This is a genomic window from Streptomyces sp. NPDC001339 (assembly GCF_042895955.1).
In the GTDB taxonomy this organism is placed as follows: domain Bacteria; phylum Actinomycetota; class Actinomycetes; order Streptomycetales; family Streptomycetaceae; genus Streptomyces.
Map to the genome: position 1 here is coordinate 1 of NZ_JBIAWT010000009.1, position 230,686 is coordinate 230,686.

200 protein-coding genes, 5 tRNA genes and 5 pseudogenes (1 of these 210 cut by a window edge) are annotated in these 230,686 nt (G+C 69.0%); 111 read left to right on the forward strand and 99 right to left on the reverse strand.

The features are described from left to right. Positions 1 to 90 precede the first annotated feature (90 nt). Positions 91 to 234, reverse strand: coding sequence for a hypothetical protein (locus ACFY12_RS25530; protein ID WP_390718226.1), 144 nt, complete (start codon positions 232 to 234; stop codon positions 91 to 93). A 178-nt stretch (positions 235 to 412) separates the two neighbouring features. On the opposite strand from ACFY12_RS25530, the gene ACFY12_RS25535 reads away from it, so the two are divergent. The 8 genes from ACFY12_RS25535 (at position 413) to ACFY12_RS25570 (ending at position 12,171) form a co-directional block, all read left to right on the forward strand. Continuing rightward, positions 413 to 5,383 carry a phage tail tape measure protein gene (locus ACFY12_RS25535; RefSeq protein WP_390718227.1) on the forward strand — a complete coding sequence of 1,657 codons (4,971 nt, stop codon included), beginning with the start codon at positions 413 to 415 and terminating at the stop codon, positions 5,381 to 5,383. After that, the gene (locus ACFY12_RS25540; protein ID WP_390718228.1) at positions 5,380 to 6,288 is read left to right on the forward strand and encodes a hypothetical protein; all 909 of its coding nucleotides are present in this window, start codon (positions 5,380 to 5,382) and stop codon (positions 6,286 to 6,288) included. The genes ACFY12_RS25535 and ACFY12_RS25540 overlap by 4 nt, the downstream gene beginning before the upstream one ends. Continuing rightward, positions 6,285 to 7,217, forward strand: coding sequence for a hypothetical protein (locus ACFY12_RS25545; protein WP_390718229.1), 933 nt, complete (start codon positions 6,285 to 6,287; stop codon positions 7,215 to 7,217). The genes ACFY12_RS25540 and ACFY12_RS25545 overlap by 4 nt, the downstream gene beginning before the upstream one ends. Next, positions 7,214 to 8,305 carry a hypothetical protein gene (locus ACFY12_RS25550; RefSeq protein ID WP_390718230.1) on the forward strand — a complete coding sequence of 364 codons (1,092 nt, stop codon included), beginning with the start codon at positions 7,214 to 7,216 and terminating at the stop codon, positions 8,303 to 8,305. Before ACFY12_RS25545 ends, ACFY12_RS25550 begins: the two co-directional genes overlap by 4 nt. 16 nt (positions 8,306 to 8,321) lie before the next feature. Continuing rightward, complete coding sequence (locus ACFY12_RS25555) at positions 8,322 to 9,809, forward strand: hypothetical protein (protein ID WP_390718231.1); 1,488 nt, start codon at positions 8,322 to 8,324, stop codon at positions 9,807 to 9,809. A gap of 675 nt (positions 9,810 to 10,484) precedes the next feature. Beyond that, positions 10,485 to 10,844: a hypothetical protein gene (locus tag ACFY12_RS25560; RefSeq protein ID WP_390718232.1), complete on the forward strand. Its 360-nt coding sequence runs from the start codon at positions 10,485 to 10,487 to the stop codon at positions 10,842 to 10,844. Positions 10,845 to 10,907: 63 nt separating this feature from the next. Then, positions 10,908 to 11,951 carry an N-acetylmuramoyl-L-alanine amidase gene (locus ACFY12_RS25565; RefSeq protein ID WP_390718233.1) on the forward strand — a complete coding sequence of 348 codons (1,044 nt, stop codon included), beginning with the start codon at positions 10,908 to 10,910 and terminating at the stop codon, positions 11,949 to 11,951. A 4-nt stretch (positions 11,952 to 11,955) separates the two neighbouring features. Beyond that, positions 11,956 to 12,171, forward strand: coding sequence for a hypothetical protein (locus ACFY12_RS25570; protein ID WP_390718234.1), 216 nt, complete (start codon positions 11,956 to 11,958; stop codon positions 12,169 to 12,171). Between the two features lie 409 nt (positions 12,172 to 12,580). Here ACFY12_RS25570 and ACFY12_RS25575 read toward each other — a convergent pair whose 3' ends face one another. The 9 genes and pseudogenes from ACFY12_RS25575 to ACFY12_RS25615 all read right to left on the reverse strand — a co-directional run bounded on the left by ACFY12_RS25575 (position 12,581) and on the right by ACFY12_RS25615 (position 21,711). Beyond that, positions 12,581 to 14,278, reverse strand: coding sequence for an Imm49 family immunity protein (locus tag ACFY12_RS25575; protein WP_390718235.1), 1,698 nt, complete (start codon positions 14,276 to 14,278; stop codon positions 12,581 to 12,583). 367 nt (positions 14,279 to 14,645) lie between these two features. Further along, positions 14,646 to 15,071 carry a hypothetical protein gene (locus ACFY12_RS25580; protein WP_390718236.1) on the reverse strand — a complete coding sequence of 142 codons (426 nt, stop codon included), beginning with the start codon at positions 15,069 to 15,071 and terminating at the stop codon, positions 14,646 to 14,648. Positions 15,072 to 15,280: 209 nt separating this feature from the next. Next, on the reverse strand, positions 15,281 to 16,141 hold the full coding sequence (locus ACFY12_RS25585) for an immunity 49 family protein (RefSeq protein ID WP_390718237.1): 861 nt from the start codon (positions 16,139 to 16,141) through the stop codon (positions 15,281 to 15,283). After that, complete coding sequence (locus ACFY12_RS25590; protein ID WP_390718238.1) at positions 16,138 to 19,023, reverse strand: hypothetical protein; 2,886 nt, start codon at positions 19,021 to 19,023, stop codon at positions 16,138 to 16,140. The genes ACFY12_RS25585 and ACFY12_RS25590 overlap by 4 nt, the downstream gene beginning before the upstream one ends. Continuing rightward, positions 19,020 to 19,457, reverse strand: a complete 438-nt coding sequence (locus ACFY12_RS25595; RefSeq protein ID WP_390718239.1) for a DUF6507 family protein — start codon at positions 19,455 to 19,457, stop codon at positions 19,020 to 19,022. Before ACFY12_RS25595 ends, ACFY12_RS25590 begins: the two co-directional genes overlap by 4 nt. Positions 19,458 to 19,580: 123 nt before the next feature. Further along, on the reverse strand, positions 19,581 to 19,892 hold the full coding sequence (locus ACFY12_RS25600) for a pore-forming ESAT-6 family protein (RefSeq protein ID WP_390714810.1): 312 nt from the start codon (positions 19,890 to 19,892) through the stop codon (positions 19,581 to 19,583). A gap of 51 nt (positions 19,893 to 19,943) precedes the next feature. Beyond that, complete coding sequence (locus ACFY12_RS25605) at positions 19,944 to 20,276, reverse strand: hypothetical protein (RefSeq protein WP_390718240.1); 333 nt, start codon at positions 20,274 to 20,276, stop codon at positions 19,944 to 19,946. Positions 20,277 to 20,465: 189 nt separating this feature from the next. Next, a pseudogene (locus ACFY12_RS25610) lies at positions 20,466 to 21,226 on the reverse strand (transposase). A 53-nt stretch (positions 21,227 to 21,279) separates the two neighbouring features. Beyond that, positions 21,280 to 21,711 (reverse strand): hypothetical protein, encoded by a 432-nt coding sequence (locus ACFY12_RS25615; protein WP_390718241.1) that lies wholly within the window; start codon positions 21,709 to 21,711, stop codon positions 21,280 to 21,282. A gap of 496 nt (positions 21,712 to 22,207) precedes the next feature. Here ACFY12_RS25615 and ACFY12_RS25620 point away from each other — a divergent pair, with 496 nt between their 5' ends. The 3 genes from ACFY12_RS25620 (at position 22,208) to ACFY12_RS25630 (ending at position 25,259) form a co-directional block, all read left to right on the forward strand. Continuing rightward, the gene (locus ACFY12_RS25620) at positions 22,208 to 23,344 is read left to right on the forward strand and encodes a hypothetical protein (RefSeq protein WP_390718242.1); all 1,137 of its coding nucleotides are present in this window, start codon (positions 22,208 to 22,210) and stop codon (positions 23,342 to 23,344) included. Positions 23,345 to 23,561: 217 nt separating this feature from the next. Next, positions 23,562 to 24,713, forward strand: a complete 1,152-nt coding sequence (locus ACFY12_RS25625; protein ID WP_390718243.1) for a NucA/NucB deoxyribonuclease domain-containing protein — start codon at positions 23,562 to 23,564, stop codon at positions 24,711 to 24,713. A 15-nt stretch (positions 24,714 to 24,728) separates the two neighbouring features. Beyond that, positions 24,729 to 25,259: a hypothetical protein gene (locus ACFY12_RS25630; protein WP_390718244.1), complete on the forward strand. Its 531-nt coding sequence runs from the start codon at positions 24,729 to 24,731 to the stop codon at positions 25,257 to 25,259. A gap of 229 nt (positions 25,260 to 25,488) precedes the next feature. Here ACFY12_RS25630 and ACFY12_RS25635 read toward each other — a convergent pair whose 3' ends face one another. From ACFY12_RS25635 to ACFY12_RS25655, 5 genes are all read right to left on the reverse strand, one after another. Continuing rightward, a complete protein-coding gene (locus tag ACFY12_RS25635) occupies positions 25,489 to 26,907 on the reverse strand; it encodes a DUF6177 family protein (RefSeq protein WP_390718245.1) in 1,419 nt (472 codons plus the stop codon). A gap of 82 nt (positions 26,908 to 26,989) precedes the next feature. Then, a complete protein-coding gene (gene eccCa / locus ACFY12_RS25640) occupies positions 26,990 to 30,964 on the reverse strand; it encodes a type VII secretion protein EccCa (RefSeq protein ID WP_390718246.1) in 3,975 nt (1,324 codons plus the stop codon). Positions 30,965 to 31,002: 38 nt separating this feature from the next. Then, entirely contained in the window at positions 31,003 to 32,178 is a 1,176-nt protein-coding gene (locus ACFY12_RS25645; protein ID WP_390718247.1) for a MinD/ParA family protein, read from the reverse strand. Positions 32,179 to 32,229: 51 nt separating this feature from the next. Continuing rightward, positions 32,230 to 33,585 (reverse strand): type VII secretion integral membrane protein EccD, encoded by a 1,356-nt coding sequence (gene eccD / locus ACFY12_RS25650; RefSeq protein WP_390718248.1) that lies wholly within the window; start codon positions 33,583 to 33,585, stop codon positions 32,230 to 32,232. 106 nt (positions 33,586 to 33,691) lie between these two features. Beyond that, entirely contained in the window at positions 33,692 to 33,970 is a 279-nt protein-coding gene (locus ACFY12_RS25655; RefSeq protein WP_390718249.1) for a hypothetical protein, read from the reverse strand. Between the two features lie 388 nt (positions 33,971 to 34,358). Between ACFY12_RS25655 and ACFY12_RS25660 the strand changes: the two genes are divergently transcribed. Then, complete coding sequence (locus ACFY12_RS25660) at positions 34,359 to 35,216, forward strand: hypothetical protein (RefSeq protein ID WP_390718250.1); 858 nt, start codon at positions 34,359 to 34,361, stop codon at positions 35,214 to 35,216. A gap of 62 nt (positions 35,217 to 35,278) precedes the next feature. Here the strand turns inward: ACFY12_RS25660 and ACFY12_RS25665 are convergent, their stop codons facing one another. Beyond that, entirely contained in the window at positions 35,279 to 35,842 is a 564-nt protein-coding gene (locus ACFY12_RS25665; protein ID WP_390718251.1) for an NADPH-dependent FMN reductase, read from the reverse strand. A gap of 62 nt (positions 35,843 to 35,904) precedes the next feature. Next, positions 35,905 to 36,771, reverse strand: a complete 867-nt coding sequence (locus ACFY12_RS25670; protein WP_390718252.1) for an FG-GAP repeat domain-containing protein — start codon at positions 36,769 to 36,771, stop codon at positions 35,905 to 35,907. Positions 36,772 to 37,202: 431 nt separating this feature from the next. Between ACFY12_RS25670 and ACFY12_RS25675 the strand changes: the two genes are divergently transcribed. The 9 genes from ACFY12_RS25675 to ACFY12_RS25715 all read left to right on the forward strand — a co-directional run bounded on the left by ACFY12_RS25675 (position 37,203) and on the right by ACFY12_RS25715 (position 48,041). After that, a complete protein-coding gene (locus tag ACFY12_RS25675; protein WP_390718253.1) occupies positions 37,203 to 41,324 on the forward strand; it encodes a nucleic acid/nucleotide deaminase domain-containing protein in 4,122 nt (1,373 codons plus the stop codon). Positions 41,325 to 41,416: 92 nt separating this feature from the next. After that, positions 41,417 to 41,812 carry a hypothetical protein gene (locus ACFY12_RS25680; protein WP_390718254.1) on the forward strand — a complete coding sequence of 132 codons (396 nt, stop codon included), beginning with the start codon at positions 41,417 to 41,419 and terminating at the stop codon, positions 41,810 to 41,812. A 359-nt stretch (positions 41,813 to 42,171) separates the two neighbouring features. Next, the gene (locus tag ACFY12_RS25685) at positions 42,172 to 42,738 is read left to right on the forward strand and encodes a hypothetical protein (RefSeq protein ID WP_390718255.1); all 567 of its coding nucleotides are present in this window, start codon (positions 42,172 to 42,174) and stop codon (positions 42,736 to 42,738) included. Positions 42,739 to 42,902: 164 nt separating this feature from the next. Beyond that, positions 42,903 to 43,241, forward strand: coding sequence for a hypothetical protein (locus ACFY12_RS25690; protein ID WP_390718256.1), 339 nt, complete (start codon positions 42,903 to 42,905; stop codon positions 43,239 to 43,241). 37 nt (positions 43,242 to 43,278) lie between these two features. Continuing rightward, complete coding sequence (locus ACFY12_RS25695; protein WP_390718257.1) at positions 43,279 to 44,385, forward strand: AAA family ATPase; 1,107 nt, start codon at positions 43,279 to 43,281, stop codon at positions 44,383 to 44,385. A 175-nt stretch (positions 44,386 to 44,560) separates the two neighbouring features. After that, positions 44,561 to 45,610 carry a PD-(D/E)XK nuclease family protein gene (locus ACFY12_RS25700; protein ID WP_390718258.1) on the forward strand — a complete coding sequence of 350 codons (1,050 nt, stop codon included), beginning with the start codon at positions 44,561 to 44,563 and terminating at the stop codon, positions 45,608 to 45,610. Between the two features lie 88 nt (positions 45,611 to 45,698). After that, positions 45,699 to 46,583: a hypothetical protein gene (locus ACFY12_RS25705; RefSeq protein ID WP_390718259.1), complete on the forward strand. Its 885-nt coding sequence runs from the start codon at positions 45,699 to 45,701 to the stop codon at positions 46,581 to 46,583. A gap of 410 nt (positions 46,584 to 46,993) precedes the next feature. Next, positions 46,994 to 47,416: a hypothetical protein gene (locus ACFY12_RS25710; protein ID WP_390718260.1), complete on the forward strand. Its 423-nt coding sequence runs from the start codon at positions 46,994 to 46,996 to the stop codon at positions 47,414 to 47,416. 106 nt (positions 47,417 to 47,522) lie between these two features. Continuing rightward, entirely contained in the window at positions 47,523 to 48,041 is a 519-nt protein-coding gene (locus tag ACFY12_RS25715; protein ID WP_390718261.1) for a hypothetical protein, read from the forward strand. Between the two features lie 198 nt (positions 48,042 to 48,239). Here ACFY12_RS25715 and ACFY12_RS25720 read toward each other — a convergent pair whose 3' ends face one another. Further along, complete coding sequence (locus ACFY12_RS25720; protein WP_390718262.1) at positions 48,240 to 48,395, reverse strand: hypothetical protein; 156 nt, start codon at positions 48,393 to 48,395, stop codon at positions 48,240 to 48,242. A gap of 284 nt (positions 48,396 to 48,679) precedes the next feature. Between ACFY12_RS25720 and ACFY12_RS25725 the strand changes: the two genes are divergently transcribed. The 15 genes from ACFY12_RS25725 (at position 48,680) to ACFY12_RS25795 (ending at position 60,361) form a co-directional block, all read left to right on the forward strand. Further along, on the forward strand, positions 48,680 to 49,027 hold the full coding sequence (locus ACFY12_RS25725; RefSeq protein WP_390718263.1) for a hypothetical protein: 348 nt from the start codon (positions 48,680 to 48,682) through the stop codon (positions 49,025 to 49,027). An 82-nt stretch (positions 49,028 to 49,109) separates the two neighbouring features. After that, a complete protein-coding gene (locus ACFY12_RS25730) occupies positions 49,110 to 49,340 on the forward strand; it encodes a hypothetical protein (protein ID WP_390718264.1) in 231 nt (76 codons plus the stop codon). A 154-nt stretch (positions 49,341 to 49,494) separates the two neighbouring features. Then, positions 49,495 to 49,815, forward strand: coding sequence for a hypothetical protein (locus tag ACFY12_RS25735; protein ID WP_390718265.1), 321 nt, complete (start codon positions 49,495 to 49,497; stop codon positions 49,813 to 49,815). A gap of 245 nt (positions 49,816 to 50,060) precedes the next feature. After that, positions 50,061 to 50,489: a hypothetical protein gene (locus ACFY12_RS25740; RefSeq protein ID WP_390718266.1), complete on the forward strand. Its 429-nt coding sequence runs from the start codon at positions 50,061 to 50,063 to the stop codon at positions 50,487 to 50,489. A 70-nt stretch (positions 50,490 to 50,559) separates the two neighbouring features. Further along, positions 50,560 to 52,074 (forward strand): DUF3560 domain-containing protein, encoded by a 1,515-nt coding sequence (locus tag ACFY12_RS25745; RefSeq protein ID WP_390718267.1) that lies wholly within the window; start codon positions 50,560 to 50,562, stop codon positions 52,072 to 52,074. Positions 52,075 to 52,237: 163 nt separating this feature from the next. Further along, positions 52,238 to 53,029: a hypothetical protein gene (locus ACFY12_RS25750; RefSeq protein WP_390718268.1), complete on the forward strand. Its 792-nt coding sequence runs from the start codon at positions 52,238 to 52,240 to the stop codon at positions 53,027 to 53,029. Positions 53,030 to 53,054: 25 nt separating this feature from the next. Continuing rightward, the gene (locus ACFY12_RS25755; RefSeq protein WP_390718269.1) at positions 53,055 to 53,579 is read left to right on the forward strand and encodes a hypothetical protein; all 525 of its coding nucleotides are present in this window, start codon (positions 53,055 to 53,057) and stop codon (positions 53,577 to 53,579) included. Between the two features lie 25 nt (positions 53,580 to 53,604). After that, positions 53,605 to 54,069, forward strand: a complete 465-nt coding sequence (locus tag ACFY12_RS25760; protein WP_390718270.1) for a hypothetical protein — start codon at positions 53,605 to 53,607, stop codon at positions 54,067 to 54,069. Positions 54,070 to 54,452: 383 nt separating this feature from the next. Beyond that, positions 54,453 to 55,313 (forward strand): N-6 DNA methylase, encoded by an 861-nt coding sequence (locus tag ACFY12_RS25765; protein ID WP_390718271.1) that lies wholly within the window; start codon positions 54,453 to 54,455, stop codon positions 55,311 to 55,313. A gap of 133 nt (positions 55,314 to 55,446) precedes the next feature. Continuing rightward, positions 55,447 to 56,115 carry a hypothetical protein gene (locus ACFY12_RS25770; RefSeq protein ID WP_390718272.1) on the forward strand — a complete coding sequence of 223 codons (669 nt, stop codon included), beginning with the start codon at positions 55,447 to 55,449 and terminating at the stop codon, positions 56,113 to 56,115. Positions 56,116 to 56,186: 71 nt separating this feature from the next. Continuing rightward, entirely contained in the window at positions 56,187 to 57,803 is a 1,617-nt protein-coding gene (locus ACFY12_RS25775; protein WP_390718273.1) for a ParB/RepB/Spo0J family partition protein, read from the forward strand. Between the two features lie 83 nt (positions 57,804 to 57,886). After that, a complete protein-coding gene (locus ACFY12_RS25780; RefSeq protein ID WP_390718274.1) occupies positions 57,887 to 58,339 on the forward strand; it encodes a hypothetical protein in 453 nt (150 codons plus the stop codon). 47 nt (positions 58,340 to 58,386) lie between these two features. Beyond that, complete coding sequence (locus ACFY12_RS25785) at positions 58,387 to 58,725, forward strand: hypothetical protein (protein ID WP_390718275.1); 339 nt, start codon at positions 58,387 to 58,389, stop codon at positions 58,723 to 58,725. A 56-nt stretch (positions 58,726 to 58,781) separates the two neighbouring features. Then, positions 58,782 to 59,867: a YgjP-like metallopeptidase domain-containing protein gene (locus ACFY12_RS25790; RefSeq protein ID WP_390718276.1), complete on the forward strand. Its 1,086-nt coding sequence runs from the start codon at positions 58,782 to 58,784 to the stop codon at positions 59,865 to 59,867. Beyond that, positions 59,864 to 60,361 carry a hypothetical protein gene (locus ACFY12_RS25795; protein ID WP_390718277.1) on the forward strand — a complete coding sequence of 166 codons (498 nt, stop codon included), beginning with the start codon at positions 59,864 to 59,866 and terminating at the stop codon, positions 60,359 to 60,361. The genes ACFY12_RS25790 and ACFY12_RS25795 overlap by 4 nt, the downstream gene beginning before the upstream one ends. 367 nt (positions 60,362 to 60,728) lie before the next feature. Here the strand turns inward: ACFY12_RS25795 and ACFY12_RS25800 are convergent. Then, positions 60,729 to 60,803, reverse strand: a tRNA-Val gene (locus ACFY12_RS25800). Positions 60,804 to 60,958: 155 nt separating this feature from the next. On the opposite strand from ACFY12_RS25800, the gene ACFY12_RS25805 reads away from it, so the two are divergent. From ACFY12_RS25805 to ACFY12_RS25820, 4 genes are all read left to right on the forward strand, one after another. After that, complete coding sequence (locus ACFY12_RS25805; protein WP_390718278.1) at positions 60,959 to 62,347, forward strand: hypothetical protein; 1,389 nt, start codon at positions 60,959 to 60,961, stop codon at positions 62,345 to 62,347. Between the two features lie 212 nt (positions 62,348 to 62,559). Next, positions 62,560 to 63,375, forward strand: coding sequence for a DUF4383 domain-containing protein (locus tag ACFY12_RS25810; RefSeq protein ID WP_390718279.1), 816 nt, complete (start codon positions 62,560 to 62,562; stop codon positions 63,373 to 63,375). Between the two features lie 402 nt (positions 63,376 to 63,777). Further along, complete coding sequence (locus tag ACFY12_RS25815; protein WP_390718280.1) at positions 63,778 to 64,398, forward strand: bifunctional 4-hydroxy-2-oxoglutarate aldolase/2-dehydro-3-deoxy-phosphogluconate aldolase; 621 nt, start codon at positions 63,778 to 63,780, stop codon at positions 64,396 to 64,398. Between the two features lie 115 nt (positions 64,399 to 64,513). Continuing rightward, entirely contained in the window at positions 64,514 to 64,732 is a 219-nt protein-coding gene (locus ACFY12_RS25820; RefSeq protein WP_390718281.1) for a zinc ribbon domain-containing protein, read from the forward strand. A 67-nt stretch (positions 64,733 to 64,799) separates the two neighbouring features. Here ACFY12_RS25820 and ACFY12_RS25825 read toward each other — a convergent pair whose 3' ends face one another. The 4 genes from ACFY12_RS25825 to ACFY12_RS25840 form a co-directional block, all read right to left on the reverse strand. After that, the gene (locus ACFY12_RS25825) at positions 64,800 to 65,459 is read right to left on the reverse strand and encodes an O-methyltransferase (protein WP_390718282.1); all 660 of its coding nucleotides are present in this window, start codon (positions 65,457 to 65,459) and stop codon (positions 64,800 to 64,802) included. A 160-nt stretch (positions 65,460 to 65,619) separates the two neighbouring features. Next, entirely contained in the window at positions 65,620 to 66,438 is an 819-nt protein-coding gene (locus tag ACFY12_RS25830) for an HAD family hydrolase (protein ID WP_390718283.1), read from the reverse strand. Beyond that, complete coding sequence (locus ACFY12_RS25835) at positions 66,438 to 69,101, reverse strand: phosphoribosyltransferase (protein ID WP_390718284.1); 2,664 nt, start codon at positions 69,099 to 69,101, stop codon at positions 66,438 to 66,440. Before ACFY12_RS25835 ends, ACFY12_RS25830 begins: the two co-directional genes overlap by 1 nt. Before the next feature lie 218 nt (positions 69,102 to 69,319). Continuing rightward, positions 69,320 to 70,492: an HpcH/HpaI aldolase/citrate lyase family protein gene (locus ACFY12_RS25840; protein WP_390718285.1), complete on the reverse strand. Its 1,173-nt coding sequence runs from the start codon at positions 70,490 to 70,492 to the stop codon at positions 69,320 to 69,322. A 237-nt stretch (positions 70,493 to 70,729) separates the two neighbouring features. Here ACFY12_RS25840 and ACFY12_RS25845 point away from each other — a divergent pair, with 237 nt between their 5' ends. After that, positions 70,730 to 71,917, forward strand: a complete 1,188-nt coding sequence (locus tag ACFY12_RS25845) for a TerD family protein (RefSeq protein ID WP_390718286.1) — start codon at positions 70,730 to 70,732, stop codon at positions 71,915 to 71,917. 57 nt (positions 71,918 to 71,974) lie between these two features. On the opposite strand, the gene ACFY12_RS25850 is transcribed toward ACFY12_RS25845, so the two are convergent. From ACFY12_RS25850 to ACFY12_RS25880, 7 genes are all read right to left on the reverse strand, one after another. Then, on the reverse strand, positions 71,975 to 72,718 hold the full coding sequence (locus ACFY12_RS25850) for a Tellurium resistance (RefSeq protein WP_390718287.1): 744 nt from the start codon (positions 72,716 to 72,718) through the stop codon (positions 71,975 to 71,977). A 101-nt stretch (positions 72,719 to 72,819) separates the two neighbouring features. Then, a complete protein-coding gene (locus ACFY12_RS25855; RefSeq protein ID WP_390718288.1) occupies positions 72,820 to 73,950 on the reverse strand; it encodes a DUF475 domain-containing protein in 1,131 nt (376 codons plus the stop codon). 52 nt (positions 73,951 to 74,002) lie between these two features. Then, complete coding sequence (locus tag ACFY12_RS25860) at positions 74,003 to 74,578, reverse strand: TerD family protein (RefSeq protein WP_362136598.1); 576 nt, start codon at positions 74,576 to 74,578, stop codon at positions 74,003 to 74,005. A gap of 436 nt (positions 74,579 to 75,014) precedes the next feature. Beyond that, on the reverse strand, positions 75,015 to 75,677 hold the full coding sequence (locus ACFY12_RS25865; RefSeq protein ID WP_390718289.1) for a class I SAM-dependent methyltransferase: 663 nt from the start codon (positions 75,675 to 75,677) through the stop codon (positions 75,015 to 75,017). Positions 75,678 to 75,762: 85 nt separating this feature from the next. Beyond that, positions 75,763 to 76,245, reverse strand: a complete 483-nt coding sequence (locus tag ACFY12_RS25870) for a hypothetical protein (protein WP_390718290.1) — start codon at positions 76,243 to 76,245, stop codon at positions 75,763 to 75,765. Positions 76,246 to 76,509: 264 nt separating this feature from the next. Beyond that, the gene (locus tag ACFY12_RS25875) at positions 76,510 to 76,707 is read right to left on the reverse strand and encodes a DUF397 domain-containing protein (protein ID WP_390718291.1); all 198 of its coding nucleotides are present in this window, start codon (positions 76,705 to 76,707) and stop codon (positions 76,510 to 76,512) included. 14 nt (positions 76,708 to 76,721) lie between these two features. Further along, on the reverse strand, positions 76,722 to 77,573 hold the full coding sequence (locus ACFY12_RS25880) for a helix-turn-helix domain-containing protein (RefSeq protein WP_390718292.1): 852 nt from the start codon (positions 77,571 to 77,573) through the stop codon (positions 76,722 to 76,724). A 248-nt stretch (positions 77,574 to 77,821) separates the two neighbouring features. On the opposite strand from ACFY12_RS25880, the gene ACFY12_RS25885 reads away from it, so the two are divergent. Beyond that, positions 77,822 to 78,028, forward strand: a complete 207-nt coding sequence (locus ACFY12_RS25885) for a hypothetical protein (RefSeq protein ID WP_390718293.1) — start codon at positions 77,822 to 77,824, stop codon at positions 78,026 to 78,028. Between the two features lie 679 nt (positions 78,029 to 78,707). Here the strand turns inward: ACFY12_RS25885 and ACFY12_RS25890 are convergent. From ACFY12_RS25890 to ACFY12_RS25925, 8 genes are all read right to left on the reverse strand, one after another. Further along, positions 78,708 to 80,114 (reverse strand): DUF3987 domain-containing protein, encoded by a 1,407-nt coding sequence (locus tag ACFY12_RS25890; RefSeq protein WP_390718294.1) that lies wholly within the window; start codon positions 80,112 to 80,114, stop codon positions 78,708 to 78,710. A gap of 88 nt (positions 80,115 to 80,202) precedes the next feature. After that, positions 80,203 to 80,967: a histone-like nucleoid-structuring protein Lsr2 gene (locus ACFY12_RS25895; protein WP_390718295.1), complete on the reverse strand. Its 765-nt coding sequence runs from the start codon at positions 80,965 to 80,967 to the stop codon at positions 80,203 to 80,205. Positions 80,968 to 81,610: 643 nt separating this feature from the next. Beyond that, complete coding sequence (locus ACFY12_RS25900; protein WP_390718296.1) at positions 81,611 to 82,522, reverse strand: hypothetical protein; 912 nt, start codon at positions 82,520 to 82,522, stop codon at positions 81,611 to 81,613. Positions 82,523 to 82,536: 14 nt separating this feature from the next. Next, positions 82,537 to 82,887, reverse strand: a complete 351-nt coding sequence (locus ACFY12_RS25905; RefSeq protein WP_390718297.1) for a hypothetical protein — start codon at positions 82,885 to 82,887, stop codon at positions 82,537 to 82,539. 29 nt (positions 82,888 to 82,916) lie between these two features. After that, positions 82,917 to 83,204, reverse strand: a complete 288-nt coding sequence (locus tag ACFY12_RS25910; RefSeq protein WP_390718298.1) for a helix-turn-helix domain-containing protein — start codon at positions 83,202 to 83,204, stop codon at positions 82,917 to 82,919. A 403-nt stretch (positions 83,205 to 83,607) separates the two neighbouring features. Then, on the reverse strand, positions 83,608 to 84,117 hold the full coding sequence (locus ACFY12_RS25915) for a hypothetical protein (RefSeq protein WP_390718299.1): 510 nt from the start codon (positions 84,115 to 84,117) through the stop codon (positions 83,608 to 83,610). Continuing rightward, positions 84,114 to 84,284 carry a helix-turn-helix domain-containing protein gene (locus ACFY12_RS25920; RefSeq protein ID WP_390718300.1) on the reverse strand — a complete coding sequence of 57 codons (171 nt, stop codon included), beginning with the start codon at positions 84,282 to 84,284 and terminating at the stop codon, positions 84,114 to 84,116. Before ACFY12_RS25920 ends, ACFY12_RS25915 begins: the two co-directional genes overlap by 4 nt. 72 nt (positions 84,285 to 84,356) lie before the next feature. After that, on the reverse strand, positions 84,357 to 84,905 hold the full coding sequence (locus ACFY12_RS25925) for a hypothetical protein (protein WP_390718301.1): 549 nt from the start codon (positions 84,903 to 84,905) through the stop codon (positions 84,357 to 84,359). A gap of 143 nt (positions 84,906 to 85,048) precedes the next feature. Here ACFY12_RS25925 and ACFY12_RS25930 point away from each other — a divergent pair, with 143 nt between their 5' ends. Next, positions 85,049 to 86,260, forward strand: coding sequence for a tyrosine-type recombinase/integrase (locus ACFY12_RS25930; protein WP_390718302.1), 1,212 nt, complete (start codon positions 85,049 to 85,051; stop codon positions 86,258 to 86,260). A 141-nt stretch (positions 86,261 to 86,401) separates the two neighbouring features. Here the strand turns inward: ACFY12_RS25930 and ACFY12_RS25935 are convergent, their stop codons facing one another. The 3 genes from ACFY12_RS25935 to ACFY12_RS25945 all read right to left on the reverse strand — a co-directional run bounded on the left by ACFY12_RS25935 (position 86,402) and on the right by ACFY12_RS25945 (position 88,180). After that, entirely contained in the window at positions 86,402 to 86,977 is a 576-nt protein-coding gene (locus tag ACFY12_RS25935; RefSeq protein WP_390718303.1) for a TerD family protein, read from the reverse strand. 168 nt (positions 86,978 to 87,145) lie between these two features. Further along, the gene (locus ACFY12_RS25940; RefSeq protein WP_390718304.1) at positions 87,146 to 87,613 is read right to left on the reverse strand and encodes a peroxiredoxin; all 468 of its coding nucleotides are present in this window, start codon (positions 87,611 to 87,613) and stop codon (positions 87,146 to 87,148) included. Between the two features lie 135 nt (positions 87,614 to 87,748). After that, on the reverse strand, positions 87,749 to 88,180 hold the full coding sequence (locus ACFY12_RS25945) for a DUF3052 domain-containing protein (protein ID WP_390718305.1): 432 nt from the start codon (positions 88,178 to 88,180) through the stop codon (positions 87,749 to 87,751). A 517-nt stretch (positions 88,181 to 88,697) separates the two neighbouring features. On the opposite strand from ACFY12_RS25945, the gene aceE reads away from it, so the two are divergent. After that, positions 88,698 to 91,445 carry a pyruvate dehydrogenase (acetyl-transferring), homodimeric type gene (aceE, locus tag ACFY12_RS25950; protein WP_390718306.1) on the forward strand — a complete coding sequence of 916 codons (2,748 nt, stop codon included), beginning with the start codon at positions 88,698 to 88,700 and terminating at the stop codon, positions 91,443 to 91,445. 71 nt (positions 91,446 to 91,516) lie between these two features. Here aceE and ACFY12_RS25955 read toward each other — a convergent pair whose 3' ends face one another. Together ACFY12_RS25955 and ACFY12_RS25960 are read right to left on the reverse strand one after the other, a co-directional pair. Next, positions 91,517 to 91,954, reverse strand: coding sequence for a peptidase inhibitor family I36 protein (locus ACFY12_RS25955; protein WP_390718307.1), 438 nt, complete (start codon positions 91,952 to 91,954; stop codon positions 91,517 to 91,519). Positions 91,955 to 92,547: 593 nt separating this feature from the next. After that, a complete protein-coding gene (locus ACFY12_RS25960) occupies positions 92,548 to 94,149 on the reverse strand; it encodes an MFS transporter (protein ID WP_390718308.1) in 1,602 nt (533 codons plus the stop codon). Between the two features lie 137 nt (positions 94,150 to 94,286). On the opposite strand from ACFY12_RS25960, the gene ACFY12_RS25965 reads away from it, so the two are divergent. From ACFY12_RS25965 to ACFY12_RS25995, 7 genes are all read left to right on the forward strand, one after another. Continuing rightward, positions 94,287 to 95,012: a TetR/AcrR family transcriptional regulator gene (locus tag ACFY12_RS25965; protein ID WP_390718309.1), complete on the forward strand. Its 726-nt coding sequence runs from the start codon at positions 94,287 to 94,289 to the stop codon at positions 95,010 to 95,012. A gap of 171 nt (positions 95,013 to 95,183) precedes the next feature. Beyond that, on the forward strand, positions 95,184 to 96,398 hold the full coding sequence (locus ACFY12_RS25970) for an alpha/beta hydrolase (RefSeq protein ID WP_390718310.1): 1,215 nt from the start codon (positions 95,184 to 95,186) through the stop codon (positions 96,396 to 96,398). Positions 96,399 to 96,606: 208 nt separating this feature from the next. Continuing rightward, positions 96,607 to 97,485 (forward strand): DUF4429 domain-containing protein, encoded by an 879-nt coding sequence (locus ACFY12_RS25975; RefSeq protein ID WP_390718311.1) that lies wholly within the window; start codon positions 96,607 to 96,609, stop codon positions 97,483 to 97,485. Between the two features lie 102 nt (positions 97,486 to 97,587). Further along, on the forward strand, positions 97,588 to 99,009 hold the full coding sequence (locus ACFY12_RS25980; protein WP_390718312.1) for a sensor histidine kinase: 1,422 nt from the start codon (positions 97,588 to 97,590) through the stop codon (positions 99,007 to 99,009). Next, positions 99,006 to 99,686 carry a response regulator gene (locus ACFY12_RS25985; RefSeq protein ID WP_390718313.1) on the forward strand — a complete coding sequence of 227 codons (681 nt, stop codon included), beginning with the start codon at positions 99,006 to 99,008 and terminating at the stop codon, positions 99,684 to 99,686. The genes ACFY12_RS25980 and ACFY12_RS25985 overlap by 4 nt, the downstream gene beginning before the upstream one ends. A 263-nt stretch (positions 99,687 to 99,949) precedes the next feature. After that, the gene (locus tag ACFY12_RS25990; protein ID WP_390718314.1) at positions 99,950 to 101,116 is read left to right on the forward strand and encodes an alpha/beta hydrolase; all 1,167 of its coding nucleotides are present in this window, start codon (positions 99,950 to 99,952) and stop codon (positions 101,114 to 101,116) included. A 105-nt stretch (positions 101,117 to 101,221) separates the two neighbouring features. Continuing rightward, the gene (locus tag ACFY12_RS25995) at positions 101,222 to 102,460 is read left to right on the forward strand and encodes an acyltransferase (RefSeq protein WP_390718315.1); all 1,239 of its coding nucleotides are present in this window, start codon (positions 101,222 to 101,224) and stop codon (positions 102,458 to 102,460) included. A gap of 32 nt (positions 102,461 to 102,492) precedes the next feature. On the opposite strand, the gene ACFY12_RS26000 is transcribed toward ACFY12_RS25995, so the two are convergent. Then, positions 102,493 to 102,993: a MerR family transcriptional regulator gene (locus ACFY12_RS26000; RefSeq protein WP_390718316.1), complete on the reverse strand. Its 501-nt coding sequence runs from the start codon at positions 102,991 to 102,993 to the stop codon at positions 102,493 to 102,495. 209 nt (positions 102,994 to 103,202) lie between these two features. Between ACFY12_RS26000 and ACFY12_RS26005 the strand changes: the two genes are divergently transcribed. Then, positions 103,203 to 104,024: a serine hydrolase domain-containing protein gene (locus tag ACFY12_RS26005; protein ID WP_390718317.1), complete on the forward strand. Its 822-nt coding sequence runs from the start codon at positions 103,203 to 103,205 to the stop codon at positions 104,022 to 104,024. 79 nt (positions 104,025 to 104,103) lie between these two features. On the opposite strand, the gene ACFY12_RS26010 is transcribed toward ACFY12_RS26005, so the two are convergent. Then, positions 104,104 to 104,802 (reverse strand): pirin family protein, encoded by a 699-nt coding sequence (locus ACFY12_RS26010; RefSeq protein WP_390718318.1) that lies wholly within the window; start codon positions 104,800 to 104,802, stop codon positions 104,104 to 104,106. 57 nt (positions 104,803 to 104,859) lie between these two features. Between ACFY12_RS26010 and ACFY12_RS26015 the strand changes: the two genes are divergently transcribed. The 5 genes from ACFY12_RS26015 to ACFY12_RS26035 all read left to right on the forward strand — a co-directional run bounded on the left by ACFY12_RS26015 (position 104,860) and on the right by ACFY12_RS26035 (position 109,849). Then, the gene (locus ACFY12_RS26015; protein WP_390718319.1) at positions 104,860 to 106,044 is read left to right on the forward strand and encodes a PucR family transcriptional regulator; all 1,185 of its coding nucleotides are present in this window, start codon (positions 104,860 to 104,862) and stop codon (positions 106,042 to 106,044) included. Positions 106,045 to 106,133: 89 nt separating this feature from the next. Further along, a complete protein-coding gene (locus tag ACFY12_RS26020) occupies positions 106,134 to 107,099 on the forward strand; it encodes an ACP S-malonyltransferase (RefSeq protein ID WP_390718320.1) in 966 nt (321 codons plus the stop codon). 13 nt (positions 107,100 to 107,112) lie between these two features. Next, the gene (locus tag ACFY12_RS26025; protein WP_390718321.1) at positions 107,113 to 108,159 is read left to right on the forward strand and encodes a ketoacyl-ACP synthase III; all 1,047 of its coding nucleotides are present in this window, start codon (positions 107,113 to 107,115) and stop codon (positions 108,157 to 108,159) included. Between the two features lie 105 nt (positions 108,160 to 108,264). Further along, positions 108,265 to 108,513, forward strand: a complete 249-nt coding sequence (locus ACFY12_RS26030; RefSeq protein ID WP_390718322.1) for an acyl carrier protein — start codon at positions 108,265 to 108,267, stop codon at positions 108,511 to 108,513. 76 nt (positions 108,514 to 108,589) lie between these two features. Beyond that, complete coding sequence (locus ACFY12_RS26035) at positions 108,590 to 109,849, forward strand: beta-ketoacyl-[acyl-carrier-protein] synthase family protein (RefSeq protein ID WP_390718323.1); 1,260 nt, start codon at positions 108,590 to 108,592, stop codon at positions 109,847 to 109,849. A gap of 146 nt (positions 109,850 to 109,995) precedes the next feature. Here ACFY12_RS26035 and ACFY12_RS26040 read toward each other — a convergent pair whose 3' ends face one another. After that, complete coding sequence (locus ACFY12_RS26040; protein WP_390718324.1) at positions 109,996 to 110,490, reverse strand: DUF3145 domain-containing protein; 495 nt, start codon at positions 110,488 to 110,490, stop codon at positions 109,996 to 109,998. A gap of 322 nt (positions 110,491 to 110,812) precedes the next feature. On the opposite strand from ACFY12_RS26040, the gene ACFY12_RS26045 reads away from it, so the two are divergent. The 4 genes from ACFY12_RS26045 to ACFY12_RS26060 all read left to right on the forward strand — a co-directional run bounded on the left by ACFY12_RS26045 (position 110,813) and on the right by ACFY12_RS26060 (position 115,700). Further along, positions 110,813 to 111,724: an SGNH/GDSL hydrolase family protein gene (locus tag ACFY12_RS26045; RefSeq protein WP_390718325.1), complete on the forward strand. Its 912-nt coding sequence runs from the start codon at positions 110,813 to 110,815 to the stop codon at positions 111,722 to 111,724. A gap of 351 nt (positions 111,725 to 112,075) precedes the next feature. Continuing rightward, entirely contained in the window at positions 112,076 to 112,774 is a 699-nt protein-coding gene (locus ACFY12_RS26050; RefSeq protein WP_390718326.1) for a DUF4097 family beta strand repeat-containing protein, read from the forward strand. A gap of 125 nt (positions 112,775 to 112,899) precedes the next feature. Next, complete coding sequence (locus tag ACFY12_RS26055; protein WP_390718327.1) at positions 112,900 to 114,231, forward strand: pyroglutamyl peptidase; 1,332 nt, start codon at positions 112,900 to 112,902, stop codon at positions 114,229 to 114,231. Between the two features lie 74 nt (positions 114,232 to 114,305). Then, positions 114,306 to 115,700: a nitrilase-related carbon-nitrogen hydrolase gene (locus ACFY12_RS26060; protein ID WP_390718328.1), complete on the forward strand. Its 1,395-nt coding sequence runs from the start codon at positions 114,306 to 114,308 to the stop codon at positions 115,698 to 115,700. Positions 115,701 to 115,765: 65 nt separating this feature from the next. Here ACFY12_RS26060 and rbsK read toward each other — a convergent pair whose 3' ends face one another. The 5 genes and pseudogenes from rbsK to ACFY12_RS26085 all read right to left on the reverse strand — a co-directional run bounded on the left by rbsK (position 115,766) and on the right by ACFY12_RS26085 (position 123,438). After that, entirely contained in the window at positions 115,766 to 116,689 is a 924-nt protein-coding gene (rbsK, locus tag ACFY12_RS26065; protein ID WP_390718515.1) for a ribokinase, read from the reverse strand. A 152-nt stretch (positions 116,690 to 116,841) separates the two neighbouring features. Next, a pseudogene (locus ACFY12_RS26070) lies at positions 116,842 to 118,949 on the reverse strand (substrate-binding domain-containing protein). Between the two features lie 193 nt (positions 118,950 to 119,142). Continuing rightward, positions 119,143 to 120,831 carry a sugar ABC transporter ATP-binding protein gene (locus ACFY12_RS26075; RefSeq protein WP_390718329.1) on the reverse strand — a complete coding sequence of 563 codons (1,689 nt, stop codon included), beginning with the start codon at positions 120,829 to 120,831 and terminating at the stop codon, positions 119,143 to 119,145. Positions 120,832 to 121,038: 207 nt separating this feature from the next. Further along, a complete protein-coding gene (locus ACFY12_RS26080; protein WP_390718330.1) occupies positions 121,039 to 122,058 on the reverse strand; it encodes a LacI family DNA-binding transcriptional regulator in 1,020 nt (339 codons plus the stop codon). Between the two features lie 360 nt (positions 122,059 to 122,418). Beyond that, positions 122,419 to 123,438 carry an NADP-dependent oxidoreductase gene (locus ACFY12_RS26085; protein ID WP_390718331.1) on the reverse strand — a complete coding sequence of 340 codons (1,020 nt, stop codon included), beginning with the start codon at positions 123,436 to 123,438 and terminating at the stop codon, positions 122,419 to 122,421. 89 nt (positions 123,439 to 123,527) lie between these two features. Here ACFY12_RS26085 and ACFY12_RS26090 point away from each other — a divergent pair, with 89 nt between their 5' ends. Then, entirely contained in the window at positions 123,528 to 123,959 is a 432-nt protein-coding gene (locus ACFY12_RS26090; RefSeq protein ID WP_390718332.1) for a MarR family winged helix-turn-helix transcriptional regulator, read from the forward strand. A 170-nt stretch (positions 123,960 to 124,129) separates the two neighbouring features. On the opposite strand, the gene ACFY12_RS26095 is transcribed toward ACFY12_RS26090, so the two are convergent. After that, a complete protein-coding gene (locus ACFY12_RS26095; protein ID WP_390718333.1) occupies positions 124,130 to 125,806 on the reverse strand; it encodes an MFS transporter in 1,677 nt (558 codons plus the stop codon). A gap of 218 nt (positions 125,807 to 126,024) precedes the next feature. Here ACFY12_RS26095 and ACFY12_RS26100 point away from each other — a divergent pair, with 218 nt between their 5' ends. The 3 genes from ACFY12_RS26100 to ACFY12_RS26110 all read left to right on the forward strand — a co-directional run bounded on the left by ACFY12_RS26100 (position 126,025) and on the right by ACFY12_RS26110 (position 129,417). Beyond that, the gene (locus ACFY12_RS26100; RefSeq protein ID WP_390718334.1) at positions 126,025 to 127,122 is read left to right on the forward strand and encodes a GntR family transcriptional regulator; all 1,098 of its coding nucleotides are present in this window, start codon (positions 126,025 to 126,027) and stop codon (positions 127,120 to 127,122) included. A gap of 259 nt (positions 127,123 to 127,381) precedes the next feature. Then, positions 127,382 to 128,032: a hypothetical protein gene (locus ACFY12_RS26105; RefSeq protein ID WP_390718335.1), complete on the forward strand. Its 651-nt coding sequence runs from the start codon at positions 127,382 to 127,384 to the stop codon at positions 128,030 to 128,032. A gap of 353 nt (positions 128,033 to 128,385) precedes the next feature. After that, positions 128,386 to 129,417: a rod shape-determining protein gene (locus ACFY12_RS26110; protein WP_390718336.1), complete on the forward strand. Its 1,032-nt coding sequence runs from the start codon at positions 128,386 to 128,388 to the stop codon at positions 129,415 to 129,417. A 141-nt stretch (positions 129,418 to 129,558) separates the two neighbouring features. On the opposite strand, the gene trxA is transcribed toward ACFY12_RS26110, so the two are convergent. Then, the gene (gene trxA, locus ACFY12_RS26115) at positions 129,559 to 129,951 is read right to left on the reverse strand and encodes a thioredoxin (RefSeq protein WP_390718337.1); all 393 of its coding nucleotides are present in this window, start codon (positions 129,949 to 129,951) and stop codon (positions 129,559 to 129,561) included. Positions 129,952 to 130,348: 397 nt separating this feature from the next. On the opposite strand from trxA, the gene ACFY12_RS26120 reads away from it, so the two are divergent. Then, a complete protein-coding gene (locus tag ACFY12_RS26120; RefSeq protein WP_390718338.1) occupies positions 130,349 to 131,224 on the forward strand; it encodes a glycosyltransferase family 2 protein in 876 nt (291 codons plus the stop codon). Positions 131,225 to 131,381: 157 nt separating this feature from the next. After that, a complete protein-coding gene (locus ACFY12_RS26125) occupies positions 131,382 to 132,323 on the forward strand; it encodes a MerR family transcriptional regulator (protein ID WP_390718339.1) in 942 nt (313 codons plus the stop codon). 164 nt (positions 132,324 to 132,487) lie between these two features. On the opposite strand, the gene ACFY12_RS26130 is transcribed toward ACFY12_RS26125, so the two are convergent. After that, a complete protein-coding gene (locus tag ACFY12_RS26130; protein ID WP_390718340.1) occupies positions 132,488 to 133,909 on the reverse strand; it encodes an amino acid permease in 1,422 nt (473 codons plus the stop codon). A gap of 495 nt (positions 133,910 to 134,404) precedes the next feature. On the opposite strand from ACFY12_RS26130, the gene murJ reads away from it, so the two are divergent. Further along, the gene (murJ, locus tag ACFY12_RS26135; RefSeq protein WP_390718341.1) at positions 134,405 to 135,988 is read left to right on the forward strand and encodes a murein biosynthesis integral membrane protein MurJ; all 1,584 of its coding nucleotides are present in this window, start codon (positions 134,405 to 134,407) and stop codon (positions 135,986 to 135,988) included. A 105-nt stretch (positions 135,989 to 136,093) separates the two neighbouring features. Here the strand turns inward: murJ and ACFY12_RS26140 are convergent, their stop codons facing one another. The 11 genes from ACFY12_RS26140 to ACFY12_RS26190 form a co-directional block, all read right to left on the reverse strand. Then, entirely contained in the window at positions 136,094 to 136,273 is a 180-nt protein-coding gene (locus ACFY12_RS26140; RefSeq protein WP_390718342.1) for a hypothetical protein, read from the reverse strand. A gap of 273 nt (positions 136,274 to 136,546) precedes the next feature. Beyond that, positions 136,547 to 137,065 (reverse strand): PepSY domain-containing protein, encoded by a 519-nt coding sequence (locus tag ACFY12_RS26145; RefSeq protein WP_390718343.1) that lies wholly within the window; start codon positions 137,063 to 137,065, stop codon positions 136,547 to 136,549. A 353-nt stretch (positions 137,066 to 137,418) separates the two neighbouring features. Continuing rightward, positions 137,419 to 138,069, reverse strand: coding sequence for a phosphoribosylanthranilate isomerase (locus ACFY12_RS26150; protein ID WP_390718344.1), 651 nt, complete (start codon positions 138,067 to 138,069; stop codon positions 137,419 to 137,421). Positions 138,070 to 138,190: 121 nt separating this feature from the next. After that, positions 138,191 to 138,814: a LysE family translocator gene (locus tag ACFY12_RS26155; RefSeq protein ID WP_390718345.1), complete on the reverse strand. Its 624-nt coding sequence runs from the start codon at positions 138,812 to 138,814 to the stop codon at positions 138,191 to 138,193. 102 nt (positions 138,815 to 138,916) lie between these two features. After that, a complete protein-coding gene (trpC, locus tag ACFY12_RS26160; RefSeq protein ID WP_390718346.1) occupies positions 138,917 to 139,708 on the reverse strand; it encodes an indole-3-glycerol phosphate synthase TrpC in 792 nt (263 codons plus the stop codon). Further along, the gene (gene trpD / locus ACFY12_RS26165; RefSeq protein ID WP_390718347.1) at positions 139,701 to 140,813 is read right to left on the reverse strand and encodes an anthranilate phosphoribosyltransferase; all 1,113 of its coding nucleotides are present in this window, start codon (positions 140,811 to 140,813) and stop codon (positions 139,701 to 139,703) included. Before trpD ends, trpC begins: the two co-directional genes overlap by 8 nt. Next, positions 140,813 to 142,963 (reverse strand): FAD-dependent oxidoreductase, encoded by a 2,151-nt coding sequence (locus tag ACFY12_RS26170; RefSeq protein ID WP_390718348.1) that lies wholly within the window; start codon positions 142,961 to 142,963, stop codon positions 140,813 to 140,815. Before ACFY12_RS26170 ends, trpD begins: the two co-directional genes overlap by 1 nt. A 109-nt stretch (positions 142,964 to 143,072) precedes the next feature. Next, complete coding sequence (locus ACFY12_RS26175; protein ID WP_390718349.1) at positions 143,073 to 143,792, reverse strand: YggS family pyridoxal phosphate-dependent enzyme; 720 nt, start codon at positions 143,790 to 143,792, stop codon at positions 143,073 to 143,075. A 62-nt stretch (positions 143,793 to 143,854) separates the two neighbouring features. Further along, positions 143,855 to 144,547, reverse strand: a complete 693-nt coding sequence (locus ACFY12_RS26180; protein WP_390718350.1) for a B3/4 domain-containing protein — start codon at positions 144,545 to 144,547, stop codon at positions 143,855 to 143,857. A 26-nt stretch (positions 144,548 to 144,573) separates the two neighbouring features. Then, positions 144,574 to 145,212: a pyridoxamine 5'-phosphate oxidase gene (pdxH, locus tag ACFY12_RS26185; protein WP_390718351.1), complete on the reverse strand. Its 639-nt coding sequence runs from the start codon at positions 145,210 to 145,212 to the stop codon at positions 144,574 to 144,576. A gap of 156 nt (positions 145,213 to 145,368) precedes the next feature. Beyond that, positions 145,369 to 146,607 (reverse strand): hypothetical protein, encoded by a 1,239-nt coding sequence (locus ACFY12_RS26190; protein WP_390718352.1) that lies wholly within the window; start codon positions 146,605 to 146,607, stop codon positions 145,369 to 145,371. Between the two features lie 378 nt (positions 146,608 to 146,985). Here ACFY12_RS26190 and ACFY12_RS26195 point away from each other — a divergent pair. Next, a tRNA-Cys gene (locus ACFY12_RS26195) sits at positions 146,986 to 147,059 on the forward strand. Between the two features lie 82 nt (positions 147,060 to 147,141). Here ACFY12_RS26195 and ACFY12_RS26200 read toward each other — a convergent pair. Beyond that, positions 147,142 to 147,873: a peptidoglycan-binding protein gene (locus ACFY12_RS26200; protein ID WP_390718353.1), complete on the reverse strand. Its 732-nt coding sequence runs from the start codon at positions 147,871 to 147,873 to the stop codon at positions 147,142 to 147,144. Between the two features lie 26 nt (positions 147,874 to 147,899). After that, entirely contained in the window at positions 147,900 to 148,697 is a 798-nt protein-coding gene (locus tag ACFY12_RS26205) for a hypothetical protein (RefSeq protein ID WP_390718354.1), read from the reverse strand. 277 nt (positions 148,698 to 148,974) lie between these two features. On the opposite strand from ACFY12_RS26205, the gene ACFY12_RS26210 reads away from it, so the two are divergent. Together ACFY12_RS26210 and ACFY12_RS26215 are read left to right on the forward strand one after the other, a co-directional pair. Further along, positions 148,975 to 149,574, forward strand: coding sequence for an isochorismatase family protein (locus tag ACFY12_RS26210; protein ID WP_390718355.1), 600 nt, complete (start codon positions 148,975 to 148,977; stop codon positions 149,572 to 149,574). A 10-nt stretch (positions 149,575 to 149,584) separates the two neighbouring features. Beyond that, a complete protein-coding gene (locus tag ACFY12_RS26215; RefSeq protein WP_390718356.1) occupies positions 149,585 to 150,520 on the forward strand; it encodes a GlxA family transcriptional regulator in 936 nt (311 codons plus the stop codon). Positions 150,521 to 151,059: 539 nt separating this feature from the next. On the opposite strand, the gene ACFY12_RS26220 is transcribed toward ACFY12_RS26215, so the two are convergent. From ACFY12_RS26220 to ACFY12_RS26230, 3 genes are all read right to left on the reverse strand, one after another. After that, positions 151,060 to 151,136 (reverse strand) — tRNA-Ile (locus tag ACFY12_RS26220). 202 nt (positions 151,137 to 151,338) lie between these two features. Continuing rightward, a tRNA-Asn gene (locus tag ACFY12_RS26225) sits at positions 151,339 to 151,411 on the reverse strand. Positions 151,412 to 151,416: 5 nt separating this feature from the next. Beyond that, positions 151,417 to 151,489 (reverse strand) — tRNA-Asn (locus ACFY12_RS26230). Between the two features lie 220 nt (positions 151,490 to 151,709). Here ACFY12_RS26230 and ACFY12_RS26235 point away from each other — a divergent pair. Next, positions 151,710 to 152,045 carry a YtxH domain-containing protein gene (locus tag ACFY12_RS26235; protein WP_390718357.1) on the forward strand — a complete coding sequence of 112 codons (336 nt, stop codon included), beginning with the start codon at positions 151,710 to 151,712 and terminating at the stop codon, positions 152,043 to 152,045. A gap of 95 nt (positions 152,046 to 152,140) precedes the next feature. Further along, on the forward strand, positions 152,141 to 153,622 hold the full coding sequence (locus tag ACFY12_RS26240) for an FGGY family carbohydrate kinase (protein WP_390718358.1): 1,482 nt from the start codon (positions 152,141 to 152,143) through the stop codon (positions 153,620 to 153,622). 26 nt (positions 153,623 to 153,648) lie between these two features. Here the strand turns inward: ACFY12_RS26240 and ACFY12_RS26245 are convergent, their stop codons facing one another. From ACFY12_RS26245 to ACFY12_RS26280, 8 genes and pseudogenes are all read right to left on the reverse strand, one after another. Beyond that, positions 153,649 to 155,088: a sigma-70 family RNA polymerase sigma factor gene (locus tag ACFY12_RS26245; RefSeq protein ID WP_390718359.1), complete on the reverse strand. Its 1,440-nt coding sequence runs from the start codon at positions 155,086 to 155,088 to the stop codon at positions 153,649 to 153,651. Positions 155,089 to 155,606: 518 nt separating this feature from the next. Continuing rightward, positions 155,607 to 157,532, reverse strand: coding sequence for a DNA primase (gene dnaG, locus ACFY12_RS26250; RefSeq protein WP_390718360.1), 1,926 nt, complete (start codon positions 157,530 to 157,532; stop codon positions 155,607 to 155,609). A gap of 136 nt (positions 157,533 to 157,668) precedes the next feature. Then, positions 157,669 to 158,817, reverse strand: coding sequence for a pyridoxal-phosphate dependent enzyme (locus tag ACFY12_RS26255; RefSeq protein WP_390718361.1), 1,149 nt, complete (start codon positions 158,815 to 158,817; stop codon positions 157,669 to 157,671). A 9-nt stretch (positions 158,818 to 158,826) separates the two neighbouring features. Next, entirely contained in the window at positions 158,827 to 160,098 is a 1,272-nt protein-coding gene (locus ACFY12_RS26260; RefSeq protein ID WP_390718362.1) for an NAD(P)/FAD-dependent oxidoreductase, read from the reverse strand. Between the two features lie 477 nt (positions 160,099 to 160,575). Next, positions 160,576 to 162,030 (reverse strand): deoxyguanosinetriphosphate triphosphohydrolase, encoded by a 1,455-nt coding sequence (locus ACFY12_RS26265; RefSeq protein ID WP_390718363.1) that lies wholly within the window; start codon positions 162,028 to 162,030, stop codon positions 160,576 to 160,578. Positions 162,031 to 162,068: 38 nt separating this feature from the next. Continuing rightward, complete coding sequence (locus ACFY12_RS26270) at positions 162,069 to 163,019, reverse strand: sirohydrochlorin chelatase (protein ID WP_390718364.1); 951 nt, start codon at positions 163,017 to 163,019, stop codon at positions 162,069 to 162,071. Between the two features lie 189 nt (positions 163,020 to 163,208). Then, positions 163,209 to 164,225 carry an adenosine deaminase gene (locus tag ACFY12_RS26275; protein WP_390718516.1) on the reverse strand — a complete coding sequence of 339 codons (1,017 nt, stop codon included), beginning with the start codon at positions 164,223 to 164,225 and terminating at the stop codon, positions 163,209 to 163,211. Between the two features lie 33 nt (positions 164,226 to 164,258). Beyond that, a pseudogene (locus ACFY12_RS26280) lies at positions 164,259 to 164,693 on the reverse strand (gamma-glutamylcyclotransferase family protein); the annotation flags it as partial. Between the two features lie 303 nt (positions 164,694 to 164,996). Between ACFY12_RS26280 and ACFY12_RS26285 the strand changes: the two are divergent. Then, positions 164,997 to 165,653, forward strand: coding sequence for a vancomycin high temperature exclusion protein (locus ACFY12_RS26285; RefSeq protein ID WP_390718365.1), 657 nt, complete (start codon positions 164,997 to 164,999; stop codon positions 165,651 to 165,653). A gap of 159 nt (positions 165,654 to 165,812) precedes the next feature. Here the strand turns inward: ACFY12_RS26285 and ACFY12_RS26290 are convergent, their stop codons facing one another. Together ACFY12_RS26290 and cutA are read right to left on the reverse strand one after the other, a co-directional pair. Continuing rightward, positions 165,813 to 167,210, reverse strand: a complete 1,398-nt coding sequence (locus tag ACFY12_RS26290; RefSeq protein WP_390718366.1) for a hypothetical protein — start codon at positions 167,208 to 167,210, stop codon at positions 165,813 to 165,815. Between the two features lies 1 nt (position 167,211). Next, complete coding sequence (gene cutA / locus ACFY12_RS26295; protein WP_390718367.1) at positions 167,212 to 167,508, reverse strand: divalent-cation tolerance protein CutA; 297 nt, start codon at positions 167,506 to 167,508, stop codon at positions 167,212 to 167,214. Positions 167,509 to 167,970: 462 nt separating this feature from the next. Here cutA and ACFY12_RS26300 point away from each other — a divergent pair, with 462 nt between their 5' ends. The 3 genes from ACFY12_RS26300 (at position 167,971) to ACFY12_RS26310 (ending at position 169,978) form a co-directional block, all read left to right on the forward strand. Next, positions 167,971 to 168,324, forward strand: coding sequence for a cupin (locus ACFY12_RS26300; RefSeq protein ID WP_390718368.1), 354 nt, complete (start codon positions 167,971 to 167,973; stop codon positions 168,322 to 168,324). 209 nt (positions 168,325 to 168,533) lie between these two features. Next, positions 168,534 to 168,944: a RidA family protein gene (locus ACFY12_RS26305; RefSeq protein ID WP_390718369.1), complete on the forward strand. Its 411-nt coding sequence runs from the start codon at positions 168,534 to 168,536 to the stop codon at positions 168,942 to 168,944. Between the two features lie 149 nt (positions 168,945 to 169,093). After that, entirely contained in the window at positions 169,094 to 169,978 is an 885-nt protein-coding gene (locus tag ACFY12_RS26310) for a class I SAM-dependent methyltransferase (protein ID WP_390718370.1), read from the forward strand. A 29-nt stretch (positions 169,979 to 170,007) separates the two neighbouring features. On the opposite strand, the gene ACFY12_RS26315 is transcribed toward ACFY12_RS26310, so the two are convergent. Further along, a complete protein-coding gene (locus tag ACFY12_RS26315) occupies positions 170,008 to 170,796 on the reverse strand; it encodes a sulfite exporter TauE/SafE family protein (protein WP_390718371.1) in 789 nt (262 codons plus the stop codon). Between the two features lie 162 nt (positions 170,797 to 170,958). Here ACFY12_RS26315 and ACFY12_RS26320 point away from each other — a divergent pair, with 162 nt between their 5' ends. The 10 genes from ACFY12_RS26320 (at position 170,959) to ACFY12_RS26365 (ending at position 184,838) form a co-directional block, all read left to right on the forward strand. Further along, on the forward strand, positions 170,959 to 172,167 hold the full coding sequence (locus ACFY12_RS26320) for a M20 family metallopeptidase (protein ID WP_390718517.1): 1,209 nt from the start codon (positions 170,959 to 170,961) through the stop codon (positions 172,165 to 172,167). 124 nt (positions 172,168 to 172,291) lie between these two features. After that, positions 172,292 to 172,810, forward strand: a complete 519-nt coding sequence (locus ACFY12_RS26325) for a helix-turn-helix transcriptional regulator (RefSeq protein WP_390718372.1) — start codon at positions 172,292 to 172,294, stop codon at positions 172,808 to 172,810. Between the two features lie 275 nt (positions 172,811 to 173,085). Beyond that, a complete protein-coding gene (locus ACFY12_RS26330) occupies positions 173,086 to 174,267 on the forward strand; it encodes a DUF2306 domain-containing protein (protein WP_390718373.1) in 1,182 nt (393 codons plus the stop codon). A gap of 15 nt (positions 174,268 to 174,282) precedes the next feature. Continuing rightward, entirely contained in the window at positions 174,283 to 175,344 is a 1,062-nt protein-coding gene (locus tag ACFY12_RS26335; RefSeq protein WP_390718374.1) for a hypothetical protein, read from the forward strand. 122 nt (positions 175,345 to 175,466) lie between these two features. Next, positions 175,467 to 177,593, forward strand: a complete 2,127-nt coding sequence (locus ACFY12_RS26340; RefSeq protein WP_390718375.1) for a glycoside hydrolase — start codon at positions 175,467 to 175,469, stop codon at positions 177,591 to 177,593. 162 nt (positions 177,594 to 177,755) lie between these two features. After that, a complete protein-coding gene (nirB, locus tag ACFY12_RS26345) occupies positions 177,756 to 180,440 on the forward strand; it encodes a nitrite reductase large subunit NirB (RefSeq protein ID WP_390718376.1) in 2,685 nt (894 codons plus the stop codon). An 80-nt stretch (positions 180,441 to 180,520) separates the two neighbouring features. Then, entirely contained in the window at positions 180,521 to 180,976 is a 456-nt protein-coding gene (gene nirD, locus ACFY12_RS26350) for a nitrite reductase small subunit NirD (RefSeq protein ID WP_390718518.1), read from the forward strand. Positions 180,977 to 181,006: 30 nt separating this feature from the next. Continuing rightward, a complete protein-coding gene (locus ACFY12_RS26355) occupies positions 181,007 to 181,933 on the forward strand; it encodes an oxidoreductase (RefSeq protein WP_390718377.1) in 927 nt (308 codons plus the stop codon). 276 nt (positions 181,934 to 182,209) lie between these two features. Further along, positions 182,210 to 184,189 (forward strand): APC family permease, encoded by a 1,980-nt coding sequence (locus ACFY12_RS26360; protein ID WP_390718378.1) that lies wholly within the window; start codon positions 182,210 to 182,212, stop codon positions 184,187 to 184,189. Positions 184,190 to 184,418: 229 nt separating this feature from the next. Then, positions 184,419 to 184,838, forward strand: coding sequence for a hypothetical protein (locus ACFY12_RS26365; RefSeq protein WP_390718379.1), 420 nt, complete (start codon positions 184,419 to 184,421; stop codon positions 184,836 to 184,838). 101 nt (positions 184,839 to 184,939) lie between these two features. Here the strand turns inward: ACFY12_RS26365 and ACFY12_RS26370 are convergent, their stop codons facing one another. Further along, positions 184,940 to 186,112 carry an RNA-guided endonuclease InsQ/TnpB family protein gene (locus tag ACFY12_RS26370; RefSeq protein ID WP_390718380.1) on the reverse strand — a complete coding sequence of 391 codons (1,173 nt, stop codon included), beginning with the start codon at positions 186,110 to 186,112 and terminating at the stop codon, positions 184,940 to 184,942. An 18-nt stretch (positions 186,113 to 186,130) separates the two neighbouring features. Between ACFY12_RS26370 and tnpA the strand changes: the two are divergent. After that, positions 186,131 to 186,512 (forward strand): annotated as a pseudogene (tnpA, locus tag ACFY12_RS26375) (IS200/IS605 family transposase); the annotation flags it as partial. Here the strand turns inward: tnpA and ACFY12_RS26380 are convergent. Both ACFY12_RS26380 and ACFY12_RS26385 read right to left on the reverse strand, forming a co-directional pair. Continuing rightward, positions 186,454 to 186,723: a hypothetical protein gene (locus ACFY12_RS26380; protein ID WP_390718533.1), complete on the reverse strand. Its 270-nt coding sequence runs from the start codon at positions 186,721 to 186,723 to the stop codon at positions 186,454 to 186,456. The pseudogene tnpA and the gene ACFY12_RS26380 sit on opposite strands and share 59 nt — an antisense overlap. A 147-nt stretch (positions 186,724 to 186,870) precedes the next feature. Next, positions 186,871 to 187,158, reverse strand: a complete 288-nt coding sequence (locus ACFY12_RS26385) for a hypothetical protein (RefSeq protein WP_390718534.1) — start codon at positions 187,156 to 187,158, stop codon at positions 186,871 to 186,873. Positions 187,159 to 187,234: 76 nt separating this feature from the next. Here ACFY12_RS26385 and ACFY12_RS26390 point away from each other — a divergent pair, with 76 nt between their 5' ends. The 5 genes from ACFY12_RS26390 (at position 187,235) to ACFY12_RS26410 (ending at position 194,741) form a co-directional block, all read left to right on the forward strand. Further along, the gene (locus ACFY12_RS26390) at positions 187,235 to 190,420 is read left to right on the forward strand and encodes a toxin glutamine deamidase domain-containing protein (protein ID WP_390718381.1); all 3,186 of its coding nucleotides are present in this window, start codon (positions 187,235 to 187,237) and stop codon (positions 190,418 to 190,420) included. Between the two features lie 16 nt (positions 190,421 to 190,436). Beyond that, positions 190,437 to 191,252 (forward strand): immunity 49 family protein, encoded by an 816-nt coding sequence (locus ACFY12_RS26395; RefSeq protein WP_390718382.1) that lies wholly within the window; start codon positions 190,437 to 190,439, stop codon positions 191,250 to 191,252. Positions 191,253 to 191,488: 236 nt separating this feature from the next. Beyond that, positions 191,489 to 192,748, forward strand: coding sequence for an ABC transporter substrate-binding protein (locus ACFY12_RS26400; RefSeq protein ID WP_390718383.1), 1,260 nt, complete (start codon positions 191,489 to 191,491; stop codon positions 192,746 to 192,748). 146 nt (positions 192,749 to 192,894) lie between these two features. After that, positions 192,895 to 193,806: a carbohydrate ABC transporter permease gene (locus ACFY12_RS26405; protein WP_390718384.1), complete on the forward strand. Its 912-nt coding sequence runs from the start codon at positions 192,895 to 192,897 to the stop codon at positions 193,804 to 193,806. 98 nt (positions 193,807 to 193,904) lie between these two features. Continuing rightward, positions 193,905 to 194,741, forward strand: coding sequence for a carbohydrate ABC transporter permease (locus ACFY12_RS26410; RefSeq protein WP_390718519.1), 837 nt, complete (start codon positions 193,905 to 193,907; stop codon positions 194,739 to 194,741). A gap of 527 nt (positions 194,742 to 195,268) precedes the next feature. Here the strand turns inward: ACFY12_RS26410 and ACFY12_RS26415 are convergent. From ACFY12_RS26415 to dusB, 5 genes and pseudogenes are all read right to left on the reverse strand, one after another. Next, positions 195,269 to 196,114 carry an ArsR/SmtB family transcription factor gene (locus tag ACFY12_RS26415; RefSeq protein ID WP_390718385.1) on the reverse strand — a complete coding sequence of 282 codons (846 nt, stop codon included), beginning with the start codon at positions 196,112 to 196,114 and terminating at the stop codon, positions 195,269 to 195,271. 748 nt (positions 196,115 to 196,862) lie between these two features. Continuing rightward, positions 196,863 to 197,525 carry a hypothetical protein gene (locus ACFY12_RS26420; protein WP_390718386.1) on the reverse strand — a complete coding sequence of 221 codons (663 nt, stop codon included), beginning with the start codon at positions 197,523 to 197,525 and terminating at the stop codon, positions 196,863 to 196,865. A gap of 351 nt (positions 197,526 to 197,876) precedes the next feature. Beyond that, positions 197,877 to 200,657: a pyruvate, phosphate dikinase gene (ppdK, locus tag ACFY12_RS26425; RefSeq protein WP_390718520.1), complete on the reverse strand. Its 2,781-nt coding sequence runs from the start codon at positions 200,655 to 200,657 to the stop codon at positions 197,877 to 197,879. Positions 200,658 to 201,282: 625 nt separating this feature from the next. Beyond that, positions 201,283 to 201,852: pseudogene (locus ACFY12_RS26430) on the reverse strand (MarR family winged helix-turn-helix transcriptional regulator); the annotation flags it as partial. A gap of 224 nt (positions 201,853 to 202,076) precedes the next feature. Next, entirely contained in the window at positions 202,077 to 203,204 is a 1,128-nt protein-coding gene (gene dusB, locus ACFY12_RS26435; protein WP_390718387.1) for a tRNA dihydrouridine synthase DusB, read from the reverse strand. A gap of 267 nt (positions 203,205 to 203,471) precedes the next feature. Between dusB and ACFY12_RS26440 the strand changes: the two genes are divergently transcribed. The 3 genes from ACFY12_RS26440 (at position 203,472) to ACFY12_RS26450 (ending at position 206,841) form a co-directional block, all read left to right on the forward strand. After that, complete coding sequence (locus tag ACFY12_RS26440; protein WP_390718388.1) at positions 203,472 to 204,926, forward strand: MFS transporter; 1,455 nt, start codon at positions 203,472 to 203,474, stop codon at positions 204,924 to 204,926. A 151-nt stretch (positions 204,927 to 205,077) separates the two neighbouring features. After that, positions 205,078 to 206,082, forward strand: coding sequence for an aldo/keto reductase (locus tag ACFY12_RS26445; RefSeq protein ID WP_390718389.1), 1,005 nt, complete (start codon positions 205,078 to 205,080; stop codon positions 206,080 to 206,082). 177 nt (positions 206,083 to 206,259) lie between these two features. Further along, positions 206,260 to 206,841, forward strand: coding sequence for a TetR family transcriptional regulator (locus tag ACFY12_RS26450; protein WP_390718390.1), 582 nt, complete (start codon positions 206,260 to 206,262; stop codon positions 206,839 to 206,841). Positions 206,842 to 206,942: 101 nt separating this feature from the next. On the opposite strand, the gene ACFY12_RS26455 is transcribed toward ACFY12_RS26450, so the two are convergent. The 3 genes from ACFY12_RS26455 to ACFY12_RS26465 all read right to left on the reverse strand — a co-directional run bounded on the left by ACFY12_RS26455 (position 206,943) and on the right by ACFY12_RS26465 (position 210,166). Beyond that, positions 206,943 to 207,836 (reverse strand): D-alanyl-D-alanine carboxypeptidase family protein, encoded by an 894-nt coding sequence (locus tag ACFY12_RS26455; RefSeq protein ID WP_390718391.1) that lies wholly within the window; start codon positions 207,834 to 207,836, stop codon positions 206,943 to 206,945. A 364-nt stretch (positions 207,837 to 208,200) separates the two neighbouring features. Beyond that, positions 208,201 to 208,839, reverse strand: a complete 639-nt coding sequence (locus tag ACFY12_RS26460; RefSeq protein ID WP_390718521.1) for a response regulator — start codon at positions 208,837 to 208,839, stop codon at positions 208,201 to 208,203. A gap of 112 nt (positions 208,840 to 208,951) precedes the next feature. Beyond that, positions 208,952 to 210,166 carry a sensor histidine kinase gene (locus ACFY12_RS26465; protein ID WP_390718392.1) on the reverse strand — a complete coding sequence of 405 codons (1,215 nt, stop codon included), beginning with the start codon at positions 210,164 to 210,166 and terminating at the stop codon, positions 208,952 to 208,954. A 213-nt stretch (positions 210,167 to 210,379) separates the two neighbouring features. Between ACFY12_RS26465 and ACFY12_RS26470 the strand changes: the two genes are divergently transcribed. Then, positions 210,380 to 210,853: a hypothetical protein gene (locus ACFY12_RS26470; protein WP_390718393.1), complete on the forward strand. Its 474-nt coding sequence runs from the start codon at positions 210,380 to 210,382 to the stop codon at positions 210,851 to 210,853. A 118-nt stretch (positions 210,854 to 210,971) separates the two neighbouring features. Here the strand turns inward: ACFY12_RS26470 and ACFY12_RS26475 are convergent, their stop codons facing one another. After that, positions 210,972 to 212,354, reverse strand: a complete 1,383-nt coding sequence (locus ACFY12_RS26475) for a glycine--tRNA ligase (RefSeq protein WP_390718394.1) — start codon at positions 212,352 to 212,354, stop codon at positions 210,972 to 210,974. A gap of 375 nt (positions 212,355 to 212,729) precedes the next feature. Here ACFY12_RS26475 and ACFY12_RS26480 point away from each other — a divergent pair, with 375 nt between their 5' ends. The 4 genes from ACFY12_RS26480 to ACFY12_RS26495 all read left to right on the forward strand — a co-directional run bounded on the left by ACFY12_RS26480 (position 212,730) and on the right by ACFY12_RS26495 (position 216,188). Further along, the gene (locus ACFY12_RS26480) at positions 212,730 to 213,782 is read left to right on the forward strand and encodes a metal ABC transporter substrate-binding protein (RefSeq protein ID WP_390718395.1); all 1,053 of its coding nucleotides are present in this window, start codon (positions 212,730 to 212,732) and stop codon (positions 213,780 to 213,782) included. Positions 213,783 to 213,859: 77 nt separating this feature from the next. Next, positions 213,860 to 214,654, forward strand: coding sequence for a metal ABC transporter ATP-binding protein (locus ACFY12_RS26485; RefSeq protein WP_390718396.1), 795 nt, complete (start codon positions 213,860 to 213,862; stop codon positions 214,652 to 214,654). A gap of 66 nt (positions 214,655 to 214,720) precedes the next feature. Further along, positions 214,721 to 215,620, forward strand: coding sequence for a metal ABC transporter permease (locus ACFY12_RS26490; RefSeq protein ID WP_390718397.1), 900 nt, complete (start codon positions 214,721 to 214,723; stop codon positions 215,618 to 215,620). Positions 215,621 to 215,756: 136 nt separating this feature from the next. After that, complete coding sequence (locus ACFY12_RS26495; RefSeq protein ID WP_390718398.1) at positions 215,757 to 216,188, forward strand: Fur family transcriptional regulator; 432 nt, start codon at positions 215,757 to 215,759, stop codon at positions 216,186 to 216,188. 68 nt (positions 216,189 to 216,256) lie between these two features. On the opposite strand, the gene ACFY12_RS26500 is transcribed toward ACFY12_RS26495, so the two are convergent. Both ACFY12_RS26500 and recO read right to left on the reverse strand, forming a co-directional pair. Then, entirely contained in the window at positions 216,257 to 217,075 is an 819-nt protein-coding gene (locus ACFY12_RS26500; RefSeq protein WP_390718399.1) for an isoprenyl transferase, read from the reverse strand. Positions 217,076 to 217,129: 54 nt separating this feature from the next. After that, on the reverse strand, positions 217,130 to 217,876 hold the full coding sequence (gene recO / locus ACFY12_RS26505; protein ID WP_390718400.1) for a DNA repair protein RecO: 747 nt from the start codon (positions 217,874 to 217,876) through the stop codon (positions 217,130 to 217,132). Between the two features lie 131 nt (positions 217,877 to 218,007). Here recO and ACFY12_RS26510 point away from each other — a divergent pair, with 131 nt between their 5' ends. The 8 genes from ACFY12_RS26510 (at position 218,008) to ACFY12_RS26545 (ending at position 224,902) form a co-directional block, all read left to right on the forward strand. Then, positions 218,008 to 218,841 (forward strand): helix-turn-helix domain-containing protein, encoded by an 834-nt coding sequence (locus tag ACFY12_RS26510; protein ID WP_390718401.1) that lies wholly within the window; start codon positions 218,008 to 218,010, stop codon positions 218,839 to 218,841. Further along, the gene (locus ACFY12_RS26515; RefSeq protein ID WP_390718402.1) at positions 218,823 to 219,035 is read left to right on the forward strand and encodes a DUF397 domain-containing protein; all 213 of its coding nucleotides are present in this window, start codon (positions 218,823 to 218,825) and stop codon (positions 219,033 to 219,035) included. The genes ACFY12_RS26510 and ACFY12_RS26515 overlap by 19 nt, the downstream gene beginning before the upstream one ends. Before the next feature lie 251 nt (positions 219,036 to 219,286). Continuing rightward, entirely contained in the window at positions 219,287 to 220,834 is a 1,548-nt protein-coding gene (locus ACFY12_RS26520; protein WP_390718403.1) for an ATP-binding protein, read from the forward strand. Continuing rightward, positions 220,831 to 221,259 carry a roadblock/LC7 domain-containing protein gene (locus ACFY12_RS26525; protein WP_390718404.1) on the forward strand — a complete coding sequence of 143 codons (429 nt, stop codon included), beginning with the start codon at positions 220,831 to 220,833 and terminating at the stop codon, positions 221,257 to 221,259. Before ACFY12_RS26520 ends, ACFY12_RS26525 begins: the two co-directional genes overlap by 4 nt. After that, on the forward strand, positions 221,256 to 221,618 hold the full coding sequence (locus ACFY12_RS26530) for a DUF742 domain-containing protein (protein WP_390718405.1): 363 nt from the start codon (positions 221,256 to 221,258) through the stop codon (positions 221,616 to 221,618). Before ACFY12_RS26525 ends, ACFY12_RS26530 begins: the two co-directional genes overlap by 4 nt. Before the next feature lie 34 nt (positions 221,619 to 221,652). Next, positions 221,653 to 222,231 carry an ATP/GTP-binding protein gene (locus ACFY12_RS26535; RefSeq protein ID WP_390718406.1) on the forward strand — a complete coding sequence of 193 codons (579 nt, stop codon included), beginning with the start codon at positions 221,653 to 221,655 and terminating at the stop codon, positions 222,229 to 222,231. A 146-nt stretch (positions 222,232 to 222,377) separates the two neighbouring features. After that, on the forward strand, positions 222,378 to 223,721 hold the full coding sequence (locus ACFY12_RS26540; RefSeq protein WP_390718522.1) for a cytochrome P450: 1,344 nt from the start codon (positions 222,378 to 222,380) through the stop codon (positions 223,719 to 223,721). After that, the gene (locus tag ACFY12_RS26545; protein WP_390718407.1) at positions 223,637 to 224,902 is read left to right on the forward strand and encodes a cytochrome P450; all 1,266 of its coding nucleotides are present in this window, start codon (positions 223,637 to 223,639) and stop codon (positions 224,900 to 224,902) included. Before ACFY12_RS26540 ends, ACFY12_RS26545 begins: the two co-directional genes overlap by 85 nt. Before the next feature lie 76 nt (positions 224,903 to 224,978). On the opposite strand, the gene ACFY12_RS26550 is transcribed toward ACFY12_RS26545, so the two are convergent. Beyond that, on the reverse strand, positions 224,979 to 225,716 hold the full coding sequence (locus tag ACFY12_RS26550) for a TerB family tellurite resistance protein (protein ID WP_390718523.1): 738 nt from the start codon (positions 225,714 to 225,716) through the stop codon (positions 224,979 to 224,981). Between the two features lie 279 nt (positions 225,717 to 225,995). Beyond that, positions 225,996 to 227,783 (reverse strand): 2-isopropylmalate synthase, encoded by a 1,788-nt coding sequence (gene leuA, locus ACFY12_RS26555; protein WP_390718408.1) that lies wholly within the window; start codon positions 227,781 to 227,783, stop codon positions 225,996 to 225,998. Between the two features lie 330 nt (positions 227,784 to 228,113). Between leuA and ACFY12_RS26560 the strand changes: the two genes are divergently transcribed. Together ACFY12_RS26560 and ACFY12_RS26565 are read left to right on the forward strand one after the other, a co-directional pair. Beyond that, positions 228,114 to 229,241: a M4 family metallopeptidase gene (locus ACFY12_RS26560; RefSeq protein ID WP_390718409.1), complete on the forward strand. Its 1,128-nt coding sequence runs from the start codon at positions 228,114 to 228,116 to the stop codon at positions 229,239 to 229,241. Positions 229,242 to 229,327: 86 nt separating this feature from the next. Further along, positions 229,328 to 229,594, forward strand: coding sequence for a protealysin inhibitor emfourin (locus ACFY12_RS26565; protein ID WP_390718410.1), 267 nt, complete (start codon positions 229,328 to 229,330; stop codon positions 229,592 to 229,594). Here the strand turns inward: ACFY12_RS26565 and era are convergent. Together era and ACFY12_RS26575 are read right to left on the reverse strand one after the other, a co-directional pair. Continuing rightward, positions 229,591 to 230,529, reverse strand: a complete 939-nt coding sequence (gene era, locus ACFY12_RS26570; RefSeq protein WP_390718411.1) for a GTPase Era — start codon at positions 230,527 to 230,529, stop codon at positions 229,591 to 229,593. The genes ACFY12_RS26565 and era overlap by 4 nt on opposite strands. A gap of 83 nt (positions 230,530 to 230,612) precedes the next feature. Continuing rightward, positions 230,613 to 230,686, reverse strand: the 3' portion of a protein-coding gene (locus tag ACFY12_RS26575; protein WP_390718412.1) for a cytidine deaminase. The gene runs 292 nt beyond the window's last position; the window shows 74 of its 366 coding nt (coding positions 293–366); its start codon lies off the right edge, out of view — the gene reads right to left on this strand; its stop codon occupies positions 230,613 to 230,615.

Genomic DNA, 230,686 nt, shown 5'->3' on the forward strand with positions numbered 1-230,686 from the left:
AGCGGCTCGATCCGGCCCCACATCGCATCAGTGATCACTAACCGGACGGACACATCCGATCAACTGACCAGCCGATCAAAGAGACACGCTCTAGGGCGTATCCAGTGAGTCGCTGATGATGGACCTCAAGCCGGCCTCGATGTCTAGCATTCCGGTCACCTCACCCAGCAGTACGAGGTACCGCTCCCCCAGCCACCGCATCACCGCATCGTCGTCCAGCATCTCGTCGTCCACAGCACGTCCTTCCTGGAGGGGTCCTCATAGGTAAGAGGCTGGGAAGCCCCGCAGCGTGAACCGCGAGACCGAAGAAATTCCGCACCGGCCCAAGATCAACTGACTCATCGAACACGCCGCAGCCGCCCGGCGTCGGGAGGGGATATGTGAGGGGCGCGGGGAGTAAGGGCACCAGCAGGTGTCGTCGTACACGCTCAGCGTTCAGGCGCGAGCGGACTTCGCGAACCTCCTGTCGGAGATCCGGCAAGCCTCCCGCGCCATGCGGGGCCTCGGCCGCGACACCGACGCCCTCAACCGCCACCTCCACCAGATCGGTACGGGGGCTCGCGACTCCTCGTCCGGGCTTCGTGGGATCGGCCGTGAGGCAGATCGAGCACGTGGTGGTCTGCGCCGTGTCGGCGCCGACGGGCAGGCGTCGATGCGTCAGCTCCACCACGGCATCGTCTCCTCCCGCCAGGAGCTGCACCATCTGCAGCAGCTCGTGGTCGGCGGCGGCATCGTTGCCGGCCTGGCGGAGATCGCGAAGGAGGGCAACGAGTACCAGCGCGCCATCAACAAGTGGGGTGCGGTCACCGGCGCCAGCGGCCAGGAGATGGTGCAGGCCGCGGCGAAGGCTCGCGAGCTCGGCGCTGATCTGACGATCCCCGGCACGTCGGCGGTCAAGGCCGCCGATGCAATGCTGGAGCTGGCGAAGGCAGGCCAGACCAGTACCTCGTCGATTGCGAACGCTCGGGCCGCCATGCAGCTTGCTGCGGCAGACAATCTGAGTGCGGCTGACGCAGCCCGGTATCTGGGCGACGTCATGGACCAGTTCGGCCTGTCGTCGAACAATGCCGGCCGGGCCGCCGACCTTCTCGCCGCCTCAGCGAACGCCGCGTCGGGCGGACTGCAGGACATCTACTACGCGATGTCCTACACGGGACCGGTCGCCGCCCAGTTGGGCATTTCGATCGAGGACACTGCGGCCGCAGTGGCGATGCTAGCCCGCTCCGGCATCCTCGGCTCCAAAGCCGGAACCACTCTGCGGGGAATGCTCACCAACCTTGCCCGTCCCACGAAGCGGATGGCGCAGGGCCTTGAGGAGCTCGGCGTCGAGGCGTGGGACGCGCAGGGAAATTTCAAGGGCCTGCGGACAGTGATCGAGGGCTTCGAGAAGGCCCAGCACCGCATGTCGCAGAAGGAGTTCCTGGGCTCCTTGGCGGATGTGGTCGGCAAGCCGGCGCTTGCTGGTGCTGCCGCGCTGGCGCATCAGGGAGTCGAGAGCTTCGACCAGATGCACACGGCCATCGCCCGTACCGGGGCGGCCGGTGAGATCGCCGCCTCGCACACCAGGGGTCTGGCTGGCGCGGTCACCCAGCTGAAGACCCAGGCGTCCAACACCGGCCAGGTTCTGTATACGTCGGCGGCCCCGGCGTTGGAGAAGTTCACGCGTCTTTTGGCAGCGAGGCTGGGGAAGGCCACGCCGTCGGTGGCAGGTGCCTTGGACTATCTGCACGACTTGTGGACGCTCGCCGGGCCTGGTCTATCGACTGCGGCAGCATCGGGTCTGGATGACCTCGCTGATGCCTTCGATGGCGTCGGCGGCTCGGTGAAGGACGTGACGTTCGATGCTGCTGCTGCCGCGTTGAACGTGCTGGTCAACGGTGGCCGTGCGCTGATGCAGGTGCTGCGCAATGTCGGTCAGGCCGTAGCACCTGTGGCGCAGGCTCTCGCGGGGATGGGCGAGGAGGCGGACGAGGGGGCGAGCAGCCTGGACCTCGTCGTCACCGTCTTGAACCTTGCCTCCGACGGTTTCGGAACCTTGTCGGGTGCTCTGGTGCCGGCCGGGCACGCCGTGGCCTGGTTGGTGAGGGGCTTTTCGTCGCTGCCGGGGCCGGTGCAGTCTGCGATCACCGCGATGCTGCTGGCGCGCCGGGTGACCCCGGCGATGCTCGACCTGGGGCGGACGGTTTCGGGTCCGGTTGTTCGCGCCTACCAGTCGCTTGGTCAGCAGATGCGCGAGCAGGAGCAGAGGGCTGCTGAGTCTGGGCGGTCCATCGGCCGTGTCGGGCAGGCCCTGGCTGTTCTTGAGTCTCGTGTCCCTGTGGTGGGGCAGATGGCGTCGGCGTTCCGCAACGCCAATGGCCCCATCACGGGGACGGTCCGTGCGATCGGTGTGGGCTTGGGCGGTGCGGCCCGTGGCCTGATGGGGGCGCTGGGCGGCCCGTGGGGTGTCGCGCTGGCTGCCGCCGGCACTGGTTTGTCGATCCTTGCCGATCATCAGCAGAAGGCGGCGCAAGCTGCTCAGGAACACCAGTCAAGGATCAGCAGCCTCAGCCAGGCATTGCGGGAATCCGGGGGTGCCATCAACGAGAACGTACGGGCAGCGGCAGCACAGCAGATCATCGACGCCAAGGTCTTCGACGGCAAGGCCCGGCTTGTTGACGTGATGGCCAAGGCCGGTGTTAACGCCCGCCAGTTGACCGATGCCTACCTGGGGCAAGATGGCGGCCTTGGCACCCTGCAGAAGCGCCTGAACGATACGGCGAAGGCTCATGAGAAGTGGATCGCTACCGCGGGCGGTGGCGCTAAGGCGTATGACGACGAGGGTCTGGCCGCGGCGCGGGCTGCCGACGCGCTCGGCTCCGTCAAGGGCGAGATGTCGCAGGCGGTGAAGAACGCCAGGGATCTTGCCGACGCCACGGGCAAAAGTGGCCGGTCCGCTTCCGACACGGTCGGCCCGTTTGGGAAATTCTCCGATGCCATGCGGCGCCTTAGTGATACGACGGCCGACGCCGACAGCCGGGCCCGTGCCCTGCACGATGCGCTGAATGTTCTCGCTGGCGGGTCGGTGAATCTGGAGGCCGCGCAGGCCCGGCTGAACAGGTCGGTCCTGGACGTGAATGACACCATCAAAAACGGTGTGGATCAGGCCGACGGCTACGGCAAGTCGATGCTGAACATGGATGGGTCGCTGGCGACGGTCACACGCAACGGGCAGAAGCTGCGGGACCTCCTGGAGAGCCTGTCGACGAATTCGGCGGATGCGGCGCTCGCGGCCTACCAGTACGCCGAAGCCAACGGTAAGAGCGTGCCGGAGGCGCTCCAGGCTGCTCAGAGCGAGATGACGAAGGCCCGCGAGGCCGCGATCAAGGCGGGCGAAGCCTACGACCTGTCCTCCGAGGAGGCCGCGAAGCTCGCTGATAAGGCCGGGCTCGTGCCCAGCCAGGTGTCGATTCTTCTGCAGACCGCTGGCATGGACGAGACGATGTCCGAGCTGATCGCGGTGCAGCAGGAGCTCAAGGCGTTCCCGGACCGGCAGTCCGTCACCATTTCCACGCTCAGCAATGAAGCCAGGTCGGATCTGGAAGAGCTGGGCTTCAAGATCAAGGATCTCAAGGACCGGCAGGTCCAGGTCACTGCGCCGACAGGAATGGCGCGTGCGGATCTGGATGCGCTGATCGCGAAGATCGGGCAGACGCCGGGCAGCAAGCACGTCACGGTGACCGCTTCAACGCAGGCGACGGTCAACAGCCTGGAGGAGGTCAAGCAGAAGATCGCGAGTGTCCCGGGCGGTAAGACGGTCACCGTGAGTGCGCCGACCGGCGAGGCCCGCAGGCAGCTGGAGGACCTGGGCTTCAAGATCGCCGAAGTACCGGGCAGTAAGAACGTCGCCGTCACCGTTCCGACGAGCGGGGCGACGGAGGCGGCTGGCCGGATCCAAGGCGCGATCAACGGGATCACCGGCCGGTCGATCGGCGTCGGCGTGTTCCTCAAGGCCACCAGCTCGGACAGGGACGCCAACGGCATCCCGGACATGATCCAGGCCCCGCAGGCACGCGGCTCGGTCATCGACTACTACGCCGACGGCGGCGTGCGCGAGAACCACATCGCGCAGATAGCACCCGCCGGCGCCATGCGGGTGTGGGCGGAGCCGGAGACTCACGGAGAGGGCTACGTGCCGCTGGCAAGGTCGAAGCGTCCTCGCTCGCGTCGGATCACCGAGGAGATCGTGCGGCGGCTCGGTGGTGATCCGGCCGGGATCGACTGGTACGCCAATGGCGGCCTGTCGAACTGGTCGTATCAGCCCCTTGGCAGCTCCGGACTGTCCCTTTCCGGTGTCATCTCGAAGTCGCAGCGCAAGGACAAGGACGGCGAGGAGAACTTTGACCTGGGCCTGTTCGAGAAGAATCTGCGTGACTCGGTCCGTACCGCCCAAGGCTGGCGGAGCGACCTGGTGACCGTTGCCCGGCGGGCCGGTACGGATGTGGCCAAGGCCTTGGAGGACATGGGCGAGGACGGTGTCGAGCTGACCCGGAAGATGGCTCGCGGCTCCGAGGGGTACCTGCGCGACATGGCCACGCAGCTGAAGGCTCTCGCGGGCACTGCCCGCTCCACCCTTGGCGATTTCACCGGCCAGTTGAACAACGCGGCGAGAAGCAACAGAGCGTTCCAGGACAACCTGGCCACGCTCGTTTCCCGCGGTTACACCGCCCTGGCCGAGCGGCTTGCCGAGCAGGGTGACGAGAACGCCGAAGCCCTGGCCACCCAGGCGGTGCAGGACCGGAATATGGCCGAGCAGGCCAACTCGGCGGCGAAGAATGCCGCAAGCGCGCTCGATGGCGATCAGCTTGCCGACTTTGTGAAGGTGATCGGGGCGCTGGCGACGAACAAGGGCATTCACGCCGTCGCCGAGTCCACCGGCCTCGCCGAGGATCGGCTCATTGAGATCGCCAACCGGGCAAAGAGTCAGATAAGGAAAACAGGCAAGGCTGACCGGTTCCTCGCTGACCTGGTCAATGCGAACGCCGGGAAGGCGTACGCGGACGGCGGCCTGTGGGAGCCGGGTGTGTATTCCTCCGGGCGTGGGCTGATCAAGTTCGCCGAGCGGGAGACCGGTGGCGAGTCGTACATCCCTCATGCCGAGGCCAAGCGGAGACGTGCGACCGCTGTGCTGGCCGAGACCGCGGACCGGTTCGGATACGGGCTTGCCCCGCGACGGCTCGTCGACGCGGCGCAGGGAAATACGCGGGTCGTGGTGGTGCACCAGGCGCCGGCCATTGGGCAGCAGACCATCCACGTCACGCGCTCCGGCGCGAGTGCCGGTGACATCGCCTCCGCCGTCGCGTACCAGATGCGCCGTGCCCGTCGTGGAGGTGTCCTGCGGTGAGCGGCGAGCTGGAGGACTTTCAGTTGGAGTTCGCTGGAATCCGGTTCGGGCACGGCACGAACATTCCGATTGCCCGGATTGAGGGCCTGGGCCGTCCTGGGGTGCGGGGTGAGGTGGTGGAGCAGCCCGGCGCGGATGCCGCGTGGCTGGGGCCGGACTGGTATGAGGCCCGCACGCTGCGCATCGACTGCAGCGTGAAGACCCCGGGTGATGCGGCGGCCGCGGCCCGCCTCGTGTCGCAGGTGCAGGAAGCGGCGGACGATCCGCGGGTGCGGACGGTGGGCGGTGCGGTGATGCCGCTGCGGATCAAGTGGCCCGGGGCCCCGGTGCGGGTCTTGTTCGGGCGGCTGAGGAAGGCTGAACCGTCATGGGAGGAGGCGGCGTTCGGGTGGGTGCCGTTGGATGTCGAGTTCACCGCGCCGAATCCGCGCTACTACGCGGACGTTGAGCAGACGGCACAGCTCAAGCTGGGCTGGCTGTCGGGTGGCGGATTCACTGCCCCTGTGCAGGCTCCGATCCGCGTCACCAGTGGCAACCCGTCCGGGCAGGCGCGTCCTGGCTGGGTTACCAACAACGGGCGGACAGAGACGCACCCTGTCTTGACGGTTTATGGACCGTGCGCGAACCCGGAGATCACGCACGTGGGCAGCGGTCGTTGTGTGCGTCTGCCGGTCACGCTTTCCGCCGGCCAGTGGGTGCGTGTCGATACTCGGCCCGGCCAGGTCCAGGTCGTCCGCGACAACGACGGCAGCGTCCCGACGGCCTCCCGACTCGACGACTTCGTCCTGCCGCCCGGACGCAGCGAGATCCGCTGGACTGCCACAGACCCCACCGCCACCGCGCGCCTTACTGTCGCCTGGCGCGACGCCTACATATCCCTCTCACAGCAAGGACTCACGTCATGACGCTCGCGCAAGCCCCTCTGCTCGTCGACGGCGCTACACATTCGGCGCAGACTTTCCGGCAGATGATCAAAGATCTCTCCCGCGGCCAGGAGGGTGTCACTGAAGCGCCTGCTTTGAAGGTGGCGCCGCTGCCGGTGCCTGGGGCTGGGGTACAGGTGGGCGACGGCTCGGCCGTCGTCCGGGGCAAGGCCAACATGTGGCAGGGCTCCTACACCGCCTACAACATCGGCGCCACGACGGTGCCCGTCGCGCCCACGGGTGCCACGCCCCGCTCCGATCTCGTTGTTCTGCGAGTCACAGATCCGGAGTACGAAGGGGCTCTGGACCCGGCAGCCGATGCCATCAACACGTTCGAGGTCATCCCCAACGTCGCCAAGACCGCGACCGCGGTGCCTCCCGGCGTCACCGGCATCCCCCTGGCCCGCCTGGACCTGCCGGCCAATACGGGTACGGTGACGGCCGCGATGATTCAGGACCTGCGGAAAGTCGCCAATCCGCGGAGGGAACGCACCCTCTACTCCGCCTATCCGTCCCAGCGCAGCAAGGCATGGCAGGACGACGGCCAGTACCATACGTGGCCGACCGAGGCGCGCTGGATGATCCCCGTTCCGGAATGGGCCACGAAAGCGATCATCGTGGTGACCCTGGCGGGGCTGCGGCTCGACTTCGCCGATGTCTACGGCGTCATGCATCTGATTCTGGGCGATGTCGTGGGCCAGGGCACCGTCATTGATGATGACCAGGGCAAAGCGATCCGGCGCACCACTGCCGTGGTTGCCGACACTCTCACGGTCCCTGCCGAGTACCGCGGCACCAACCGGTCGCTGTTCCTGCGGACCCGGATGGATACAGAAGACAAGGGTGACCTGTCTGTCGACGAGGGCACGTCCATCGTCGCCGACGTCGAGTTCACCGAGGGACCGGTGTGACCTACCGCTACCTCACTCAGGATGCGCTGACCGGTGAGTGGCTCTCCCCGCACCTGCCGCTGACCGACGTGGAGTTCGGGCCGGAGCTGAATGGTCCTGGGCATCTGCGAGGGACTCTCGCCCCTCGGCTGGCCTGGCTTCATCCCGAACTGGCGGATCCGGGCAACACCTTGATCTACGTCGAGCGGGACGGGATGCTGCGCTGGGGTGGCCTGATCTGGCAGGCCGAACCGGAAGGCGGCGAGCTGAAGGTCGAGGCCGCGGGCTGGTCGTCGTATCTCCAACGGCGGCACGACCTGGATGGAGAACTGGGTGGGCGCGGCCCCTACGTCAACACCGATCCGTGCAAGATCGCCCGGGACATCGTGGCCTACGCCCAGTCCGTTGTGGACGGTGACCTGGGCCTGACCGTGGACGCCACCACCTCAACGGCGACCGTGGGCACGCCTACCGAACCGTGGCACTCACGCTGGTGGGAGACCCCTGTCCTGGGAGATCACTTCGACGGCCTCGTAAAGGCCCCCGACTCCCCCGACTACACCTGCTCCACCTGGTGGGGCGAGCACCGGCGGCCCGTCCGCCGTATTCAGCTCGGATATCCCCGCCTGGGAGCCCGCCGCACCGACGTGGCGTTCACCAGCGGCATCAACATCATCGGCTCCACCCCCATCACCTACAGCGCCGACGACTACGCCCAAGTCGTCATCGCCACCGGCAGCGGCGAAGGCCGCGCCCAGCAACGCGCAGTCGAAGCAGCCCGGAACCACCGACTCCGCCTGGAGCACGTCCTGGAGCTACCAGAGGTCCGCGGCAAGGACGTCCTCGCGCAGCGGGCGAAAGCAGAGCGCCTACGACGCCAAGTCCTCGGCCAGGTCGATCAGATCACCGTCCGCGACCACCCTTCGGCGCCGATCGGCTCCTGGCAGGTCGGCGACGATGTGCGGGTCACCGTCCGAGACCAGTGGACGAACTGGTCCGGCTGGTGCCGCATCACCGGCTGGACCGTGCGGCCTGACACCGAGGCCGGCGAGACCGCCACCCTCACCCTCGCCCGCGCGGACGCATACCACTACGGCACAGCCGCATAACCGAAGGAAACTCGTCATGACTGCCGACATCGGTACCCGACTCGCCATGTTGGAGAAGCGAGTCCAGGCCCTCACACGGGCGCCGAAGCTCGCCAATGCCTCGATCGAAGACGGCGCCCTGGAGGTGTACGACGCGCAAGGGTCGCTCCGCGCCCTCGTCGGCCAGCAGCCGGATGGCACCAGCGGCGTCACCGTCGTCAACGGCCCTGCGCCTCCCACACCTGCCGCCCCGATGGTCGAGGCAGTCCTTGGTGCCCTGGCTGTGTCGTGGGACGGGAGTTTCACCGACGCTGCGGTGGCTCCGCTGGACTTCGCCCGTGTGGAGGTCCATGTCGGTCCGTCGCCTGATTTCGAGCCGACGCAAGGGACGCTGCGCGACACGATCGAGACGCCGCAGGGCGGGTCGTGCACAGTGCCGCTGCCCTACACCGACTGGTGGGTGCGACTGCGCGGGCGGAGCCTGTCCGGCGCCGCAGGCCCCGCCAGCACTGCCGTGGCCGGAACGCCTCGTCGGGCGGCTGCCGCGGATCTCCAAGCGGGGGCGGTCACCGCGGACACCCTTGCCGCGGACGCCATCTCGGGTAAGCACATCACCGGTGGCACCATCAATGGCGCGATCGTCACCGGCTCCACCGTGCGGACCGCAGCATCCGGCAACCGCGTGGTCGTCACACCTGAACCGCCCGCTCCGCTGGAAGCGATCCCGTCGATCCTCCTGTACTCGGATTCCGACATGGAAAAGGCGCCGGGCACGCTGAAGGCCAGCGTGAATACCGATGCCACCGCTCTCCCCTATGCCGCTCTGACCGCGCCAGCTGTACAGATCGACCGATGGCATCTCCCAGACGCTTCTAGCCTTTCCCTCCTGTCCCCTCAACTCGGCGTGCGCGGCGGCTCGTTCAACCTCACGGCTACATCCGGGCTTAATAGGGACCACGGACAGTCTCAGCTACGCGGAGTCAGCGCCAACGGGCCGACCGGCACCAGTAGCTGCGAGATTTACGTCGAAGACGGCAGGGACGCCCCCGGAGGTTCGGGGAACCTCGGCGCCCGCTCCTTCCTGACCATGGAAGGAGCGAAGGTGACTGTCCGAACCGCCTCAAACGCTGAAGACACCCAGACTGCCTTCACCACGGCCGGCATCTCCGTCGACGGCTGGATCACCCACACAGGAACTGACTGGACCCGCATCACTGCGCTTGCGGCCGACGTGAGCTCCGACGCTACGAGCCCCGCAATGGTCCGGGTCACCGCTCACCGCACCATCGAGCTGTCCGGCTACGTCACCCTCAAAGACCCCCAGATCCGGCCCGGACGCCAACTCGCCGTCCTGCCCGAGGGGTACCGCCCCGCCGTACGGAGACACGTACTCGTCCCGTCCACAGCGAACGGCACGATCCTGCGGATCGACATTGGCGTCGACGGCACACTTCAGCTGTTTCCGATGACCGGCAACCGGAGTACCTGGGTGGGGTTCGATGGAGTGAGCTGCCGAGCCGACTGACCAAGCACGAAATCCGTTGCGGCGCTGGTTTTCCGCAACTTGCCTCATTGTGTGACGCGCTGGACGTAACATCGATCTGTGCCACGGCACGCAGCCCCTTCGGCAGCTCGCGCACCCGGACAACGGGTTCGGGTGCTCCAAAAGGAGGTGGCCAATGCGTCGACGGCACGTCGGGGATCTGCTCCAGTGGCTGAGGCAACTGGTCCAGAGGCTCGGACGACGCGAATTAGCCCTGATCGTCGTGGGATCGTTTGTCTCTGCGGTGGTCGCGAAGCTGGTGGACATCGTTCTGTAGCCGACGACCGTGGTGCCGTTAACACCACGGTCGCCGGCCGCTAAAGGGCCGCACCCCAGGGGCCCTGCTCTGCTCGACGGAGCAGGGCCTCCCCCTTCGGGTGCCGGGCCAGCTTGATGGTTAGAACCGCCGCCAACAACTACTCATTGCCTCACACTCCAACCTACGAGTGCCCCTAAGGATAGAAGATTAGGCCAATCCCTGAACCTAAAACGCTAAAGAAAGATACTGCTAAACCTATCCGTTAAGAACCACCAACTAAGGCTTTCGTATCGTTACCTGCAAGTTCCCACGACACAAGGTGCGAGACTCACAAGAGACACGGTCGGAGCGTCCGCACCCGTACGATCAAGGTAGGCGTGGGGCCACCAGGAGGATCGGTGTCCGTGCCGCCGAGCGCCGAGCCCACACTGTGGGAACTGCACCGTGCCGTGTCGCAGCTGCGTGAGGACCTGCGCGGCGATCTCGCCCAGCTTGCCGCCCGCCTGGACCGGGTGGTCACCCAAGATGTCTACCGGGCCGATCAACGAGCGGTCGATCAGCGCATCAGTCAGGTCGAGGCCGGCCTGGCTGGGCTGCGTGGCGAGCATGATCAGGCGACGGAGCGTGCCGAGCAACAGCGCCGTGAGGACCAGGCGCAGACCGCGGCGACGCGCCGGTTGGTCTTCAGTTCGTTCGTTTCGCCGGTGCTGTTGATGGCGCTGCAGTTGTGGCTCGCAGCGCGCGGCACGAGCCCATAGCTGGGGCGATGGGGGGCGGTTGAGTTTTGAGTTTGGGCGCGGGGAGAACAGTGAGCGTCGAACGTGGCGACACCTATCAGTGCTGACCGTCTCGTTGCTGCGCTGCGCGCCGAGGGCGTGCGTGTGGCGGAGCGGTCAGGGTGGAGAACCCACAACAGGAATCACAAGGGGCCGTGGGGCCCGGTCAACGGGATCATGATCCATCACACGGTGACCTCCGGCACCAGCAACACCGTCAGCATCTGCGAGCGCGGATACGACGGGCTGCCGGGACCGCTGTGCCATGGCGTGATCGCCAAGGACGGCACCGTGCACCTGGTCGGGCACGGCCGTGCCAACCATGCCGGCCGCGGCGACGGGGACGTGCTGCGGGCCGTCATCGCGGAGCGGGCGCTGCCGAAGGCAGACGAAGCCGATACGGACGGCAATACGCACTTTTACGGTTTCGAGTGCGAGAACCTCGGCGACGGCGAGGATCCGTGGCCGTCTGCCCAGCTGGACGCTATCGAGCGCGCGGCTACGGCGCTGTGCCGCGTGCACGGCTGGAGTGCGGCCAGTGTGATCGGGCATCTGGAGTGGCAGCCGGGGAAGATCGATCCCAAGGGCTTCAGTATGGGCTGGCTGCGCGAGCGGGTCGCCGCGCGGCTGAAGGCGCAGCCTTCCGGCGGGGGCTCCAGCGACGGCGGCAGCTCGGCCTACGTCGTCACGAGCGGTGACACGCTCTCCGGCATCGGCAAGAAGCTCGGCATCCGCTGGGAGCGGATCGCTCAGGCCAACAAGATCACTGCCCCGTATGTCATCAAGCCGGGGCAGAAGCTCGTGGTCCCGGCGGAGACGAGTGGGGACTCGTATGTCCCGCCTCCGTTTCCGGACGGTCTTGCTCCGGGTCGCTCGTCACCGTCTGCGAAGGGTCTTCAGCAGGCGCTGAAGGACACCGGATGGCTCGACCCTTCGGTGCCGCTCTCCGACAACTACGGACCCCAGACCCAGAAAGCTGTGGCCGGCTTCAACCGCAAGCACAACTTGTTCACCACGGGCAGCCCCAACGATCCGGCGATCGGCCGTCGTGGCTGGGGCCTTCTGCACCGACTCGCCTACGGAAGCTGACACCTTGATCGACTTCATCCACACCCACAGCACTCGCCTGTACGCCATAGCCGCTGCGGCGCTGTCTCTCGTCACCTACTACGTTGAGGACCTGCCGAGCGGACTGATCCTCGCCTTGGTCGCCGCGATTCTCGGCACCGGCGAAGCCGTACAGCGCGTCGAAGACCGCAAGACCGCCAAGGCCCTCCACCAGGAGCCGCCCCTGTCTTCGCAGCTCTGAACCAGGTGCGGCTGGCCGTCGGGGACTGGCGCGGAGGCAGATGCTCCTTGCCCAGTCCCCGACCCTGGTCGGCTCAGGCCCTGCAGCGGACTTCTGCCCCTACTTGATCAGACAGTTTGTGAGCGACCTCGGGAGCGGCTGGAGCTGGCCAGACGAGAATGAGGGGCTCCTCGCCTGGTCCTTCGTTATCGTCGATCATGAGTTCCTCCGGGCCCCGGTCGCGGCCGCGGGCGTGCATACGGCCCCGGGAAGGACCGGGTGGCGCTTCGGTGAGGTCGGGCAGTTCCTCGTCCGCGGGCAGTCGCTCGTGACTCCGGGCCGGTCGCCTGGCGGGTCAGGCGTACCTAGACGACCTCATCCCAGAGCTGTGTGCCGACCGCGTCCGGTGCATGACTTCGGACGCCGACGGTCACGTGACGTCACAGCTGTCAGCGTTCGGGGACGACGCGTTGGCGTCAGGCAACAACGCTCCCGTCTGAAGCAGGCGTTGCGGCAAGTAGGGGGATGTGACCCGGATGTTCCAGCCCTTGCGGCGGGCGTGGCAGGTCAGGGCAAGGATGTCGAGGTTGATGGCAGCGTCGCAGTCGTCCGCGCGGTCAGCGACCCGGTAGTGGTCGCGGTGGGCTTCGAGGGCGTCGGCCAAGGCTAGGTTGAAGCTCTCCTCGTCGCCGTCGACAAGCTGTGAAAAGAGGACTGCGGGCGGTGGGAAGAAGCCCCAGTCTTTGGCCTTCTCGGCTTCCCGCAGGGCCTGCTCGGTCGCCGGCTCGGGGTCGGCGGCCCTGAGGTAGTCGTGGAGGGCCACACGGTAGGAGGCGAACGCGGAGCTGTCCTTGAGGCTGTAGGTAGGGCCGGTGAGGACCAGCGGGGCGAGGTCCTCGCGTGCGCCGGTGATCAGGGCGAAGTTGGTGGCGATCTCCCAGTGGCCAGGGCTTGTGTCCTCGTCCCGGGTCGCTGGGTAGCGGAGCGTGCGGCCGTCGATCGTCACCTCGGCCTCGGTGCCCGGCTCGGCCAAGGCGATACGGAACAGGGCCGCCCCCAGCTGGGAGGCCAGGCGCAGGGTGGCGAGTTGGGCGTCGGTGACATCGTCGGAGTGGGAGGCGCGGGTCTTGAAGAGAATCTCCTGATCCTGCAGGGCGCTCGCGACCGGCCATACGGCAAGGAGCTTTCCGTCCACGGGGGTGATGGCTTCCCGGGTGTGCTGCTCGAACAGAGCTTCGCTCTCCGGGTGCAGGGGCAAAGGGCGGTCCGGCCGCTCGATGAGAACGGGGCCGGCGGCCAGTGCGGCGACTGCGTCCGGGCGCCGGTTGCGGCCCAGGCCCTCGACCCGTGGGCCGGGGGTTTCGAATCCGGTGACCAGGGCGTGCGGGAGGTAGTCGGTGTCGAGGGCTGGCTCCCAGCCCAGGTTGCGGTATGCGAGCGCGGTCAGGGCGAGCGGGAGGAGCGGGAGGAGGCTGCGTGGCTGGGCGCCCGGGCCGGACAGGGCGCTGTGCGGGAGCAGAAGGGCGGTCAGGCCGGAGTGGAAGGCTTCCTGGTCTTCGGCGGCCAAGGCGCGCAGAGTCGTAAGCCCCACGGCGTGCGGGTGGTCGAGGAGGCGTCTGCCGTCCTCCTGTTCCCGGTTCCCGATCCGGGCCAGCGCGGCGTCGAGGGCGGCGAGCTTCTCCTGGGCGCTCGGCGGGTAGTCCGCGTCGTCGCCCGTGTCGCCGATGACGTGGGCCATGAAGCCGTTGACGAGTTCGACGGCGGGATCGCCTGCGTTCTCGCGGAACTTCTGGCGGGCGAAATGGAACGCTTCGCCGTGCCACTTGGCCTTGTCCGAGAGGATCACAAGACAGAACGCGTCGATCCACTCCTGAGGGGTGACTCGCTCCTCAGGATGGTCTTTCTCGCCCGGCTCGTAGCTCATCCCGAAGTTCACGTAGTTGAGGAAGATGTGGAAGGAGCAGTGCGGATGGTATGCCGCGTAGGCGACGGCGCCGGCCGCAGCCTCAGTGGCGTCCTTGAGGACGGCTTCGGCCTCCGGGCTGTTGAGGTCGGGCGTGTGCACGGAGAGCGCGCCGAGGTAGTCGAGGAACTCCTCGGCCAAGCACTGCCATTCGTACGTGGTCATCCGGCCACCCCGCGACATGGACCGGACCTGACCCCCGATTCGGTTCGCGAAGTCCGTATGCGCTGCCGAAACCGCTGCCTCGCCGACTCGGTGACGCTCTATTCGCACTGCCAACTCCTTGTCCTTTGACCCGTTTTTCAGCCGAATGGGGCTGTTGTGAACCTATGCATTCGATATGGGGATCGGACTCGCGCTGGCCTACATAGCCATTGGTGTCGTTCTGCTCGTCGACTGCGGCGGATTCGTCCGGCGCTGGTATGCGCGAGTACCGCGCAAGGCAGCTGAGCAGCACCGCTACCGTCGCAGCCCTGGTCATCTGGCTCCGCACAAGATCGGTGGCGCGAACGGCTACTCGCACGGCGTTTGCTCAGAGCGAGGGCAAGCCGTGCTCGTAGCACTCGACCTCGTAGTACTGGAGCATGTGCGACACCCGCTCCCTGACTGACCCTCGCAAGTAAGGGATGGCGTTCTCCAGGTACGGCCTTGCCTCAAGGAGGCACTCCAATATCTGGAAATAGACGGTGCTGCGCCGATGCTCCCCGGCGCCGTCGTAGATGTCCTCCACGAAACCGAAACATCGCCGCAGCAGATTGCTGTCCGGTTCCGCCTGCTCCAAGGCTGGCAGGAGAACCGGCCTCGTCAGGAGGTCGATCAGGTTCGCGTACAGGTCCAGCCCCGTGTCGACTGTCGGCAGTGCCTCATCCTGCTGGAGCTCGTACTTCTCCTCGACAAGATGTCTGGTCTCAGGAATGCGCTCGACCAGGAGAGTAAGGACATCGTCGTCAGTGATCACAGTTCGCCTATCCCCGTCATGCGACGCCCCCCTCGATGGCGTCCTGGGCGGCCGCGACGACCGGTTCCAAAACCTCCGTCGCCTTGTCCGTGGAAGTCATGCCGAGGAACGCTCGTGGCCATCTGAGCCCCGGCTCAGAGATCGCCTCGCCAGGCGCGGTTGAGTGGCTCGCTGGGAGAGGAGACGGACTTGACCACTATGCAGGTGCCTCACGTGGGGAACTCGCCGAACCAACCGCGCTGCAGGAGATGCTTGGGCAGGTACTCCGACTCGACCTCGATTGGGATCCCCCCGTCGTAGGCCAGGCAGGCAATGGCAAGAGGGCCCAGAGCGATGCGACCGTCGGGGTCCTTTGCCCGGTCCTCGTTGGCAGTCCAGTACGCCTTGTGGAGCTCCAGCGCCTCCAGCAATGCCTGGTTGAAGCCCTGCTCGTCTTTGGTGACGAAGCGGTGGAAGAGGTTGATTGGCGGGTAGAGCACGGCCTGCAGCAGATCCCGGGGAGTGACCGAAACCGCGTCCGGGTGCGATGTCTCAAGCGCGGCGATGAGCTTGTCCACCAGCCCCGGCCGCTGCAACCAGTACGTCTGCAGGACGTCCACCCAGTGATAGATGTATTCGTCGTAGGCGCCCTCGGGCGAACGGAGGCGGTCGAGCGGGATCTCGCACAGCTCCGTCATTCGTTTCTGGTCCCGGCAGACGACCGCGAGCCAGAATGACGTCAGCCAGTTACCCGCGTCAGCGAACGAACTCGGGCCGAGTGCAGGGATATTGCGCAGCTCCCGGTTGATACGGCACTGGATGGTGCCCTCGCTCACGCCTGCCGCGGCGAACATCGCCGAGCCCAGCTGCATGGCGTTGACGACCGCCTCCCACGTCTCCAGCTCGGCTGCTCGTGGATCGACGGTGCAGCGGGCCTGCAGGTGCAGAAGAGCGGTATTGAACGTGGAGTTGATCATCTCCGAGGACTCGTCGAGTTCATCGATGTCCTCGATCAGGTCCTGGCCCAGTTCCTCTGCCCACTCCGCGGCGTTGGGCCCTGGCGTGCCATGCCGGTCAACTGTGACGGTCACGGAAGGCTCCTTTTGGTGATGTCGAATCGCCGGTACTGGTAGCCAGTATATATCCCGGAATTCTTCTCCCCCTTGACGACGACGTATTCTAGCTTGCCTGACTTGAGCGCCTTTTCGAGATTTCGCGCGAGACGCCTTTCTGCGATATTGTGTTCGCCGCGCTTTTTCATTTCTCGAATAATGTCGAAGAAATATTCCTGGGATCCCTGGGACACACGCTTTCCGTTGGGCAGATTTCGAGCACCCAGCTTCGTGTCCACACTGCTCTTGGCCTCGACGACGACGTACCCGCCGTCCTTACGCTTCCAGACCTGGTCGAACTGGTCATTGCCGTTCGCAGGGCCGTCGAGTGGTTGGCGAACAGCGCCCTCGTGATGCTCGGCGATGTAGTGGTGCTCGGCCACGGTTTCACCGAAGGCTTCAGTCTCCTTGCCCATCGCGGTGTGGGCTTCCTTGTAGAGCCCCTTGTTCTCTCCCCAGAGCCCGCCGGTCTCGAAGGTTCCGTGCGTTTTGTGAGCCTGGGCGGCATCCTTCTTCAAGGACTCCGCGATTTTGTCCCACTCGATAGCGAAGTGACGGTTCCGTGCGGATTCTTCCAGCTTCTGGCGCCTACCGCTGTCCGTGACTGTGTCCGCGCCCTCCTTCAGGTAATGGGGGTCGAGGAAGTGGGGCTTGGGAGGCTCGGGAGTGTCCTTGACGCGGACCAACGGACCATCATCCGACAGCCGGGTCAGCTGAGGCGGAGTGAACCCGCTCTCGTCCGTGAGTTCCAGGTTCTTACGGTCGCCGAGGTGTTCGCCACCCTTGTAGTAGTCCTTGAAGTACCCGGGTTCATGGTTGGCACGGTAGACCTGGATCTCCTCGATCTGCTCCCGGGTGAGGGAACCACGCGGACCGTACGGGTTGTCGCCCTCGCGCATGAAGCTGGGACGCGCCGCAGGATCGCGCTGTGGCGACGGACTGTCGCCCGCCGGGGCGTGCGTGTCGTTACCGGCCCCCGGAGAATCGGCGTGGGCGGAGCTGCTGCCGGCCACATCGTGTCCGGTACCGGTGCCTACGGGGCCGTCGCCCTGATGCGGGATGGGCGGACCGTCGCCGGAGCCGTGGCCGCCGCTGCGCGTGCCACCCGTTTCGGCGGTGTGACCCGCGCCGCTCGTGGAGTTGTCCAGCCCTCCAGCGCCCGACGCGTGGGGCGCGGTCCCACCGCCCGGGGTGTGGCTGTTGGTGGGCATGTGGTCGCCTGCGCTGCCACCCGGGGTGCCGTGGTCACCAACGCGGCCCGTGGGGGTGTTGTCGCCTGGCCCGGTGCTTCCGTGGCCTGCGTTGTCACTGGTGCGGACCGGATCGGAGATGTCCGAGCCGACGCGTGTGATGTCGTCGCCGCGTCCGCCGACGCTGGCTAGGGCAGGCTGTTTCTGGGGGGCCGGTGTCTCGATGCGTGGGTTGTCCGCTCCCGTGGCAGTTGGGGCGGGCTTCTCCTTGGTGGCGTCTTCGGCACGCTGGAAGAGGCTGCCGTCCTTGTTGTAGAGGTCGCCTCCAGCATGCATGTACTTTCCGGTGAAGGGGTCCTTCAACGTGTTCGGCGGGAAGGTGACCGTGCCATCGGGCAGTTTGACATTGCCGTTGGGGAGCCTGGTCGCCCCTTCGGGAATAGGGGTGTCCTTGGGCAGCTGAACGGTGCCGTCCGGCAGCTCGACGGAGCCCTCCGGCGGGCTATATGCACCATCGGAGATCTTCGGGACCTCCGCGTGGCCGGTGTTCTTGAGGTGGGCCACCAGGTCGCCGATCTTCGACAGGCCCGCGCCTGCGCCCTTGAAGACATACGTCATCGGGTCGATGGCATGGCCGACCTTGCCGGCGACGGACACGACCTTGGCCACGGTGCCGGCCTTGCCCGCGCCCGAGATGGCGGCGCCGCCGCCACGAGTGACGATGGCGGTCAGGACATTGAAGGTGACGGCGCCGGCGGCCCGGGAGGGGTTCGATCCCCACTGGTCCCAGGCCACGAGCGCCTTGCCGGTCTCCTTCATGGCCGTACGCGATTCCCGCAGCCAGGAGGGAAGTTTGTCCTCCGGCGCCGCCCAGAACGCAGCACCCAGCCCCAAGGGGAGGGTGGTGATCGCAACCCCGGTGGCGAGCTGGGCCAGACCCTTCCATGCCTGGCCGGCGGCGTCCGCGCCGTCGAAGCCGATGAGGGTGCCCAGCCCCTTGATGGTGCCCCAGACACCGTCGACGATGACGCCCTTGCCGAAGTCGTAGGCGTGCTCCCACACCTGCCACCAGGGAACGGACTCCTCGACCGCGTCGCCCCAGGGCAGGCTCTTGGACTGCTTGAGGGCTTCGGCGTCATAGCCGTACATGCCCTGCTTGTTGGAGCCGTCGTTGACTGTGAGGGCCTTGCCGCCCACGAGGGCGACGATCGTGGCGTGGCAGTCGCGTTCAGCTGCCTGGAACGCGGTCCACACCTCGGCGATCTTGTTGCGGCGACTCAGGTTCTCGTCGGTCAGGTCGCCGTCCTCGCGCCATTTGTCATCGCCGTCGACCTTGTCGCGGAAAGCGGCGGCATCGGCCTTGAGCTGCTCAAGCTGCTTGACCAGCGGCCTGACCTCACGGGCGTAGGTACCCAGAGCCCCGGCGATGGTGTGCGCGTCCCGGCTCAGGTCATGCGCGGTGTCCGCCACCGGTTGGGTGACGCCGAACAGCTGCTCCGCCTCGGGCGCCTTGTAGAAGGCGGACAGCCCGCCGAAGGACTTGTGGACGTCCGACCCGGCGGTCTCCACCTTGGAGCCGCCGCTGGAGATGGCCTTGATCTTGGTTTCGAGAACGTCCAGATTGCCGGTGAAGACCGGCACCTCGGCCGGGTCGACCGGCGCGTTATTCATCTCTTCCCCCCGAAGTCCTTCAGCGCATCCACCTGCACGGCCGAGGCAGCGTTCTGGGCGTTCTTCGCCGCTTCCAGATCGCCCTGGACGTATTCATTGGTGGCTTTGGCCGCGCCCAGGACGGCGGCCTGGCAGCGATCGGCCATCGCCTTGAGGTTCTTCTTGCGCTGCGTCGCGTACTCGGCCAGCGCCGCGGCGACCGGGCCCGTCGACTGCTGCTTCGCCCACAACGGAGCCTGCTGCGGCACTACCGCCGGCCCCTGCGGACGCATCATCACGGCCTGCGAGCCCGGCACCGCCGTCCCCGCCGCCGAAGCCGCCTCCTGCATATCCGCAAGCAGCGCGGTCAGGGCTTTCCCCAGGTCCTCGGAGTGTGTGCCGACGACCTTCAACTGGCCCTGCACACCCTGCGGCTGAATGTCCCACGACGCCATGAACGCCCCCTGCATACCTCTCTGTCACACCGGCGCTACGACCTGTGCGGGCGCCGTCACCCCCGACAGCCCCATGGCGCACTGCGACCGGATTACTTCTCCTGCCGATGCGCCAGGGCTCGTTCAGCCGATGTTGTCGACCGCGGACTTCGCGCGCGCCAGCGTCTGGTGCGCGGTCGCGTCGTTCTTCTCCAGCGTCGTCTTCAGCAACTGGATGATGCTCCGGACCTCCTGCGACGCACGGTTCCACCGCATTTCCTTGCCGTGGTACTCCTCCGCGACACCATCCGCCGCGAAGTCCGCCATCGCCGCCTTCACCTGCGCATCACGCGCCGCGATCACCTGCTCCAGACGGCCGATCACCGCCTGTACATTGCCCTGCGCCTCCGCCGAGGCGCCCGTGTCGTACGAACGCCGGTCCATGCCAGCAGCCATCACAAACCACTCCCCGCTGAGATCTGAGTACTTCTGTCGCTTCTCGGGCGGTCAGCGGCCCGAGAAACGGGCCGCGTCGAAGTTCGCCGCCGACATCTGCGACCGCGCGTTGTCCGCCTGCTCCTGGACGCCCGAGCCGAAGGCCGACTCCATGCCCGACTGACCGCCCACAATCGCCGCCAGCGCACTGTTCAACGCCGCCGTGATCTCATCCGCACGCGACTTGAACGAATCGAACGCCGCCTTGCCCGCACCGTTGAACTTGCCCTCCAGCGGCTGGGCCGCCTGCACGAGCTGGCGGATCAGCGTCCCCAGCTCCGTACTCGACCCCTGCGACTGCGACCTCAGCGTCGAGAGCGTCTGCGCCCCCATGTCGAACTTCATCGGGCTCCCCCCGTCAGACTTGACAATCGTATGTACGGCCATGCCTATCAACCGGGGCATGGCCGGTGCAATTCACAAACCCGATCCTATGACCAGGGTGTGACAATGGCTCAAAGCTGCTGGCTAAGGCTTGTCCCGCGGTGATCGATTAGGCGGGTCGGATGGCCTCTGTGGCTGGGCGTCCGCGGTCTACCCGGCGAGGGCGAGGTTGTGGAGGTGGGCAATACCGAGCATCGCGTGGTGAACGCCGTCGCCCCTGAGCGGCAGTCGCGCAGAATCTTCCACCCCTTCATCCGGGCGAAGGTGTGCTAGACGCGGGCGCGGACCTTGCGGTGCAAGCGGTTGTGCTCCGCCTTCCAGTCCGGGAGTTCGCTAAGGCCGGGCTCGCGACGGTGCGGGATGAGCAGCCCGGTGCCGCGGTAGCCACCGTCGGCGATCACTGTCGTGTGGCCGACGGCGGCTTTCACCCCGGAAAGCTCCCACGCCTTGCAGTCGTTGCGGTTGCCGGGGAGGGGCCGGCCGACCGTGACCACGAGACGGGTGTCGGCGTCGATGACGACCTGATGGTTGGTGGAGTAGCGGTAGTTCTTCGACTGCTCGGCCACCGCGTGATCACGGGTGGGGACCAGGGTCCCGTCCACAATGAGGACGGCATCCTTGCGGAACCGGCGCCGTGACCGGAGCGCGAGAAGGGGGCCGAGGTGGTCAATGATGCGATCGGCCGCGGATTTCGAGACACCAAACAGCGGAGCGAGTTGGCGCAGCGTCAGGTTGGTGCGCCAGTACGTCGCGACCAGCAGGACACGGTCCTCCAGCGGAAGACCCCATGGCCGGCAGCGCCGGACAGCGCCCGCGCCCTTGCGGCGCAGACCAGTCACGAGCTTGCGGAAACAGCGCGGGTTCAATCCGGTAAACGGCGCTATCCAGGACGGTTCCGACGCCGTGATCACACCAGAGACACACCGTGATCATCCCACTACGGGCAACCGGGAGGGAACGGCCGTCAGGGCTCCGGGATGAAGGCGGGATCGATGCCCATCGCAGCGACTCCCTCTCGCACGGAGCGGTCGAACTGCTTGATCGTCGCCACCAAGACATCCCAGGGGACGGGGGAAGTCCAGAAGTCCGGCGTGAAGATGGAGCCGACCTGCCAGCCGCCATCGGAGTTCACGATGCGAATCAGCCCCTCCTCCGCCTGCATCGAGTCGAGCTCGAAGTCCTCATGGCCGGCAGCCGGACTCTCAAGCCAGAGCGCCAGGTGGTACGCCAGCTCTGCCACGGGGAACGCCTCCTCGGACCACACCACCTGCCCCTGCTCCCAGATGGAGAGCTCTGCCTCGATGTCGAGGAGAAGCACCGCCAGGGGAGCCTCCTGTGGGGTGAGTCCGCGTTTCGGCAGATCCGACAGTCCAAAGTTCCGGCAGACGAACCGCACCGCCCGGCCTCCATGAGATCTGAGGCCCTCAACACATCCAGGCCGCCCAAATGCGGAGAACCCTACCAAGTCATGCCCGATGCCTCACCTAGCCCCCAATAGCGGGACAAGCCTTAGCTTGAGCACATTGCTCCGCCCCGGTAGCTACCTCTTGCCTGTTCACCGCTCCGCTGTTTCGACGGCCGGTAGGTAGGGACGCACGTACAGGCCATGCCTCCTGTCCGGTGTATGACGACTTCAAGTCATTTCTCAAACTGTACGGCCATACAGCTCGATATATTGGTATGTTCATGCCGTTCGAAGATCACCAATAGGGGGTATCAGAGTGCGATTACGAATACGTCGCGGGGTGCTGGCGGTGACTGCCGGGGCGCTGGGACTGGTGCCCGTGTCCGCTGGGCCAGCCTTGGCGTATCCGCCAACGAAGTCATGCAGCACCGCATACTCTGCCCAGATCGTGTTCTGGGCCATGACGTGCAGTCAGCCCGGGGAACCGATGATCGGCGGGTTCGCTACCTGGCGGAACGAGCCAGTCAACTTCGACAAGGTCGACACGCCTCAGACCACCGTGCAGGTTGCGAACTATATGAGGGTGTCGCCCAACACCGAAAACTCTCCGATCGCGCCTAATATCGAGGTAGGCCTGTACGCGGAGAAGACCGGGAAGGCGACTCAGGCATACGGGCCCCGCTGGAGTGAGATAAGCAATCAGGGCGGTGTGACGAGAGCCATCACGCTCGGCGTGAATCCGGCGAAGGCGGACCGACGCAACCACACGTACATGGTTGTACGCCAGGACAAGGGTGACCAATGGGACATTCTGTATGACTTCAATAAGGTGGGCAGTACTGGGCACCAGTTGAAGGTCCCGCGGGGGAATCCCAATCGGATTGACCTCGGGCTGGAGGTGATGGGACCCCAGTACGCCGACGTCCCTGCTATCGCCAGCCGTATGCAGTTCATGAGCGAAGACAAGGCATGGCATCAGGTGGCCTCGGAGAACACCGCACAGGTCATCTCTCTGGGCACGTGCGGAAGCGCGAGAAAGCCGCCCTACTGCTTCACAGCGAAGATGACCGGGGGTACATCTTTCACCCAGTGGACCGCTGGCAAGCCACGCAAGGCATCAACGGTGGCTCCCGTCCACGCATTTGCTCCCCCGGCCCTTCGCCCTTCGGCCTCCGCGCAGCGACCTGAAACCCCAAAGTCTTTCAATGGAGTTGACCAACAGGCGCTACGGCAATGCCTGCTGAATGACCCTGATGGATGCCTGGCCACGGTTCCTGGTCTGTCCGAATGCGTCGCTGGTGCCCGGCTGTGCAACGCGGAAGCCTTGCAGAGCGCGGCTCCCGAAACGCCGGGGCCGACCGCCTCGGTCAGCGGCGAAGATGTCCGCGAGCGGGCGGCGGCGGACTTCGCCGTGGCGCCTGACAAGGTTTCAGTCGTCAGCCCCTCTATGAGTACTGGCTTCGCTGCGGGCACGGATACCCCGAGCATGTGGACAGTGACCTCCGCCGAGGCGACGCCCGGTCTTGGGCGCCACGACGCACGATTCAACGGTTTCCGGGCTTCCTACTCCGCCACGACTGGACAGCTGATCGAGGCGTGCTGGGGGCAGATGTGCGACGTATGACAGGCCTGCCCGACGCCACGCCGATACGACCTCTTGGTCAGCAATTTCCCAGGCCCATACTGCGGGAGCCTCGACGATGACTCACCCCCTATCCATCACGCGAAAGACAGGTCTTCTCCTCCTAGCCGGCGCTCTCCTCCTGGCCGGTGCCCCTGCCGCCCACGCCTCTGGGGCCACGGTTCCCAGCCGAGCCCTTCCCGCCAAGGCGGGGGGATTCGTGCCAGCATCGACGTTGCCTGCTCAGGCGCTACGCGAGCTCAACAGTCCAATTTCGCTGGGGGACTACCGGCCGGACCAAACTTCCTCGCCGTCTCCAGCGAAGGCAGCCAGAAGTTCTGTAACAGCCGTCGACGAAGCATCGGACCTACGGCAGCAGTGTGCCAAGCACAAGGAAGCAGCAGCCTCGAAGGGCTGGCTGAAGAGCCGGTTCGAAACCTGCCAAAAGCGCCCCTACGACCTTGTTCTGCGCGACACCAAAGGCACTCAAGAGATTGGGCGGCTCTGGTTCGACATGTGGGTGCTGGGCTTCGCCACCGACGGGGCCAGGCGCGTCGACTACGTCAGCAGTATCGAGAACATACGGGTTCAAACTGCGCCCGGATCCGGGGCTGATGCACGGAACTGGATGGTAGGCCAGTACTTCAGCCACACCTCAGGACCTCCTGCCGATCCTTCCAGTGTGGTCAACGGCCCGAAGCAGGAAAGCCGTGACGAACTTCTCGGAGCCTGGGACAAGAAGGCACACTGGACACTGACGTACACCTCGCCTGACTCTGGACCCCAGTGGAGCAAAGGAAATCTGCAACTGGCAACTTCACTGGTGATGGCCGAGCTCACCGTAAACGCTCCGGACGTCAATCCCTACAAGCAGGTTGATTCCTACCACTCCAACGTGCGCTTCGACTATGCAGGCCCAACCGCGGGTAAACACAAAGGCACGGTCTTCACTGAAGGCCGCGCGGAACTCACGCTGAGCCTCAAGGACCCCGCCGTAAAGGAAAGTGCGCAGCACATACTGGACGCTCAAAAGCATCCGGAGCGCACGTTCCCGTCCTGGGCGGGTAAGAGCGTTCCCGGAGCCACAGAGCCACTGCACCGTCTCGTCGATACTGAGAAGCAAAAGGCCAACAGGGAGAAATCGATCAAAGAGTGCAACAAGGTATGGGGGGACTACTCTGGGACGCCCCTGCAGTGTGATGAGTACCCCTTCGCTTCAACTCGCGAGGGATCGACCAAGGGTGACGACCGCTACTCTGTCCGTCTCATCGACGGCAAGGACAACGAGACCGGCGGCAACCGACTCAACCTCATGTATACGGCCAACAGAATCCTCGATGGTGACCCCTTCTTCGTAACCATCACCAGCTGAACCAAGGACGGCACTGTGGCGCTGCTCGCCGAGTACACCGTGACAGCAGAACCAGACCGCTGCCTCGTAGAGGTCTACGACGCCGACGCGTACCTCCAAGACAGCGCCGCACTTGAGGCGTCACGGGAGCAGGTGGTAGCCGGCAACGGCTATCACCTGTATCTCCACAGCCTGCAACCCGTCATCGGGGTCGACGTCATCATCCGCATCTGGGACGAGCCGCAGACGCCCCCTGCCCACTGCGAAGGCAGCACTTCTGTGACCATTGAGTCCGCCACCGCCTGCCTGGTTGTCAACCAGCTCACCTTCGGCCCTGCCGGAACCATGGATTTGCCTCGTCCTGGCGTCTACGAGGGCACCGCCTGGTGGACCGGGCGCCATGCCACCCGCGACTACTACGACCGCACTCTGGCTGAGCTAGCTGAACACCCCGATCCGGATGCCCTCGAAGATGTCTGGCGGAACAACCCCACCTCCGAGAGCTACGTACTCGACCTCCACTACGCGCGGGAAGCTACCCCGGACGACGAAGACGACGTCCTCTGAGACCATGGCGCCGTGATCGTGCCCTCAGCTGAGCCGCAGCCCGAGTTGAGTGTCGGCGCCCCAGTCGGATCTCCCCGCTTTACGGCCACCTGCCGGAGAGTCAACTGGCCATGAAAGTGGTCACTGTGGGTGGCCGGGGCCCAGCTTGGTGGTTCTCGCCGCGCGAGTCATTCATCCGACCCGCCGCTGCCCGCAGCGGCGCCGCCCGCGGGACGGTCGGCTGGCGGTCTCACACGTCTTTCAGATGCCGCATCAGGCGTTCGAAGTCCTGCCAGCCCGATAGGTCAGACGGGTCGCCCGGCAGTGGGTAGTACAGCGCGGGGCGGGCCTTCGAGCCGAGGGGGACGGGCTGCTGGGACAGCGGGGTGTGTCGGGCACGGTCGCCAGGCATCTGACGGACCTCCTCCGCGCCGAGCACGAAAGCGAGCGGGACCCCGGGGCCCTCGAAGTGGGGCGGCACCGCCAGGTCGCGGCGGGCTTTGCGGAGCTGGATGAGCATCGACTGCAGGTGGTGGCGGGTGGCGAGCAGCTCAGCGGCCCGGGGCAAGGCATCTACCGGCGGCTCCTCCTGGGTGCCGTAGCCGAAGGCCAGCGTGATGTGCTCCTCCACGCCTGCCTTTGTCCGGCTGACACGTACCGTGGCCAGGCCAGGCTGGTCCGGGTTGCCGACCACCACGAACCACGTCGGCTCGGGCGCCCTTTCGCGGGCGAGGTCGGTGATCTGGCGTGGGGACCAGGGGAGGTTGGCGGGTTCGGCGGTTCCCCATCCGGCCGGGGGTTCGCCGGTGAGTTCACGCCAGATCGATTCCAGCGCGCCGCCGAGGACCAGGCGGTCGTCTGCGGGGTGGACCGTGCGGAACGTGATGGCCAGCTGGCGTTCGCTGGTGTTCGTGACGTCCTGGTAGGAGGCGGCCACCGGGGTGTGCGGGTCGTCGTCGGTCGCCTCAGCCGCCGCTACGGGGGCGAACATTCCCTCCTGCCATCGCAGGACGGCTCCGGTCAGGCCGTCGTAGTAGCCGTCCTGTTCGTCGCGTACGACCCAGCGGGAGGGCCAGTTGCTGAGGCTGTCGCATACGGCCGGGGAGAGCGTGGTTCCCGGTGGGGTGACGATCTGCAGACCCAGCTCGGCGCTTGCGGCGGTCTGCAGGGCGTTGGACAGCCAGGCGGTCATGGCGATCACTGGGCGGTCCTGGATGACGACGGCGACCTTGTCGGTGAGGACATCAACGGCGGGCTGCGCGGATGCGGGCGTGGGCGCCACGCTCACCCCGTCGGTCTTCACCACGGCAACGGAGCGCGCGGCCTCCGGCGGCCAGGCGGAGCCGTCGGCCAGGGCGGCGAGCCGAGCGGCGAAGGTGCCCGCGAGGTGCTCGGCGTGTTCGACGCCACTGGTGGCGCGCGCTTCGGTCCACCAGTACGGAACCGGTGGTGGGGTGGCTCCGAGCAGCCGCTCGGCCTCGCCGGCTACTTGTACGAGCAGAGGGGCTTCGACGGAGACGAGCGGTCGGCTCTCACTGTCGCACAGGCGCATGATGGCGCCTTCGCCTGTGGTGTCCACCAGGTTGTCGGGGCCTCCGGAGAGCAGGCCCGCGAGCATGGTCCACGGGTCGGGCATGCGCTGGGTGAGGGCGATGACGTCCTTGGTCATGTTCTCGTCCGGTTCTTCGTCGTTCGTGGCATGGCTGCTATGCGTCTCGTGTGGCCCGCGTGTGCGGGATAGCTGTCCTGTGTCACTGGTGGGTGTAGACGGTCTGGATCAGGCGGTTGGGCTGGCCTCTGCGGATGAGGACGCCGCGGCCTGGTGGCTGCTGGGAGGCGTAGACGCCGGGGAAGAGCTGGCCTTCGCTGCGGTCGCCTGCCATGAGGAGTGCTGCGGATCCCGATTCGCGCAGGCCCTGTACGAGGGGTTCGTAGATTCCGCGTGAGGCGCCTGCGACGCGGCGGGTCAGGACGAAGTGGAGGCCGATGTCCACTGCGGAAGGGATATAGGGCAGGAACGCCGCGAGGGGTTCCTGGCCGGCGGTGGTGAGCACGTCGTAGTCGTCGACGAGGACGACGATGCGCGGGCCGCCGCCCCAGTTGCCGGGCTGAAAGTCCTCGAGGCGTGCGCTGTCGTCGGGCAGCCGCTTGTCCAATACGTCGGCGATACCGTTGGCGAGGCCTGCGCACAGTTTGGCGTTGTAGGCGTAGCCGCCGTTGAACTCCTCAGGGATCGCGCCGCGCAAGCTCCGCCTGGGGTCCATGATGGCGAAGACCAGCTCGTCTTCGCTGTACCGCTCGATGAGCCCGTCGGCGATGGTCTTCAGCAGGTTCGTCTTGCCGCATTCGCTGTCGCCCATGACCAGCAGGTGCTGGTCATGCTGGAACAGGTCGAGCAGAACAGGCCGGAGGGCCGTTTGGTCGAGGCCGATCGGTACTCGATGAGGTTCGGCGACCGGGCCCGGCAGGAGGTTGGGCTCCAGGATGTGCGGCAGCACCCGCACTGGCTGGGCCACCTCGCCGCTCCAGGTGGCGCGGATCGTCCGGGCCGATCGTTCCAGGACGGTGCCCACGTCGGCGGCATCGGTGAGTCCGTCGGTGCGGGGCAGGGCGACCTGCGCGAAGAGTTTGCCATCGGTCAGGACGCGGCCCGGCTCGTCGGGTGAGAGGGTCGCTGCCAGTTTGTGGTCGATGCAGGATTCGCTGGGGTCGTTCAGCCGCAGCTCGATGCGAGTGCCGAAGTTCGACTGGACGGCGATGCGTGCGTCGTTCCAGCGGAGCATGCCCGCCACCACGTGGATGCCGTACCCGCCGCCGCGTTTGAGGATGTCCGCGACAGCGTCGTCCAGCTCCTCGAAGTCGTCGCGCAGTGCACCGAAGCCGTCGATGACGAGCACGATCTCGGCGGAGGCCAGCTGAGGCAGCCGCCCCGCAGCGTGCAGATCGCGCAGCTGCGAGAGGGAGTCGATGCTGTGCTCGCGGAAGAGGTCCTCCCGGGCCGCAAGCATGGTCCGGACTTCTTCGACGGTTCGGGCTGCGCGCTCGCGGTCGACGCGGCCCGCGATGCCGCCGACGTGCGGCAGACCCGATAGCGCCTGCATGCCGCCGCCGACCAGGTCAAGGCCGTAGATGCCGACCTCGCGTGGGGTATGGGTCAGCGCGAGAGACAGGACGAGGGTACGCAGCAGCGTGGTCTTGCCGGACTGCGGGCCGCCGATGACGGCGGCGTGCCCACCTGCCACCGTCAGGTCCAGGTACCACTGGCCCTGCCACTGCTTGGCCGGGTCGTCCAGCAGACCCAGGGGTACCTCAAGCGGGCGACGGCGCCCCTTGAGCTGCGTGCCGCGTGCACCGACGTCCAGCGGCCCGGCCACTGTGTCCAGAGCGAGGGCGTCGGGTAGCGGGGGCAGCCAGATACGGCGCACCGGCCCGGCGGCGTTGGTCAGTTGCCCGACCATGACGCCCAGCTCGGTCGGCCCCGTTTCGCGGCGCCGCACCGCCGGCTCCTGGGCGTCCGGATTCTCTGCTCCTGCCGCGGTGTTGTAGGTGTCGTAGGGCAGGGCGAGGGGTCCGGTGTCTTCTTCGTCCTCGCGCTGGACGGGGCCGTGGTAGGCGCCGGAGACGTAGCTTGCCTTGAAACGCTCGTAGTGGCTGGTGTCGACCTTGAGGTAACCGAATCCCGGCAGCGGCGGGAGGTGGAAGGCGTCGGTGGTGTCCAGGACGGTGCGGGATTCGTCGGCGGAGAAGGTCCGCAGGCCCAGCCGGTAGGACAGGTAGGTGTCCAGGCCCTTGAGATGGCCGCCTTCAATGCGCTGACTGGACAGCAGCAGATGCACCCCGATCGAGCGGCCGATGCGGCCGATGGACAAAAACAGGTCGATGAAGTCCGGCTTGGCGGTGAGCAGTTCACCGAACTCGTCGATGACGACAAACAGATGCGGCAGCGCCTCCAGGTCGGGCCGCTGACTGGCGCGCAGCGCAGCGTAGTGGCCGATGTCGGCGATGTTCCCCGCGTCCTTGAGGACCTGCTGGCGGCGCTTGACCTCGCCGGCGAGCGAGGCGTGGACGCGTTCGACCAGGCCGGCCTGGTTCTCCAGGTTGGTGACGACACCGGCCACATGCGGCAGGTCCGCGAAGGGCGCGAAAGTCGCACCGCCCTTGTAGTCGACCAAGACCAGGGCCAGGTCCTCCGGCGGGTGCGTGGCCACCAGAGCGAGGACGATGGTGCGCAGCAGTTCCGACTTCCCCGAGCCGGTGGCTCCGACGCACAGTCCGTGTGGGCCCATGCCGAGCTCGGAGGACTCCTTCAGGTCCAGCAGAACCGGCTCGTGGGAGTCGTTGATGCCGATGGGCACGCGCAGGAAGGCGCGTTCGCCGCGCGGTGCCCACAGGTGCGAGAGGTCGAGGTGCGCTACGTCGCCGATGCCGAGCAGGTCGGCGAAGTCGACCGGCCCGGTCAGGGGGGCGTCGGCGAGCGACTCGGCGGACAGGCGTAGTGGTGCCAGCATCCGGGCCAGGCCGTCGGCGAACGGGATGCTGACCTCGTCCACGGTGCCGTGGGCGCTGACCGGCTCCTGCCCGCGGAGATCTTCGATGACCACCTGGTCGCCGTCGACGGTGATCCGCACGCTGACATCGCCCGGTTCCTCGACCCGCTGCTCCAGCAGGTGCACGACGGTGACGCCCATGTCGCGCAGGCCGACCGCCTCGTCGGGACGCGGAAGGTCGACCGCGTCCTGGCCGTGTCCGTCGGCGACGACGAGCAGCCGGGACGTCATGGACAGCGCGTCTTTGCCGGACAGCCCACGGCGCACCTCAGCCGCGTACGAGGCGCGGCGGCGCAGCTCAGGGCCGAGCTGCCGGGCGAGCTGAGGTGTGGAAGGCGCGATACGGCGAGCGGCGACGGGGCCGTCGAACTGCTCGCCGTCGAGCATGTGCGGCATCCACTTGGCCCACTCCCAGTCCGCGAGCCGGTCCCCGGGCACCGCCAGCGCCACCGCCACGTCGTCGGGGGCGTGCAGGGCGGCGGCCTGGACGAGCAGGGCACGCGCAACTTGGAGGCAGTCCTCGCGGGGGCCGATGACGCTGACATTGCCGACACGGTCGAGCGGGACAGTGAGGGGCAGTTCGGTGCCGGTGCGGAAGCGGCCCCTCAGCGCGGATGCCTCATTGAGCATGAAACGGTCGGGCGGGGTGAGCACCGACGAGCCCTGCTCCGCGATCTTCAAGTCCCGCACGGGCATCTCGCCGGCGCCGACACGCGTACGCAGGAAGTCGCCGTCGGTGCGGCGGCGCTCCCACAGACGGGCCGGATCACGCACGACGTCGTACAGAGCGGCCGGTGGCGGGTTGAGAACCTCGGCGCGCCCCCGCCGCTCGCGCTCCTCGGCAGCCAGCTCTTCGCGCAGGTCCTCCAGGTAGGCCAGATACGCCTCTCGCTGGGTGCGCCGGGTGCGCTGGGCCTTGCCGCGCTGCGAGAAGACCAGCGCGACCGAGCCGATGACGGTGACCACGAGGATAATCGCGCCGAGTGCAGCGAACTGGCTGTTGCGCACCACCGTCATCATCACCACCGACGACATGACACCGGCAACTGGCAGCAGCGACATCGCGATGTTGCCCGCCTTCCCCTCGGGAAGGTTGGGCGGGGCCTCGATGATGCGTGCCTCGGAGGCGGCCGAGGGCCTGGTGGTTCTGGCCGGGCGGTGGATCAGTCGGGTACTCATCGTCGTCCGTCATTCACGGTCGGGCTCGGCACTTTCGGTCAGTGGTGCTGCTGGGAGAGCTGGAAGACCTCTGCGGCAAGGCACGTGGCAGCCCTCCTGGTCGGGGCAGCGAGCAGTTCGGTCCGGACCGGGCCGCCAGCTGCCAGGTGCCGGTCATACGGCAGCACCTGGACGCTTACCCCTGTGGACCTGAGCTTCTGTGCGGCTTCGTCGAGGTCGACGCCGGGGCGTTGCATCAATTCGGTGAGCACAACGACCGTGCTGGCAATCACATGCTGGGGCAGCCCCTGCATCCACTGGAGCACCGCATACGTGCTGGTGATGCCCTCCGGCGTGGCGGGTGTGGTCAGAACGCGGCCGTGGGCGGCGGCGAGCGCGACCCGCGCTACCTCGGCGGGCAAGGTCTCGCAGTCGACGACCATCACACCGAAGTAGCGGCGCAATGCGACCACGGCCCTCTCATATGCCCGGCTGTCCAGCATCACCCCGATCTGGCCCTGGCTCGCGGGCAGCAGCCAGGCATTGTCGGGAAGCTGAACGAGATAGCCGGTGACGTCGAGCAGCGACATGTCCGGCTTGACGATGTCTGCGACATCGCTGGTTGTCCAGCGCAGCGTCTGGGCACCGAGCCGCAGCGGCAGCGAGCCGAGCGCCGGATCGGCCTCAAGAAACAGGACCGGATCCTGCCGGTGATGGGCGTACGTGGTGCCCAGCAGCGCGGCGACGGTCGACTTGCCGGATCCGCCCCGGATGGACGTCACGGCGATCTGACGGCCGGTCGTCACAGGCTGCTGAAGCACCTCCGCGGTCCGGGTGACCTCAGCGACCTCATGCGCGGCCGACGAGGAGAGCGTACGGCGCAGAGCCCGTGCGGCACGCGCGGCGAGGGACTCGCCATGCAGCGGCTTGTGCCGGAACGCGCCGGCCAGGACCTCATCCACTACGGGCCGGGAGCCGGGAGCAATGTGGTTCTTCTGCGGGGCAGGGGTGTGCGCGGCCGGTGCCTGCTGCGTCTGTCCCTGGTACTGATATCCGGCCTGCGGGAGCGCACCGCCCCCCTGGTCGGCGCCCGACACTGGGGCATTCTGCCCAGGAATGCCGAGACCTGGCGCGGGAGCCCCGTAGGGGTGCCCGCTGGGGCCCTGTGCACCCTGCTGGGAACTGCCTTTCACGTCGCGCAGCACCTCACCCTGCCATCCGTGTCCGCTTGGCATGCCTGCCCTTCACCCCCACCTGCTGCCCATCCGCAGCGCCTGCACATCGGCTCAGAACTGGTTGAGCAGCTGCCCGTACACACCGAACACACCAAAGGTGAGCGGGAAGAGCCCCACCATGCCAATCGATTCGACCAGATCAGCCACGCGCCGCAGCCGCACCCGTACATGCTCAGGCAGCTCCACCGCCAAAACCAGCAGCGGCAGCACCGCAGCCGCACACAGCACGGCGAGCGGTCCGGCGCCCCCGGCATGCTCCATCCACACCATCACCAGGCGCACGACGAGACACGACGCGGCGGCGAAAAGTGCCACGACCTCAGCAGCCAGCGGGAAAGCCCGTGCCCTCGACAGCAGCACCACGATGACGAGCGACGCCAGCACTACCGTCCATACGGTCGGCTTCTCGGCCAGGGTAAGCAGCCAGCCGGCGGCGGTTGCCGAAACCGTCGTGACGGTCGTCGACAGGGCGAGGCCGCGGTGCGTCGCGGCCAGCGCGGTACGCACCTGGTGACGGCTGACAGACACCCCTCCCGAACGGCGGTCGTCAAGCGCGGTCAGCCCCGACGCCATGAGAGCGAGCCGCGGTAGCACGCCGAGCAGCACCAAAGAGAACACGGCCATGACAGCGCCAAGCCGGGCCGGTTCGCTCTGCACGGCAGCGACCACCTCCCACACGACGGTGATCGTGGCTGTGATCACGGCACCGACGAGCCCGCCCTTGCCGAGCGGCGAGAAGTAACCGAGGAACACAAGGGTCAGCACCAGCACGCCCGCTACGGCGGCAAGCCGCGCGGTGCCCGGCCAGCCGTATGCATCGGCGGCTGTCCACGCGGTGAGAACCCCAAGCCCGCCTGTGGCGAGGAGGAGCGCCGTCGCCAGTCCCCGGTTCCCCCGTCCGACCTTGGCAACGAGCACACCGGCCACCAGGAGCACGAGCGTGACGGCCGAGAGAGGGCCGACCAGGGCGTCGAGTGCGAACTCGCGGCGGGCGAGCAGGGCGGCGACTACGGTGAAAGCGACCGTTGCCACCCCCGCGGTGGCCCGGCGCGCTGCGGGACGCCAGCGCCAAGCCCGCAGGTCGAGATCGTCCGCCACCTGGTCGGTGACGTCATGCACGACAGGGGCTGGCGGCGCAGAGTGTGCCCTGACCAGTCGGAGCACGGCGCCGTCGGCTATCCCGGCCGAGGCCAGCGTGCTGTCGTGCGGCAGGACAGAGCCGTCGGACGTAATCAGCTGCCGTGCCATCGGGCCCGAAATCGGCCGGTCGCCCAGCAGCTGAAGAATGTCCGGGAGCAGTTGCCCGATGGGTGTGTCGGAGAGCAGGACGATGTCGGACCGGCGTCGCTCGCCGACCAAGGTCACTCGGCTCAATTGCGCCTGGGAAGTCGTTACTCTACTCACCACTTACGGGAACCTATCATCGCGACGCTCAGACCACTCGGGCCATCCGGACAGCAGCAAACTTCCGCTTCCCAGGAATTCTGCACAATCGTTCCGAATCTGCGGACTTCTAAGGTTTGGCCGACTTCGTCGGCTGCTGGTACTGCTGCACTTGACGCTGCTGCTTTTCTTGCTCGGCCTTCTGCTGTGCCAGTGTGTGCTGGAGGAACGACCACCCGATGCACCCCGCGCACAACACGGCCGTGATGGCGATCCCCGCGAATACCTTCCCGAGCCGCTCGTCCTGTGTGCGTCGCCCGCGCTGCGCGCCGAACAACAGGGCATCGCGCATCCTGCGTCGGCGTACAGTCACCGACTCCAGTAGCTGACTGTCGTAATCCCGAGCCATCTCGTCGTCCGTTGCCTCAGTAGTGATCGGTGAAACCTCAGCCAGCGGTCACGCGCCGACCATCAGTCCTAGATGGTCCCGTATGCCGGTGCGCTTCCGCATCTTTCGATACGCAGTCGGCCGTCGAGCGCCGCAAAGCACCTCCCGTTCCTCTCGAAGGCGCGGCGAGTCTCAGCCGGGGGCATCCTGCGGGCGACACCCGCCTCCAGCGTGCCCTGCCGAGGTTGACCTGTGTCGAGCCGCACTTGCTTGAAGGGTGACCAATGGCGAGAAACAGTCACATAGTGCTTGTCAACGCGTGGAGCATGGCCACGTCTTCGACGGAAGGCGTTCAGCAGTGAGAGGGCGGGGTTTCTTGCTAGTTTCGATTCCTCGTCAAGGAGGTCCAGTGTCGTCTTCCGTGTCTGCCAGCACATCGGTTGATCTTCGAGTTGAGCCGGTTGATGTCGTGCTCGACGAGGTTGAGCGTGTTCTTCAAACGCAGCTGGACAGAGCGACGCTGGTGCGCAAGCGGCGGTCGCTGGGGGCGTGTACAGACCGTGGCACGTGGGTGCGGGTTGAGCGGCGCCGCTTCGACAAGATCGGTAGCCAGGGCTGGAACGGCACCGAATGCGCTGCCCTCCTGGAGGGAGTGGCCAAGCCGCAGTGGCACCGAGGTGCTGCGTGGCGGCAGCCTGGGGAGGCCGTGATGTGGCGGGCCGATGAGACGGACCTTCTGCCCGGTGCTCCCGTCGGCAGCAGTGTTCTGGCCGCCGCCCCCGCGCTGACGGACAGGTGGTGGCAGGCGTTCAATAGGTCACTGGATGCCCTGGCCAAGCAGCACACGAGGCGTGTCGCCACTCCGGACACCGTGATGATCACGCAGCGGGGTGTCTCCGAGGCGATCGACGGCTTTCTCCCCGGTGGTGTCGACGCAACGGTGGAACGGTGGCTGCCGGCCCATGCGGATCTCAACTGGGCGAACGTGACCGGACCGGATTTCTGCCTGTTCGACTGGGAGGACTGGGGTCTGGCTCCTCAGGGGCTGGATGCCGCGTCGTTGTGGGGCAACTCCCTCGCCGTTCCGGCTCTGGCCGAGCGCGTCCGCCTCGAACGGCGCCACGATCTGGAGAGCCGGGACGGCAAGCTGATGACCTTGTTTGTCTGCGCGAAGATCTTGGCCCCTGATGCCCATCCGGAGGACCCTCGCCTTGGACCCGCACGCCTCATGGCCGCGCAGGTCGCGGAGGACCTTCAGAGCGGCTGACGATCTCGCTGTTCACGCGCTGGCAGGCACTGTTCTGGCTGCGACAGCGGCAGCCCATGCCTCTATGCCTGGTCGAGCTCTGAGGTCCGTCCGTGAAACCCGGCCAGCAGGCCAAGAACCTTGCTGAGCTGGTCGCGGACCCCGGGATCGGCGATACATCCGTCCGCGCCGACCATCTGACGGGCCACCGGAATCTTCGCGCAGGCCGACTCCACGATGTCGGCGCCGGTGTAGCCGAGTACTGTCCGAAGCGTGGCCTCCGCGCCCTGCCCACGGCCCGGGGCGGCCGCGTTCACCCAGGCCACGGGCTTGTCGCAGATCTCGGTGCCGCCGACCGTCCAGTCCAGCAGGTTCTTGAACGAACCCGGCAGAGTGCCCGCGTACTCCGGGGTGCAGATCAACACCGCAGCCGCCTCGCTGATCGCCGCGCGCAACTCGGCCACAGGAGCCGGCAGCGGATCGGTGTCATCGTCGGGGTTGAAGTGCGGAAGCTCCGCCAAGCCGTCGTAAAAGACGGTGCGCACCTGCGAGGGGGCCACGGCCTGCGCAGTGTGCAGCACGGACTCGTTGGACGAACCAGTCCGTAGGCTTCCGGGCAGCAAGAGGATCAGAGGCAGCGTAGACATTCATTGATGATCGTCCCTCCGGTGGCAACGTCGCCTGCGCCGCCGGGAAGGAGGGAGCCCAATCAGGAGAACATCACGCGGTAGGTCTGGTAGCTGTGACCGACTTTCCGCTTCGTCTCATAGGGATCCGCTGCATTTCCGGTGCCTTTGTAGAAGTAGAGGTCGCCGTTGGGCTGGCGGGCGATGAGGTCGGCTTTCCCGTCGAGGTCCATGTCGCCTGTGGCAACCAGGGCGTCGTGGGCGTTCCAGCCGGCCCCGATCTTCGTACGTGCCGCGAAGGGGGCAGCGGGGTCTCCGGTGCCCTGGTAGAGCCATAGGACTCCGGAGGTGTCGCGGGCGACGATGTCGGGCCGGTTGTCTCCGGTCAGGTCGCCCTTGCCGGCGATCTGCGTGTATGTGTCCCAGCCGCCGCCGATCTTGCGGCGGGCGGTGAGGGTGCCGTCGCCGTATCCGAAGTACAGCCATAGGACGCCGGATGAGTCTCGGCCAAGCACGTCGTAGCCGGGGGCGCCGCCGAGGTTGCCCGGCGAGAAGACGGTGTCGTAGATGTTCCAGCCTCCTCCGACATATCCGTAGCTACTGGACATGCCGCCGTCAGTCGTCCAGATCCAGGTGTCGTCGGCGACGCCGTCCCCGTCGTCGTCGGCGCTACTGGCTGTCCTTACGTTGCCGTAGTCGGTGGCGAGGAGCTCGCGGGAGGCGAGGACCTGGGAGTTGTCGGGCGCGTAGGAGTAGAGATTGCCCTGGGCGTCGATGGCGAACATGCCGAAGACCGCGGCCTGTGATGTGGATGCCAGGGACGAGCGGGAGCGCGCCGGGGCTGCGTCGCGGGCTGCCTTCGTGATCTGGTCGGCATCGGGTGCCTTGGACGATGTGTCGGTGCCCGCTGACGCGACACTGCCTGTTGCGGCGATCAGGGTTGCAGTCATGAGCGTAACGGCAAGCCGTGAGAGCAGTCTGTTGTGGCGGTAGTTGGTGAGGTCAGGCATGGGATCTCCTGTGAACTGGACCGGAATCGCAGGTGCTGGTCGGCTCTGGCGGGTTGCCGCAAATCGTTGCGGACTGCCCAAATTCGCCAGTTAATTGCGAGCGAGCAGTACAACCAGTTCATGTGACCGTGAGTCACATCTGGAGCGCGTGGTGATCGCTGGTGGGGTTGACGGCCTCATGGATCTTGTCACATGCACATACTGTGTGCCTAGTGTGTACATCTGGCGATGTATCAGTGAATGTCAAGTCTGTTGATGTGCCTGAATGTCCGCCTCATGCTGGTTCGCCCCTGACGCCGGCTCGGCGTCCATGGTCCGAACTGAGGCGATTCAGGTCAGGCCATGCTCATTCGTACCGCCGACGGCGGCGCATGGAAGGAGTCGAGTTGCCCCCCAAGACTTCGTCAAGTGGGCGAAGAAGACGAAGATTTATACGCCTCGCTCCGGTGCTGACCCCGGTCACCGCGCTGGTTCTGATGGCAGGGTTGGCCGTCCATCCGGGAGCTCTGACTCCGAACCAGGGCATCCGCACTGGCAAGGTCAGTGACTCCTACGACTGGTACGAGAACACTGCGGCCGAGCGGTTACGGCAAGACCAGTGTCTGATGAATGACGTGCTGCGGCTGGGTGGAACGTCGATGGCTGCGACGGCCCAGGACGGCCTCAACCAACCGCCGGACAAGCTGCGCGCTCTGGCCAACCGCGAGCACTGGGAGGACACTCCACTCGGCCATGCCTACGACAGTGACAAGGACGCCGCCGGCAAGGGCATAGAGGCCCTCAGCGCCTTGGTCAAGGGCTGGCAGAAGCCCCTGGAGGGTCTGGACACGCCAGGCGGTTTCACGGACGCCGACTTCCACTGGCCACCCGGTTCCCCAGGCGACGGCAAGGCGGATTTCTACGACCAGACCGGCCTCGGGCAGTGGTACACCGGCCGCTTCTGGCGGCAAGAGGACAAGTTCTACGAGGACCCCACCCCCTCCGCCGACAAGGCAACGAAGAATGCGGTGGCGGCCCAGGGCGGCCCGCTGTACGCCAACGACCCTGACCCGAGCCTGCCACGCGATGAGTGGAACCGTGCCCTGGCCGAGCACGACGCGTACGACTACCTGTTGAACCAGACAGTAGAGCCGATGGGCGCCGACAATGCCCGGATCTTCCTGGAATCGGGAGGCTTTCCCAAGACGGCGCCGGAACCGGACAGCGCCGAGTTCCGTATCGCCGTCGAGAACCTCAAAACCCGTTTCGCCGCCTGCACATGGCGCGACCCGATCGACCCTGACAAGGTCCTCGGCAACGAGGTGAGCACCGCGGCCGAGGAGTGGCAGCAGGAGATCACCTCACAGGCCACACAGCGCAACCAGATCCTGGACGCCAACACGAACGCGACCAAGGCCCTTGCCTCCGGAGCGAAGATCCTCGGCAACATGCTGGGCAACTCCTGGGTGGCCGACCATGTCGCCCGGTGGCAGTCCTACTGGTCACCCGGCGGGGCCGGCAGCAGCAAGCCCACCAAGCCCGATGCGGCGCAGTTCGACAAGGCCAAGAAGAGCCTGGCCAATGCCCAGTCAGTGACGAAGTCTCAGCTTATCCTGCTGAAGCAGCAGGCAGCCGCAGCAAAGCGGGCCGTCACCGCCACCGACACCGCTGCACAGGCCGCCTACACCATCGCCGATGCCAACGGGGCCCCACGCGGACGTGGGTTGCTGGTCGCTCAGCAAAAGGCACAGGTCACCCATGGCGCGGCAGCGGCGCTGGAGGCGATGGTCATCGCCGCGCAGACGGCTGAGGCGGCCACGCACGCTTCGGCCTCCGACAGCGCGACGATCGCGCAGCGCGCGATGGCACAGGCCGCCCGCTCGAAGGCGGAGTTCCGCAAAGGGGCGGCACGCTTCGCCGAGCAGCAGGCCAAAGCCTCTGCCGCCTCTGCGAAGGAGCACCGTGACAACGCGAAGAAGGACAAAGAGACTGCCGAAAGCAAGCTGCAGGAGACTCTCAAGGCCGAGGCCGACGCCAAGGCCGCGGCGGCCGATGCGCACGCCAAGCGGCTAACGGCGGAGGCTGAGGAAAAGACAGCCAGGGCACAGAAGGAGAGAGCGGCCGCCAAGAAGGCCGAGGCCGCCAAACACAGACAAAACGCTGAATCGGACCGGTCCCGGGCGGAAGAGGCAAAGAAGAAAGCCGACGTCGCAGCAACCACCGCTTCCGAGAAGCGCAAAGCAGCGGAGACGGCCCGCGACCACGCCAAGGCCAAGCGGGACGACGCCTGGGACGCCGAACAGAAGGCAGACGCGGCACGTGCCAAGGCCGACGCGAAGGACGCGTACGCCGACGCCCACGACGCCGACGACAACGCTACCGAGGCCCGCGCCGCAGCCGACGCTGCAGATCAGGCAGCCGACACCGCCGAATCAGCAGCCAAGTCGGCCCGCAGCGAAGCCAACGCAGCTACGCAGGCCGCGGCGGATGCGGATGCCGCAGCCACTCGTGCCGAAGCCGCCGCAAGCCGGGCCCGTGCTGCCTCCGACGCAGCCCAGGCAGACAAGCTCAAGGCCGACGCCGCGGTAAGGACGGCCACCAGCGCCGCCGCGGATGCCATCGCTGCATCCCAGCACGCCGCCGCCGAGGCCAACGCCGCAGTGAAGGACGCTGACGAGGCCGAACAGCATGCCAGGGACGCCAAGTCCCATGCTGCCGAGGCGCGGAAGGAGACCAACAAAGCCCGGGCAGCAGCGGCAAAGGCTGCCGGCTTCGCTTATGCCACCGCCCAGGCGGCCGCAGACGCCCGCCAGGCGGCAGCGCAGGTCGCTAAACCGGCCAACGACGCCATCCAACTGGGCTCGCCTTACATCACTACCGACTCCGCGGCCCCCTTGGTGGTGCTCTCCGGCCAGGGGTCGAAGACCATCGCCGAGCAACAGGCCGCTGCGGCCGAGGCGCATGCCAAGAACGCCAAGAAGGAAGCAGCCCTCGCCCAGAGCCTTGCCGACAAGGCCGCCGAGGACACCAAGGCCGCCTACCAAAGCGCCGCCAACGCCGCAAACGCCGCAGCAGAAGCCCGCGGTTACGCCAACGAAGCACTCGGCTACTCGGCCCATGCCGCCGAAGCCGCGTCCAAGGCCGCGCAATCACTGACCCGCACGATCGCATACGACCGGCAGGCCACCGAGGACGCCGCAGCGGCCGACGCGGCAGCCGGCCGGGCCGAGGGCTACGCCAAGGACGCCCGCGACTCCGCCGACGAGGCGGCCCTCGATGCCGAGGCAGCCCGCCAGGCCGCCGACGCAGCGGAACAGGCCGCCAACGAGGCCCGCGCGGCAGCCAATCGAGCCGACGCGGACGCCACCGCCGCCGAAGCAGCAGCCAAGGACGCACAGAAATACGCCGAAGACGCGCAAGAAGCCGCGGACAAGGCCGAGCGCAAGGAGGCAAACCAGAACATCGCGGATGGTGCCGGCACCGGTGTCGGTGGCGTGTTCTATGTCATCGACCAGAACGCGTCCAAGCTGATCAGCGCCGAGCAGGTCGGCGAATGCCCGGCCAATGCACCCCTGATCGGCTGCAACGCCACCTACACCATCCACGTAGACATCGTCGCCGACTTCTACCTGTGCGCTGACGCAAACGCCCTCGCCACCGCGGAAGGATGCCCCAAGAAAGCCTGGCGTTATCTCGACAGGAAGACGCTCAAAAACCAGACGAGCGAGTGGAGTCATCACTTCAGTGGCCCGGACATCATCCGCCTGGGCTGGCAGAACCTCTTCGGCGATGCGCTTGGCACGGTCCTCTACCAGGTCATCCTCGGCGATGTCGTGAAATGCCTTCATGGCAGCAAGTCCGGCTGTGCCTGGACCCTGGCCATGTTCGCCCCTGTCGGAAAGCCCCTGGGTGCCCTCGCCGAGGGGATTCGCGCCCTCGACGCATCGGCTAAAACCGGCGTTGGGTTCGCAGATGCATGGAAGGGGCTACGGGCCCTTGGTGTCTCGGAGGAGGCCCTTCTCGGCAGCGGGATCAAGGCCGTCGACGACCTGCTCAAGGTCTGCACCAGACGCGTTCGCGCCGCAGTCTTCGCAGCTTCCCAGTCGGGGAACGCCTGCGAAGGGATCATCGCCTACAACGCCAATGAGCTGAGCAACGCGGCTTACAAGGCTAGAGCCGCGTCTGGAGTGAGCCCCGGACGAAACGTTGCCGTCGCGAGAGTTCCAGGTTGGAACGACAGTAAGACTGGTGACCTTGTGATCGGTTTCAGCAAGGGCAACGGATATCATTCGGAGAACCATATTCTGGACCAGTTGACAGCAAGAGGGTTTAAACCGAGCCAAATCGCAGCCCTCTACAGTGAACGTCAGCCGTGCTCGGCATGTGGTCCTCTTCTCGAAGACGCCCTTAAACCAGGGACGCCTATCAGCTGGTCCGTGCCCTGGGGTGATGACGCCATCTTGAATGCAGCATCCAACACACTGTTGAAACAAATGATCGCCGCGGCTGGCTGAGCCAGGCGCACAAAGTTCGGAGTATGGTGGGCATCAGCGTATGCCCACCATACTCCGGAAAACCCCGACCACTAAACACAGGAAGAGTGTTCATGTTTGACTACGCCAACGCTTCCGATGAGGTCATCGCCAATCGAAACGCCCTGGCCGATAAGGTTCGCCGGGAGTTGGAGATGGCTGGAATCGCCGCCTTCCGGCAGGAGGACGCAGAAGAACGCGCAGGTGCGGAGATTGAAATTGACCTCGGCGCCGATTCAGCAGGAGGGGTTTTCGTGAGTTGGAACCCGCATCCAAGCCTTTCCCAAGCCGCAGCCGACGGCGTACGGAACGGTCAACTTCAGGCGCCAGCCATCCGGCACTCTGGAGTAGTTGTCTCGCATATGCGGGATGCGATGATCGGAATTCTTGTATCGGCGGGCGTTCAAGCCGATGTCGCAGATGATGACATGCGTCCGCTGGCGATCCGTGTCTGGGGCGATGAAACATAAGAGGTCTCATGAAACTCTCCGAGCACACCCCACCCGGACCTTTCGGGTCGGGGTAGCTACGTGCCGAGAAAGACGGGTGAGGCTGGCACGGGCGACTCGGGGGCGATGAACGGTCCCGGGCAACTACTCGACCCAAGATCCGCCGGACAGGCCCTAATAGACCACGCCCAACCCCTGCGACGGCAAGACGAAGGCCCCCAGCGCCGGCTTACGAGGCGGGACTGGAGGCCTTCTGCACCTCTTGGAATGTGCGCTCCAAGATTAACAGCCCCAGCAGTACGACCCTCAGGTGCGAGTTGCGCTGCTGCGGCAGCTATTCTGCTATGGCCGGACAGTGGAGTGGCAGAGAGGGGGCCGTCGTGGCGAAGCCGCTGATCGTGGGCCGCAAGGAGTTCGCGAAGATCTACAACGTTGCGCCGACAGCGGTCAGCGACCGGTGGATCCCGGCCGGGATCCTGTCCTACGAGGACGCGGTGATCGTGTCAGGTAAGCCGTTCTGGCCGGGAGGCCTGGCGGTGGACTTCGCCCTGCCTCCGGGCAGCCGTGGCCGGCAGCTGGATGAGAAGCTCCTCGCCGAACTGGAAAAGGAGCAGCAGGCGACGGTCCGCCCAATGAAGAAGGGCGAGCTGCCTCCACTGGTGGGGCTGCAGGAGTACGGGGCCTTGTTCAAGATCAGCCAGCACATGGCGGCGAACGCCCGAAACCGGGGCGGTGGGATGCTGCCAGCAGAGGACTATCTCCTGTCAGGTTCTCCGCTGTGGCTGCTGGACACCGTTCTCGAGGCCGCGGAGTCGACGATGGAGAAGAGCCGCGGCGGCGTATGGCAGTTGCAGCAGGACGTAGTGGACGCCCTGCGGGAGGGCCGGTACGACGGGCCGGGTTCTGTGATCACGAAGCGAGGCAAGGCCGCGGCGAGCGAGTCCTGACGTTCTCACCCCAGAGCGTTCTCGGGCTCCAGGTGCCGCGCTACGGAATTGCCCCCCATCCATTCCGTAGTAGAATTAACCCCACAAGGCGAAGGGTGACCGTGCGACTGGATTCTTTGTGTGCAGAATAGGCTGCGATACATCAACCAAAGGGAGGGGTAGCGGTGACGGTGCAGTTGGAGCTGCCTATCGCAGCCATCCGCCAGCCCGAGAATCCGGGCGGCAAGCTGACGATCCAGGAGCGGTTCGAGGCGTTTCACAAGCTCAACCCCTGGATCCTCAGACACCTGGAAGGCCTCACTGCCGATTGCGCTGAGCGTGGACTCAAACGCATCGGCATCGGAATGCTGTTCGAGGTTCTGCGCTGGCAGTACGGCATCGCCACGCACGGGGAACCCTGGAAGCTCAACAACGACTTCCGCTCCCGCTATGCGCGGCGCCTCATCGAACTACACCCCGAGTGGTCCCCACTGTTCGAAACCAGGAAGATCCACACCGCCTAAAAATAGGCTAGTACCCATCGTTCACAACCTCTTGGAGATGCCTGTGTCCACCATGAACGTGCCGCCCCTGCGCACACGCAAGCCCACCGGCATCGTGCCCTGGCCGAAGATCCTCATCGAGGGCCACGAGAAGTCGGGGAAGTCCTATGTCGCCGCGCAGTTCACCGGCTCGAAGAAGACCGGCCAGGCGTACTGGCTGGAGCTCGGCGAGGACACCGCCGACGAGTACGCCCAAGTTCCAGGCGCGGACTACCTGCTGATCGACCACAACGGCACCTACCGCGACATCCTCGGCCAGATCGAAGCCGTCCACGCCGAGGCCAAGCGTGCGGCGGCCGCCAAGGAGCCCCCGGTCGTGCTGGTCATCGACTCGATCTCGCTGCTGTGGCGGATGCTCGTCAACTGGACCAACGAGCGCACCCGGCGCTCCCCCAAGGGCCAGAGGAAGCTGCGGCAGGACCCGGACGCAGAGGTCAAGCCCACGATGAACCTGTGGAACGACGCCTACGAGCGGTGGGCCGCCGTCATGTACCTCGTGCGCACCATGCCGGGCATCGTGATCCTGCTCGCCCGGGGAAAGGAGATCGCCGCCGTGGACGGCAACGGCGATCCGATCCCGAACACGAAGGACTGGCGCGTCGAGGGACACAAGTCCCTCGCCTACGACGCGACGGTCTGGGTGCGCCTGCAGCGCGACAGCGACCCGCAGATCATCGGGGCGCGGTCGCTGAAGTTCGAGGTGCCGCGCAGCGGACAGCCCAAGACACTGCCGGACTTCACCGTCGAGCGCCTCGTGTTCGATCTGATGGGCTGCTCCGTCCACACCCAGCCCAAGGTCTCCCCCGAACTGACCGGCGACCTCGCCCAGCGGTGGCTGCCGAAGGTCAAGAAAGCCGCCAAGGAGGGGTTGGAGGCATTGAAGAAGCTCTGGACCGAGGCGGCTGAGGACGGGGAGCTGTCGCGGGAAGAGCTCCGGGTAGTGCGGGCTGCGATCGAGCGGCACGCAGCGGAGTTGAAGAACCCCGAGCAGCTCACCGACCCCACCAGCGATGCTGCGAAGCTCCGCGCCGCTGCCGCCGAGCAGGACTCGGCTGCTGAGGACAACGCAGACGAGGCGCCCGCCGGCGAGTTCACAGCCGCCTGAACAGCCTCACCCCTTTTGCCTCTTGCCGGGGCCCGCTGACCGCGTGGCCGGGCCCCGGCATGCCCTCTTGGAGTTCTCAGTGAGCACGCAAACCTTCACCCCACCGGCGCCGGTGTCAATCTGGGACGCCGCGCACGCAGCCGACGCACGCCGACCCCGCTCTCGACAAAGACAGTTGGGCGCCTCCGACACCATCTGCTCCCGCAGAGCCGGATACATCCTCCACAACGCCGAGCGCACGCATCGCCCGGACATGCGGGCGGCCATCCTCGGCACCTACATCCACCAAGGACTACTTGAGGACGCGCGCCGCGAGTACGGGTGGCTCGTCGAGCGCACCGTCACCGACGAGGTACTGCGCGGCCACATCGACGTCGTCCTGCTCGATGCGGCGACCGCCGCGCGGCTCCCCAAACGGCACAGGCCCGTTCAGCCCGCCGACGTGGTCACGGTCGAGGACGTGAAGACGAAGTCCGGCAGGATCTGGGACCGCGTCGTGCGCTACGGCCCGACCGCCGCGGAGATGCGGCAAGTCCTGCTGTATGCCGACCTGCTGCGCACTGTGGGATTCGCCGACATGCCGGGCCAGCGGTACCTGCACCGCCTCGGCCCGGTCGACGTGCGGCGCGTTCGTTTTCGGTTCGTATGCCGCGACACCGGCGAGGAGCACCTGCAGGAGTTCGACTTCGACCCGTGGCTTGCGACCGAGGCCCGCTGGTGGGTCGATCGCGTCCTGGAAGCCGCCAGCCCGGAGGAGTTGCCGCGTGACCACGACGGCCCCGGCCTGTCGGTCATCTGCGACAACTGCCCGTTCCGTGACGCCTGCTGGCCCGATGTGCCGCCGGGAGTACCGGCGCAGACGATCCTCGTGCACGACGACGCCGACCGTGCCCAGGCGCTGGCGGACTATGTGCGCGGCCATGAGCTGTACCGGGAGGGCAAGCGTTTGAAGGAGAAGGCGCGGGCGACGCTCGCCGGCTCCGAGGAAGGCCGCTACGGCGACAACGAGCTCGTCTGGAGCGGCGGCAACCCGAAGCAGGAGATCGATGTTCCGGCGATGGTCGAGAAGTTCGAGGACGCCGACCTTGTGGTGCCGATGCTGCCCGACGCCCAGGCCATGGTCGACATCCTGCGCCGCGCCGGGATGACGGTGCCGATGCGCACGGCGGCCGGGCAGAAGACACCGCGCTCCATCAAGGTCAGCCCAGCCCACACAACCGCCTGACCGGCCCTGTGAGAGCCCCCGCGCCTGCACGTGGGTCCGCCCTGCTGTTGATCACTTAACTCACCTGAACCGCCCTGGAGGCTCTTCCGTGACCATCCTGCGCCGCCACCTCAGTACCGGATTCACGGTGGTGCCGACAGCCGCCCTTGAGGATGCCCGACTGTCGTTCCGGGCGCGCGGGGTGCTCGCGTTCCTGATCTCGAAGCCGGATGCGTGGAAGGTGCGGGCGGAGTCTCTTGCGAGCGCGGGCAAGGAGGGCAAGGAGGCGATCAAGACGGCGCTGCGGGAGTTGAAGGATTGCGGCTACTACCGGGTGGTGACGGAGCGTATGGCGGACGGCAGGCTGACCCGCATCACGGAGGTGTACGACACGGCGCAGGAGTGGGCGGCCGAGGAGTACCGCGACCAGGAGGCTCGGCGTGTGGCGCGCAGGGCGAAGAAGCAGTTGGAAGGCGCCGGTACGGCGGAAGGACTGGAGCGGTCGGAGGCAGAACTGATGGGGGACGAGGTGAGGGGTGAGGGCACCGAAAGCCGGTTTTCGGGCGGCGGTTTTCCGGACGCCGGTTCACCGGACGCCGGATCTTCGGGCGTTCTAGTTAGTAACCAGAGCCAATATCCAGAGAACAACCCCCCTACCCCCACAGCTGGCGCTGCGGGGGAGTTCGGCGCCGCTTTGATCGAGGAGGCCGAGGCGCCGTCGTGTCCGAGGCATCCGGAGGGGCCGGGGCGTTCGTGCCGTGGCTGCGGAACAAGTCCGCGGCAGATGCGGGAGCGACAGGAACGGGCAGAGAAGGCGCGGTTCAAGGCCCGTGAGCGGGAGGCGAACGAGCGGCTGCTCGCGGAGGTGCGGCGCAAGCCGGGGGTTGAGGGGCTGTCGGAGGTGGCGTTGCAGCAGCTCGCGCGAATGCGGGAGGTGAGGCGGTCGGCTGCCGCTCAGGGCAAGGAGGTAGAGTCACCCCCAGAAATAGGCTGATGTATAAATCGAGAGCAGGTCACCGGCGGGTGCTCCACTACCCCCGCCGTGCATAGCAGAACTACTCATGCGGGCAGGGGGCTGCTCGCTACCTCTTGGAGGCGTCGTGATCACTGCATCGATCACCCACAGGCCGGGATCGACGATACGAACCTCGCCTGAGCACCGATCCGGCCGAGTGCCCCCTGCGTCACCAACAGCAATGTGACTGTGTGGAGCCCTCGCGGTACCGGTGCGACGGTGAGGGGCCAGCGACTCCAGAGTGAGGGCTGGTTTGCTGTCTCGCGATGCCGAACGACCGACGGGCGAGACTTCAACAGGCCGCTGATGGCGCAGTAAAGCTGATCGCCCGACACGCACATCGGCAAGAAATAGGCCGGTGCATATTTGACCTCTTGGATTGGATACCCATGCTTGATATCGCTGCCAAGGTGGCCGGCATCCGCGCCGCCTACGGGCCGGACGAACACCGCGCTCTCGCCGTGTACGGCGACGCCCATGCCGCCCTTGAGGAGGCCGGGCTGTATCCGTATGTGGAGACCCGCGGCGGTCTGGCGCTGTGCGCCTACGCCGACAACGGCACCCTGTTCGTCGTCGCCTGCGAGGACTCCCTGCCCTTCAACCGCAAGACGCCGGGGATGCTCAGGGGCTGGCACCTTTCGCATGTGCCCGAGGACGGCCCGGCGCCCGCCTGGCGGTGCGTCGTGTACGACACAGCGCCCGCGTGCCTGTGCTGCGGCGCGGCCGGAGATCTGCATCTGACGCCTCTCGTTGAGGCCGTCACAGTGCATCTCGCCACCTGTGCGCACGGACCGAAGGAGGCTGCGCAGTGAGTCCGTTCACCGTAGCCTCGACCATCGTCGCCTTCGAGGAAGTGCGGTGGCGGCGCTCCGCGCATACAGCCACACGGGCCGAGACGCCGATCCGAGGCGCGGCGTCGTGAACCTCACCGACGACGATCTGCAGATGGCCGTCCGCGACTTCTTCACTCCCGCACTGCTCCTGGAGTTCATCGACCTGCCGGATCCCGTGTCCCGCATCCGGTGGGGTGAGAGGCAGTTCGGCGAGCGTGAGCTCAGGCGCGGCGTGCGGCGCCTCGACGGGGAACCGGACGCCGGCAGCCTGACGCACTGGTCGGCCGCGCCCGGCGGGTTTCGCTACGAAGTCGATGCTCCTGGCGGCATCCGGTCCGGATGCGTGTGCTGGCATGACGTCCACCAAGTGGTGAACTCGCGTCTGAACCCGGTGCGTTATGGGGCACTGCGCGCGGCCGTTGAGGCCGTGGCCGCACACGATGCCGCGTACTTACCAGGCCCTGCCCCGTTCCATACTCCTGAAGTGTGGGAGTCCACCTTCTATCGCCCGTGGGCACGGCGCGCCAGTGAGCTCGCCCTCAAAGCCGCTGCCGCCCTGGATGCCATCTGCCCGGCCGTTCGGGCGCAGCCGTTTTTGTTCTGAACTGAAGTCAACCGAGGAAAGCTCTCTCGTGATCACTTCCACTTCTTCCGCAGCCTGGACCAGTTCCGCCCCGTGCGCCGGGGTGGACGGGTACGTCCTTGGTGAAGCCCTGGTGCGCCGTGAGCAGCGTGAGCTGCTGGAGGTGTGCGGGCCGTTGATGGCGGACTGTGTCGAGCTCTGCCCGTTCGTGTTGCAGTGTTACGAGCGGGTGCGTCCGGCGGCGAGCCGGTTCGACGGTGTGTGCGCGGCTCGCATCTGGGTCAACGGGAAGCCGGTCGCGTCGGCCGAGGGGGCGCCGGGGTTGCCGAGGCTGGCGTCGCAGGCCGGCACATGCGGGACGAGCAGTGGAGTCAAGGCGCACCGGCGACTTGGGGAACCCTTGTGCGGGGAGTGCCGGGTGACCGCGCAGCGGGCTGGGGTGCGGCGGGCTGGCGCCGCGAGCATCCGCAAGCGCGCCTCACGGGGCGCCACCCGGGCTCGCGTCGCATCGTGAACCGACTCACCAGCCCCCCCTTCGGTGCTCTGACCTGCATAAACGCAATTGACACCCCCACGGGGCATAGTAGAATTAACTTCAGCTGGAAGGGGGAAACCCTCCCAACCACCTCTTGGAATACGAGTGAAGGAATCACCTCCCCATGCACACGATGACGCCGGACCCGCTCGCCGTCCTGCAGGTCGCCGCCGACCACAACATCTCCGAGGAGCAGGCAGCGACCGCCCTTGAGTGGGCCGCCTACATGACCGTCCACGCCTGGGAGACGCACGCCTACGCCCTCGACTTGGAGAAGGGGGATGGCGATGCGATGGAGGCGTGGTTCCGCTCGCTCGCCCCGGGCGCGCAGAACGCCGTTCTCGATGACGCGGTCACCGCTGTGGTCGGCGCCGACAACGTGCTCGCCGAGATCTACCGCACACAGGGGCGTGAGCGGATGGGCCGCAGGCGCGTGATGCGCACCAACCGGCCGCGCGTACACATCCGCTGACTCGCACGCAAGCACCGGCCCGCCTCGATGCGAGGCGGGCCGCCTGCTGCCGTCACCTCAACGCCACGGAAGGAAACGCCATATGGGCACTGTCGACTTCTACACCACGGCCATCGGCACCGACCTTGAGACGGCCTTCAACACCGCTCGCAATCAGGCTGCTTGGGACCACGGACACTCCGGCTATACCGGCACCATCGCCGAGAAGGACAAGGTGACGCTGATCGACGAACCGCGGCGCAGCGAAGGGGACGCCACGCTGCGCGCCGAGGAACTGATCAACGATGACGACCCTCGGGTCAGCGCCAAGTAGGGGCCCGCCGGCGCACTGCCGATCACTACCGACACCGGCGAGGACGGCTGGCTGGTCTTTGGGCTGGCCGCGTTCTGATGCCCGTCCCGGGGCCGCCTCCGCGCGGCCCCGGGACGCTCCTTCGCCTCTGGATTCCCGAAAGACGATCACTACTGTGCTCGACAAGCACCTGCCACTGGACGCCACTGCCGACATCATCGAGGAACTCGGCCTGGCCAGCGGCCAGATCCAACGCGTGAACCGGACCATGCAGCGCATCGTCCGCAACGCATGGAACCGGCTACCCGCAGCCAGGCGGACGCCCACGTTCGACGAGTTCGCCGACGGTGTTCCCGCACATGACTGGGCGCTGATGTTCGAGGTGTGCGCGCTCAGCCAGCTGGGCCGCGATGCCGAAGCGTGCGCGCTGATCACAGCTGCCCGCCACCTCCGAGCTGTCCACACCGACTGCTCCCGGCGATCAGCCAGCTCATGACCCGACATCCCTTGCCGAACGGCAACCGAGTCACCCACATCAGCCAGGTGTGGGCCCGGCACCTGCCAGGCGGCACCGCAACCGTCGTCGACCACCAAGGGCCGTGGCCGGACGGCTCATGGGAGTACATGGTTCGCGCCGCTCGTGACTTCTCACGCCAGGCCGGCCCAGGCAACCCCGAACCCCGCACGACGTGGTGGCCGTCCTACGCCACCACTCCCGCACTACAGAAAGGGAAAGTCCCCATGCTCAACAACACTGAATCCGAGGAACAAGTGACCGCGCTGGTAAGCCTCTTCGCCGAAAGGCTCGCCTCCTACGGCAATGACGTGAATCGAGCGCGGCATGACCTGGGCCTTCGCGAACTGTGGGCCTTCACCAGTCCGGAGATCCGCAGGCACCTCCTCCTTTTCGTCTCCTGGGAAGCTCGTCACTCCAAAAGGGACGATGCGGAAGCCCTCACCACCGCTGATCAGTACGCCTGGGCGTTCGCCGGGATTGCCTCATCGTGGGCCAAGCAGCACCAGGATGGTGACGCGGAGGCGTTCTGCGCCGGACCTCATGCGGCGCGCCATGCCGCCTCGTCGCTTGCTTTCGACCGTGACGACCTCGCGGTTTCGCTGGAGACGGCCCTGCTTCTCACCATCCGCACGCCCATGCCGGAGCAGTGGTGAGGCCGGGCGCTCGGAGTTGCCTTGCTTCTCCCTTTCCTCCCCAACCCGCAACACAGAAGGGCCTTTCTCGGTGATCGAAATCATTCACACGCCCGCTCACGGCACGCAGGTACACGGCACCGAGCGGGGTGACGAGGCCGGCAAGATCCTCTCCCGCAAGGAGTACGGCCGCCGCGGCGGCATGAGCTTCAAGTGGTTCAGTGACCTTGAGTGCTGGATCCTCTACCACTCCCGCGACGACGACGCGCACACGTGGACCATCAACAAGCTCCAGCGGTACCTGGAAGAGGCCGGGTACACCGTCGACGTCACGATCGACAACGACATCGAGAGGTCGGTGGCCGAGGCGGAGGCGGAGCGGATCGGGCGGGCGGTGGACCGCACGGCGCGGTTCGAGGAGTATGCGGGGAACGCGGCCGCGCGCAGCGAGGCGAAGCGGCAGCGGTCGGATCAGATCGGCGAACGCTTCTACATGGGGCAGCCGATCATTCTGGGGCGCGGGGCGCGGACGCGGCAGGCGCTTCGAGACCGGGAGCGCATGGACGATGCGATGCGGGCCAGCATCGAAGAGGACCGCAAGGCACGGCACTGGGCGGAACGGGCGGCATCGTCGGCGAACTTCCAGGCGTACCGGGAGGACCCGCACCGGACACTGCGCCGCTTGGAAGGGCTGAACAAGGAACTCCGGGACATCGCGAAGTGGCGGCGCGGGGAGTCGGCGTGCGGGTACACGCGGTCGACGACGCCTGAGGGGCTGGCCACGCTGGCGCGGGAGGAGCGCCGGGCACGGGCGCGGGTGGAGTACTGGGAAGCGATCGTGGCCCAGGCCGAAGCCGACGGCCTCAAGATCTGGAGACCGGAGGACTTCCGCAAGGGGGACTACGTCAACACGGGCGGCACGTGGCGCGAGGTGCTCCGCGTGAGCAAGAAGTCGTTGACGGTGCCACGTGCATCGTGGACCGGCCGCGCGTACCTCGCCAAGGCCGACTTGGACGGGACGGAGTGGGAGGGCAGCACCGCTACGTTTCCCTACGACAGGGTGACGGGGCGGGCCACGGCGGCGGAGGTCGCGCAGTGGCAGGCGGCCGAGCCGGGCGAACTCACCAAGTGCGCGCACTGTGCGCGGGTCGCCGGAAATGAGCTGCGCTACAGCGAGGCGCGGCACTCGTGCACCGTGTGCGGGCACGCCGCGGGGCGGAAGTTCGTCGCGCGGCCACCGGAGGAGGAGACGGAATCCAAGGCAGTGAAGCCGCGGCGCAAGAGCGACCCGAAGACGCCCAAGCGGCTGCACCTGGCCTGTGGGTGGAACGCGAGCGCGGCCACCCTTACATGGCTGGACGGTCGGGGGCGCCCGCATCCTGACCACCCCGCTACCACCCTCACGCCGCCCAATGGCGGCACGTACGCGGACAGCGTGCACACCACCGTTCTTCGTGAGCAGGTGCGGGAAGTCCTGGCGGAGCGTGGGCTGAAGCGCCGGACCCTTGGCACGGGTGGCCCCGGTAAGGGCGTGACATGGGCTCTGGAGGTCACCACAGCGCCCCCGGAGACGAAGGCGGCGACCGCTCCAACTGGGGGCGCCTAGCCCCTCCTGAGCCGCTGCTCCGCAGTTGACCCCACCCGCACCCATAGTAGAATAGTCATTAGTGAGGGGGTGCTGGAGCTGGGCTCCGCTCCGAGCACCCCCTCACCACACCCACAGCAGTCCGCGCACTGCGCGAGGCCGCACTTCTTTCAGAAAGCACCCCATGCCGTACGACACCAGCCTTGTCCCCGCACGTCTGCTCACGCTCGCCACCGATACCGCCAGGGCGCTTGGCCCCGACTGGTCGGTGACCGGTCTGCTGAGCACCGCGATCGTCGTCCACCCCTTCGGTCTGCGCGTTCAGCTGCGCCTGCCCGAAGGGGGGCTGCGGATCAGCACCCTCGCCGCCATGAGCAGCACGCCGGGCAACCCCGCCGAGATCACGGCGACGATGCCGATTGCGCAGGCCAGCGGACAGACGGTTGCGGAACTGATCCACAGCCAAGTGCTGCCGCGCCTCGGCCGACGCGACGCGTATGCGGCATTGCGGCTGCTGACCCTTCCCCTGCGCAGCGCCCGCATCGCGGCCGTCGCCCAAGCGCAAGCGGACTCCGACAGCATCGTGCTGCACAAGAGCGACGACGGTGAGCCCGTCATCCGTGTCCGCATCCCTGCCCCCTACGGCGGCACGGTGGGGCTTCTTTTGGACCGTCTGTCCGTCGACCGGGCCATCCGCTGCGCCGAGGCGGCCCCGCCCGAGCCGCATACAGTCCAAGGGTCCACGGCGCCCGCGGGCTTCGCTGCCGAGGTGTACACCGTGCTCGATGCGCTCCCGGCGCTGCGTGCCGCGCCGTCGCTGGCCGGGCCCCGGTTCACGATCCTGCGCAGTGCCGATCAGCAGGTCACGGTGCGCCACGACGCCAACGCCACAGACCCTGCCGCTCCCATGGCTCTGTTTCTGCCCGCGGCCCCGATCGCCACGGCTTACGCGGTCCTGCGCGCCTACACCGCCTGACCCCCACCTGTCGATGAAGGAACACATGACCTCCGAAGCACCTCCCCCGCCGGCCCTTTCCGGCTGCCCTACCAGCCAGGATCTTGGCAGCTATCTGGCCGGGCTGGGGCCCACCGTCCGCAACGTCACCTCGGCCGCGCTAGCGGTCGCCCGCATCGATGAGCTCGGCTGGGCACCGAGGGGCGGATACCCGGGCAGTGACGTGCTGTGGCCGGTCGCCTGCTTGATGTGCGGCTGGTCCGGGACTCGTTTCTACAGCCATCTGCGCAGGGCTCGCCCGGCGATGCGGCATCGCGGCTGCGTTCCGCAGAGCGAGCATCCGCGCCTGCTTGCGGCGCTGTCCGCGTACGCGGCCGGGGCCTGTGCGTGCCGGCGGGCGCACCCCACCACCCCGGCCGATGTGGCTGAGGCGCTCGGCGCCATGCAGCGCGCCGTATGCACCGACGACCACGACCAGGTCCTCGACCGCATCAGGGCTCTCACCGGCCCCTGCCCAGCCACCCTGATACGCGCCCAGGCCGTACGCGCCGTCACCGGCGCCTCGAAGTAGTCCTCAAGCAAAAGGAGTTGTCGATATGACCGAGTACGAGCGAGGCGACCGGGTTGCCGTGCTGTACCTGTCGAAGCGGAGCGGAACCTGTCTGGCGTACAACCGGACTGTCACCGACGTCGAAGCGGACGACGCGCACGGCCAGCGCGTGTGGGTCAACATGCCAGGCGACGCCGCTCTCGGAAGCTCGCTCGATTTCCTCGCCGACGACGCGGAGGGAATCTCACCCATGGAGGCCGAGGCGATTGAGGACCAGACGCCCGGCAGGCTCCTGGCGAACCTGACCTGGTACATCGAGGCCGCCGCCCCAGGTTCCAGTCGGCTGACGTGGCCTTCCGGGCGAGGACACCTGCCGGTGCGGGTGATGTTCACCGAGAAAGCCAGGGCTCTGCATGCCCGCATGGCCGCGCACTACATCGAGCAGCTGCGCATGATCTGCCCTCGCGACCTTGACGACTGGATGGCCCGCTTCCAGCCTGCACAGGCCTAACCCCCCGCTGACCTGGTAGTTCGCGGTTTACCCTCCCCTCAGCCATAGTAAAATTAACCCTTGAAGGAGTGAGGGTGCGGCTCAGCTCGGGGCGCACCCTCATCTCGCAACCCGCCCCTTCGGGGCGGGTCTCCTCATACCCACCTCCCCTTACAGAAAGCGAGACCACGGTGACTCAGCTTGACCTGTTCGCGGAACTCGCCCCCGAGCCCGCGCCCATCCCTGCCACGTTCACCGCAGCTCCGAAGACACCCCCCCTTCCACCGCAGCAGCACGAGCGGCCACAGCCGGCCGCAGCGGTGAGCAGCCCCGGGACTCGACGTTCCGGGCGCCCGCGCCCGGTAAGCGACCCGCACCGGCACGCCCTGGAGATCGGTGAAGCGGTGGCCGAGCGGTGGCACAACCGACACGGTGGCACCGCGATCGAGGTGCCGATCGGCGTGGTCGCCGCACTTGCCCTCATCAGGGAGAAGGACCCGAACGGCCCGGGCCTCAAGGCGCAGATCCTCACCCAGGACGGTCCGCAGTTGATCGCGATGCTCCGCGAGATCTGGTCGATGCACTGGCTGCATCGACCAGATCTGATCGAGCGCGCCCGGATCCTGCACGAGTGGTTGAACGACGACCTCGACGAATACCGCATGCACGCCGTGCGCGCCGTCACCGAAACCGCCCTGAAGCGCGGCCTGTTCGATCTGACGGCACACGAGGACCCGTATCTGCGCTCGGCGACGGATGCCCTGTCGCCAGTAATGACGAGCTTGCGCTCCCGCGGTGCACGGCAAGGCCTCGGTGAGTACCACACCCCACCGCCGATCGCCGACGTCATCGCCGAGGCGACCAACCTGGAGGCCATCGTCGACATCGGTCTCGGTACGCGTGAACTGAAGGGCAGCGAGCATATCCATGACCCGTGCGCTGGCAGCGGAGGGTTACTGCGAGCAGCCGCACAGATCCTTCGTGAGCGCGGCCACGATCCCGCAGATTTCCAGTGGTCGATGGTGGACATCGACCCGATAGCCGCAGCCTGCGCCTCGGTGAACGCGATCGTCTGGGCATTCGGCCCTCGTGTCACCGTCGCGTGCGCCGACTCGCTGGCGAATCCGAACGCCGTCGAGGACGCGATGAAGGAGGCGCGCGCCGTGTTCGAGCACCGCGATGAGATGCTCGGCAAGGCGCAGATCATCGGCGCCATCCACAGGACTCAGCACCTGATGGAGCGGGCCCTCACACCCGCCGCTTAGCCTCTCACCCCCTACCTGACCTGCATGAACGCAGTTGACCCACCCCCTTAACATAGTAGAATTAACTTACGGGTTGAGGGGGAACGCCCTCGAAATCCGTTATCTACGCACCTCTTGGAACAGGAGCAGCCCCATGACCGGCACCGACACCATCACCCCTGACGCCGCCAGCACCGACACGACAGACGTCGAAGCCCCGGAGGCGGCAGTCCTCAGCGAGTTCGACCTGTACTTGCTGGCCAAGCCCATAGCCGACGCCCTCGGCGACGGCTGGCGCGAGGACACCGACGACAACCCCGCGGGCTTCGTGGACAAGGCGATCCGTCTCATCCACCCCGACGGCCGCGCCATCGGCATACGTCACCTGTGGCAGGGCGAAGCCGTGCAGACCTTCGCCGTCGGCGGACCCGCCCCCAAGAAGTCGTCCGGCACCGACCAGACGGGCAAGAACCGACTGCCGAAGGGTGTGCGCTACAGCACCGGCGTCCACTTCAGCACCGACTCCCCGCTGGAGGAGATCCTCACCGCCATCCGCACGGTTCTGCTGCCCGCCTTCGACGGCCACCGCCCCCGCCTGCGCGCCAACGGGACACCGATCCCACCCACCGCCGAGGCGCCCGCCGAGCAGAGCCAAGACGCCGCAGCCGACGCGGCGGAGCCCACCCCGACGCCGGTCACCGCCTCTTCAACCGCCAAGACCAAGGCGAAGACCAACGCGAAGACCAAGACGAAGAGCACGGGACGCCGCCCCACGTCGGCGAAGCGCACGAACAAGCGCCACACCACCCCCGCGGCCGCCTGACCCCACTGACCACACACCCGGGTGGGCGCACCTCACCGTGCGCCCACCCCTCTACGCGAAAGTCCACGACCATGAGCACCGCCACCCGCCCGGCCGCCGTTGAGGGATTCACCGGCCGCTTCTCCTGGGTCGACCCCCACGACCTGGTCATCGACCCGTACAACCACCGCAAGCACCGCGACGGCGCAGGCGGCGAGGACACCACCCAGCCCGACGCTGACCTCCAGGCCAGTGTCGATGAGTTCGGCGTCCTCACGCCGCTCGTGCTGCGCCCTCAGACCGGCGAGCACGAGGGCAAGCTCGGCATCATCTTCGGACAGCGCCGTAACAACGCCGCCCTGGCCGCCGCGAAGAAGGCCAAGAAGAGCAACAAGCCCTACCGACTGGTCCCGGCGATCATCCGCGACGACCTGGCCGGCGTGGACGACGCGGCGCTGACGGTGTCGTTCATCGAGAACAAGCACCGCCGACAGGCCACCGTCCGCGACGACATCGACGCCGCCAAACAGCTCGCCCTCATGAACATTCCCAAAACCCGTAAGACCCGACATGCGCGCGCCATGGGCTTCAAGCCCGCTGACCTGGCCGCCGCTACCAAGGCATCCAAGCTGTCCGACCAAGCCCTCGCCGATGCGGTCGAGGCGGACTTCAACCTCGTGGAACTGGCCGAGTTCCAGGAGGTTGAAGGCGTCGACGACGCCCTGTGGACCCTGCAGCGCGCCAAGACCCGCGATATCCGCCAGGGCAACACCAAGCGCGGCAACTGGAAGCACGCCCTCGCGGAACTCCGCGCCAAGAGGGCACTCGCAGACAGGTGCGCCAAGCTCGTCGAGGAGCTGACCGCTGCGGAAATCCCGGTCATCAAGTGGCGTCTGAGCTGGTCCGACACCAGCACGCGTCCCCTGACTGACCTTCTTACCGACGACGGTGAGCCGCAGACCTCCCAGACACACCAGGACTGCCCGGGGCACGCAGGATGCATCGATGCGAGTGAGGGAGAAGTGATCTGGCTGTGCACCGCCTGGCACCGGCACGGCCACGCCCTCACCCCTGAGGCCGCCAAGAAGGCCGCGCAGGCAAGCCCGGACCGTGAAGCGGCAAAGGCCGAGCGACGGCTGGTCATCGAGAACAACAAGGCATGGCGCCAAGCCCGCGACGTCCGCTACGACTTCATCAAAGACCTGTGCCAGCAGCCCGAACCCAGCACCCGGATGTGGCCGCTGATCCTGTCGATGATCACCGGCACCAGCTACGCGTACGAGAGTTTCGTCGGCCGCAAGCGGACCGACCTGACCGCACGGTTCCTCGGCGTCGAAGACCCCAACGAAGGCCACCGTCAGTGGGACCGCGTGGCCGATCCGTTCGGCGCAGTGATCGCCCGCACCAGCCCCGCACACTCCTGGCGGATCCTCCTCGCCCACGCCGCCGCCGCCCACGAGAGCGAGCACATGGACGACGCGGCCTGGCGCCGCAACATCGATCCGCAGACCGTCGCGTGGCTGACGTTCCTGGAAACAGAGGGCTACGCACTGAGCACGATCGAAACCAAGACGGTCGCCAAGGGCCGTGCTCAGCAGGAGGAGAAGGCCAAGCAGGACACGAAGGCCAACCCATCTGAGCCGGACGAGAGCGCCGCGGGCGCTGAGGAGCCCGAGCAGCACCAGGAGCCGGAGCCGGCCGCAGCCTGACCCGCCGCCCCCTGTGGGAGGCCCGTCGCAGAGCGGGCCTCCCACGCCGCAGGCCCTGTTGGACACAGACCGAAGGACATGACGTGAGCGCAACCCACAAAGTGGCGGAACTCCTGCTGACAGAGGTCGGCATGAGGCATGAACTCTGGGAATCCTGCTCCCTGGACGACCCGGACGCTTTCCGGAACGACGCCATACGACTCCTGGGAGACCTGACCGAGATCTCCAGTCGGGACCTCCGGGACGCGGACTGGGACCACCTGTGGCGCGATGCCCTGGAACTGGACGGCCAAGAGGCCCCGAACACGGAACCAGAGATCCGCGACATCTGCGGTGACGACGAGCAGCACTTCCTGACCATGCGCGCCTTGCTCGCCACCGAACGCACCCACCGCGCCGCGGGTCGCCGCGCTGGCCTCTTCGACGCCCTCAGGGGCATCGTCGCCCACTTCGACAACGAGGACGATGCCCTCGACTATGCCCTGCGGCAGCGCAAGGCGCGCGGTCAAGACCCCGCCCAGCGCGCCCTCTTCTAAACCACACGCCACAACTGTCCAGCAGCACCCATCACGGAAAGACCGCCATGAGCACCACCGCGCCCTCCAACGGCTTCATCGTCACCGTCACACAGACCCCGACCGTCCAGGCCACCGCCCTGCGTGAAGGCGACACCTTCACCCTTCTCGGCGACGACAGCCCTCTGACCATCCTCGCCCGGCGACGCCACCTCCAACCGCTGTGGCTGCTCACCCTCGAAGACCAGGACGCGCCGATCACCCTGCGCGACGACGAGCCGATACGCCCCCTGCGCATGCTGCGCGCCTTCGACCTGACCTGCCAGCTCTGCGGGCGCACCGCCCAGCACGTCCTGGACCTCCCAGTCCACGGCATTCCCCAGACCTGGGTGTGCAGCCAGCACTGACCCCGGCAAAGCAGCCACGCCGACCGCTCCTTCCTCCGCGCCAAGGACACACGACCATGCCCTCGACCGACCGCACCATACGAGTCGGCACCATCGACGTCACCATTCGCACCAGCAACAGGACCACCCTCGGCCTCACAGTCACCAAGCACGGCGCCATCATCGTCCGCGGCCCCCACACCACCACCGATGCAGACGCCGCCACACTCGTGGAACGACGCCGCGCATGGATCTACCGGCAGCGCGCCCACCTCGACAAAACCACACCCGACGACCCCATCAAGGAACTCATCCCCGGTGCAGGATTCGATGTTCTTGGCCGTCCGCACCGCCTCCGGATCATCTCTGACAACGACCAGAACGAGCCACTGCGTCAGCTGCGAAGCACCCCGACCGGCGGCTGGCTCCATATGCGGCGCACTACGGCACTAAATGCGAACAAAGCACAGCGAACCCTCATCAATTTCTACGCCGAAACCGGCCGTGAATGGCTGAGAATCAACCAGCCACAGATCACCGCACACACCCCAAACAGGGACCTATCCATCACCATCTCGACCCGCATTCGCACCACCTGGGCCCATCACCACCCAAACCGCGGACTCACCCTGCACTGGGCCACCGCCCAACTCCACCCCACCCTCCTCCGCGAACTCATCCACCGCACCCTGGGTCTCCACACCATCGCCAACAACCACGACCTCAACCGCGCCCTCCGCACCCTCTGGCTCGGGCGTCTCACCACTCCCACCAACGCCCGCCCACGAACCCTCCTCAAACCCACGGGCAACAACCCGTGCCCCGACTGCTCCACACCACCCGGCGCACTCCACGCCGAACGATGCGACATCGCCCGATGCGCCCGCACCGGACTACAACGCAACAACTGCCACCCCAACATCAACTGCACCACCATCTGGACCGGGCAGTTCCCCGGAGAAGCCGAATGCACCGAATACGGCTTCTACTGCCGCCCCACCCCCGACGGATACGAACCCTGCAACGCCGACGACCCCAACGCCATGCACGACTTCAACCGCCTCTACCGCGAATGCCGCTGGGACCCCGCAACCCAACGGATGACGCTGCCCTCACCCCCCGCCACACAGTCGCCCCGCGACGAGGAAGGACGCCGGCCGTGACAACGATGAGAATGCCGCGCGCAAACGCGCAGCGACCGGGCCTGGACGAGGACTGGCGGGCCGTGTGGCACGTGACGTACTACGAGGCGGCTGAAGGTGGCGTCGGCCGGAAGCCGCAAAGCCCCTGCTGGACGATCGAGATCGAAGCGCACCCCCTCGCCTCAAACCGGACCATCGGCCACCAGGTGTGGCTGTACATCAACCGCGAGCGCCCAGACATCCCCGAAGTGGACAGGCTGAGCGCGCACGTCCAGCTCCAGGGCTACGCCGCCAGCACGCCCAGCGGGGACGGGAACATGCAGCGCATCCACGGGATGCGGTGCACCTCGTGCGGCTCACCCGAGGTGGTGTTCACCGTACGGGCCTGGGCAAACTGCCGAGCCTGCGGCAGAGGCCAGACGCAGAGCGAAGCGGCGCTGTGTTCCGACCACTGCGAGGACTGCAACGCCCAGGCACTGACGAACGGGGCAAGAAAGCGCATGATCAGCCGGTGAACTCCTCATACCGGAGCTCCCGACGCGTGACCTCGGAGCGATAGGCAGCATCCTGTGAAGCTCCTGAGGCTGCGAATGCCGAGCAGCAGTCGGCGATCTGTGAATGCCCTGGTCAGCGCATGAACATCCGCCTCTTGCCGCGTCAGGCCGCGTGTGACCGCGCCAGCCCGGATGTGCGCTCTGTCGTCTGTGGGGTTTCGGCGGCCAGAAGGCAGCCGTCGAATCACACTCCGCGAGCTGAACGTCTCGCCTCGTGGACTGCGGAACCGCCGCCCCGCGCCCTGTCCCCCGCCTGTCCCCCGGGGCGCAAAAATGCCCTTCCAGATCATGTCTGGAAGGGCATTTTCTGCGTTTTCGCTGGTCAGCGTGGTGGGCACAGACGGATTTGAACCGCCGACATCTGCTTTGTAAGAGCAGCGCTCTACCGCTGAGCTATGCGCCCTCGTCGAGCCGACAGACTACCTTGCCCTCGGGGCCGAACTGCAAACCAGTGCGGGAAAAACCCGTGCGCGAAGTGCGAACTTACCGGCCGGTGTGTTCGTTCCGGTGAGTGGGAGAATGGCACCCGGCACTGGGCGATCCGATCGGGAGAGGGAAGTGACGGCGACACACACGCAGCCGCATGAGCAGCGAGAACGCCGTCGCACGCGTGGGGGTCCGGTCCGGGACACGGTGGCGCTGGCCCTGCTGCCGCTGCCGCTGTTGGCGGCGCTGGCGGCGTCGGTGCCGATGTCGTTCGCGGGCGGCGGGACCCGTCGCTGGTTCGGGCGCGGGGAGAGTCAGCGGGCCGATGCGCAGGCCGCGAAGGATGCCGCCGCGGCCGCGTTCTACGAGCTGGACAGCGCGCAGCGGGATCTGCGGATCTCCCTGGAGACGATCACCGCCGTCGACAGTTCGCCGCAGGCCCAGCGGGCCGCCGCGGATTACGAGGGCTTCAGCCGGCGCATCGACGAGGTGAGCCACGGCTACATCACCGCGGTCGACTCCCATGATCTGGACCGCGACGATCTCGACGGCGCCGCGGTGGCCCGGGCGCGGGCCGATCTCACCCGGGCCAGGGACGAGCTGAACCGCGTCAAGGGCGAGCTCGACCGGTTCGCGCAGGGACTGGGGCCTCTGCTGCGGTCCGCGGAGACGCAGCTGGCCCGGCTGGCCCCGGCCGTGGAACGGGCCCGGCAGACGCTGCTGGCGGCGAGCAACGCGCTGGACGAGGTCCGGGCGAACGGGCTGCGCGCCGATGACCTCGCGGCCCGGCTCGCGGCGCTGGGGCCGGAGCTGACCAAGCTCAACCAGGGCGCCGGGCAGCACGGCGTACCGGAGACGATCCGGCGCGCCGACGAGGTGCTCCGCAAGGCGGAGGACATACGGGCCGAGGCCGAGCGGCTGCCGGCCCGGGCGGCGGAGCTCGACAAGCGGCTGGTGTCGTTGCGGACCCGGGCCCAGGCGATCACCACACGCGCCGAGAAGGTCGATCCGGTCCTCAGCGAGCTGCGACGACGCTACAGCGCGGCCTGCTGGCAGGACCTCCAGCAGGTACCGGAGAAGGCCGTGCAATCCGTCCGGCAGACCGAGGTGAAGCTGCGGGAGGCGCAGCAGGCACGGGACGAGCAGCGCTGGGCGGATGCCACCAGCCTGCTGGCGACCGTACGCGCGCTGCTGGACACCACGGACGAGGCGGTATCGGCGGCCGGTGACCGCCTGCAGCGTCTCGACGCGGTGTCGTTCGACCGGCAGCAGGAGGTCGAACGAACCCGCTTCGCGATCCGGGACGCGCAGCGGCTGGCGATGGCCGGTCGCAGCACCCCGGACCCGCGGCACGCCCGTCCCCTGGACGACGCGGTGGCGCGGCTGGAGCGTGCGGTCGCGGGCCTGGAGGGGCGGCATCCGGACTGGTGGCACTTCCTGACCGAGACCGAGGCGGTACGGCAGACCGCGGCCCGGGTGGTGCAGGAGATCCGGGAGGCCCGGGGCGGTACCGGGGCCTGAGCCGCGGGGCCCTCACAGGCTGTCGTCGCCTCCCCTCCCCCTCCGACCGCCTCCTCTCCCCCTCCTGACCGCTTCCCATCCCCCTCCTGACCGCCTCCTCTCCCCTCCTGACCGCCTCCTCTCCGCGCGCGATGGCGTGAAGCGGCCCCCGGGCGGATCCTGGAGTGTGAGTGATACGGCCCAGGCGGCGCATCTGTGCGAAGGAGGCCGGCATGGCTACTGGGGCTACTGGCCAGACCCTGCCCGGACCCATGGGGCACTTCCACCGGCGGGGCACGGGACGCCATGCCCGCGCCCGGCTCGATGAGCACCTGCCCCTGGACCACCGGCTCAGCAGGGTCTACCGCATCGGGGCCGGGCTGATGGGCCTGGTGCTGATCGCGTTCGGCGTCCTCGGGCTCACCCGGAACATCGGCTTCTTCGACACCGGCGACAACGCGGTGGCCGGTCTGAACACCAACGGCGCGCTGAGCGTGCTCTCGATCGTCGTCGGAGCGATCCTCGTCAGCGGGATGGTGATCGGCGGGAACTTCGCCTCGACCCTCAACATCGTCTTCGGGGTGCTCTTCCTGCTGAGCGGATTCGTGAACCTGGCGGTGCTGCGAACCGATGCGAACTTCCTCGCCTTCCGGATCCAGAACGTCCTGTTCAGCTTTGTGGTCGGGCTGATGCTGCTGGTCTTCGGGATGTACGGACGGGTCAGCGGCGGCCTCCCGCACAACAACCCGTACTGGCGTGCCCGGCACCCGGAGGAAGCGGAACGTTTCGACCGTGGCGAATGGCACCCGATCCCCGGGATGACGGCCGGACGGCAATCCTGGCGCGTCAAGATGCAGGGCTCCTTGCACGCCGGGCTGGGCTCGATCGGCCCCGGTACCAGCACCAGCATCAGCGCCCACAGGAGCGGGGAGAGTGGTGGCGCCGGTTCCGCGGCCGCCACCACCACGGAAAGGGCTGGTGAGGGCGCGAGCGGCAGCAGCGGCGACAGCAGCGGGAGCGGGAGCGGGAGCGGCGGCAAGGAGGGGTGAGCCGGGCGGGGACGTCAGGGCGTACCGAGGTGGGTTTGGGGTGCTCGGTACGTCCTGACGGCATGCGAGTGCCGCCCCTGGGCCTGTGCCTGACGTCCCGCCCGCGGGCAGCCCTCAAGTCGCCTCCACCACCCCGGACTTCCTCACCCAGGAGAGTCCTGAGGAGCCCTGAGCAGCCCTGAGGAGCCCTGAGGAGAGCCGGAAGGCGACCCCCGGGACCAGTCCCCGGGAGAGCCCTCAGGACGGTTCTTCGCGCTTTCCCCGGCGCAGCTGGGTCACTACCGCGGAACGGGGGCCCGCCATGCCCGCCGACCCGGAATAATCGGAGGCACCACCCCTGCGCCCGAAGGCCCCACCCGCGCGGCACACCCGCGGCGGGGAGCGGAGAAAGTAGGAAACGCCATGGACTTCAGCGAAGCGCTCCGGGCCGAGCGACTGGTTGCCTTCATCCGGGGCAAGGATGCGGAGGCGTCGTTCCGTACGGCCATGGCACTTGCGGAGGCAGACCTTCCGCTCATCTCGCTCTCCCTCTGCGGCAAGGACGCGCTCTCCGTGATCCGCCGGGTCCGTGCCGAGCTCGGCGACGCGGCCTGGCTCGGCGTCGGCTCCGTCCTGACCAGTCAGGATGCCCGCCGCGCTGCCGAAGCGGGGGCCAATCTCATCGTGGCACCCGGACTGGGGGCAGGGCTCGAGGAGTCCGTACGGCAGGGGCTGTCCACGCTCGCCGGGGTACTGACCCCGTCCGAGGTGATCGCGGCGGAGGCACTGGGCGTATCGGCACTCATGCTGTTCCCGGCGTCGGTCGGCGGTCCGGCGTATCTGGAGGCGCTCCGCGGCCCGTTCCCCGAGGTGCCGTTCGTGCCGGTCGGCGGCGTGGACGAGGTCGTGGCCCAGGCGTACTTCGATGCCGGAGCGCTGGCTGTGGGCGTCGGCTCACCACTGGTCGGTGATGCGGCGGACGGCGGCGATCTGGACGAGCTGCGCAAGCGCGCGGCGGAGTTCAAGGCGGCGTGTGCACGGTGAGCGGGCCACGGCCACCGAAGCGCACGACGGTGGACCCAGGGCGTGGACCCAGGGCATCGAGCCGAGTGGTCCGGCGACGTCGTGCGCCGAGTGGCGCCACGGCTAATCTGTGGCCATGCCTCGCTATGAGTACCGCTGCCGCCCGTGTGGCTCGATCTTCGAGTTGAACCGGCCGATGTCCGAGTCCTCCGCCCCGGCGGTCTGCCCCGAGGGGCACAAGGACACCGTGAAGCTCCTCTCCACGGTCGCCGTCGGCGGGTCGGCGACCGCCCCCGCACCGAGCGGCGGGCCCGGCGGTGGCGGCGGCTGCTGCGGGGGCGGCTGCTGCGGCTAGGTGTACTGCCCTGTGAGGGATCTCCGCGGCGCCGCGGAGATCCGCCAGAAGCGCCCTGCCGCTACCGCTACCGCTTACGCGCCAGTGTCAGACCGTCGGCCACGGTGAGCATCACCGACTCCATGCGCTCGTCCGCCCGCACGTGGTCGTTGAACGCCCTGATCGCCAGGGCCGTCCCGGTCGCCGCCGGGTCGACGACCTTGCCGGCGTTCAGCACGTTGTCGGCGACGATCATTCCCCCGGGCCGCATCCGCGGCACCAACTCTTCCCAGTAGGCGATGTAGCCGCCCTTGTCCGCATCGAGATAAGCAAGGTCGATATGCGGCTGCGCGGGCATCGCCCGCAGCGTCTCCAGCGCGGGCGCGATCCGCAGCTCGATACGGTCCGCGACACCGCCCTTCGCCCACGCCTCCCGGCCGTACGCCGTCCACTCCTCGGAGACGTCGCAGGCGATCAGCGTGCCGTCCTCGGGCAGCGCCTGGGCCATGGACAGCGCCGAGAACCCGGTGAACGTCCCCACCTCGACGACATGCCGTGCGCCGATCAGCCGCACCAGGAACGCCAGCAACGGCCCCTGCTCCTCGGCGGACTGCATGATCGCGGACTCGGGCAGCCGCTGGTGCGTGAGCTCCACGATGCCCCGCTGCGCGGCGTTCAGCGGCGGATTATGGGCGAGGACGTAGTCGTACAGCTCCGGCGTGACAGGCGTGCTCTTGGACTCAGCCACAGGCTCTCCTCTGCTCAAGGATCACGTTCTCGGCCGGTGAGCGGGCGGTGCGGCCGGCCGCCTCGGCGAGCGTATCCGCTCGCGAGCTGTGAGGGGAGGGGAAGGTGAGGGCAGGAGAGAGTGAGGTGACCGGACTTCTACTCCCCAGCGGTACCCGCGGCTACTCCGCAGCGGTATCCGCGGCGGCGCGGAGGAAGGACCGTACGATCTCCTCGCCCGCGGCGGCGCCCCGTGCGTCGAGCGCGGTGACATGCGGCGCCTGCCAGCCGGAGTCCGCCAGTTCGCCGTGCCCCGGGCGCCATCCACGGTCCGCCGCGAGCAGCAGATCGGCGTCGAGCAGCGAGTCGCCGGCCGCGAGGACCTCGGTCGCCCCGGTGCGGCGCGCCACCTCCGCGACGGCCGCGCTCTTGGTCAGCGGCCGCGGTACGGCATAGATCTTGCGGCCCTGCAGGGAGACGGTCCAGCCGCGTTGCTCCGCCCAGCCGGCGAGGTCCTCGACCCAGGTGTCGGGCAGCAGCGGCCGCTCGACGACAAGGTAGGCGAAGAGGTCCTCGGCGACCCGCTCCTTGAGCAGCCAGGCCGGATCCGCGGTGCGGACGAGGTGGGCCCGCACCTCGTCCAGGGGGGCGCACTGCGCGGCGAGGCGCGCGGCGACCGTGCGCCGCCAGTCGGGGTCGGACTCGCCGCGTACGAGCAGATGGCCGCCGTTGGCGCAGACCGCGAACTCCGGTTCCGGGCCGGGGAGGTGGATGCGCCGGTACTGCTCGCGGGTGCGGGTGGTGGCGGGCACGAACGTGGTGCCGCCGGCCAGTTCGGCGAGCAGCGCGGCGGCCGTCTCCGTCATATAGGACAGCGGCTTGCGTTCGTAGGTCTCGACGCAGAGCAGCCGTGGTGCGTCGGCGTCGGGCATGGCGAGGCCGAGGGCGGCGGCCGAATAGATCAGGGTGCGGTCGAGGTCGCTGGCGACGATCGCGCTCATCAGGAGGCCACCGCCTTGCCGTCAGCACCCGTGGCCCCGCGGGTGAAGCGGGGATGGATCAACCCGACGCAGGTGTAGGGCAGTTCGCCGACCTCTTCGACGGGTACGCCCCGCTGTTCAGCCAGGAGGCGTACGTGATCGAGGTCGGCGCCGGCGCCTTGCCGGGCAAGGATCTTCCAGGGGACCCGGCGCAGCAGTACGCGCGTGGTCTCGCCGACACCGGGCTTCACGAGATTGACGTCGTGGATGCCGTACTCCGCACTGATCCGCTCGACGGCTTCCCAGCCCGCCCAGGTGGGGCTGCGGTCGGCGACGGCCAGTTCCTTCACCTCCGCTGCGACCTCCCGCGCGACATCGTCGAAGCGCGCGCCGACCGCGTCCAGGAACGTGCGCGACACATCGGTCGCGGCGAGCTCGCGGTAGAACTTCGCACCGTGGAAGTCGTCCGGACCCACAAGGTCGTCGCGCAGGACCGTGCGCGATATGAGGCCGGAGACGGTGGAGTTGAGGCAGGCGGACGGGATGAGGAAGTCATCGCGGGTGCCGTAGGTATCGACGCAGCCGCCGGGGTCGGCGAGCACGGCGATCCTGGGGTCGAAGCCCGGGAACTCCTCCAGGGCCTCGGCCAGTTCGCGGGTGATGGCCCCCTTGCCGGTCCAGCCGTCCACGAACACGACATCCGCCGGGTTGTGATGGGCCGCCAGCCAGCGCAGCGCGGTGGTGTCGATGCCGCGGCCGCGGACGATCGAAACCGCGTAGTGCGGCAGGTCCAGACCGTGTACGTGCTGCGCCCAGCGCCGCATCAGCACGCCGACGGGGGTACCGGCCCGCGCCAACGACACCAGTACGGGGCGCGGACCGCGCTCGGCGAGCACGGTCTCGGCGACGGTCCCGACGGCGCGCGCGATCCGGTGCGCGGAGGCCTGCAGAGCGCTCTGGAAGAGCGCCTGGTACTGCTCGCTCGGCTGGTACTCGACCGGCAGCGACTCGGCATAGTGGGCGCCGCCGTTCTGAATCGCCTCTTCGCGTTCCTCCGTGGGCGCTTCCAGAGTGATGCCGGAGAGGTCCTGGAGCAGCCAGCCGACCTCGTCGGCGTCGTAGGAGGAGAAGGCGGGGCCGCGCAGCGGCTCGGGAAGGGACATGGGCGGTGCCTGGGGTCGCGGGGCGCAAGAGGGGAGGTAGGAGGGGATGACGGTGAGCAGCAGCCGGTCGGTGTGCTCGGCGAGGCGGTCCAGCAGCCCGCCGGGGGCGTGCAGTTCGGGCCGGTCGCCGTACGAGTCCACGACGGCGACGATGGCGTCGAAGCGGCGCTCCGGGTCGCCGCCGGCCACGACGTTGTAGGCGTACCGCTCCCCCGGCCCGTCGGCGGGCAGGTCGTGGGCGGGGAACGACAGCCGGGTGCGTATCGCGTAACCCGGGTCGTCCACGGGGAGCACCGGGGAGCGGGTGGTGGTCGAGAAGTAGACGCCCGGGCCGGCCGTCACGGTGGACGGGCTGCCGATGGACGGACTGCCGGTGGACGGTCCGCCGGTGCACTGCCCGGTGGCGGTGTCCGTTGCCTCGGCGAGCCGGGCGTCCAGGGCCTCGGCCAGCCGCAGGGGCGCGTACATCAGCTCCTCGTTGCCGAGGACGAGGACGCGGCGGGCGCCGTCCAGGTGCTGCGCGATCCGGGCCGCCATGCCGGGGAGCCGGGCCTCCAGGTGTGCGCGGTGCGCGGGCGTGAAGCCGTGCCGTCCGCCGTCGGGGAGTCCGGCGGGCCAGTCGAGGTCGACGCGTACGGGCTCCGCGCGGCGGGCGGGCTCCGCGCGACGTACGGGCTCCGCGCGACGGGCGGCCCCGGGTGCAGGTGCGCTCTCCGGACTCTCCGGCGCGGACGCCCTCGCCCCCGCCCCCGCCGCCATGGCCGCGCGCTCGTGCTCGCGCTCGCGCTCGTGCTCGGCGACGAGTCGCCGGCCGCGCTCCAGGACGTCCTCGGGCAGCCGTACCCCGCCCGAGGCCAGCGCCACGAGGTCCACGCGGGCGCCGAGTTCCGCCGCGAACTTCTCCAACTGGCCGCGGTCCGCGGCGGAGCGCATGTCGACGAGGGCGACGACGACGTAGTGCTCGCGCGGGAAGCGTGCGTGCAGCGCCCTGATGGTGTTCAGGACGGTGCGGCCGGTGGAGAACTCGTCGTCGACGAGCACCAACGGCCCGTCACCGGCGAGGAGTTCGGGGTCCTCCGGGAGCAGCAGATGCGAGGTGGCGTGGCTGTGCTCCTCCTCGAAGCCACCGGCCCGCGCGACACCGTCGACCGGGCGGCGGGTGGAGTGCAGGCAGGGCGCGAACGCCAGGCCGTCGGCCACGGAGTGACCCAGTCCGGTGGCGGTCTCGGCGTAGCCCAGGACGACGGCCCGGGCGGCGGCCTCGTCACCCAGCAGCTCCCGCACCCGGCGCCCCAGCCGGTGGCCGGCACCATGGACCACACCCGGCCGCTGCGGCACATGCTTGCCCAGCACGTTGGACACGAGCAGATGGGCCCGCTTGGGGTTGCGCCGCAGCGCCAGCCCCAGCAGTTCCGGCAATTCGTCTCCGCCGCTCAGCGAGACCCCGAGCCGTCCGGCGACCCACTCTCCCGTCCACACCACGCGTTCCGTCTCCTCCGTCGTACCGTTCGTGCCATTCATGTCATGTCGTCCGTCAGACCGTTCGTGCCATGTCATCCGTCGGACCGTTCGTGCCATGTCATCCGTCGGACCGTTCGTGCCATGTCATCCGTCGGACCGTTCGTGCCATGTCATCCGTCGGACCGTTCGTGCCATGTCGTCCGTCGGACCGTTCGTGCCATGTCGTCCGTCGGACCGTTCGTGTCGTCCGGACCGTTCGTGTCGTCGCTCGCCGCGGTTCAGGTCTGCGGCAGGCTCGCCGCCAGCAGCTCCACGAAGCCGATGCCCTCCCGGGCGACCCCGAACGCCTCGGCACGCAGCAGGGTCCGCTCGGCCCAGGCGCGGTGCGGCTTCACCTCGTTCATCTTGTTCGTGTAGACCGAGCGCAGCACCCCGCCCTCGCCCCGTTCCGGCCGCAGGATGTCCGCGGCGTCGCTGAACTCCTCATGGCTGACGACCGAGAGGGCGTGCACCGGCGCGACGTGCGAGGGGTGAATGCAGGTCTTGCCCTGCAGGCCGTTGGCGCGGTCCAGTTCGATCTCGCGCAGCAGGCCGTCCATGTCGTGCTCGATCAGCGCGGTACGCAATTCCTCGGCGCGTCCGAGGAAGGGGCTGCGCCGGAGCTGTGGCTTGAACATGCGCTCGTGCAGCCGGAAGTACTCCCAGACCGGGCCGGTGACGGTGAAGCCCGTGCCGTCCGCCCGGCCCAGGACGTTCACCACGTCGGCGATCACGGAGGCGACGATCTGGACGTCGTACGCGGTCATGTCGGGCGGCCGGCGCAGCCCGTAGGCGGAACAGAAGTCCGTGACGCCGAGGCGCAGGGCGAGGACCCGGTCCCGGTACTTGTCGACGGTCCTGGCGATGCCCCGCAGGGTCTCGACGCGGCTCTCCAGGTGCAGCAGCTGCGGAGACTCCAGCACCGGCATCGCGAACAGCCGCCGGCCGCAGGCGGACTCCGCCGTGGCCAGGGCTTCGAGGAACGGGATCCCGCGCTCCTCGGTGAACTTCGGAAGGACGAATCCGGACAGCCTGCGCACCGTCGGCCCGAGGCGGCGCACCAGGTCCGGTATCTGCGCGGGGGTGCGGACGCGGATGAAGAGCAGCGGAAGGGCCTCGCCCGCGTCGGCCGCCTCGTCGAGCAGGCCCAGCTGCCGGACGAGGTTCTCCTCACCCGCTTCGACGTCCCCGTCCCCGATGGCGTCTTCCAGGCACAGCACCATGGACATCACGCCGCGTCCGGCCTGCTTGAGGACATCGGCGGCCAGCCGTGGGCGGGTGGCCGGGCTGTAGAGCGTGGCGCCCAGGGCGACCGCGAGGGTGCGGGCGCAGGAGTCGGCGGTGAACTCCACCGGCTCCTGGTGGAACAGTTCCTTCCGAATATCGGGCGGAAGGTACCCAAAATGGCGCATATAACTCCCCGTGTGCATGCGGGACCCGGGCGCGCCCGCTACGTCCGGCTGTCTGGATCCAGCCGGTAATCGTACGTGCGTGGGGGTGCGGTTAGTTCCCGCGTACGTGAAAATCACGTATCCCGCATGAGGCGCACGGATGTCCGCGAGCGCGCGGCTCGCGCCGCACGCGGCCCCGCGTTGCCCCACGCGGCCCCCGCGTTGTCCCTCCGACCAGAGGGAAGGCAGGATTGCCGCATGACGCACGCGATGCTGAAAGGGTCGAACGTCCCCCTCGATGCCACGACCGTCCGGGCCGTCCTGCGCTGGACCCCCGGCGCCGGAGTCCCCGATGTCGACGCCTCGGCGCTCCTGGTGGGATCCGAGGGACGCGTGCGCTCCGACGAGGACTTCGTCTTCTACAACCAGCCGCGGCACCCGAGCGGCCTGGTCCGGCACCTGTCCAAGGCCCGGCTCGACGACACTCTCACCGACACCATCGAGGCCGACCTGGCCACGATGGATCCGGCGGTCGACCGGGTGGTACTGGCCGCTTCGTCGGACGGCGGCCCCTTCGCGAACGTGGCGGACCTGCGGGTTCTGCTGTACGACGCGGAGCGGGAGGGGGATCCGGTCGCGGTCTTCGACATCGTGCCGGAGACCGGCGAGGAGACGGCCCTGATCTGCGGGGAGCTGTACCGCCGCGCCGAGAGCTGGAAGTTCCGCGCCCTGGGGCAGGGGTACGAGAGCGGGCTGGTCGGGCTGGCCACCGAGTTCGGGATCTCGGTCGACGAGGACGGCGCGGACAACGCAGACGGCGCGGACAACGCGGCTACCGACGGCACCGCCTCGCCGGCCCCGGATGTCCTGGATGTCCCGGATACCCCGAATGCTCCGGAGTCGTCGCCGTCCGGCACGGAGCCGACGCAGGCCGTACCGGCCCCCGCGCGGAGCGAGCCGCCTGCCGCCGCCCCGTCCGCCGCCACCGCACCCGACGGCGACTTCGTGCTGGCCCCGGCCGCCCCCGCGACCACCCCGCCGCCGAGCGCCTGGCCGGAACACGCCTCGGGCCCGCCGCCCGCGGGAGGCCGGCGGCCCCCGCAGGCGTCGGACCCGGACGCCGTCACCCAGCATGTGCCGGACGCGATGCCGGAGCCGCACTCGGCCGCGCCCCTGCCGCCGGCCGCCGCGGCACCCACGCCGCCTCAGGCACCCCAGGCACCGCTGCCCACGCAGGGCGGCTACGGCTACCCGCCCCACGTTCCACCGCCGCCCGCACAGCCCCCGGCCCAGCCCGCCTACGGATACCCGGGACCGCCGCCCCCGTACCAGCCCCAGCAGCCGGCACCGACGGCGTACGGCTACCCGGCACAGCAGCAACAGCCCTTCGTCCCGGATCCGTCCTTCGTCCTGCCGCCCCAGGGCCCGCAGTTCCAGCGCCGGTAGAGCCGTGTCGGTTCCCCGGGCGCCCGTGGACACGTCGCGCCCGGCGAAGAAAGCGGCTCACACCTTCGACTTGTAGCCCCGGCCCCACTGCAGGCCCCAGCCGTACAGCCGGTCCAGCTCCGCCTGGAAGCCGTAGACGTACTTCACCTCGCGGCGCACCGTCAGCTCGCCCTTGACGTTCTCCAGCGTGAAGATCGCGCAGGAACGGGCCTGTGGCGCCCGTTCGTCCAGTTTGACCTCCACCCGGGGCCCGGCACTCGGGTAGAGCGTCACGACCGCGTGCGTACGGTCGAACGCGGGCGTGCCGTCATAGATGTAGACGAAGATCAGCAGCCGTTTGATCTCGTCGCGATGGTCCAGGTTGATGTACAGCGTCTCGCCGGACCCCGAACCGAACCGGTCGTCACCGCTGAGCTTGACGAAGGGCGGGCCGTTGAGATCCCCGAGGAAATTCCCCAGCGGCTGCACGACGCCCTTGGACCCGTCCATCAGCTCGTACATGCAGGCCAGGTCCAGGTCCACATTGACCACGGCCGGTCCCTGCGCCTGGACGATCTCGGGCCGGAACAGCTTGCCCGGGTGTCGCAGCAGGCTGCCGGTGCGCTGTGTGCCCCGCTCGCCGAAGTCCGAGGTCCGCATCTGCCAGCTCAGATTGACCCGCAGATGGCCGGCGGCCGCCCCCTGCTTGGTCAGTGAGACGACCGGATTCCGCTTCGTCAGCTCGACGACATACGACGCTCCCCCGCTGTCGAAGTCGAACTTCTGGGCACCACCGCGCCACAGATTCCCCAGGAATGACACCTCTCCCGCCCCCTCGCTCGGCCCCCATCATCACTGCGGGGCGGCCCCGAGGTCGTACCCCATGGCCGCCCCGCAGAGAGCGTTCCTCAATCAGCGCCGCGTCACACTCCGGAGGTGACTTCCGGCTTCTCTCCCGCCGAATTCCCCAGATCCTCACGCCGGTTCCGGATCACGGACGAGGCGAACGAGAGGGCGATCAGCACAATGCCGATCAGGCCGGTGACGACCTCGCTGACCTCGTACTTGATCGTGATGAGCAGGATGACGGCCAGTGCGCCGATCGCGTAGTGCGCGCCGTGCTCCAGGTAGACGTAGTCGTCCAGGGTGCCCTTACGGACCAGGAAGACGGTCAGCGAGCGGATGTACATCGCGCCGATGCCCAGGCCCAGCGCCATCATGAAGATGTCGTTGGTGATGGCGAAGGCGCCGATGACACCGTCGAAGGAGAAGGACGCGTCGATGACCTCGAGGTAGAGGAACAGGAAGAACGCGGCCTTGCCGGCCAGCCCCGCCACCGAGCCGGTGCCGTTCTTCGCCGGCGCCGCGGCGCCCACCTCTTGCCCCTCTTCCTCTTCCTCTTCTTCCAGCTTGCCCTCGAAGAAGCCGGAGATGCCGCCCACGACGAGATACGTGACCAGGCCCGCGACACCGGACAGCAGGACCGTGGCGGTCTTGTCACCAGCGCCGTGCGCGGCGTCGGTGGCCACCGTCATCGCGGTCACCAGCAGGACGACCAGCGCGACGATGACGGACAGCATGTCGAGCTTGCCGATCCTGGCCATGGGCTTCTCGATCCAGGCCAGCCACTTGTAGTCGCGGTCCTCGAAGATGAAGTCGAGGAAGATCATCAACAGGAACATTCCACCGAAGGCCGCGATGGCCGGGTGGGCGCTGGTGACCAGTTCCTGGTACTGCGCCTTGTCGTTGATCGCGAGCTTGACCGCCTCGATCGGCCCCAGTTTCGCGGTGATCGCGACGATGACGACCGGGAACACCAGCCGCATGCCGAACACCGCGATGAGGATGCCGAAGGTCAGGAAGATCTTCTGCCAGAAGGCGTTCATCTTGCGCAGAATGCCCGCGTTGATGACGGCGTTGTCGAACGACAGCGAGATCTCCAGGATGGACAGGATCCCGACGATCGCGAGCCCCCGCCACCCCCAGAGCACGCCTGCGAAGGCGAGACCGAGCGCCGTGACGGCGAGCGACCAGCCAAAGGTTTTCAGGACCACTGCCTACCCATTCCCTCGTTGTGTGGGTCCCCCGCGCGCGGCGCGCGGCGTTTTACGAAACGTTGACCCCGAAGTCTAGAGCGATACCGCGAAGACCCGACGCGTACCCCTGGCCCACCGCCCGGAACTTCCATTCGCCGTTGTAGCGGTAGACCTCGCCGAAGATCATCGCGGTTTCGCTCGACGCGTCCTCGCTGAGGTCGTAACGGGCGAGTTCGCTGCCGTCGGCCTGATTGACGATGCGGATGAAAGCGTTGCTGACCTGGCCGAAGCTCTGGCCGCGCAGATCCGCCTCGTGGATCGAGACCGGAAAGACGATCTTGTCGACCTGCTCGGGCACCTGTGAGAGGTCCACCAGGATCGACTCGTCGTCGCCCTCGCCCTCACCGGTGAGGTTGTCCCCGGTGTGCTCGACGGAGCCCTCCGGGCTCTTGAGGTTGTTGTAGAAGACGAAGTACTCGTCCCCCAGCACCCGGCCCGACCGGCACAGCAGCGCGCTGGCGTCGAGGTCGAACGGCGCTCCGGTCGTGGACCGTGCGTCCCAGCCGAGGCCGACCATGATCTGCGTCAGATTCGGAGCGGCCTTGGACAGGGAGACATTGCCCCCCTTGGCAAGCGTGACGCTCATCGTTCACTTCCTCCCCGGTGTCGGTACGGGCCGCGCACGGGCACGGCCCGCCTCCCTTTCACGCGCGTCCGGCGCCGCACTCCCCGGACGGGGTATACGGCGCCGGACGCGGTCACTCTGCTGCACGGGCGGACGCTTCGGCAGCGCCGCCCGGCCGGACCTGGAGATCGGATCCCCGATCCGGCGGTCAGACGTTGACGCCGAAGTCCGTACCGGCGTGAGGGCGAGCGTATACCACCCTTGATCTACTGGGGCAAACATGCAGGTCAGAGGGCATCTAGCCTGGTTACGCTTCGGAGCGTTTCGGGCTGTTTCCGTGTCTTCGTGGGCACCGTGCTGACTTGGTGCTGACTCCACAAGCCCGCCTGAGCAGCAGGAAGCCCCGCCCATGCACCACGAGGGACAGAGCACAGACGGGGCAGTCAAGGGCCAGGGATCAGGGAGCGACGGCGCGACCGATCAGGGTTCCAATGTGTCCGGGCTCGGGGGCGTCGATCACGCGTACGTCTGGGTCCTTGAATCCGGAGACCAGCAGCAGACTCGCCCACTTCTCGGGCGTGTAGCTGTAGCGGTAGGTGTACCGCGCTGGCCCCGCGAATCCACCCTTATACATGCCTTGGGGGCCGTACGCGCCGGGAATGGCCGGGGGTTGGGAGAACGCCAGCACCCCACCCGGATTCAGGCTCTTAGCGACTAGTGGCAGCAGTGCGGCTGGATCGGTGAACCAGACCGCCCCGAAGATCGAGTAGACGGCATCGTACGTGTCGGTACTGCTCCTCAGGTGCTCCAGCACTTCGGCGCACACGAACCGGGCGCCTAGTGGCCCCCATCGTTCCGTGGTGTTGGCGACCATGACGGGTGACAGATCAAGGCCGGTTGCCTTGACGCCCTGCTGTGCGAGATAGGCCAGCGCCCGACCCGTCCCGCATCCCAGCTCCAGGGCCGTCGCCGGGGCGCCCAACAGTTCAGGCCCCGGGCCATGGCCGGAGTACTGCGTCCAGCAGAACACGGGGTCGGCGTCGAACACCTTGTCTTTGGTGCTCTCGGCGTAGGCATCCCACAGTTCGCGTTCGTTGTCGATGTTGTGAGGTACGGGCAACGGGGCTTCCTTGGGGCGGAGGTGGACAAGGCGGTGCCCTCGCTCCCCGCTGGGAGTCCGGGGGCGAGGGCACTCTAGTGGGCCGTCAGTGGCTGTCGGGCACCTTCTCGTCACACGGTGAGCACTCGGCGGCGTCCACCGCCCACAGCTCGTCATCGACGGCGAACCCGTTCTTCCGGATGATCTCCGCCGTGCGTGTCACGGTGCCGTCGCAGCGCCGCTTGATCAGCGGGGCGTGGTGCTTGTATTTCCCGCCGTTGTACTCCTCGCACAGCGCGAAGTAGAGCGGGGTGTCCAGGATGAGCTGGTGGACGCCGATGTCCACGGTCTTGCCGACGCCCATGTCGGTGCCGGGGTTCTCCATGGCCGTGATCAGGTACGCGATGCCCTGACCGAGGATGCGTTCGGCCAGACTGGGCACGGCCACGCTGTCGCGCAGCAGTAACGCAACTTCCCGTTCCCACAGGTCAGTTACGCCCACGTCGGCGACCAGGTGCGGTACGCGCTCCTGTACCGCGTTGAGGATGATGCGCGGATCACGGGTCCGCGTCTGCACTGCTGTGCTCATCGTGCGTTCTCCTGTCGTTGGAGTGGTGCACTGCACTTGCTGCCCCGCCCTCCGCTTCAGCTCTTCAACCAGCAAGCAGGGAACGGCAGTTCGCCGCAGCCGCAGCACCGACTGCTAGCGAGGCATGGACCGTAGCGCCGCCCGGCGCAGGTGCGCAAGAGTGTGCGTCTATGCGTCGCATAAGTGCGACGGAAGTTGAGCACATATGCGAAAGGCCCCCACGCTGGTTCGGGCAGTGTGGGGGCCGTCCGGCAGGGAAGATGATCAGACCAGGTGATCAAACTCCCCGGCCTTGACGCCTTGGATGAACGCGCGCAGCTTTGCCGGAGTCGTCGTCACGATCACATTCGGATCGTCGCTTTCCCGCATGAGGATCGCACCATCCGTCGGGGCGAGTTCAATGCAGTTGTCAGGATTCCCGCCATTAGAAAACGATGACTTCTGCCATTCGAGGTCGTGCATATGCTTCCCTTCTCTTACATTTCTCGCGCGATTGTTTGAACGAGGTCGCGCGAAGCCTTGGGGGAGAGTGATGACTTTATCACCCTCTGCAAGAGGCGGCGGTAGTTGCTCAAATGGGTTTCGGAATACACAAAATCAGAACCGTGCACCGCGTCAACCTGTACGGTATCCAGTTGCGGTACAGGCCCATGAGCATATGTGACCGATCCGTTGATTCCCGGAAAACCGCCAGCATTAAACGGTGTGACGCGGACAGACACACCGTCCATGTCCCCGAAATCGTTGACCCGGTTGAGTTGCCTGCGATGTGTTTCACGGTCGCTGTACTGCATCCGCAAGGCCGCCTCATGGATCACAAACGAGCACGGCGTGGGCGGCTCTTGCTCCACAATGCATTTCCGGCGCATTCGAAAAGACACGAACCGCTGAATGTCGCGTGCGGGTCGTTCCGGCACTGACAAACGGAAGAGCGTGTCCGCATAATCCTCGGTCTGCAACAGCCCGGGGATATATTCGATACTGACGACAGTTAGACTTTTTGCATGGTGTTCTAGTTCGGCAAGATCCAAAAGGCTCGCAGGCAGGATTTTCCGGGAGTCCTCCCACCAACCGTGTGTACGATCCTCCGCCATGGCGACCAGCGCATCAATGTACACAGAATCTGGGCAGGCATAAATACCTGCAAGAGTCCGAATGCGTTCCTCGCTCACGCCGAAACGTCCAGCTTCCATGTTGCTGATCCGGGTGCGATCAGTACCCAGTTCGCTACCGGCGTTCACGATAGAAATTCCGGCCTGCTCGCGCATCCGCCGCAACTCCGCCCCCAGCCGCCGCTGACGTGCGGTCGGAACTCTCCTTGGTGGCATTCCATCCCCTCCCAGTGACTCGCCGCTCAGTGTCCCGCGTAACCGCCCACGCGGTCTACTCGATCCCCTCGGGGTAGCACGAGAGTGTGTTGAGAGGTAGCACATGTTCCCCGCAGTGCCCTACAGTCGCCCCACAACCCGTCAGGCGTGCCGAAGGCAGCCTCGGGGAGCGGGAGTTGCTGCCTGCTGCCCGGAGCCAGCGCCACGGCGCACCAGGGATCTCTCCTACAGGTCACGGGAGTTGGACTATGACCAACGATCACGGTACCCCCCGGCCCCTCCGCGCAGGTGACACCGTCTACGACGCCAGGCGCAAACGCCGAGCGATCTACTGCGCGACCGAACTCGACGGCTCGTATCTCCTGGCTGACCCCCAGGGCTTCATTCGTCCCTGGCATGCCCTCCCCGGCAGCGTCGAGCCGATCATCACGGACGAGGAAGGGCTCACCAAATGACCGAGCCCAAACCGACCAACGGGCGGGAGTACGCGACCTACGTACCCAGCGGCACGGTCTGCGCTGGGTGCAACCAGGTGATTAAGCGCTATGAACGGGCCTGTCGCGTAAGTCCCGAACGGGCAACGGGGCCGGAGGCACCGTTGTACCTTCACTCCCCGCGCTGCCCGAGGCCGAAGCCGTGAGCGGGCAGCCCAAGGACGCCACCCCGGAGTCGGACAGCGAACCGGATGACTGGTGGACTCAGTTAAACGGAGTGCTGGATAGGCGCTCTGGCGTCGTCCGTATTCCCCCGGGGCACGCCATCCCTCCGTGCCCTCACCCGTGCCTCATATGCCAGGCCGCAGGGAGGCAGCCATCATGAACACCCTTGCTGTGTTGGGCGTCATCGCGATCGCTGCCGGAATCCTGCCGCTCCTGTACCTGGTGCTGCCGTACACCGGCATCGCTACCCGAGGCGGACGGCTGTGGCGGAGAGTTGGCCGAGCCCTCACCAGTGACGGGGCATTAACAGTCGTGTGGTTGGTGCTCTCCGTAGGCTGCATGGCTGCGATCGGCATCCTCATGACTAGTCACTCCCGCTAGCAGACTGACCAAAGTGGCCCCGCCACGGGGAACTGAGCCGAAGCAAAGCAAGAAGGCCCCGGCCCATCTTGGGTCGGGGCGTTTCTTTGGTTGGTTAGAGCAGCGCGCGGAAGGGGTTGTCCACGAGCGGTTCCGGGCGCTTCGGTTCGGGCGCGGGCTCCGGGGCCTGGGTGGGCGTCGGGCGGTAGGCGTCCATGCGAACAACCGTGGCGCGGTTCTGATCACGCTCCGCGCTGGCCGGCCGCGACTCTATGTTACGGAAACCGTCGCCATTCTGATCACGGTCTACGCTGGCCGGCTGGCGCTCCGGGTGACGGGAACTGTCACTGCGGAAGGTGAAAACCGTCTTCGGCCGACCGGTCCTCCCTTCCCGTTCCACGGTCACCACGATTTCGGGCAGTGCCTTGACCTCTGCGGCCGTCGCTCCCACGTACGGGAGTACCTGAGAGGACGTTGCCCGGCCGCCGTGCATTTCAATGCGGGCGCTGACCTTGTCCGCCAGGCTGAGCGGCTGCCGCTTCATCCTCGGAGCGTCGGCCCCGTTGGTGATCCGGACCGCGTCCTGGACCGAGCGGCGTACGAGCGTGAACGCCGCTGCCAGCATCTCGTCCGTGATGGTCTCGGAGCACTCGGAGGCGGCCAGGCACGCAGCAACCCGGAGGGTTTGTTCTGCGGTCCGTTCGATGAACACGGCCTGAGCCTCAGGCAAGGTCTCACCCAGGATGCGGGCGTACCGGCGCACGATCCGCCACAGGGGCCGGGCGTCCTCTCCCAGTTCGATGGCGCGCGGGAGGATGGTGGCCCATGCGTAGGCGTCGGACAGCTCCGAGCCGTCCATATTGGGCAGGCTCAGCCGGTCGTCGTCGAGCATCGGGACCGACCCGAGGAGGAACGGCAGGATGCGGTTGTACGACCCACCGGCCGCCTCGGATTGGCCCACGTACTTGGCCCAGTCGGAGGGCGTCAGATGGGCATGGAGCACCATGGCAGGGTCCTGGACTTCCTGAGCCTCTTCCTTGGTGGTGTTGCGAAGAGTTGCCCCGTCCCACGCGGCCCGGAGTTTGGTCGTAAAGGAAGCGTCCCGCTTCACGCGCCGGAGCACTTCGGACCATTCCTCTTCCACCACCAGGGTGCGCACGTCCCGCCCGTGCTCAGTCTCGGCGGTCGCTTCCTGCTGCTCCCACAGGTGGTTCACCAGACTCGCCCCGGACGTGATTCCCGAGGTTGCATGCGTCGCGATGAAGCGGCCCAGGGAGCCGTCCAGGACGTGAAGCGCTGCCCGGAGCGCGGTTCCCTTGCCCCTGCCCGTTCCAGCCACCAGGGCCGACCACAGCAGCACAGGCCGCGCGCTGCCACGGGATGACACCTTGACCGTTCCGCCGATGGCGGCCGACCACATCGACAGAGCGGCCACGTACACCCCCAGGGCGTCGGCTTCCAGGAACGGGGCGATCCTGCGGACGGCGCCCCCGATCGGGCCGTAGAAGACGGGGGTGCTCATGCTGCCTCTATCTCAAGGAGTGTCAGTTGCTCGGCCACCGGCCGGGGAGGCCGGGCGCGCTCAGCGCCCGGCACCGAGGGGGCGGCACTCAGGCCGCAGCCGCTTTTCCCTGCGAGTCCCTGTGCGTCAGTTCGTAGGCGTGCCGTACGTGCATGGGGATGCGTCCACGATCCGGCACGGCGTAGCCGTTGGCCCGCGCCCATCGCCGTACGGCCCTGTTGCGCTCACGCTCGCTCATGTCCGACCGATCGACCTTGGCAGGCTCCGGAAGCGGGTCGCCACCCGTCAGCTCACCCGCCCGGACGGCATCCTTGAACCGGCCCGGGGTCCGTACGTCCATGCATGGGATGCCACGCTCGGCAGCGTCTCGCAGCTTCGTGCCGTTGCGGTCGCCACCCTCACCCACGATCAGTAGAACTGTGGACTCGTCCGCACGCCCAACTACCTCGTAGCCCAGGTTCCGCACTGCCTCACGGGCCGACTCCCAGTCGTACCCATCGATCTCTCCGCTGATCATCACGGACGGCACAGGTTCAGGCTCCGCCGCTTCGTCGCTCACGTCCTCCGCATCGCACTCCGCCACGACGGGCGACGGCTCAGCCACGGGCGCGGGCTCATCGACTGTCACGGGCTCAGACTCGGCAGCAACCGTTGCAGGTTCTGCGGAAGCGTCCTCCGGCACACCAAGAGCATCCATCAAGTAGCGGCCGAAAGTGACGTTGTGCTCAAGACAGAGATGCCATGTGGAGTCCCCGAGAGCCAGTGTCTTGGTTGCCTCCACTTCTGAGCCGTCGCGCGCTATGTGAGCATCGCAATACGTGTACTCGACAGGCACAAGCACGGTCTTACGCATGGCACGGAATCCTTAGATGAGAGCGGAACCAGTGAGTCTCAGTGAGTGGCCGGAGCGTTGCTCTGACGGCCTCCGCATTCGCTGCGGTACGAGATCAACAATGCCGACCCATGGTCACGCTCACATAAATATAAGATCACTAATCCATAACTCTAATTACATGAATACGGGGGGTAATGGATTATTGATTCTCCGTAGGACCCACCGGGGGTGCCTTCCTCCGACCGTGTACGGGTATCAAATTTTCAGCGAAGGCGAGAACGCCTGAGTGTCCCGCTGAGGGTTTTCCGGCCCCGGGGTGCGAGAGAAGGCGCTGCGACACTCGGAGGGGCTTTAGAGTGCCCGCTGCACCCTCCCTCAACCTCTCAGCGGGGGGAGATTCGCCGCTTCACTGACGCGCGGACGAACCAATAGGTGATCCGCGCCACAATCCTTGGCCCATCTGTCCCGAGTCGGCCTGGATGACACCTACATAGTCTGTGCGGGGTTCTCTATATACATCTCTAAGAGATCTCCCTGGACCTACAAAGCCCCCTCTCCATCAAGGAGAAGGGGCCTTAGAGTAGGTGTGTGGATCAGCGAGTCGCTGTGTAGGCTTCCCGAGTATCAGCTGATACCGGGTCGCTTACCTGATGCTCCCTAATTAAGACGCAGTTCCCCAATCCACCGTGGCCTTCACAATTCCCTTGGTCGGCTTGGACTCGTCAAAGGTGTTGTCAGCCTTCTTGGTATCCAGCTCCGGGTACCGCACGATCTTGCCGCCGTACAGGTGGAGGGTGTCGATGTAGTCGGCGCGGAACTTCTCCGACTGGCCCTCGCGGAAGCCCGTGAACTGGGAGGCGAAGGTGGCGAACGCCTTGTGTCCGGCCACGATGTCCACGCTCTTGGGCATGGCGGTGGTGGAGGCCACGGTGAACCCGCCCAGACGCGCCACGACACCGTTGGCGGTTACACCGCCCTCGCCATAGGCAGCGGCATTGGCCACGGCCGGATGCTCCACGAGGTAGCGCTTCACGCGCGGCGAGACGACCACATAGCGGCCCGAGGGAACGTCGTTCTCGTCCAGGGCCAGCATCATGTCCAAGATGGCGCCGTACAGGGCGGCAGGGGCGTTCCCAGTGGTTGCCTTGATCTTCGGAAGTTCGGTAGCGCCCTTGGCGATCACGTTGCCCATGAACGTGTCAGTCTCACGGGCCAGAGCCCGGATCATCTGCTGGTTGATCGGGGAGTTCATACCCCCGGCCGCCTGATGCTGTTCCGCGGTCTCGATGAGCACCTGAAGGTACTTGGCCTCAGTGATCGGGAGCTTCTGATCCACGGTCTCCGGCCGCTGCGCGGTCATGCCGTCGGCAATGGTGTAGTCCCCAACAGTGGGGCGCATGAGCGAGTTGATGTGGACAACATCGCCCATTTTCTGAATGGTGCCCTCGTAGTCGTTGTTCGCAACGAACGGGGCCGCCCATACCAGCAGCGGGTCAAACTGCGTCAGCAGCTCGGCATCCCACAGCTCCGGTACGAACGTGTGGGTGGCGGGGTTCTGGTAGGAAAAGGTCATAGGGGTACTCCTAGTTAGCGCTTACGGACATCGAGGGATACGCGTGGGGTAGACCGGAACGGCGGCCCCGGGTAGTAGCCCATGCCCTTAATCTGGGGAAACTCAGGCTCGGCAGGCTTCAGCGGCTCAAGCGCCTTTGCGATGGCCTCGGCTGACGGAGTGCCGTCCTCACCGAGGAGCTTGGAAGCGTCCAGGTAATCGGTGAAGCCTTCGCCGAGCTTGATGCCAGCCTGGGCGGCCTGGGCTCTGAGTTCGGCCTGTACAAGCTTGGTGGCGTACTCGCGTTGGACCTCGGCCCGGACGGAATCGGCAGGATCGGCCGGCATGGGGGCTGGGGAATGGGTTTCGGTCTGGTGGTCGCTCATGGGCGACACCTCCTAAATAATCGTTGGGTTCAGTCGGCCAGGGCGTCGAACTCACGCACAAGGGCGTCAACAACCATGGCCTTACGGCGCTGTTCACTTTCGTCATCGCTCATCAGCGACATGAGCGGCGTGCACAGATGCCGGGACGCCTGCACGAGCATCTGAAGGCTCGGGGTGGTCTCTCCGGACTCCCACCGGTAGATGGTGGAGGGAGCCACAATCATTTCGTCGGCCAGTTCCTCGACGGACAGGCCGAGAGTGATTCGACGGTCAGCGAACGCGTGACGGTCAAACATAAGAAACTCCAGATAACTCATTGCAGTGATGCGAATGTTGAGGGTGACCGCGCGCCAGCCGCAGCCGCGCTCTGACGCGAGGAATTTCCCTCCCTCACCCCCTCCGGGGAGGGAAATACGCAGCGGCAGAGGAAGGCTGAGGCAACCGGTACCGCATCGAGGCCCTGGCCGAGATCCGAACACCACCGAGCCTTGACGAGGTGGAGAACCTGATATCTAGACACGAAGAAGGCGGGCACCTCGAAAGGTGCCCGCTCTCCAGTTCATGAAATCTCAGTTCATACAGAACAAGCCGCCCCCTCCATAGGGGCGGCCTGGCCTGATCTCATCTATGAAACTGTTCCGGGGCTCCTTCAACCCGCCCCGGCTCTGAATGAACACCTGACCCAGCCCAGGCTTATAGGGCATAGGGCGTTTCCGCAGGTCAGAGCGTTGGTGCCGATCCTGTCAGGACCGCCTCCGGTTCAGTGGCGATCCGGGCGCGGTAGAGGTCCAGCCAGAACCCCGTTCCGGACGATTCCGGGATGCGTACCGGTTCCCGGCGCACTGTCGCTGCACCCATCTCCCCATGCCATCCGCACCGCTTTGGGTCATCTGGGCTGTGGCCGCCACCTCGCAGCTCGTAAGCCAGCAAGACGCATCGCGCGTTCGCCTCTGGAGCAGCAAGCCCGGCCTTCTTCAGCTTGCCTATCAGTTTCCGTATGCCGCTGTCCTGAATGCCCAACCGCTTCTCCAACTCGCCAGGCTCGAACTCTGCATGTCCGTAGGTGTCGGCCCTGCTGACCGCGTAGAGGAACAACCGCAACTCCGAGCCGATGGCCTTCGCTCGTCCGGCCTCGAACGCCACCGACTGACTCAGCCCGAACCATGGCCCCCGCCCCGGAAGCCGCTCGGCCTTGACCGGTTCATACTCGGCGTCCCACGGCGGAATCACTGCGCCCCCTGCTTGTCCAGCCAGCGGTCGAGGTCATGGGGTCGCACTCGGAGTGACTTGCCTACCTTCCGGAACGGGATCTCCTGCTTCTTCCAGTTGTCGTAAACCCACTGCTTCGGCACGGTCAGGAATTTGGCAACGTCATCCACGGTCATCAGCTTGGTCAAAGATTCCTCCGAGAAAACGAAAACCCCCGATGGCCTCGGGGGCATGGCCATGCGGGCGCGCAGGTACCGGGGCTACCGGGCTTCTCCCGCCTCCGGCAGGGAATCGAGTACGGCCCTGGCCTTGTCGGTCAGTTCCCCGCCGGCCTTCCCGGCGAGGGAACTCAAGTACCCGTCTCTGCGAGCCTTCTTGAGGTGGTCCCGCACGGTCTCCGGGCGACGCTCGATCAGCTGCGCCAGCCAGTCAACGGGACGGGTCGCGCCGATGTTTGCCATCTGGACGTACACGGTTGAGAGGACGACCAGGTAAGGGACCGAGACCCCTTGGCTCGCGAGCAGCTGCCCAGCTCCCTTGCCCGCTTCCTCAATCGCCTGGCTGATCTCCTGCGCCTGCTTTTCAATGCTCGGAGCGCGCTCCTGCACGACGCGTACTGCTTCCGTGAGGTCGAGCCTGCGGAGCACGGTTGTGGAAATTCCGCGCGCTACGTCGCGGGCGGGAGCGTTCTCCGCCTGCTCGATGGTGATGCGCTGCGGGCCGCCCGTCACTGGACCACTCGGCCACCACATGCGGATGTCCCACGCGCCCTGGTGCTGGGTGATCTCGAACCCATTGTCGTCTGCCATGCCAGGACCGTACCACGGATGGTGGTCCACCATCAGTTGACAGAGGATGGTGGATCGTGATCAAACTGTGGGCGTCGGAGCGATCACGCCCGGCCCGACCGGCTGCGGCTGGGCGGCACCTCGAAGAAAGAAACGGCACCCTCGTGGCAACGGTTTTTCAGAAGTGCAAGACGGACGAGGATCACCGGCACTGCCCGTGCGAGAAGACCCGATGCGGGCACTCTTGGACCGTCCGGTACCGCGAGCCGGGCGGACGCTCCGGACGTCAGCGGGAAAAGTCGTTCCCCAAGAAGACGCAGGCCGAGGCGCATGGCAACAAGATGGAGGCTGACAAGGTCGCCGGGGTCTACCTCGACCCCGACCGAGGAAAGATCACTGTTGCGGCATGGTGGGACGAGTGGCTGGCCGCTCAGATCCTCGCGCCCAACACCCTCCGCGACTACAAGGGGTTCGCGGCCAACTATCTGATACCGACGCTCGGCCGGAAGACCATCGGCGGTGTCGCCCCCAACGATGCTCAGCGGGTCGTCAAGGCAATGGAGGACGCCGGGTTGATGGCCACCACCATCCGCACCCGCGTGATCTCCATGAAGGCGATGTTCAAGGCGGCCGTGGACAACGACCGAATCGGCAAGGACCCCTGCAAGAACCTCAAGCTGCCCCGCGTGGCATCCACAGCTGTGGATGAGGACGAGATCCCCACCCTGCCCGAGGTCGTACAGATCGCCGCCGAGATACCCGCCGAGTACCGACTGAACGTGTGGCTGATCTCCGGGGTCGGAGTGCGCCCCTCCGAGGCGTTCGCGGGCTCGGAGGACTGCTGCCGGGGCGACGTATACCGGGTCTACCGGCAAGCCACCGACAAGGGCGATAGGAAGGGCAACCGCAAGGGCCTGGTGCCGCTCAAGCACCGCGCCGAGGGCGACTACCGCGAAGCCCCGCTAGCTGGATGGCTGGCCGAGGAGATCGCCCGCCATACGGCGCAGCACGGAACCCGCACGATCCTGGGAGCCTCCGGGCTGTTCTTCGCCACCAAGGCCGGAGAGCTGCTCACACACGAGGGCTTCTACTACCACTGGCGTCAGGCCATGAAGAAGCTCGGGATGAAGTACAAGCCGCACGACCTACGCCACTTCTTCGCCTCCACCATGCTCGCCGCTGGGGTGTCCCTGCTGGAGGTCTCCCGCTGGCTCGGTCACAAGTCCATCCGGGTCACCGCCGACACTTACGGGCACCTCGTACCCGACTCCTGGAACCGGGGCCGCAAGGCCATGGAAGACGCCATGCGCCCGCAGCTCACGGCCATCAAGGGCGGCGCGCCCAACGGGCCGGAAGAGGTCGCACAGGCCGCGTAGCGATCGGCCCCACCTGCATATGAAGAAGACCCCCCGAAGGTAAGTCGGGGGGTCTTCGTGCTGACCAGGCTAGTACCGTGCTGATTCCGTGCTGGCTCAGCACCATCCAACACGGTATTTGCCCAGGTCAGGGGCCTGACTCTAGACGTTGACGCCGAAGTCCTGGGCGATACCGCGCAGGCCCGAGGCGTAGCCCTGGCCGATGGCCCGGAACTTCCACTCCGCGCCGTTGCGGTACAGCTCACCGAAGACCATGGCGGTCTCGGTCGAGGCGTCCTCGCTCAGGTCGTAGCGCGCCAGCTCGTTGTTGTCGGCCTGGTTGACCACGCGGATGAAAGCGTTACGGACCTGGCCGAAGCTCTGCTGGCGGTTCTCCGCGTCGTAGATCGACACCGGAAAGACGATCTTGGCGACATCGGCCGGCACGCCGGCCAGGTTCACCTTGATCTGCTCGTCGTCCCCCTCGCCCTCACCGGTGAGGTTGTCGCCGGTGTGCTCGACCGAACCGTCCGGGCTCTTCAGGTTGTTGAAGAACACGAAGTTCTGGTCGTTGGCGACCTTGCCCTGGTCGTTCGTCAGCAGGGCGCTGGCGTCCAGGTCGAAGTCCGTACCGGTGGTGGTGCGCGCGTCCCACCCCAGACCGACGATGACGGCGGTCAGATTGGGGGCTTCCTTCGTCAGCGAGACGTTGCCGCCCTTGCTGAGGCTGACTCCCACGAGTCCTCCCATAAATTCGAGGGGTACGTGATGTGCGCCCCCATCGTGCATGGCATCGGATCAACGAATCGATCCTAGTGACCGGTTCCCGGCGATCGCAGATATCGCACCTGGACGGCAGCGGATGTCGGCCGGGCGCATACCGGGACGTTCAGGGGGCGCGCCGGCTCAGAGGCTTTCGAGGGCCTTGACGTAGTCGTTCAGGTCACGGGCGTCGGGCAGACCGTTGACGATCGTCCAGCGCACCACGCCCTCCTTGTCGATGACGAAGGTGCCGCGCACCGCGCAGCCCTTCTCCTCGTCGAAGACGCCGTACGCCCGCGAGGCCGCGCCGTGCGGCCAGAAGTCGGACAGCAGCGGGTACTCCAGGCCCTCCTGCTCGGCGAAGACGCGCAGCGAGAACGGGGAGTCGTTGGAGACGGCCAGCAGCTGGACGTCGTCGTTGACGAACTTCGGCAGCTCATCGCGGAGTGCGCACAGCTCACCGGTGCACACGCCGGTGAAGGCGAAGGGGTAGAAGAGCAGCACCACGTTCTTCTTGCCGCGGAAGTCCGAGAGCCGCACGGTCTCGCCGTGCTGGTTCTTGAGCTCGATGTCCGGAGCCTGGGCGCCGGTCGTGATCCCAGCGAGCGCCATGAGTACGCATCCCTTCGTAGGGCTGTTCAGGTGGTGACCACCCTACGAGAAACACGACGGCCCCCGCCGACCGATGCCGGCGGGGGCTGTCGCGGACGCACCGGCCGCGCGGCCGCGCGCTCAAGGCGCAGCGGTTCAGCGCCGCTTCGCCGCAGCCTTCGGGGTCACGAGGCGGCTGCCGCTCCAGTCCTTGCCGGCGCTGACGCTCTTGCTCGCGGTCAGGCCCGCGGTCGTCGCGGCCTCGCTGACGTCGCTGGCCTCGACATAGCCGTCACGGCCGGTCTTCGGGGTCAGCAGGAGGAGGACACCTCCCTCTTCCATGTACGCGATGGCGTCCACCAGCGCGTCGGTGAGGTCCCCGTCGTCCTCGCGGAACCAGAGCACCACGGCGTCGGCCACGTCGTCGTAGTCCTCATCGACCAGCTCGGTGCCGGTGGCCGATTCGATGGCCTCACGGAGCTCCTGGTCGACATCGTCGTCGTAGCCGATCTCCTGGACCACCTGGTCGGGCTTGAAACCCAGCCTTACGGCCAGGTTCGTCTCCGCGTGGTCCGCGGTCGCGCTCACGGATTGCCTCCTGATCATGTTTGGAAGTTGTTCTCAGCCACGCGCATGCGCGAGGCATTGGGCGTAGTCCACACGGGCCGGGCGGATCGCGCAAGTACCCGGCGGTCCAGACCGCCGAAACGGTGACGTTTGGAGGCTTCTCGCCGCATCCACGACCCCAAGGGAACAGCCGGAAGTGATTCATGCCACAGCTTTCTCCTCAGTCTATGGGGTAGACGCGCGTGACTGGTCCCTTCGGGGGCCGGAAGGGTCTGTTCCGGTTCCCGTCCGGCGCCGGACGGCCGCACACGAGGCGCCTTCGGCAGGGGCGTATGGTTGCGATTTGGCCGAGCCGGGAAACGGGCCCTTCAGCACCGTCTCCCAGCAGGTGGTTACCCATCGGTAGAGGTGACGTACCGCTGCGGCTCGGTACACGATGGAAGACGGCGCGGCACCACAGCACAGACCCTATTCGTCCCGTGCGCGGCAGCGACAGCAGTGTGCGGAGTACGACACGACCCGAACACGAAGGAACAGCGTGGCTTCCGGATCCGATCGCAACCCGATCATCATTGGCGGCCTTCCCAGCCAGGTCCCGGACTTCGATCCCGAAGAGACCCAGGAATGGCTCGACTCGCTCGACGCGGCCGTCGACGAGCGGGGCCGGGAACGCGCCCGCTACCTCATGCTCCGGCTGATCGAGCGGGCCCGCGAGAAGCGTGTGGCCGTGCCCGAGATGCGCAGCACGGACTACGTCAACACCATCGCGACCAAGGACGAGCCGTTCTTCCCGGGCAACGAGGAGATCGAGCGCAGGATCCTGAACGCAACCCGGTGGAACGCGGCCGTCATGGTGTCCCGCGCCCAGCGTCCCGGTATCGGTGTCGGCGGCCACATCGCCACCTTCGCCTCGTCCGCCTCCCTCTACGACGTGGGCTTCAACCACTTCTTCCGGGGCAAGGACGAAGGGGACGGTGGCGACCAGATCTTCTTCCAGGGCCACGCCTCGCCCGGTGTCTACGCCCGCGCCTTCCTTCTGGACCGGCTGTCCGAGGCCCAGCTGGACGCCTTCCGCCAGGAGAAGTCCAAGGCCCCCAACGGCCTGTCCAGCTATCCGCACCCGCGGCTGATGCCGGACTTCTGGGAGTTCCCGACCGTCTCCATGGGCCTCGGCCCGCTCGGCGCGATCTACCAGGCCCGGATGAACCGCTACATGGAGGCGCGCGGCATCGCCGACACCTCCAAGTCGCACGTCTGGGCCTTCCTGGGCGACGGCGAGATGGACGAGCCCGAGTCGCTGGGCCAGCTGTCCCTGGCCGCTCGCGAGGGCCTGGACAACCTGACCTTCGTCGTCAACTGCAACCTGCAGCGCCTGGACGGCCCGGTCCGCGGCAACGGCAAGATCATGCAGGAGCTGGAGTCGCAGTTCCGCGGCGCCGGCTGGAACGTCATCAAGCTGGTGTGGGACCGCACCTGGGACCCGCTGCTCGCCCAGGACCGCGACGGCATCCTGGTCAACAAGCTCAACAGCACGCCGGACGGTCAGTTCCAGACCTACGCCACCGAGAACGGCGCGTACATCCGCGAGCACTTCTTCGGCGACGACCACCGCCTGCGCGCGATGGTCGAGAACATGACCGACCACCAGCTCCAGCACCTGGGCCGCGGCGGTCACGACCACAAGAAGATCTACGCGGCGTATGCGGCGGCCAAGGCCCACAAGGGCCAGCCGACCGTGATCCTCGCGCAGACCGTCAAGGGCTGGACGCTCGGCCCGAACTTCGAGGGCCGCAACGCGACCCACCAGATGAAGAAGCTGACGGTCGAGGACCTCAAGCACTTCCGTGACCGGCTGCACCTGCCGATCCCGGACAAGGACCTGGAGGACGGCCTGCCGCCGTACTACCACCCGGGCCGCGACTCCGAAGAGATCCAGTACATGCACGACCGCCGCAAGGGGCTGGGTGGCTATGTGCCCACCCGTGTCGTGCGCGCCGAGCCGCTGAAGCTGCCGGACGACACGGCGTACGCGGGTGCCAAGAAGGGCTCGGGGCACCAGAAGATCGCCACGACCATGGCGTTCGTCCGGATCCTCAAGGACCTCATGCGGGACAAGGAGATCGGCAAGCGCTTCGTGCCGATCGCGCCCGACGAGTACCGCACCTTCGGTATGGACGCGTTCTTCCCGTCGGCCAAGATCTACAACCCGCTGGGCCAGCAGTACGAGGCGGTGGACCGCGAACTGCTTCTGGCCTACAAGGAGTCGCCGACCGGCCAGATGCTGCACGACGGCATCACCGAGGCGGGCTGCACGGCATCGCTGATCGCGGCGGGTTCCGCCTACGCCACGCACGGCGAGCCGCTGATCCCGGTCTACGTCTTCTACTCGATGTTCGGGTTCCAGCGCACCGGTGACCAGTTCTGGCAGATGGCCGACCAGCTCGCGCGCGGCTTCGTGCTCGGCGCGACCGCCGGCCGGACGACGCTGACCGGTGAGGGTCTGCAGCACGCCGACGGCCACTCCCAGCTGCTGGCGTCGACCAACCCGGCCTGTGTCGCCTACGACCCGGCCTACGGCTACGAGATCGCCCATATCGTCAAGGACGGTCTGCGGCGGATGTACGGCGGCAGTGCCGAATTCCCCCATGGCGAGGACGTCTTCTACTACCTGACCGTCTACAACGAGCCGATCCAGCACCCCGCGGAGCCGGCCGACGTCGACGTCGACGGCATCCTCCGGGGTCTGCACCGCGTCAAGCGCGGCGAAAAGGGCGAGCACACCGCGCAGATCCTCGCCTCGGGTGTCGCGGTCCCGTGGGCGATCGAGGCCCAGCGGATCCTCGCCGACGAGTGGAACGTCAAGGCCGATGTCTGGTCGGCGACGTCCTGGAACGAGCTGCGCCGCGAGGCGGTCGAGGCCGAGGAGCACAACCTGCTCCACCCGGAGGAGGAGCAGCGCGTCCCGTACGTGACGCGGAAGCTCCAGGACGCCGAGGGCCCGAAGGTCGCGGTCTCGGACTGGATGCGTTCCGTCCCGGACCAGATCGCCCGCTGGGTCCCGGGCACGTACCAGTCGCTGGGCGCCGACGGCTTCGGTTTCGCCGACACCCGTGGCGCGGCCCGTCGCTTCTTCCACATCGACGCGCAGTCCATCGTCCTCGGCGTGCTCACCGAACTCGCCAGGGAGGGCAAGGTCGACCGGTCGCTGCTGAAGCAGGCGATCGACCGCTACCAGCTCCTGGACGTCTCGGCCGCCGAAGCCGGTGAGGCCGGCGGCGACGCGTAACGCACCGCCACGACATCCGCGGACGACGCCCTCGGCAGCACCCCGCTGCCGGGGGCGTCGTGCGTCCGGCCTCACCTTTCCCAGACCTTGAACGCCCGTACCTGGTACGGGGACCGGGGCACCCAGCTGCCGCCGCCCGGATAGGTGTCGAACTCGGCGGTCTCCGCGCATTCCGCGCTCTGGTAGGTGGTGACCGGCCGGCCGGTGCGGTTGACGAACGAGGCGGCACCGCCGCCCTCGGGCAGCGGGACACAGCTCTCGATCTCGGTGTCGGAGAGCTCATAGGTCCGCCGTTCTCCACCGAAGTCCGCCTGCGGCCAGACGCACAGCTGGCCCGGCGCGCAGTCGTCCGGGGCCGGGGCGGTACGACCTGCGGGGGCGGTACGACCTGCGGGTGTCGCGTGCGCGGCCGGGGTGCCGAGGGCGGGCGGGACGGCGAGCGCGGCGGCCAGTGCGGTGAGGCCGGTGAGGAGCGCGGTGGTGTGGGACGGGCGCGGACGCAGACGCATAGGAATCTCTCCCCCGTGACGTATGACGATGGTGTGCCGCGACGGGCCGGTTGCCCGCGGCGGGTTCGTCATCGAGCTTCGCGGGGCCGCGGCGCGGTCGCCAAGACCGTTCGGGCTCTGCCACCCGGATCAGGTATGTGGACACTGCGTCATGTCGTGAAGTGAGGTGCCGGTGCGCGGAGTTGACGCGGACCGGGTCGGCACCGGGCAGTGCGGAAACCGTTCTCCCGCAGCCCAGCCGGGTCCGGTGCGTACGCACGGCTCCCGGAGGGCGGCGGCCGGGCTCCAGTTCCCGTACCGGCTCATCCGGATGAGGGAATCGCCTAGACGGAATCGGCCCAACTACCGCCGGAAGTACGGCGGATGGGCCAGGAGGCAGGCGGAATCGGCTGGTTGACGCGCGCCGTTGACGTCCGGCACCTCCGGCACCCGCGGCCGGCCGCGAACGCGACGGCGCGCGGCCGGCCGAGAGGTGTCTCGGACCGGCCGCGCGCCGGGATGATGCGGGAGAGTGCGGCCTCGTTGACTGGAAGGCCGGTCAGGCCGGTCAGGCCCGTTCAAACCGGCCAACCGGCCAGGCCCGTTCAGGCTGGTCAGATGTGACCGGCGCCGGCGCCCGCCTCCGCGTTCGCACCGCGCTTGGTGAAGACCGCGACGACGGCCGCGAGGATCGCCACCCCGCAGGCGACCGTGAAGGCCAGCCCCATGCCGGATACAAAGGTGTCATGGGCGACGGAGGTGATCTTCTGGGCGAACTCCGGCGGGGTGCCCTTCGGAACCGGGGCGATGCCCGCCGAGACGGCGTCGGACAGCTGGGACTCCTGCGCGGGCGGGACCGGCGGGAGACCGGCCGAACGCCAGTTGTCCGGGAGCTCGTTGTCGACGCGGGAGGCCATCACGGCGCCGAGCACGGCCGTACCGAGGCTGCCGCCGACCTGCATCGCGGCCTGCTGGAGGCCGCCGGCGACACCGGACAGCTCCAGCGGGGCGTTGCCGACGATGACCTCCGTCGCGCCGACCATCACGGGCGCCAGCCCCAGGCCGAGCAGCGCGAACCAGAGGGACATCGGAGCGGTGGCGGTGTCCGTGTCCAGGCCGGACATGCCGTACATGGCGATGGCGGTCAGGACCATGCCGCCCACCAGCGGGATACGCGGGCCGAGCTTGGTGATCAGGGCGCCCGCGAGCGGGGAGCCGACGATCATCATGCCGGTCAGCGGAAGGAGGTGCAGCCCGCTGTCGACGGGGGACATGCCGTGCACGTTCTGGAGGTAGAACGTCACGAAGAACAGGCCGCCCATGAAGGCGAAGGCCATCAGCACCATCAGGACCGTGCCGGCGGTCAGCGGCACGGAGCGGAACATCCGCAGCGGGATGAGCGGTTCGCGGACCTTGGTCTCCAGGAAGGCGAACAGGGCGAAGAGGACGACCGAGCCGATCAGGAAGCCCCAGGTCTTCATGTCGCCCCAGCCCCACTCCGACGCCTTGATCAGCGGCCAGATGAGGCAGAACATCGCGCCGGAGAGCAGCACGATGCCCGGGATGTCGAACGACCGCGGGGCGTTCTCCGCGCGGTGGTCCTTGAGGATCACCAGGCCCATGACGAGTGCCAGGACACCGACCGGGAGGTTGATGAAGAACACGGACTGCCAGCTGACGTGCTCGACCAGCAGTCCGCCGACTATCGGACCGCCGGCGGTGGAGGCGCCGATGACCATGCCCCAGATGCCGATCGCCATGTTGAGCTTCTCGGCGGGGAAGCTGGCGCGCAGCAGGCCCAGCGCGGCGGGCATGAGCAGCGCGCCGAAGAGGCCCTGCAGCACACGGAAGACGATGACCAGCGTGACCTCATGGGAGAACCCGATGGCACCGGAGGCGACGGCGAAGCCGAGGATGCCGATGAGGAACGTCTGGCGGTGGCCGAAGCGGTCACCGAGCTTGCCTGCGGTGATCAGCGAAACGGCCAGCGCGAGCATATAGCCGTTGGTGATCCACTGGACGTCGGCGAGCGAGGCTCCGAGGTCCTCTTTGATGGCGGGGTTGGCGATGGCGACGATCGTGCCGTCCAGGGCGACCATCATGACGCCGATGGCCACGGAGATCAGGGTCAGCCACGGATGGCCTCGCAGCCCCTTCCGGGGCTCCGGTACGGAAAGGTCCGGCGCGGCGTCGGCGACCGGGGTCTGAGAACTCATGGCATCGAGGCTAATGTCAGCCACTGACAGTTGACAAAGCAATTCATGAGTCGGTAACTGTCATCTCGCTCACAGGTAATCTGAGCAGCGAGAACACCACCAGAAAGACCGAAGAAGGACCGGGAGGGCGGCGCAGAATGGCGAGCCCGATGCCGCATACGGCACCTGCGGACGGCATCCGCGGAACAGCCTCGGACAATCTCCGGCCGGCTCCCGCGGGCGGCCTCCGCGAGCGCAAGAAGCAGCGCACCCGCGACGCCCTGATCCGTGCGGCGCTGGAACTGTTCACGGATCAGGGGTACGAGGCGACGACGGTCGACGAGATCACGGAGGCGGTGGACGTCTCCCAGCGCACCTACTTCCGCTACTTCGCCAACAAGGAGGACGTCGCCTTCGCTGTCCAGGAGATGGTCGAGGCGCGCTTCCTGGCGGAGTTGGAGGCGCGGCCCGCATCCGAGTCCCCGCTGACCGCACTGCGCCGTGCGGTGATGGTCGGCTGGGACGACATCGGCAGCGCCATCGAGTCGGTGATCCCGGTGGAGCTGCACATGCGCACGTACCGGATGATCGAGTCGACGCCCGCGCTGGTCGCCTCACATCTGCGGCGGTCCTCCGAGATGGAGGAGCAGATCGCGCGGCTGATCGCCCGGCGCGAGGGGCTGGACGTCGACACCGACCCGCGGCCGCGGGTACTGGTCGCCGCGTTCGGCGGGGTGATGCGGGTCGCGGGCAAAGTGTGGGGCGAAGGCCCGGACTGCAGTGTGGAGTCCATCCGCGAGCTGACCCGGTCCTACCTGAACCACATGGTCCCGGCGATCGACGACCAGTGGGACCGGCACGACGTCGCGGCGAGCGCTGAGTAACGGGCTCCCGCCGCTGCGCAACCGATTTATCCCCCCATGAGTACGTCTGCGCACGACTGAGCGCGGAAACTGGACGAATTGCGTCCGGTTTGGTCGAAATACCCACCGCGAAACGTGAGATCACTCACGGCCGCCTCAGCCGCCCCGCCGCGTCTCCTAGGGTGGCCCGCAGTGAATTCCTTCTCGGGCCTCGCCCCCTCCTCCGGTTTTCTGCAGTCCGCCGCCTGGCGTGCATCGTTCGCCCTGGTGGTGGTGTTCGTCATGCTCGCCATAACCGGCTGGACGGCCGTCAGAGAATCCCACGAGGACGCCAACCCCCTGGCCACCGCGAGGGCCGCCTGGAGGCACACCACCTTCCTCGGGCGCCCGCTGCCCGACCCCGGCGCCTCCCCGGCCGCGCTCCGCGCCTTCTTCGCCACTCTCGGCCGGGCCGAGAAACAGCAGCTCGCCGCCCGCCACCCGCTGGTCGTCGGCAACATGGGCGGCGCGCCCGTCCAACTCCGTTACCGCGCCAACCGGATGGCCGTCGACGACGCCCGCGCCATAGCGGAGACGCGGATGACCGACGACCGGCTCACCCCCGTCGGCCGCCAGGAGGCGCGCCGGCTGACGCACCGCCTCACCTCGCTGATGAGCCCCGGCCGGCAGATCCTGGCCTTCGATCCGGCCGGCGGGGGCCGGGTCGCCGAGGTCTTCGGCGACCTGCCCGCGGCGAACCGGGTCTCGGTCGTGGTGCCCGGTGTGGACACCAACCTCTCGACCTTCGAGCGCACCGCGCGGGCGACGACCGCCCCCGTCGGCATGGCCCGCTCCCTGTACGACGCCGAGCGGAAGGCCGGCCCGGACAGCCGGACCGCCGTGATCGCCTGGGCCGACTACACCACGCCGGCCGGAGTGGGCGTCGAAGCCGCCACCGGACAGCTCGCCGAGGCCGGCGCGGTCCGGCTGCGGGCGCTGGTGGAGGCGCTGCCGTCCTCCGATGCCGTCTCGCTGTTCTGCCACAGCTACGGGTCCGTGGTGTGCGGCGTCGCCGCCCGTGACCTGCCGTCCAACGTCGAGGACATCGCGGTGGCGGGCAGCCCCGGTATGCGGGCCGGAAACGTCACGGGACTGGGCACGAAGGCCCGGGTCTGGGCCATGCGGGACGCCGACGACTGGATCCAGGACGTGCCGAACCTGGAGGTGGGCGGGCTCGGCCACGGCGCCGACCCGGTCGACCCGTCCTTCGGCGCACGCCTCCTCTCGGCCGACGGGGCCGTCGGACACGCCGGCTACTTCGCGCCGGGGACCCGCAGCCTGCGCAACTTCGCGCTGGTCGGGGTGGGCGCGACCGAGTCGGTGGAGTGCGCCCCGAACGATCCGGACTGCAGCACGGGCCCGGCCTGAGCGCTGATGGGCCGTACGACCAGCGGGCCGCAGGTACGGCCCGGCGCCCGGGGACGGGCCGTACCTGCGGGAACCGCACTCCGTGGCGCGGGCGTCAACCGAGGGAGCGGGCGGCCGTGACACCATGCGACGCGCAGGGTTCCGGCAGGCGCCTTCCAGATGTCCGGAGGGAGGACGGGCGGGCAACCGCCCGCATACGATGAGCCGCATGGGTGATGTGCTGGCCGGTTTTCACGCCGTCTGGGAGTTCGACACCGACTCCGTGCTCATCCGCTTCGAACGGGGGATCCGCAGGCCGAAGCTGTTCCAGGCGCTCGGCGAGCGACGCATTCCGTACGAGGCGTTGGCATCGGTCGAGGTGACCGAGGGCAGACGCGGCACGGTGGTGCTGCGCGCCGTGCCCCGGCCGGGCGCCGATCCGCTGATGGAGGCGGCGAACGGCCAGCTCAAGGAGGACGCCGACCCGTACCGGCTGGTGCTGCCGGCCGAGCGCGGGACGCTGGCCGAGTACTACGCCGACGAACTGCGCACCACACTGGGCCCCGCGGCGAAGGAGCCCGCCGAGCGCCACCTGGTGGCCGCGCCGGACCCGCCGCTGCACTTCAAGGCGTACGACGGCAAAGCCTCCTTCGACGGCAGTTCGGTCGCCTTCCGCTGGTTCTGGACAGGTGCGTCGTCCGCGAAGTGGAAGCGCGGCGACCAGACCTTCACCGTCGGTGCGCTGGCCGGGGTCGAGTGGCGCTCGCCGGAGATCTTCCACGGCTATCTGCGGCTGCTGGAGCGCGAGGCCCAGGAGCCGGCGGCCGGCGAGGCGGACCAGGATCCGGCCGCCGTGGTGTTCGGGCTGGGGTACGGCCCGGTCCATGAGTCGCTGCCGTTCGCGGCCTCGGTGCTGCAGGCCGTCCGCGCCGCGGAGGGCACGGAGCCGCCGCGGGAGGAGCCGGTGCGCCGCCGGACCGGCGAGACGCGCCGGGACCCGGCGGACATCGCGGACCGGATACGGCACCTGGGCGAGCTGCACGACGCGGGGCTGCTGACGGACGACGAGTTCAGCACGAAGAAGGCGGAGCTGCTGGCGGAGCTCTGACGGGCGCACCGCGCGGCCGGGGACTCATACCGTGGTACGAGGCATGGTCCCGGACCCCGGTATGACGCCTCCGCGACCTGGCTCCGCTTACATTGGCTCGCGATGAACGGTCCACCTCAAACCCCTGCAGAGGCCCCACCCGAGCCGGCCGCCGGCCCCGGGCACGGGACGGCCCGCGCCTGGACGCTGCGCGCGGGACGCCGAGCACTGCGCGCAGTGAGCCAGGCGCTGCGCGTCCTCGCTGTCGAGCTCGGCACCCCGACCGAGCCCGGCACCCCCCTTCTCGGCAGTGTCCAGAGCGGCTGGCTGCGCCGCCTGCCGTACCTGATCGCGTTCGTCTTCACGGTCGTCCTGCTGCCGGTGACCATCAACCTCCTCGGCAACGAGTACGGCATGAGCGGCGGGCTGGCCGGCGCGCTGGGCACCGCGCAGACCGTGCCGCTGCTGCTGACGGTGACCCGTCCGCTGCAGGCCTGGTGGGTGATCTTCGCTGCGGATGTGGTCTGTGCTGTGGTGCTCCTCGGCACAGACGGCGTGACGGGGCGGCCCTGGCCCTGGACGCCCGCGGCGATCGTCGGCTACCTCGTGCTGATGCTGGCGCTGTCCCTCCGGGAACGCCGCCGCACCCTGACCGCCGTCTGGCTGACGACCGGTGCTGCAGGCATCCTCCTCGAGACGGCCGCCCCTAACGGCATCCAGAGCACCTGGGTGCTGATGTTCGTCCTCGCCGGTGTGATGCTGCTGATGGGCGCCACACTGCGGGAACGGGGCGACGCCCAGCGGAAACTGCTCGAGCAGGAGACCATCAGCGAGGCCGAGCGGGCCCACCGTACGCTGCTGGAGGAGCGCACCCGGATCGCCCGCGAGCTGCACGACGTCGTTGCCCATCACATGTCGGTGATCACGGTCCAGGCGGACAGCGCGCCCTACCGGATCAGCGGGATCCCCCAGGACGCCGTGGACGAGTTCGGGTCCATCGCGTCGACCGCGCGGGAGTCGCTGGCGGAGATGCGGCGGCTGCTCGGGGTGCTGCGCAGCGAGGAGACGGAGCGGCACGGCGGTCCGGAGAAGGCCCCGCAGCCCGGGATCCGGATGCTGCCGAAGCTGGTCGAGGGCACGGTACGGGCCGGTGTGCCGGTCGAGTTGGTGCTGCCCGAGGAGCAGGTGGTGCTCGAACCGGCGGTGGACCTGTCCGCGTACCGCATCGTCCAGGAGGCGCTCGCCAATGTGGTGCGGCATGCCCCGGGCGCGCGGACCAAGGTGTCCGTGATGACGTCGGTGGACGGCTCGCGGCTGACGGTGCTGGTCGTCAACTCCGCGCCGCCCGCCCCGTCCGAGCCGCTGGAGAGCACCGGCACCGGCCATGGTCTGATCGGTATGCGGGAGCGGGTGCGCCTGGTGGACGGCTCGCTCGACACCGGGCCGCTGCCCGGCGGCGGCTTCCGCGTCGCCGCGCTGCTGCCCCTCTCCCCGCCGCCCTCGTCCGCCTCCCCTCTCTCCGCGAAGGACTCCGACCCGCTATGACCACGCGCGTGATCATCGTCGACGACCAGGCCATGGTGCGTGCGGGGTTCGCCGCGCTGCTCGCCGCACAGAGCGATATCGATGTGGTGGGCGACGCACCGGACGGAGTGCAGGGTGTGGCGCTCAGCCGGCGCACCCACCCCGACGTGGTGCTGATGGATGTCCGGATGCCGGAGATGGACGGGCTGGAGGCGGCCCGGCAGCTGCTCGACCCGCCGGCCGGCGTCACCCACCGGCCGAAGGTACTGATGCTGACCACCTTCGATGTGGACGACTACGTCTATGAGGCGCTGCGCGCGGGCGCCTCCGGGTTCCTGCTCAAGGACGCGCCGCCGGCCGATCTGATCTCCGCGGTCCGCGTGGTGGCGGCCGGGGAGGCGTTGCTCGCACCGTCCGTGACCCGGCGGCTGATCGCGGACTTCGCCCGCCGGCGGCCGGCCCCCCGCAAGGACCGGGCCTCGCTACGGCTGAACGGCCTCACCCCGCGGGAGACCGAGGTTCTGGAGCTGATCGCCCGCGGGCTGTCCAACCAGGAGATCGCCGACACGCTGATCCTCGCCGAGCAGACCGTGAAGACCCATATCGGCCGGGTGCTGGCCAAGCTGGAACTGCGGGACCGGGCCCAGGCCGTGATCTTCGCGTACGAGTCGGGGCTGGTGGCGCCCGGGGAGCAGTAGGAGAGGGAGCGATAGGAGGGAGCGGTAGGACATGCCGTACGGACCGGCACGCCCTGGCATTGCCTACCTGCCTACCTGCCTCCCTGTCCTCTGTCCTCTGTCCCCCTGCCTCACTCCGCCCCTCGTCCCTCCCCGGTACTAGGGGCGGTCCGCACCCCCTACCCCGGTATCACCCCGGAGTTGGCTCCGCGGTGTGACGCAGCGTCATCCACCTTCTCCCTACGTTTCCCTCCGCCACACCAATGGAAGAGGGAGACACCACCATGTCCGTGCTGCGTACCGCCATCCGTCGCAGCAGGCGCACACTCGTCGGCGCCGCGCTCGCGGCGGTCCTCGTCGCCGGGACCGGCGGCTGGGCCGCCGGGACCACGCAGACCGCCGTCACCGGCCCCGCGCCCGGTGCGGCCGCCTGGCGCGCCGACGAGTCGCTCGGCGTGCGGCTGCCGGATCCGGAGACCACCCGGCCGGCCGATGTCGCCCGCTTCTTCGCCTCGTTGACCGACACCCAACGGCACGCTCTCGCCGTCCGGCATCCGCTCACCGTGGGAAACCTCGACGGCGCGCCGGTCACCCTGCGCTACGAGGCCAACTCGCATGCGATCACGGCGGAACGGGACCGTCAGCTGGCCCGCGCCACCGACCCGGCCGGCGCCCCGGAGGATCACCGGCAGGCCAGGAAGGCGGCCGACCGCTGTGCCGCGCTGCTCACCCCCGGCCGCCAGATCCTCGCCTTCGACCCGCGCGGCCGAGGCCAAGTGGCCGAGGTCTACGGTGATCTGACGACCGCACAACGCACCGCGGTGATCGTCCCCGGCTCGGACATCGACCTGGATTCGTTCGACCGCGCCACGGACCGGTACGGCACACCGGCCGGGATGGCCAGGTCTCTGCGTACCCAGCTGGCAGCCGACGCGCCGGGGACCCGTACCGCGGTCATCGCCTGGGCCGGGTACACCACTCCGGTCGGTCTCGGCCCGGATGCCGCCACCGGCCGGCTTGCCGAGGCCGGTGCGCCACGGCTGGTCCGTCTGTTGTCGGGGCTGGCGGCCGTCGGCACCCCGGCGCCTGCCGTGCTGTGCCACAGCTACGGCTCGGTGGTCTGCGGGCTGGCGGTACCGAGGCTGGACCGCGGCGCCCTCACCGACCTGGTCGTCTTCGGCTCCCCCGGTATGCGCCGGGACAGTGCGGCGGAGCTGCACACCACGGCGCGGGTCTGGGCGGCACGCGACGCGTCCGACTGGATAGGCAACGTCCCGAACGTCGAACTGCTGGGCCTGGGCCACGGCACGGACCCGACCGACCCAGCCTTCGGCGCCCGCCGGGTCTCCGCCGAAAGGGCCGAGGGCCACACCGGCTACCTCGCCCCCGGGACGGACTCCCTGCGGAACTTCGCGGCCATAGTGCTGGGCCGCTACGGCGACGTGCGCTGACGTCGCCCGTCCGGCCCGCCCCGGCGCTCCGCCCCCACCGGTTCGACGCAATCCGCTGGTTCCACGAACTCACCTCCACTGGTTCCACGAACTCAAGGACGCCTCATGGACACCGCACTCCTCGCGCCGCTCAGAGACAGAGCCCGGAAGACCGCCCACACCCTGGAGAACCGCACCCCCGCGGACCGCGACCGGGCGATCGACGGGCTGCGCGCCCTGGCTCTGCTCGCCGTGCCCACCGGTCACTGGCTGATCGGCGGGTTCACCCTCGACGCCGGCGGCGCACTGCACAACGCCAGTCTGCTGACCTCCATCGGCCTTCTCTCACCCGCCAGTTGGGTGTTACAGCTGCTCGGCATCTTCTTCCTGGTGGGCGGCTACGCATCGGTGCTGTCCTACCGGCGCGCCCTCGAACGGGGCAGTTCCACCGGTGGCTGGCTGCGCGGCCGACTGGTCCGGCTGGGGCGGCCGGTGCTCGGCGTGACGGCCGTATGGGCGGTGCTGCTCCCCCTGTTGCACGGCCTGGGGGTACCGGAGGCGACGCTGCGAACCGGGGCGACGCTGGTGATCCAGCCGCTGTGGTTCGTCGGGGTGTACGCGGGGATCACCGCACTCACGCCGTACTGCCTCCGTGCGGCACGGTGGTGGGGCGCCTGGGCCGCGGCACCGCTGCTGGCGGTCGTGGCGGTGGTGGACTTTCTGCGTTACGGACCGTTCTCCGACGCCATGCCGTCCTGGCTGAGCCTGCTGAACCTGCTCCCCGGCTGGATGTTCGGGTATCAGCTCGGGGTCTCCTGGGGCGAGCGACGGCTCGGCCGGCGCGCGGCCTGGGTGCTACTGCTCGGTGGGACCGCGCTGTTCGCGGCGCTGCTGGTGTTCTTCCACTACCCGGCGAGCATGGTCGGCGTCCCCGGCCAGGACCGTACGAACTCCCATCCGCCGTCGCTGCTGGTGCCGGCGCTGGCCGCGGCGCAGTCCGGCGCCGCGGTCCTGCTCCGTGACCGGCTCGCGCGGTACCTGCGCCGGCCCGGGCTGTGGGCGCCGGTCGTGATCATCAACCTTTCGGCGATGACGACCCTGTGCTGGCACCAGACGGCGATGCTGGCGGCGGCCGTGCCGGCGTCGTTCCTGGGTCCGGTGGCCGGGCTGACCGCCGCACCGGTCACGCTCGGCTGGCTCGCGGCCCGGCTCGCCTGGCTGCCGCTGTTCGCCGTCGCCCTCCTCCTGATCAGCCGTACCGCGCGCCGCTTCGAGGCACCCTGGACCGGGGTCCCCCGGGCTCGGCGCGCGCTCGCGGCCGTCCTGGCCGCCTGCTTCGCGCTCTTCGCACTGGGACTGGCCTAGGTGGGACTGGCTAGCTAGGGGTGTGCCTCTGATCAGACCTTCTCGGATGCCCGGCAGGCGTCGGCGTAGATTCCGATCTTGTGGTCGAGCACCTCCAGCGTGGTCCGGAGCTCGGCCATCCGCTGCCGTACATCTTCACGGTGCGCGGTCAGCAGGCGCTCCCGCTCGGCGAAGGTGCTCTCCCCCTGCCGCACCAGCTCGGCGTAGCGGACCATGTCCGCGACCGGCATTCCGGTCAGCCGCAGCTTGGTGACCAGGCTCAGCCAGTCCAGATCGCGGTTGGTGAAGCGGCGCTGCCCGGTGTGCGTACGGTCCACATGGGGCATCAGGCCTATCCGCTCGTACCAGCGCAGGGTGTGCGCGCTGAGGCCGGTGTGCGCCGCGACCTCGCTGATGGTGTACCGGTCGCGGCCGACCGGGCGTGGGTGGACCGGCGCGGCACCGCAATGGCGCACCGGCGGTTCGGCTGCCACCGGCGGTTCGGCGGCCACGGCCGCACCGCTCGTCACCGGTTCGTGCTGCGTGACCGTCATGCCCTGTCTCCCCTGTTACACCTGTTGGACCTGTTACGCCGGACGTTTCCCGGCCCTCGCGCCGGATGCCCCTCGACTGTCCGTCGGCTGCCCCCGGCTGTCCTTCAACGTCGTCAACGCTAGAGACTTAGAGCGCACTCCAAGCAAGCGGTGATCACGAGCAGACTTGACCGAATCTTGAGGAAGTCCGGCAACGTTAGGCTCGGGGCATGCAGAGCCTCCGGATGATCGAGAACTGGCCGGTGCCCACCGCCGCGGCCGCCGTCATACGCGCCGACGGGGTGGTGGCCGGATCGTACGGGCCCCTGGACCACCGGTTCCCGCTGGCGTCGGTGACCAAGCCACTGGCCGCGTATGCCGCGCTGCTGGCCGTCGAGGAAGGCGCGATCGAGCTGGACGAGCCGGCCGGGCCCGAGGGGTCCACGGTGCGCCATCTGCTCGCGCACACCTCGGGGCTGGCCTTCGACGAGCGGCGGACGATGGCCGAACCGGGCACCCGCCGGATCTACTCCAACGCCGGATTCGAGGCGCTGGGCGACCATATCGCCAAGGCGACCGACATCCCCTTCCCGCAGTACCTGCACGAGGCGGTGCTGGCACCGCTCGGAATGCACGCCACCGAGCTGCCCGGCTCGCCCGCCAAGGACGGCGTCTCCACGGTCGCCGACCTGGTCCGCTTCGCGGCCGAGCTGCAGGCGCCACGGCTGCTCGCACCGCAGACGCTGGCGGCGGCGACCCAGGTGGTCTTCCCCGGTCTGACCGGTGTACTGCCGGGCTACGGCCACCAGAAGCCCAGCGACTGGGGGCTCGGCTTCGAGATCCGCGATGGCAAGTCGCCGCACTGGACGGGCTCCGGTTCCTCGCCCCGCACCTTCGGGCACTTCGGACAGTCCGGGACGTTCCTGTGGGTGGACCCGGACGCCCGGGCGGCCTGTGTGGCGCTGACCGACCGGGACTTCGGACCGTGGGCGATCGAGGCCTGGCCGAAGCTGACCGACGCGGTGCTGGACGAACTGGCACGACCGGCCTGAACGACCCGACCGGCCTGAACGACCCGACCGGCCTGAACAACCTGCACAGGCAACTGAACATCCTGCGCAGGCAGTCGGCTCAGGCCTGAGCCGGGCCCGGCTCAGGCTCCGGCTCCGTGCCCATCTCCCACACCAGGCACTCCGACGCCGCCGCCAGCCCCCGCAGTTCGAGGTCCTTCCCGTCGGTGATCCGCGCCGCGTCACCCGCCTCCAGGCGCTCGTCACCGAGCCGTACCGCGCCGCGCGCCACCTGCACGTAAACGCGTGCCGCGGCCGGGACGGCGGTGCGGTCGCCGTCGGCCAGGCGACGCACGTGGAGCAGGGCGCCGGCCGCCGGGACCGCGTACGGGGTACCGTCGGCGATCCCGCGCACCACCTCGTACGACGGCTCACCGCCGAGGTGACACGAGCGGGGTGCCAGCCACATCTGGACGAAGCGCAGCGGCGCGGGGCCCGCGTTGCGCTCCACATGCCGTACGCCGCCGGCCGAGCTGAGCCGCTGGAGATCGCCGGGGCGTACCGTGGTCTCGTGGCCGGCCGTGTCGCGGTGGGTCAGTTCGCCCTCGATCACCCAGGTCACGATCTCGGTGTCGCGGTGCGGATGCTCGTCGAAGCCGGCGCCGGCCGCCAGCCGCTCCTCGTTGCAGGCGATCAACGCACCGAAGCGCAGATTGTCCGGGTCGAAGTGGGGCCCGAAGGAGAATGCGTGCCGTGACTCGATCCCGGCGTCCGGATCGCCACCCCGATAGCGTTCCTCGGCCCTGCGCACCTGAATCATGGGCCCACGGTAGCCCCGCCCCCTCACCTCCCCGCCCCGATAGTGCAGGCTTGACCCGTGTCTGAACCCTCATCGCGCGACGCGCACCCGCACTCCGCGACTCTCCGGCGCCTGGAGAATTCGTCCGGCAAGCTGGCCGCCGCGGCCATCGCCCGTATGGACGCCACGCTGCCGTGGTACCGCGCGATGCCACCGGAGAACCGTTCCTGGATCGGCCTGGTGGCACAGGCCGGGATCGCCGCCTTCACCGAGTGGTTCCGGCATCCGGAGACCCCGCAGGCGATCAGTACCGATGTCTTCGGCACCGCACCGCGCGAGCTGACCCGGGCGATCACCCTGCGCCAGACCGTGGAGATGGTCCGTACGACCATCGAGGTCATGGAGGCGGCGATCGACGACGTGGCCGCCCCGGGCGATGAGTCGGTACTACGCGAGGCGCTGCTGGTCTATGCGCGCGAGATCGCCTTCGCGACCGCCCAGGTGTACGCACAGGCCGCCGAGGCGCGCGGGGCGTGGGACGCCCGGCTGGAGTCGCTGGTGGTCAACGCGGTGCTGTCCGGGGAGGCGGACGAGGGCGCGGTCTCCCGCGCCGCGGCGCTGGGCTGGAACTCGCCGGAGCATGTGTGTGTGGTGCTCGGCACCGCGCCGGACGGGGACAGCGAGCTGACCGTGGAGGCGATCCGGCGGGCCGCCCGGCACGCCAAGCTCCAGGTGCTGACCGGTGTGCTGGGCTCCCGCCTGGTGGTGATCGCGGGCGGTTCGGACAATCCGCTCAAGGCCGCGAAGGCGCTGATCGGCCCGTTCGCCGCCGGTCCCGTGGTGGCCGGCCCGGTCGTCTCCGATCTGCTGGCGGCGACCCGCTCCGCACAGGCCGCAGCGGCCGGGCTGCGGGCGTGTGCCGCCTGGCCGGACGCCCCCCGGCCGGTGCTCGCGGACGATCTGCTGCCGGAGCGCGCGATGGCCTCGGACCCGGTCGCCCGCGAGCAGCTGGTGGAGGAGATCTACAGACCGCTGGAGGAGGCGGGGTCGGCTCTCCTGGAGACGCTGAGCGTCTATCTGGAGCAGGCGAGCAGCCTGGAGGGCGCCGCCCGGATGCTGTTCGTCCACCCCAACACCGTGCGCTATCGGCTCCGACGTGTGACGGACGTCACCGGGTGGTCACCGTCCGATGTGCGCTCGGCGTTCACCCTGCGTATCGCACTGATTCTGGGGCGCCTGGCCGCTGGAGACAGCCATCCCTAGACTTTTGTCGGAGACCAACAATTCCCCCGACGGTTCTTCGTCCCTGTCCCCACGGGCGGGCGGAACCACCCACAAGAGAGAGTGTGAGGGTGCTCGTACTCGTCGCTCCCGGCCAAGGCGCTCAGACGCCCGGCTTCCTGACCCCCTGGCTCGACCTCCCCGGTGTCGAGGACCGGCTCCGTGCCTGGTCGGACGCCATCGACCTGGACCTCGTCCACTACGGCACGAAGGCGACGGAAGAGGAGATCCGCGACACCGCGGTGGCCCAGCCGCTGCTGGTGGCGTCCGCGCTGATCTCCAGCCGCCAGCTGTTCGCGACGGACGACGACGTCGCCGCACAGGTCGGCGCCGCGGCCGGCCACAGCGTCGGTGAGCTGGCCGCCGCCGCACTGACCGGCACCCTCTCCGACGAGGCCGCGATGCGGCTGGTGCGCCGCCGTGGCCTGGCGATGGCCGAGGCCGCCGCGGTCACCGAGACCGGTATGGCCGCGCTGCTGGGCGGCGACGCGGATGTCGTCATCCCGCATCTGGAGGGGCTGGGCCTGACCCCGGCGAACGTCAACGGCGCCGGCCAGATCGTCGCCGCGGGCACCGTCGAACAGATCGCCGCGCTGGTCGAGAACAAGCCGGAGGGCACGCGCCGGGTCGTACCGCTGAAGGTGGCGGGCGCGTTCCATACTCACCACATGGCACCCGCCGTCTCGGCCCTGGAATCCGCGACCACCCAGCTGTCGGTCGCCGATCCGCACACCCGATACGTCTCCAACAAGGACGGCCGGCTGGTCTCCTCCGGGCAGGAACTGGTGCGGCGGCTGGTCGGCCAGGTGGCCAACCCGGTGCGCTGGGACCTGTGCATGGAGACGTTCAAGGAGCTCGGCGTCACCGCGCTCGTCGAGGCCGCTCCGGGCGGCACGCTCACCGGCCTGGCCAAGCGCGCACTGCCCGGCGTGCAGACCCTCGCCCTCAAGACGCCGGACGACCTCGACGCGGCCCGCGCCCTGATCGCCGAGACGGCGTCAGCCGATGCCGCTGCGGGCTCCGCACCGGCCGAATAGGAGTCGCAAGCGCATGACCTCGAAGATCAAGCCCTCGAAGGGCGCCCCGTACGCGCGGATCATGGGCGTCGGCGGCTACCGTCCGACCCGTGTGGTGCCCAACGAGGAGATCCTCAAGCACATCGACTCGTCCGACGAGTGGATCCGTTCGCGGTCCGGCATCTCGACCCGTCACTGGGCGGGCCCCGAGGAGACCGTCGCGACGATGGCGATCGAGGCGTCCGGCAAGGCGATCGCGGACGCCGGGATCACGCCCGAGCAGATCGGCGCGGTGATCGTCTCCACCGTCTCGCACTTCAAGCAGACCCCGGCCATCGCGACCGAGATCGCGCACCGTATCGGTGCCGGCAAGCCGGCCGCGTTCGACATCTCGGCGGGCTGCGCGGGCTTCGGCTACGGACTGACCCTGGCCAAGGGCCTGGTGACCGAGGGCAGCGCGGAGCACGTCCTGGTCATCGGCGTCGAGCGGCTGTCGGACCTGACCGACCTGGAGGACCGTGCGACGGCCTTCCTCTTCGGTGACGGTGCCGGCGCGGTGATCGTCGGCCCGGCCAAGGAGCCGGCGATCGGCCCGACCGTGTGGGGCTCGGAGGGCGACAAGTCCGAGACGATCATGCAGACCCTCGGCTGGGACGTCTACCGCTCCACCCCGCTCCCCGGAGGCGACGGCCCCGAAAGCCGCCCGGCTCCGGAGGAGATCCGGTACCCCGCCATCACTCAGGAGGGCCAGGCGGTCTTCCGGTGGGCGGTGTTCGAGATGGCGAAGGTCGCCCAGCAGGCGCTGGACGTGGCCGGAGTCAGCCCGGACGACCTGGACGTCTTCATTCCGCACCAGGCCAATATGCGGATCATCGACTCGATGGTGAAGACTCTGAAGCTGCCGGAGAGCGTGACGGTCGCCCGCGACGTGGAGACCACCGGCAACACCTCGGCCGCCTCCATTCCGCTCGCCATGGAGCGGCTGCTGGCGACCGGACGGGCCAAGAGCGGTGACACCGCGCTGGTCATCGGCTTCGGGGCGGGTCTCGTCTACGCCGCGACGGTCGTTACCCTCCCCTAGGGCAAGATCTACGCAGCACCGGACGTCCTCGGATGTGCCGGCCACCGCACGGACCTCACCCCAAGTAACGCAGTTTCCCCTAGAAAAGACCGAAGGAGCGCCATCATGGCCGCCACTCAGGAAGAGATCGTCGCCGGTCTCGCCGAGATCGTGAACGAGATCGCCGGGATCCCCACCGAGGACGTCAAGGTGGACAAGTCCTTCACCGACGACCTGGACGTCGACTCGCTGTCCATGGTCGAGGTCGTCGTCGCCGCCGAAGAGCGCTTCAGCGTGAAGATCCCGGACGACGACGTCAAGAACCTCAAGACGGTCGGCGACGCGACCAAGTACATCCTCGAGCACCAGAGCTGATCCGGCTCTGCGCATGTCGCCACCCCGCGGTGGCGCCGTCGATTCAGACCCCTCTACCCGTGGAGTAAGAATTCCCGTGAACGCGACCAATCGCACCGTGGTCGTCACCGGTATCGGCGCAACCACACCGCTGGGTGGCGACAGCGCTTCGACCTGGGAGGCCCTGCTCGCCGGACGCTCCGGTGTCAGCGCCCTCACCCAGGACTGGGCTGCCGAGCTGCCTGTCCGTATCGCCGCCCAGGCGGCCGTCGACCCGACCGAGGTCCTGCCCCGGCCGCTGGCCCGCAAGCTGGACCGCTCGGCGCAGTTCGCGCTGCTCGCGGCCCGTGAGGCGTGGGCCGACGCCGGCTTCACCGCGAAGGCCGGCGAGGACCCCACTGTGGTCCCCGAGCGTCTGGGCGCGGTCATCGCCTCCGGCATCGGTGGTGTGACGACCCTGCTCAGCCAGTACGACAACCTGCGGGAGAAGGGCGCCCGCCGCGTCTCCCCGCACACCGTGCCCATGCTGATGCCCAACAGCCCGTCCGCGAACGTGGGTCTGGAGCTCTGCGCCCGCGCCGGTGTGCACACCCCGGTCAGCGCCTGCGCCTCCGGTTCCGAGGCCATCGGCTACGCGATCGAGATGATCCGCAGCGGCCGGGCGGACGTGGTGGTCGCCGGCGGTACGGAGGCGGCGATCCACCCGCTGCCGATCGCCGCGTTCGGCAACATGATGGCGATGTCGAAGAACAACGACGACCCGCAGGGCGCCTCGCGCCCCTTCGACGTCGACCGCAACGGCTTCGTCCTCGGCGAGGGCGCCGGCGTCATCGTCCTGGAGTCGGCCGAACACGCCGCCAAGCGCGGCGCGAAGGTCTACGCCGAGGCCATCGGCCAGGGCCTCTCCTCCGACAGCCACGACATCGTCGCCCCCGAGCCGTCCGGTATCGCGCACGCGCTGCAGAACCTCCTGGACGGCACCGGCCTGAAGCCGTCCGACATCGTGCACGTCAACGCGCACGCCACCTCGACGCCGCAGGGCGACCTGGCCGAGCTGAAGGCGCTGCGCAAGGTCTTCGGCGACGACGTCAACCACATGGCGATCTCCGCCACGAAGTCCATGACCGGCCATCTGCTGGGCGGTGCGGGCGGAATCGAGACGGTGGCCACGGTCCTGGCGCTGCACCACCGTGTTGCCCCGCCGACGATCAACATCGAGAACCTCGACCCGGAGGTGGACGCGGACATCGTCCGCGACGAGCCCCGACAGCTGCCGGCCGAGGGCACGATCGCCGCGCTGAACGACTCGTTCGGCTTCGGCGGCCACAACGTCGTGCTCGCCTTCCGTACGGTCTGACATCTGCGCTGAGGGCCCGTCCGGTGCTGGTCACCGGACGGGCCCTCGTGCTGTTCCGGGACGGTTGTCCCGTGCGGTATCAACGGTTGGCCCCGTGCGGTATCAGACGACCACCTGGTGGAGCCGGCGCACGGGCGCCCAGCCCCTCATACGACCTGGTGGAGCCAGCGCACCGGGGCGCCCTCGCCGGCGTAGCGGAACGGCTCGAGTTCGTCGTCCCAGGGCTTGCCGAGCAGTTTGGCGACCTCGGCGGCCAGCTCGGTCTCACCGCGCGCGGAGCGGGCGAGGGCGGCACGCAGCCGGTCCTCCGGGATCAGGATGTCGCCGTGGATGCCCGTGACGGCGTGGAAGATGCCCAGATCGGGGGTGGCGCTGTAGCGCTCGCCCTCCGCGGCGGCGCACGGTTCCGCGGTCACCTCGAAGCGGAGCAGATGCCAGCCGCGCAGTGCGGAGGCCAGCTTGGAGGCCGTACCGGCCTCGCCCTGCCAGGAGAACTCGGCTCTCCAGGTGCCCGGAGCCGCCGGCTGCCGGATCCAGTCGAGATTGACGCGCACACCGAGGACGCCCGCCACGGCCCATTCGACATGCGGGCACAGCGCGCGCGGAGCGGAGTGGACGTACAGAACTCCACGTGTCGTCACCGGGACCTCCAGTGCGGTTCGAGGTTCGCCTTCCCCAGCGGCCTCGTGCCCGTTCCGGTTGCGGTCGGGACAGGTCTCATTCTGCCCCAGTGATCACTTCGGCACCAGCATGCGAGGTGACCTACAGTAAACACCATCAGACGGAATTTGCCGCAAAAGGGACAGGAAATGACGTGGTGCCATGTGTCCGTGCCGACGGCACATGCCCTGTGGGTCACCGCCCGGCAGGCACGGGGCAAAGCTATCGCGCGGCGCCGATGGCGAGGGTGACGTACCGTCGGTACCTGAAGAGATATCACTCGCACGCCGGAGGGGACAGGGGATGACACAGATCAACCGCCCCTTTCGCGCCCCGCGCCGCCGCTTCGGCCACCGCATCTCACGCTCCGTCACCGCCGTTGCCGCCCTGCTGATCGCCCTCACCGCCTGTGGTGCCGACGGCGCATCCGGCCCGAACCCCGGCGCGTCCGCCGGACGTCAGGCCAAACCGGCGGCCGTCTGGCGCACCGACCCCGGCTCGATCGCGGCACTCGGCGATTCGATCACTGTCGGCTTCGACGCCTGTACGGTGCTCGCCGACTGCCCCGAGGTCTCCTGGGCCACCGGTACCGACCCCAAGGTCAACAGCCTCGCCCGGCGGCTGCTCGACCGCCCCGCCACGCACAGCTGGAACTTCGCCAGAACCGGCGCGCTGATGAGCGACCTGCCCGGTCAGGTCTCCGCGGCCGCCGCGCGGAAGCCCGAGCTGGTCACGGTCCTGATCGGCGCCAACGACGCCTGCCGGCGCACCGTGGGGGCGATGACTCCGGCGGCCGCCTTCCGCACCGACTTCGCACGGTCCCTGAAGGAACTGCGGCGCGCCCTGCCGCGCACCCAGGTCTATGTCGCGGCGGTGCCCGACCTGCTGCGTCTGTGGTCCGAGGGGCGCAAGAACCCACTCGGCAAGGAGGTCTGGAAGCTGGGCGTCTGCGGGTCGATGCTGAGCGATCCGGACGATCTGACGAAGGCGGCACAGGACCGGCGGACGGCGGTGCGCGAGCGGGTGATGGCGTACAACACGGCGCTGGCGGAGGTGTGCGGCAAGGATCCGCTGTGCCGGTTCGACGGATCGGTCTTCGACTACCGCTTCACCGGCCGGCAGCTGAGCACCTGGGACTGGTTCCACCCGGGCACCGGCGGCCAGCAGCAGCTGGCGGAGCTGGCGTTCCGGACGATCACCCGTAAGGGGTCGTAGGGCACGTCGACAAGGGGGCACAAGGGGGTACAGCGTGGTGTGTTGTCCCCGAGGAACTGCGCGGCAGTCCCTCCCCATCGGGTCCTCACCGGGGATTCCCCCTACGACCTGGCGGAGGGCATCGCCCGGGCGGAGCGCGGCAACCCTTAGGGGGCGTCATACCGTGCGGTGACGGGGAACTCATACCCTGCGGCGACGACGGCGGAGCCGTGAGGGCCGAAAATGATCTGTGATCGGTTCGGTCCGTTCCGATTTCGTTCACCGCTTTCGTTCACCGCTTTCGTTCACCGCTTTCGTTCACCGCTTTCGTCCACCGTTTCATTCACAGTCCTGCTTCGGGAGTACCTGACCATGGCCCGCCTCCGCGCTTCCCACCTCGTTCTGCCCTGTGCGGCGCTGACCGCGTTGCTCACCGGCTGCTCGCTGTCGGGTTACGGCCCGACGAAGGAGGCGGAGCGTACGTACACCGTGGACGGGAAGGTCAGCGCGCTCGCGGCCACCACGCACGGCGGCGACATCGAGGTGGTGCCGGTCGATGCGGGCGGCTCGGTGAAGGTGACGGAGAAGTACCGCTACAACGACCGGAAGCCCACACCGTCGCACGAGGTCAAGAACGGCCGACTGGCGCTGAAGGCGGAGGACTGCGGTATGGGGCGCAAGTGCGAGGTGGACTACCGGGTGCTGCTGCCCCGGGACGCCTCGGTCGAACTGCGCACCAGCGGCGGGGACATCACCGTCCGTGGGACCGCCGGCCGGATCGACGCGGAGACCAGCGGTGGTGACATCACCGTCGCCGACTCCACGGCCCGTAAGGGGAAGGTGCGGACCAGCGGCGGGGATGTGGACATCACGTTCTCCGAGGCACCGGACGACTTCGCGGCGCGGACCAGCGGAGGCAACGTCACCGTCCGCCTTCCGAAGGGCAGCTACGACGTGGATGCCGGGACGAGCGGCGGCACCAGCAAGGTCTCCGTACCGACGGACCCGCGGTCCGCGCACAAGGTGACCGCCCGGACGAGCGGAGGCGATGTGCGCGTGATGCCCTCCTGAGGCGTGCGGGGCGTGCCGGTGATTCCCGAGGAACAGGGGTATCCGGGCAAGCGACCCAGGCAGGTGCCCCGGCAAGTGGCTCACCCCTCTACCGTCCTGCCGGGTGGGCCGCTTTACTCGCCACCATGACACATATAGCTACCAAGCCGGTCGCGTTCGGTCTCGCCCTGGCTGCCGCTCTCCCGCTGTCCCTGTCGACGGCCTCCCCGGCCACCGCGGCGGGAACACCGGACGGCACGGCGGGGACCGTGGAGGAGGCGCGGCTGTCGCAGACCGCGCCGCGGGAGATTCTCCGGCGGAGCGGATTCGACGGCTGGGCACGGGAGTTCAGACAGGGCCTGGCGCGGGTGACCTCGTATCCGGAGGCCGGACGGTACGTCGAGAGCCAGGGCCGGGCGCTGTGGCGACGGGCCGTGGACCGGGCACAGGGACGGGGGCCGGACGGCGGCGACCTGAGCCGGGACGACGACCGGCCGCTGTACTGGGCGCGGCTGGGGATGACCAAAGAACTGCGGCAGTGGCGGCCGGACTTCCGCCTGACCGCTGACCGGCGCAACACGCTCCTGGGAAAGCTGGAGCGTGGTTCACGGGGCCAGGACTCGATCGAGCTGCCGGCCGGCAAACGTGTGCTGCGGATCGTGGTGACCGGCTTCGACCCGTTCCAGCTGGACGCCGATCCACGGCGGAGCAACCCCTCGGGCGCGGCGGCGCTCGCACTGGACGGGACGATGGTGCGTACCGCCTCGGGCCGGCCCGCGCGGATCGAGGCCGCGGTCTTCCCCGTACGGTGGGCGGATTTCGCCGACGGCACCGTGGAGCGCACGCTGCTGCCGCACGTCCGGCGCGGGCCGCGGCAGGTGGACCTGTTCACGACGATCAGCCAGGGGCGCCCCGGGCAGTTCGATGTCGAGCGGACCAATGGGGCCTGGCGGGGCGGCTATCCGGACAACGCCAGGGAGTCCCGCACCGAAACCGTGCCGATTCCGGCGGGAGTGCCGACGGTGACTCCGCAGCCGCAGTGGACGACCACCACCCTGCCGTACGCACGGATCACGGCTGCCCGCACCGGGCCGTATCCGGTCGTCGACGACACCACGGTCACGGAGATCCCGGCGGGTGGCGCCGAGCCGGTCGAGCGGGCGGACGGGCCGACTCCGGGTTCCACGGCCCGCGCCGGGGGCGGCGGGGACTATCTGTCCAATGAGATCGCCTACCGGGCGACCCTCCTCCGGGACGCGGTACGGCGGCCCTCGCTGCCGGGTGGCCATCTGCACACTCCGGTGCTGGAGTTCGGCCCCAGCAACACCGACCCGGAGGACGGCCGGATCACCGACCCGGCCTTCGTACGGAACCGCGTGGCGATCAGCGGACAGGTGCGGGCGATCGTGACGGTGGCGGCGTCGGAGGTGTCGTCGGAGGCGGCGTCGGCAACGGCATCACCAAAGCCCCGCGGATAGGGCCGGAGTCGGGCGTCGCCGGAAGTTGTCCACAGGCCCGCCCGCGCCTCGGACAACAGGTGCATCATGGGTGAATGATCATTGCTGCCGGACAGTTCACCTGCGTACCGGGCGATATCGCCGCCAACGCCGCGCGGATGGCCGGCCTCGTCACCGAGGCCGCCGGGCGCGGCGCGGGGCTGGTGGTCTTCTCCGAACTCGCGCTGACGCACTACGACCTGGACCTGATAGCGGCCGATCCGGCCGGGCTGTCGGTGCTGCCCGACGATGCCCGGCTGGCGCCCGTACGGGAGGCGTGCCGGACGGCCGGGGTCGCGGCGGTCGTGAACACGGCGGGCCGCGCCACCGACGGCGGGACCAGGCCGGCCATCGCCACGTTCGTCTACGGGCCGGACGGTGCCCTGCTGACCCGCTACGACAAGATCCATGTGTCCGAGGAGGAGGGCAAGGTCTTCGCGCCGCGTGGCTCCGACGGCCGCTTCACCCTGGGCGGGATCCGGTTCGCGCTGGCCACCTGCCGCGACAGCAGCTTCCCTGATGTGCCGGCCCGGGCCGCGGCCGACGGCTGTCGGGTGTACCTCTCCAGCGCCTTCCACGACGAACCGGATCGGGTGGAGCGGTATGCGGAGCTGGCGCGGGAGCACGGGCTCCATGTGGTGCTCGCCAACGGCGTGGGCGAAGGCGGCGCCGAATATGGCTGCGGCCTGAGCGGTGCGTGGCTGCCCAGCGGCGAGCGGGTGGCGAGCGCCGTCGACGCCGCGTCGCTCCCGGAGGGCGGCGCCGAGCTGATACTGAGCGACGTCCGGGACCGGATCACGCTGATGGCGGACCCGGCGGTGGCGGCGATACCGGTCAAGGAGTGCGACGAACCGCTGGTCGACATCCGCACGGCGGCGCCCGGGCTGCTGGTGGCCGAGGACCGGAACGACGAGCGGGGTGCCTTCGCCCATCTGCGGGAGGGGGTACTGCGGCGGCTGCTGGCCGCGCAGGAGTCCCTGCCGGACGGGCTGCGGCTGCAGATCGTCGAGGGCTACCGCCCGCCGGCCCTCCAGCGCCGTTACTTCGAGGGGTACGCGGACGAGTTGCGCGCCACGTTCCCCGACCGGGACGCGGCGCGGATCCATCAGGACGCCAGCCGCTATGTGTCACCACCCGAGATCGCTCCGCACAGCGCGGGCGGCGCCGTGGACCTCACCCTCGTCACGACGGACGGCGGATATGTCGACATGGGAACGCCGATCAATGCCTCCCCCGAGGAGAGCGACGGCGCCTGCTACACCTCCGCTCCGAACCTGACGCCCGCCGCCCGCCGCCACCGCCGGATCCTCAGCTCCGCCCTCCGGACCGCCGGGCTGGTCAACTACCCGACCGAGTGGTGGCACTGGTCCTACGGCGACCGCTACTGGGCGCTGGAGACCGGCGCGGATCACGCACTGTACGGCCCGAAGGAGGTGGCGGCGGACCGCTGACGTGGGATGCGCCCGGCCTTCCGGGGGGGGGAGGGCCGGGGGTCAGGACTGGGGCGTCTCTGGGGTCAGGACTGGGGTGCCTCTGGGGTCAGTAGCTCCAGTTCGGCGCGGGTGGGGTAGGACGGCTGGGCACCCGGCTTGGTGACGGCGGCGGCGCCGACGCGTACGGCGAAGCGGGCCGCTGCGGGGAGGGCGTCGCCGCGGGCCAGGCAGGTGGCGAGGGCCCCGGTGAAGGCATCGCCGGCGCCGGTGGTGTCGACGGCCTTGACCCGTACGCCGGGGATCTCCACGGCCCCGGAGGCGTCCAGGACCAGCGCGCCGTCCCCGCCAAGGGTGACGACCACGGAGCGAGCGCCATGGTCGCGCAGCGCCTGCGCCCACTCGGCGGGCGTACCGTCGGCCCGGCCGGAGAGCTGCCGTGCCTCGTGCTCGTTGACGACCAGCGGGTCGGCCACCGCGAGAAGTTCGGGTGCCAGCGCCGTCGCGGGGGCCGGGGAGGGGTTGAGGACGACCCGGGTGCCGGCCTCCTCGGCAGCCGCCGCGGCGGCCCGTACGGACTCCATGGGGATCTCCAGCTGGAGGGAGACCACCGAGGAGGCGGCGATGGTGTCCTTCGCCGCGGCCACGTCCTCCGGGGTGAGGGCGGCGTTGGCGCCGGGCGAGACCACGATGCTGTTGTCCCCGTCCGGGTCCACGATGATCATCGCGGTGCCGGTGCGGGCGGCCTCGTCCACGATGACCGGTGTGACGTCGGTGCCCGCCTCGCGCTGGGCGTGCAGCAGAAGTTCGCCATACGCGTCGCCGCCGACTCGCGCCAGCAGTGCGGTGCGCCCGCCGATCCGGGCCGCGGCAGCCGCCTGGTTGGCGCCCTTCCCGCCGGCCGACTCGACCAGGTCCGTGCCGAGCACGGTCTCCCCCGCGCCGGGCCGCCGCTCGACCCGTACCGTCAGGTCCGCGTTGGCCGAGCCGACCACCAGGACGTCATACATGCGCCGTTCTCCCATTCCGTGCGGCGCGCTCGGTGTTGCTGCGCCGCTCTTGTCGTTGTTGTCGCTGTCGCTGTCGCTGTTGTTGCTGTTGCTGTTGCTGTTGCCGCTGTTGTCGCTGTTGCTGTTGTCGTTGTTCTTGTTGTTTGTGCTTGTCATCCGCCGTCGAACTGGGCGGCGTTCTCCGCCGTCACCAGCACCACCGGCGCCTTGACCTGCTGCGGCAGCTTCTCACCGTGGGCGGCCTTCAGCGCCCACTCCACGGCCAGCTTGCCGAGGAGTTCCGGCTGCTGGGCGACGGTCGCGGTGAGTGTGCCGGCCCGGACGGCCGTGATGCCGTCCGGTGTGCCGTCGAAAGCCACCACCTTGACGTCCTTGCCCGAGCGTCCGCCCAACGCCTTGGCGGCGCCGAGCGCCATCTCGTCGTTGGCGGCGAACACCCCGGCGACATCGCGGTGCGCCTGCAGCATGTTGGTCATCACGTCCATGCCCTTGGTGCGGTCGAAGTCGGCGGGCTGGCGGGCGACGACCTGGATACCGGGGTACTTCTTGATGCCCGCTTCGAAGCCCTGGCCGCGTTCGCGGGCCGCGGAGGTGCCGGGCTGCCCCTCCAGGAAAGCCACCTTGCCCTTGCCGCCGAGAGATTCGGCAAGCGTCTTCGCGGCCAGCCGCCCGCCCGCGACATTGTCGGAGGCGACGGCCGAGCCGACCGTGCCGCCGTTGACACCACGGTCGAGGGAGATGACCGGTACGTTCGCCCGGTTGGCGACACCGACGGCCGGGGCGGCGGCGTCGGAGTCGACGGGGTTGATGATGGCGGCCTTGACGTTCTGGCTGGTGAACGTCTCCATCTGATTGATCTGCTGGGTGGGGTCGTTCTGCGCATCCGTGATGTTGATGTGCAGCCCGCGGGCGTCCGCCTCGGCCTGGGCGCCCTTCTTGATGCCGACGAAGAACGGGTTGTTCATCGTGGAGAGCGCCAGGCCCAGGTCGGTGTGGCCGCCGCGGTCGCAGCCGACCAGGACGAGCGCAACGGTCGCGGCCAGCCCGGCCGCCAGTGACACCCTGAGCCGGGCCGCCGTCCTGCGCCAAGTGGCCGCCCTGATAAGGGCGATGGCCCTGGTGGGGGTGGTGCCCCTGGTGGGGATGATGACTCTGGTGGGGGTAGTGGACCTGGTGGGGTTAGTGGCCTTGATGGGAGTGCCGCTCCCTGCTCCGGCACCCGTCGTCGTATCGGCGCCCGTCCTCGTCCCCGCGCCCGTCGTCGCATCGGTACCGGTCCTCGTATCGGCGCCCTGGCTCGTACTGGGCCCCATGCTCGTACCGGCGCCCGTCCTCCCCCGGGCGCTCATCGGGCACTCCGGCGCCGCAGCGTGTCCAGGAGCACCGCCAGCGCGATGACCAGCCCCGTGGCCACCTGCTGCCAGAACGCCGAGACGCTCAGCAGGTTGAGGCCGTTGCGTAGCACAGCGAGGATCAGCGCGCCGATCAGGGTGCCGGATGCCTTGCCGGAGCCGCCGGAGAGGCTGGCCCCGCCGATCACCACGGCGGCGATCGCATCCAGTTCGTAGCCGACGGCCGCCTGCGGCTGGGCGGAGGTGAGCCGGGCAGCGAGCACCATGCCCGCGACCGCGGCGAACAGGCCGGACAGCGCGTAGACGACCAGCTTGCGGCGTTTGACGTCGATGCCGGAGAGCCGCGCCGCCTCCTCGTTGCCGCCGATCGCGAACATCGCGCGTCCGGTGTACGTACGGGCCAGGATCAGCGCGGCGATCAGGCCCATTGCGATCATGACGAGGACCGGCACCGGCAGCCAGCCGCCGAGGGTGTCACCGAGACGGCTGACCGCGCCCGGGAAGGCGATCGGCGAGCCGCCGGAGATGACCAGGGCAAGACCGCGGCCGACCGAGAGCATCGCCAACGTGGCGATGAAGGCAGGCAGTTTGCCGTAGGCGACCAGCGCTCCGGAGACCAGACCGGCCGCCACCCCGACCGCGAGGCCGAGCAGCACCGCCACCCATACCGGCAGGCCCTCGCCGGTGGCCGCCCAAGCGGCCACAGTGGCGGAGAGGGCGGCGACCGAGCCGACCGACAGGTCGATCCCGGCCGAGACGATCACAAAGGTGACGCCGAAGGCGAGGATCGCGGTGACCGACGCCTGCACACCGATGTTGAGGAGGTTCTGTCCGTTGAGGAAGTCCGCGGACAGCACCGCCATCACCACGACCAGAGCGATCAGGCCGCCGAGCGGACCGTTCCTCAGGACCGCCCGGGAGAACCACGCCGCCGGCCCTTCCCTGTCCGCCGACCCTTCCCTGTCCGCCGACCCTTCCCTGTCCGTCTGCCCCTCCCGGTCCGCAGGCCACCCCGCCGACTCGGCGGCCGCTCCCGTCTTCCCCCTGGCGGACATCCCACGTGCCCTACCTATCTCATCCGTCCCAGTCGTCCCAGTCGTCTCACCGGACATCGGAGCCCTCCCTCGCGCTCTCGTAGGTGTCGCCACCCTCGGTCGTACCGCCCGGAGACCGGAGCGCCAGCTCCATCACCGCGTCCTGGGTGGCCTCTTCGGCCGACAGCTCGCCGGTCAGCCGGCCCTGGGACATCACCAGCACCCGGTCGCTCATGCCCAGCACCTCGGGCAGATCGCTGGAGATCATCAGCACCGCCCGGCCGGATGCCGTCAGCTCGTTGATGAGCTGGTAGATCTCGACCTTGGCGGCGACATCGATACCCCGCGTGGGCTCGTCGAGGATCAGCAGTCTGGTGTCCGCCAGCAGCCACTTGCCGATGACGATCTTCTGCTGATTGCCGCCGGAGAGCGTCCGGGCGTGCTGCGCCAGACCGCTCATCCGCACCTTCAACTGCTCGGCGACGGCGGCCGCCCGGCGGCGCTGAGCACGCCGGTCCACCAGCCCGCCGCGGATGTCACGGTCGAGTCGGGCGAGGGTGAGGTTGTCCTGGAGGGACGCGTCCAGGACAAGCCCCTGGCCTTTGCGGTCCTCCGGTACGAGCCCGAGACCGGCTCGCATCGCGGCACGCACATCACCACGGACCAGTTCCTGGCCGTCGATCTCGACCGTACCGGCGTCATAACGGTCCACCCCGAAGACGGCCCGGGCAACCTCGGTGCGACCCGCGCCGACCAGTCCGGCCAGCCCCACCACCTCACCGGCCCGTACCTCGAAGTCGATGCCTTCGAAGACCGGCCCGGCCGTCGTCGCGCCGTTACGGGTCAGACCACGGACCCGCAGCAGTGGTGCCGCCCGGGGAGCGCCAGGACCGTCGGGCCGTTTCCGGGGGTACTGCTCGGCGATGTCCCGGCCGACCATGAGGCGGATCAGCTCGTCCTCGTCGGTGCCGGCGGGCACCTCGGCGACGGAACGGCCGTCGCGCAGAACCGTGACCCGGTCGCCGAGCGCGCCGATCTCCTCCAGGTGGTGGGTGATGAAGATGATGCCGACACCGGCGTCGCGCAGCTCGCGGACGATCGCGAAGAGCGTCTCGACCTCCTCGGAGGTGAGCACCGCGGTCGGCTCGTCCATGATCAGGACGCGTGCCCGCAGGCTCAGCGCCTTGGCGATCTCGACCATCTGGAGGTGGGCGATGCCCAGGTCGGCCACCGGCATGTCAGGGGAGACATCGAGGCGTACCCGCCTGAGCAGTTCGGCGGCCCGTGCCCGCATCGTCTTCTTGTCGATCAGGCCGAGCGCGGTGCGCGGCTGACGGCCCAGGAAGATGTTCTCCGCGACGGTCAGCCGCGGGACGAGGTTGAACTCCTGGTAGATGGTAGCGATGCCAAGGCGCTCGGCGTCCTGCGCGGCGCGGATGTTCACCTCGTGCAGGCCACTGCCGGAACCGGGCTGTTGCGGGCCAGTGCCGGAATCGAGCCGTTGCGGGCCACTGCCGGAACCGGGCCGTCCGCCCGCCACAAGGATCCGTCCCGAGTCCGGGCGATGCGCACCGGAGAGCATCTTGATCAGGGTGCTCTTGCCCGCACCGTTCTCGCCGAGCAGGACATGCACTTCGCCGGTGCGCAGGCTGAGGTCCACACCGTCCAGGGCGCGGACGCCCGGGAACGACTTCGTCACGCCCTCCACACGCAGCAGTTCGCGGCCGCCCGGTACGTCGCCGTTGACGCCGGTCATACGCTGCCCCTCTCTTCTCTGCTCTCTGCACTCTGCTCAAGCTCTGGTCAAGGTGCCGTTCTTCAACTGCCGTTCTGGGTCTGCCGTACTTCAACTGCCGTTCTTGGACTGGCGTGCTTCGACTGGCCTCCTGCTTGGACTGGCCTCCTTCGCTTGCCTTTGATGGGCTGTCCGGTGCCGGGCCCGGGCGCACTGGACGGGGGCACCTCAGGGAGTCGGAGATGCTTCAGGGAGTCCCTGTCCGCCGCACGAACGGCGGGTGACGAGCCGGGCGGGCAACAGCACGGACTCCGCGGGCCGGCCCTCGATCCGTTCCAGCAGAGTGCGCACGGCGGCCCGGCCCAGTTCGCGGGTGGGCTGGGCGATGGCGGTCAGCGGCGGATCGGTGTGCGCGAACCACGCCACGTCGTCGTAGACCACCAGCGCCATGTCGTCGGGGACCCGCAGCCCGCGGGCGCGGAGCTCGTCCAGCGCGCCGAGCGCCATCAGGTTGTCGGTGGCCAGCACCGCGTCCGGCGGCTCGGGCAGATCGAGGAAATCGCTCATCACCCGGCGGCCGCCGGTGGGCTGGAGGTCGAGGGTGGCACCGACGCGCTCATCTGGGAGGGTGAGGCCATGGGCGGCCAGCGCCGTTCGGAAGACGTCGAGGCGCTCGTCGCCGGTGGGGGTGCCGGCCGGGGCGACGATGATCGCGGGCCGACGGCGGCCGAGCGCGGCCAGCCGGGCGGCGAGTTCGGTGAGCGCGGCGCGGCCATCGGTGCGGACACAGGGCGCGTCGACGCCGGGCACTGTGCGGTCCAGCAGGACCAGTGGGGTGCCGGAGGCGGCGACCTCGCTGAGCATCGGCGAACCGGTACCGGCCGAGCTCACCAGCAGGCCGTCGATCCGGCGGTCGAGCAGCGTGCGGATGTAGTCGTCCTGCTGCTCGGGGCACTCGCCGGCGTTACCGATGACCAAGCTGTAACCGAGACCGCGGGCCGCGTCCTCGACCGCGTCGGCCAGCTCGGTGAAGAACGGGTTGGTGAGATCGCTGATGATCAGGCCGAGCGCGCCGGTGCGCGCGGTGCGCAGTGCGCGCGCCACGTTGTTGGGACGGTAGCCCAGCTCCCGTACGGCGGCGAGCACCCGCTCACGGGTCTCGGCGACCGGGCTGCGGCCGTTGAGCACGCGGGAGACGGTGGCGACGGAGACCCCTGCCCGCTCTGCCACATCCTTGATGTTTGCCATGGCGCCGCTGCCGTTCCGTCCGTGCGACCGGGCACCGCCCCAGGGTCGGGACGACTCCCCGTCCGGTCGCGCTGTAATCGTTTTCTTATGTGATGCGCAGGGGTTACGAAATCGATTACACGGCAGGTGCGTCAAGATGCCGTGAAGGTGGCCCGCATCACATTGAGGGTGCCGACCGCGCCGAAGCCACCACCAAGACCGCCGAGACACCGAGAACACCGAGAACACGGAGAACACGGAGAACATCCCAAGCCGGCCCTCCCCGGCGCCCCCCCACTCACGCGCACCAGAGGCCGCACCCCATGACGGGATACGGCCCCTGCCTGTCAGCGCTCCGAGCCTGTCAGTGCTCCGAGCCCGTCAGTGCTCCAGGCTCACGATCATCTTTCCGGTGTTCTCGCCGCGGAGCATGCCGAGGAAGGCGTCCACGGCGCTCTCGATGCCGGACATCTTGGTCTCGCTGTACTTGAGTTCGCCGGAGCGGATCCAGGCGGAGACCTCTTCGACGAACTGCGACTGCAGATCGGCATGGTCCGTGACCACGAGGCCCTGGAGGCGGAGACGCTTACCGATCACCATGGCGAGATTACGCGGGGCGGGGCTGGGCTCCGTGGCGTTGTACATCGAGATCATGCCGCACACGGCGACGCGGCCATGGACGTTGAGGCTGGAGATGGCGGCCTCGAGGTGGTCGCCACCGACGTTGTCGAAGTAGACGTCGATGCCGTCGGGGGCCGCCTCCTTGAGCTGCCGGGCGACGTCGCCGTTCTTGTAGTTGAAGGCCGCGTCGAAGCCGTACTCCTCGACCAGGAGCTTGACCTTCTCGTCGGAGCCGGCCGAGCCGATGACCCGGGAGGCGCCCTTGAGCTTGGCGATCTGACCGACCTCGCTGCCCACCGCACCGGCCGCGCCGGACACGAAGACCGTGTCGCCTTCCTTGAAGGACGCCACCCTCAGCAGGCCCGCATACGCGGTCAGGCCGGGCATGCCCAGTACGCCGAGGTAGGCGGTGAGCGGAGCGAGGGACGGGTCGACCTTGGTGGCCCGCTCGGCATCCAGGACCGCGTACTCACGCCAGCCGAGGCGGTGCAGCACGTGGTCACCGACGGCGAAGGAATCGGTACGCGAGGCGATGACCTCACCGACCGCGCCACCGTCCATCGGGTGGTCCAGCTGGAAGGGCGGGATGTAGGACTTCACGTCGTTCATGCGGTTGCGCATGTACGGGTCGACCGAGAAGTGCAGGTTGCGGACGAGGAACTGGCCCTCGGCGAGCTCGGGCACCGCCGCCTCGCGCAGCGCGAAGTCTTCCGGAGTGGGCCAGCCGTGCGGGCGGGCGACGAGGTGCCATTCACGGCTGGTCGTGGGCAGTGCGGACATGAGGTCGGTCCTTCCTAATGCTTCAGGTGCTGAAACAATGATGCTCCTCGATATTTCATGTTGTCAAGCTTTTGGTTATCCTGCTGTGTATGACACCGCGCGCAGACTCCTTGACGGCCGAGATCGTCGATCTCATCGGCACCGTCGTCACCCGCTACTACGAGGAGTACGAGCACGCCGCCGCCGAGCACTCCCTCACCGGCGCACAGGCCCGGCTGCTCAGCCTGCTCTCGGTCGAGCCGCTGCCCATGCGCAAGATCGCCGAGCGCCTGAAGTGCGAGCCGTCGAACATCACCGGCATCGTGGACCGCCTGGAATCCCGTGGGCTGGTCGAGCGCCGGCCCGATCCGGCCGACCGCCGCATCAAGCTCGCCGCCCCGACGGCCGAGGGCGCACGTACGGCCGAGGCGCTGCGCATGTCGCTGCACTTCGCCCGCGAACCCCTCGGCGAGCTGACAAGCGCCGAGCGCACACTGCTCAAGCAACTGCTGCAGCGGATGCTGGGCATCACGCCCGAGTGAGCCGATCCGGGTCCGGGCCGGGGTCGGGGTCCGGGTCTGGGCCTGGGCCTGGGTCGGGGTCCAAGCCTGGTCGGGGCGCACGTCCGGGTCCCGTTCCAGGCCCAGGTTCGCGCCGGCGTCCGGGTCCGGCTGAAGCGGACCCGTACCGGCCAGTTCGGCTTCATGCGGCTTCAGTTGGCAGGTTTGGCGGCTGCCGCCTCCGCGCCCCACTCAGCGGCTGCCGCCTCCGCACCCCTCTCAGCGGCTGCCTCCATGGCCGCCTTCGCACCCGCCTTGGCGCCTGCCCTCGCGCCGCCGTCAATTCCCTTGGTGCGCAGACCTCGTAGAAGCGTCACCGCCAGCACCGCGGCGGCCAGCATCACACCCGCGGCACCCAGCACCGCCGTCTGCAGCCCGTCGGTGAAGGCCGCCCTGGCAGCGGTCAGCAGCTCCTCACCAGCTCGCCCGGGGAGCCGGCCGGCCACCGCGGCGGCGCCGGCCAGGGTCTCACGGGCCGCATCGGCCACCCCCGAGGGAAGCCCGACGGGCAACGCCTCATCCATGCTGCCGCGGTAGACCGCGCCCCCGACACTGCCCAATATGGCCATGCCGAGTGCGCCGCCCAGTTCGGTGCCGGATTCCAGGACCGCCGAGGCGGATCCCGCCCGTTCGGGCGGTGCGACGCCGATGGCGAGTTCGTTGCTCAGGGACATCACCATCAGCAGCCCCGAGGCGTAGACCGACGACGCGACCAGGACATACCAGAGCGTCGAGCCCGGCTCCAGCCAGGACAGCCAGATGAAGCCGCCGGCCGCGACGGTGAACCCCAGGGTGACGACGTACGCCCGGTCCATCCGCTGGGCAAGCGCGGTGGCCACCGGTGCCATACCCCCCACCGCGAGCGTCGGCAGCAGATTCCAGAGCGCCGCTTCCAGCGGGCTCATGCCCCGTACGGTCTGCAGGTACTGCGTGAAGAACACCGCGCAGCCGACGACGGCGAACATCGCCAGCAGATTCATCAGCACCGAGACGCTGAACCCACGATGCCGGAAAAGGTCCAGTTCGAGCATGGGATGACGGGCCGTGCGCTGGCGACGGACGAAGGCCACGCCGGCCAGCAAGCCGACGGCCAGGGCGATGACGGGCAGCGGGGACAGGCCGTCGCGGGTGGTCTCCTTGATGCCGTAGACGAGCGGCAGCATGGTGAGCAGGGACAGCAGCGAGCCGGGCAGATCGAAGCGGCCGGCCGCCGGATTCCTGAACTCCGGCAGCAGCAGCGGCCCGCAGACCAGTAGCAGCACCATCGCCGGCGTGTTGATCAGGAAGACCGAGCCCCACCAGAAGTGCTCCAACAGCACCCCACTGAGCACCGGGCCGATCGCGATCCCGCCCACCGTCGCCGCCGACCAGATCGCGACCGCCTTGCCTCGCTGCTTGGCGTCGTGGAAGAGATTGCGGATCAGTGCGAGCGTGGAGGGCATCAGGGTCGCGCCGCCGACCCCGAGCAACGCCCGGGCGGCGATGAGCATTTCGGCACTCCGGGCGTAGGCGGCGAGCACGGAGGCGAGGCCGAAGAGGAAGGCGCCGGACAGCAGCAGCCGACGGCGCCCGACGCGGTCCCCCAGGGCACCCATCGTGATCAGCAGCCCGGCCAGAACGAAGCCGTAGATATCCAGGATCCACAGTTGCTGGACGCTGCTGGGCTCCAGTTCGGCGGTGAGGAACGGCACCGCGAAATAGAGCACCGAGACGTCCATCGAGACGAGGAGGCACGGCAGCAGGAGGACGGCCAGGGCGGTCCACTCCCGTCGGCCGGCCGACGGGGTGGGCGCGGAGGCGGTGAGGGATGTATACGCGGTAAACGGCATAGCCGACACGGTAAGCGGGGCGCGCTTACGGTGCAAACGTCAGCCCATGCAAGGGAGTTGGGAGTGCATCACACTAGTGCACTGGCTGGCATGAGGTGCCTGCGGGCGGGCGTTGCTACCCTCGCGGAGGGCGGATCAGCCTGGTGCACTAGTACGGAGATGGGGCAGGCCCTGCAGGCCAGATGGAACGGGTAGAAGGGGCGGAAGGGGCAGAACAGATGGATCGGAAGGGTCAGGCGGAACGGGTGGAGCGGGTAGGGCAGATGGAGTGTTCCCTTCCGCCTTACCGCCGGATCGTCGGGGAGATCCGGCGCCGTATCGACGCCGGCGAGCTCGCGCCGGGCGACCGGGTGCCGTCGACCCGGCGGATCACCCAGGAGTGGGGCGTGGCAATGGCGACCGCCACCAAAGTCCTGACGACACTGCGTCAGGAAGGGCTCGTCCGGGCCGTACCCGGTGTGGGCACGGTGGTCGCCGAGCGGCGATCGCCCCCGCAGCACGAGTCCCCTCCGCAGGCCAACCGTCAGCCGCGGGACGAGCCCCACCCGCACGCCGAGCCCCGGCCGCAGGCTCAGGGGACCGCCCGCGGCGCGGCCCTCGGCGGGCGGCAGCCGCGCGGCGAGACAGACGGCGTGCTGAGCCGCGAGCGGGTCGTACGGGCCGCGATCGAGGTCGCCGACGCCGAGGGTTTGCGGGGGCTGTCGATGCGCCGGGTCGCCGCCGAATTCGGGGTGTCCTCGATGGCGCTCTACCGGCATGTGGCCAACAAGGACGAGCTGGTACTGCTGATGGCGGACGCCGCGTTCGCGGAGATCGAGCTCCCCGAGCCGGCACCGGAGGGCCGGCGCGACCGGATGGAGGCCGGCGCGAGGCTCCAGTGGCAGCTCTATCAGCGGCACCCCTGGCTGGCGCACTACCTGTCGCTCGTCCGGCCGCAGCCGATGCCGCGGGCGATGGCGCTGATCGAGTGGACCATGGCACGGGTCACCGGTATGGACCCGGTGACGCTGATCCATATGGCCCTGACGCTGCTGAGCTTTGTGCTGTCCACCGCGGCCGGGCTGGAGGACGATCTGGAGGCCGAGCAGGAAACCGGGATGGACCAGGCACAGTGGATGGCGGCGGCGGAGCCGGCTTTCGAGAGCATCCTCACCGCCGGCTCGTACCCCATGTACGCGGGGATGGACGCGGCCGGGGAGGACCTTCTGAACCTGGAGACGCTCTTCGAGTTCGGGCTGGCTCGCATCCTCGACGGGATGGACGTACTGGTCGAGCGCAGGGCGCAGCAAGCCGACGACGCTACCGCCGCCGGCTGAATGTGCCTACGGCGGAGCCGGCTCGACCCATCTTTCCTCCCGACCCGTCTCCCATCTCGGCCCTTCTTCTCTTCCCTCCCGACCCGTCTTCCCTTACAGCCTCCGCTCCGCGCCCGTCCCCCCCACTCCCGTCGCCCCCCTCCAGCCGACCCCCCTCCAGCCGAAACCCCCACTCCGGTCGAAAACCCCAACTCCGGTCGCAGCGACCGTCCGCGCCCCGGCTCTCCTGAAGCATCCGCCGTCCACCACCATGTCCAGCATGGACCCCACCACTGACAACAACCCGTCCACCGGTCACCCCACCGCCCCCACCGGCCCCGGTGGCCCCGCCGACCGCTCCGGACCGGTTTCCGGCCCGCCGGGACCGGTCGCTTTCCAGCTCGTACTGCTGCGCCGCATGGCCGATCACCACCCCGGCCTGGTCGAGGACGCGCTCCGCGAACTGGGCGTCTCCCGCGCCGAGATGCGAGAGGCCAACCGCCGCTGGCAGACACGGATGCACGCCCCGGGTGCGGGCGGTGTCCAGCCGTACCGCGCGCTGCTGGGCGCCCCCGAGACCGTCACCGCCCGCCGGATCGGCGACCTGAAATGCGAGGCCTTGACCTGGCCGGTGCCCCTCTGGCCCGATCTGCGGTTCGAGGTGCTCACCGCCGCCCGGGGAACCGTCTGGAACGCCTGGCTCGTCCGGGCGCCCGGCGCGCACGGCCCCGAGCTGCGGACAACCGCGGATCTGGCCCCCTGGTCGTGCACCGTCGACGAAGTCGCCCGCGCCTTCGCACCGGCCCGCCCGATGGAGGGCAGCGCCCCCACCCGCTGGCGCCTGGCCTGCACGGCGCCCGGTCCCGACGGCATCCCGCAGGACATCGTCACGGAATTCACCTGGGGGCTGTACCAGCGACGGGTCGGTTGAGGGCCACACCGGCTCCCCCGGTGGAGGGCCACACCCGCTCCCCCCCGGCCGAGGGCCGCTCCCGCTGCCCCCGGTGGAGAGCCATGCCCGCTCCCGCGATTGAGGGCCGTGCCCGCGCTCGTTCTCGGTCCAGAGTGCGGGTGTCCGGGACACGCCTGGAGCCCATCCCTCAGGCGCCTGCGAAGCCACCGCTCACTCACTCGTTCGCCGCGCCCTCCCCCCTCCGGTCCCCCGACCGGACCCTCTCGGCAGGCGGACCACCGTGCCCGCTCAGAGGATGGCGCAACGAGCGGCCGTGCGAACGGGCCGCGCGAGCGCTCCGTCCGTACCGGCCCATCGGGGAGGAATCACCCATGACCATCAGCCTCGCCCAACTGCGGCGCTGCTCGGCCGCCGTCGACCTCGGCGCGGCCCGGACCCGGGTGTATGTGAAGAACCAGGGGCTGGTGGTCGACGAACCGACCGTCGCCGCCGTCAACACCCGCACCGGGGCACTGCTGGCCGTCGGTGCCCAGGCCGAGCTGATGGACGGCCGTACCCCCGACTACATCCGGGTGGTCCGACCGGTCTCCAGCGGCACCGTCGTCGATATCGACATGGCCCAGCGGCTGCTGCGCACCCTGGTCGGCGACAAGCTGCGCAAGTCATGGCGTCGCCGGCCGACGACACGGGCCGCGGTCTGCCTCCCGTACGGCAGTGAGCCGCTGGCCCAGCGGGCGGCCGTGGAGACGCTCACCGGGCTCGGCGCGCGCCGGGTCGAGCTGGTCGACACCCTGGTGGCCGCCGCGGTCGGCTCCGGGCTCCCGGTGGAGCAGCCGGAGGCGTCCATGATCGTGGTGTGCGGTTCGGGGACGACACAAGTGGCGGTGTTGTCCCTCGGTTCGATCGTGGCCGCGGAGACCGTGCCGGTGGGCGGCAATGTGGTCGACCACGCCGTCGTACAGCATCTGCGGCTGCACCACGAGCTGATGCTGGCGGGCCAGTCCGTACGCCCGCTGCACCTGGTCCTCTCCGGGGGCGACGGGCGTACGCCGGGCTCCACCGAGGTGCACGGACGGGATGTGGTCAGCGGACTGGCGCGCTCGGTGCACGTCGACACCGAGCGGGTGCTGGACGCCATCACCACTCCGCTGACCGCGATCCTCGACGGCATCGGGGCGGTACTGCGCCGCTGCCCGCCCGATCTGGTGGCCGATCTCGCGGAGCGCGGCATCATGCTCGCGGGCGGCAGTGCGCTGATCCCCGGTCTGGAGCAGATGATCCACCAGGCCACGACCATGCCGGTGCACACCGCGGACCGCCCCGACACCTGCGCCGTCATGGGTCTGGGCGCCATGATCGAGGGCAAGGTGCAGCCGTTGCACCTCGATCCGATGGCGCCGTAGGACCTGCGACGAGCCGTAGGACTGCAACAAGCCGTAGGGCCGGCGGCAAGCCGTAGGACCGGCAGCAAGCCGTAGGACCGGCAGCAAGAGGACGACGGGAGTACGCCGCCCCCATCCCTGTCTCTGCCTCTGCCTCTGCCCCTACTGGCCCGGTCCGGCCTGCGCCTGCTCGCCCTGCTGGTCTGCGGTGACCGAGGCGCGTACCTCGTCCATGTCCAGCCCGCGGGCCTGGCCGATGACGTCCTCCAGGGCGTCCGCCGGCAGGGCACCGGGCTGGGCGAACACCGCGATGTTGTCCCGGACGATCATGATCGTCGGAATGGACTGGATCTGGAAGGCCTGCGCCAGCTCGGGCTGGGCCTCCGTGTCCACCTTGGCGAAGATCAGGTCGTCGTGCTTCTCGGACGCGCGATCGAAGATCGGGCCGAACTGCTTGCAGGGGCCGCACCACTCGGCCCAGAAGTCGATCAGGACGAAATCCTTGCCGGAGACGATCTCGTCGAAGTTGTCCTTGGTGAGCTGCACCGTGGCCATATACGTGTCCCTGTAGGTCGGTGATGCCGATGATGTCGGCGGTGTCGTACTGAATTGCTTTCCATGCGGTCCCCGAGTGCGGAAACAGAGGTCACACCTGCGGTATTCCGCACCGTGCCCGCTTCCGCGCAACGGACCGTCCCGCTCCCCTGCCCCGTGAGCACGTTCCTATTCCCCGGAACTTCCCCGGAGCGTCCCCGTAGCTTCCCCGGAACTTCCCCGGGGCCGTATTCAGAGCCGTATCCCCGGAGCCATATCCGCAGAGCCTTATGCGGCAGAGCCGTATCCCCGCGCGGAGCCACCCTACGGATGTACCCGCGGCCCGCACGTTGGCGGGTGGCCGCCCGCGCCCGCACTAGCATCGGGAGGCGGACTGCCAAGAACGGAGTGTTCACCTGTGCCTCATCTGCGCGTAGGCGTCGCCATCTTGACCATGGGAAACCGCCCCGCCGAAGTGCAGGCGCTGCTGGATTCGGTCGCCAAGCAGGATCTTCAGCCGGTGCACATCGTGGTCGTCGGGAACGGCTCGCCGCTGCCCCCGCTGCCGCACGGTGCGATCGGCATCGAGCTCAGCGAGAACCTGGGGGTCTCCGGCGGCCGGAACGTCGCCCTGGAGGAGCTGCGGAAGCTCGGCGACGTCGATGTGGTGGTCGATCTGGACGACGACGGGTTGCTGATCAGTCCGGATGTCTTCAGCCGGCTCGCGGAACTGTACGCGCAGGACCCGAAGTTGGGGATCGTGAGCTTCCGGATCGCCGATGAGCTCGGTCGTACCCAGCGTCGGCACGTGCCGCGCCTACGGGTCGGCGATCCGGAGCGCGGCGGTCTGGTGACGACGTTCCTCGGCGGCGGGCACGCGCTGTCCGTACCGATGCTGGAGCGCATCGGCGGCTGGCCGGACGCCTTCTTCTACGCGCACGAGGAGACCGACCTGGCCTGGCGGGCCCTGGACGACGGCTGGCGCATCCGGTACGCACCGGAGATCGTGCTGCGGCACCCGTATACGTCGCCCACCCGGCACGCCGTCTACCACCGGATGGTGGCCAGGAACCGGGTGTGGCTGGCGAAGCGGCACCTCCCGGCGCTGCTGGTGCCGCTCTATCTGGGCGTATGGACCGCGCTCACCCTCGTACGCAGCCGCTCGGCGGCGGGCCTGCGCGCCTGGGCGGCCGGGTTCGCCGAAGGGGTGCGGACTCCCTGCGGGCGGCGGCGGCCGATGCGGTGGCGGACGGTGTGGCGGATGACGCGGCTGGGGCGGCCGCCCGTCATTTAGGCCTTCCGGTAGGACTTCCGGTAGGCCTTCCGGATCCGGGATTCAGGCTTCCCGGATTTAGGCGTTCCGGTCTACGGATTCAGCGGGGCCTATGGATTCAGCGAGGCCTTTTGACTCTCCTTGACTCTCCCGTAAGTGGAGACCCCAAGGTGGCGACATGGACGACGACACACTCCTGAGCATCGGCGAACTGGCCCGGCTGACCGGTCTGACCGTCAAGACCATCCGGTTCTGGTCCGATGCCGGAGTGGTGCCGCCGACCGACCGCACACCCGCCGGCTACCGGCTCTACGGCCCTGAGGCGCTGGCCCGGCTCGGGCTCGTCCGTACGCTGCGCGACCTCGGCATCGACCTCGCGACGATCCAGCAGGTGCTGGGGCGTGAGGTCACCGTCGCCGAGGTCGCGGCAGCGCACGTCGAGGCCCTGGAGGTACAGATCCGTACCTTGCGCCTGCGCCAAGGCGTCCTGCGAGCCGCAGCCGGACGCGGGTCGACACCAGAGGAGATGGAACTCATGCACAGACTCGCCAAACTCTCCGATCAGGAACGCCACCGCCTGATCCACGACTTCATCGACACCACCTTCGGCGGTCTCGACGTCGACGCCGAATTCCTCGCCATGATGCGCACCGCGATGCCCGAGCTGCCCGAAGACCCCACGCCGGAGCAGCTCAACGCCTGGGTCGAACTGGCGGAACTGGTGCAGGACGACGGCTTCCGCGCCCGTATGCGCCACGCCGCCGCCGACCAGGTGCAGGCCCGTGCGGAGGCCGGGCCGTTCGCTGACGAGGCCGCGCGGAGGGTGGCCGAGCTGATCCGGGAGCGGACCGGCGCGGCGCGCGACGCCGGAATCGAGCCCGGCTCCGAAGCGGCCCGCGAGGTCGTCGACCAGATCGTCGGCGCCTGCGCGCGGCTCACCGGACGCGAGGACGGGCCGGAGTTCCGTGCCTGGCTTCTGGAGCGTCTGGAGATCGCCAGGGACTCGGGTTACGAGCGGTACTGGCGGCTGATCGCGGTGATCAACGGCCGGCCTGCCGATCCCGGGATGGAACCGGCCGTCGCCTGGCTGGTCGCCGGAGTGCGTGCCGGTCAGAAGTAGTGCGTGCCGGTCTGGAGTAAGGACCGGCCTCCGCAGTCCGGCCTGAAGTGCAGTCCGGCCTGAAGTAAGGAGCGGCCTCCTGGCCGTCCGCCGCCACGCAACGGACGGCGGACGGCCTCAGGGGCAGCTACCTCAGGAGGAGGTGTACCTCAGGAGGAGGTGCCTCAGGAGGAAGTGACGGCGGCCCGCCGGTCGCGGCGCTGCTTGAGATGTCCCGCGCCTGCCAGGGCCGCCACCACGACGGCCGTGCCGAGGAGCTGATGACGGCCGTCCGTGCTGGTGGCCATTACGGCGAAGACGCCGAGGATACCGGCGAGCGTCAGCCAGGTCAGATACGGGAAACCCCACATCCGCACCGAGAGCAGCTCGGGTGCCTCGCGCTCCAGACGACGGCGCATCTTCAGCTGGGTGAGGCAGACGATGGACCACACGACCAGCACCGAGCAGCCGGCGATGCTCAGCAGCCAGGCGAACACGGTGGTCGGCCAGATCATCCCGAGGATCACGGCCACGAAGCCGAACGCGCAGGACGCCAGCACCGCCGGCGCCGGCACGCCCCGGCTGACCTTGCTCAGGAAGCGCGGGCCCTGGCCCCGGGTGACCAGGGAGTACGCCATCCGCGACGAACCGTAGATGTTGGCGTTCATGGCGGAGAGCAGCGCCACCAGCACCACGATCTGCATGATCGTGCCGGCTGCCGGGATGCCGAGCCGGTCGAGCACGGTGACGTACGGGCCGTCCGTGGCGACCTTGGGGTTGTTCCACGGCACCAGGGTGACGACCACGGCCATGGAACCGATGTAGAAGATGGCGATGCGCCAGACGGCGGTACGGACGGCACGGGCCACGTTCCGGCTCGGGTGGTCGGACTCCGCCGCCGCGATGGTGACGGTCTCCAGCCCCGCGAATCCGGAGATGGTGATCAGCAGACCGGAGGCGAGTCCGGCGGCACCGGTCGGGAAGAAGCCGCCGTGATCGGTGAGGTTGCCCGTGCCGGGCGGGCTGCCGAACACGCCGAGGATGCCGAGCACGCCCAGCACCAGGAAGGCGACGATCGTCGTGACCTTGATCGCGGAGAACCAGAACTCGAACTCGCCGAAGTTCTTGACCGCGGTCAGGTTGCTGGCGCAGAAGAGCACCATGAAGATCGCCACCCAGCCGTAGTCGGGGATGAACGGCACCCAGGTGTGCATGATCTTCCCCGCCGCGGTGGCCTCGGCGGCCACGCCCGCGCAGAGCATCAGCCAGTACATCCAGCCCGAAGTGGCCCCTGCCCAGACGCCGAGTTCCTCCTCCGCGTGCACCGAGAACGAGCCGGTGGACGGCCGGGCCGCGGACATCTCGCCGAGCATCCGCATGATCAGCATGACCAGAGCGCCGGTACCCACGAAGAGCAGGACGATGGCCGGACCGGCCGCGGCGATGCCGACGCCGGAGCCTACGAAGAGCCCCGCGCCGATGACCCCGCCGAGCGCGATCATCGACAGATGGCGCTGCTTGAGGCCATGCGACAACGCGGACTCGGACTCGCCGTTCTGCACGGCGTGCGGGGAGCCTTCGGTTGACCGGGTAATTGTCCGACTCATGATCGCGCCTGCTTCAGTGATCGAGACGTTCGGTGAGCCTCAAGATTTTGAAGGGACACGGTGCGCGTATGACGTGAACGCCCGCCATTCGGACCTTTCGATTACGTGCAGTGAGGATGCTGACACGTAGTGAAGATCTTGGTTGAAGATCTCAGGCGGGTCCGAGAACCGGCCGTCCGGACAAGTGGAGGACCGGCCGCCGGGACAAGTGGAGAACCGGCCGTCGGGAAAAGCGGAGAACCGGGCCGTCGGGACAAGTGATGAAAGAGTGTGGTGGAACGAGAAGGAAGCGGGACAAGGGGTGGGACAGGAATGAGTGCGCCGGACGGCCACAACCATGGCGGGGGAACGCAAAACGGCTGTCTGACGGATGACACCCTCCCGCTTCGCCCTCAGCCGAGCGAGCCGTCGCCGCTCACGGCCCCCGAACCGAAGCGCCGGGGTGGCGCGTCGGGTCTGCTGAGATCCAGCGCCTTGATGGCGGCGGGCACGATCGTGTCGCGCATCACCGGGTTCCTGAAAACCCTGGTGATGGCCGCCGCGATCGGTCTCAGCACGCTCAACGACTCCTACCAGGTCGCCAACACCCTGCCCACGATGATCTACGTGCTGGTCGGCGGCGGCGCGTTGAACGCAGTGTTCGTCCCACAGCTCGTACGGGCCATGAAGAAGGACGAGGACGGTGGCGAGGCGTACGCCAACCGCCTGTTCACCCTGGTCGTGGGGGTCCTCGCGGGCGCCACGGTGATCTGTGTGGCGGCGGCTCCCCTGCTGATCCGCCGGATCTCACCGGACATCGCCGCCGACCCGCAGCGGATGGCGGTCACGGTGGCCTTCGCCCGCTACTGCCTGCCCACCATGTTCTTCATGGGCGTACACGTGGTGCTCGGGCAGATCCTCAACGCCCGCGGCCGCTTCGGCGCGATGATGTGGACCCCGGTCCTCAACAACGTCGTGATCATCGCCGCCTTCGGCAGTTTCATCTGGGCCTTCGGCGGCTTCGCCGACTCCGGCGTCGGCTCCTCGACCATCACTCCCGAGGGAGTACGGCTCCTCGGCCTGGGCACCCTGCTCGGGCTCGCCGTACAGGCGCTGGCCATGCTGCCGTATCTGCGCGACGCCGGCTTCAAGCTCCGTCCGCGCTTCGACCTCCGGGGACACGGCCTGGGCAAGGCCATGGGCCTGGCCAAGTGGACGCTCCTCTTCGTTCTCGCCAACCAGCTCGGCCAGATCGTCGTCATCGCGCTCGCCACGAAGGCGGGCACACTCGCCGACCGGTCCGGATTCACCGGCGCCGGCATCACCGCGTACAACAACGCCTACCTGCTGTGGCAGATGCCGCAGGCCATCATCACCGTGTCGGTGATGACCGCCGTGCTCCCGAGAATCGCCCGTGCGGCCCAGAACGGCGATGCGGCGGCCGTCCGCGACGACATCTCCCAGGGACTGCGGACCTCGGCCGTCGCCATCGTGCCCTGCGCCTTCGCGTTCCTGGCCCTGGGCGTGCCGATGGCCACCCTGCTCTACGGCAGCACCGACGCCGCCGGCGCCAGAGGTATCGGCTTCATCCTCATGGCCTTCGGCCTCGGCCTCATCCCCTACTCGGTGCAGTACGTCGTCCTGCGCGGCTTCTACGTGTATGACGACACCCGCACGCCCTTCTACAACACCGTCATCGTCGCCCTGGTGAACGCCGGCGCCTCCTGGCTCTCTTTCGCGCTGCTCCCGCCGCGCTGGGCGGTCACCGGTATGGCCGCCTCCTACGGTCTGGCCTTCGCCGTGGGCGTCGTGGTGGCCTGGCGCCGGCTGCGCAGGCGACTGGGCGGCGACCTGGACGGCTCGCGCGTCCTGCGCACCTACGCCCGGCTGGCCGGCGCCGCGGCTCCGGCCGCGCTCGTCGGAGGAGGTGCCGCCTTCGCGCTGACCACGGTCCTGGGCAGCGATGTCTGGGGCTCGCTCGCGGCACTCCTCGTGGGCGCGGGCGCGCTGCTCGGTGTCTTTCTCGGCCTTGCCCGCCTTATGCGGCTGCCGGAGCTCGACGCCCTGTTCGGTATGGTCCGCGGCCGCCTCGGCCGCTGAGCACGGCCCATCGGAGCGCACGGTCTGAGCGCATCGGTCGAGCGCATCGGAGCGCATCGACCGGCGACTCCCCTCCCTCTACTCCCTCTACTCCCTCTACTCCCTCTACATCCCTATCTCCCAGGGGAACGGTACGAGCTCAGCCGCGCGGCAGTAGATGTCCACCGCCCAGGGCAGCAGGGCCGCCAGCGGGTGCAGTCGCGCGCCCTTCCAGGAGGCCAGCTGCCGGGCGCTGTGCTGGACGCAGCCGGTGATCTCCCGCCCGTCACCGGTGACGACCGTCACTGCCGTGAGCGGTCCCTCGCACGGTGTCGGATCGCTGGCGTGCGCTGCGCAACACCGTTGGCCCCTCTCCGCAGACTGGTCAGTCACTCGTGTCCCGCCCCCTCCGACGTCACTTCTCTGAGAGGGGAGGATGCCCGAACCAGCCATATTTACCTATGGAATTGGCCGACCTGGTGATGCACTGCGCGGAGCGGACGCCGATTGCGCGCCCCGTGCGCCCCGCGCGTGCGCCCGGCCGGCCTCAGTCGCCGTCCGCCGCCACCGCGGTCCGCCTCAGTCGCGGTCCACCTTCTGGCGCAGGACCTTCCCGTTGGCGGCATCGACATCGAACGTGGTCTTGTACCAGTCATCGGTGGTGACCACGTCGACCGACCAGACGGTGGCACCGCGCTCGGAGTCGAGCTCCACGGCGGTGACGGTGCCCTTCTTCCGGTCGGTGCCGGCTGTGGCCGCCTGCTGCGGGGAGATCTTGGCCTTCTTGAGCCGGTCGGCGACTTTCGCCTTGTCGTCGGTATCCTGGTCGGATTTGACCCGGGACCGGGTCACCTTCCCGGTGACGGCATCCACGCGCACGTCATGGGCCGTACCATCAGCTGCCGCGACCTCGGCGTCCCACTCCGGACCGCCGCCGGCCGAGCGCGTGAGCTCAATATCGACCAGCTTGCCGCCGGAGACCTTCTCCATCGCGGCCCGCGCGCCCTTCTCCCAGTCGACCTTCACCGCGGGGACCACGGCCTTGCGCTCGGCCTGATCGTCGGTCAGCATCCGCCCGGTCGCCGTCGGCTGCCTCACCTCCCCCGCCGGTGATCCAGCGGCCTCCTGCGACTCCGGAGCCGAAGGGGCGGACGCACGTGCGTCGCCCTTCTCCCCGCAGCCACTCACCAGTGCCAACGACGCGGCAACCGCACACAGCGCAACGACAGCTCGTCCGCGGCCGTGATACCGGCCGCCGGGCTTCACAGATCCATATCGCATACCCCCATACCTCTCCGCAGAGCAGGCGCCATGGCGTCGTCCCCGCCCCGATTCACCCAGGCGCCCGACACATTCGCCTCATTCGCCCTCCACGGTCGCCTGACCGGCCCGCTGCACATGCCAGTCACCCCGCCCACTGCTACAGCACCCCCGGCCCCCCGGATCAGCGCTCATTCCGTTTCCGCGGCATTGCGCACGAACGTCACGTCATGAGCGGCGCGGGCGGCTTTGACGAACGCCTCGATGAGGACGGGGTCTTTGACCCCTCGGACGCTCTCGATACCGCTGGAGACATCGACGCCCCAGGGGCGGGTGGCCTGGACGGCGTCGGCCACATTGGCCGGCGTGAGGCCACCGGCCAGGAGCCAGGTGGCGTCGGGGGCCCGGAAGGACGTGCCCGTCCAGTCCCAGGGGAGTCCGGCGCCGGGTGTGGGCGCGTCGAGCAGCAGGATGTCCTCGCCCATCTGACCGCACGTGGGCGGGGGCTCCCGGTAGGAAGTTCCCCGGATGAGGGTGCGCCCTTCCTGCCGTAGTGCGCTGAAGTGGGCCCGCCCTTCGTGCCCGTGGAGCTGTAGTGCCCGCACACCGGTGAGGTCGGCCAGCCCGCGTACGTCCCCCACCGGCTGATCACGGAACACACCCACGGTCATCACCGCGGACGGGACGCGTTGAACGAGCCGGGCAGCGGTGGTGGGGTCCACCTGCCGGGGGCTGTCGGCGAATACGAAACCGATGGCGTCGGCCCCGGCGGCGACCGCCGTGTCCACGTCTTGTTCGGTCTTCAGCCCGCAGAGCTTGATGAACAGTTGACGCTGCCTCACAGGTCTCTCCCTCTCGTTGATGCGCCCACCCGGAGACCCCTCAGGGTGGGCGCACAGCCGCACAGCCGCACAGCGAACGGCGAACGGCGAACGGCGAACGGCGAACGGCGAACGCAGGCAATCAGCGGCTGGCGAGCGCCAGTTGGACGCCGAGGCCCACGAAGGCGACAGCGAAAGTGCGCCGCATCCAGGCCAGCACCTTCGGGCGGGTGATGATGTGGTCGCGTACGGCCGACGCGAAGGCGCCGTAGATCGCGAACACCACGAACGTCATCACCATGAACACGGCCGAGAGCTGAAGCATGCGCGGAAGCGTGTCCGTGCTGGTGGCCGGGACGAACTGCGGCAGGAACGCCAGGAAGAACATGGACAGTTTCGGGTTCAGGAAGTTGATCAGAATCGCGGTTCCGGTGACTCCGGCCGCGGACCTGTCCTTCTTCGCGTCCTCGCCCTCGGTGTCTATCTTCATCGCCCCCTTCTCCCTCAGGGTCTGCCAGGCGAGATAGAGCAGATAGGCGACGCCCGCCCATTTGAAGCTCTCGAAGGCCAGCGCGCTCGTGTGCAGGATGGCGGCGAGGCCCGCGATCGCCGCCGCCAGGTGCGGGACGATGCCGAGGGTGCAGCCGAAGGCCGCCACCACCGACATACGGAGTCCGCGCGTCAGGCCCGTGGCCACGGTGTACACGGCACCGGTTCCGGGTGAGGCCACAATGATGAACGCGGTGATCAGGAATTCAACACTCATACGGGGCAGCTCCTTTGGCTCCCATGACGCCTATGACCCCCCAAGCTCCGTGGGAGCCGCAACTCCTCTGCTCCCACGGAACCTTGACGGTCGCCAGGCTGACTACTGTGCCAGGAGCGCCCGGGTGGCGGACTCGACATCGTCGGCACGCATCAGGCTCTCGCCGACGAGGAACGTGGTGATGCCAACGGCGGCCATCCGCCGGAGATCCTGCGGAGTGCGCAAACCGCTCTCGCCGACCACGACGCGGTCCCGGGGTGCCTGCGGCGCCAGGTTCTCGGCCGTGGTCAGGGTGGTCTCCATGGTGGTCAGATTGCGGTTGTTGATGCCGATCAGCCGGGAACGCAGGCGGGTCGCGCGCTCCAGTTCCCCGGCGTCGTGGACTTCGACGAGGACGTCCATGCCGAGTTCGCGTGCCGTGCCTTCGAGAGCGGCCGCGGTGTCGTCGTCGACGAGGCAGAGCATCAGCAGGATGGCGTCGGCACCCCAGGCCCGGGCTTCCACGACCTGGTAGGTGTCCAGCATGAAGTCCTTGCGCAGGACGGGGATTCCGGTGGCGGAGCGGGCCTCGGCGAGGTGGTGCGGGCCGCCGTCGAACGACGGGGTGTCGGTGAGGACCGACAGGCAGGCGGCTCCTCCCGCCTGGTAGGCGCGGGCGAGGGCCGGCGGATCGAAGTCCGCGCGGATGAGCCCCTTGGACGGGCTCTTCTTCTTGACCTCGGCGATCAGGGCGTACTCCCCTTCGGCCCGGCGCTTTTCGATGGCGGCGAGGAAGCCCCGCGGGGGCTCGGCCGCCTCGGCCTGAGCACGTAGCGCGGCGAGCGGCCGTGCTGCCTTGGCCGCCGCGATCTCCTCGCGCTTGTACGCCGTGACGCGGGTCAGCAGGTCACTCATCAGACGTCCCTGGGGTGGTCGCGATGTGGGCGGTGTCGGTGCCGTCGGTGCCGTCGGTGCCGTCAGCGGTGTCGGTGGTGTCAGTGGTGCCGGTGGTGTGGGATGCGGCGACGAGGGCGGCGAGGCGGGCACGCGCCTCTCCGGAGTCGATCGACGCCGCGGCGAGCTCGGCGGCCTGCCGGAAGTCGCCGACGCGGCGGGCGGCGACGAGAGCCCCGGCGGCGTTGAGGACGGCGATGTCCCGGTACGGGCCCCGGGCTCCTTCCAGAACCCCCCGCAGGGCCGCCGCGTTGTGTGCCGGGTCGCCGCCGCGCAGGTCTTCGGGGCGGGCCGTGGGGAGGCCCGCCTCCTCCGGGGTGATCTCGAAGGTCTTCACCACACCGTCGGAGAGTTCGGCGACGTACGTGGGGCCGGTGGTGGTGACCTCGTCGAGGCCGTCCGAGCCGTGTACGACCAGCGCGCGGGTGGAGCCGAGTTCACCCAGTACCCGGGCCAGCGGCTCGACCCAGTGCCGGGAGTAGACGCCGACAAGGTGGTACTTGACGCCGGCCGGATTGAGCAGCGGTCCGAGGAGGTTGAAGACGGTACGGGTGGCGAGTTCGACCCGTGTGGCGGCGACGTGCTGGAGCGCGGGATGGTGGTTGGGGGCGTGCATGAAGCCGATGCCCGCCGCCGCTATGCAGTGCTCGACTTCGGCCGGCGACAGCGCGGTCCGTACGCCCAGCGCGCCGAGCACATCGGTGGAGCCGGACCGCGAGGACAGGGCACGGTTGCCCTGCTTGGCCACCGGGACGCCGACGCCCGCGACGATGAGTCCGGCGCAGGTGGAGATGTTGTACGAACCCGACGAGTCGCCCCCGGTACCCAGGATGTCGACCGTGCCCGGCGGCGCGGTCACCGCGTGCATTCTGCGCCGCAGGCTGGTGGCGGCGCCGGTGATCTCGTCCACGGTCTCTCCCCGGACGCGCAGGGCCATCAGGAACGCGCCCATCTGCGAGGGGGTCGCCTCGCCGGAGGTCATGGCGGTGAAGGCCGCGGCAGCTTCCTGCCTGCTGAGCGGGTGGCCGTCGGCCGTCTTCGCGAGGAATTCCCTGAACGCCGCCATCAAACGGCCCCTTTCCGGGCGAAGGGCTGGTCCCCATCCGGATTCCCGGGGAAGGGCTGGTCCCGGTCCGGATTCCGGGGAAAGGGCTGGTCCCATTCCGGTGTGACGTTCTCGCGCCGGTACGGGGTCCGGTCGGTCAGGCCGGTGTCGAGCGTGCGGGCGAACAGGTGCCCGCTGTGCACGGCGGCGGCGATGATCCCGGGCCCGAGGGCGTCACCGACCCGGACGACGCGGCGTACCCCGGCCGCTTCCCGGACGGTGGCCCCCAGCCCGCCCAGTTCCCGGTACAGGTCGTCCCGGGGAGTCTGCCCGGTGGAGAGCACCACCGCGTCGGCGGGCACGGCGGTCTCCCGGCCGGTGTACGTACAGGCCAGATACGCGGTGCCCGGTTCCGTGCGGGCCAGCGCGGTGGAGGTGTGCACGGCGGCGCAGCGTTCGATGACGCGCCGCTGGACGCGCTTCTGCTCGGCGGTGTACTGGGTGAACGCCGCGACCACCGGTTCCGGGGTCGCGAAGACGATCTCGCATCCGGCGTCCGCGAGGCGTTCGGCGATGACCGTCGCCATGTAGTAGTGATCGTCGTCGTAGATCACGACACGGCCTTCGGGAAGCCGGCCGTCCATGATGTCGTCCGGTGTGAACACGGGAACGACGCCCAGTCCGGGGACCGGGTCGCGGTGGTGGCGCCCGACGCCGTCCTGCCGCCAGGCCGCTCCGGTGGCGACGGCCACGAGCGAGCACCCGGCCTCCAGGACCAGTTCGGCCGTGACGTGGTTGCCGGGCAGCACCTGCACGTTCTTCATGCGCTTGAGCTGCCCGAGGCGCCAGTCCCGCACCCGGCCGTACGTCGCGAGGCCGGGCAGCCGCGCTTCGCGGGTGGCGCGCCCGCCGAGTTCCCGGGCGGCCTCACAGAGGATCACCTCGTAGCCGCGTTGGCCCAGGCCACGGGCCGCTTCGAGGCCGGCGGGCCCGCCGCCGACGATGAGGACCGTGTCGTCGGTGTCCTTGGGCGGGATGGTCTCGGGGTGCCAGCCCCGCCGCCACTCCTCGCCGGTCGTGGGGTTCTGCGTACAGCGGAACGGCGCGCCCATGGAGTCGTAGGCCAGGCAGATATTGCAGCCGATGCACTCGCGGATGTCGTCGAACCGCCCCTGTTCGATCTTGGTGGGGAGGAACGGGTCGGCGATGGACGGGCGGGCCGCCCCGATCAGGTCCAGGGTGCCGGACCGGATCATGGAGACCATGGTGTCGGGCGAGGTGAAGCGGCCCACGCCCACGACGGGTTTCGTGGTGACGCTCTTGACGAACTTGACGTACTTCTCCTGCCAGCCCTCCTGCTCGAACCGGGCGGTCGCGCCGTCGTGGCCCATGTTGGCGATGTTGACGTCCCACAAGTCGGGGAGCTCACCGAGGAGTTCGATGACGTCATGGGCCTCGCCGTCCGCGGTGATACCGCGCTCCCCCATCATCTCGTCGACGCAGAAGCGGACGGCCACCGCGCAGGTGTCGCCTACCGCCTCCTTGGTGTCCTCGATCAGCTCACGCAGCAGCCGGGCGCGGTTCTCCAGGCTGCCGCCGTACTCGTCGGTGCGCTTGTTCCGGCTGCGCGAGAGGAAGTTGATGGGCAGGGTCATGCTGTGCCCGGCGTAGATGTAGACGATGTCGAACCCGGCGCGCCGGGCGTTGCACGCGGCCTCGCGGTGCCAGCGCCGGAAGGCCCTGATGTCGTCCTTGTCCATGGCCCGGGCGGAGCCGGGAAGGAGGCTGCGGGTGGCCTCCACGCTAGGGGCGATGGGTACGGCGCGGGATTCCAGGTTGGCCACATGCCCGCCGTTGTGGGCCAGTTCCACGCCGGCCAGGGCACCGTGCGCATGGATCTGCTCGGTGGCGCGGGCCAGGGCGGGGATGTCCTGCTCGTCCCAGAGGCGGAGTTCCCGCTGATGCTGGCCGGAGTAGTGGATATCGCACTGTTCGGTGCACACCACCCCCCAGCCGCCCTCGGCCTTGACGCCGCGCATGGCGGCCATCGGAGAGGGGTGTGCGCGGCCCATGCCGTTGCAGTGCGGGACTTGGTAGAAACGGTTCTTCGTGGTGACGGGGCCTATCCGAAGCGGTTCGAAGAGGATGTCGAAGCGGGCTGGGCGGGACAACGTCACGGTTCCCTTCGGGCCGGTCTCACGCGCGGCGGGGCTGGGGATGTCCACGGCGGTGCCGAGGACGTCACGGGGCGAGGGACGTCACGGGGCGGACAAGGGGACGTCACTGGGCGGACAGGGGGACGTCACTGGGCGGGGTCGGATAGGACCGGTTCCCGAAGATGGCGGAGCCCACCCGTACGCAGGTGGCCCCGTGTTCGATGGCCACGCCGTAATCGCTGCTCATCCCCATGGACAGCTCGGTGAGCCCATTGCGTGCGGCGATCTTGGCGAGGTGGTCGAAGTGTGCCTCGGGGGGTTCCCCGGCCGGCGGAATACACATCAGGCCGGTGACATTCAGCCCGTAGAGGTCACGGCAGGAGGAGAGGAACGCATCGGCCTCCTGCGGCAGAACGCCGGACTTCTGCGGCTCGGCGCCGATGTTCACCTGGACGAAGATCACGGGCCGCCGCTCCTGGCTGTCGCACTGGCGCGACAGGGCCTTGGCAAGGGACGGCCGGTCCAGGGAGTGGATGACGTCGAACAGGGCGACGGCCTCCCGGGCCTTGTTGGACTGCAGCGGCCCGATCAGGTGCAGTTCGGTCTGCGGATGGTCCTCCTTGAGCGCAGGCCACTTGGCCTTGGCCTCCTGTACGTAGTTCTCGCCGAATGCCGATTGGCCGCAGGCGATGGCGCTGCGTACGGCGTCGTCGCCGAAGGTCTTGCAGGCGGCGATCAGCCGTACGTCGGTGGGGGCGCGGCCCGCACGCGCGCAGGCGGCGGCGATCCGTTCCCGGACTCGGGTCAGGCCGTCGGCTATGCCGGTACCACCAGGCGTACTCACGAAATCCCCTTCTCCCAGGGACGTTGTGCCGCCCGCCCCGCAGCGGGGCGGGCGGCAAGCGGTCAGAAGTCGAGCCGGCGGTGGTCCTCCGCGAGGATGGTGGACGCTCCCAGGGCGACGCCCAGCGTGGCCAGCCCCGCCTTGAGTTCGGTCTCCATCTCGGCCAGGTCCCGCGCGGCCGGCGTGTGGTGTGCCTCCGCGACGATCAGCACGGATTCGCTGGCCTTCGAGACCACCGAGCGCGCGGACTGCCGGAAGGTCCAGCGGCGGGAGTGGGCGTTCCCGTCGGGGTCGGCGAAGACGATCTCACCCGGCTCGGGGTGCTCGACCTCCCCCTGGAACGTCTCGTACTTCTCCGTCCCGGTGGCCGGGCGCACGGTGATCCCCTCGCCGATCTTCTCGGTGTCGAACACCGCGATGGGGATGGCGAAGGCCATGGAGACGTGGTTGAGGTAGTCCACCAGCGGGTGGAAGCGGGGCAGGCTCTGGTCCTTGCGGTACCGGCGCAGCAGCGCCTCCGACGCACACCGGTACTGGGTCGGCTTCAGGCCCATGCGCGAGAAGGCCTCACGCCATGCCGCGATCTCCGGCATCTCGGCCTCGGCCGCACCGCTCTGCCGCCGATCGATCCGTTCGGCGAGCCGGCCGAGCAACGCCTCGTCGGTCGTTGCCGACGTGACTCCGGTGACCGTGGCGGTCAGTGCCCGCAGGTTCCGGTGGTCGGACCAGACCTCGTCGGCGTGGGTGAAGTACATGCTGTCGAACCCTTCTCTGGCTTCCGCTAGGGGTAGAGGCGCCCCTGTTCCCAGGGCCCCTGGGGACTCATCCTGGTGAAAACGACCCGGTCGTGGAGGCGGAACGGCCGATCGGACCAGAACTCCAGGTAGACGGGCCGCACGCGGTAGCCCGTCCAGTGCTCGGGACGGGGCACTTCCCGGCCCTCGAAGCGCTTCGTCTCCGCCGCTACGGCGTCCTCCAGCAGCTTGCGGGCGGCCAGCGGGCCGGACTGCCGGCTGGCCCAGGCGCCGATCCGGCTGTCGCGCGCACGCGAGGCGAAGTACGCGTCGGATTCCTCCGGCGTGACGAATTCGGCCGGCCCGCGGAAACGCACCTGGCGCCGGAGGCTTTTCCAGTGCAGGACGCCCGAGGCCTGCATGTTCTCCGCGAGTTCCCGGCCCTTGGCGGAGGTCGTGTTGGTGAAGAACACAAATCCGCGCGCGTCATGGTGTTTGAGCAGCACCATACGGACATCCGGAAGCCCGTCGGCACCGGTGGTCGCGATGGCCATCGCATTGGGGTCGTTCAGCTCGCTGGCCGACGCTTCTGCCAGCCACTTCCCGAACAACGCGAACGGAGCGTCTTCGTCGGCGGTACCACCGGCATGCTCCGGCAGTCCGTCGTGGGATATCGACATCGACATGGCACACTCCTGCCTGACCGACAGGGCACATCCCGGCCGGCCCGAGAATTTCGGATACGAGAACGGATGAGGGGCGCGGGCGGCCTCCGGACCTACGGTCTACGGGCCTGCGGTCTGCAGCCCGCGGCCCTACGGGAAACCGCCCGGGCACGGCGATCAGTTCTTGACCGGCTGCTTCTCAGCAAGAAGGTTGCGCCATTTGTCGAGCTCATCACCGGCGGCCGTGATCAGGTCCATCGACCCGTCGCTGTTCACGAGGACTTCGGCGGCCGGCGGGACGTTGAGGAATTCCATGTGCTGGGTGGCGCAGTAAGCCCCGGTGTCGAGAATGACCAGGTAACTCGTCGCATCGACTCCTTCCGGGACGTGGACCTCCCCGGGCAGGAGATAGTCGTTACGGAGGATGGTGCGGCCGCGGACCGCCGCGCTCACACCCTTCTCGTTGACGATCTCGCGCATGTCCTGGTCGAGGAATGCCGTGTTGTGGCCCCGGTTGCGCAGCTGCGCCGACGGCATGAGCATGCGGCAGCCGTCGGTGACGACGAGGGACGAAACCGGCGTGGTGATGACGGACCGCTCCACCGACATCAGCAGCGCACCCGTATCGGCCAGGACATCGCGCGCGGGCTCGAAGAGGAACTTCACGTCCTCGGGGATGCCCATGCGGCGGGCGGCGTCGGCGAGCCGGCCGAAGTACCGGGCCCAGTCGAAGTGCTTGTCCGCCTCGGCGTGGGCGTCGTAATCGAAGCCGTGGCCGCCGGCGAAGTTGATGCCCCGGGCGGTGGGAAAGTGCCGCTGGAAGACCTCGAACATCTCCTCGACGGTACGGACCATGTCATCCAGGGAGTTGCCGCTGCCGCAGTACACCTCGACGCAGTCGAGCTCGCGTCCGTACTCCTTCAGGAGCGCGGTGAGCCGGTCCAGCTCCCCGTACTTGATGCCGGGCTTTCCGGAGTCCAGGGAGTCGATGCGGACACTGATCGACGGTGCCCGAGTGGCGAGGGAGTGCGTCACCTCGTCCAGACTGGCGAGGAAGGTGGGACATCGCGTGTTGTCCCAGAAAGATATCTCCGAGTCGGAGACGTGCCCCGGGGAGACGATGAACTTGTCGAACCCGTGGGCGCGCAGAACCCGGTATTCACTGGGCAGTTGCACCAGGACTCCGAAGCCGTCCATTTCCTTGAGCGGTGCGAGGTGGTGCGGGTTCGAGTTCGGGAAAAACGGAATGTAGAACTCGACCCGGTCACCCAGCCCCGCATCGTCCGCGGCTCTTCTCACGCGGGACAGATTCTTGCGGAACTGGGCTTCACTGTAGATGAAAACCGGAGTTCCCACCTGATCGGCGATGAGCTTCAGATCGATCTTACGCAGCCACGAATGGGACAGTGCAGTCAAGACGGAACTCCCCTTCTTGTGTGCTCACGCTTGTGTACTCGCGATCGGAAACACAACAGGGGGAACCGACGAACGAAGACAGTGGCGCCATGCAGAAGCTCCCCCCGTGCACAATTCAACTAACTTTCCGTGCAGGCTCGACCATGGCTGGATCGCGGTAATTCCTAGCAGTCACCGAGGGGCGCGGCAACAAAAATTCGAAGACACTGACCGGAAACCGACCAGCTGGCTTGTTCACATGCCTGCAATGTTCTGTATCCGGACAGCCGTTGACGGAGTGGGTTGACGGAACGCCCCTCACACGCCGTACAGTCACCTCTGCCGCCTCTGCGCACAGCACCAACTGGCGCTGCTTCAGGGGCGTTTCGCCACACACGTGGCCGTGTGCCCGAGTGGTCAGGGGGCCGCCTGCAAAGCGGCTTACACTGGTTCGATTCCAGTCACGGCCTCCACGGGTCGGGATCTGTGCCGGAAGCGGAACTTCCGGTACAGATCCCAAGCCGCCGAGCAAGGCACGCAGTACGTCAGGTTCGTTCACGCCTCGTCAGCGAAGAGCTCATCCAGGCGTGCCATCGTCTTCTTCCCGACCACGGGGTCGGACGGTGTGATCCCTTGTGCCCTCTTGAAGGCACTCACCGCCCGGCCGGTCTCTGGACCGAATCTGCCGTCGGCCCCGAATTCGGGGAGTTCGAAGCCGAGGTCGAGCAGCGCGGCCTGCACCTTGAGCACGGCACGGCTCTCCTCTGGTTCCATCATGCGATGCTGACCGAGCAGACACTGTTCGAGCTCGGGGTCTCCTGCAAAACGGGCGGCCCGAAGAGGTGAGTTCGGCGGTCGGGAGGGCAATGGAGGCTGCACGCGGGAGACGCAGCTCCCCGGGAAGTCCCACGGCTCCCCGTCGCCCGTGGGCGCGTCGACTTCGGCGGCGAACGTGGGGTTGATCGCCGTCAGCCAGCCGACCATATCCATGGTCTCCACCTCGTCGAGCACCGACGGCTCGAGCCCGAGCAGTTCGGCCAGAGCCGCGACGGCGGCCGTCTCGTCACCGACGAGGGCATCGACGCCAACTGCCGTGGTTGCGGCCATGGTTTCGTCGGCGGCCGCGAGTACTCCCGGTTGCACCCTGAGATCATCTGCCGTCAACGCAGGGTCCTCGATGATGACCACGCGCTCACCGACGGCCAGCACACTCTCAGCGGCACCGGCGGTCTCGAGCAAGCGGTCGCGGGCCTCGGGTCCATCGGTCAGGGCGAGCAAGCTGGGCATGCCGACGCCACCTCCCTCACAGATCATCATTGGAAGACGTCGAGGACTCCGTCCTGGTTCGAGTCGACCCACCCGAGGTGCGCCACTGTTGCCGGGCAGATCTCTCGTGAGGTGTTGGCGGCCATAAGGCACGGCACAGGTCTCGGATTGACCAACGCGCAATTGAAGTTGGGGAAGTCGAGATTGCCGAAGCCGCAGCCGCCGACGCCAGAGCCGTCGTCTTCCCGCAGCACCGTGCACTGGGAGCGACGGTATTCATCGGGAGCCCCGAAAAGGTGGCAGATCTCGTGGGCGAGAGCGCGTGGCGCTTCACTGAGACTGTGATTGGTTCGCGCCATGTCCCACAAGGGCCAGCACATGATGAGTTTCGCTTCATCGTCCTGGGCATAGGCGAGCCACGCAGCCTCGTACCGGGTCCACAGCACAATGACCGCGTGATCGGCTCCGCCGATGGACGCCGCCCGCAGTCTCCGCAATCCCGTCGGGCCCGTGTCTCCAACGAGTTTGCGCAGTACCGCGTCGCGCCAGGGTGCCTCTCGAGACTCCACGTCACCACTCGTGGTCGGATTCTGGTTGAGCGGCAGGGGCGGCTGGGAAATGGATTCAACGGAGAAGTTCAGGCGCCACGAAAGTCTCGGGCGTGTGGGCTGCCTGGCTGCCAGGACGGACAGGATCGCCAGCCCGCGCAGAGAGAATGCGCGGATTCTCGCGATCTCATCCGGTGTGAATGCGGCGGACGTCCCTGGCGGCCCGTTCACGATCACGAGACGGACAGCGACACTACCGACGAGGAATGCGTTCATCTGGCGCCGCTCGCAGACCATGGTGTCTCCCGTCCGTCTCGTGGGAGCGTTGCCCTTCCCCCTCACTCCATCGTCGGACATGGATCCGCGCGATGCGAGCCGGAGAAGCCCGACCCGTCAGGACGCCGGTCCGACGACGTCATTGCGGCGGATCCGCAATCCGCCAACAGCCGTCATCCTGCCGTCAACTTCCCGTTCGAGCAGCTCAGCCGCCTGACCTACTGATGACCGGATCGGTCCGCTGTCGGACCCGATGCGGCCTGTCGCCGCCCCACCCGCGCGGCTCAGGCTTGGGGACATGAACCGAGCACTGATCGTCATCGATGTCCAGGAGTCGTTCCGCGCCCGTCCGCTGTGGGCAACCACCTCCGACCTGAAGATCGCCGACCAGGTGAACCGCCTGGTCCGGCTCTCCCGTCAGGCCGGCGACCTGGTGGTGTGGGTACTGCACTCCGAGCCCGGCACCGGCGATGTCTTCGACCCGGCCCTCGGCCATGTCCGGCTGATGGAGGAGCTGGAGCGAGCGGATGGGGAGCCACTGATCCACAAGACCTCGCACAACGCCTTCACCACCACCAACCTGCAGCAACTCCTTACCGAGCACGGCATCCGCGAACTCACCGTCTGCGGCATCCGCACCGAGCAGTGCGTGGAGACCACCACCCGCGTCGCCGGCGACCTCGGCTACCTGGTCACCTTCGTCATCGACGCGACCGCGACCAATCCCATCCCGCACCGCGACGCTCCCGCCGACCAGAGCGTCGACGAGCTGCTGGCCGACGCCCGCACGATGCCTGCCGAAGAGATCATCAGGCGCACCGAGTACGCCCTCGCCGGACGCTTCGCCACCATCACCACGGTCGACCAGCTGGAGGCCGCAGCAGGACGTCAGGCATGATGACCGAATCGTGAGCCGCATCGTCTTCTTCCTGGTGCCCGGAGTCCACTTGCTGGACCTGGCCGGCCCCGCGCAGGTCTTCTCCACGGCCGCCGACTTCGGGCACCCCTACACGCTCACCTACGTCGCCGAGCAGCCACAGGTCTTCACCGCCCAGGGACTGCCGCTGGTGGCCGGGCTCCACTGGCCCGAACTCGGGCTCGAGGATCTGATCGTGGTGCCCGGCTGGCGGACAGGCACCCTGGCCGACGGCCCCGCCATAGATGCCGCCTCCCTACAGGTCCTCCGGGACCACCACGCCAGGGGCGGGACGGTGGCCAGCGTCTGCGCCGGGGCCGAGGCGCTCGGCCGGGCAGGCCTGCTCGACGGCCGCCGCTGCACCACCCACCACGACGTGCAGGACGAGCTGGCCTCGCGCCACCCCAAGGCGATGGTCATCCGTGACGTCCTGTTCACCGTCGACGACCGGGTGATCACCTCGGCCGGCATCGCCAGCGGCATCGATCTGGCCCTGCACCTGGTCGCGACCCGGCACGGCCCGGCGGTCGCCGCCCAGGTGGCCCGGGACATGGTCGTCTACGCTCGCCGCAACGGCCATGAACCGCAGTCCAGCGCGATGCTCCGGTACCGGTCCCACCTCGACGACACCGTGCACCGCACCCAGGACCTCATCGACGCCCGCTTCGACCAACCACTCCCCCTCCCCACCCTGGCCTCAGCCGTAGGCGTGAGCGAACGCACCCTCACCCGCCTCTTCAGCCGCGCCACCGGGCTCACCCCACTGCGCTACCAGCAGACCCTCCGACTCGAACGCGCCCAGCACCTCATCAGCCACGGCGCGACAGTCGACGCCGCCGCCCGCTCCGTCGGTTTCGAGGATCCGCGCATGCTGCGCCGCCTCCGCGCCCGCCAGACCTCACTGCGCCAGCCAAACGAACGCGCCTAGGGCCCTAGGTCCGGCAACAGCGACTCCCTCGGCGCTCACGGGACATCAGCCAACGGCACACGGGACCGACGATCGGACGGCCCGAAAGGACCTTCCTGGGCCCAGAGTTGTTCGAGGTCGAGTCGTATCGCGTGGAAGCCGTCCGGGCCACCGGCAGTCAGTTGCCCCGTGGACCTGAGGGTGGCGGCGGTGAGGGCTGTGACCAGCGCCGGCCGTTGATCGAGGGGGCTCTCCATCGGTGCCTGGGAGCGCTCCCAAAGACGAAGGGAGCCGTCGAGCGCGGCGCATGTCCCAAGCGACCGCATCTGTGATCAGCCCCTGGGTGGGGACTGTGGCGTGGGCTGTGGTGGCGGGATGAGAAGCCGCGCCGGTGAGAAACCACGCGACCCGACCGGCACCCGCCGGGTCCGGTCCCGGCCCCGGCAAGGCCCAAGGCCCTGGATCTTGATCTAAACGGATGAACGGGGGCCGCCGCTTCGGAGCGTCGACCCCCGTCGCCGTGTTTCCGCGGGTAGAAAAGGATCTGCCCGCGTAGCGAGTGGTGGGGCGGGTGGGACTCGAACCCACGACCGACGGATTATGAGTCCGCTGCTCTAACCGGCTGAGCTACCGCCCCCTCCACGGCGCGTCGCGCACATTTGTGCGCGCCGTCTGCCGCAGCATAGCCGCTCATACGATCTGCTGCCCGTGCGGGCCGTCGTCGGGCGACGTTGGCTGCCCAAGAGGACTTCGATCACGGGGGTTTCGGTTCCCGGGAGCGGAAAACCGGACCCTCGGCACAAGAAAAAGGACCCCTCCCGGGGCCCTCGTCCGCTGTGCTCCCCCGACTGGACTCGAACCAGTAACCTGCCGGTTAACAGCCGGCTGCTCTGCCAATTGAGCTACAGGGGACCGAGCTCCCCCGACTGGACTCGAACCAGTAACCTGCCGGTTAACAGCCGGCTGCTCTGCCAATTGAGCTACAGGGGATTGCTCTGCGTGCCTCGAATGCGCTGTCGTCCGGGTATCCGGAGGGCAGGCGTTCGCTGCGAGACATACATTAGCGCAAGCAGGGGGGTGCTCCGCCAATCGGTATCGGCTCAGGTCACCTCGGGTGACCTCCGGCCCCGGAGGTCAGGCGCGGCGGCACCGCCCGGCGTCCGGTGCACAGGAGCACCGTACGGGACCGACCAGAGGGAGAGGTGGAGCGATGCGCTACCGGCTCACGTTCATCGCGGGACTGGCCACCGGGTACGTACTCGGGGCGCGGGCCGGCCGGGAGCGGTATGAGCAGCTCCGCAAGGCCGCCCAGCGGGTCGCGCAGAATCCGGCGGTCCGCAACAGCGCCGAGTCCGTCGCGCTGACCGGGCGCGAGGTGGCCTCGAAGGCGTACGGGAAGGTGTCGGCCACGGTCGGAGATCATGTGCCCGGCGCCGTCCGCGACCGGGTCCGCTCGCTGCGCGAACAGCGTGGGAGCAACGGGAACGGCGGGAACAAGGGGGACAAGGGGAACAACGGGAACGACTGGGGCACCAGCAACACGTGAGACCCATGATCATCTGCGTGGCGGACTCCCCGGCGCCCTCGCCGGGCAAACCCTGACTCTTTCCCCATGCGTCCCATGGGGCATCATCTGAGGCCATGGGGATAGTCGCCGGATTGGACAGTTCGTCCGACAGCACACGGATCGTCGTCTGCGATGCGGACACGGGCGCCGTCATCAGACAGGGGTACGCGCCGCACCCCGTCGAGAAGGGGCCGGAGGCCGATCCGCAGGCGTGGCTGATGTCGCTCGGTGAGGCGGCGGGCAAGGGGCTGCTCGAAGGCGTACAGGCCATCGGCGTCTCGGCGCAGCAGCACGGGCTGCTGACGCTGGACGCGGACGGCAATCTCGTACGGCCCGCGCTGCTGGGCAACGACAAGCGGGCGCAGAGTGCGGCCGCGGACCTGGTGGACGCGCTGGGCGGACGGAGCGCGTGGGCGCAGGCCATGGGCGCGGTACCGCAGGCGGCCCACCCGGTGACCAAGCTGCGCTGGCTGGCACGTACGGAGCCGGCGAACGCGGTCCGGATCGCCGAGGTCATGCAGCCGCACGACTGGCTGGTGTGGCAGCTCCTGGGGCGCCCGGCGCGGCGGACCACGGACCGGGGCGCGGCCTCGGGGACCGGTTTCTGGTCGGCGGCGAGCGGGTCGTACCGGCCGGATCTGGTGGAGCTGGCGCTGGGCCATCAGGTGCGGCTGCCGGAGGTGCTGGGCCCGTCGGGCACCGCCGGTTTCACCCCGGAAGGGCTGCTGATCTCCGCCGGCACCGGGGAGACCATGGCGGCCGCTTTCGGGCTCGGTGTCGGCGAGGGGGACGCCGTGGTGTCGCTGGGCGCCTCCGGGTCGGTGTTCGGGATTCATCACGAAGCGCTGATCGACCCGAGCGGCACGATCACCTCGTTCGCAGACGCCACCGGACGGCATCTGCCGGTGGTGCACACCAGCAACGCGGTGCGCGTGCTGCGCGGCGCGGCGGAGATGCTGGGGACGGACCTGGAGGGACTGTCCGAGCTGGCGCTGAAGTCGTCGCCCGGTGCGTACGGCATGGTGATGCTGCCCTATCTGGAGGGCGAGCGGACGCCTCATCTGCCGCACACCGCGGGGTCGTTGCACGGGATGCGGCGAGAGAGCATGAAGCCGGAGCATATGGCGCGGGCGGCCGTGGAGGGCATGCTGTGCGGGCTCGCGGACGCGCTGGATGTGCTGCGCGGGCGGGGCGTGGCGGTACGCAGGGTGTTCCTGCTGGGCGCGGCGGCGGAGCTGGGCGCGGTGCAGGCGATCGCCCCGGGTTTGTTCGGCGTACAGATCGTGGTGCCGCAGCCGGCCGAGTACGCGGCACTGGGGGCGGCGCGGCAGGCGGCCTGGGCATGGGGGGTGGCCCACGGCACGCTCACGCCGGCCGCCGGTGCGGAGCCCGGGCCGGGTGGCGGGGCCGCCTGGGTCGATCCGCCGCAGTGGCCGGCCGCCGCGAGCCAGGTCTTCGAACCGGGCGAGGAGCTGCCGGTCGGCCAGGCCGTACGCCAGCAGTACGCGGCGGTGCGCGATGAGGCCCACCCGGGGGCGTTCACGCGGGAGGCGTGAGCCGCCCTGCCCCGGCACGGGCCCGCTCAGTCCAGGTAGCCGCGGAGCTGATCGGCGAAGGCGTGATCGCGGAGTTTGCCGAGGGTCTTGGACTCGATCTGCCGTATCCGTTCACGGGTGACGCCGAAGATCCGGCCGATCTCCTCCAAGGTGCGGGGGCGGCCGTCGGCAAGGCCGTAGCGGAGCTGTACGACCTTGCGTTCCCGTTCGCCGAGGGTGGACAGGACCGCGTCGAGGTGCTCGCGGAGCAGCAGGAACGCGGCGGATTCGACGGGTGAGGCGGCGTCGCCGTCCTCGATGAGGTCGCCGAGGGCGACGTCCTCCTCCTCGCCGACGGGGGCGTGCAGCGAGACCGGCTCCTGGGCGAGGCGGAGTACTTCGCTGACGCGTTCCCCGGTGAGGTCGAGGTGGGCGGCGACCTCCTCCGGGGTGGGCTCGTAGCCACGCTCCTGGAGCATCCGCCGCTGGACCCGTACGACGCGGTTGATCAGCTCGACGACATGGACCGGGACGCGGATGGTCCGGGCCTGGTCGGCGAGGGCGCGGGACATCGCCTGGCGGATCCACCAGGTGGCATAGGTGGAGAACTTGTAGCCGCGGGCGTAGTCGAACTTCTCGACGGCGCGGATCAGTCCGAGGTTTCCCTCCTGGACGAGATCGAGCATGGTCAGTCCACGGCCGACGTAGCGCTTGGCGACGGAGACCACCAGGCGCAGGTTGGCCTCGATCAGGCGGCGCTTGGCCATCCGGCCGAGGACCACCAGCCTGTCCAGGTCGTAGGCGAGTTGAGAGGAAAGATCGGGGGTGTTGGTGAGCTTCTCCTCGGCGAAGAGACCTGCCTCGACGCGGCGGGCGAGCTCGACCTCCTCGACGGCGGTGAGCAGCGGTATCCGCCCGATCTCGCGGAGGTACTGGCGGAAGAGGTCGGAGGACGGGCCGCCGGCCTCGGCACGGGGCGGCGGCTCGGGGCCGGGGTCCGGTTCCGCGTGCGCCGCCGGTCCGGAATCCGCATCTGACCCCGATTCCGTACCCGTACCCGGCCCCGGTTCCATATCCGTCCCCGGTTCCATATCCGGCCCCGGTTCCGTATCCGTATCCGCACCCGGGGGCGGCACCAATACCAGCTCTGGCCCCGCGCCTGGCCCTGGCTCCAGCTCCAGCTCCGGTCCCTGCTCGCGCTCGCGGTCCCGCTCCCGCTCCTGGGAGCTCTCCTCCGGGAGCATCTCGGCGGCCGGTGGTTCGGCCTGCTGCGGCACGGTGACAGGATCGGCTGCCGGGCCGATGAGTGGCCGTGTGACCGGCTCCGTGACGGGTTCCGCGAGTTGCTCGCCGGCCGGGTGGGAGACGGCCGACGCGTCGGCGAGGGTCTGGGTCTGCACGGGGGCGACCTCCAGGGTGATCGCTGCTGAGGCGGCAGAAAGGCCGGGTACGGTTGCGGCCGAGCCGCCGTCCGTCCCGTACGTCACGAGCGGTTCCGCGGGGGTTTCCGGTGACGTACGACCGGACCCGCCGCGCTCCGAGGACTCAGGCACCGCTTCTCAGTGTGGAGTACGACACACTCCCGCCACGAGGGGCGTGCGGCCACTTTTTGAGTCCGGTCCGTGACCGAACGGCTACCGCGGGGTGTTCCGAGAGCGGCTGAGCGGGGTGGCCAGGGGTGTCCTCGCGAGAAGGTCAGGGGATCTTCCGGGCGATGCCCTACGGGGTGGCCGAACAGATCACCTAGGGGGCGTGAGGGCCCCCTGCGGGGCCTCAACGCGGGGGAGCCTGGCCGGTATTCCCGGGGGCTTACGGCAGCATCCCCCTGGCGGACAGCGGCGGCGGGCGCGGCGTAACGGGGCCGCGTAGCCGCGATACGTCAAAGGGCCGCCAGCCGCGTGCGTCACAGGGCCGCGTGGCCGCGTTGCGTCAAAGGACCGCCTAGCCGCGTGCGTCACAGGGCTGCGTAGCCGCGTTGCGCTACAGGGCCCGCCTGGCCGTTGCGTTACAAGGCCGCGTAGCCGCGTTCGCGGAGGGATTGGCCGTACTGCTGGAGGATCCAGAGTTCGTTCTGGACGGCGGCGAGTTGGTCGGGGTCGGCGCGGGGGCCGAGGCGCTGCAGGGTGCCGCGGATCTCGGTGACACGTTGGTTCACGGCGGCGAGGCGGACGGCGACCAACTGGACGCCGGCGTAGGCCTCGTCGGGGTCGCGGCGGGTGTGCAGCGGTTCCACCACGAGCTCGGTGATCAGCGCGCGGACGGTGTCGTCGGGGGCGGCTCCGCGGACCCGGGAGACGTAGTCGCTGTCGGCGGCGCCGGCCGTGGTGCCGCCGGCCTCCTCGATGCACTGGCGGACCACGGCGTACGGCGGTGCGGTGAACTCGTCGGCCCCGTACGCGTCGAAGGCCGGAGAGACCAGGTCGGGGCGCTGCAGGGCGAGTTTGAGGAGCTCGCGCTCGACGCGGTGGGCGGGGCTGCGGAGGTTGAGGGCGGGGCCGCGCGGGCCGGGGGCGGGGCGGGCCTGCCCGGCTTCGGGGGCAGCCGGGGCACGGCGCTGCTGGCGGCCCTGCTGGGGGCCGCCGCCATCGCGGCCGCGCTCACGGGCCCAGCGGGCGAGCTGGGCGACGCGCTTGACCACGAACTGGGTGTCCAGAATGCCGAGCATGCCGGCGAGCTGGACGGCGGATTCGTGCTGGATGGAGCTGTTCTTGATGTTGGCGACGATGGGGGCGGCCTCGTCCAGGGCGGCGGCCCGCCCCACGGCCGCGTCCAGGTTGTGCCGGGAGACGACCTGGCGGAGGGCGAATTCGAAGAGGGGCGTACGGGACTCGACGAGGTCGGCGACGGCCTGCTCGCCCTTGGCGAGGCGCAGGTCACAGGGGTCCATACCGCCGGGGGTGATGGCGATGGAGGTCTGGGCGGCGAACTTCTGGTCGTCCTCGAAGGCGCGCAGGGCGGCCTTCTGCCCCGCGGCGTCGCCGTCGAAGGTGAAGACGACCTCGGATCCGGAGTTGTCCATCAGCAGGCGCCGAAGGATCTTGATGTGGCCCTCGCCGAAGGACGTACCCGAGGTGGCGATGGCGGTGGTGACGCCGGCGAGGTGGCAGGCCATCACGTCCGTATAACCCTCGACCACGACCGCACGGTTGGTCTTGGCGATCTCCTTCTTGGCGAGGTCGATGCCGTAGAGAACCTGGGACTTGTGGTAGATGGGGGTTTCGGGGGTGTTGAGGTACTTGGGACCGTTGTCGTCGTCGCGGAGCTTACGGGCGCCGAAGCCGACGACCTCGCCGGCGATGTCACGGATCGGCCACATCAGGCGGCCACGGAAGCGGTCGATGGGCTTGCCGCTGCGGCTGTCCTGGGAGAGGCCGGAGACGATCAGTTCCTTGTCCGTGAAACCGCGGCCGCGCAGGAAGCGGGTGAGGTGGTCCCAGCCGGCCGGGCTGTAGCCGATGCCGAAATGCTGGGCGGCAGCCTGCTCGAAGCCGCGCTCGGCGAGGAACCGGCGGGCGATCTCGGCCTCGGGGCTGTCGAGCTGCTCCGCGTAGAACTGGGCGGCGACCTTGTGGGCCTCGACCAGGCGGGTGCGCTCGCCCTGCTGGCGGCCGGGCGTGTAGCCGCCCTCTTCGTAGCGGAGGGTGATACCGGCCTGCGCGGCGAGCCGCTCGATGGTCTCGGCGAAGGAGAGGTGGTCGATCTTCATGATGAAGTCGACGGTGTCGCCGCCCTCCTGGCAGCCGAAGCAGTGGTAGAGCCCCTTCGCGGGGCTGACGTGGAACGACGGGGACTTCTCGTCGTGGAAGGGGCAGAGGCCCTTGAGGTTGCCGCCGCCGGCGTTGCGGAGCTGGAGATACTCGGACACGACGGCGTCGATCGGGACCGCGTCCCGCACCGCCTTCACATCGTCATCGTTGATCCTGCCTGCCACGCAAGAATTCTACGGTGGGGGTACGACAGTCCCCGCCGACCACCCCACCCCACCCCACCCGACCTTGCCCGGCCCCGCCGGCCACCCGCGCCCGGCCCCGCAGGCCGGGTGGCTGCTCCAACAGCTCCCTGAGCGGCTATCCCATCAGCTCCAGAAAACGGTCGAGGCCGATGTTGCCGCCGGAGATGATCACGCCGATGCGGGGCGGGAGCGGCGTGGCGCGGGACGGGAGCGGCGTGATGCGGTGGCGCCCGGTGAGGAGGGCGGCCAGGGCGCTGGCACCGCTGGGCTCGGTGACGATCTTGAGGCGTTCGAAGGCGAAGGCCATGGCGGCGCGGATCTCGTCGTCGCTGACCAGGGCCACCGAGTCGAGGAGGCGCTGGTTGATGCCGAAGGTCAGGGCACCAGGGGCGGTGACGGCCTGGCCGTCGGCGATGGTGCGCGGGACGGGGATGGTGACGGGGTGGCCGGCGGCCAGTGAGCGGCGGGTGTCGTCGCTGGCCTCCGGTTCGACGCCGATCATGCGGATACCGGGGACCAGCGCGGTGGCGGCGACGGCCGAGCCGGCCATCAGCCCGCCACCGCCGATCGGGGCCAGCAGCGCGTCGAGCGGGCCGATCTCCTCGATCAGTTCCAGGGTGGCAGTGCCCTGGCCTGCGATGACGTGCGGATGGTCGTACGGCGGGATGAGGGCGAGGCCGCGCTCCTCGGCGAGCTGCTGGGCGAGGGCAGCGCGGTCGACGGTGTAGCGGTCGTAGCGGACGATCTCCGCGCCGTATCCGGCCGTGGCGTCGATCTTGGACTTCGGGGCGTCCTCCGGCATGACGATCACGGCATGGCTGCCCAGCTCGCGCGCGGCGAGGGCGACGGCCTGGGCGTGGTTGCCGGAGGAGTAGGCGGCGACGCCGCGGGCCAGCTGCTCGGGCGACAGCCGGGAGACGGCGTGGTAGGCGCCACGGAACTTGAAGGCGCCGGCCCGCTGGAAGTTCTCGCACTTGAGGTGGACCTCGGCGCCGACCAGCGCGTCGAGGGTGCGGGAGCGCAGCACGGGCGTGCGGTGGGCCACGCCCACCAGCCGCCGGGCGGCGTCCCGGACGTCGTCGAAGGTGACGAGGTCCGGGACGCCACTGCCGGTGCCGGTGCCACTGCCGGTGCCGGCGCCCGCGCCACGGCCAGGGCCGGGGCCGGTGTTACCGCCGGGGCCGGTGTCACCGCTGGGGCTGGTGGGACCGCCGGGACCCGTAGCTTCCGTGGGGCTGGGCGGACCAGTGGGGCTCGTCGTCATACGCGCACGCTACGGGAGCAGCGAATCGAGCGGAACCTCCGGATCGGCCAGAGCGGCGGGATCGATCGGGCGGCCGGAGCGGATGAGCCGCTGGATGGTTTCGGTGACGTCCCAGACGTTGACGTTCATCCCGGCCAGCAGCCGGCCGTCCGGGGCGAGCCAGAAGGCGATGAACTCCCGCTTGGCGACATCGCCACGGCAGACGACCTGCGCGTACGAGCCGGGCGGGGCGTAGCCGGAGTACTCCATCCCGAGGTCGTACTGGTCGGAGAAGAAGTACGGGACGCGGTCGTAACTGACGTCCTGGCCGAGCATGGCGCGGGCGGCGGCCGGGCCGCCGTTGAGGGCGTTGGCCCAGTGTTCGACGCGCAGGCGGGTGTCGAGGAGGGGGTGGTCGGCGGCGGCGACATCACCGGCGGCGTAGATGTACGGGTCGGAGGTGCGGAGCCCGGAGTCCACCGCGATGCCGCCACCCGCCGAACCCGCGCGGTCCACGAGGTCGAGCCCGGCCTGTTCGGCGAGGGCGGTGCGCGGGGCGGCGCCGATCGCGGCGAGCACGTCGTGGGCGGGGTGCTCCTCACCGTCGTCGGTGCGGACCGCGAGTACCATGCCGTCCTGGCCGACGATCTCGGTGAGGCGGGCTCCGAAGTGGAAGCGGACGCCGTGTTCGCGGTGCAGCTCGGTGAACAGGCCGCCGAGTTCGGGGCCGAGGACGCCGTACAGCGGGGTCGGGGCGGTTTCGATGACGGTGACTTCGGCGCCGTAGGTACGGGCCGCGGCGGCGACCTCCAGGCCGATCCAGCCGCCGCCGGCGATGACGAGCTGCCCGTTCTCCCGGCCGAGGGAGGCGAGGACGCCGCGGAGCCGCTCCGCGTGGGCGAGGCGGCGCAGGTGGTGCACACCGGCCAGGCCGGTGCCGGGGATGTCCAGGCGGCGCGGTTCGGCGCCGGTGGCCAGCAGCAGCTTGTCGTAGACGATCAGGGCGCCGTCGCCCAGGCGTACGGTCTTGGCCGCGGGATCCAAGTGGACGGCGGGCTGGCCCAGATGGAGCTCGATCTGAGCCTTGGCGTACCAGGCGGGTTCATGGATGAAGACGCTGTCGCGCTCCTCCTTGCCGAGCAGGTACCCCTTGGACAGCGGGGGGCGCTCATAGGGGTGGTCGCGCTCGTCACAGATGAGGATCACCCGTCCGGTGAAGCCCTCCGAGCGGAGCGTCTCCGCCGCCTTCGCTCCGGCCAGGCCACCCCCGACGATGACGAACGTCTGGTGTGCGTCGACCACTTGCTTCCTCCTCGTTGCGGTGCCGTACGTCCGCGACCGTCCGCGTCCGCGTCCGTAAACGCCCCCCGTGTCTCTCTCCCCCGTGATTCCCCCCGTCTCCTCCCGCGTCCCTTCCCGGTCCCCTGAGGTATCCCCGAGGTGTCCCTGATGTTCTCCCGGTGTACGTCCGGGTGCGTCCGGTGTACGTCCGGTGCTTCCCGTGTACCTCCGGTGCTTCCCATAGATGTACGCGGCGCTGTCAGGGTTCCCGTCAGGATTTCCGTCAGCGGTGGTGAAGGTTCCCATGCGGCACCGACAAGGCTCCTGTCCGGTCCCGGCAAGGTTCCCATCCGGCACCGACAAGGCTCCCGTTCGGCCCCGGCAAGGCTCCCGTCCGGTCCCGGCAAGGTTCCCGTCCGGCGCCGTCGGGGCGCGGCCGGCTCCGAGCGTCCCGCACGGAGCGTGAGGGGGGAAGAGGGCTTACCCCTAGGGTCTCCCTCAGTTGACCGTCGCGTTACCCGGACGTCGGGTGAGACGGGCGTGCAGAGAGCGGGCCGAGGCGTCCGTCAGGGCCGCGATCTGGTCGATGACGGCACGCATGCGGGCGGTGTCGTCGGGGGCCGCGTCGAAGAGTGAACGGAACTGCGGATCAAGGCCGTCGGGGGCCCGGGCGAGCAACGCCTCCGCCAGTTCGGCGATGACCACGCGCTGGTCGGCACGGAGCGCCTCCTGGTCGGGGCGCTGGATCACATACCGGTCGGCGACGGCTTTCAAAACGGCGCATTCCAGCTGTGTTTCGGCCGGAACCACTAGCTCCGCCTGGTAGCGGGTGAGCCGGCCGGTGCCCCACCGGGCCCGGGTCGCGCCCTCGGCTGCCAGGCAGAACCGGCCGATCAGCTGGCTGGTGGCGTCCTTGAGACGGGCCTGGGCGAGCGCGGAGCCGTCGTAGCCGTGCGGCCACCACTCCTGCTCCAGGAGACGGTCCAGCGCCGCGGCCAGCTCTTCGGGGCCGGCGCCGGGCGCATAGCGCTCCGCGGCGACCGTGAAGATCTCGGCGCGCTCGGCGTCGGCGAGCAGGAGGTTGGGGTCGAGGTGTCCGGCGTGCAGCCCGTCCTCGACGTCGTGCACCGAGTACGCGACGTCGTCGGACCAGTCCATGACCTGCGCCTCGAAGCTCTGCGCCCCGTCGGGAGCGCCCTGCCGGAACCATGCGAACACCGGCAGGTCGTCCTCGTAGACCCCGAACTTGCGGGACGCGGGGTCGGTGGGGTGCGCGCCGCGCGGCCACGGGTACTTGGTGGCGGCGTCGAGGGCGGCGCGGGAGAGGTTCAGCCCGACGCTGACCGTCGTGCCGTCCGGGGCGGGCACGAACCGCTTGGGCTCCAACCGGGCCAGCAGCCGCAGCGACTGGGCGTTGCCCTCGAAACCGCCGCAGGGCGCGGCGACTTCGTTGAGCGCCTGCTCGCCGTTGTGTCCGAAGGGCGGATGGCCGAGGTCGTGCGCCAGACAGGCGGTCTCGACCAGGTCCGGGTCGCAGCCGAGGGCAGCACCGAGTTCCCGGCCGACCTGGGCGCACTCCAGGGAGTGGGTCAGCCGGGTGCGCGGGCTGGCGTCCCAGGCGGGGGTGTGCGCACCGGGGGTGACGACCTGGGTCTTGCCGGCCAGTCTGCGCAGCGCGGCGGAGTGCAGTACCCGGGCGCGGTCGCGCTGGAAGGCGGTGCGCCCGGGCCGTTTGTCGGGCTCGGGGACCCAGCGTTCGGTATCGGCCGGGGTGTAGCCGGGGATGGTGGGGGCGTCGCCCGTCGGCGTCCCGGGGGTTGGGGGTGTCCCTTGTCCCGCTGTCGTCCCTTGTCTCGCTGTCGTCCCTGGTCCCGATGGTGTTCCGGGGGTCGACCGTGTTCCGGGGGTCGATGGTGTGCCAGGGGTCGATGGTGTGCCGGGGGTCGACGGCATGTCGGACCCCGATGGTGTGCAGGATGATGTGCTGCCCGTCATACGGCGACGGTAGCCGCCCTGGTGCTCTCGGAGCCGGATCCGGTACGCGTGACGAGCGCCTGGTCGTAGCGGTGGAGTACCAGATGGGCCAGCGCGGGGTGGTCTCCCAGGGGTGCGGCGGCGACTCCGGGGGCGGCGGCCGCGCACTGGGTGGCGAAGTGGCCGGGTGCGGTGAAGCAGCCGGCGACCGCGATCCGCTGGTGGCCGCGAGCGGTCAGCGCCCGTACGGCCTCGGCGACGGTGGGGGCGGCGGCAATCTGAGAGGGGCGACGCGATGGGGGTCCCCCCGGACGGAGTCTGGGGGAGTCTCCGGCCGGGGTGGTGGCGGGCGACGGGTGGGCATAGGCGGGCATCACGGGGAGTCCGTCGAGCCGGGCGGAGAGCAGCCGCGCGGTGCGTTCGGTGTCCTGGGCGGAGCGGGCTGCGCGGGAGCCGGCGGCGGCCAGGATCACGGCCGTGGTGCCCCAGCCGGACGCCGCACCGGCCTCCAGCAGCCTGCCGTACAGCGCCTCGGCGAGGAGGGCGTGCGGCCCGAGGGGCTCGGCGACCCGGCCGGTCAGATGAGGCGCGTCGGCCAGTGCGGCGGGCAGATCGTGGGTGACGTGGTAACCGTGGCCGAAAAGCAGCGGTACGAGGACGGTCTCGCCGCGCAGCTCGCGGAGGGTGTCAGCGAGCAGCGGCCGGTTGAGTTCGATGTGCCCGAGCCGCACGGACAGTCCGGGGCGGAGGGCGCGGACCCGGTCGAGCAGGGCGCGGATGGCGGGCAGCGCGCGGGGGTCCCGGCTGCCGTGGGCCACCGCGACGAGGGTGGGGGCGGCAGGCCCCGTATCGAGGGAAACGCGGGGAACGAGAGGAACGAGGGGAACGCGGGGCACGACGGGAAACGGAGACGGGGACAGCGTCAGGGACGGGGACTGGAGCAGTGGGTGTGGTATCGGCGCCCTCATGCAGTGAGCGTGGCAACCGAGCATTGCGGGGCCGTTTCCCCGCGACGACATCCGTGTTCCGTACGGCTACCAGCCCAGCCGGCGGGACAGTGCGGCCGACGGGACGGTGTGGCCGGCGGGACGGTGCGGCCGCCTCGTGTGCGACCGCACCGCGCGCGTCCACCTCGCGTAAACGGCCTGTCCCAGGCGTCACCCGACCCGTGCGGCCGCCTCGTGCGCGTCCACCTCCTTCAGGTACCTCGCGCGGGTGTCCTCGTCCAGGAAGGAGGCGCGGAAGGAGTTCCGGGCCAGCGTGCGCAGCGTCGCGTCATCGAGGCCCAGGGCCTCCCGTACGGCGATGAAGTTGTCGTCCACGTAGCCACCGAAATAGGCGGGGTCGTCGGAGTTGACGGTCACCAGCAGCCCGGCGTCCAGCATCGCGGGCAGCGGGTGCGCGGCGAGGTCGTCGATCACCCGCAGCCGGACGTTCGACAGCGGGCACAAGGTGAGCGGCACCTGCTCCGCCGCCAGACGGGCCACCAGCCGCTCGTCCTCCATGCACCTCACCCCGTGATCGATCCGGTCCACGCCGAGGACGTCCAGGGCCTGCCACACATAGCCGGCGGGCCCCTCCTCCCCCGCGTGCGCCACACACTTGAGACCGGCCTCCCGGGCCAGCGCGAAGACCTCCGCGAACTTGGCCGGCGGGTGCCCGACCTCGGCCGAGTCCAGGCCGACCGCGGTGATCCGGTCCAGGTACGGGCGGGCCGCCTCGAAGGTCTCCAGGGCGGAGTCGGCACTCTCGTCGCGCAGGAAGCACATGATCAGGCGGGTGCTGATGCCGTAGCGCTCCTGGGCGGTGTCGAGCGCGCGGGCCAGGCCGCCGATGACCGTACCGACCGGGACGCCGCGTGCGGTGTGCGCCTGCGGGTCGAAGAAGATCTCGGCATGCCGTACGCCCTGGTGCCGGGCGCGGGCGAGGTAGGCGTGTGCGAGGTCGGCGAAGTCGTCCTCGGTGCGCAGCACGGCCATCAGCGCGTAGTAGAGGTTGAGGAAGGACTGGAGATCCTCGAAGGAGTAGGCGCGGCGCAGCTCGTCTTCGGTGGCGTAGGGCAGGGTGACGCCGTTGCGCTCGGCGAGTGCGAAGGCGAGCTCGGGCTCCAGGGTGCCCTCGATGTGGAGATGCAGCTCCGCTTTGGGCAGCGGGCGCGGCTCTGCCGAAGGCAGTGGACGCCGGGCGTTGTCGTTCAGCCAGTCACCGCCCGGGATGAGGGTGCCACCGGCCCGGAGGCGGGCAGCGAGCGGTTCGGCCGCCAGGTAGACCCAGGCCCGTACGGTCCGCCCGTCCAGGCACACGGCTTCGGTGACCACTCGCTCGTAGAGGTTCTCCGGGGCACCGGGAGCAGCTGGAGCAGCAGGAGCTGCACCGGGGACGTAGCCCTCCAGCCGGTCCAGCGTCGCCTGCACCCCGTCGTAGTCGGTCTCGCCCGGCTCGACGAGGGTGCCGTGCACCACCGCGTCCGCGGGCCCGGCGATGGCGTACGGGTATCCGGGGCCGTCGTAGAGCAGCGCGCCACCGATCCGGGCCGGTTCCTCACGGACGGTCCGGCCGCGCAGCGCCCAGGCGTGGTTGGCCTGGCCGGGGCGCAGCGTGCCGTAGACGAAGAACGGCAGGCGCTCGGGTTCGGCGGTCATGGTGGTGCGGTCCTCTCAGGGGCGTTTCCGGGATCCGGTCCGAGATCCGGTCCGGGACTCGGTCCGAGATCCGGTCCGGGGCCCGACACGGTCCCGGGCCAGGGTGTTTCCCCCGCCACGATGCCAGTCGCCCCTGCAACCATCATCGGCCGGGGGGCGTCGCAGCCTGCGAGATCGACCGACCGCTGGTCGACCGACCGCTGTCGGAGCGATACGGCGATACGGCCGTACAGCGATACGGCCGTACACAGCGGTACAGCACAACGCTACGGCGGTACGGCTGTACGGACGGGGGAACAGAAAATGCCACATCTGCCACGGACCCGGCGCGCCTGGCGCCGCACCTATCAGGTCATGGTGGCCGTCACCGTGCTCGCACTGGCGCCCGCCACCTGGCTGCACGTCACCGCGAACCCCCGGCTGCGCACCGTCGCCGACGCGCCCACCGCCCCGGTGGCCATCGTCTTCGGCGCCGGCCTATGGGACGGCAAGCCGTCCCCGTACCTCGCCGACCGGCTGGACGCGACGGCCGAGCTCTACACCCGCGGCACGGTCCGTGCGGTCCTGGTCACCGGCGACAACAGCCGGCACGACTACGACGAGCCGGACGCCATGCGCGACTACCTGGTACGGCACGGAGTCCCGGCCCGAAAGATCGTCAACGACTACGCGGGCTTCGACTCCTGGGACTCGTGCAGCCGCGCCCACCGGATCTTCGGCGTGGACCGGGCGGTGCTGGTCAGCCAGGGCTTCCACATCCGGCGCGCGCTGGCACTGTGCACGGCGGCCGGCATCGACGCGTACGGCGTCGGGGTCGCCGCCCGGCACGATGTGACCTGGGCGTACGGCGGCGTCCGGGAGATCTTCGCGGCCGGGAAGGCAGCGACGGAAGCGCTCCTGCGGCCCGATCCGCACTTCCTCGGCCCGCGCGAGGAGGGGCTGACGGAGGCGCTGCGGTAGCGCGGGCGACCCGAGCGCGCCCCGCCACCATCACTGGCGGGGCGCCCCACCACCCCTGGCAGGGCGCCCCGCCTTCCCTCCTGCGTAGCGCGACGCCCCGCCATCCCTGGGTCAACCGGTCAACCAGTCAGCGGGTCAACCGGTAAGCCGGTCAGCCGGTCAGTTCTTCGGCGCGCCGGCGCTCGCGCGGGTGGCGCGGGTGTAGAGGCTGAGGATCTTCTCCCCGAAGTAGGGGCTGTAGGAGACCCGGTGGTTGTCCCGGCCCTTGGGGCCACCTCCGTGGAGACCGCCGATCAGGCCGATGATCCGGCCCGTCCCCGTCGCCTCGTCGAAGTCGGCCAGCCAGGGGCCGCCCGAGGTGCCGCCGTAGAACCCGGAGCAATCCACCCGCAGTTGGCGTGTGCCGGCCAGCCGGGCGGTCCGGGCGGCGCAGCGTACGGCCTGGTCGGCCGGGTCGTGGCGGACGGTGGGGTAGCCGATGACGGTGACGTCGTTGGCGTAACCGGGCGTCTGGGCAAGGACATTGCCGCCGGTGACCTCTTCGAGGGAGCGGCCCTCCACAGAGGGTGCAACAGTCGCGAACGCGAAGTCGAGGTCGGACTTGGGTCCGGTGGTACCCCGGTCGGGGTAGGCGAAGGTTTCGGTGATCGCCCACACCCCGTAGGGCTGGGTAGCCGCGCCGGATCGATACTGCGGGACAAATGCGGCGCGGGAGCCCAGATCGCAGTGCCCGGCGGTGAGGATCAGGTTGCCCTGCGGGCTGTGCACCACGCTGGCGGTGCAGTGGTGGGCCCTGGCGTCCTTGTCCACGGAGAACAGCACACCGACGGACGGCACACCGTCGAAGTGCCGTGCGCTGGCGTGGGGTTGGGATGCGGCGTGGGGCTTGGCCGGGGAACCGGCCGCGGGCGGAGTGGTGCCGGGCCGCCCTGGGGTGTCGGTCCCGGCCGACGGGGCGTCGGAGTGCCCCGCATGCCCAGACTGCCCTGGCCTACCGTCCCCATCCCCTGACGGCGCGTCCGTGGACTGCCCCGGACTGTCGCCCCCAGAAGTCGTCCCCTCCCCGGGAGACACGGTGTCAGGCAGCCCCGGCGCACCGTCACCAGCCGACGCGCCCGCGGACTGCCCAGGAGTGTCACCCCCGGAAGTCGTGTCCTCCCCGGGAGACACGGTGTCGGACTGCCCCGACGCACCATCCCCGGCCGACCCGTCCGCAGACTGGCCCGAGGGGTCTTCGCTCCTGGCCGGTGCGGCGGCCGCCATCCGCTTGGCGGTCCAGTACGCGGCCGCGTCCCGACTGGTCCACTTCTTCCCGCCGGGGGCGGGGCTGGGAGGAGGGCTGGGGCGGCCGCTGTCCGATGCGGCACCGCGGGTGCCCTCTATGGCGTGTCCGACGGGCGCGATGGCCAGGCACATCGCCAGGCCGAGCACGGCCGTCGCGGCCTTGCCCCAGCGACGCCGGGTCCGCCCCGCGAGCCCGCCGCGCCCCTTCTGCTCCTGTCCCCGCTCTTGCCCCTGCACCTGCTCCAGCTCCGGCCCGGCCTTGTGTCGTGCCACGTCAGCTCGTCTCCTCTGCGACCCATGACAGGTAGCCGCTGCCACCTCGGGTGATCGGGGTGGCGATGATCTCGGGGGTGTCATAGTCGTGCACCTGCAGGAGATAGCTCTCCAGCTCCGCGTAACGCGCCTGCGCCGTCTTGAACAGCACCTGCCACTCCCGGCTGGTCTCGATCGCGCCGTCCCAGTGGTACACCGAGGTCACCGGCGCACTGATCTGGGCGCAGGCGGCGAGCCTGCCCTCGATCGCACCGCGGGCCAGCCGCTCGGCCTTCTCCTCGCTGTCGATGGTCGTCATCACCGTCAGGAATCCGGCCGACGGTCCGGCCGGACCGTGCGCTTCGGACGGTCCGGGCACTCCGTGCGGTCCGGGTGAGGGGGACGGTCCCGACGGATCACGCGGATCACATGGATCACACGGATCACGGGGATCACTCAGGGCGGTGGGGTCGGCCACGGTTGCGCATCCTTCACGTGGGGGGGGCGACGGACGAGACGCCCGCATCGTACGGCCATGATGATCATCCCGTAAGTGACGGGCCGAGCCTTCACCGGCACGCCACCCGGACGCCCTGTCCGGAATCCCTCCCCACATCCGCCACATCCGGAATGCCCGCTCACCTGCACCGCGCCCGGATTCCCCGGTTGCATCCACCCGTGCAACAGCAACGATGGAAGGGAGCTCAGCAGCCGGAGGCGGTGGCGCGGCCCGCCCGGCCGGCGCCGGCGCGCTCACCGTCCGCATGCGAAAGGCAGCACGATGGACGACCTCAACGCGCTCACCCGCCAGCAGCTCGACGATGCCAGAGCCTCCGCCCACGGGCGCAGCGCCCACCTCTTCCTGCACGACGGCCCGCTGCGCCAGACCGTGATCGCACTGGTCGCGGGCACTGTGCTGGACGAGCACAACGCACCACCGGCATCGAGTCTGCAAGTACTTCACGGCCGGGTCCGCCTGACCGGCCCCGGCGGCGGCCAGGAACTGAAGGCCGGTCAGGTCGCCATGATTCCGCACGAACGACACGGACTGGAGGCCCTGGAGGACTCGGCGGTGCTGATGACGGCCGTCACAGAGGTGTCAGCACGGGTCCGCGGGGTGGTCACTACGGGGTAGCGCAGAGAAGACGGCGCTACAGAGCCAACAACTCCCCAAGGGCAACGGTCCACGCGTGCCCGTGCCGCTGTGTGCCCGTGCCTCGGCCACCCGGAAATTACGTCGAATGTGGCGCGGACCTTTGACAGGGTCGTGAGCACCCGAAGCCGAAGCCGCACCCGCACCCGCACCCGCACCCGCACCCGCACCCGAGAGGAACGCCCGTACCCGTGCCCCGTGCCGTCACATTGATCCGCTCCGCTTCCCTGTCCAATGTCGCCGAGTACGCCTACGCGGCCACGGCCCCCGCCGAGTCCCGGCTGATCTTCCTCGCCGGGGCGTGCCCACTCAACGAGGACGGCTCCACGGCCGCGATCGGGGACTTCGCCGGGCAGGCGGCCAAAGCCGTGGAGAACCTGCGGACCGCCCTGGCGGACTCCGGTGCGGCGCTGCACGACGTCATCAGCACCCGCGTCCTCGTCGCGTCCCACCGGCAGGAGGACCTGGTCACGGCGTGGGAGGTGGTCCGGGACGCGTTCGGCGACCACGACGTCCCCAGCACGCTGATGGGCGTCACCGTGCTCGGCTACGACGACCAGCTCGTGGAGATCGAAGCCATCGCCGCCGCCCTCGACTCTTGAGCCGAGCCGACGCGAACCCCCAACCGGAGCCCCGCTGCCCCACTGCCCCCACCACCCACCACCCACCACCCATCGCCCCGTCGCCCATCGTTCCGTCGCCCCGAGTTCCGAGTCTTCACATTTTTCTGAATGCTACGTAGGCTGTGGGCATGAACGGTACGGGGAGCAGGACCACACCGAACACCACAGGCACCACGGGCACCACAGACACCGAGGCGCACACCCTGCACCTCACCAAGGAGAAGGAAACCCTTCTCGCCACGCTCTACGGCCGCGCGCTCGACAGCCGCGCGAAGCAGCCGATCCTGGGCGACAGCATGGCCGTGGACACCGTGCGGCGAATCCACCGCGACTTCCACTACGACTTCCGGAAGATGCGGCTGAACTCCGGCGACGCCGCCGGAGTCGCCCTGCGCGCCCGGCAGTTGGACATCTGGACGGCAGGCTTCCTGGCCCGGCACGAGCAGGCGACGGTGGTGCACCTCGGCTGCGGCCTCGACACCCGGATATACCGGCTCGATCCGGGACCAGGGGTGCGCTGGTTCGACATCGACTACCCCGAGGTCATCGAGCTCCGCCGGAAGCTTCTCCCGCAGCGGGCGGGGTACACCACGATCCCGTCCTCGGTGACCGACCCCGCGTGGGTGGAGCAGATCCCGTCGGACCAGCCGACGATGATCGTGGCGGAAGGCCTCCTGGTGTACCTGACCGAGGAGGAGGGTACGGCCCTGCTGCGCCGACTGATGGCCCACGCCCCCAGCGGCGAGCTGGCCTTCGACGCCTTCAGCCCCCTCGCGATCCGTACGCAGTGGCTCAACCGCGTGGTGATGAGGGCCGGCGCCCGGCTGCACTGGGGCACGGACACCGAGGGCATCGCCCGACTGAGCCCGCGGCTGAGGATCGTCGAGAACATCAGCATGGTGGAGACACCGGAGGTCGAGAAGCTCCCCGCGGCCAGCCGTCTGATGGCCCGCACGGCCGCGAGGATCCCCGCGGTACGGGACATGGGCCGGATGTACCACTGCACGTTCTGACCACAGGTCGGTTCAGACCACAGGTCAGTTCAGACCGCGATCCACTGGTCGTACGCCAGCTTGCACAGCAGCGCGACGACCACGACCACCAGCACCCCCCGCACAAATCCGGCACCCCGCTTGAGCGCCATCCTCGCGCCGACCATCCCTCCGACGAGGTTGAACAGCGCGAGCAGCGCGCCGAGTTGCCACAGCACGGTGCCCTGGATCGCGAACATCGTCAGCGCGCCCACGTTGGTGCAGACATTGACGACCTTGGCGGTGGCCGAGGAGGAGACGAGATCCATGTGCAGTACGGCGGCGAGCGCGACGACGAGGAACGCGCCGGTCCCGGGCCCGACCAGGCCGTCATAGAAGCCGATCCCCAGACCGGCGACGAGGACGGCTGTCAGCACACGCCGCCGGGAAACCGGCCCCGACGGCGCGGGCGCCGTCCCGAAGGCGGGACGGACGACGACGAACGCCAGCACCGCCACCAGCACCGCCATGATCAGCGGACGCAGCACCTCACTGTTGACACCGGCCGCGAAGAACGCCCCGGCCAGCGAACCGGCGGCCGCGGCGAGACCGATACGCAGCGCGATACGGACGTCGATCGGCGCCTTACGGATATAGGTGACCGCGGCGGCCGCGGTGCCGACGATGGCGGTGGACTTGTTGGTGCCGAGAACGTACGCGGCGGGCACCTGCGGCAGACCGAGCAACAGGGCAGGAAGCAGCAACAGTCCACCGCCGCCCACCACGGCATCGATCCACCCCGCCGCCAGCGCGGCCAGGCAGAGCAGGGTGAGCGTGAACAGCGATATGTCAGCGGGCACCAACTGATCTTACGAAGCCGGGCGCACGCCGTGCTTCTTCACGATCTGACGCATCCCGGCGAGGACTTCGGCCAGCGGCGGCCCGGCGTTGGTCTTTCCCGCTGGTGAGTGGTCCGTATTCGTTTCCGCCGTAAAGGGTGGGGCATTCAATGCCCCATGACCATGAACCTCCGCGATGACGCCCGTGCCCTGTCGGACGACCTCGTACGGCTGCGCCGTTCGCTGCACCGTATTCCCGAGACCGGGCTCGATCTGCCCCGTACGCAGGAGGCGGTGCTGGCCGAGCTGGACGGGCTGCCGTTGGAGGTGAGTACCGGCGACTCACTGAGTTCCGTCACCGCGGTGTTGCGCGGTGGACGGACCGGGCCGGCAGTACTGCTGCGCGGGGACATGGACGCGTTGCCGGTCGCCGAGCGGACCGGGCTGGACTTCGCGGCCGACAGCGGCCGGATGCACGCCTGCGGGCATGACCTGCACACCACCATGCTCACGGGCGCCGCCAAACTGCTCTGCGCGCACCGCGACCGGCTGGCGGGCGATGTGGTGTTCATGTTCCAGCCGGGCGAGGAGGGCTACGACGGCGCACGGCACATGCTGGACGAGGGGCTGCTGGACACGTCGGGAAAACGGCCGGTCGCGGCGTACGCGATCCATGTGCTGTCGGCCGGTGTGCCGAGCGGGGTGTTCCGGACGCGTGGCGGGCCGGCGCTGGCCGCGTCCAATGTGCTGCGGGTGACCGTACGCGGCGCGGGCGGGCACGGTTCGATGCCGTACCGGGCCAAGGACCCGGTGCAGGCGGCGTGTGCGATGGTGACCGAACTCCAGACGTGGATCACCCGTACCTTCGACGTCTTCGACCCGGTGGTCCTGACCGTGGGCACCTTCCACGCCGGTACCAAGTCGAACGTCATCCCGGACACCGCGTCCTTCGAGGCGACCGTGCGCAGCTTCTCGGACGCCGCCCAGGCGCGGGTCAAGGACGGCACGGTGGAGGTGTGCCGGGGCATCGCGTCGGCGTACGGGGTGGGCGTGGACGCGGAGTTCCTCGAGACGTACCCGGTGACCGTCAACGACGTCACGGAGGCGGATTTCGCGAGCGGGGTGGTGCGGGAGGCGCTGGGTGAGGAGCGCTATGCGCCGATGCCGAATCCGCTGGCGGGCGCGGAGGACTTCTCCCGGGTCCTGGACGAGGTTCCGGGGGCGATGCTGATGCTCGGCTCGCCGCCGGCCGGTGCCGATCCCGAGACCAGTCCCAACAACCACTCGCCACTCGCCGTGTTCGACGACGCGGTGCTGGCGGACGGTGCGGCGGTGTACGCGGAGCTGGCGGCGCGGCGGCTGGAGCGGGAGGGGCAGGAAGGGCGGAGGTAGGGGCGGGGGCAGGGCCGCCCCGTAGGGGGCGGTCGAACAGATCCCGTAGGGGTCGCGGGCGCCCCTTGCAGGCCACAACGTGGTGGGTACGGCGGGTATTCCTGGGGCGCGGTACGGTCGCGGCATGTCTGACGCCCGCCGGTTGACCACGCCCTCGTTTCTCGTGCTCGGCATCATCGACAAGCTCGGTGAGGCCAGCCCGTACGACGTGAAGGTCGAGGCCGCCCGTACGGTGGCGCCGTTCTGGTCCGTGCCGCATGCGCAGGTGTACGCGCAGTGCGACCGGCTGGTGGCGGCGGGCCTGCTGTCGGAGGTCCGGCAGGAGGGCGGGCGCAATCGCCGGATGATGAAGCTGACGGAGACCGGTAAAGCGGCTCTGGAGGAGTGGCTCGCCGATCCCGCCTTCGTACCGGTCGAGGCGCGTGAACGCGGCATTCTGAAGCTGTGGTTCGGGGCCCGTCCGGAGGTGCTCGCTCCGGTGCAGCTCGACGAGCACCACCGCACGCTCACGGAGTACGAGGAACTCGCGGAGGGCGTGGGGGACTTGCTGACGCGGGGGCAGCGCGAGGCGCTGGAGTTCGGGATCCGTTATGAGCGGATGATGGTGGATTTCTGGCAGTGGGTGGAGCAGCGCGGAGCGTGATTCCCACGGGCGTGACCCCCACGAGCTCCAACCGCCGGATCCCGTAGCCGCACGTCGTACCGCCTTCCAACTTTCCCTTCTGTCACGGGCATTGACCGCGTTCCGGATCGGCCCTACCTTCTCGATAGTCCACTCTGGACTGTACAGGCTGGACCATCGGCTACCGGTACCGACACTGGCAGCGGTACCGGTTACGGGCCACTGGCTAACAGCTACCGGATTCCAGCTGTCGACTATCGGCTGAGGGCCGCGATCGAAGGATCGGAGGAGTCGCCGTGCACCGTCCGAGGAAGGTCACCTGGGGCCGCGTGGCCACGATCGCCGTGGTGGTCGTCTGCGTGGGCTACGCGCCGATCGCGATAACCGAGATATGGCCGTACTCGCAGCGGGGCGCACCGGCGTTCGGGGAGTGGCTGCTGTCCCGCGCGGTGTCCCCGCGTTATGTCGCCGATGCGCTCGCGACCCGGATCGGGCCGTACGGGCACAGCCTGGCGGCGCTGATCGTGCACACGGTCCTGGGTGGTGCGCTGATGCTGCTCGGACCGGTTCAGCTGCTCTCGGCGGTGCGGCGCCGCGTCCGGCTGCACCGTGCCGTGGGGGCGGTGTTCGCGGTGACGGTGTACGTCTCGATGGCGGGGGCGGCGGTCTATCTGGTGCGCACCGCGCCGGGCGACGCGTTCAGCGGGGCGGCGTTCTGGATCGTGCTCGCCACCCTCCTGGTCGGCACCGTGATGAGCGTGACGTACGGAATCGCCGCGGCCATCGGGAAGCTTCCCGACCTGCACCAGCGGTGGATGCTGCTGTGCTACGGCTTCCTCATGTCCGCGCCGCTGCTGCGCCTGGAGTGGGGAGTGCTGCCGTCGCTGATGCCGGGCCTGTCCATGGCGGACATCAACCGGGTCGCGATCATGCACCTCGGCTCCGTGGTCGCGTTCGGTGCGCTGCTCGCCTCCCGTGGGCTGGACAAGCGGAGGACGGTCGCCGGGGTGGTCGGGACATGGGCGCCGACGCCGGTGCTCGCCATGGCGCACCTCGCCGGTGCGGGGGCTGTGGCGTGGATCGTGTGGTGCTACCTGGGGTGGGGTGCGGAGGGGCAGCGGATGCTGGCCGGTTACCTGGTCCCGTACGCGGTGGTGTACGGCGTGATGGCCGTCCGGCAGCGGCGTGCGGGGCGGGAGGGACGGAGCTGGGCGCGCGAGGAGTGGCGGCTGCATCTGACCGGCCTGTGCCTGGCTCCGGTGTTCTCGGTCGCCGCGGGGCTGGCGTTCGAGCGCTTCATGGGCCTCGACCGGCAGACGGCGCTGACCGCCGGAGTCACCATCGGCTGCGGGATGTTGGCGTTCGCGGCGACCACCGCGGTCAGCCTGCGTGTGCTGTACGGGCGCGAACTGGTCAAGCGGGAGAGGGCGGCCGCTGCCGCCGCCCGCGGCACGCGCCAGATCGCCGGGACTGTCTGAGGAGGAACGACCGGTATGCCCAGCACTCACGACGACACTGACGACGTGCCCAGCGCTGACGGCGTGCCCAGCGCTGACAGCATTCCCAGCGCTGATGGCATTCCCAGCACCAGCACCAGGGAACCTGAGCCGAATCAATCCGAGCCGACTGAGTCCGAGGCCGCGCCGAACCCGTCCCCCGGTGACCCGCCGGACCGCTCCCCCGGTGGCCGCGAGCTGACCGTCGGGGTGACGATGCTGGCCGGAGCCGTGGCCCTCATCGGCATCCTCGTCGGCGGGCTCATGGCGGGTGTGAGCCTTGCCGGGCAGGTGTTCAGCGCCTGGCAGTCGGCCGGGCCGCTGAGCCCCGGGGTGGTCGGCGCGGCCATGGTCGGCGTCGCACCCGGCCTGTTCATGGTCGGACGGGCCCGGATCTGGGAAGAGGTACGGACTCTCGTTCTTCCGCTCGTCATCGTCCTCCTCGGGCTGCTCGCGGTGAGCCTGCTCAACGCCGACAAGCTCCAGGCGGCCGAGGGCGGCTCACTGTTCCTCGTCCTGTTCAGCCTCGGCTGGGTGGCCGTGCTCGGCGTGCTCGGTGTGTGTGCGGTCGGGTGCCTGGTCCGGCAGTACGTGAAACCCGGACGGCCGCGGGAGGATCGGGACGTGCCGCTGGAGGATCAGGGCGTGCCGCGGGAGGATCGGGGCGCCGTTCCGCTGCCGGGCTGGTCGAAGCCGTTCCTGGCAGTGCTCGGATCGGCGTGGTTCGGTAGCGGGGTCGGGCTACTGGCCCTCCCGGGGTTCTGGGGCGACTTCGTACCGTGGCAGGTGGACCGTCCCGATGCGCAGGCACTCGGGGTCTGGGGGCTGGCGCTCGGCGTCGGCGTCCTCGGGGCACTGGCCGAGGACGATCTCCGCCGGCTCCGCCCGGCGTTGCTCGCCCTGCCCGGCATCGCTGTGGCCGTGGCCGTCGTGGTGAGTGTGCGCGCATCGGACGTCGACTGGACGTCCGGGCCCGGTCTGGCCCTGATCGGCATGGTCAGTGGCCTCCTGGTAGCCGGAGTGACCGGCTGGCGGCTCTTGAGCGCCCCCTCCTCTTAGCTCCCTGAACACCTCCTTTTCGCTCCGTGAACACCTCCTCTCAGCTCTTGGCCCGCGCTTCTCTTGGCTCCTCTTATAACTCTTCTTAGAACTCTCTTAAACCCCGGGACTATCCAGTCCCCATGACATCCAAGGTCCCCACAGCCTCCAACACTTCCGAGCCCCCCGGGATTCCCGGGATCCCCAACTCGCCCGAGAACAGCGGGCTTAGCCTCCGCGTCCGCCCCCGCACCACCCCCACCCGTGTGCTCGCCGCCTCCCTCGCCCTGGCGGCGACCGCGCTCGGCGTCTCCGGGTGTGGCAGTGCGTCCGCCGGCACCTTGGAGGGCAACCGGCTCGAACTGCCGGTCTCCGGTGGGACCGCCGTCGTCGACACCACCACCCTCGCGGTGACCGCACGTACCGGTGACGGCCAGCAGATGGAGCTGTCCGGGCCGGCCGCCGGCGGCGGGCTCGGCGCACCGGGACCGGTGACCCGTACGGCCGAGGGGGCACGCTGGAGCTACCCCGCCAAGGGGCTGAGCGTGACGGCCGGTACGGAGCGCGGGCGGCTGCGGATCCGGCTGCGGTCGGACCGTGACGGGAAGGTCGACTGGCCGGTGACCGGCACCGACAGGGCCGCCTCGGTCATCCAGCTGCCGCGCGGTTCGGGCCTGGACATCCCCGTACGGGACACGTTCTGGAACTCCGCCGAGAGCGGGCTGGCGGGCAAGGCGGTCGACGTGGGCGCCGAACTCGCCCTCCCCCTGTGGGGCTACTCGACATCCACACAGTCGAAGTCCACACAGCCGACGTCCGCACCGTCGACGCCCGGCCGGCGCGGGCACGGCGTCAGCTACCTCACCCCCACCGACATCGGCACCTCCCTGAACTTCGCCTCCACCGGGGGCCGGCTGCGCGCCACCGCCGCGCACGCCTTCGACGCCGGTGAGGAGACCCGCGACTACGAGGTCACCTTCGCCCTCACCGACGGCAATCCGGTCGCCCCCGCCGTCGACTACCGCTCGTACCTCGCCCAGCGCGGCCAGCTCGGCAGCCTGCGCGAGAAGATCCGCCGGAACCCGGCCAACGAAAAGCTGCTCGGTGCCTTCCACGCCTATGTGTGGGGCGACGCCCGTACCGCCGCGGGCGTCGAGAAGCTCAAGAAGCTCGGGGTGGACCGGATGTGGCTCGGTTACGACTCCGGGAGCGGGAAGAGCGCCCCGATGAACGCCCAGGCCGTACAGGCCGCCAAACGGGCGGGCTACCTCGTCGGCCCGTACGACACGTTCTCCAACGGGCAGAACCCCAAGACCGCGGACAGCCCCACTTCGGCCTGGCCTGACCGGGTCTACCCCGACTTCTGTATACGACGGGCCGACGGCACGCCGCAGCCCGGCTTCGGCAACCCGCCGCGCGGCTGCTACCTCAGCTCACGCGCCTTCGAGCGGGCCGAGCCGGACAAGCACTACCTCGCCGACCGCACCCGCAAGATGATCGCCAACGGGGCGGACAGCTACTTCCTCGATGTCGACGCGACCGGTGAGGAGTTCCGCGATCACGGCGCCGGCCACGAGATGACCAAGGCGGGCGACCGCGAGAACCGGCTCGCCCGGATGCGGCGGCTGTCCCGGAACCTCGTCCTCGGCTCCGAGTCCGCCCAGGCCTGGGCGAACACCGTGGTGGCCTTCAACCACGGCTCGGGCACCCCGGTCGCCGAAGGCCTGTGGGCGCTGCAGCGGGACAAGGAGAAGTGGGGCGGCTACCTCCCGGAGACCGCTCCCAAGAACTTCTTCAAGCCGGTCCAGCTGCCGGACGACCTGGCCACCGCCATGTATGACCCCAAGTACCGCGTGCCGCTCTACGAGACGGCGCTGCACGGCTCGCTCGTCAACGCCGAGCGGTGGGAGCTGTCCTACGACAAGCTGCCGGCCCAGAAGACCACCCGCGCGCTGCTCGCCATGCTCTACAACACACCGCTCAACTACGTCCTCGACAGGCCGACGATCGAACGGAACGGCCGCGAACTCGCCGCGCTGCAGAAGTACTTCTCGCCGCTGCACCGCGCCGCGGGGACCGAGCAGATGACGTCGTTCCGGTGGCTGACGGGCGACCGCACCGTCCAGCGCACGGTCTTCGGCGACGGCACCCTCACCGTCACCGCCAACTTCGGCACCCGGGCGTACGAGGGCCTGCCGGGCGGCTGCGTGGACGCCAAGCTCACCACGGACCGGGCGCCGCGCCGCCTGTGCCCGGCCAAGCTGAGCTGACGCCGAGACCCCGTACAGGCGCGACCGCGCGCGTACGGGGACGGCGGCGCCGAGGGGCCGGACCCGCCTCACACCCCGCGTGGCTCCGTACTGAGGGCAGCGTTCCGCCCGGGAAACAGTGCAGATGCGGGCGGGTAACAGCCGGACCGCACGCTGACGAGCATGACCACCACACCCCCGCACCCCGACACCGCACCGGGTACATCGGGTACACCGGGTGCATCCGGTACACCGGCCGCCGCCCCGACCATCGTCCTCGTAGGCCATGGCATGGTCGGCCAGCGCTTCCTGGAGGAGCTGGCCGACCGTGGGGTCACCGGGCGCGCACGGGTGGTCGTCCTGTGCGAGGAGCCCCGACCGGCGTATGACCGGGTCCAGCTGACCTCGTACTTCTCCGGCCGGACGCCGGACGACCTGAGCCTGGTCGATCCGGACTTCCTGGCCCGGCACGGCATCGAGCTGCATCTGGGCGACCCGGCCACCGCCGTCGACCGCACCGCCCGCACGGTCACCGCCCGTTCCGGCCTGACCGTCCGCTACGACGCCCTGGTGCTGGCCACCGGCTCGTACCCCTTCGTGCCGCCGGTGCCCGGCAAGGACAGTGCGGGCTGTTTCGTCTACCGGACCGTCGAGGACCTGCTGGCCATCGAGGAGTACGCCAAGAACTCCCGCACCGGTGTGGTGGTCGGCGGCGGGCTGCTCGGTCTGGAGGCGGCCGGTGCGCTCAAGGGGCTCGGGCTGCGCACCCACATCGTGGAGTTCGCCCCCCGTCTGATGGCCCTCCAGGTCGACGAGGGCGGCGGCCGCGCGCTGCGCCGCACCGTCGAGGACATGGGCCTGGAGGTGCACACCGGCGTCGGCGGCAAGGAGATCGTCGCGGACGGGTCGGGCGCGGTGGCCGCCATGGGGTTGTCCGACGACTCCCGGATCGAGACCGACCTGGTGGTCTTCTCCGCCGGGGTCCGCCCGCGCGACCAGCTCGCCCGGGACTGCGGGCTGCCGGTCGGGCAGCGCGGCGGGATCATCATCGACGAGCAGTGCCGTACCGGCGATGCGGCGGTGTACGCGATCGGCGAGTGCGCGCTGGCCGCCGACGGCCGGGTCTACGGGCTGGTCGCGCCGGGCTACGACATGGCGCGGGTGGCAGCCGCCGGCATCGCCGCGCGGCTCGGCGACACCACGCGGCTCGGCGACGCCACGCGGCCCGGTGGCGTCCCCGGTGAGCCGGACGGCTTCACGGGCGCCGATCTGTCCACCAAGCTCAAGCTGCTCGGTGTGGACGTGGCCTCCTTCGGTGACGCGCACGGCACCGCCGACGGCTGTCTGGACGTGGTCTACTCCGACGCCCGCAGCGGTGTCTACAAGAAGCTGGTGATCGGCGCGGGCGGCGAGCTGCTGGGCGGGGTGCTGGTCGGCGACGCCGAGGCGTACGGCATGCTGCGGCCGCTGACCGGCACCGTCCCCCCGCTGCCGCCCGAACAGCTGGTCCTGCCGGCCGGGGTCGCGGCGGACGGCGGCGGGGCGGCGCTCGGCCCGGAGGCGCTGCCCGGCGACGCGGTGATCTGCAGCTGCCACAACGTCACCAAGGACGCCATCCAGGCCTGCGAGACGCTCCCCGAGGTCAAGCGGTGCACCAAGGCGGGCACCGGGTGCGGCAGCTGCGTCAAGATGATCGGCAAACTGCTGCCGGACAGCGGCGACCAGAGCCTGTGCGGCTGCTTCCCGCACACCCGCGCCGAACTCTACGAGATCGTCCGCGTCCGCCGGCTCACCTCCTACGCCGAACTGCTCGACGCCCACGGCCGGGAGGAGGCGCGGGGCGGAGAGGGCTGCGAGATCTGCAAACCGGCGATCGGGTCGGTCATCGCCTCGCTCGCCCCGTCGGTCGGCGCCGACGGCTACGTACTCCAAGGGGAGCAGGCGGCGCTCCAGGACACCAACGACCACTTCCTCGCCAACCTCCAGAAGAACGGGTCCTATTCGGTCGTGCCCCGTATCCCGGGCGGCGAGATCACCCCGGAGAAGCTCATCGTCATCGGTGAGGTGGCGCGTGACTTCGGCCTCTACACCAAGATCACCGGCGGTCAGCGGATCGACCTCTTCGGCGCGCGGGTCGATCAGCTGCCGCGCATCTGGGCACGGCTGGTGGACGCGGGCTTCGAGTCGGGCCATGCGTACGGGAAGGCGCTGCGCACCGTGAAGTCCTGTGTGGGGCAGACCTGGTGCCGCTACGGCGTGCAGGACTCGGTCCGTATGGCGATCGAACTGGAGCTGCGCTACCGGGGGCTGCGCGCCCCGCACAAGCTGAAGTCCGCGGTCTCCGGCTGCGCGCGGGAGTGCGCGGAGGCCCAGTCCAAGGACTTCGGTGTGATCGCGACGGCGAACGGCTGGAACCTCTACGTCGGCGGCAACGGCGGCGCCACCCCGCGCCATGCGGACCTGCTCGCCCAGGACCTCGACGACGCCGAGCTGATCCGGCTGATCGACCGCTTCCTGATGTTCTACATCCGCACCGCCGACCGACTGGAACGCACCGCCGCCTGGCTGGAGCGGATCGACGGCGGCCTCGCCCACGTACGCGATGTCGTCGTGCACGACTCCCTCGGGCTCTGCGACGAACTGGAGGCCCTGATGGCCGCCCATGTCACGCACTACCGGGATGAATGGGCCGAGACCCTGGCCGACCCGGAGCGGCTGGCCCGCTTCGTCTCGTTCGTCAACGCGCCGGACGCCCCGGACCCGTCCGTCCGCTTCGTGCCGGAACGCGATCAGGTCAAACCGGATCTGACGCTGCTGGCCGGACCGGCCCTGCCCGTTCGCACTCTGGAAGGGACCTCTGCCCGATGACTCCTCCGACGCACCACACGACCGACAAGACATCCATGACCCGCACGACATCCATGACCCGCAAGGCATCCATGCCTCACATGACCACCACCGCCACCGCCACTGGGGCTGGGGCCGGGGCCGGGGCTGCCACCGCGGCTGCCGCTGGGACTGCCACCGCGACTGCGACTGCGACGATCGAGATCCGGTGCCCCGGCGGCGGCTGGCTCGCGGTCTGCGGGCCGGAGGCTCTCATTCCGGGGCGCGGCGTCGCCGTCCTCCTGCCGGGCGGCACCCAGGCCGCGCTGTTCCGGGACCGGGCCGGCCGGATCCACGCGATCGGCAACCGTGACCCGTTCACCGGTGCCCAGGTCCTCTCGCGCGGCCTGACCGGCTCGGCCGAGGGCCGCCCGTTCGTGGCGTCGCCGCTGCTCAAGCAGCGTTTCGACCTGGCTACGGGGAGCTGCCTGGAAGATCCGAAGGTATCGGTTCCCACGTACCGCGTACGGGTTCTGACTCCAGGTCAGCCGCCCCTGCGCCAACAGCGGTGCGCGTAACCTGGTTCTCCCCTACGGAGGAGCGCAGGCGTGACCCGGTGGAACACCAGCCACATCCCCGACCAGACGGGCCGCTCGGCGGTCGTCACGGGCGCCAACAGCGGCCTCGGCTATGTGACCGCACGCGAACTGGCACGGCGCGGCGCCCAGGTGGTGCTGGCCTGCCGCAACGAGGCGCGTGGCGGCGCCGCGCTGGACCGGCTGCGCTCCGAAGTCCCCACCGCCGAGGCAGAGTTCCGTCCACTGGACCTCGCCGACCTGGCCTCCGTACGGCGCTTCGCCGCTTCCCTCGACGATGTCGCCGGTGACCGCCTCGACCTGCTGATCAACAATGCGGGGGTGATGGCGCTGCCGTACCGCACCACCGCCGACGGTTTCGAGATGCAGTTCGGCACCAACCACCTCGGCCACTTCGCCCTGACCGGGCTGCTGCTGCCCCGGCTGCTGGCGACCCCCGGGGCCCGGGTCGTCACCGTCTCCAGCATGCTGCACGTACTCGCCGACCTCGACTACGACGACCTCAACAGCGAGCGCTCCTACCGTCGCTGGATCGCCTACGCACGTTCCAAGAGCGCCAACCTCCTCTTCGTCCACGAGCTGTCCCGCCGGCTGGCCGCGGCCGGCTCGCAGCTGCTCGCCGCCGCCGCGCACCCCGGATACGCCGCCACCAACCTGCAGACCGCGGGCGTACGGATGGAGGGGCGCTCCAGCGCCGAACGGGTCGTCGAACTGGCCAACCGCTTCATCGCCCAGTCCCCGGAGGGCGGTGCCCTGGGCACCCTCTGCGCGGCCACCGCCCCGCATATGCGGCCGGACTCCTTCATCGGCCCGCGCGCCGGACTGCGCGGCGCCCCGGCCAAGTCCTTCCGCGCGCCCTGGACCAGGAAGGACGCGAACGGCGAGCGTCTGTGGGCGGCGTCGGAGCAGCTCACCGGCGTGCGCTACGACTTCTCCTGACGACCGGGTTCTCGTGAGGGAGCCGGTTGCCCCGCCGTGGCCATTTGCCCCGATGTGACGGATTTACCCTGGCGGTGCCCACCCTCCCCCGTCAAGATCTCGTGAAGAACGCCCTTTCGCCCGCCAAAGGGGCGCCAAGACCTGAAGACGGCGCTCTCCGTGCCCCGCACGCTGGGCTGGCAGTCCTGCTTCCAGTCCCGCTTCCCGCTGAGCCGGACCGGTCGCGCTGACGGACCGCCCCAGCACCCAGTGCCGTACGGAGAGGTACGACGAACGATGACCATGGTGTCCCTGCCCGATGGCGGGCCCGAGGAACCGCCGGATACCGCCACCGCCCGCCAGGGCGTGCAGGCAGCGACCTCCCCGGCCACGGAGACGGAGACGGAGACCTACGGCCCTTCCGCGGCCCCGGCGCCGGGCGGCCCCGACGCCGAGCCCGACGCCCGCCACCGGCTCACCGCGCTCCAGGGCCTCGCCGCCCTCTCCCTCGACGCCATGGCGTCCGTGGCGTACGGGCCGGAGTCGGTCGTGCTGATCCTGGCCGCGGCGGGCGGCTACGGACTCGGCTTCACCCTCCCCGTCACCCTGGCCATCGCCGCCCTGCTGGCCGTACTGGTCGCGTCGTACCGCCAGGTGATCGCCGCGTTCCCCAACGGCGGCGGTTCGTACGCGGTCGCCAAGGCCCACCTCGGCCGCCGCACCGCCCTGGTCGCAGCGGCCTCCCTCATCCTCGACTACGTCCTGAATGTCGCGGTATCGGTGACGGCCGGCGTAGCGGCGCTCACCTCCGCCTTCCCCGCGCTCCATCAGGACCGCGTGGGGATCTGCCTGGCGGTCCTCGTCCTGATCACCGGTATCAACCTGCGCGGCATCGTCGATTCGGCGAAGGCGTTCATCGTCCCCACCGCGGTCTTCATCGGCGCCATCCTGACCATGGTCGTCATCGGCCTCTTCCGTGACGCCCCCGTCTCCACCGTCACCGCCGACGGGCACGCCTCGGTCCTCGCCCAGAACGCCACCACCGTCGGCGCGCTGCTGCTGCTCAAGGCGTTCGCCGCCGGCTGCTCGGCGCTGACCGGCGTGGAGGCGGTCGCCAACGCGGTGCCGTCCTTCCGCGCCCCGGCCGCCAAGCGGGCCCAGCGCACCGAGGTCGCGCTCGGCGCCCTGCTCGGTGTGATGCTGATCGGCCTGTCCGTGCTCATCGGCCGCTTCCATCTGCAGCCGGTCGAGGGCGTCACCGTGCTCGCACAGCTGGCGGACGCCTCCCTCGGCCACAACTGGGCGTTCTACGTGGTCCAGTTCGCCACCATGGTCCTGCTCGCGCTGGCCGCGAACACCTCCTTCGGCGGCCTTCCCGTCCTGATGAGCCTGCTCGCCCGGGACAACTACCTGCCGCACGTCTTCGGCCTGAAGGCGGACCGCCAGGTCCACCGCCACGGCGTCCTGGCCCTCGCCGCGGCCGCCGCGGCCCTGCTCGCCTTCTCCGGCGGCGACGTCAACACCCTCGTCCCGCTCTTCGCCATCGGCGTCTTCGTCGGGTTCACCATCTGCCAGGTCGGCATGGTCCGCCACTGGCGTCTGGAACGCTCCCCCGGCTGGCGCGGCAAGGCCCTGCTGAACGGCTTCGGCGCGCTGCTCACCGGCGTTTCGGCGGTCGTCGTCACCGCCACCAAGTTCGCCGAGGGCGCCTGGCTGATCGTCATCGCACTGCCCCTGCTGGTGCTGACTTTCGAGACGGTCCACCGCGCGTACGGGCGGATCGGCGAGCGGCTGGGCCTGGGCCGGGTACCCGAAGCCCCCCGCGCGGCCCGCTCCCTCGTCGTCGTCCCCGTCTCGCACCTGTCCCGGCTGACCTGTGAGGCCCTGAACGCGGCGGTGTCCCTGGGCGATGAGGTGGTGGCGGTCACGGTCACCCATGGCGCGCCCGAGGACCGGCCCGCCGCCGAGGCCCTCCGCCGGGACTGGGAGCTGTGGAACCCCGGGGTGGACCTCCTCGAACTGCCCTCCGCCACCCGCACCGTCGGCCGCCCGATCGCCACGTACGTGCGCGACCTGGCCGCCCGCCGCCCCGGCACCCGGATCACGGTCCTGATCCCGGAGGCCGAACCCGCCCACCTGTGGCAGCGGCTGCTGCAGAACCAGCGCGGGGCCGTCGTCGCCCACGCGGTCCGCCGGGACACGGACGCGGTCATCTGCCGGCTGCGGTTCCGCTTGGAGGCGCGTTCCGGATCGGCGGCTGAGGCACGCGCTTCGTGACATCGGGCGGCGGTGGGGCAGGTGGGCCGGTTGGTCCACCTGCCCCACCGGTCGGTCCGCCTGCCCCGCCGAGCGGCCCGTCTGCCCCATGGGGTGGCTCGCGTGTGGGGTGGCTCGCCTGCCCCACCGGTCGGCCATCCGCCCGCACCGTACGTGAACCATTTCAAGCCACCTGGCGTGAGTAAGGTTGAGCACCACCGACCAAGATGAGCGCCAGGGAGACCTCACCATGACCGATTCCGACCAGGCGGGCAGCGCTCCTGGTACTCCCGGCACCCCCGGCCTGCCGCCCACGCCTCCCCCGCTCCCTCAGCAGCCGGCGGACACCGGACCGCGTCCCGTGCCGACGAATGACGCCGAGGCGCTGGAAATCGGCCGGCAGCACTACCCCGAGGTCGGTTCGCCCGGCGGCCCGGCCAGCCTGCACGTCCACGAATTCGACATCGCCTACCTGATCCAGGCGGGCTGGCCGCCGCGCGCAGACCCCACCGCCGCTCCCACCGAGCCGGGCGGCAGCAACGTCATCATCTCCAAGGCCGACGGCGAGGTGACGTACGTACCCAACTTCCCGCCGGACAGCGCGATGAAGCTCTACCGCCGTCTGCGCCAGAGGAACCTGCCTGACAATCCGCCTGGGGAACCTGCCTGAGAACGGTGGGTTCTGGCTTGAAGTCAGCTTCTCGGGGCTGAAGCCCCGAGCTTGCAGGTAGGGCCTTACTGGCTGTGAGGTTGCCTCCCGCGTCTTGGCCATCAGACCTGTGATCTGGTGGCCGGGACGCGTGACTCACGCCCCGCATTCCACACGGTCTCGCCGCGCTGGGCGAGGTTGTGGGAAGCATTCCGGTCTGCGTGCGCAACGACACCGCATCCCCGGCAGGTGAAAAGTCCCTGGTCCACGCGATTGCACTTGTCGATGTGCTGGCATTCGCAGCACATCTGCGACGTGTACGCAGCGTTGACGAAGACGAGCGGGACACCCGCCCGCTTAGCCTTGTAGACGATGAAGTCTCCAAGCTGGGCGAAGGACCAGGAGTGGAGTGCGACCCGTTGGGGCTTACGGAGCCGTACCCGGTTGCGGATGCCCTTGAGCTCTTCCAGGCAGATACCGCGCCCGGTGCGTTCAGCCTCGGTCACGATCGTCTTGGACACGATGTGGTTGGTGTTCTTGACGTGCCGCGCTTCCTTGCGGGAGCGCTTCTTCAGAAGCCGCTTGGCGGACTTGGTGCCCTTCTTCTGGAGCTTCTGGCGGAGGAAGAGCTGCCGCTTGCGGTAGCGGTTGAGCTTGCGCCCGGCGGCCTGGTACCCGGTGGAGGTGGTGGCGATGTTCTCGATGCCGAGGTCGACGCCGATGAACCCATCCGGCTTGTACACCTCCGGTTCAGGTACATCGCATGTGGCGATCACGTACCAGGAGCCGTCGCAGCACAGTAGGTCGGCTTCGCCCTTGCGGTACTGGGCAAGCGTCTTCAGGGCCTCGGGGGAGCAGACGAACGGTATGCCCTTCATCCGCCCCGTGCGGGTGGTGATGGCTACCGTCTGAGCGTCGATGTCCCAGCCCATGTTGCGGTGGTCGTACGCCTGCGCCGCATCTTCGCGGAACACGATCGGCTTGGACTCCGCCTTGACGCGACGCTTGGAGCCCTCGGGGCCGAGGTTCCCGGCCTTGATGTTGGCGCGCAGCGTCGTGTAGGCATCCACGACCTTCTTGATGAGCTGCTGCGCGGCAGCCGACTTGATGCCGCGTTCTCGCAGCTCGGTGTAGACCAGCTTCCGCAACGCGTACTCACGGGCCTTCAGCCTGTAGGTGGCGTAGGCGACTTCGGACACCCAGTTGGCGCCCTGGTTGCAGCCGTGCAGCTCATCACGCAGAGCCGACGCCACCTCAAGCGTCGGCTGGAGCTTTACGGACACAACAATCTTCACGAGTGCGACTCTAGAGCTATGTCACCTCGATGGGAGCCAAACCCCGATATCCGCAGGGGAAGAACCGTCGTCCATAACGCTGCACGCGCACTTGGTCTTCACTCCGAAGTACCGCCGTCGGGTCTTCGATGACGCCATGCTCACCCGCCGCGAAGAGATCACGCGGAAGATCTGCGAGGACTTCGGCGCAGAGCTGCACGAGTTCAACGGTGAGACCGACCACGTCCACCTGTTGGTGCACTACCCACCGAAGGTCTCCCTCTCGCACCTGGTCGGCTCACTCATGGGCGTCTCCGCCCGCAGGCTCCGCGACGAGTTCACCGGCCGTGTCAACCGGGCCATCATGCACGGACACTTCTGGTCACCCTCATACTTCGCCGCCACCTGCGGAGGCGCACCCCCTGTCGATACGGCTCCGGCGACAGCGGCAGCGGCTCGAGCAGTGGCGGCGCCGGCAACGGCTCCAGTGGGGGCAGCTCCGGCTCCGGCAGTACATCCGGCGGCTCCAGCGAGTCCAGCAGCTCGTCGAGCGGGAGCAGCCGAGGCGGCTCGGACAGCTCGGACAGCTCGGACGGCGGCTCCACCAGCCACACCCCCCGCGCCTCGGACAACGCGGGCTCCACCGACGGAGCAGACAGCAGCCACGGAACCCGCCCGTCCTCGTCCGAAGGCCCCACCACCAGCGGGGATGCGCCGCACCTCGTCCCGGATGCCCAGCCCCTCCCGCCGCCGGAGCAGCGCTCTCCCTTCGACGAGGGCTACCGGGGCGGCAACGACAGCCCGGACGGGTCGCACGCCGCCGACTCCCGTGCCACCCCGGATTCCGGCGCCGCCCCCGACTCCGGCGCCGGGCGGGACACATCCCGCCCGGACTCGGACTCGGGCTCGCCGCGCACCCAGCCGACGCCCGACCACACCCCGGACGCGGCGCGCCCGGCCCCTGCCCCGGATCCCCTCAGCACCCAGCCCGCTCCGGACCGCACCCCCCAGCCGGACGCGCCCCAGTCGCCTTCCCCCGCACCGGCTCCCGGCCCCGTACCCGGCAACCCGCCCTCCTACGGCGACAGTTCGGCCGGCTCTCATGACGGATCCGGCAGCGGTAGCGGTAGCGGTAGCGGAGCCTTGAACGGGGACAACTCCAGCACCGGTAGTGGTGGCAGCGGCCGCCCTTCCGTATCGCACGTCGGCACACCCCCGCAGGGCGCCCCCGTCCACCACACACCGTCCTCCGGCCAGCCGATCCAGCAACGTGACCCGGCCCCGGGCAACCCCATGCCCACGGTCGACACCAGCGCCCCCGACAACACCGCCGTCACCACCCAGTCCACCGGAACCGCAACCCTCCCCCCGCGCACGCAGCCCACCGCCGACGCCGGCACCAGCCCCCCAGCGGCCGCCCCTGCCCCCACCCCCCACCACACGCCCTCCAGCGCTCCCCCGGCCAACGGCCCGACGATGACGGGCGGCGTGCCGCACCAGGCCGGCCCCGCCTCCGCCGCCCCGCCCCGCGCCGGCACCCCGTCCCGCGCCGGCAACACGTCCACCACACCCAGCAGCACCCAGTCCCACAACAGTGGGCGTCCCGCCAACCGCCGCCCGGACGGCTCCCAGGCGATCCAGGACCACACCCAGCAGCCCACCCCGGACCGACCGGCCTACAATCCCCGCCTCGACGGCCCCCGCAGGGACGACTCCCGACCGCAAGCCCCGGGCAGCCCGACCACCCCTCGCCCCGACGGCACACGCCCGGACGTCACCCGTCCTGACAGCGACAGCGCACGGCCCGACGCCGCCCGCCCCCACGGCGCGCAGCAGTCCACCCCGCCACGCCCGGACGGGGCGCAGCAGCCTGGCCCGGCGCGCTCGGACGGGCCCCGGAACGACACCCCGGAGCAGGCTCCGTCAACCCCAGGCGCCCGGACTCCCGCCGCCCCCAGCCCGAACGTCCCCCACCAGCAGCCTCATCCTCAATATCAACCTCACCAGCAACAGGCTCAGCAGCCCCAGCTCCAGCCTCAGCCGCAGCAACAGACCCCTCACCACCAGAATCCCAACCCAACCCAGCCCCTCCCCCACCAGCACCAGCACCAGGCACCGGTCCCCCAGCCCCCGAACCTCCGCAGCCACCTGGACGTCCGAGTCGGCCTCAACGTCCAGCCCAACGGCCTGTACTCACCCTTCCCCCACGACCAGCAGGCCCTGGCAGCGAACTTCCCGCGGAACCCGGACGGCACCCCGCGCCCGTACAACGATCCGTTCCAGCCCTGGGTTCAGTTCCAGAACGACGGTGGAACCTCGGTTCCCGGACGTTCCAACAACTGCGCCGACTGCACGCGCTCCTTCATGGAGTCCTGGTACGGCAATCCGCAGGTGTCCGCGGTCCGCACCTACGACCCGGACCCGAACGCCCCCGACGGCCTCGACCGCGTATCCGGCGAGCGGAACGGCACCGCCAACATCGAGCAGTGGGCGGGGACCTCGTTCCGCAATTCCGGCCCGAATTCCAAGAACGGCTATGACCGCATAGCCAACGAGCTCCGCCAGGCGGGGCACGGCGCATCGGCCGCGGTACTGGTCACCTGGCCCCAGACCGCCGACGGCAAGGACGGTGGTGCGCACGTCTTCAACGCGGTCAACCACAACGGGCGCGTCATATGGGTCGACAGCCAGACCGGTGAGGTCAGCCAACAGCCCATCAACACCGAGGCCGTCGGCGTCTGGCACCTCGTCCTCGACGCCAACCGCCAGCCCTTCGACCCCGCCGCCCCCCAGAATCACGTCCCCCAGAACCAAACCCCCCAGCACCAAGCACAGACCCAGCAATCTCAGCAGCCCAACCCGTACGCCCAGCAGCCGCACCAACAGCAGCCCGGGCCCGCTCAGCAATCCAACCAGCAGCAGGCCCCCGCCGAAACCAAGCCCGAGCACGCGCCCACTGATCATCAAGAGAACTCCACTCAACAAGAGACCTCCACTCCCCCTAGCGAGCACAACAGCACGCCCAAGAAGGGCAGCGCGGACGTCTCGCAGCACCTCGCCGACGCGCTCCGCAACGACCCCAACCCGTTCATCTACGGCAAGCCCACCGTCGACCAACCGCCGGCCCATCCCACCGAGTCCACCGCGCACGAGCAGCCGCACTCCCCCGATGAGCACCAAGCCCCTGCAGACCCGGCGGGCGCCCGGCCGGACGACGCCGACGATCAGGCGGAGAGGCGACGCAAGCAGCTTGAGCGGGCCAACACGGACCCGGAGTGGTTCAAGAAGTACTACCGAGAAAAGGACGGGCATCGACACGACAAGGACGCACGGGACGAAAACGGCGACAAGTTGCCGAAGCTGCGTCCCACTGGCGATCCCAGCAGGCCATGGATGCTGGCGAGCGATGTCGAGGATGCCGATCCGGAGACGTATATAGATTCCGGAGCGAAGGACGGGGCACGGGACGAGAACATCTCCAAGGAGAACCTCAAGAAACTCGACGAGTCGGCAAAAAAGCGCCAGGAGGCGATCGACAACGACCACGAGCCACACGAAAAGCGAAAGAAGGCGAAGGAGGCCTACGAGAAGAACAAGACGCCGGAGAACAAGGCGACGTTCGACGCAGCTGATGCCGAGCACAGTCCGCTGCACGGAAAGATGACACGGGCCAGTGAGGACTACGGCGAGGATGTCGCCGAGCACCATGCCATCCCGGCAAACTTCGAGGGCGCCGTCCGCGTGGACGACCGCGGCTCGGGAAACAACCGATTCGACCAGGTATGGAAGCTTCCGAACGGAGACTTCGTCGTCGTCGAGGCCAAGGGGTCACCCAGAGCCGAACTCGGCGAGCGTCAGGGACTCCCCCACGGAGTGAAAGACCTCGACCACGGGCGAGATGAGGGAGGCGCCCAGCGGCAGGAGGGGGCGGAGCGTACCGGCCAAGAGGACTCCGAGAACCGCGAGAACTCCGAGAACTCCGAGGGCTCCGGGAACTCCGAGGCCTCCACGAGTCCTACCATCCCGCAGGTCAAGCAAGGAACCCGCGAATACTTCAAGGTAATCTTGCACGAGATGGAGACTCGGGGCACCAGGAACCTCGCCAAGGCGAACAGTCCCGCCGAAATCGCGCACGCCAAGGCCGAATTGGCTCTGGCCAAAGAACTGAAGAAGGCCCTGAAAGCCAAGCCCAGCCGGATCACGTACGTACTGGTCAAGGGAGTCCCGGACGGCAAGAAGCACAATGGCTACATCATGAAGCAGTTCGATATCCGGACCGAGAAGGAAAAGAAGGAGGAGGGGGACAATGACCAGGATCCCGCGACATGATTACCCGACACAGAATGTGAGTCATCTTCTGGAGGTCCTGGAGCCGGATCTCCAGGAGAAGATCGACGATCTCGGAGAAGATCCGGAATGGTTCACCATGGCGCTGGCTTCCGCCGTTCGGGTCTTCAATGTGCGCTGTGCCGGGGACCCGGCGGCCGCGAAGCTCGAGACATGGGAAGCCTGCGTCACGGCGATGCAGCTGGGCTCGGCCCTCTTCACCTCGGCGCAGGCGACCACGGACACTGTCGAATGCACCATTGACCACAAGAAACTCACCCTGCGGTCCGGCGCCCTCCCCTGGGCCCACGCGGGCAACTGGATCACCGCTTTCTGGCTGGCGTGCGTATGCCGCGACAAGCGGCGGATCACTGAGCTGTGCCAGGTACCGGTCTCGCTGCTGCGCGAGTCCGGCGCGGTCTTCGACGAGTACCTCTATGACTGGGTGGAAGCCCTCCGGGCGTACTGGCTGAGGCAACCGCAGCTCGGTGACAAGCTGGTGGCCGCCGTGGACGGCACCGCTCCCGAGGTTCTCCGGCACGCTGCCGCGGGCGGCGTCCTCCGGCTCATGTATCCGCCGATGAACCTGCTGACGCAGCTCGTCCGCGGGGACGCCGAGCGGTTCAACACCGAACTCGCCAAGGCCGTGGAGTGGCACAAGGAGTACTGGACCCGCGACGAGGACCGCGAACTCGACCCGGAAGGTCTCGTCGCGCTCGGCCTCACAGCCGTCAGCTGCCTCGCCCTCGATGCCGGATTCACCCTCACGGTCCAGTCGGAGTACCTGCCCGAGGGCCTGCTCGACGCCGGCTGGGTAGGCGAATTCCCGACGTAAAGCACCCAATTCAAAGGCACCCCATCCAAAGGCCCCGTCCAAAGGCCCCCATTCAAAGGCACCCCGCCCAAGGCGCCCGCCCCGAAGACCCCTCGGCACGGGCCCCTGCGACGAGTTCGCGAGGTTGCCCTACGCGCTTCATGGTTGTGCGGCAGAGTGGACGGTCGCACCGTGCAGTGATCGACGATCAACGCCGGGCAACAGGCGGCAGGTGACGAGCTCAGGGAGCGACGGGCATGACGGCGATGGGGAGACGGCGCGTGCTGGCGGCCGGCGGCGGGATCGCGCTGGGCGCGGCGGTGGCCACGGCATGCGGGTCCAACACCGGGCGGGGCGGCGGAGGTTCGGGGCCCGCGATCAGCCAGTGGTACCACCAGTACGGGGAGCCGGGAACCGGGCAAGCCGTGAAGCGGTATGCGGCGGCGTACCGGAAGGCCAAGGTCAGTGTGCAGTGGCGGCCGGGGGACTATGACCGGCAGACGGCCGCCGCGCTGCTCACGGACTCCGGGCCGGATGTCTTTGAGGTCAACGGGCCCTTGCTGGACCAGATCCAGGGTGGTCAGGTGGTCGACCTCACCGCCGAGGTCGAGCCGGTGAAGGACGACTTCCCGCAGACCGTGCTGGCGCCCAAGATCTGGCAGGGGAAGATCTGGGGCATCCCGCAGGCCATCGATATGCAGCTGCTCTACTACCGGAAGAGCGCGCTGAAGGATGCCGGGGTGGAGCCACCGGAGACGCTCGACGCGTTGGTGGATGCGGCAAAGGCGCTGACCTCCCAGCGGACCAAGGGGCTGTTCCTCGGGAACGACGGTGGGGTGGGGGTGCTGGGCGGAACGCCGTTGTACGCGGCGGGACTCAGTCTGATCAGCGCGGAGGGGAAGGCCGGGTTCGACGACCCGGCGGCAGCGCGGGCGCTGGGGAAGATCCGGCAGTTGTACGCGGACAAGTCGCTGCTGCTGGGGGCACCTACGGACTGGTCCGATCCGGCCGCGTTCATCCAGGGGCTGACCGCGATGCAGTGGTCGGGGCTGTGGGCGCTGCCGCAGATCGACAAGGCGGTGGGGCACGATTACGGGGTGCTGCCGTTCCCCAGGGACGGAGGCGGCGGAAGGCCTTCCGTCCCTGTGGGGGCGTACGGCGCCGCGGTCAGTGCGCGGAGCCGGCGCAAGGCGGAGGCGAAGGCGTTCGCCAAGTGGCTGTGGGTGGACCGGACCGACTTCCAGCAGGACTTCGCGCTGTCGTACGGGTTTCACATCCCGGCGCGGATCTCGCTGGCGAAGAAGGCGCGGCAGCTTCAGAAGGGGGCGGCGGCCGAAGCGGTGCGCTTCGCCACGGACCACGGGTATGCGGAGCCGTTGCTGTGGACGACCGCGGACCGTACGGCCTACCAGGACGCGCTGAGCCGGATCATCAAGGGCGGGGCCAACCCGGAGATTGAGCTGAAGGGCGTGGTGCGGACGGTGAATGCCGAGCTTCAGCGGGTCAAGAAGAAGTGAGGCACGACCAGGAAGAGGTGTGGCCCGGCCAAGAGCAAGTGAGGGACGGCCAAGAGCAAGTGGGACGCGGCCGGAAAGAAGTGAGGCCCGGCCAAGAGCGAAGGAGACCGGGTCACGGCCCCGCCCGCCGGCCCTTCGGGGCCCGGGTGCTCGGGCCGCAGCGGCGGAATCTGTGGTTCTGGGTGTTCGTCGGGCCGTTCGCGATCGGACTGGGGCTGTTCACGTACGTGCCGCTGGCGTGGAGCGTGTACCTCAGCTTCTTCGACGCGCACAACACGGTGAGTCCGGCCGGATCGGACTTCGTAGGGCTCGGCAACTACGGCGCGATGCTCGGGGATGAGGCGTTTCTGGGGAGCCTGGGGACGTTCGTCCTGTTCACGGCGTTCATCGTGCCGGCTACGTATGCGCTGTCGCTGGCGCTGGCACTGATGGTCAACCGGCTGCGCTTCGCCCAGGCCTTCTTCCGGTCGGTGTTCTTCCTGCCGACGGCCTGCTCGTATGTCGTCGCGGCGGTGATCTGGAAGCTGTCGATCTTCAACGGGGTGCGCTTCGGACTGGCCAATACGGTGCTGGGCTGGTTCGGGGCGGACCAGACCGCCTGGCTGTCGACCACCGATCCGCCGTGGTACTGGCTGGTCATCGTGACCGTACGGCTGTGGCTGCAGGCCGGGTTCTACATGATCCTGTTCCTGGCCGGACTGCAGCGGATCTCGCCGCAGCTGTACGAGGCGGCCGCGGTGGACGGCGCACGGCCCGGCTGGCAGACCTTCCGGAACATCACCTTCCCGCAGCTCCGCGCGACCTCGGTCGCCGTGGTCCTGCTGCTGGTGATCAACGCGTTCCAGGCGTTCGACGAGTTCTACAACCTGCTGAGCGATGCGCGCGGCTATCCGCCGTACGCCCGGCCGCCGCTGGTCTACCTCTACTACACGGCGCTGGGACAGGATCAGAACCTCGGACTGGGGAGCGCGGGTGCGGTGATCCTGGCGCTGATCATCGCGCTGGCGACGGTGGTGCAGGCCCGGTGGTTCGGGCTCGGCCGCAAGGGAGAGGACTGAGCGCGATGCGGAACGCGACGGCGCGGAGTGCGCTGCGGGATGCGACGGCGCGGAGTGCGCTGCGGAACGCGGCGAAGGACGGTGTGGCACAGGGGGCGATGGGGGATGCGCTGACCAGGGCCGGACGGGCGTTGCGGGTGGTGCTGCTGGTCGCGCTGGCCCTGCTGTTCCTGATCCCGTTCTACCTGCTCGTACGGAACGGGCTGGCGACCGAACAGGACATCACCGCTCCGGAGTGGACGTTCTTCCCACGTGACCTGCAGTGGTCGAATCTGACCGAAGCCTTTCGGGATCCGAACCTGCCCCTGGGACGGGCACTGCTCAACTCCACCCTAATCGCGGTGTCCACGACGGTCGGCACGGTCGTCCTGGCCTCGCTCGCGGGGTACGGCCTGGCCCGGATTCCGTACCGCTACGCCAATGCCGTGTTCTACGCGATTCTGGGCACCCTGATGGTGCCGGCGGCAGTGACGTTCGTGCCGAGCTTTGTGCTGGTATCGACGCTGGGATGGATCTCCACACTGCGCGGGCTGATCATTCCGACGCTGTTCAGCGCCTTCGCGTGCTTCATCTTCCGCCAGTACTTCCTGGGCTTCCCCAGGGAGCTGGAGGATGCGGCACGTGTCGACGGGCTCGGCCACTGGCGGACGTACTGGCGGATCGTCGTCCCCAACTCCCGGCCGGTGTTCGCCGCCGTCGGAACGATTGTCTTCATCGGGGCCTGGAACGCCTTCCTCTGGCCACTGGTCATCGGGCAGGACCAGGAAGCCTGGACGGTGCAGGTCGCGCTGTCCACGTTCACCACCGCGCAGAACCTCAATCTGCATGAGCTGTTCGTGGCCGCGGGGGTGTCGATCGCGCCGCTGGTGGTGGTCTTCCTGCTGCTCCAGCGGTACATCGTCGCGGGGGTGGAGCGTAGTGGAATCGATGACTGAGGCAGGGGCGGACGGCGTACGGCGCTGAACCGGGCGTCGCCGGACGGGCGTTGCAGGGCGTCGCCGGAGTGGAAGGTGTTGTTCTTCCACCGGCATCATCCTACTTCCGGGTCAGCACGTGAATTTACCGCCAATTGGCGGGAGTTGGAGACCAATCCACTCCCGGCCCAGGGCGATTCGGATGATGTCGTTCGGTTCGACTGGGCCGTCGGCGGAACCCCTACGGTCGAGAGCGCAGGGCGGCGGATCGTACGTTCCGGGAACGCCCGGCGCTCGACGTGGTGTTACGGCTGCGCCGAGGTGCCGCCGGCGGGCGGGGACGCCCCGTGGACCGATAGGACGGCAGCGTACGACAATTTGCCTTCGGAAATCAGGTCCGGATCGACCGGGCGCGAGTGGTTCACGGCTATCCTCGGGGTTCTCCCGCCTCCACTCCCCGGCCCAACTGGCCTCATTCCAGACGGAGTTAACCCGGGCGGCGGCGCCGCGAGGCAGGAGAGGCCACGTTCACCCCGCCTCGCCCCACCTCACACCAGCCGCTCATAGGCCGCCCCCTCCGCCGGCCGTGCTCCGCGCAGCAGGGCCGCGCCCAGCGGGGTGAGAGTGTGCAGTACGGCGTTGCCCTGGCGCAGGGTGGTCAGCAGGCCGGCGTCGCGCAGTACGGTCGCGTGCTGGCTGGCCGAGGCCAGCGAGACATCGGCACGTCGGGCGAGTTCGCTGGTGGTGCACCCGACGCCGATGCCCTGCAGTATCGCGGAGCGGGTCTGGCCGACGAGCCGGCCGAGGCAACGTTCCGGCGCGGTGTGCGGAGTGAGCCGCGGAGCCTGGTGCTCCACGGGGTAGACCAGGACGGGCGTCAGATCGGGGTTGTGGAAGGTGACCGGGGTGCGGCGGCAGAAGTAGGACGGCAGCAGCAACAGGCCCCGGCCGCCCAGGTGCAGGTCACGGTCGACCGGGTAGTCGGCCTCCAGGACCGGCGGGCGCCAGCGCATCATCGGCGGCAGCGAGGCGAGCAGCCGGTCGGCCCCGCCGTCGAGGAGAGCCCGGCCGCGGGCGGCGCGGTCGGCCTCGATACGGCCCTGGACACGCGACCAGTACGGAGCGACCGCCACCTCGTAGTAGCGCTGCAGAACGCCGGCGAGGCGCCCCAGAGAGCGGGTGTCGCCGTCGGCCATCGCCCGTATCCAGGACGGCAGCGGGCGGGCGGCCGCGGAGAGCCGGGAGAGCTCCTCGTGCAGCCGGACGGCGGGCGTCTCGCGCAGCGCACCGAGCGCATCGGCCATCCCCAGGAGCCCTTCGGCGGGCGTCAGGAAGTCGGGAAAATAGCCGCGAGTGGGCACCAGCGGTGCCAGGAGCCGCGCTTCGCCATTCAACTTTCCACGTGTTTCCGATCGCCATTTGCCGAACGTCGAATCATCACGCCTGTCACGTAGTCGATGAAAGCTTAAGACCGTCTCCCACAGTGCGTCCGGGCGCGCCGCAATGCGTACGCGGGCCAGATCGAGTCCACTGAAATGGACGCGTAACACCGAACCCCCACCTCTGGTTTCCTCAGTCGGCCCCCGGCACGCCTGAGTATGCACGCCAACACGTGCGGTCACCATGCCCTTTTGGCCAGACTTGAAAGTGGTCGCGCCACCCGGCGGCGGGCAGGAATGCTTGTACTCAATTCGGCGATGACGCGAGCGGCCCGGATTGCTCGATCCCGTGGGGGGTGATGGGCAAGGAACCGCCCGCTCGACCGTCCCGCCGAAGGCCGCCTTCCCGCGCCGACCGGGGTGGCGGCAGCTCCCGAGGGGGGAGTCCGGAGAAAGCGAGGGCGGCACCTCCGCACAGGTGCCGCCCTCGCAGGGATGACCTGCACCGCAGGGATCATGGCCGAAATGCGTCGCTGACGCGGCAGCGACGGGCACGGCGCTACACCCCGTCTTCACGACCCGTCAAGCGCTTACCTACGCGCCCGGTCGACAATCCGCCACCCACCACCACGCGGCACCCACCCCCGGGGCGGACATCGGCGAAGACGCCGAAGCCGAAGCCGAACATGAGGGACCCGGCGCCGACCCCGTGGGCCGGACACCGGGACCGTTGGCGTCAGGCGCTGCTTCTCGTTGCTTCTTGTTACTTCTCGTTGCTGTTGTCGACGCTGTTGCTGCAGTTCATCGACGAGCCGATCTGGGTGGTCTGCGAGCCCGGGTCGCCGGCGTTGTCGTCCGACTTGCCCGAGGTGCCGTTCCCGAACCCGACCTCGCCGTAATTGTCGACGTTCTTGTCGTTCGACTTGCACACGGTGCTCAGGTGGTCGCGCTCCCCGCCGCCCGCCTGCAGCCGGGCGGTCTCGCCGCTCGCCTGCGGCCGGACGACTGCGGAAGTGGCGGCCTGCTGACGGCTGGCGTCGCTGGGGCTCAGCTGCTGCTGCTGACGGTTGGCGTCACTGGGGCTCAACTGCTGCTGCTGACGGCTGGCCTCAGTGGGGCTCAGCTGCTGCTGGCGGTTGCTGTCGCTGCTGGTCGGCTCCTGCCGGCTGCTGTCCTCACGAGGCGCCTCCTGACGGCTGATGTCGTCGCGGGTCACCTCCTGGCGGCTGGCGTCCTCACGACTCGGCTGCTGCCGCTCGGAGTCGCTGCGGGTGGGCTCCTGCCGGTCGTAGTCGCTGCGGCTCATCTGCTGGTGGTTGCTGTCGCTGGGGTTCGCCACGCCGCAGGCATTGGCGGTGCCGGCGCCGAGAAGGCTGACGCTGCCGAGGACGGCTGTCACGACAGCAGCCTTACGAAGCTTGTGCATTTCTTCTCCGGTGGATTGCGAGGATACGATCAGTTGCTGATCGACTTCATACGGTTACGAGAGGTTAATAGGAAATATCCAGCCTCCGCCCGGTGACGCGCCGTCGCGCACCAGCCCCGCCCCGCATGCCCCACACATCAGGCCCCTACGGACCTCCGCACGGTCTCCGTACAGACCACCCACAGCGCCGTGCGGACCTCCGCACAACCCTCTTCCCGGCCCTCCCCGCACAAAGCCGAGGGCGGCACCTCCGCACAAGGTGCCGCCCTCGTTGAGGTACCGGAGCCGACGAGCCAGGCCTATGAGGGTCGGAGTCCCTGGCGCCGGCTCCGGTGGTTCGGGAGCGCTCGGTCAGCGGCTGTCGCTGCCCTTCGCCTCGGCCGCCGCGCGGCCCGCCTCCAGCCGTGCGACCGGGATGCGGAACGGGGAGCAGGAGACGTAGTCCAGTCCCACCTCGTGGAAGAAGTGGACGGATTCCGGGTCGCCGCCGTGCTCACCGCAGACGCCGAGCTTGAGGTCCGGGCGGGTGGCCCGGCCGGCCGCGGCGGCGTTGCGGACCAGCTGTCCCACGCCGTCCTTGTCGATGGTCTCGAACGGGCTGACGCCGAAGATGCCCTTCTCCAGGTACGCGGTGAAGAAGCTGGCCTCGACGTCGTCGCGGGAGAAGCCCCAGACCGTCTGCGTGAGGTCGTTCGTACCGAAGGAGAAGAAGTCGGCGGATTCGGCGATCTGACCGGCCGTGAGGGCGGCGCGGGGCAGCTCGATCATCGTGCCGAGGGTGAGCTTGAGGCTGACGCCGTGGGTCCGCTCGACTTCGGCGATGACCTGCTCGGCCTCCTCGCGGACGATCTCCAGCTCCTGGACGGTGCCGACGAGCGGGATCATGATCTCGGCGCGCGGGTCGCCCTTGGCGTTCTTGCGCGCGGCGGCCGCCTCGGCGATCGCCCGTACCTGCATGGCGAACAGGCCCGGGATGACCAGGCCGAGGCGTACGCCGCGCAGGCCCAGCATCGGGTTCTGCTCGTGCAGCTTGTGCACGGCCTGGAGGAGCCGGAGGTCGTTCTCGTGCTTCTCGTGCCGGGCCTCGGCCAGCGCGACGCGCACCGACAGGTCGGTGATGTCGGGCAGGAACTCGTGCAGCGGCGGGTCCAGCAGCCGTACGGTCACCGGCAGGCCGTCCATCGACTCGAACAGTTCGATGAAATCGGCCTTCTGAAGGGGGAGCAGCTCCCTGAGGGCGGCTTCGCGGTCGGCGTCGGTGTGCGCGAGGATGAGTCGCTCGACCATCTCCCGGCGCTCTCCGAGGAACATGTGCTCCGTGCGGCACAGGCCGATGCCCTGGGCGCCGAACCGGCGGGCGCGGGCGGCGTCCTCGGCGTTGTCGGCGTTGGCCCGTACGCGCAGCCGGCGGACCCGGTCCGCGTACGCCATGATCCGGTGCACGGCCCTGACCAGTTCGTCCGCGTCGTCGGCGCCGGCGTGCATCCGGCCCTCGAAGTACTCCACGACCGGGGACGGCACGACCGGCACCTCACCGGCGTAGACCTTGCCGGTGGAGCCGTCGATGGAGACGGTGTCGCCCTCCTCGATGACGGTCCCGTCCTGGGTCGTCATCCGGCGCCGCTTGGTGTCGACCTCCAGTTCCTCGGCGCCGCAGACGCAGGTCTTGCCCATACCGCGGGCGACGACGGCGGCGTGCGAGGTCTTGCCGCCACGGGAGGTGAGGATGCCCTCGGCGGCGATCATGCCGTTGAGGTCGTCGGGGTTGGTCTCCCGGCGGATCAGGATGACCTTCTCGCCGGAGCGCGACCACTTGACGGCGGTGTACGAGTCGAAGACGGCCTTGCCGACCGCCGCGCCCGGGGAGGCGGCGATACCGCGGCCGAGCAGGTCGGACTGCGCGCTCAGGTCGAAGCGGGGGAACATCAGCTGCGCCAACTGGGCGCCGGTGACCCGCTGCAGGGCCTCGGCCTCGTCGATCAGCCCCTGGTCGACGAGCTGGGTGGCGATCCGGAAGGCGGCACCGGCGGTGCGCTTGCCGACCCGGGTCTGGAGCATCCACAGCTTGCCGCGCTCGATGGTGAACTCGATGTCGCACAGGTCCTTGTAGTGCGTTTCGAGCGTCTCCATGATCTGCATGAGCTCGTCGTACGAGGTCTTGTCGATCGCTTCGAGGTCCGCGAGCGGGACGGTGTTGCGGATACCGGCGACGACGTCCTCGCCCTGCGCGTTCTGCAGGTAGTCGCCGTAGACGCCCTGCTGGCCGCTGGCGGGGTCGCGGGTGAAGGCGACACCGGTGCCGGAGTCCGGGCCGAGGTTGCCGAAGACCATGGAGCAGACGTTGACGGCCGTGCCGAGGTCGCCGGGGATGCGCTCCTGACGGCGGTACAGCTTGGCGCGGTCGGTGTTCCACGAGTCGAAGACCGCCCGTACGGCGAGGTCCATCTGCTCGCGCGGGTCCTGCGGGAAGTCGCGGCCGGTCTCCTTGGCGACGATGTCCTTGAACTGCGCCACCAGGCCCTGGAGGTCGCCGGCGTCCAGGTCGACGTCGACGCTGACGCCCTTGGTCCGCTTGGCCTCCTCCAGGGCTTCCTCGAAGAGGTCGCCGTCGACGCCCAGCACGGTCTTGCCGAACATCTGGATGAGGCGGCGGTACGAGTCCCAGGCGAACCGCTCGTCGCCGGCCTGCGCGGCGAGGCCGGAAACCGACGCATCGGAGAGGCCGATGTTGAGGACGGTGTCCATCATGCCGGGCATGGAGAACTTCGCACCGGAACGTACCGATACGAGCAGCGGATCGTCGGCCTGGCCGAGCTGCTTGCCCATCTTCCGCTCGAGGGCGTTGAGGTGCTCGGCGACCTCGGCACGGAGTGCCTTCGGCTCGGCGCCGCTCTCCAGGTAGACCTTGCAGGCCTCGGTGGTGATCGTGAAGCCCGGAGGGACGGGAAGACCCAGGTTGGTCATCTCGGCGAGGTTCGCACCCTTGCCGCCTAGCAGGTCCTTGAGGTCCTTGTTCCCCTCGGTGAAGTCGTAGACGAACTTCGGGGACGCAGGCTGGGATACCTGGAGATCTTGTGTTTCCGGCACGGCACTGACTCCTCGCCGACGGGCTGCCCTGACGGCGAGGAACATACCCAGATCGAAGGCGTATGGGTACGTCCACTTGGTCGACATACGCGTGTAACGGGCCGTCCGCCAGCAGATCGAAAGCGGTCGACCATTCGAGGGATCTTTCACTACTTGAACGCATCATTTCGCTGCGCAGCCGTATCAGGCGGAGGTATTACACCTCGCAATGGATGCCTTGATAAGTCGAACCAATGATGAATGGCACCCGGTGCCACCATTTGGAGAGTGGAGCCCAGCGAGGATTGCTCATCTGAGCGCCACCCCTATCAGGAGTGGCGAGAATCACGCGCTCATGTGTGCCGCGATTCCATCATTTGGGCTCGCCCGAACGCGCTCGGCGTCGCCGGATCGGCTACGTGATCAAGGGATGTGACCACCCGTGCGCATCCCCGCCCCCGCTCAGCCGACAGGTCTGCGCGCATTTCGGCCACCCGCCGCCCGGGCTCGGCGCCCCGGGCCGCTCCCCGGCCCGCGTGCCGGTGAGATGTCAGTCGGATGTCAGGTTCAGGCCATAGTTTCCGACCGGCGGGAAGGCCGCTTCCGCGTCCGGATTCGTATACCGGGTGCTCCTGCCGGGGTTCGTGTCGCGCCCGGCCGGCGCATCGGACTGCGGGAGGCCCGGGCCCTGCCGTTTCGCCCGGCGGCCGCTCCTCCTGGGCCTCGGTTCCCGCCCGTCCAGAAGCTCCAGGCGCCGCTCCTCACCGTGGCTCTCGACCTGGGCCACGATCCGGTGCAGCTGATCCGCCAGCTCCACCGCCTCGTCGTCGCTCAACGCCTCGGTGACAAAGGCCTCTTCGGCGTTGAACTCCGGGAGGAGCCGGGCCATCAGCCGCTCCCCCTCGGGGGTGGCCGAGAGCAGCGCGAGCCGGCCGTCGGTCGGGTGCGCCTTGCGTTCGAGCAGGCCGCGGCCCTGCAAGGTACGGGCGACGCCGGTGAGGGTTCCCTTGGAGATACCGGCTTCCTCGGCGACCCGGCGGGTCTCCTGCTCCCCCCAGACCCAGACCACCCACAGCACGACGAACGAGGTCCAGGTCAGATCGGCGCCGCGCAGCACGGAGTTCTCCAGGTGCTGCCGTACGGCGGCCGCGGCCCGGTAGAGGTGTGCCACCGCGGCCATCTGTTCGTAGCGGAAGGGCGTATCGCCCAGTTTGGCCTGTACCGCCTTCTGCGTGTCCTCGCGGGAACGGTGTCCGCTCACCACAGCTCTCCCTGGCCGGCGCCTGTGGCTTATGTATCGCCTATAGCCGTACATGCCCGTATATAGCCGTACATTCCGCCTGTACGGCCTCAAACGGTAACGTGACCGGTTCCGGTCGGCCCGCAGGATGACGGCGACACGCCCCACATCCGCCTGCCGAGGCGCATATCGGTGCACGCCTCGGGTGCCACCTCGGTGCCGCCTCGGTGCGCAGGTGCGCGGTCTCAGCCGCCCGACGTGTCCAGCTCCGCGTCCGCGTCCACACCCGCGCAGTCGTACGGGTCGTCCAGCCAGCCGTCGGGGAGGACCACGCGGTTGCGCCCCGAGGTACGGCCGCGCGGCCCGTCGGCGCCGGCCGGCCACGGCTGGTCGAGGTCGAGCTCCGACAGCAGGGCGTCGAGCTCGTCGAGGGAGGAGGTGACCGCCAGGCTGCGCCGCATCTCGGAACCGATCGAGAAGCCCTTGGTGTACCAGGCGACATGCTTACGGAAGTCGATCACGCCGCGGGCCTCGTCGCCGAGCCACTCGCCGAGCAGGGCGGCATGCCGCAGCATCACGGCCGCGACCTCCTTGAGCGTCGGCTCCGCGTACGTACCGGTGCCCTCGAACGCGGCGACGAGGTCCCCGAACAGCCACGGCCGCCCCAGGCAGCCGCGCCCCACGACCACTCCGTCGCATCCGGTCTCGCGCATCATCCGTTCGGCGTCGTCCGCCGACCAGATGTCGCCGTTGCCGAGCACCGGGATCTCCGGTACGTGCTCCTTCAGGCGGGCGATGGCGTCCCAGTCGGCGGTACCGCCGTAGTGCTGGGACGCGGTGCGTCCGTGCAGCGCGATCGCCGTGACGCCCTCCTGGACCGCGATCCGCCCCGCGTCCAGGTAGGTGAGGTGGTCGTCGTCGATGCCCTTGCGCATCTTCATGGTCACCGGGAGCCCGCCCGCGTTCGCCACCGCCTCCCGCAGGATGGAGCGCAGCAGCGGACGCTTGTACGGGAGCGCCGAGCCGCCGCCCTTGCGGGTCACCTTGGGGACCGGGCAGCCGAAGTTGAGGTCGATGTGATCGGCGAGGTCCTCTTCCGCGATCATGCGGGTGGCCTTGCCGACGGTGTCCGGGTCGACGCCGTACAGCTGGATCGAGCGCGGCTGCTCGGTCTCGTCGAAGTGGATCAGCTGCATGGTCTTCTCGTTGCGCTCGACCAGCGCCCGCGTGGTGATCATCTCGCTGACGAAGAGGCCCTTGCCGCCCGAGAACTCGCGGCACAGGGTCCGGAACGGGGCATTGGTGATCCCGGCCATCGGCGCGAGGACCACGGGCGGCTGCACCGTGTGCGGACCGATCTGCAGCAGGGTCATGGCGGGGGTACCTTCGGCTTTCTTCGGCTTCGGCGTCGCTCGGCGGGCGTGCGGGCGAGTGGGCGTGCGGGCTGCGATCGGCGTCGCGCCACGGCCGTACGGACTGGACGGACCGGACGGCGGCACCGGCCGCTGCGAGCTCCTCGTGACCTCCTATTGTCCCGCACCGCACGAGTGGCCTCGGCGGGGGCCGGACAGCCCGGACCGCCGCAGCGCCCGACCGGATTTCGCAGAGCCGGACACCCGGAAGCGCCGTAGCGTTCAACCATGTCCGACATCAGCGGCCCGCGTCGGCTCCTCGTACTGGCGATCTGCTGTATGAGCCTGCTGATCGTCAGCCTCGACAGCACGGTCCTCAACGTCGCCCTGCCGTCCATGCAGCGCGAGCTGGACGCCTCGGTCTCCGATATGCAGTGGACGATCGACGCCTACACGCTGGTACTCGCATCGCTGCTGATGCTGGCCGGTTCGACGGCGGACCGGCTGGGCCGGCGGCGGATCTTCCTGGTCGGGCTGGTGGTCTTCTCGGCCGGTTCGCTGCTGTGCAGCCTGGCGCCCGGCCTGTCGTGGCTGGTGGTCTTCCGGATGGTGCAGGCGGTCGGCGGCTCGATGCTCAACCCTGTCGCGCTGTCGATCATCACCAATACCTTCACCGCCCCAGAGGAACGGGCCCGGGCCATCGGCGTGTGGGGCGGGGTCGCCGGTGTCAGCATGGCGGCCGGTCCGCTGATCGGCGGGCTGCTGGTGCAGAGCGTCGGCTGGCGCTCGATCTTCTGGGTGAACGTCCCGATCGGCGCGCTCGCGATCTTCCTCACCCTGCGCTACGTCCCCGAGTCGCGCGCGCCCAGGCCACGCCGGCTCGACCCGGTCGGCCAGCTGCTGGTGATCACACTGCTCGGCTCGCTGACGTACGCGATCATCGAGGCGCCGGGCAGAGGCTGGGCGTCCGCGGAGATCCTGGCGTTCGTCATGCTGGCGCTGGTCTCGCTGGCAGCCCTGCTCAGTTACGAGCGACGCCGCACGGAACCCCTGATCGACCTGCGGTTCTTCCACAGCGCACCGTTCAGCGGGGCCACGGCCGTGGCGGTCTGCGCGTTCGCCGCGCTCAGCGGCTTCCTCTTCCTCAACACGCTCTATCTGCAGAACATCCGCGGGCTGTCCGCACTGGGCGCCGGGCTCCACATGCTGCCCATGGCCGGGATGACAGTGATCTTCGCGCCGCTGTCGGGGCGGCTGGTCGGCAGTCACGGCCCCCGGCTCCCGATGCTGCTCGCCGGTACGGCGATGGCCGGCGCCGGCCTGCTCTTCGCGGCGTTCGACGCGTACGCGACGGATGTCCTGCTGTTCACCGGCTATGTGCTCTTCGGCATCGGATTCGGGCTGGTCAACGCCCCGATCACCAATACGGCGGTGTCCGGCATGCCACGCGCCCAGGCCGGGGTGGCGGCCGCCGTGGCCTCGACGAGCCGGCAGGTGGGGACGTCGCTGGGCGTCGCGGTGATCGGCGCCGTACTGGCGGGCGGAGCGCATGCCGCCGCCACCGCGAGCCAGTTCGTGGCAGCGGGCCGCTCCGCATGGTGGATCATCGCGGGCTGCGGTGCGGCCGTCCTGCTGCTGGGGGCCCTGACGACGGGCGGGTGGGCGAGGGCCACGGCTGCGCGCACGGCGGCGCTGTTCGAGGAGGAACGGCAAGGGCAGCCGTCGGCGGACGCCCGGTCGTAGACGGGCGCCCGGTCGTACGTAGACGGCGCCCGGTCGCAGACAGACGTCGGGCGGCAGACGCACACTCGACGACTGACAGATATTGAAATCTGTCAGTCGTCATGCCATAGTGATGGTGCACCCCCTCCCCTCTCTTCTTCAGGAGCACACCGTGCAGACCCGCATCCTGGGCACCACCGGCCCGCAGACCTCCGCCCTCGGCCTCGGCTGCATGGGCATGTCCGCCCTCTACGGCGACAGCGATCGCAGCGAGTCGATCGCCACCCTCCATGCCGCCCTCGACGCCGGCGTCACCCTGCTCGACACCGGCGACTTCTACGGCATGGGTCACAACGAACTGCTGATCAACGAGGCCCTGCGCACCGCCCCCGCGGCGGCTCGCGAGAAGGCGCAGATCAGCGTCAAGTTCGGCGCCCTGCGCACCGTCGAGGGCGGCTTCACCGGCTACGACGGCCGGCCGAACGCGGTGAAGAACTTCGCCGCGTACTCCCTCCAGCGCCTGGGCACGGACCACATCGACGTCTACCGGATCGCCCGCCTCGATCCGGACGTGCCGGTCGAGGAGACCGTCGGCGCCATCGCCGAGCTGGTCGAGGCAGGCCATGTCCGGCACATCGGCCTCTCCGAGGTGGGCGCGGAGTCGCTGCGCCGGGCCGCCGCCGTCGCCCCGATCTCCGATCTCCAGATCGAGTACTCCCTCATCTCCCGCGGCATCGAGGACGCGATCCTGCCCACCGCCCGCGAGCTGGGCATCGGGATCACGGCGTACGGCGTACTGTCCCGCGGCCTGATCAGCGGCCACTTCAGCCGTGATCGCAAGCTCGCCGCGAATGACTTCCGTGGGATGAGCCCCCGCTTCCAGGGCGAGAACCTCGCGCGCAACCTCGACCTGGTGGAGGCGCTGCGGAAGATAGCCGAGCAGAAGGGCGTCTCGGTCGCCCAGACCGCCATCGCCTGGGTGCTCTCCCGCGGCGAGGACATCGTCCCGCTGGTCGGTGCCCGCCGCCGCGACCGGCTGGCCGAGGCGCTCGGCGCCCTGGACGTCACCCTGGACGCCGACGACCTGGCCGCGATCGAGCGCGCGGTCCCGGCCGACGCCGCGGCGGGTGACCGCTACCCGGCCGATCAGATGGCTCACCTGGACAGCGAGCACTGACCGCCAGGGCACTCGCACGGGATGCCGGAGCGGGACCTCGGGCGCCGGAGCCTGGCGGGCAACCCCGTACCCCGGGGCGCAGGCGGGGTGAGGGCGGGTACCGTCCCTACGTACGTACCCGGCTGTGTACCCGGCATCTCCGCCCCGCCCGCTCTCCCAGAAAGGCCGGCCCGCCCCATGCCCCCCGAGACGTTGACCCCTGAGCGCATCCTCGAAGCGACCGAGGAGGTACTGCGCCGCTACGGCCCGGCCAAGGCCACGGTCGTGGACGTGGCGCGCGCCCTGGGCGTCAGCCATGGGAGCGTCTACCGCCACTTCCGTACAAAGGCGGCGCTGCGGGATGCGGTCACGGAGCGCTGGCTGGACCGTACGAGCGAGGAGCTGTCGGTCATCGTCGCCGCGGAGGGCCCCGCTCCCGAGCGCCTGGACCGCTGGCTGACCGCCCTCTTCGAGGCCAAGCGGCACAAGGCCGGCGACGACCCCGAACTCTTCGCCACCTATATGACATTGATCGGCGAGAGCGGTGGCGTGGTCGACCGGCATGTCACGGATCTGGAGGCCCAGCTCACCACCATCATCGAGGCAGGTGTCGGCGAGGGTGCCTTCCACACCCCCTCCCCCGCCACCACCGCCCGCGCCGTCTTCGACGCCACCGGACGCTTCCACGACCCGTGTTACGCCGCCGAATGGTCCCGCCCGGAGATCACCACCGACTTCGAGGCCGTCCGCGACCTGATCCTGCGCGGCCTGCGCGGCTGAGCCGGCCGCGCATGGCGAAGGGCCCGCCCACGACAGCACATGATCGCGAACGGGCCCCTGGACCAGGCTGTTGCCGGCGGTGGGCTACTTCTTGAAGTGGGCTACTTCTTGAAGGCGTAGTCCATCAGCTTCTTGGCGTCCGCGGTGCGGTCGGCAACCGTGGAGGACGCCAGGACCGTGCCGATGACGGTCTTGCCCTTCCGGGTGGCGGCGAAGACCAGGCAGTACTTGGACTCCGGGCCCGATCCGGTCTTGACGCCGATGGTGCCGGCGTAGCTGCCCAGCAGCGGGTTGGTGTTGGTCCACTCCATGTAGCGGTAGCCACCGGTCTTCGTGGTGACCTTCTGCTTGGTCGATTTCGTCTGCACGACCGTACGGAACGTGGAGTTCTTCATCGCGCTGCTGGCGAGCTTGGTCAGGTCACGCGGTGTCGAGTAGTTCGTCCCACGCCCTATCCCGTCGAACGAGTCGAAGTGGCTGTTCGTCATGCCGAGGGACTTGGCGGTGGCGTTCATCTTGCCGATGAACGACTTCACCCGCGCCTCCCGGGTGGACCCGGCGCCGAACTTGTCGGCCAGCGCGTAGGCGGCGTCACAGCCGGACGGCAGCATCAGCCCGTACAGCAGCTGACGGACCGTTACCTTGTCGCCGACGATCAGCTTGGCCGAGGAGGCCCAGTTGTTGGCGACGATGTAGTCGCTGTACGCCTTGTCGACCGTGACCTTGGCGTCCAGGTCGAGCTTCGGCTGCGCGAGCACCACCTGAGCCGTCATGATCTTGGTCGTGGAGCCGGTGGAACGACGGGTGTCGGCGGCCTTGGTGAAGAGGCTCTTGCCGGTGCCGTTGTCCATCACGAACCCGCCCTGGGCGGTGATCGTGGGCTGGGGGAGCGCGGCGGCCTGCGCCGGGGCGGCGAACACCCCGGTGGTCAGGATGGCTCCAGCGGTGAGAGCTACCGCGGAAACGCGATGAATGCCCTTGATGCCAGTTTTCAAATTGAATACTCCAAATACCCCTGCGGTGCGGCCCTTTGGGGAAAGCCGCTCACTCATGAGACGCATGAGAGGGGCCCTTGGATGCGCCCCAGCACCGCCAACTTCACCAACGTCACCAACTTCACCGACGCCGCCGACTTCAGCTACGGGAATCTCGGCCACGGGGCCTGCGGGAATCACGACCACAGGAATTCCAGCCACGGGAATACCGCCCGCCCCCGCCTGGTTGTGGCCCCACAGGGGGCCCTCGCAACCCTTAGGGGATCCGTTCGACCGCCCCCTAAGGGTCTGGTCACGGGCCTGGACCGCCCGCCACCCGCCACCCGCCACCCGCCACCCGCCACCCGCCACCCGCCACCAAGGTCTAGCCCCCCACCCCCAGGAAGTGCAGTACTGCCAGCACCCGGCGGTGGTCGGCGTCCGCCTTCGGCAGGTCGAGCTTGGCGAGGATGTTGTTGATGTGCTTGGCGACCGCGCTTTCGCTGACCACGAGCTGGCCGGCGATCCCCGCGTTGGAACGGCCCTCGGCCATCAGGGCGAGGACCTCCCGCTCACGGGCCGTCAGCCGTTCCAGCGGATCACTCGGCCGCCGCACCAGCAGCTGGGCGACAACCTGCGGGTCGAGTGCGGTGCCACCGTCCGCCACCCGCCGCAGCGCCTCGAGGAACTCCTCGACATCCGCCACCCGCTGCTTGAGCAGATAGCCCACCCCACTGGTGTTGGTGGCGAGCAGCTCGGCGGCGTAGCGCTCCTCGACGTACTGGGAGAGCATCAGCACGGCGGTCGCGGGCCGGTCCCGACGGATCGACAGCGCGGCGCGCACTCCCTCGTCCGTGAAGCCGGGCGGCATCCGGACGTCCACCACGGCGAGGTCGGGCCGGTGCTCCTCGACGGCGGCCAGCAGCTCCCGCGCGTCCCCCACCTCGGCCACCACGTCGAAGCCGGCCATCTCCACCACCTTGACCAGCCCGATCCGCAGCAGCACGGAATCCTCGGCGATCACGGCACGTCTCTTATCGGGCACGACGCCCCTATCCCTCATCTACTCCTCATCACTTCGGGCACAACGCCCGTCATCCCAGGTACGGCACCCAACACCTCAGGCGCAGCACCCGTCATATCGGGCACGGCAGTTCTACGCTCATCATGGTCGGGCCGCCCACCGGGCTGCTCATCCGGAACGTCCCGTCCACGGACCGCACGCGCTGAGCGAGCCCCGTCAGGCCGCTCCCCTTGGACGGATCGGCCCCGCCCGCACCGTCGTCGGCGATCACCACCCGCAGTATCCCGCCCAGCCGGGTAACCGTCACATCCGCCCGGGTCGCCTCCCGTGCGTGCTTCGCGACGTTCGTCAGCGCCTCGGAGACCACGAAGTACGCGACCGCCTCGACGGCCGGCGTCAGCCGCTGCGGCAGATCCACCCGCAGCCGTACGGGCAGCGGGGCGCGGGCGGCGAGTCCCGACAGCGCCGCGTCCAGCCCGAGTTCGTCCAGGACGGCCGGGTGCAGACCGCGCACGAGGCTGCTGAGCTCCTCGATCGCCTCCTTCGCCTCCTGGTGCGCCGCGTCGATCACCTCCCGCGCCTCCGGCGGCAGATCCGTCAGCGTCGCCTTGGCCAGCCCCAGATTCAGCGCCAGCGACACCAGCCGCTGCTGGGCGCCGTCGTGCAGATCCCGTTCGATACGCCGCCGTTCGGCGTCCGCGGCGTCCACCGCCCCGGCCCGGCTCGCGGTGAGGTCCTCGACCCGGCGCACCAGGTCCTCTTCCCTGCTGCGGCCGAGCAGGGTGGGCACCACATAGCTCTCCAGGCGGACGAGGGCGGCGGCCAGGCCCGGGACGGCGGCCAGCGCGAGCAGCCCCGCCACCGAGACGTACCCCACCTGCGTGGTGTAGCCGATGTGCTCAAGCCGCCACTGCCAGGGCAGCGCGTAGATCCACACGAAGGTCAGCGACGCGGCCACCCCGGCCAGCAGCAGCCCCACCACCAGCGCTTCGAGCCCGCCGAACAGCACCCCGTACAGGCAGTGGTATCCGAACTGACGCCACGGCCGCTGCCACCCCGACCGGGGGATGTCGATCCCGAGCACCTGCCGGAAACGCCAGCGCTGGGACGCGGTCAGCGCCGGTACGGAGAAGACCGTCAGCACCAGCGTGAACCCCAGGACCACCGGCGCGTCGCTGCTCCGCCCCATGAGGGTGTCCATGCCGAGACCGAAGATCATGAACAGCAGGAACCCCATGAAGAGGTGGAGCGGTGCTCCCAGGGCGAGGAAGGCCGTATCACGGTTCAGGCGGGTGAGCGCGCGCCGCAGCCGGGGCGGGAATTTCATGATCTCACCGTATGTGGCGGGCGCTGCGGCCTGCCATGCAGCTGCTGTCCGGAGCGGGGGTGTAGCTAGTGCCACCCCAAGTCGGACAGCGGCGTTACTGACTCTGACCAGCGGAAAACGGAGGGTTGGTGACGAGCCCGAAGGACGGGTTCGTGACACCGATGACACCGATCACACCGATCACACCGTGACACCGAAAAGGACCTCCCCGCCATGGCTCTGGTTGCCTTCAGCCCCCTTGCGGACAACGGACGTTGCGCAACGGACGTGCAGGCAGCGCAGGCAGCACGAGCCGCCGGTGCCGACCGCGGCGGACCGGCGCGCCTCGGCCGCACCCGCCGCTGGCAGGGCCGTATCCTCGCGGGCGCCGGCCTCGCCCTGCTGCCCTGGCTCGGCTACCTCGCCGGAACCCTGCCCCCCGCCGAGGCGGCGGCCTGGATCGCCCTCGACACCCTGGAGGCGGCCGCCCTGTTCACCGCCGGTACGCGCCTGCTGCGCGCCGACCTCCGCCACCGCGCCCCCGCGGCCGCCGCGGCCGTACTCCTCGTCGCCGACGCCTGCGTCGACCTCGTCACCGCCGCCCCGGGCCCGGACCTGAGCACCTCGATAGCCATGGCCGTCGCGGCCGAACTTCCCCTCGCCGCCCTGTGCGCCCGGCTCGCGGCGCGGCCGATGCGGGGCGCGTAGCACGCGCGCCGCTTAGCGCGCGCTGATGGGGCCGGCTCCCCGTGCGGGAAGCCGGCCCCATCAGTGTCTTCAGTGTCCTGCTGGTGCCGCCTCAGCGGTCGGTCCAGCAGTTACTGGCTCAGCAGCCCAGCAGGCGGCCGCCCAGGTACGCCTGGATCTGGTCCAGGGACACCCGCTCCTGCTTCATCGTGTCGCGCTCGCGCACGGTGACCGCGTTGTCGTCGAGGGTGTCGAAGTCGACCGTGACGCAGAACGGCGTACCGATCTCGTCCTGGCGGCGGTAGCGGCGGCCGATGGCGCCCGCGTCGTCGAACTCGATGTTCCAGTGCTTGCGCAGGTCGGCCGCGAGGCCCTTGGCCTTCGGGGAGAGCTGCGGGTTGCGCGACAGCGGCAGCACCGCGACCTTGACCGGCGCCAGGCGTGGGTCGAGCTGCATGACCGTGCGCTTCTCCATCTTGCCCTTGGCGTTGGGCGCCTCGTCCTCGACGTAGGCGTCGAGCATGAAGGCGAGCATCGCGCGGTTCACACCGGCCGCCGGCTCGATGACGTACGGGGTCCAGCGCTCGCCGGCTTCCTGGTCGAAGTAGGAGAGGTCCTGACCGGACGCCTTGGAGTGCGCGGAGAGGTCGAAGTCGGTGCGGTTGGCGACGCCCTCCAGCTCGCTGAACTCGGTGCCGCCGAAGTTGAAGCGGTACTCGATGTCAGCCGTCCGCTTCGAGTAATGGGACAGCTTCTCCTTCGGGTGCTCGTACCAGCGGATGTTCTCCTCGCGGATGCCGAGGTCGCGGTACCAGTTCCAGCGCTGCTCCATCCAGTACTCCTGCCACTGCTCGTCCTCGCCCGGCTTGACGAAGAACTCCATCTCCATCTGCTCGAACTCGCGGGTGCGGAAGATGAAGTTGCCCGGAGTGATCTCGTTCCGGAAGGACTTGCCCATCTGCGCGATACCGAACGGCGGCTTCTTGCGCGAAGTCTGCTGGACCTGGGCGAAGTTGGTGAAGATGCCCTGCGCGGTCTCGGGCCGCAGGTAGGCGATCGAAGCCGTGTCCTGGGACGGGCCGAGGTGGGTGGAGAGCAGACCGGAGAACTGCTTGGGCTCGGTGAAGCCGCCCTTGTTGCCGCAGTGCGGGCAGTTGATGTCGGCGAGGCCGTTCTCGGGGAGCTTGCCGTGCTTGGCCTCGTACGCCTCCTCCAGGTGGTCGGCGCGGAAGCGCTTGTGGCAGGAGGTGCACTCGGTGAGCGGGTCGGTGAAGGTGGCGACGTGGCCGGACGCCTGCCACACCTCGGGGGCCAGGATCACCGACGAGTCGATACCGACGACGTCCTCGCGGGAGGTGACCATGGCGCGCCACCACTGGCGCTTGATGTTCTCCTTGAGCTCGACGCCCAGCGGACCGTAGTCCCAGGCAGCGCGGGAGCCACCGTAGATCTCACTGCAGGGGTAGACGAAGCCACGGCGCTTGCTCAGGCTGACGATGGTATCGATCTTGTCGGCGGCCACGGTGCTCTCTTCATACGACGACGAACGATGGATAGGGCGGCGCCCCGCGCCTCCATGAGGGGTGCAGCCGGGAGACGGGTGGGCGAATAGTTCAGGGTACCGGCGGCCGTACCCCCCGGACCAAATCGATTCCGGGCCACTGGCCGAATCGGATCCAGGTCATTGACCCCGATCACAGGTGATTGATCCACAACTCACAGGTGATTGATCCCCAACTGATCCGCGACTGATCCACATCGGTTCCGGACCGCTGTCGCATCAACCGCCGACTCACTGCCGACCCACTGCCGACCCACTGCCGCCTCACTGTCGACCCGCTCACACGACTATCCGATTTATTGACAATCGTTTCCAACTTTGTTGAAAATGACTGTCATGAACATACGCCGTCACCTCTCCGTCGCTGCCGTCGCCGGCACCTCGGTGCTCGGGCTCCTGACCCTCTCCGCCTGCTCCCCCTCCGCGACCGGGCGTACGGCCGACGGAAAGCTGAAGGTGACGGCGTCCTTCTACCCCATGGAATTCCTCGCCGAGCAGATCGGCGGGAAGCACGTCGAGGTGACCGACCTCACCAAGCCCGGCGTGGAGCCCCACGACCTGGAGCTCACCCCCAAGCAGACCGCCCGGCTCGGCGAGTCCGGCGCGATCGTCTACCTCAAGGGCCTGCAGCCGGCCGTGGACGACGCGGTCAAGCAGTCCGGCGTCCAGCACGTCGCCGACGCCGCCGCCCTGACCTCCCTGGAGAAGCACGGCACCGAGGTCGGCGGCCACGACCACGCCGCCGGCGACGAGCACGGCGGCGAGCAGTCCCACGGCGACGAGGACGGCGGCGAACACAAGGACGGCCACGAGGACGGCCACGAGGGGCATGCGGAGGAGGGCCACTCCCACTCCGAGGCGGAGGGCGGCAACGACCCGCACATCTGGCTCGACCCGGTCAAGTACGCCGAGGTCGCCAAGGGCGTCAACAAGACCCTCGCCGAGGCCGACCCGGAGCACAAGGCCGACTACCAGAAGAACACCGACGCCCTGGTCGCGAAGCTGAACGGGCTGCACAAGGAGTTCCAGGACGGCCTGAAGAACCGCGCCACGGGCACCTTCATCACCACCCACGCCGCCTTCGGCTACCTCGCCGAACGCTACGGCCTCACCGAGGAAGCGATCAGCGGCCTCGACCCCGAGTCCGAGCCCAGCGCCAACCGCATCAAGGGGCTGCAGGCGCTCGCCACCAAGCACCACGTCTCCACGGTCTTCTTCGAGACGATCGCCAACCCGGCCACCGCCAAGACCCTGGCCGGCGACCTCAAGCTGAAGACCGACGTGCTCGACCCGATCGAGGGAATCAACGACAAGTCCCGCGGCCGGGACTACTTCGGCGTCCAGCGCGCCAACCTCGCCGCACTGCAGAAGGCACTCGGCAGCAAGTGACACACACCGTGCAGCACCCGACGCACACCACCGCGCCCCCACCGCACATGACGGAAGCCCCCGTGGAGGAGGTCCCCATGAAGCAGCCGCTCCCCGAGCCGGTCATCGACCACCCGGTCATCGACCTGCGCGGCGCCACCGCGTCGCTGGGCGCCCGTCCCGTGCTGCGCGGCGTCGACCTCACCGTGCGCAGCGGCGAGGTGGTCGCGCTGCTCGGCGCCAACGGCTCCGGCAAGTCCACCGCCGTACGCTCCCTGATCGGTCAGGTCCCGCTCACCGGCGGCGCGCTGTCCCTGTTCGGTACGGAGTTCCGCCGCTTCAGGGACTGGGCCCGGATCGGTTACGTCCCGCAGCGCACCACCGCGGCCGGCGGGGTCCCCGCCACCGTCCGCGAGGTCGTCACCTCCGGTCGGCTGGCCCGTACGAAGCTGGGCATCCTGCGCAAGGCGGACCGGGCCGCGGTGCACCACGCCCTGGAGCTGGTCGGTATGGCCGACCGCGCCAAGGACTCCGTCGACGCGCTCTCCGGAGGGCAGCACCAGCGGGTGCTGATAGCCCGGGCGCTGGCCGGCGAGCCGGAGCTGCTGATCATGGACGAGCCGATGGCGGGCGTCGACCTGGCCAGCCAGGAGGTGCTCGCCACCGCCCTGCGGGCGCAGGTCGCCCGGGGCACCACCGTTCTGCTCGTCCTGCACGAGCTGGGCCCGCTGGAGCCGCTGATCGACCGCGCGGTGGTGCTGCGCGACGGCTGCGTCGTCCACGACGGCCCGCCGCCCCAGGCCGTGGGCCAGCACGCCCTGCCCGGCCACGACCACGTCCACCCGCACGCCGACGCCGACGCGGAGCCGCTCCGCACCGGCCTGCTGAGCTGACCGGCCCGCTGAACCAGGGACCGGAAAAGCGACAACGGCAGGACAGGAGCACAGGAGCAGCAGACCATGGAAATCCTCAATTACGCCTTCATGCAGCGGGCACTGATCGCCGCCCTGATCGTCGGCATCACCGCCCCCGCCATCGGCATCTACCTCGTCCAGCGCCGCCAGGCCCTGATGGGCGACGGCATCGGCCATATCGCCCTGACCGGCGTCGGGCTCGGCTTCCTCCTCAACCAGAGCCCCGTCTGGGCCGCCACCGCGGTCGCCATCGCCGGCTCCGTGATCATGGAGCTGATCCGCTGGTACGGCAAGACCCGCGGCGACCTCGCGCTGGCCATGCTGTTCTACGGCGGTATGGCGGGCGGCGTCATGCTCATGAACCTCTCCGACGCCGGCTCCAACGCCAACCTCGGTACGTACCTCTTCGGCTCGATCACCACCGTCTCGCCGGAGGACATGACCACGATCTACGTGCTCGCCGCCCTGGTGCTGGCGATCACGATCGGGCTGCGCCGCCAGCTGTTCGCGGTCTGCCAGGACGAGGGCTTCGCCCGGGTCACCGGCCTGCCGGTCCGCCTGCTCAACCTCCTGGTCGCGGTCACCGCCGCGGTCACCGTCACCGTCGCCATGCGCGTCGTCGGTCTGCTGCTGGTCAGCGCCCTGATGGTGATCCCGGTCGCGGCCGCCCAGCAGATCAGCCGCAGCTTCGCCGCCACGTTCACGGTGGCCGTCGCGATCGGCATCGCGGTCACCCTGACGGGCACCGCCACCTCGTACTACGTGGACGTACCGTCCGGCGCCACGATCGTCCTCTTCGCCATCGGCCTGTTCGTCGCCTTCACCGCGCTCGCCGCCCCGCTCGCGAAAAGGCGCGCCAGAATCGCCGCGCGGCAGGGCCAGGGGTGCACCCTGGAAGTACCCGGCGGCCGCACCGCGACGGACGATGTGAGCGTGGCCGGATAACGGCAACCGGACGTGACGGATGACGGCAGCCGGGAAACATACGGGTAAGCGCCCCACCGGCCCGGCGGTCATCACCTGGCACAATGGCGGGACGCATGTGCAGGGGGAAGAGTCCTGACGTCCTAGGGAGGCAACGGTGGCGACGAGCGCGGGATCTCCGGTACGCGGCCGGTCGACGCGGCAGCGCACCGCGGTGTCGGCCGCACTCGACGAGGTGAACGAGTTCCGCAGTGCGCAGGAGCTGCACGACATGCTCAAGCACCGGGGCGATTCGGTAGGGCTGACCACCGTCTACCGGACGCTGCAGTCGCTGGCGGACGCCGGCGAGGTCGATGTGCTGCGCACCAGCGACGGCGAGGCGGTCTACCGCCGGTGCAGCACCGATGACCATCACCACCACCTCGTGTGCCGGTCCTGCGGCAAGGCCGTCGAGGTCGAGGGCCCCGCGGTGGAGAAGTGGGCCGACCAGATCGCCGCCGAGCACGGCTTCCGGGACGTCGCCCACACGATCGAGATCTTCGGTACGTGCGGAGCGTGCGCGGAGCGGGCCGCCGACGACAAGCGATAGAGACAGACGGCTTTACGGGAACGGGGCCGCCCCAGTTGATGCTGAGGCGGCCCCGTTCCCGTGTTCTGTTACGTGGCCGACGGGCCGACCTGCTCCGGCGCGGCGCCGAACCGGCGGTCCCGCTTCGCGTACTCCAGGCAGGCGTCCCACAGGTTCCGGCGGTCGAAATCCGGCCAGAGAATGTCCTGGAACACCATCTCGGCATAGGCGCTCTGCCAGATCAGGTAATTCGAGGTCCGCTGCTCACCGGACGGCCGGACGAAAAGGTCCACATCCGGCATGTCCGGGTAGTACATGTACTTCGCGACGGTCTTCTCATTGACCTTGGACGGGTCCAGCTTCCCGGCCCGCACATCCGCCGCGATGGCCGCCGCGGCATCCGCGATCTCGGCCCGACCGCCGTAATTCACGCAGAAATACAGCGTCATCGCGTCATTGTTCTTGGTCTGCTCCTGGGCGACCTGGAGCTCCTGGACCACGGACTTCCACAGCTTCGGCATCCGCCCGACCCACCGGATACGAATACCCAGCGCGTCCATTTCGTCACGCCGCCGCCGGATCACGTCCCGGTTGAAGTTCATCAGGAAGCGGACCTCTTCGGGCGACCGCTTCCAGTTCTCGGTCGAGAAGGCGTAGAGCGAAAGGTTCTTCACGCCCATCTCGAGGCAGCCCCTGAGGACGTCCAGGACGACGCCCTCACCGACCTTGTGCCCCTCGGTACGCGGCAGCCCGCGCTGCTTGGCCCACCGCCCGTTGCCGTCCATCACCACGGCCACATGGTTCGGGACGAGCTCCCCGGGGATCTTCGGCGGCCGCGCGCCGGAGGGATGCGGCTCGGGCGTGACGTACTCGCGTCGATTACGGCCCAGAATCCCGCGTCGTGCCATGCGGCCCACTTCTCCTAGGTGTCGCTTCGAGGGTCTTCTCTTTGCAGGGTCTTCTTATTGCTCTACGTACCGGAGGGAGCGCAAGCCCCGCTCCAGATGCCAGTGCAGATACGCCGTGACCAGCCCGCTGCCCTCCCGGGCATGACGGGCCTCGCAGGCGTCCGCGGCCTCCCAGTCGCCGGTCAGCAGCGCACTCAGGAGCCCGATGGCCTCCGAGGAGGGTACGACGCTCCCGGGCACCCGGCAGTCCCCGCAGACCACTCCGCCCGATGCGACCGAGAAGAACCGGTTGGGGCCGGGCAGCCCGCACCGCGCACAGCCGTCGAAACTCGGCGCGTAGCCGTTGACGGCGAGCGAGCGCAGCAGGAACGCGTCCAGGACGAGGTGCGGGGCGTGCTCGCCGCGGGCCAGCGTCCGCAGCCCGCCCACCAGCAGCAGGTACTGCTGCACCGCGGGCTCGCCCTCGTGGTCGGTGAACCGCTCCGCGGTCTCCAGCATGGCCGTACCCGCCGTGTAGCGGGCGTAGTCGGTGACGATCCCGCCACCGTACGCGGCGATCGTCTCGCTCTGCGTACACAGCGGCAGCCCGCGCCCGACGAGCTCGCTCCCGCGCGCGTAGAACTGCACGTCGACGTGCGAGAAGGGCTCCAGCCGCGCCCCGAACTTCGACTTCGTACGGCGTACGCCCCGGGCCACGGCCCGCACCCGGCCGTGCCCCCGGGTGAGCAGCGTGATGATCCGGTCCGCCTCGCCCAGTTTCTGGGTGCGCAGCACGATGCCGTCGTCGCGGAACAGACTCATGGCGCCCATTCTCGCCCATGGGCGAAGCCGGTTGAGCGCTTTCACAGTTCGCGCACGGAGCGTGACGCTACGGAACTAAGCTGCGTGAGAGCAGGGTCACAACCGCTGTCCAGCGCAAGGGGGAAGGGCCGATGGCCGACACTTCACGACGGGCCGCGTGGGAGTTCTGGGGTGCGGAGCTCAAGCGGCGAAGGGAGGCAGCCGGTCTCACTCAGGACGCGCTGGGGCGACGGGTATTCGTCTCCGGCAGCTACATCGGCCAGTTCGAGAAGGCGATCCGCAGACCACAGCTGGACGTGGCGATCCAGATCGACGAGGTGCTGCAAACCGACGGCTATTTCGAGCGGGCCTGGCGCGACCTGATCGACGACAAGCGGTATGCGGATTACTTCGCGAAAGCGGCGGATCTGGAGCGGCTGGCGGCGAAGATCTGCGAGTTCGAGCCGATGATTGTGCCGGGGCTGCTGCAAACGGCAGCGTACACGCGCGCACTCAAGTGCGCGGGCGATCCTTTCGCCACGGACGAGTCGATCGAAGCAGGGGTCCAGTCCCGTCAGGACCGAGCGGTCATCCTCAAGGAGGCTGCGCGGCCCACGTATTGGGCAGTGCTGCACGAGGCCGCACTGCGGGTGCCAGTAGGCGGACCGGCCGTCATGGCCGAGCAGTTGGAGCACGTCGTGAGGCTCACACGTGAACGGAAGATCCTGCTGCAGGTCCTCCCCTTCGCCGCAGGGGCGTATCCAGTCATGGGCAAGTCGCTGCGACTCATGGAGTTCGAGGACGCCCCGCCGACCGCCTATACAGAAGGCGTGTATTCGGGGAATTTGCTGGACGATCCTGCCGTAGTGAAGCGCGCACAGGAAGCCTACGATCTGTTCAGGGCCGCCGCGCTGTCGCCGGAGGCGTCCCTGACTCTGATCGAATCGGCGGCGGAGGACTACAGACGATGCGTGAGCTCGACCTGAGCAGTGCCCAGTGGCGCAAGAGCAGCTACAGCGACGACAACAACGGCAACTGCATCGAGGTCTCCGACAGTCACCCCGGCCTCGTCCCCGTCCGTGACAGCAAGACCCCGCACGGTCCCGCGATCGCCTTCCGGGCGCCCGCCTGGTCCGCTTTTGTAGGCGCCGTCAAGAGCGAACGGTTCCCGGGCGCCTGACCGGGCTTCACCGAGCGCGCACACCACACGCACACGGCCCCGTCATCTCCGCCGGATGACGGGGCCGTATCGCGTTAGGGTCGGGACATCGTGGGCGGAGCGTGAGCTTCCGCACTTCTCGGCCGAGCTCCGGGAAGGCCCCTCACGGCACGTCAACTCACCGGTAGCATCCCGTGAGACTCGGCAGCACGACGGCGTGATGGCCGGCCCGCCCCCGTCAGTACCGTCAGTACCCCCATTTGAGGATCTCGATGACATCCATACCGGAGGCGCTGTTGTGGTGCCTCAGTGCAGGTACGGCCGCCGCCTTGGTCCTGGCGGCGCTCCAGATCCGGGCGAGCGGACAGCGCAAGGCCCTGAGAGCGCGCCTGACCTCCGCTGAGGAACAGAACAGCGCCACGCTCCACGGCAATACGGAGCTGACGGCCCGCCTGCGCGCCACCGAGGCCGAGATCCAGCACCTGGCAGAGGCCCGGCTGCCCGCCCTCGCCACCGCGCTCGCCCATCCGCATGTGCCTGTGCCGGGGCTGCAGGACTCCCGGTTCGCCAGGACGGAGACGGACCAGGCGCTCAACGCCGTACTGGAGCAGGTCCGCGAGGCCGTCACCAAGGAGCGGGCCCGGGTGGACGCGGCGGCGCAGGCCACGCTGCGGGGGGCGACGACCACGATCCAGGCGCTGCTCTACCGGCTGCAGACGGCGCTTCAGGAGATGCAGCACCGCCACGACGACCCCGGTGTCGCGCAGGATCTGCTGGAGGCGGACTTCCTGAACGAGCAGGCGCTGCGGCGCGTGCAGGCCACGGGTGTGGTGTGCGGGGCGTGGCCGGGGCTGACGCGGGAGGACTCGTACCTCGCCGAACTGGTCGTGGGGGCCTCGTCGCGGCTGCGCGGGTATGAGCGCGTACACATCAGCAATCAGCTGCGGGACCCGATCGCGGTGGTCGCGCGGGCCGTCGAGCCGGTCGCGATCACGGTCACCGAGCTGCTGGCCAACGCGCTGCACCACTCGCACCGGGAGCTGCCGGTCACGGTCACCCTCCAGCAGGGCAACCGGGGCGCGTCGGTGATCATCGACGACTACGGCGTCGGGATGCACGGTGACGAGATCAAGGCGGCGATGGAGCTGCTGTCGGGCGACGCCGATCTGCTGCTGACGCAGCTCGGGGATCCGCCGCGGTCCGGGTTCGCGGCGGCCGGCCAGCTGGTGCGGCAGTACGGCTTCGGGGTGCATGTCGAGTCGTCCCCGTACGGCGGGGTGCGGGCCGTGGTGTACATCCCGGGTGATCCGCTGCTCACCGTCCTCGACCAGACCGCCCAGCCCATGTCCGTGATGGCTCCGCTGCCGCACCGTTCCGGACTGCCGGATCGTTCCGCCTCCGTACTGCCCACGGGTGCGGCGACCGGTGCGGCCACCGGCCAGGCATCGAGCCAGACATCGAGTACGACCTTGAACCTGCATTCGCCCGCGCAGCCTGCTCAGCCCACGCCGCCCGCGCAGCCCACGCCGCCTGCTCAGCCCGCGCAGCCCGTCGCGGACGCGCCCGAGCCCGCCGTTCCGGCCGAGGGAGAACTCCCGCGCCGGCGCCGCCGTAAGCCCGCCTCCGAGCTCTCCGAACTCTCGGGACTCTCCGAACGCTCCGCACTCGACGAGAGCGCCCCGCGCTCCGCACCGCTTCCCCCGCGCTCCCCGGAGGAGACCGGATCCCGCTGGGCCGCGCTCCAGCGCGGTACCGAATCCGGCCGGGCAGCAGCTCAGTCAGATCCCCCTCGCAGTCCGGAAGGGAACGCCGCATCATGAACAGCCCTGCCCGCCGCCGTGTCACCGAGGACAAGTCCTGGGTGCTGGCGCCCCTTTTGGAGTTGCCGCATGTTACCCACGCAGCCGTGATCTCCGGTGACGGATTTATCGAGGGCGCCTCGCCGGGCCTGACCCGCGAGTCCGCGGAGGGGGTCGCCGCGATGATGTCCGCGCTCCAGGGGGCCGGGCGCGCCGTCACCGCCGCGTTCGCCGGGAAGGGCGACACCCGGTTGCGGCAGACCGTCATCGAGTCCGACGAGGGCTTCGTCTTCGCGATACCGGCCGGCGAGAACACCTGCCTGGCCGTCTTCGCCGACCCGGAGGTGAACATGGGAGTCGTCGCGCACCATATGCAGATCCAGGTGACGACGCTGGGCAGCAAGGTCATGAACAGCCCGGCCCGGGACCTCGGTAACCCGGCATGACCCCGCGCCGGAGCAGCGGACGGCGCCTCGTACCGGCCTATCTGGCGACCGGCGGACGCGCCCAGCCCAGCCGAAACACCCTGGACCGGCTCACCCTGCTGCACGGCGCGGGAATGCCGATCACCAGTGACGTACGCCCGGAGGAGCACCGCATCCTGGAGCTGCTGCAGCCCGGGGCGCTGTCTCTGGCCGAGGTCGCCGCCTACCTTCAACTGCCCGTCAGCGTGGTGAAGGTACTGGTGGCGGACCTCGTCGACGCCGGGTGGCTGTACGCCCGTGCCCCCATCCCCGAAGCCGAGCAATTCGACCGACAGATCCTGGAGAGGGTTCTCGATGGACTCCGCTCTCTCAAGTCCTAGTACCGGTACCAGCAGCGGTAGCGGTACGGGTGGTATGTACCTCGCCGGCGAGGACCAGACGCTGGTGAAGCTGCTGGTCGCGGGGCCGTTCGGGGTGGGCAAGACCACGCTCATCCGGGCGATGTCCGAGACCCCGCCGCTGCACACCGAAGAGGTCATGACCCAGACCGGCGCGGCCGTCGACGATCTCGCCGGGGTCCGGGAGAAGACCACCACCACCGTCGCCATCGACTTCGGGCGGCTGACCCTGCCCGGGAACCTGGTGCTCTACCTGTTCGGCACGCCCGGGCAGAAACGGTTCCGTCCCCTGTGGCAGGACATCGCCCGGGGCGCGCTGGGCGCCCTGGTCCTCGCGGACACCCGCCGGCTGGCGGACTCCTTCGAGGTGATGGACATCATCGAGGAAGCCGGGCTGCGCTACGCGGTGGCGGTCAACACCTTCCCCGACGCGCCCGAGTACAGCGCCGAGAAGCTTCGCGAGGCGCTCGATCTGCACCCGGACACACCGCTGGTCATGTGCGACGCCCGCGACCGGGACCAGTCCGTCGACGCGCTGATCGCGCTCGTCGGACACGTTCTGGCCCACACCCCCGAGGAGACCCCGAACCCGTGACTTCCCCGCACCAGCCGGGAGCCGCCGCACCGCCACCGGGCTGCCCGGCGCACGCCGCACCGCAACAGCAATACCAGCAGCAACAACAGCAGCAGTGGCAGCAACAACAGCAACAGCAGCAGTGGTCCGCCGAGCCTCAGCAGCCCGTGGGGCACCCGTACCAGCAACCGGCGGGGCATCCGCAGGCCGCTCCGCCCGAAGCGCAGCCGCTGGTGAAGCTCTACGGACCGGAGTTCGCCGCCGATCCGCACCGTATCTACGCGCAGCTGCGGCACTACGGCGCGCTGGCGCCCGTCGAGATCGCGCCGGACGTGACCGCGATGCTGGTCACCGACTACCGCGCGGCGCTCGATCTGCTGCACGACGACACCACCTGGTCGAAGGACTCCCGGGAGTGGATGACGACGGTCCCCGCGGACTCGCCGGTCATGCCGATGCTGGGGTGGCGCCCCAACGTCTTCTTCAACGACGGTCCGGCGCACGACCGCTACCGGGAGGCCATCGTCGACAGCTTCAAGCTGGTCGAACCGCATGAGCTGCGCGCACGGGTGCACCACGCCGCGGACAGCCTGATCCAGCGGTTCGGCGCCCGGGGCGAGGCCGACCTGATCGCGGAGTACGCGCGGCTGCTCCCGCTGCTGATGTTCAACAACCTCTTCGGAATGCCCGATTCCTACAGCGAACGGCTGGTCGCGGCCCTCGCCGGGATGCTGGAGGGCAACTCCCCCGAGGAGGCGGCCGCCGCCAACGAGGCGTTCACCAACTACATCATGGAGCTGGTCGGCTCGAAGAAGGCCGAGCGGGGCGCCGATCTGACCTCGTGGTACTTGGACCACCCCAACGGGCTGAGCGACGAGGAAGTGGTCCACCAGATCATCCTCACGATGGGCGCCGGCAATGAACCGCTGGCCAACCTCGTCGGCAACGCGCTCTCCCGGATGCTGTCCGACGACCGCTACTACCACACCCTCTCCGGCGGTGCCCTGACCGCGCAGGACGCCATCAACGAGGTGCTGTGGAACGACCCGCCGCTGACCAACTACTCGGCGCACTACCCGGTCCGTGATGTGTTCTTCCACGGCACCTGGGTGCGCAAGGGCCAGCTGGTGATGGTGTCGTACGCGGCCTGCAACAGCCAGTACGACAACGGCTCACCGACCGCGGCCGGCTCGGGCGGCGGCTCGCACCTGGCGTGGGCGGCCGGCCCGCACGCCTGCCCGGTGCAGCGGCACGCACTGCTGATCGCCACCACCGCGATCGAGCGGCTCACCGCCTGGCTGTCCGACATCGAACTCGCCGTGGACGCCTCCGAGTTGCGGTGGCGCAACGGTGCCTTCCACCGGGCGCTGGCCTCGCTCCCGGCCCGGTTCACCCCCATCACCCCCGACCAGGCAGGAGCCACTCCATGGCACAACAGGGACAGCAGCCCTACGTCATCGACCCGGTCGGAACCGACATCCACGGAGAGGCAGCCCGCCTCCGCGCCCTAGGCCGGGTGGTGCGGGTCGAGCTGCCCGGCGGCATCGAGGCCTGGTCGGTCAACGGCCACACCCTCCTCAAGGAGCTGCTGACCGACGACCGGGTCTCCAAGAACCCCCGGGACCACTGGCCGGCCTGGCAGCGCGAGGAGATCCGCAGCAGCTGGATCCAGTCGTGGGTCGGCGTCACCAACATGTTCACCGCGTACGGTCCCGATCACCGCCGGCTGCGCAAGCTGATCGCGCCGGCGTTCACGGCCCGCCGTACGGAAGCCATGCTGCCGCGCGTCGAACGCATCACCCACGCCCTGCTGGACGACCTGGCGAGCCGGCCGGCGGGCGAGGCGGTCGACCTCCGCGCGCACTTCGCGCACCCGCTCCCCATGCAGGTCATCTGCGAGCTCTTCGGCTTCCCCGAGGGCGCACCGCGGGCCGAACTGGCCCGGCTGGTCGCGGCCATCATGGACACCACCGCCACCCCGGAACAGGCTGCGGCCACCGGCGCCGGCGTCCACGCCCTGCTCTCCCAGCTGGTCGGCAGCAAGCGCGAGACGCCCGCCGACGACCTCACCAGCCTGCTCGTCGCCGCCCGCGACGACGAGGGCAACGGGATGACCGAGCAGGAGCTCCTCGACACTCTCCTGCTGGTCCTCGGCGCCGGGCACGAGACCACCGTCGATCTGATCGGCAACACCGTGCACGCCCTGCTCACCCACCCCGAGCAGCTGGAGCTGGTGCGCTCCGGCAAGGTCGCGTGGAACGACGTCATCGAGGAGACCCTCCGCTGGGCCCCCAGCATCGCCAGTCTCCCGCTGCGCTTCGCGGTGGACGACATCGAGATCCCCGGTGGCCCCACCATCCGCAAGGGCGACGCGATCCTCCCGGCGTACGCGGCCGCCGGCCGGGACCCGGAGTTCCACGGCGACACCGCCGGCGACTACGACGTCCAGCGCTCCCACCAGGAGCACCTCGCGTTCGGCCATGGCGCCCACTACTGCGTCGGCGCGCCGCTGGCCCGTATGGAGGCCCGGATCGCCCTGCCGGCCCTGTTCGCCCGCTTCCCGGACCTCCAACTGGCCGTTCCCGCCGAGGAGTTGCGGCCCAATGACGGCTTCATCTCCGGTGGCCTGAGCAGCCTTCCGGTCCGCCTGACGCCGGGCGGCGGGGCAACCTCCGGGACAGCCTCCGCCTGATCCGTCCGTCGTCACGGCCGACGCCCCGCCACCTTCATCGGGTGGCGGGGCGTCGGCCGTGCCGAGGTGCCGGGCCCTACGACGGCGTACGGGCTGCCACCAGCAGTCGGGTGGTGTCGGCGGGGCGGAGCATCAGGGCGCTGCCGACCGTGGCGAGCACCTCGCGTTCGGCGGGGGTGTAGGAGCCGTCGGCGAGGGCGATGCGGGCACCCTGGAGGAGGAGGGATTCACGGCCCGCTGGGGCGAGGTGCGGGGCGAGCGGCTCCAGGCACTCGTGGAGCTCTATGGCGAGTGCGGTGTCGCAGAGGCCGGGGCCGGGCCGCCCGCCGGTGCCGAAGGATTCAGCGGTGTCGACGGTTTCAGCGGTGTCGACGGCCTCGGCGATCTCGGCGATCTCAACGGTTTCAGCGATGTCGGCGGTCTCGGCGGCGAGGGCGGCGAGGAGGGTGAGGAGCTGCTCCTCGGAACAGTCCGCGAAGCCGGCCGCGCGGACCGCCCCGACCGCGGTGTCCCGGACGGCCCGGGAGGAGGTACCGCCCGCGGCGAGCAGCGCGAGGGTGATGGTGTGGACGGCGTCCCGGAGCATCGCGGAGAAGCGGACGGTGGTGGGGTGGTCGAGGGCGTCCAGGCCGAAGTGGCCACGGCAGGCGGAGCATTCCACGACGGGGCCGGTGACACCGCGGGAGAGCAGCGGGACACCGAGGACGGCGAGGCGGCGCCGGCCGCTCCGGCGGCGGTAGTTGCGGTCGCCGCCGCAGTCCGGGCAGAAGAACTCACCGTCGGAGACGGTGCGCCAGGACGTGCGCACGCCCATCACACAGATCTTGTGCCCCACATCAGCCCTCCGTCACTCCCCCGCAGCCCGCACGGCACGGGGGCAGCAGCAGCCCATGCCCCCATGGCAGCCCCATGGCAGCCTCATGGCCGGCCCCAGTACCGTATTAGACGTGATGTTAGCCACATCCGTGATGCGGCGTCAGCACCTCGTATCGGACAACCAGCGGCACGGAGGGATCCGCCCTTCCGAAGGGAGAAGGGCGGATCCTGTGACGCGCGAGGCGACAGACCGGCTCAGTGCCGGCCCAGTCCCGGCTCAGCGGCCCACGCGGTTGACCGCCGAGACGACGGCCTTGAGGGAGGCGCGGGTGGTGTTGGCGTCGATGCCGATGCCCCACAGCACCTTGCCATCGATCGCGCACTCGATGTACGAGGCGGCCTGCGCGGACGCGCCTTCGCTCATCGTGTGCTCCTGATAGTCCAGCAGGCGTACGTCGATGCCGATGCTCTGCAGGGCGTCGAAGAACGCGGAGATCGGACCGTTGCCGGAGCCGGTCAGGACGGTGTCCTGGCCGTCGACGACCGCTTCGACCGTGAGCGCGTCGACGCCGTCCCGGTCCGTCGTGGTCTGCCCGTTCTTGACCTGGATCCGGCCCCACGGGTTGGCGGGGTTGGGCAGGTACTCGTCCTGGAAGGTGTCCCAGATCGCGGCCGGGGTGACCTCGCCGCCCTCGGCGTCGGTCTTCTCCTGGATGATCCGGGAGAACTCGATCTGCATCCGGCGCGGCAGGTCCAGCTTGTGGTCGTTCTTCAGGACGTAGGCGATACCGCCCTTGCCGGACTGCGAGTTGACGCGGATGACGGCCTCGTAGGAGCGGCCGACGTCCTTGGGGTCGATGGGCAGGTACGGCACCGCCCACGCGATCTCGTCGACGGCCTTGCCCTGGGCGGCCGCATCGGCCTCCATGGCGTCGAAGCCCTTCTTGATGGCGTCCTGGTGGGAGCCGGAGAAGGCGGTGTAGACCAGATCGCCCGCGTAGGGGTGGCGCGGGTGGATCTCCATCTGGTTGCAGTACTCGCTGGTGCGGCGGACCTCGTCGATCTGCGAGAAGTCGATCTGCGGGTCGACGCCCTGGGAGAAGAGGTTCATGCCCAGCGTCACCAGGTCCACATTGCCGGTGCGCTCGCCCTGGCCGAACAGGCAGCCCTCGATCCGGTCCGCGCCCGCCATGATCGCCAGCTCGGCCGCCGCCACCGCCGTGCCGCGGTCGTTGTGCGGGTGGACGGAGAGGCAGATGTGCTCGCGGCGGGAGAGGTTGCGGCTCATCCACTCGAAGCGGTCCGCGTGCGTGGACGGCGTCGAACGCTCCACCGTGGCGGGCAGGTTGAGGATGATCTCGCGCCCCTCCTCCGGCTGCCAGACGTCCATCACGCCCTCGCAGACCTCCAGCGCGAAGTCCAGCTCGGTGTCGGTGAAGATCTCGGGACTGTACTGGTAGCCGAAGACCGTGTCGTCGCCCAGGATCTTGTCGGCGTACTCCACCACCAGCCGGGTGCCGTCCACCGCGATCTGCTTGACCTGGTCCCGCGAACCGCGGAAGACCACCCGGCGGAAGACGGGGGCGGTGGCGTTGTACAGGTGGACGGTCGCGCGGTGGGCGCCGACCAGCGACTCCACGGTCCGCTCGATGAGTTCCTCACGGGCCTGCGTCAGCACGGAGATCGTGACGTCCTCCGGGATCGCGCCCTCTTCGATGATGGAGCGGACGAACGCGAAGTCGGTCTCCCCGGAGGACGGGAACCCGACCTCGATCTCCTTGTAGCCCATGCGCACCAGCAGATCGAACATCTCGCGCTTACGGGCCGGCGACATCGGGTCGATCAGCGCCTGGTTGCCGTCGCGGAGGTCGGTGGAGAGCCAGCGGGGGGCAGCCGTGATGCGGTTGTCCGGCCAGGTGCGGTCGGGGATGTCGACGGCCTCGTAGCGGCCGTACCGGTGGATCGGCATGCCGGAGGGCCGCTGCAGCTGCGTCGCGTTGGTGATCGGCGTGCGGCGGCCGACGGCGTTGGCTGCGGGACTCGACGGATTCGACGGGTTCGACATGGTGCGTGGGGCTCCTCGTGTGTCCGCTGGGGAGGGATCCCCCTGCTCGACTGGAGCTCGGGGGAGGCCGACAGCGCGAACGATCGCAACACCGGACGCCGCGGGGAGGGGGTCGGCCGACGACTACAGGCCCTCACCGCGGCAGCTAAGAAGAAGCAGCCCGAAACGCATGATGCCGATCACCCTAGCCGAGGTACATCCTGAGCGGCGGTGCGTATCAGTATGCGGGACCGTGGCGGACGTCACGGCCTAAATGCGACGAACCACACATATTAAGGAATCTTCCCCGCAAGCAGTGACAGCGGCGCTACACAGTGCCACGGTCTTTTTATGGACCACAACTCCTCGGACAAGTCGACCGAGCACGCCGGCGCCCCCACGACGCCCGTGTTCTCCACCCCCTCGACGCCCGTGTTCTGCACGATCATTCCGCCGCACATCCTCAGCAAGCTCGCCGAGTCGGACGACCCGGCCCGGAATGAGCCCGCCCGCCGCACCCTGGAGCACGACCACCTCCGGCGCACCCGGCGCCGCGAGGTCTGCGCGGAAGCCCGTACGCCCGGTGAGCCCGGTGCCGACGCCGACAAGCCCCAGCGCACCATCTACGACGCCGAGCACCAGGAGAACCTGCCCGGCACCAAGGTGCGCTCCGAGTCCGACGGCCCTTCCCAGGACGCGTCCGTCAACCGCGCGCACGCCGGCCTCGGCGCCACCTTCGAGCTCTACCTCAAGGCCTACGGCCGGAAGTCCATCGACGGCGCCGGGCTGCCGCTCGACGCCACCGTCCACTACGGCGAGAAGTACGACAACGCCTTCTGGGACGGCGAGCGGATGGTCTTCGGCGACGGGGACGGGGACCTCTTCCTGGACTTCACCATCCCCGTCGACGTCATCGGCCATGAGCTCACCCACGGCGTCACCCAGTACACCGCCAACCTGGCGTACCAGGACCAGGCGGGCGCCCTCAACGAGTCGATCTCCGACGTCTTCGGCTCCCTGATCAAGCAGTACGCCCTCGGCCAGACCGCCGACCAGGCCGACTGGCTGATCGGCACCGGGCTCCTCGGCCCGGGTGTCGACAAAGGCACGGCCCTGCGCTCCATGAAGGCCCCCGGAACGGCGTACGACGACGACGTCCTCGGCAAGGACCCGCAGCCCGCCACCATGGAGAACTACGTCGACACCATGGACGACAACGGCGGTGTGCACATCAACTCCGGCATCCCCAACCACGCCTTCTACCTGTTCGCCAGCGACCTCGGCGGCAAGGCCTGGGAGCGCGCGGGCCAGATCTGGTACGACGTGCTGACCAGCGGCAAGCTGTCCCAGAACGCCAAGTTCAGCGACTTCGCCAAGCTCACCGTCGCCGCCGCCCAGGCCCGCTTCGGCTCCGGCGACGAGCACACGGCCGTGACGAAGGCCTGGAACCAGGTCGGCGTCGACCTCAAGAGCACGTAACCCGAGGAGCGGGGCGGGGGCGGCCGGGAGGCGGCGCTCCCGCCCCGGCGCACGGTTACCGTGGTCGGAGGGGGTAGGAGACCGTTATGCGCATCCATGTCCACCGCACCGGCGGCTTCGCCGCCATCGACCGCCGCGCCGAGATCGACACCGCGGACCACGAGGACTCCGGGGAGTGGCAGGCCCTCGCCGAACGTGCCGTCGCCGACGGCCACAGCGAACCCCCCGTCGGCGTGCCCGACGGCTTCAGCTACCAGATCACCGTCGACGGGAACACCGTGTACTGCTCGGACCCGCGCCTCACGGACGAGCAGCGGACCTTGATCACCAAGGTCATGCGAGAGGGAAGCTAGAAGCCGAGCTTGCGCAGCTGCTTGGGGTCGCGCTGCCAGTCCTTGGCGACCTTGACGTGCAGATCGAGGAAGACCGGCGTGCCGAGCAGCGCCTCGATGTGCTGACGGGACTTGGTGCCGACCTCCTTCAGGCGCTTGCCCTTGGGGCCGATGATGATGCCCTTCTGGCTGGGGCGCTCGATGTAGACATTGGCGTGGATGTCCAGGAGCGGCTTGTCCGCCGGGCGGTCCGTGCGCGGGAGCATCTCCTCGACGACCACCGCGATCGAGTGCGGCAGCTCGTCCCGTACGCCCTCCAGCGCGGCCTCCCGGATCAGCTCGGCGACCATGACCTGCTCGGGCTCATCGGTGAGATCGCCCTCCGGATAGAGCGCCGGGCTCTCCGGGAGGAGCGGGACCAGGAGGTCGGCGAGCAGGGACACCTGCTTGTCGCCCACGGCGGAGACCGGAATGATCTCGGCCCACTCGATGCCCAGCTCCTTGCCGAGCTGGTCGATGGCGAGCAGCTGGGCGGCCAGTGCCTTGGAGTCGACCAGGTCGGTCTTGGTGACGATCGCGACCTTGGGCGTCTTCTTGATCCCGGCCAGTTCGGTGGCGATATAGCGGTCGCCGGGGCCGATCTTCTGGTCGGCGGGCAGACAGAAGCCGATGACGTCGACCTCGGCCCAGGTCGTCCGGACGACGTCGTTGAGCCGCTCACCGAGCAGGGTGCGCGGCTTGTGCAGGCCGGGGGTGTCCACGAGGACCAGCTGTGCGTCGGGGCGGTGCACGATGCCGCGCACGGTGTGGCGGGTGGTCTGCGGACGGTTGGAGGTGATGGCCACCTTCGTGCCGACGAGAGCGTTCGTCAGGGTGGACTTGCCCGCGTTGGGGCGGCCGACGAAGCAGGCGAAGCCGGCGCGGTGCGGGGCGGAGGAGTCTGTACGAACGCTCATGGCGCCCATTCTCTCTGATCGCCGGGGCCGCGCGGACCATCGCGCTCTCTGATCACCGAGGCCGCGCCGGGCCTCACCTGGGCTCAGGCCCCCGGACCGCCCGCCGGGACGGTGCTGCGCACGGCGGCGTCCGGGCCCGCGACCAGGACCGGCGTCG

Coding starts and splice junctions, on each gene's coding strand:
- ACFY12_RS25545 (WP_390718229.1), top strand. CDS start 6,285: ATGACGCTCGCGCAAGCCCCTCTGCTCGTCGACGGCGCTACACATTCG.
- ACFY12_RS25555 (WP_390718231.1), top strand. CDS start 8,322: ATGACTGCCGACATCGGTACCCGACTCGCCATGTTGGAGAAGCGAGTC.
- ACFY12_RS25575 (WP_390718235.1), bottom strand. CDS start 14,278: ATGACCACGTACGAATGGCAGTGCTTGGCCGAGGAGTTCCTCGACTAC.
- ACFY12_RS25590 (WP_390718238.1), bottom strand. CDS start 19,023: ATGAATAACGCGCCGGTCGACCCGGCCGAGGTGCCGGTCTTCACCGGC.
- ACFY12_RS25595 (WP_390718239.1), bottom strand. CDS start 19,457: ATGGCGTCGTGGGACATTCAGCCGCAGGGTGTGCAGGGCCAGTTGAAG.
- ACFY12_RS25600 (WP_390714810.1), bottom strand. CDS start 19,892: ATGGCTGCTGGCATGGACCGGCGTTCGTACGACACGGGCGCCTCGGCG.
- ACFY12_RS25605 (WP_390718240.1), bottom strand. CDS start 20,276: ATGAAGTTCGACATGGGGGCGCAGACGCTCTCGACGCTGAGGTCGCAG.
- ACFY12_RS25620 (WP_390718242.1), top strand. CDS start 22,208: ATGATCGGCGGGTTCGCTACCTGGCGGAACGAGCCAGTCAACTTCGAC.
- ACFY12_RS25635 (WP_390718245.1), bottom strand. CDS start 26,907: ATGACCAAGGACGTCATCGCCCTCACCCAGCGCATGCCCGACCCGTGG.
- eccCa (WP_390718246.1), bottom strand. CDS start 30,964: ATGAGTACCCGACTGATCCACCGCCCGGCCAGAACCACCAGGCCCTCG.
- ACFY12_RS25645 (WP_390718247.1), bottom strand. CDS start 32,178: ATGCCAAGCGGACACGGATGGCAGGGTGAGGTGCTGCGCGACGTGAAA.
- ACFY12_RS25655 (WP_390718249.1), bottom strand. CDS start 33,970: ATGGCTCGGGATTACGACAGTCAGCTACTGGAGTCGGTGACTGTACGC.
- ACFY12_RS25665 (WP_390718251.1), bottom strand. CDS start 35,842: ATGTCTACGCTGCCTCTGATCCTCTTGCTGCCCGGAAGCCTACGGACT.
- ACFY12_RS25670 (WP_390718252.1), bottom strand. CDS start 36,771: ATGACTGCAACCCTGATCGCCGCAACAGGCAGTGTCGCGTCAGCGGGC.
- ACFY12_RS25675 (WP_390718253.1), top strand. CDS start 37,203: ATGGAAGGAGTCGAGTTGCCCCCCAAGACTTCGTCAAGTGGGCGAAGA.
- ACFY12_RS25680 (WP_390718254.1), top strand. CDS start 41,417: ATGTTTGACTACGCCAACGCTTCCGATGAGGTCATCGCCAATCGAAAC.
- ACFY12_RS25695 (WP_390718257.1), top strand. CDS start 43,279: ATGCCTGTGTCCACCATGAACGTGCCGCCCCTGCGCACACGCAAGCCC.
- ACFY12_RS25710 (WP_390718260.1), top strand. CDS start 46,994: ATGCTTGATATCGCTGCCAAGGTGGCCGGCATCCGCGCCGCCTACGGG.
- ACFY12_RS25725 (WP_390718263.1), top strand. CDS start 48,680: ATGCACACGATGACGCCGGACCCGCTCGCCGTCCTGCAGGTCGCCGCC.
- ACFY12_RS25730 (WP_390718264.1), top strand. CDS start 49,110: ATGGGCACTGTCGACTTCTACACCACGGCCATCGGCACCGACCTTGAG.
- ACFY12_RS25740 (WP_390718266.1), top strand. CDS start 50,061: ATGCTCAACAACACTGAATCCGAGGAACAAGTGACCGCGCTGGTAAGC.
- ACFY12_RS25750 (WP_390718268.1), top strand. CDS start 52,238: ATGCCGTACGACACCAGCCTTGTCCCCGCACGTCTGCTCACGCTCGCC.
- ACFY12_RS25755 (WP_390718269.1), top strand. CDS start 53,055: ATGACCTCCGAAGCACCTCCCCCGCCGGCCCTTTCCGGCTGCCCTACC.
- ACFY12_RS25760 (WP_390718270.1), top strand. CDS start 53,605: ATGACCGAGTACGAGCGAGGCGACCGGGTTGCCGTGCTGTACCTGTCG.
- ACFY12_RS25770 (WP_390718272.1), top strand. CDS start 55,447: ATGACCGGCACCGACACCATCACCCCTGACGCCGCCAGCACCGACACG.
- ACFY12_RS25775 (WP_390718273.1), top strand. CDS start 56,187: ATGAGCACCGCCACCCGCCCGGCCGCCGTTGAGGGATTCACCGGCCGC.
- ACFY12_RS25785 (WP_390718275.1), top strand. CDS start 58,387: ATGAGCACCACCGCGCCCTCCAACGGCTTCATCGTCACCGTCACACAG.
- ACFY12_RS25790 (WP_390718276.1), top strand. CDS start 58,782: ATGCCCTCGACCGACCGCACCATACGAGTCGGCACCATCGACGTCACC.
- ACFY12_RS25810 (WP_390718279.1), top strand. CDS start 62,560: ATGGCTACTGGGGCTACTGGCCAGACCCTGCCCGGACCCATGGGGCAC.
- ACFY12_RS25815 (WP_390718280.1), top strand. CDS start 63,778: ATGGACTTCAGCGAAGCGCTCCGGGCCGAGCGACTGGTTGCCTTCATC.
- ACFY12_RS25820 (WP_390718281.1), top strand. CDS start 64,514: ATGCCTCGCTATGAGTACCGCTGCCGCCCGTGTGGCTCGATCTTCGAG.
- ACFY12_RS25830 (WP_390718283.1), bottom strand. CDS start 66,438: ATGAGCGCGATCGTCGCCAGCGACCTCGACCGCACCCTGATCTATTCG.
- ACFY12_RS25835 (WP_390718284.1), bottom strand. CDS start 69,101: ATGAATGGCACGAACGGTACGACGGAGGAGACGGAACGCGTGGTGTGG.
- ACFY12_RS25840 (WP_390718285.1), bottom strand. CDS start 70,492: ATGCGCCATTTTGGGTACCTTCCGCCCGATATTCGGAAGGAACTGTTC.
- ACFY12_RS25845 (WP_390718286.1), top strand. CDS start 70,730: ATGACGCACGCGATGCTGAAAGGGTCGAACGTCCCCCTCGATGCCACG.
- ACFY12_RS25860 (WP_362136598.1), bottom strand. CDS start 74,578: ATGAGCGTCACGCTTGCCAAGGGGGGCAATGTCTCCCTGTCCAAGGCC.
- ACFY12_RS25870 (WP_390718290.1), bottom strand. CDS start 76,245: ATGAGCACAGCAGTGCAGACGCGGACCCGTGATCCGCGCATCATCCTC.
- ACFY12_RS25875 (WP_390718291.1), bottom strand. CDS start 76,707: ATGCACGACCTCGAATGGCAGAAGTCATCGTTTTCTAATGGCGGGAAT.
- ACFY12_RS25880 (WP_390718292.1), bottom strand. CDS start 77,573: ATGCCACCAAGGAGAGTTCCGACCGCACGTCAGCGGCGGCTGGGGGCG.
- ACFY12_RS25885 (WP_390718293.1), top strand. CDS start 77,822: ATGACCAACGATCACGGTACCCCCCGGCCCCTCCGCGCAGGTGACACC.
- ACFY12_RS25890 (WP_390718294.1), bottom strand. CDS start 80,114: ATGAGCACCCCCGTCTTCTACGGCCCGATCGGGGGCGCCGTCCGCAGG.
- ACFY12_RS25895 (WP_390718295.1), bottom strand. CDS start 80,967: ATGCGTAAGACCGTGCTTGTGCCTGTCGAGTACACGTATTGCGATGCT.
- ACFY12_RS25900 (WP_390718296.1), bottom strand. CDS start 82,522: ATGACCTTTTCCTACCAGAACCCCGCCACCCACACGTTCGTACCGGAG.
- ACFY12_RS25905 (WP_390718297.1), bottom strand. CDS start 82,887: ATGAGCGACCACCAGACCGAAACCCATTCCCCAGCCCCCATGCCGGCC.
- ACFY12_RS25910 (WP_390718298.1), bottom strand. CDS start 83,204: ATGAGTTATCTGGAGTTTCTTATGTTTGACCGTCACGCGTTCGCTGAC.
- ACFY12_RS25925 (WP_390718301.1), bottom strand. CDS start 84,905: ATGGCAGACGACAATGGGTTCGAGATCACCCAGCACCAGGGCGCGTGG.
- ACFY12_RS25940 (WP_390718304.1), bottom strand. CDS start 87,613: ATGGCGCTCGCTGGGATCACGACCGGCGCCCAGGCTCCGGACATCGAG.
- ACFY12_RS25955 (WP_390718307.1), bottom strand. CDS start 91,954: ATGCGTCTGCGTCCGCGCCCGTCCCACACCACCGCGCTCCTCACCGGC.
- ACFY12_RS25960 (WP_390718308.1), bottom strand. CDS start 94,149: ATGAGTTCTCAGACCCCGGTCGCCGACGCCGCGCCGGACCTTTCCGTA.
- ACFY12_RS25965 (WP_390718309.1), top strand. CDS start 94,287: ATGGCGAGCCCGATGCCGCATACGGCACCTGCGGACGGCATCCGCGGA.
- ACFY12_RS25975 (WP_390718311.1), top strand. CDS start 96,607: ATGGGTGATGTGCTGGCCGGTTTTCACGCCGTCTGGGAGTTCGACACC.
- ACFY12_RS25980 (WP_390718312.1), top strand. CDS start 97,588: ATGAACGGTCCACCTCAAACCCCTGCAGAGGCCCCACCCGAGCCGGCC.
- ACFY12_RS25985 (WP_390718313.1), top strand. CDS start 99,006: ATGACCACGCGCGTGATCATCGTCGACGACCAGGCCATGGTGCGTGCG.
- ACFY12_RS25990 (WP_390718314.1), top strand. CDS start 99,950: ATGTCCGTGCTGCGTACCGCCATCCGTCGCAGCAGGCGCACACTCGTC.
- ACFY12_RS25995 (WP_390718315.1), top strand. CDS start 101,222: ATGGACACCGCACTCCTCGCGCCGCTCAGAGACAGAGCCCGGAAGACC.
- ACFY12_RS26000 (WP_390718316.1), bottom strand. CDS start 102,993: ATGACGGTCACGCAGCACGAACCGGTGACGAGCGGTGCGGCCGTGGCC.
- ACFY12_RS26005 (WP_390718317.1), top strand. CDS start 103,203: ATGCAGAGCCTCCGGATGATCGAGAACTGGCCGGTGCCCACCGCCGCG.
- ACFY12_RS26010 (WP_390718318.1), bottom strand. CDS start 104,802: ATGATTCAGGTGCGCAGGGCCGAGGAACGCTATCGGGGTGGCGATCCG.
- ACFY12_RS26025 (WP_390718321.1), top strand. CDS start 107,113: ATGACCTCGAAGATCAAGCCCTCGAAGGGCGCCCCGTACGCGCGGATC.
- ACFY12_RS26030 (WP_390718322.1), top strand. CDS start 108,265: ATGGCCGCCACTCAGGAAGAGATCGTCGCCGGTCTCGCCGAGATCGTG.
- ACFY12_RS26045 (WP_390718325.1), top strand. CDS start 110,813: ATGACACAGATCAACCGCCCCTTTCGCGCCCCGCGCCGCCGCTTCGGC.
- ACFY12_RS26050 (WP_390718326.1), top strand. CDS start 112,076: ATGGCCCGCCTCCGCGCTTCCCACCTCGTTCTGCCCTGTGCGGCGCTG.
- ACFY12_RS26055 (WP_390718327.1), top strand. CDS start 112,900: ATGACACATATAGCTACCAAGCCGGTCGCGTTCGGTCTCGCCCTGGCT.
- ACFY12_RS26060 (WP_390718328.1), top strand. CDS start 114,306: ATGATCATTGCTGCCGGACAGTTCACCTGCGTACCGGGCGATATCGCC.
- rbsK (WP_390718515.1), bottom strand. CDS start 116,689: ATGTATGACGTCCTGGTGGTCGGCTCGGCCAACGCGGACCTGACGGTA.
- ACFY12_RS26075 (WP_390718329.1), bottom strand. CDS start 120,831: ATGACCGGCGTCAACGGCGACGTACCGGGCGGCCGCGAACTGCTGCGT.
- ACFY12_RS26080 (WP_390718330.1), bottom strand. CDS start 122,058: ATGGCAAACATCAAGGATGTGGCAGAGCGGGCAGGGGTCTCCGTCGCC.
- ACFY12_RS26085 (WP_390718331.1), bottom strand. CDS start 123,438: ATGTCCGCACTGCCCACGACCAGCCGTGAATGGCACCTCGTCGCCCGC.
- ACFY12_RS26090 (WP_390718332.1), top strand. CDS start 123,528: ATGACACCGCGCGCAGACTCCTTGACGGCCGAGATCGTCGATCTCATC.
- ACFY12_RS26095 (WP_390718333.1), bottom strand. CDS start 125,806: ATGCCGTTTACCGCGTATACATCCCTCACCGCCTCCGCGCCCACCCCG.
- ACFY12_RS26100 (WP_390718334.1), top strand. CDS start 126,025: ATGGATCGGAAGGGTCAGGCGGAACGGGTGGAGCGGGTAGGGCAGATG.
- ACFY12_RS26105 (WP_390718335.1), top strand. CDS start 127,382: ATGGACCCCACCACTGACAACAACCCGTCCACCGGTCACCCCACCGCC.
- ACFY12_RS26110 (WP_390718336.1), top strand. CDS start 128,386: ATGACCATCAGCCTCGCCCAACTGCGGCGCTGCTCGGCCGCCGTCGAC.
- trxA (WP_390718337.1), bottom strand. CDS start 129,951: ATGGCCACGGTGCAGCTCACCAAGGACAACTTCGACGAGATCGTCTCC.
- ACFY12_RS26125 (WP_390718339.1), top strand. CDS start 131,382: ATGGACGACGACACACTCCTGAGCATCGGCGAACTGGCCCGGCTGACC.
- ACFY12_RS26130 (WP_390718340.1), bottom strand. CDS start 133,909: ATGAGTCGGACAATTACCCGGTCAACCGAAGGCTCCCCGCACGCCGTG.
- ACFY12_RS26155 (WP_390718345.1), bottom strand. CDS start 138,814: ATGAGTGTTGAATTCCTGATCACCGCGTTCATCATTGTGGCCTCACCC.
- trpC (WP_390718346.1), bottom strand. CDS start 139,708: ATGAGTGACCTGCTGACCCGCGTCACGGCGTACAAGCGCGAGGAGATC.
- trpD (WP_390718347.1), bottom strand. CDS start 140,813: ATGGCGGCGTTCAGGGAATTCCTCGCGAAGACGGCCGACGGCCACCCG.
- ACFY12_RS26180 (WP_390718350.1), bottom strand. CDS start 144,547: ATGTACTTCACCCACGCCGACGAGGTCTGGTCCGACCACCGGAACCTG.
- pdxH (WP_390718351.1), bottom strand. CDS start 145,212: ATGTCGATGTCGATATCCCACGACGGACTGCCGGAGCATGCCGGTGGT.
- ACFY12_RS26200 (WP_390718353.1), bottom strand. CDS start 147,873: ATGCCCAGCTTGCTCGCCCTGACCGATGGACCCGAGGCCCGCGACCGC.
- ACFY12_RS26205 (WP_390718354.1), bottom strand. CDS start 148,697: ATGGTCTGCGAGCGGCGCCAGATGAACGCATTCCTCGTCGGTAGTGTC.
- ACFY12_RS26210 (WP_390718355.1), top strand. CDS start 148,975: ATGAACCGAGCACTGATCGTCATCGATGTCCAGGAGTCGTTCCGCGCC.
- ACFY12_RS26235 (WP_390718357.1), top strand. CDS start 151,710: ATGCGCTACCGGCTCACGTTCATCGCGGGACTGGCCACCGGGTACGTA.
- ACFY12_RS26240 (WP_390718358.1), top strand. CDS start 152,141: ATGGGGATAGTCGCCGGATTGGACAGTTCGTCCGACAGCACACGGATC.
- ACFY12_RS26255 (WP_390718361.1), bottom strand. CDS start 158,817: ATGACGACGAGCCCCACTGGTCCGCCCAGCCCCACGGAAGCTACGGGT.
- ACFY12_RS26265 (WP_390718363.1), bottom strand. CDS start 162,030: ATGCCGTCGACCCCCGGCACACCATCGACCCCTGGCACACCATCGACC.
- ACFY12_RS26270 (WP_390718364.1), bottom strand. CDS start 163,019: ATGAGGGCGCCGATACCACACCCACTGCTCCAGTCCCCGTCCCTGACG.
- ACFY12_RS26285 (WP_390718365.1), top strand. CDS start 164,997: ATGCCACATCTGCCACGGACCCGGCGCGCCTGGCGCCGCACCTATCAG.
- cutA (WP_390718367.1), bottom strand. CDS start 167,508: ATGACGACCATCGACAGCGAGGAGAAGGCCGAGCGGCTGGCCCGCGGT.
- ACFY12_RS26300 (WP_390718368.1), top strand. CDS start 167,971: ATGGACGACCTCAACGCGCTCACCCGCCAGCAGCTCGACGATGCCAGA.
- ACFY12_RS26310 (WP_390718370.1), top strand. CDS start 169,094: ATGAACGGTACGGGGAGCAGGACCACACCGAACACCACAGGCACCACG.
- ACFY12_RS26320 (WP_390718517.1), top strand. CDS start 170,959: ATGAACCTCCGCGATGACGCCCGTGCCCTGTCGGACGACCTCGTACGG.
- ACFY12_RS26325 (WP_390718372.1), top strand. CDS start 172,292: ATGTCTGACGCCCGCCGGTTGACCACGCCCTCGTTTCTCGTGCTCGGC.
- ACFY12_RS26335 (WP_390718374.1), top strand. CDS start 174,283: ATGCCCAGCACTCACGACGACACTGACGACGTGCCCAGCGCTGACGGC.
- ACFY12_RS26340 (WP_390718375.1), top strand. CDS start 175,467: ATGACATCCAAGGTCCCCACAGCCTCCAACACTTCCGAGCCCCCCGGG.
- nirB (WP_390718376.1), top strand. CDS start 177,756: ATGACCACCACACCCCCGCACCCCGACACCGCACCGGGTACATCGGGT.
- nirD (WP_390718518.1), top strand. CDS start 180,521: ATGACCACCACCGCCACCGCCACTGGGGCTGGGGCCGGGGCCGGGGCT.
- ACFY12_RS26360 (WP_390718378.1), top strand. CDS start 182,210: ATGACCATGGTGTCCCTGCCCGATGGCGGGCCCGAGGAACCGCCGGAT.
- ACFY12_RS26365 (WP_390718379.1), top strand. CDS start 184,419: ATGACCGATTCCGACCAGGCGGGCAGCGCTCCTGGTACTCCCGGCACC.
- ACFY12_RS26400 (WP_390718383.1), top strand. CDS start 191,489: ATGACGGCGATGGGGAGACGGCGCGTGCTGGCGGCCGGCGGCGGGATC.
- ACFY12_RS26410 (WP_390718519.1), top strand. CDS start 193,905: ATGGGGGATGCGCTGACCAGGGCCGGACGGGCGTTGCGGGTGGTGCTG.
- ACFY12_RS26420 (WP_390718386.1), bottom strand. CDS start 197,525: ATGCACAAGCTTCGTAAGGCTGCTGTCGTGACAGCCGTCCTCGGCAGC.
- ppdK (WP_390718520.1), bottom strand. CDS start 200,657: ATGTTCCTCGCCGTCAGGGCAGCCCGTCGGCGAGGAGTCAGTGCCGTG.
- dusB (WP_390718387.1), bottom strand. CDS start 203,204: ATGACCCTGCTGCAGATCGGTCCGCACACGGTGCAGCCGCCCGTGGTC.
- ACFY12_RS26440 (WP_390718388.1), top strand. CDS start 203,472: ATGTCCGACATCAGCGGCCCGCGTCGGCTCCTCGTACTGGCGATCTGC.
- ACFY12_RS26450 (WP_390718390.1), top strand. CDS start 206,260: ATGCCCCCCGAGACGTTGACCCCTGAGCGCATCCTCGAAGCGACCGAG.
- ACFY12_RS26465 (WP_390718392.1), bottom strand. CDS start 210,166: ATGAAATTCCCGCCCCGGCTGCGGCGCGCGCTCACCCGCCTGAACCGT.
- ACFY12_RS26470 (WP_390718393.1), top strand. CDS start 210,380: ATGGCTCTGGTTGCCTTCAGCCCCCTTGCGGACAACGGACGTTGCGCA.
- ACFY12_RS26480 (WP_390718395.1), top strand. CDS start 212,730: ATGAACATACGCCGTCACCTCTCCGTCGCTGCCGTCGCCGGCACCTCG.
- ACFY12_RS26485 (WP_390718396.1), top strand. CDS start 213,860: ATGAAGCAGCCGCTCCCCGAGCCGGTCATCGACCACCCGGTCATCGAC.
- ACFY12_RS26490 (WP_390718397.1), top strand. CDS start 214,721: ATGGAAATCCTCAATTACGCCTTCATGCAGCGGGCACTGATCGCCGCC.
- ACFY12_RS26500 (WP_390718399.1), bottom strand. CDS start 217,075: ATGGCACGACGCGGGATTCTGGGCCGTAATCGACGCGAGTACGTCACG.
- recO (WP_390718400.1), bottom strand. CDS start 217,876: ATGAGTCTGTTCCGCGACGACGGCATCGTGCTGCGCACCCAGAAACTG.
- ACFY12_RS26510 (WP_390718401.1), top strand. CDS start 218,008: ATGGCCGACACTTCACGACGGGCCGCGTGGGAGTTCTGGGGTGCGGAG.
- ACFY12_RS26515 (WP_390718402.1), top strand. CDS start 218,823: ATGCGTGAGCTCGACCTGAGCAGTGCCCAGTGGCGCAAGAGCAGCTAC.
- ACFY12_RS26520 (WP_390718403.1), top strand. CDS start 219,287: ATGACATCCATACCGGAGGCGCTGTTGTGGTGCCTCAGTGCAGGTACG.
- ACFY12_RS26525 (WP_390718404.1), top strand. CDS start 220,831: ATGAACAGCCCTGCCCGCCGCCGTGTCACCGAGGACAAGTCCTGGGTG.
- ACFY12_RS26530 (WP_390718405.1), top strand. CDS start 221,256: ATGACCCCGCGCCGGAGCAGCGGACGGCGCCTCGTACCGGCCTATCTG.
- ACFY12_RS26535 (WP_390718406.1), top strand. CDS start 221,653: ATGTACCTCGCCGGCGAGGACCAGACGCTGGTGAAGCTGCTGGTCGCG.
- ACFY12_RS26545 (WP_390718407.1), top strand. CDS start 223,637: ATGGCACAACAGGGACAGCAGCCCTACGTCATCGACCCGGTCGGAACC.
- ACFY12_RS26550 (WP_390718523.1), bottom strand. CDS start 225,716: ATGGGCGTGCGCACGTCCTGGCGCACCGTCTCCGACGGTGAGTTCTTC.
- leuA (WP_390718408.1), bottom strand. CDS start 227,783: ATGTCGAACCCGTCGAATCCGTCGAGTCCCGCAGCCAACGCCGTCGGC.
- ACFY12_RS26560 (WP_390718409.1), top strand. CDS start 228,114: ATGGACCACAACTCCTCGGACAAGTCGACCGAGCACGCCGGCGCCCCC.
- ACFY12_RS26565 (WP_390718410.1), top strand. CDS start 229,328: ATGCGCATCCATGTCCACCGCACCGGCGGCTTCGCCGCCATCGACCGC.
- era (WP_390718411.1), bottom strand. CDS start 230,529: ATGAGCGTTCGTACAGACTCCTCCGCCCCGCACCGCGCCGGCTTCGCC.